Source organism: Streptomyces sp. NBC_00038 (assembly GCF_026343635.1).
GTDB lineage: Bacteria > Actinomycetota > Actinomycetes > Streptomycetales > Streptomycetaceae > Streptomyces.
This window is the reverse complement of sequence record NZ_JAPELQ010000001.1, coordinates 3435367-3666052: the sequence shown is the minus strand read 5'-3', so window position 1 is coordinate 3666052 and position 230686 is coordinate 3435367. Positions and strand designations below refer to the sequence as shown.

Sequence of the window (230686 nt, the reverse complement as noted above, 5' to 3'; positions counted from 1 at the left end):
GTTCGTGAACCGCGGGTTGTCCACGGTCGGCCGTGGATAGGTGGGACACCTGGCTCCCCGACCCGGTATGCCCCCGGTCCGGGTTCCGGGGCCATGGAACCCCGACCACGCCCTCTCGTCGCCGATGGACCCGTGGAGCTCGCCGCGTGACGTTCCCGTGCGGACGGCTCGGGGTTCGACCGCTCGGGGCGTGTTGTCAGTGGCGCGTGGGATGCTTGTCGGGATGGCCAGGAAGACTGCTAATGACGACCCTCTCGCCCCTGTCACGCTTGCCGTGGGCCAGGAGGATCTCCTGCTCGACCGTGCCGTGCAGGAGGTGGTGGCCGCCGCCAGGGCCGCCGACGCCGACACGGACGTACGCGATCTGACCCCGGACCAGTTGCATCCCGGCACGCTTGCCGAGTTGACGAGTCCGTCGCTCTTCTCCGAGCGGAAGGTCGTGGTCGTACGCAATGCGCAGGATCTGCCGGCCGACACGGTCAAGGACGTGAAGGCGTACCTGGGGGCGCCCGCCGAGGAGATCACCCTGGTGCTGCTGCACGCGGGTGGTGCCAAGGGCAAGGGGCTGCTCGATGCCGCGCGCAAGGCGGGGGCGCGGGAGGTGGCGTGCCCCAAGATGACGAAGCCGGCGGATCGGCTGGCGTTCGTGCGGAGTGAGTTCCGGGCGTTGGGGCGGGCTGCCACGCCTGAGGCCTGTCAGGCGCTCGTGGACTCCATCGGGAGTGATCTGCGGGAGCTGGCTTCCGCTGTTTCTCAGTTGACCGCGGACGTCGAGGGGACGATTGACGAGGCTGTCGTCGGGCGGTACTACACCGGGCGGGCCGAGGTGCAGAGTTTCACCGTGGCCGATCGGGCTGTGGAGGGGCGGGCCGCGGAGGCACTGGAAGCGTTGCGGTGGTCGCTGTCGACCGGGGTTGCGCCGGTGCTGATCACCAGCGCGTTGGCGCAGGGGGTGCGGGCGATCGGGAAGGTGTCCTCGGCGAGGAACGGGCGGTCGGCCGACCTTGCGCGTGAGCTGGGGATGCCGCCGTGGAAGATCGACCGGGTTCGGCAGCAGATGCGGGGGTGGACTCCGGATGGGGTTGCTGATGCCCTGCGGGCGGTTGCGGAGGCTGACGCGGGCGTCAAGGGGGGCGGGGATGATCCTGAGTACGCCCTGGAGAAGGCTGTTGTTGTGATTGCTCGGGCTGCGCGGTCTCGGCGGGGGTAGGTGTCCGGCGCTGGGGTCGGCCTCGGGGTTTTTCGCCCCCTCCGCCCCTACCCGTCCCTTGTTCCTGGGGGCTCCGCCCCCAGACCCCCGTGTCGCGCTGACGCGCTCGTCCTCAAAGGCCGGACGGGCTGAAAAGACCTTCCCCGGCCCGGGACTGAAGAGCGCAGCCCCCACGGGTGGGCGGGGGATCGGGACGGCACTGCCTCGTCCTCAAACGCCGGACGGGCTGGAACCCTGCCCGCCGAGCCCTCGAACGCCAAAAACCCCGCTCACCCTCCCGGGGAAGGAAGGGAAAACGGGGTCCCGGTTCAAGATGTTGGCACCACGCCCGCGTGGCGAACGCAGATCGTGCGTGGGTCCAGGGGTGCCGGGCAGGAGCGGAAGAGAGGGCCCGCTGGGTCCTTTCCGGCGGTCAAGTCGGGTTGGACTCAGCCCTTGAGGGAAGCGACCTTGGAAGCAAGCGCCGACTTCTTGTTGGCGGCCTGGTTCTTGTGGATGACGCCCTTCGAGACGGCCTTGTCGAGCGCGCGCGAAGCATCGCGCGTGTACTCGGTGGCCTTCTCGACGTCACCGGCGGCAGCGGCCTCGCGGGCCTTGCGGATCGCGGTCTTCAGGGAGGACTTGACGGCCTTGTTGCGCAGCCGAGCCTTCTCGTTGGTCTTGATCCGCTTGATCTGGGACTTGATGTTCGCCACTGAATGAGCCTTTACAGGTTCAGGCGCGCGAGACAGCACGTCTCACACGCCGTTTGATTTCCTTGGGTGTGCCTCCTGCAGAGAGGGCATGAGACACAGCCACCCAGGCTACCAGTGCTCGTGCGACGGGCCCAAACCGGTCGCAGCTCCCCACCCGTGGGACCATGGAGCCTACGTATCGATCCGACCCGAGGCGACAGGCGCCTCAAGAGACAGGACCCTGCGTGCCCGCGACCCCTAACAATGTGCCCGAGCCGAGCCGTACCGCCCCGGCGCTGCTCCGCAATTTCTGCATCATCGCGCACATCGACCACGGCAAGTCCACGCTCGCCGACCGCATGCTCCAGCTGACCGGGGTGGTCGATCAGCGGCAGATGCGCGCCCAGTACCTCGACCGTATGGACATCGAGCGCGAGCGTGGCATCACGATCAAGTCCCAGGCGGTCCGGCTGCCCTGGGCACCGTCCGAGGACCCGGGCAAGACCCACATCCTCAACATGATCGACACCCCCGGGCACGTGGACTTCACGTATGAGGTGTCCCGGTCGCTCGCCGCCTGCGAGGGGACCGTGCTCCTCGTCGACGCCGCCCAGGGAATCGAGGCGCAGACTCTCGCCAATCTCTACCTGGCGATGGAGAACGACCTCAAGATCATCCCCGTACTGAACAAGATCGACCTGCCGGCCGCGCAGCCGGAGAAGTTCTCCGAGGAGCTCGCCAACCTCATCGGGTGCGACCCCGACGACGTGCTCAAGGTCTCCGCCAAGACCGGGCTGGGTGTCGAGGCGCTGCTCGACAAGGTGGTCGCCGAGGTCCCCGCCCCGGTCGGCGTCCAGGACGCCCCCGCTCGCGCGATGATCTTCGACTCCGTCTATGACTCCTACCGCGGTGTCGTGACGTACGTACGTGTCATCGACGGGCAGCTCAACAAGCGTGAGCGGATCCGGATGATGTCCACCGGGGCGACCCACGAGCTGCTGGAGATCGGCGTCTCGTCCCCCGAGATGACCGCGGCCGACGGGCTGGGCGTCGGTGAGGTGGGCTACATCATCACCGGGGTGAAGGACGTCCGGCAGTCCAAGGTCGGTGACACCATCACCACCCTGCACAAGGGGGCGACCGAGGCGCTCGGCGGGTACAAGGACCCCAAGCCCATGGTCTTCTCCGGGCTGTATCCGCTCGACGGGTCCGACTACCCCGAGCTGCGCGAGGCCCTCGACAAGCTGCAGCTCAACGACGCCGCGCTCGTCTACGAGCCGGAGACCTCCGCCGCCCTCGGCTTCGGCTTCCGCGTCGGCTTCCTGGGGCTGCTGCACCTCGATGTGATCCGCGAGCGGCTCGAGCGCGAGTTCGGGCTCGACCTCATCGCCACCGCGCCGAACGTGGTCTACCGCGTCGACATGGAGGACGGCAGCGAGCACATCGTCACCAACCCGAGCGAGTTCCCCGAGGGGAAGATCGACAAGGTCTTCGAGCCGGTCGTGCGGGCGACGATCCTCGCGCCCTCCGAGTTCATCGGCTCGATCATGGAGCTGTGCCAGACCCGGCGCGGCACCCTCCTCGGCATGGACTACCTCTCCGAGGACCGCGTCGAGATCCGCTACACGCTGCCGCTCGCGGAGATCGTCTTCGACTTCTTCGACCAGTTGAAGTCCAAGACACGCGGGTACGCCTCGCTCGACTACGAGCCCACCGGCGAGCAGGCCTCCAGCCTGGTCAAGGTCGACATCCTGCTGCACGGCGACAAGGTCGACGCCTTCTCGGCGGTCACGCACAAGGACGCGGCGTACGCGTACGGGGTGCGGCTCGTCGCCAAGCTGCGCGAGCTGATCCCGCGGCAGGCCTTCGAGGTGCCGATCCAGGCGGCCATCGGGTCGCGGGTCATCTCCCGCGAGACCATCCGCGCGATCCGCAAGGACGTCCTCGCCAAGTGCTACGGCGGTGACATCTCCCGTAAGCGGAAGCTGCTGGAGAAGCAGAAGGAAGGCAAGAAGCGGATGAAGATGGTGGGCTCTGTGGAGGTTCCGCAAGAGGCCTTCATCGCCGTGCTGTCCAGTGACGAGGACAGCGGCTCGGGCAAGGGCAAGAAGTAGACGCGAGGGACGCCGTTGTTCCGGTTGTTTTCAAGGGCCCGCTGCGCTTCGGCGCGGCGGGCCCTTGTGCGCGCGTCCGGTCGCGCTCTGTAGGAAGTGACAGGCCGCCGACTCTTACGCAGTGGGCGGACGGGCTTTACTCTGATCACTGCTCGATAGTTACTCGCGAGTTAAACAACAGCCGCATCATTGAGCCAGCCGCGCGCTGTCGCGGGCCCCGGAGGATGTCGTGAGCGACACACAGACCCTGATCGAGAACCGTCCGCCGTCCGTGGCGGCCCTCTTCCTGGAGCGTGTGGCGGCCACGCCGGACGCGGAGGCGTACCGCTACCCGGTGCCCGCCACCTCGGGCGAGGGCCCGGACGAGTGGAAGTCGCTGAGCTGGGCCCAGGCCGCCGAGCGGGTCTTCGCCGTCGCGGCCGGTCTGATCGAACTGGGCGTACAGCCGGAGCAGCGCGTCGCGCTCGCCTCCTCCACCCGCGTCGAGTGGATCCTCGCCGACCTCGGCATCCTGTGCGCGGGCGCGGCCACGACGACCGTGTATCCGCAGACGAACGCCGAGGAGTCGGCGTTCATCCTCTCGGACTCCGCGAGCAAGGTCCTGATCGCGGAGGACGCGGCCCAGCTCGCCAAGGCGGTGGAGAAGCGCGCCGACCTTCCCGAGCTGACGCATGTCGTGGTCATCGACCCCGCGGGCGTCGAGAGCAGCGACTGGGTCCTCACCCTCGCCGAGCTGGAGACCCGCGGCGCCGCCTACCTGGAGAAGAACCCCGACCTGATCAAGGAGAAGGTCGGCGCGATCACCTCCGACCAGCTCGCCACCCTCATCTACACCTCGGGCACCACCGGGCGCCCCAAGGGCGTCCGCCTCCCGCACGACAACTGGTCGTACATGGCGAAGGCCATCGCCGCGACCGGTCTGATCAGCACCGAGGACGTGCAGTACCTCTGGCTGCCGCTCGCGCACGTCTTCGGCAAGGTGCTCACGTCCGGCCAGATCGAGGTCGGGCACGTCACCGCCGTCGACGGCCGGGTGGACAAGATCATCGAGAATCTGCCGGTGGTGCAGCCGACGTACATGGCGGCCGTGCCCCGCATCTTCGAGAAGGTCTACAACGGGGTCGCGGCCAAGGCGCGGGCCGGTGGCGGCGCCAAGTACAAGATCTTCCAGTGGGCGGCCGGGATCTCGCGCGAGTACGCGAAGGCCAGCCAAGACAACTTCCGCCGTACCGGGTCCGCCTCCGTCCCCTTCGGGCTCGGCGCCAAGCACAAGGTCGCCGACGCGCTCGTCTTCGCCAAGATCCGCGAGGCCTTCGGCGGCAACCTGCGCGCCTGTGTGTCGGGCAGCGCGGCGCTCGCGCCCGAGATCGGCTACTTCTTCGCCGGCGCCGGCATCCACATCCTCGAGGGCTACGGCCTCACCGAGTCCTCCGCCGCCTCCTTCGTGAACCCCGGTGAGGCCTACCGCACCGGCACCGTAGGCAAGCCGCTGCCCGGCACTGAGGTGCGCATCGCGGACGACGGCGAGATCCTGCTGCGCGGCCCCGGCATCATGGAGGGCTACCACGGGCTGCCCGAGAAGACCGCCGAGGTCCTTGAGGCCGACGGCTGGTTCCACACCGGTGACATCGGCGAGCTGTCCCCGGACGGCTACCTGCGCATCACCGACCGCAAGAAGGACCTCATCAAGACCTCGGGCGGCAAGTACATCTCGCCCGCCGAGGTCGAGGGCCAGTTCAAGGCCGTGTGCCCGTACGTCTCCAACATCCTCGTGCACGGCGCCGACCGGAACTTCTGCACCGCGCTGATCGCTCTTGACGAGCCGTCAATTCTGGGCTGGGCCAAGGAGAACGGCCTCGACGGCAAGTCGTACGCCGAGGTCGTCGCCGCGCCCGCCACGGTCGGCCTCATCGAGGGTTACGTCAAGGAGCTCAACGAGGGTCTCCAGCGCTGGCAGACCATCAAGAAGTTCCGGCTCCTGCCCCGTGACCTCGACGTCGAGCACGGCGAGATCACACCGAGCCTGAAGCTGAAGCGGCCGGTCGTCGAGCGCGAGTACAAGCACCTCATCGACGAGATGTACGCGGGGTCGCGCGAGGCGTAAGTCCCCGAGGCGTAAGTCCCCCGAGGGGGCGGGGAGTCACAGGCCCCGTCCCCTCCGCATCTCCTTCAGCACCTCCCCCATCTGCCGTACCTGGTGGCGCAGTTCGAACACGTCCTGCAGGCTGCTCGCGGCCATGTGTGTCTCGATCTTCTGTATGCGGGCGGTCAGTTCGTCGAACTGTTCCTGTTCACGGGCGAGCAAACGTTCCAGTTGCTGGTTCTTGCGGTGGAGGTCGAGGAAGACGGTGACCTTGGCACGCAGCACCCATGGGTCGAAGGGCTTCGTCAGGTAGTCGGCGGCTCCGGTCGCGTACCCGCGGAAGGCATAGCCCGCGTCGGCGTCCGTGCCGGTCAGGAAGATGATGGGGACGTCCTTGGTCTGGTCGAGCCGCTTGATGTTCGCGGCGGTCTCGAAGCCGTCCATGCCCGGCATCCGGATGTCGAGAAGGACGACGGCGAACCGCTGCCGCAGCAGCGCCTTCATCGCCTCCTCGCCCGAACGCGCGCGCACCAGCGGCTCGTTGAGGGACCCCAGGACGGCCTCAAGGGCGACCAGATTGTCCTCCATGTCGTCCACGAGGAGGATGCTGGCGCGCTCGTCGGTCGTTTCCTCAGCGCTCATGATGACTGTGCCTCACTCAGTCGGCGGCGGGATCGCGGGCTCCCCTGATGTGCTCGGTCCCGGTACAACGGGTACAGCGGTGTCGGTGTCGGTGTCGTTGTCCGGCCGCTCGCCGTCGTTCGCGCCCTCAGAGTTCTCCGGGTTCTCCGGGTTCTCCGGGTGTTCCGGGAGCTCGGAGTTCTCCGTGCCCTCCGGGTCGAGGAGTGCGCAGACGACGGTGAGCAGTTGGTCGACGTCCACCGGCTTGGGTACGTAGTCGTTGGCGCCCTGCGCGATGGACTTCTCGCGGTCCCCCGGCATCGCCTTCGCGGTGAGCGCGACGATGGGCAGCCCTGTCCAGCGGGGCGTGCGGCGGATGGCGGCGATCGTCTCGTAGCCGTCCATCTCCGGCATCATGATGTCCATCAGGACGAGTTCGACGTCCGGGTTGCGCTCCAGCGTCTCGATGCCCTCGCGGCCGTTCTCCGCGTACAGGACGGGCATGCCGACGCGGCCCAGTACGTGGGTGAGCGCGAAGACGTTGCGGATGTCGTCGTCCACGATCAACACCCGCCGCCCCGGCAGGACCTGTCCCGCCCGGCCGGCCTTCCACGCCTCCAGTTTGGTGGGCGTGGGCCAGGTGTCGTCCGTGTCGTGGGCGGTGTACGGCTCGGTGGAGAGCTCGGGTACGAGCTGGCCCTGGTCCTCGTGGGTGGGGCCGGTCGCCGCGTGCCCGGGGCTGATGACAGGGACGTACAGCGTGAAGGTGGAACCCTTGCCGGGCTTGCTCTCGGCGATGATCCGGCCGCCGAGCAGTCCGGCGATCTCGCGGCTGATGGACAGGCCGAGGCCGGTGCCGCCGTACTTGCGGTTGGTGGTGCCGTCGGCCTGCTGGAAGGCCTCGAAGATCACCGGGAGTTTCTCCGGCGCGATGCCGATGCCCGTGTCGGAGACGGCGAAGGCGATGACGTCGTCGCTGTTCTCGCGGGTGAAGACGTGGTCCGGGTCCTTGAGGCGGTTGACGCGCAGTTCGACCCGGCCGGTCGCGGTGAACTTGATCGCGTTGGAGAGCAGGTTGCGCAGGATCTGCTGGAGCCGCTGCTCGTCCGACCACATCTCGCGCGGTACGTCCTCGCCGACGGCCACCTCGAAGGCGAGCCCCCGGTCGAGGGTGAGCGGGCGGAAGGTCGCGTGGACGTAGTCGAGCAGCTTGATGAGGGGGAGCTTCTTGGGGCGTACGTCCATCCGGCCCGCCTCGATCTTCGAGAGGTCGAGGATGTCGTTGATGAGCTGGAGCAGGTCGGAGCCCGATCGGTGGATCGTGGTCGCGAACTGCACCTCCTGGTCGGAGAGGCGGCCGTCCGGGTTGTCGGAGAGGAGGCGGGCCAGGATCAGCAGTGAGTTCAGCGGGGTACGCAGTTCGTGCGACATGTTCGCCAGGAACTCCGACTTGTACTGGGAGCTGGTGGCCAGCAGGGCCGCTTTCTCCTCCAGTTCGGCGTTCGAGCGCTGCAACTCGGCCTGCTGCGACTGGAGTTCGTCCGAGCGGTCCTGGAGCTGGATCGCCAGGCGCTGGGACTCGCCGAGCAGGGACTCGGTGCGGGAGTTGGCGATGATGGTGTTGATCGCGACGCCGATGGTGTTCACGAACTGGTCGAAGAAGGCCAGGTGGACGTCGGAGAAGCGGGAGAACGAAGCGAGTTCGATCACGCCGAGGAGCTTGTCCTCGAAGAGGATCGGGATGATGACGACGCTCGCGGGGGAGGCCTCGCCCAGACCGCTGTTGATCTTGATGTAGTGCGGTGGGGCCTCCTCCACCAGGATCCGCTTCTTCTCGCGCGCCGCCTGCCGGACCAGCCCGTGCACCGGCATGCCGCCCGTGTCGACGGTCGCGCCCTGCGCCGAGCCGTACCCGGCGATGAAGGCGAGCCCCTTGGCGGGGATGGCGGTCCGCAGGCTCTCGTCCTCGGGGTCGGCCAGGAAGAAGGCGCCGTACTGCGCGTTCACCAGCGGGGTCAGCTCGCGCAGGATCAGGTCGGCGACCTCCATCAGGTCGCGGTGGCCCTGCATCAGCGCGGCGAGGCGGGCGAGGTTCGACTCCAGCCAGTCCTTCGCACGGGTGGTCTCGCGGAGGTTGGCCACCATCAGGTTGATGTTGTCCTTGAGCTCGGTGACCTCGCCCTGGGTCTCCACCGTGATGGAGCGGGACATGTCGCCCTGGGCAACCGCGGACGCCACCTCGGCGATCGCGCGGACCTGGGTGGTCAGGTTGAGCGCCAGCTCGTTCACGTTCGTCGTCAGGCGCTTCCAGGTGCCGTACACGCCCTCGACCCGTGCCTGGCCGCCGAGTTGGCCCTCGGAGCCGACCTCGCGGGCCACGCGTGTGACCTCGGACGAGAAGGAGGAGAGGGTGTCGACCATCGTGTTGATCGTGGTCTTCAGCTCCAGGATCTCGCCGCGCGCGTCCACGTCGATCTTCTTGGACAGGTCGCCCTGGGCCACGGCGGTGGCGACCTGGGCGATGTTCCGGACCTGTGAAGTCAGGTTGTCGGCCATGTAGTTGACGTTGTCGGTCAGGTCGGCCCAGACGCCGGAGACGCCGAGCACCTGGGCCCGGCCGCCGAGCCGCCCGTCCGTGCCGACCTCGCGGGCCACGCGGGTCACCTCGTCGGCGAAGGCGCGCAGCTGCTCCACCATCGTGTTGACGGTGTCCTTCAGCTCCAGGATCTCGCCGCGGGCGTCGACGGTGATCTTCTTGGAGAGGTCGCCGTTCGCGACGGCCGTCGTCACCTGCGCGATGTTCCGCACCTGTGAAGTCAGGTTCAGCGCCATGAAGTTGACGTTGTCGGTGAGGTCCTTCCAGACCCCCGACACGCCCCGCACCTGTGCCTGGCCGCCTAGGTTGCCTTCGGTGCCGACCTCGCGGGCGACGCGCGTCACTTCGTCGGCGAAGGCGGAGAGCTGGTCGACCATCGTGTTGATGGTGGACTTCAGCTCCAGGATCTCGCCCTTCGCCTCGACGGTGATCTTCTTGCCGAGGTCGCCCTGAGCCACCGCCGTGGACACCAGGGCGATGTTGCGGACCTGTGAAGTCAGGTTGTCCGCCATGAAGTTGACGTTGTCGGTGAGGTCCTTCCAGACCCCCGAGACGCCTCGCACCTGCGCGCGGCCGCCGAGATTGCCCTCGGTGCCGACCTCGCGGGCGACGCGCGTCACTTCGTCGGCGAAGGCGGAGAGCTGGTCGACCATGGTGTTGATGGTCGACTTGAGTTCGAGGATCTCGCCCTGCGCGTCGACCGTGATCTTCTGGCTCAGGTCGCCGTTCGCGACCGCCGTGGTGACCTGTGCGATATTTCGAACCTGTGACGTGAGGTTGGACGCCATGAAGTTGACGTTGTCGGTGAGGTCCTTCCAGACCCCCGACACACCGCGCACCTGCGCTCGGCCGCCCAACTGCCCCTCCGTGCCGACCTCTCGGGCGACCCTCGTCACCTCGTCGGCGAAGGCCGAGAGCTGGTCGACCATGGTGTTCACGGTGAGCTTCAGTTCGAGCAGCTCGCCCGTCGCCTCGACGGTCACCGTGCGGGTCAGGTCGCCGCGGGCCACCGCAGTGGTCACCAGGGCGATGTCCCGGACCTGGGCGGTCAGCCGGGACGCCATGGTGTTGACGGCTTCGGTCACGTCCCGCCAACTCCCGGACAGACCCGTCACCTTGGCGCGGCCGCCGAGCCTTCCCTCGGTGCCGACCTCGCGCGCGACCCGGGTCACCTCTCCGGTGAACAGGGAGAGCTGGTCCACCATCTTATTGACGGCACGCCCCAACCGGCGCAAATCGCCACGGAGTTGACGGTTGCCGTCGTGCAGGTCGACCCGCTGGGTCAGATCGCCGCCGGCCACCGCGTCGAGGACGCGGGTCGCGTTCGCGGCGGGCGCGACCAGGGCGTCAAGGAGCTGGTTCACGTCGTTGACCCGGGTCGTCCAGCTGCCCTGGCCCGGGCTCGCCGAGAGGCGCTCGTCGAGGCGGCCGTGCCGCACCAGCTCCCGGCGGACGCGCTGCACCTCGGAGTTGAAGTGCGAGCTGCGGTCCATGATCTGGTTGAACATCGTGCTGAGATCTGCCACCAGACCGTGTCCGGTTTCCGGCACTTTGCTGAAGTCGCCGTCCCGTGCGGCGTTCATCGCGGCGAACAGAGGGCGCAGATCCGATGCCCGAATCTGTCCGTCTTCGAGCACACGCATACCACTGTTCTCACTCATGGCGGCCCACTTCGGTAACTCGGCGCTTATGGGCGTGGCCAGTCTGTCACTGTGTCCGCATCGGCTGAGGCCTATTCGTCCGAACTGCTCAGGGAGCCGCACCGTGGGGGCCATTCCGACGCAACGGGAGTCCAAGGCGCACGCCCTTGATGCGCCCGCGCACCACCGCGCCGGACAGGACACCGTCACCCGCACCTCGTTACCGGGCACCCCGCTCGCTCCGGGGGCCGCCCGCGATTTCGTTCGCGCCGCACTCGCCGAATGGGCCGAACTCGCTCCGTACGGCACCGAGATGATCGACGACCGGCTCACCGATGACGCCCTCGTGGTCGTCAGCGAACTCGTCACCAACGCCGTTGTGCACGCGGGTACGGACGTCCAGCTGGTGTGCCGCATGGAGAGCGAGGAGGGCGAGCAGGGCGAGGAGAGCGTGCGGAGCAGGGAGGACGTCGAGAGCATCGGGAGCCCGGGGGGTTCCGGGAGCGCCGAAGGCACCGACGGCGGTTCGCCGGGCTCGGGTTCGCTGGTCATCGAGGTGTCCGACCATCATCCCTCGCGCGCGGTACGTGACGACAACTGCGAACAGCCGTACGGCACACCGGAGTACGGGCGTGGCCTGCGGCTCGTCTCCACGCTCTCCGACGCCTGGGGCATCACGTACCGCACCGGCGTCAAGACCGTCTGGGCGCGGCTGCCCCTCGGCGGAGGCGGCCTGGGCGTGGGCAGGGAGGGGGTCTCGGGCGTCGGCAGGATCGTGGAGGCCGGCGAGGGGATAGAGGCGTACGCCGGTGAGCAGGCCCTGGAACGCGGGCTTCGGGTCGCCGAGATACTCGCCCCCGAGCCGAGGCGCAGAGCCCAGCAGGACCACGACTGGCTCAACCGCGGTGCCCTCTCCTTCCTCGCGGAGGCCTCCGACCTGCTCGCCGGGCAGCTCGACGAGGACCTCGTCGCCGCGCTCGCCGGACAGCTGATCGTGCCGCGCCTCGCCGACTGGTGCGCGGTCTGGCTGGAGGACGAGGCCACCGACCGGGCCGGCGGCCTCGGCATCGGCCTGGGCCCGCGCCTCGCCCGCGTCTGGCACGGCAGCGAGAACCGCATCGAGGACCTGCGCCGCGCCCTGGAGAAGGACCCGCCCCGGCTCCCCGACTCCGTACGCTCCAGGGCCGTACCGGTGCCTTGGCCTGGGGAGGCGCTGGCTTTGGGTGGGGTGAGTGAGCCAGGGCCGGGCGGCCCCGGATTAAGCGGCCCCGGTGTGAGCGGTGCTGCGCTTGCGTATCGGCTGATCGCCGGTGGGCGGCCGTTGGGCACGCTTGTCATCGGGCGGGCCGGGGCGACCGGCTTTCCCGACGAGATCACGGGGCTCGTCGAGGACCTCAGTCGCCGTATCGCCCTCGCCATCGGCGCGGCCCGCCAGTACGCGCGGCAGGCCACCATCAGCCGGGTCCTCCAGCGCGGCCTGCTGCCCGGTGCGGTCGCCGAGATCCCCGGGGTGCGCAGTGCCCTCGTCTACGAACCGCTCGACAAGGGCGGGCCCAGCGGCGACTTCTACGACCTGTTCCCGGCCGGCGACGGGCGGTGGTGCTTCGTCGTCGGCGACGTCCAGGGCAAGGGGCCCGAGGCCGCCGTCGTGATCGGCCTGGCCAGGCCCTGGCTGCGGCTGCTGGCCCGCGAGGGGTACGAGGTCGCCGACGTCCTCGACCGCCTCAACAGGCTCCTGCTCGACGACGCGACCGAGTCGGCGGACGCGGCGGCCCGAGCGCTCGTGGCGGCGGGCGGACCCGGGCTCGGCACGGACCCCGGACCGCAGATGCGCTTCCTGTCCATGCTCTACGGCGAACTGGTGCCCTTCGACGGCGGAGTGCGCTGCACCCTGGCCTCGGCCGGGCATCCGCTGCCGCTGCTCCTCGGCCCCGACGGCGACGTGAGCGAGGTGGCCCGTCCGGGGACCCTCCTCGGTGTCTTCGAGGACGCGACCTACGCCTCCGAGACCTTCGAGCTGTACCCCGGCGACACCCTGCTGTGCGTCACCGACGGTGTCACCGAGCGCCGCAGCGGCTCCCGTCAGTTCGACGACGACGACGGTCTCGCCGGGGCCCTGGCCGACTGCACCGGCCTGAGCGCCGAACTGATCGCCGAACGGATCCGCAGGCTGGTCCACGAGTTCGGTGCCAAGCCGCCGGAGGACGACATGGCGCTGCTGGTGCTGCAGGCGGAATAGCCCGGCGGGCCGGGCCGGGAAGGGTGCGGACAGCCGGCCTGGAAGGGTGCCGGTATTCGGCCGTGAAGGGTGCCGGCAGTCGGCCGTAAGAGTTCCCGCGGGCGTACGGGACAATGGAGGACATGCCTTCCGCACTTCCCGACGGTGAGCCCGTCCCCGACGACGGGGCGCTGCCCGCGCACGCCCTGGCCGGGGCCGCCGACCGCCCCCTCGGGTTCTATCTCCACGTGCCGTACTGCGCGACCCGCTGCGGCTACTGCGATTTCAACACCTACACGGCGACCGAGCTGCGGGGCACCGGAGGCGTGCTCGCCTCCCGCGACAACTACGCGGAGACCTTGATCGACGAGGTCCGCCTCGCCCGCAAGGTGCTCGGCGACGACCCGCGTCCCGTCCGTACGGTGTTCGTCGGCGGCGGTACGCCCACCCTTCTGCCCGCCGATGATCTCGTACGGATGCTCGCCTCGATCCGTGACGAGTTCGGGCTCGCGGACGACGCGGAGATCACGACCGAGGCGAACCCGGAGTCCGTGGACCCCGCGTACCTCGCGACCCTGCGGGCCGGGGGCTTCAACCGGATCTCCTTCGGTATGCAGAGTGCCCGGCAGCACGTGCTGAAGGTGCTCGACCGTACGCACACGCCCGGGCGGCCCGAGGCCTGTGTCGCCGAGGCCCGCGCGGCGGGGTTCGAGCATGTGAATCTCGACCTCATCTACGGCACGCCGGGGGAGTCCGACGACGACTGGCGGGCCTCGCTGGACGCGGCGCTCGGGGCCGGGCCCGATCACGTCTCCGCGTATGCGCTCATCGTCGAGGAGGGCACGCAGCTCGCGCGGCGGATCCGGCGTGGGGAGGTGCCCATGACGGACGACGACGTCCACGCGGATCGGTATCTCATCGCCGACGAGGTGCTCTCCGGGGCGGGATTCGACTGGTACGAGGTGTCCAACTGGGCCACCTCCGATGCCGGGCGTTGCCTCCACAACGAGCTGTACTGGCGTGGTGCCGACTGGTGGGGTGCCGGTCCTGGGGCCCACAGTCATGTGGGCGGGGTGCGCTGGTGGAACGTGAAGCATCCGGGGGCGTATGCCGGGGCTCTGGCGGCGGGGAAGTCGCCCGGGGCGGGGCGGGAGCTGCTCTCCGGGGAGGATCGGCGGGTGGAGCGGATTCTTCTTGAGCTGCGGTTGCGGGAGGGGTGTCCGTTGTCGCTGCTGCGGCCGGAGGGGCTCTCGGCCTCGCGTCGGGCGCTGTCCGAGGGGTTGCTGGAGATCGGGCCGTATGACGCGGGGAGTGCTGTTCTCACGCTGCGGGGGCGGTTGCTGGCGGATGCGGTGGTGCGGGATCTGGTGGACTGAGGTGGGGTTTTTCGCCCCCTCCGCCCCTACCCGTCCCTTGTTCCTGGGGCTCCGCCCCAGACCCCGCTCCTCAAACGCCGGAGGGGCTGAATCTTGGTCTTTCAGCCCGTCCGGCGTTTGAGGACGAGGCCGTTCAGGCCGAAGCGGGGGTCTGGGGGCGGCAGCCCCCAGGTACGGGACGGGAAGGGGCGGAGGGGGCGAACAACCCCCCCGCGGCTCACTCCGGTGCCGTCACGAAGTCGATCAACTCCTCCACCCTGCCCAGGAGTTCCGGCTCCAAGTCCTTGTAGGAGTGCACGCGGGACAGGATGTGGTGCCAGGCCGCGCCGGTGTTCTCGGGCCAGCCGAGGGCGCGGCAGACGCCTGTCTTCCAGTCCTGGCCGTGGGGGACCCGGGGCCAGGCGGTGATGCCCACGGAGGACGGTTTCACGGCCTCCCAGATGTCGATGTACGGGTGGCCGACCACCAGGGCGTGGTCGCTGGTGACCGAGTCCGCGATGCGCGATTCCTTCGTGCCGGGGACCAGGTGGTCGACGAGGACGCCGAGGCGGGCGTCCGGGCCGGGGGCGAAGGCCGCGACGATCGCGGGCAGGTCGTCGATGCCCTCCAGGTACTCGACGACGACGCCCTCGATGCGCAGGTCGTCGCCCCAGACGCGTTCGACGAGCTCGGCGTCGTGCCGCCCCTCCACGTAGATCCGCCCGGCCCGTGCCACCCGCGCCCGCGCGCCGGGCACCGCGACCGAACCGGAGGCGGTGCGTGCGGGACGTACGGGAGCCGCGCCGGAGGGGCGGACCAGGGTCACCACCTTGCCCTCGAGGAGGAAGCCGCGCGGCTCCAGCGGGAACACCCGGTGCTTGCCGAAGCGGTCCTCCAGGGTCACCGTGCCCGCCTCGCAGCGGATCACCGCGCCGCAGAAGCCGGTGCCGGGCTCTTCGACCACCAGACCGGGGTCCGCCGGGACCTCGGGTACGGGCTTGGGCTTCTTCCACGGCGGAGTCAGGTCCGGCTGGTACTGGCGCATTCGGATGACGATAGGAGAAGCCGGGCCCCCGTGTCCCACGGCCTCCTACGACACGCCGAAACGGGCTGCCAGCGCGTCCCGTTGGGCCCGGACGAACCCCGCGTTCACCACCGCCCCGTGACCGGGCACGTACAACGCGTCCTCCCCGCCCAGGGCGAGCAGCCGGTCCAGCGCCGCCGGCCACTGGGACGGGACGGCGTCGGTGCCCGCCTGGGGTTCGCCCGACTCCTCCACCAGGTCGCCGCAGAACACGACCTCCGGCCATGGCGGGGATCCGGGGACCAGGACCACCAGGTCGTGGCCCGTGTGGCCGGGGCCCACGTTCGCGAGCAGGACCTGCGTGCCGCCGCCCAGGTCCAGGGTCCACTCGCCGGACACGTGGTGGCGGGGGCGGACGAGCAGATCGGCTGCCTCGTCGGCCTGCCGCGGGTCGAGACCGTGGCGTACGGCGTCCGCGCGAAGCGCCTCGTGGCCGTGAGCGAGAACCGTGTCCAGGCCCACCGCCCCGAACACCTCCACACCCGCGAAGGCGGCCGCGCCGAAGACATGGTCGAAGTGCGGGTGGGTGAGCACGAGGTGCGTCACCCGGCGGCCGTCGCCGTGCAGGCGCCGGGTGTCGGAGCGCGGTTGTCCGTCGTCGCGCGGGCGCCGCGTCTCGGAAGGCGGTTCTGTGCCCTCGTACGGGCTCGCCCCCGCGTCGATCGCCCCCAGCAGCCGTCGCGCCTCGGAACGCAACCGTGCGCCCTCCCGCAGGCTCGACCCCGCGTCGATCATCAGGGCGGCCTCCTCACCCATCACGAGACCGACCGTGCAGTCCCAGCCAGGAAGGCGCCGTCGGCCGACCCGTGGTGTCAGCTGTTCCCAGCCCGCCTCTTCCCAAGTCACGCTCATGGGCAGACGCTAACGGCGAGGACGTCGTCGGCACGACCGCGCGGGGGCCGCCCTTGCCGGGGGCGTACCTCCCCGCCGTACACTGGGCCGGGGAACGCTGGCACTCGCACGCGCTGAGTGCCAGGGCGAAAGGCCCACCAGGACCACGGGACGACAGCTGGAGGTGTGCGCGATGCTCAGTGAACGCAGGCTCGAAGTGCTGCGCGCCATCGTCCAGGACTATGTGGGGACGGAGGAGCCCGTCGGCTCCAAGGCCCTCACCGAGCGGCACCGGCTCGGGGTCTCCCCGGCGACGGTCCGCAACGACATGGCCGCCCTTGAGGACGAGGGGTACATCGCCCAGCCGCATACCAGCGCCGGGCGCATCCCCACCGACAAGGGCTACCGGCTCTTCGTCGACAAGCTCGCCGGCGTCAAGCCGATGACCGCACCCGAGCGGCGGGCCATTCAGAACTTCCTCGACGGCGCCGTCGATCTCGACGATGTCGTCGGGCGGACGGTGCGGCTGCTCGCGCAGCTCACCCGGCAGGTCGCCGTCGTGCAGTACCCGTCCCTCACACGTTCGACCGTGCGCCACGTCGAGCTGCTGTCGCTGGCTCCGGCCCGCGTCATGCTCGTCCTGATCACGGACACCGGCCGGGTGGAACAGCGCCTGATCGACTGCCCGGCGCCGTTCGGGGAGGCCTCTCTGGCGGATCTACGCGCGCGGCTCAACAGCCGGGTCGCGGGGCGCCGGTTTTCGGACGTTCCGCAACTGGTGCAGGACCTGCCCGACGCCTTCGAGGCGGAGGACCGCGGTACGGTCGCCACCGTGCTCTCCACCCTCCTGGAGACGCTCGTCGAGCAGACCGAGGAGCGGCTGATGATCGGCGGCACCGCCAATCTCACCCGCTTCGGACATGACTTCCCTCTCACCATCCGGCCCGTTCTCGAAGCGCTGGAGGAGCAGGTCGTGCTCCTCAAGTTGCTTGGTGAGGCCGGGGATTCGGGCATGACCGTACGGATCGGTCATGAGAACGCGTATGAGGGACTCAACTCCACGTCCGTCGTCTCAGTCGGCTACGGTTCGGGCGACGAAGCAGTAGCGAAACTCGGCGTGGTCGGCCCGACCCGCATGGATTACCCCGGCACGATGGGAGCGGTACGAGCGGTGGCACGGTACGTCGGACAGATCCTGGCGGAGTCTTAAGTGGCCACGGACTACTACGCCGTACTCGGCGTGCGCCGCGACGCGTCCCAGGACGAGATCAAGAAGGCGTTCAGGAGGCTCGCGCGCGAGCTGCACCCGGACGTCAATCCCGATCCGAAGACGCAGGAGCGGTTCAAGGAGATCAACGCCGCGTACGAGGTGTTGTCGGACCCGCAGAAGAAGCAGGTCTACGACCTCGGCGGCGACCCGCTGTCCCAGTCGGGCGGCGCGGGCGGCCCCGGTGGCTTCGGCGCCGGTGGCTTCGGCAACTTCTCGGACATCATGGACGCCTTCTTCGGCACGGCGTCGCAGCGTGGCCCCCGGTCGCGTACGCGCCGCGGCCAGGACGCCATGATCCGGCTCGAGATCGAGCTGGACGAGGCGGCCTTCGGCACCACGAAGGACATCCAGGTCGACACGGCCGTGGTGTGCGGCACCTGCAGCGGTGAGGGCGCGGCGCCGGGGACCTCGGCGCAGACCTGTGACATGTGCCGCGGTCGCGGTGAGGTGTCGCAGGTCACGCGGTCCTTCCTCGGCCAGGTCATGACCTCGCGGCCCTGCCCCCAGTGCCAGGGCTTCGGGACCGTCGTCCCGACGCCGTGCCCGGAGTGCGCGGGCGACGGCCGGGTGCGGTCGCGCAGGACGCTGACCGTCAAGATCCCCGCCGGTGTCGACAACGGCACCCGGATCCAGCTCGCGGGCGAGGGCGAGGTCGGCCCCGGTGGCGGCCCCGCCGGCGACCTCTACGTCGAGATCCACGAGCTCCCGCACGCCGTGTTCCAGCGGCGCGGCGACGACCTGCACTGCACGGTCACCATCCCGATGACCGCGGCGGCCCTCGGCACCAAGGTGCCGCTGGAGACGCTCGACGGCATGGAGGAGGTCGACATCCGTCCGGGGACCCAGTCCGGGCAGTCGATCCCGCTGCACGGGCGCGGCATCACGCATCTGCGGGGCGGCGGGCGCGGTGACCTCATCGTGCACGTCGAGGTGATGACACCGTCGAAGCTCGACGCCGAGCAGGAGCGCGTGCTGCGCGAGCTGGCCGTGCTGCGCGGCGAGGAGCGGCCCATCGGGCAGTTCCAGCCGGGGCAGCAGGGGCTGTTCTCGCGCCTGAAGGACGCCTTCAACGGTCGCTGAGGACGCCTCCAACGGTTGCTGAGGTGGGCTTTTCCGCGGCCTTTCCGCCCCGGGCCGCACACGCCGGGGCGGGAGGTGCGGGTGGCCTATGCCAGCCGGAAGGCTCGATTCGGACTTGTTCGGAGGACGTGACAACATGCCGTCATGTCCTCCGCACTGACCGATCTCTTCCCACACCCGATCGTGCAGGCCCCCATGGCGGGCGGCGTATCCGTCCCGCATCTCGCGGCCGCCGTGTCCGAGGCCGGCGGGCTAGGGTTCCTGGCCGCCGGGTACAAGACCGCCGACGGTATGTACCAGGAGATCAAGCAGCTGCGCGGGATTACCGGACGGCCCTTCGGCGTGAACCTCTTCATGCCGCAGCCCGAGTACGCGGACAAGGCCGCCGTCGAGGTGTACGCCCACCAGCTCGCGGGTGAGGCCGCCTGGTACGAGACCGAGCTCGGCGACCCGGACAGCGGCCGCGACGACGGCTACGACGCCAAGCTCGCGGTCCTCCACGACAACCCGGTGCCGGTGGTCTCCTTCCACTTCGGCATCCCCACCCGCGACGTCCTGGACTCCCTCGCCCGCGCCGGCACCCTCACCCTGGTCACCGCGACCACGGCCGAGGAAGCGCTCGCCGTGCAGCGGGCCGGAGCCGCCGCGGTCGTCGTGCAGGGCGTCGAGGCGGGCGGCCACCAGGGCACCCACCGCGACAACCCGGAGACGGACGGCACCGGCATCGGACTGCTCTCGCTGATCGCGCAGGTCCGAGAGACCGTGCAGATCCCGATAGTCGCGGCCGGCGGCATCATGCGCGGCAGCCAGATCGCCGCGGTACTCGCGGCCGGCGCGAACGCGGCCCAGCTCGGCACGGCGTTCCTCGCCACCCCCGAGTCCGGCGCGAACGCCGTGCACAAGCAGGCACTGACCAACCCCCTTTTCGTACGTACGGAGTTGACACGCGCCTTCTCCGGGCGCCCGGCGCGCGGACTCGTCAACCGCTTCCTGCGCGAGCACGGCCCCTACGCGCCCGCCGCGTACCCCCAGGTCCACCACCTCACCTCCCCGCTGCGCAAGGCGGCGGCCAAGGCGGGCGACGCGCAGGGCATGGCGCTGTGGGCGGGCCAGGGACACCGCATGGCACGCGAACTGCCCGCCGGGCAGCTGGTGGAGGTGCTGAGCGCCGAACTCGCCGCCGCGACGACAGCGTTGTCGGTGTTTCCCGAGTCCGGGACGGGCACGGGGGGTGCGGTCCGATGACGGCGCCGGTGTTCGTGGTGGAGCGGGTGCCCAGTGCGTCCCAGTTCGTGCTCGACGGGCCCGAGGGGCGGCACGCCGTCTCCGTGAAGCGGCTGCGGCCCGGCGAGAGCGTCGTTCTTACGGATGGGCGCGGGCGCTGGATCGAAGGTGTGGTGAAGGCGGCCGAGGGCAAGGACCGCTTGGTGGTGATGGATCTGGATTCGCTGAACGAGGAGCCCCCGGAGTCCCCCCGCATCACCGTCGTCCAGGCCCTCCCCAAGGGCGACCGCGGCGAGCTGGCCGTCGAGACCATGACGGAGACCGGCGTCGACGCGATCGTCCCCTGGGCGGCCTCCCGCTGCATCACGCAGTGGAAGGGCGAGAGGGGACTGAAGGGGCTCGCCAAGTGGCGGGCCACGGCCCGGGAGGCAGGCAAGCAGTCCCGCCGCGTCCGCTTCCCAGAGGTCGCGGACGCGATGACGACCAAGCAGGTTGCCGCACTTCTCGCCAAAGCCGATCTCGCGGCCGTCCTGCACGAGAGCGGTGACGAGCCCCTCGCCACGGCCGAACTCCCCGCGCAGGGCGAGATCGTGCTCGTGATCGGCCCCGAAGGAGGCGTCTCCCCGGAGGAGTTGGCGCTCTTCACCGAGGCGGGCGCGCGGGCGTACCGACTGGGGCGCAGCGTGCTGCGCACCTCGACCGCCGGGACCGCGGCGGCCGCGCTGCTCCTCGGCCGTACCGGTCGCTGGTCCTGAACCGATGGAGATCCCCTTGGAACTCGCCCAAGTACGCCTGCTCGTCTCCGACTTCCCGGCCTGCTACCGCTTCTACGCGGAAGTCCTCGGCCTCAAGCCCCAGTCGGGCGCGACCGAGGGACCGTACGAGAAGTTCAGCCCCGTCACCGGCTCTGCGGGCATCGCCCTCCAGGACCGGGCGATGATGGCCCAAGTCCTCGGCGAACTGGGTGACCTGGCTACGGGACACCGTTCGCTGGTGGTGCTGCGCGTGGACGACCTGGACACGTACTGCGAGCAGATCGCGGCCCGCGGCGCGACCGTCCTGCACGGCCCCGCACCCATGACCGACCGTATGCGCGTCGCCCACCTCAAGGACCCCGAGGGGAACCTGGTGGAGCTGCAGGAGTGGCAGCTGCTGGCCGTCTGAATCCGCGACCGCCGCCCATGCGTTCGAGTGTGACGCGCGAGAGTGCGGGAGTGGCCGCATGCGGTCTTCCGCGCCACACGGGACGGTGGCACCCTGCCAGCCATGGGGGCTTTGAGGCGGATAGGGCGACGGGCCGGGCGGCGGCGGACGATGGCGGCGGCCGGTCTCGTGGCGGCCGCCGTGGGTGGTGTCGTCGCGTGTGATCCCGCCGGGCTGAGTTCCGCGTCCGTGGCGTACACGACCGACCAGACCGTGACGAAGGAGCTCGAACGGCAGAAGGCGGACGTGCAGTGGCTCACCTGTACGGCGTCGTTCGGCGGCGGCAACAAGGCCTACACGCCGGGGAAGACGCCCTCACCGACCGAGAGTACCGTGGCGGACGTCGACTGCACGGGGGAGACCTCGGACGGCAAGGACATCACCGTCACGGGCCAGGTCACCCGGGCCATCGACGGCCGGTGCGTACGCGGTGACCTGACCGCCAAAATCGACGGCAAGGAGTGGTTCCACGTCAAGGGTCTCGGCAACTGCGATGCCCCCAGCACGCCTGGATACACCCCGCCCGTCAACAACCCGCAGCAGCCCGGCCCCACTGTGACCGTGACCGTCACCAAGACCATCTACTGCCAGGGGAACCCCACGTGCTGGCCCCAGGGCAAGTAGTGACGTGCGGGGAGGCAGGGGAGGCAAGTGATCGAAACCCCTGTCCGGGGGCGTGATCGCTGCCTAAGGTGATCGGGTGACAGAGTCCGCACCCTCCGCGTATCTCCGGTTTCCGCATCTGCACGGCGATCTGGTCGCCTTCACCGCCGAGGACGACGTCTGGGTCGCCCCGCTGGACGGGGCAGGCCGCGCCTGGCGGGTCAGCGCCGACAACGTACCGGTGAACCATCCGCGCATCTCCCCGGACGGTACGACCGTCGCCTGGACGTCCACCCGAGACGGCGCCCCCGAGGTGCATGCCGCCCCGCTGGACGGCGGGCCGTCCAAACGGCTGACGTACTGGGGGAGTTCGAAGACCCAGGTGCGCGGCTGGACCCCCGACGGGCAGGTGCTCGCGCTCAGTACGCAGGGGCAGGCGAGCCTGCGGCGCAGCTGGGCGCGGGCGGTCCCGCTCGACGGCGGTCCGGCGACCACCCTCCCGTACGGGCCTGTCGGCGACGTCGCCCACGGCGACGGGGGCGTGCTGCTGCTGTCCGCTCCGATGGGGCGCGAGGCCGCCTGGTGGAAGCGGTACCGGGGCGGTACGGCGGGCAAGCTGTGGATCGACCGGGAGGGGGAGGGGGAATTCGTACGGCTGCATGAAGAGCTTGACGGGAACCTCGAGTACCCCTTGTGGGTGGGGGAGCGCGTCGCTTTTCTCTCCGATCACGAAGGTGTCGGGGCGCTGTACTCGTCGCTCGCGGACGGTACGGATCTGCGGCGGCACACGGCAGTTGACGGCTTCTACGCCCGGCACGCGGCGACCGACGGCACCTGGGTCGTGTACGCGTCCGCCGGCGAACTGTGGCTCCTCGACGACCTGGACGGCGCCGAACCGCGCCGGCTCGACCTGCGGCTCGGCGGACAGCGCGTCGACCTGCAGCCGCATCCCGTGAGCGCGTCCCGCTGGTTCGGGGCCGCCGCGCCCGACCACACCGGACGCGGCAGCGCGATCGCCGTGCGCGGCTCCGTCCACTGGGTCACCCACCGCTCGGGCCCGGCCCGCGCGCTCGCCGCCGAACCCGGCGTACGCGCCCGGCTGCCCCGCACCTTCCGGGCGGAGGGCGAGGAACACGTGGTGTGGGTGACGGACGCCGAGGGCGACGACGCCCTGGAGTTCGCCCCCGCGACCGGGGTCGCGCCCGGAGCGACACCCCGGCGGCTCGCCGCCGGACAGCTCGGGCGGGTCCTCGCCCTCGCGATGTCACCCGACGGCAGCCGCGCCGCCGTCGCCTCGCACGACGGACGGGTCCTGCTCGTCGAGCGGGAGACGGGAGAGGTCCGCGAGGTCGACCGCAGCGAGAACGGCGACGTCAGCGGCCTCGCCTTCTCGCCCGACTCCGCGTGGCTCGCCTGGTCGCACCCCGGCCCGCGCCCGCTGCGCCAGCTCAAGCTCGCCAACACCACCGACCTGTCGGTGACCGAGGCGACCCCGCTGCGCTTCCGGGACTACGCACCCGCGTTCACCCTCGACGGCAAGCACCTCGGGTTCCTCTCGGCCCGGTCCTTCGACCCGGTCTACGACGAGCACGTCTTCGACCTCGCGTTCGTGGGCGGCTCGCGACCGCACCTCATCACGCTCGCCGCGACCACCCCCTCGCCCTTCGGACCGCAGCGCCACGGCCGCCCCTTCGAGGCACCCGACAAGGACGAGACGCCCGACAGCGAGGGCGCCCCCGCGACCCGGATCGACCTCGACGGACTCGCCGACCGGATCGTGCCGTTCCCCGTCGAGGCCGCCCGCTACTCCGGCCTCCGCGCCGCCAAGGACGGACTGCTGTGGCTGCGGCATCCCGTCCGCGGAGTGCTCGGCTCCTCCCGCGCCACCCCCGACGACCCGGACCCGAAGACCGAACTGGAGCGGTACGACCTCGTCCAGCAGCGCATCGAGCATCTCGCCGCCGACGCCGACCACTTCGCCGTCAGCGGCGACGGCAAGCGTGTCCTGCTGTGGACCGACGGCAAACTCAAGGTCGTACCGAGCGACCGGCGCGCCTCGAACGACGACGAGAGCGACACCAACATCACCGTCGACCTCTCGCGGGTGCGGCAGACCGTCGACCCCGCCGCCGAATGGCGGCAGATGTACGACGAGACCGGCCGCCTCATGCGCGACAACTACTGGCGGCCCGATCTCGGGGGCGTCGACTGGGACGGGGTGCTCGACCGGTACCGGCCGGTCCTTGAGCGCGTCGCCACCCACGACGACCTCGTGGACCTCCTGTGGGAGGTGCAGGGCGAACTCGGCACCTCGCACGCCTACGTCATGCCGCGCGGCGGCGGATGGGGTGGCGGCGACCGTGCGCAAGGGCTGCTCGGCGCCGACATCTCCCGTCACGACGACGGCAGTTGGCGTATCGACCGGATCCTCCCCTCGGAAACCTCCGACCCCGACGCACACGCGCCGCTCGCCGCGCCCGGGGTCGCCGTGCGCGCCGGGGACGCCATCGTCGCGGTCGCGGGGCGGCCGGTGGACCCGGTCGCCGGACCGGGACCGCTGCTCGTCGGCACGGCGGGCAAGCCGGTCGAGCTGACCGTCTCCCCGTCCGGCGGCGGCGATCCGCGGCACGCCGTCGTGGTGCCCCTCGCGGACGAGGAACCGCTGCGCTACCACGCCTGGGTCGCCGACCGGCGGGGTTACGTCCACGAGCAGTCCGGCGGACGGCTCGGCTATCTGCACGTGCCCGACATGGTCGGCTCCGGGTGGGCGCAGCTCCACCGCGACCTGCGCGTCGAGGTGGCCCGCGAGGGACTCGTCGTGGACGTCCGCGAGAACCGCGGCGGCCACACCTCCCAGCTGGTCATCGAGAAACTCGCCCGGCGGATCGTCGGCTGGGACCTGCCCCGCGGCATGCGGCCCTACAGCTACCCCGAGGACGCCCCGCGCGGACCCGTCGTCGCCGTCGCCAACGAGTTCTCCGGCTCCGACGGCGACATCGTGAACGCGGCCATCAAGGCGCTGGGCATCGGTCCCGTGGTCGGCACGCGGACCTGGGGCGGCGTGATCGGCATCGACAGCCGCTACCGGCTCGTCGACGGCACGCTCGTCACCCAGCCCAAGTACGCCTTCTGGCTGGAGGGTTACGGGTGGGACGTGGAGAACCACGGCGTCGACCCGGACGTCGAGGTCGTCCAGGCCCCGCAGGACCACGCCGCCGGGCGCGACGCGCAGTTGGACGAGGCGATCCGGATCGCGCTGGCGGCGCTGTCGGAGAACCCGGCGAAGGCTGCGCCCGCTTTGCCGCCGCTTTGATTTCGGCCTCGGGTTCGTTGTGGTGCGGCTGATCCACCGCTTCGCGGCGGATTTTCCCCGCCCGCCCGCCCCTTTCGGGCTGACGGGCGGGGCGCCGGTGATCGACGGGGCCGATACGATGCTGGCGTACTGACCGGGCCGCGCGAGGAGGCACACGCATGGTGGGAGAGCCGCAGGACGACTGCCTGTTCTGCAAGATCGTCGCGGGGCAGATCCCGGCCGACGTGGTCCAGGAGACCGAGACGACCGTGGCGTTCCGGGACATCAACCCCCAGGCGCCCACCCACATCCTGGTCATCCCCAAGGTGCACCACCCGGACGCGGTGTCACTTGCGGCCGCCGAACCCGGCATCGCCGCGGACATACTGCGCGAGGCCGGCCAGGTCGCGGCCGAGGAGAAGCTCGACAGCTACCGCATCGTGTTCAACACGGGCAGCGGCGCCGGGCAGACCGTCTTCCACGCGCACGCCCACCTCCTCGGCGGTCGTGGCATGCAGTGGCCGCCGGGGTAACCGGCCTTGTCCGTACGTGAATTGGTGGTCCTCGGCACCGCCAGCCAGGTCCCCACCCGCCATCGCAACCACAACGGCTACCTGCTGCGCTGGGACGGGGAGGGGCTGCTCTTCGATCCCGGCGAGGGCACGCAGCGGCAGATGCTGCGTGCCGGGGTCGCCGCGCACGACCTGCACCGGATCTGCGTCACCCACTTCCACGGCGACCATTCGCTCGGGCTCGCCGGGGTGATCCAGCGCATCAACCTCGACCGGGTGCCGCACGAGGTGACCGCGCACTATCCGCGCTCCGGGCAGCGGTTCTTCGACCGGCTGCGGTATGCGACGGCCTACCGCGAGACCGTCGCGCTCACCGAGGCGCCGGTCGACGCCGACGGGGTGCTTGCTGTGAGTGCTTCGTACACCCTGGAGGCCCGGCGGCTCTCCCACCCCGTCGAGTCGTACGGTTACCGGCTCGTCGAGCCCGACGGGCGGCGGATGCTGCCCGAGCGGCTCGCCGAGCGGGGAGTCCGCGGACCCGATGTCGGGCGGCTGCAACGGGAGGGCTCCCTTCCCGGAGTCTCCCTCGACGAGGTGAGCGAAGTCCGGCGCGGGCAGCGGTTCGCGTTCGTCATGGACACCCGGCTGTGCGACGGGGTGTACGCGCTCGCCGAGGGGTGCGACATGCTTGTCATCGAGTCGACGTTCCTGGACGAGGACCAGCAACTCGCCGAGGATCATGGGCATCTGACTGCCGGTCAGGCTGGGCGGGTGGCGTTGGACGCGGGCGTACGGCATCTCGTGCTCACGCACTTCAGTCAGCGGTACACCGAGCCCGACGAGTTCGAGCGGCAGGCGCGGGCCGCCGGGTTCGAGGGGGAGCTGACGGTGGCGCACGATCTGGTGAGGGTGCCGGTTCCCAAGCGCCACTGACAGTGGTGAGGGTGCCGGTTCCCAAGCGCCACTGACAGTGGTGAGGGTGCCGGTTCCGAAGCGGCGGTGAATCGCCTTTACGATGATTTGATGCCCCTCCCCAAAGCTGAACTGCACCTCCACATCGAAGGCACCCTCGAACCCGAGCTGGCCTTCGTGCTCGCCGCGCGCAACGGCGTCACACTGCCGTACGCGAACACCGAAGAGCTGCGCAAGGCGTATCTCTTCGACGATCTCCAGTCGTTCCTGAACCTGTACTACGAGCTCATGGCCGTGCTGCGGACGGAGCAGGACTTCACCGACCTCGCCGACGCGTATCTGGCGCGCGCCGCCGCGCAGGGCGTGCGGCACGCCGAGATCTTCTTCGACCCGCAGGCGCACATCGCGCGGGGGGTGGGAATGGGGACCGTCGTCGAGGGGCTCTCCCGCGCGCTCGCGCGCAGCGAGGAGACGCACGGCGTCTCCACCCAGCTGATCATGTGCTTCCTGCGCGACGAGTCCGCCGAGTCGGCCATGGACACCCTGGAGGCCGCGAAGCCGTACCTCGACCGCATCGTCGGCATCGGCCTCGACTCCGCCGAGGTCGGACACCCGCCGGTCAAGTTCCGCGAGGTGTACGAGGCCGCCGCCGCGCTCGGGCTGCGGCGCGTCGCGCACGCGGGTGAGGAGGGGCCGCCGTCCTACATCACCGAGGCGCTGGACGTGCTCGGCGTCGAGCGCATCGACCACGGGCTGCGCTGCATGGAGGACGACGCGCTGGTCGAGCGGCTCGTGCGCGAACGGGTGCCGTTGACGCTGTGCCCGCTGTCGAACGTACGCCTGCGGGCCGTGGACACGCTGGAGGACCATCCGCTCGTCGCGATGATGGACGCCGGGCTGCTGTGCACCGTCAACTCCGACGACCCCGCCTACTTCGGGGGGTACGTGGGGGACACCTTCCACGCGGTGCGGGAGGCGCTGGGGGTCGACCAGGAACGGTTGCGGGAGCTGGCCCGCAACTCGTTCGAGGCTTCGTTCCTCGATCACGACGAGGAGCGGCGGGCTCGGTACATCGCCGAGGTGGCGGCGTACGAGTTCGAGTAGGCGGGCGTTCTACGTGGGACCGGGCCCCGGTGCGGCTGCTGTTGCTGCCTGCCGGGGTCCCGCCGTGTCGTATGCCGTCCGCTGGGCCGGTACGGCGTCCAGCGAGATCTCCACGACCGTGTGTTCCGGGGTGCCGCCGTGCCTGGCGCGCAGGGCCACGGCCGTCATCGGGACCGTGAGCAGGAGCAGGCCGAGGGCCAGGATCGTGCCCATCGCCGGGTAGCCCGCCCGAGCGGAGAGCAGGCTTCCCGCGAGCGGGCCGCACGCCGTGCCGAGCGAGGACGCGGAGCCGACGAGGACCGCCCAGCGGCCGCGCGGGTCCAGGGACGCGGCGAGGCCGATCACGTACGTCGGCCGCCGCGCAATCTTGTGTGTCGCGGTGTGCGTGCTGGGGTGTTTTCGGGAGGGGAACGGAAGTTCCTGGGCCGAACGGGTGACCTTTGCCGGTGGTGTTCGTTGACCGCAGTGATGGGATCTTCGGTTGGGCGGGGGTGAACGGGTGGGCGGGGAGTGTCACCAAGGCGACGCATGACCAGTGGGCGCTGGCGCGGCGTGGCCAGGCCGCCCACATCGCCTGGCTGCGGGGGCAGATCGCGCAGATTGCGGCGCGGCTGGCCCGGCCACTGGGCGCCAAGGCCTGTAAACGTGAGGGCCTGGTGCGGGGGTATGCCTCGCGTGCCGAGTGGCATGCCAAGTCCCGGCGTCTGCACGTGCTGCAGGGACGGCTGGCGGTGGTGGAGGCGGACTGGGCGGCGGGCCGGGTGCGTGTGGTGCGCGGCGGCCGAAGTCTGATGAACACTCGTCACCACCTCGCTGAGGCCGGGCTGAGTGAGCGGGCGTGGCGTGAGCGGTGGGAGGCGGCGTGGATGTTCCTGGCCGCCGACGGGGAGTCCGGCAAACGCTTCGGCAACGAGACCATCCGCGTCACCGACAGCGGACAGCTCTCCCTCAAACTCCCGCTCCCGCTGGCGCACTTGGCCAACGCACCCCACGGCCGGTACGTGCTCGACACACGGGTGGCGTTCCAGCACCGGGGCCAGGAGTGGCTCGACCGGATCACCGCCAACCGGGCGGTGGCCTACCGCATCCACCACGACACGGTGCGAGGCCGCTGGTATGTGACCGCGTCCTGGCAGCGGGCCGCAACGCCGGTGCTGCCCCTGGAAGCGGCCCTGGCTCAGGGGGTGGTGGGGGTGGACATGAACGACGACCACCTCGCTGCCTGGCAGCTCGATACCCATGGCAATCCGGTCGGGGAGCCGCAGCGCTTCTTCTACGACCTGACCGGGAACGCGGATCACCGGGATGCGCAGATCCGGCACGCGCTAACGCGGCTGCTGCACTTCGCCCGGCGCAGCGGTGTCGCCGCGATCGCCGTCGAGGATCTCGACTTCACCGACGGCAGGAGCCGGGAGAAGCACGGCCGCAACAAACGCTTCCGCCGACTGATCTCCCGCTTCCCGACCGCGAGACTTAAGGCCCGGCTCGTCTCGATGGCCGCCGAGCAGGACATGGCCATCGTCGCGGTCGACCCCGCCTACACCAGCCGCTGGGGCGGCCAGCACTGGCAGAAACCCCTGACCACCCCCACCCGCAAGACCACCCGGCACGATGCGGCGAGCATCGGGATCGGAAGGCGCGCACTCGGACATCCGATCAGGCTGGGGGCACCTCCCAGGCCCTTAAGGCACTGGGGGAGGACGGCACCGCCCCCTGCACACCAGAGCTATGTGCAGGGGCATCGGACCGGCCAGGCCCGACCGGACACCCGAGGGCGTGAGGAAACCCGCCCCCACGTTCCCGGACCGCGCACGCGATGCGCGCTGCCCGGTGGTGGAGCGAAAGCGGGAGACCAGTGTGCCCAACACCGTTCGGGGCACATGGCTGAGCATGCGTCCTGGCTACAGGACTCACTCCCGCTCAGCTATTAGCAACGGTTGGGCGGCTGTCGACGGACATGAACACGCGGGCAATTCGCATTTGAGGGGACGGGGGGGCGAAAAAATGCCTCCGCGGCAACCCTGGGCTCAGGCCGAGCGGCCGAAGCCAATGGTGGGGACCGCCCGTCTCAGCGGCCAGGGGCGGGAGGTCTCCGGGAGAAGGGGCTCCAGGAAGGCGTAGCGGTGGAGGGCGGCGGGGTCCTGGTCGTCGACCGACTGGACGCGGCGCCACCAGGCGGCGATCTCGGACCAGCCGGGGGCGGAGAGGGAGCCGCCGAACTCCTGGACGGAGAGGGCGGCGGTGAGTCCGGCGAAGGCGAGGCGGTCGGCGAGGGGCCAGTCGGCGAGGGTGGCCATCACGAAGCCGGCGACGAAGACGTCACCGGCGCCGGTGGGGTCCAGGGCCTCGACGGCGATGGCGGGCACCTGGGCGCTCTGGCCGGTGCCGGCGTCCACGGCGTAGGCGCCCTCCGCGCCGAGGGTGACCACGGCGAGCGGCACGTGCTCGGTGAGCGCGTGTGCCGCGGCCCGTGGACAGTCGGCGCCGGTGTAGCGCATCGCCTCCTCCGCGTTGGGCAGGAACGCCTCGCAGTGCGCGAGGTCGGGCAGACCCGCCAGATCCCAGACGCCGGTGTCGTCCCAGCCGACGTCCGCGAAGATCCGGGCGCCCTTGCTCGCGGCCTGTGCGATCCACGGCGCGGGCTTGCCGGGCGTGAGCGCGGCGACGGCGGCACGCGCGCTCGGGGGGCAGTCGGGGGCCGGCTCCTCCGGGGGCGGCTCGTGGCCGTGCGAGACCATCGTGCGCTCGCCCTCGTACGCCATCGACACGGTGACCGGCGAGTGCCAGCCGGGCACGGTGCGCGACGGGGAGAGGTCGATGTGCTCGCCCTGCTCCAGGGCGTCCCAGCAGTACTCCCCGTAGTGGTCGTCCCCGAAGGCCGCCGCCAGCGAGGTCTTCAGGCCAAGGCGCGCCAGCGCCGTCGCCATGTTCGCCACGCCGCCGGGGCTCGACCCCATCCCGCGTGCCCAGGACTCGGTCCCGCGCACCGGGGCGGAGTCGAGCCCGGTGAAGATGATGTCGAGGAAGACGGTGCCCGTGAGGTAGACGTCCCAGGGCGGATCCTGGGGCGTGCGCAGCCCGGCGAGCGGGTCGACGGGCGCGTGGCTGTACGGTCGCTCTCCGTTGGCTGCGGTCACGGTGCGCTCCCTGGCGTGGTGCTGATTTCAAGTCAGTCTGCACCACGCTGCGAGCGGAGCGGCGGTGAGCACGCCCGTACCTGCCGTCGCGTCAGGCTCCCGCCGGAGCCGTTCCCGCAGGTCCGGGGTCCGGCGTCCGGGCCGCGCCCGGTGCGGTCTTCGGCGCGGTGGGCGTTGAGGCCCTCGCGGGGCGCGGCCGGATACGGTCGTTGCGGCCGCCGCCGCGGATCAGCAGGACGCTGATCGCGGCGAGGAAGCCGATCACCGTGAGGCCGACGAGCCCGCCCTTGGTCGAACCGGTGGAGTCCTCGATCAGGCCGAAGGCCGTGGGTGCCACGAAGCCTCCGAGGTTGCCGATGGAGTTGATCAGCGCGATGCCCGGCGCCGCCGCCCGTGCGTCGAGGTAGCTCTGCGGGATGGTCCAGAAGACCGGCGAGGCCGGCTTGAAGCCCATCGCGGCGATGCACAGAGCGCCCAGGCCAACCCACGGCGACACGAACACGGCGAGCAGTGTGCCGCAGCCGCCGAGGACGAGGAGGGCCATCAGGATCGGGCGGCGCTTGCCGATGCGGTCGGAGATCCGTCCGCTCACGTATACGGCGGCGATCGCGCAGAGCCAGGGCACCGAGGTGAGCAGGCCGACCTGGAAGTCGCTCAGCCCACCGATGTCGTCCACGATCGACGGCAGCCAGAACGTCACCGCGTACAGGGCGACGTTGATCGCGAAGTAGATCCACAGGAACAGCAGCATCTGCGGGTCCGCGAGCAGCTTCCAGCGCGACACGTGTGCGGTTCCGCGCTGCCCGGCGCGCTCTTCCTGCTCGGCGTCGATGACCGCGACGAGCCCGCTCTTCTCCTCGTCGGTCAGCCAAGTCGCCTTGTCGATACTGGAGTCGAGGAACCGGTAGACGACGAAGCCGAGTACGACGGAGAAGACGCCCTCGATGAAGAACATCCACTGCCAGCCCGAGTGGCCCCAGACGCCGTGCATTTCGAGCAGTGCGCCGGAGATGGGGCCGACGATGACCGTCGCCGTGCCCGAGCCCATCAGGAAGAAGGACGTCGCCCGGCCGCGGTGGGAGTCCGGCAGCCAGCGGCTGAAGTAGTAGATGACGGCCGGGAAGAAGCCGGCCTCCGCGACCCCCAGCAGGAACCGGAGCGCGTAGAACATCTCCGCGCTCGACACCCAGGCCATCGCGGTGGCGACGATGCCCCAGGTGATCATGATCCGGGTGAGCCAGACCTTGGCCCCGAAGCGCTCCATCAGCATGTTGGAGGGGACCTCGAAGATGGCGTACGCGATGAAGAAGATCCCGGCGCCGAGCCCGAACGCGGCGGCGGACAGCCCGACGTCCGCACGCAACTGCTCCTGTGCGAAGCCGAGGTTGACGCGGTCCATGTAGTTGGCGACGAACATGATGAAGAAGAGCGGGACGACTCGGCGGAAGATCTTGTGGATGGCCGACTGGACGGCCGGTGGGTGGGCGGGGGGCGCAACTGCAGACACGAGCGGCTCCGGTCGTGGCAGGGAGGGAGAAGGGTGGGAGGGGCCGGGTGCGGTGACTCCCGGCCCCGGGGCGGGACTTGGGAGTTACCAGCGAGGGACGGCCGGCGTGACCCAGTCGGGGTCCGCGATCCGCATCGCCGCCGCGTCGTCGCGGTCGTGCAGGCTGCCGTCGTCGTCGAGCCAGCGCTGGTGCAGGAACCGCAGCTTGTCGCGGTCGAGTTCGATGCCGAGGCCGGGGGCGTCGGAGACCTCGACCGAGCCGTTCTCGAAGGTGAGGCGCTCGGTGAGTACGTCCTCGGACTGCCAGGGGTAGTGGGAGTCGCAGGCGTGGTGGAGGTCGGGGACCGTCGAGGCGACGTGGGTCATCGCGGCGAGTGAGATGCCGAGGTGGGTGTTGGAGTGCATGGACACGCCCACGCCGAACGTGCGGCAGACGGCGGCCAGTTCACGTGTGTTGCGCAGTCCGCCCCAGTAGTGGTGGTCGGACAGGACGACCTGTACGGCCCCCTTGGTGAAGGCCTCCTGGATCTCCGCGAAGGTCGTCACGCACATGTTGGTGGCGAGCGGGACCGAGGTGCGGGAGGCGACCTCCGCCATGGCGGGCGTGCCGAGTGCCGGGTCCTCCAGGTATTCGAGTACGTCACCCAGTTCCTCGGCGACCTTCAGCGAAGTCTCCACGGACCAGGCGCCGTTGGGGTCGAGGCGCAGGGGGTGCCCGGGGAACGCCTCGGCGAGTGCACGTACGGCGGCGATCTCCTCCTCGGGCGGGAAGACACCGCCCTTGAGCTTGAACGAGGTGAACCCGTACCGCTCGGTGAACTTCCGCGCCTGCTCGACGACTCCGGCCGGATCGACGGCGGCGCCCCAGTCGTCCTTCTCGCTCTCGACGCCCGCGGGGTGCTCGGCCCACTTGTAGAAGAGGTACCCGCTGTACTCCACCGCGTCCCGCACCTTGCCGCCGAGCAGCGCGTGCACGGGCAAGCCGAGTGCCTTGCCGAGCGCGTCCAGACAGGCCACCTCGAAGCCGGAGACCACGGACAGGCGCAGCTTGTCGGCGGTCTGCACGCCGCGCAGTCCGCCGACGTCGACCTGGTTGTCGACCCGGCCCTGGTCGACGGACACCTCGTCGGCGACGGTGAACAGGCCGTTGAGGTCGGAGACTTGGCGGCCGAGGAGTTTGTCGGCGAAGGGGCGGGCGAGTTCCAGGTACTTGCTGTCGCCGTACGTCTCGCCGACGCCCGTCACACCGTCCGCCGTGACGACCTCCACGATCAGCCGGGGGGTGTACGGCTGGTGCACGCCCTGGGTGTTGAGCAGCGGCGGGTCGGCCACCAGGATCGGGGTCAGCCTGACTTCGGTGATGGTCAGATCGCGGGTCACAGAGCGGCTCCTACGGAGGCGGAGGCGGAGGTGGGGACGAGGGCGAGTCCGGCGGTGAGCAGGTTCTCCAGGTCGGCGAGGTCTGCCGGCGACGGGTCGGTGAGCGGGGCGCGGACGGGGCCCACGGGACGGCCGCGCAGCCGGGCGGCGGCCTTCACGAGCGACACGGCGTATCCGGGCCGCCGGTCGCGGAGTTCGACGAAGGGGATGTAGAAGTCGCGCAGCAGTCGGTCCATCGCGGCGTCGTCACCACGCCGGTGCGCCGCGAAGAAGGCGTCGGCGATCTCGGGCGCGAAGGCGTGCACGGCCGACGAGTACGCGGGGACGCCGACCGTGGCGTACGCGCGGGCCTGGATCTCCGCCGTGGCGGCCCCGTTGAAGAACAGGAACCCCTCGGGCGCGGCCAGGGTGAGCCGTTGCAGGCGGTCGAGGTCGCTGTGGCCGTCCTTGAGTCCGATGACGCCGGGGATGCGGGCGACGTGCCTCAACGACTCGGCGCTGAAGGCGACTTGGCCGCGCTGGTAGACGATGAGCGGCAGTCGCGTCCGTACGGCGATCTGCTCCACCTGCGCGACGAGCCCCTCCTGCGGCGCGGCGACGAGATAGTGCGGCAGCACCAGCAGGGCGTCGGCGCCGGCCTCCTCCGCGATCCGCGCGAACCGGGCGGCCTGGGCCCATCCGTACCCGATTCCCGCGACGACTGGTACGCGTCCCGCCGCCTCCTCGACCGTAGCGGCGACGACCTTGCGGTACTCGTCCTCGTCGAGTGAGAAGAACTCGCCGGTGCCGCAGGCCGGGAAGACCGCGCCGGGGCCGGCGGCGATCTGCGCGGCCACATGTGTACGGAAGCCGTCGAGGTCGAGGGAGCCGTCGCGGTGGAAGCTGGTGAGCGGGAACGACAGCACGCCGTGTGCCATCCCTTCGCGCAGCCGCTCCACGACGGCCTTCCTGTGCGTGTCCGCGGTCATCCCTGCCATCATCTCCGTATGTAGATGTCGTCTACGTATGAAGATGGAGATTAGATACGCGAACGAGAGACGTCAATGGTCCCGGCCGTCACGCTTACGATCTGCACATGCCGGAACCCACTGACGAGCGCGGAGTGCGCGAGGTGAAGTCCGCCGCGCGCACGGTCGAACTGCTGGAACTGCTCGCCGCGCGGGGCGACCGTCCGGCACGCCTCCAGGAACTCGCGGACGCGCTCGGGGTGCCCCGCAGCTCGATGTACGCACTGCTCCAGACCCTGATCAGCCGGGGCTGGGTGCGCACCGACGTCACGGGTTCGCTGTACGGCATCGGCATCCACGCACTCCTCACAGGCACCAGCTACCTGGACTCGGACCCCCGCGTGCGCGCCGTACGCCCCTACCTCGACGAGGCCTCGCAGGCGCTCGGCGAGACGATCCACATGGGGCGCCTGGACGGCACGGACGTGGCCTACCTCGCGACCCGCGAATCGCACGAGTACCTGCGCACCATCAGCCGGGTCGGCCGCCGGCTCCCCGCCCACGTGGGCGCCCTGGGCAAGGCCCTGCTGGCCGAACGCCCCGACGAGGACCTGCCCGAGGGCCCGTACGCCGCCGCCACCCCGCACACCCACACCCACCGCGACGCCCTCGCGGCGGACCTGGCACGCACCCGCGCCCGCGGCTACTCCGTCGACCGCGAAGAGGGCGTCCTCGGCATCGTCGGCTTCGGCTTCGCCCTGCGGTACGACGTCCCCGCCCAGGACGCCGTCAGCTGCTCGGTCCCGGTGGTCCGGCTGACCCCCGCCCACGAGGACCGGATCATCACGGTCATGCGCGAGATCCGGGCCAAGATCGAGGCGGCGGCCCCAGGAGCGGCGGGAGCCCCGCACTGGCGCTGAGGCCGCACGCCGACGGTCCAGGTCACAGTGACGCGTCGGACGCGCCGACGGTCCAGGTCACAGTGACGCGTCGGACGCGTCGACGGTCCAGGTCACGGTGAAAAGCCCTACGGACTTGTCAGTGCAGGGTCGTACTCTTGGAATCGCAAGGCTGCCCCCGTGGCAAGCGTGCCGATCGAGGAGGAAAAGCAGGCCTCAGAGCCGGCCCATGACTCAGACACCCACAGCACAGACCCCCGCACAGGGGCAGGCAAGAGCGCACTTCACGGTCCCCGCGAAGCACCCCATGGTCACCGTGCTGGGATCCGGCGACGCCCTCCTGCGCGTGATCGAGAAGGCCTTCCCGGCGGCCGACATCCATGTCCGGGGCAATGAGATCAGCGCCGTGGGCGACGCCGGTGAAGTCGCCCTCGTCCAGCGCCTGTTCGACGAGATGATGCTGGTGCTCCGCACCGGGCAGCCGATGACGGAGGACGCCGTGGAACGCTCGATCGCGATGCTCAGAGCGAGCGAGAACGGAGAGGGTGACGGCGAGGAGACCCCGGCCGAGGTCCTCACGCAGAACATCCTGTCCTCGCGAGGCCGCACCATCCGCCCCAAGACGCTCAACCAGAAGCGGTACGTCGACGCCATCGACAAGAACACCATCGTCTTCGGCATCGGACCCGCGGGCACCGGCAAGACGTACCTCGCCATGGCGAAGGCCGTCCAGGCGCTCCAGGCCAAGCAGGTCAGCCGGATCATCCTCACCCGCCCTGCGGTCGAGGCGGGCGAACGCCTCGGATTCCTCCCGGGCACCCTCTACGACAAGATCGACCCCTACCTGCGGCCGCTGTACGACGCGCTGCACGACATGCTCGACCCCGACTCGATTCCGCGGCTGATGGCGGCGGGCACGATCGAGGTCGCGCCGCTCGCCTACATGCGCGGAAGAGCGCAGCCGATCTTCACCAACGTGCTGACGCCTGACGGCTGGCGCCCGATCGGCGACCTCCAGGTCGGTGACCTGGTCATCGGCTCCAACGGCGAGCCGACCCCGGTACTCGGCGTCTACCCACAGGGCGAGAAGGACATCTACCGCGTCACGGCCCAGGACGGCTCCTGGACTTTGTGCTGCGGCGAGCACCTCTGGACCGTGCGGACGGCTGCGGACAAGCGTCGCGACAAGCCGTGGCGGGTCTTGGAGACCAAGGAGATGATCGGCAACCTTCGTGCGGCGCACGCGCGGCGCTACGAACTGCCGATGCTCACCGCCCCGGTCAGTTTCCCGGAGCGCGAGGTCCCCATGGATCCCTACGCGCTGGGGCTCCTCCTCGGCGATGGATGCCTCACAGGCTCCACCACGCCGGCCTTCGCGACGGAGGACCCGGAACTTGCCCAGGCGCTGGAAGCCGCGCTCCCGGGTGTCGCTGTGCGGCACCGAGCGGGGCCCGACTACGTCCTCAACCGGATCAAGAGCCCCGGTGACGTGGTCACTCTGGAGAATCCGGTCACCGGGATCCTGCGAGAGCTGGACCTGCTGCGTACTCGATCGCACTCCAAGTTCGTGCCGGACGACTACCTGCAGAACTCCGCCGAAGTACGGCTGGCCGTCCTTCAGGGTCTTCTCGACTCCGACGGCGGCCCGGTCACTCAGGCGGACCGCACATGCCGCATCCAGTACACGACGACGTCGGTCCTGCTCCGCGACGACGTGATTTCCCTCGTGCAGTCGCTGGGCGGAGTGGCGTACACCCGTCGGCGGGCAGCTGAGGGCCGCAAGCCGGGTCTCGCCAAGGGACGGGAGGTCCGGTACCGATACGACGCCCACGTCGTCGACATCCGCCTCCCCGAAGGCATCGAGCCCTTCCGCCTCGCCCGCAAGCGCGACAAGTACTTCGCGGCTGGAGGTGGCGGACGCCCGATGCGCTTCATCGACAGCATCGAGCCCGCGGGTCGCGAAGAAGCAGTCTGCATCCAGGTCGCCGCCGAGGATTCGCTGTACGTCACGCAGGACTACCTGTTGACGCACAACACCCTCAACGACGCCTTCATCATCCTGGACGAGGCCCAGAACACGAGCCCCGAGCAGATGAAGATGTTCCTGACCCGGCTCGGCTTCGAGTCGCAGATCGTGATCACGGGTGACGTGACGCAGGTCGACCTGCCGAGCGGGACGAAGTCGGGGCTGCGGCAGGTCCAGGACATCCTGGAGGGTGTCCCGGACGTGCACTTCTCGCGGCTCACGTCGAGCGATGTCGTACGGCACAAGCTGGTCGGCCGTATCGTCGACGCGTACGAGAAGTACGACAGCGAGCACGGCACCGAGAACGGCTCCCACAAGGGCCGCGGGCATAAAGGGCCGTAACCCTTAAAAGCAGGAGACCAGCACAGCCATGTCGATCGACGTCAACAACGAGTCCGGAACCGAGGTCGACGAGCAGGCGATCCTCGACATCGCCCGCTACGCGCTCGCGCGGATGCGTATCCACCCGCTCTCCGAGCTCTCGGTGATCGTCGTGGACGCCGACGCCATGGAGCAGCTGCACATCCAGTGGATGGACCTGCCGGGGCCGACGGACGTCATGTCGTTCCCCATGGACGAGCTGCGGCCGCCGTCGAAGGACGACGACGAGCCGCCGCAGGGGCTGCTCGGCGACATCGTGCTCTGCCCGGAGGTCGCCGACCGGCAGGGCAAGGAAGCCGAGACGCAGCACTCCATGGACGAGGAGCTCCAGCTCCTGACCGTCCACGGAGTGCTGCATCTGCTCGGTTACGACCACGAGGAGCCCGACGAGAAGGCCGAGATGTTCGGTCTTCAGGCGGCCATCGTGGACGGCTGGCGCGCGGACAAGGGCATGACGGGTCCCTCACCGGCCCCGACCGTGTCATGAGTCCGCAACTCGTCGCCGGCGCCGTCCTGTTGGTCGTCGTCGCGTGGCTCGCCGCCTGCGCGGAGGCGGGCCTCGCGCGCGTCTCCAGCTTCCGGGCGGAGGAGGCCGTACGGTCCGGCCGGCGCGGCAGCGCGAAGCTCGCCCGGGTCGCCGCCGACCCGACCCGCTATCTGAACGTCGCGCTGCTGGTGCGGGTGGCCTGCGAGATGGCCGCCTCCGCGCTCGTCACGTACGCATGCCTGCAGGAGTTCGACGCGACCTGGGAGGCCCTCGCGGTCGCCATCGGCGTCATGGTCCTCGTCTCGTACGTCGCGGTCGGCGTCTCGCCGCGCACCATCGGCCGCCAGCACCCGCTCAACACGGCGACGGCGGCGGCGTACGTGCTGCTTCCACTGGCCCGGATCATGGGCCCGATCCCGCCGCTCCTCATCCTCATCGGCAACGCGCTCACGCCCGGCAAGGGCTTCCGCCGCGGCCCCTTCGCCTCCGAGGCCGAGCTGCGCGCCCTGGTCGACCTCGCCGAGAAGGAGTCCCTCATCGAGGACGAGGAGCGCCGCATGGTGCACTCCGTCTTCGAGCTGGGCGACACCCTCGTACGGGAAGTGATGGTGCCGCGAACCGACCTCGTCGTCATCGAGCGGTACAAGACCATCCGGCAGGCGCTCACCCTGGCGCTCCGGTCCGGCTTCTCGCGCATTCCCGTCACCGGGGAGAGCGAGGACGACATCGTCGGGGTCGTCTACCTGAAGGACCTGGCCCGCAAGACGCACATCAGCCGCGACGCCGAGTCCGAGCTGGTGTCGACGGCGATGCGGCCCGCCACCTTCGTGCCCGACACCAAGAACGCGGGCGATCTGCTGCGCGAGATGCAGCAGGAGCGCAACCACGTCGCCGTCGTCATCGACGAGTACGGCGGCACGGCCGGCATCGTCACCATCGAGGACATCCTCGAGGAGATCGTCGGCGAGATCACCGACGAGTACGACCGTGAGCTGCCGCCGGTCCAGGAGCTCGGCGACGAACGCTACCGCGTCACCGCCCGCCTCGACATCGGCGACCTCGGCGAGCTGTACGGCTTCGAGGCGTACGACGACGAGGACGTCGAGACGGTCGGCGGGCTGCTCGCGAAGGCGCTCGGACGCGTTCCGATCGCCGGGGCGTCCTCGGTGGTCGAACTGCCCGACGGGCGGGAACTGCGCCTGACGGCGGAGGCCGCGGCCGGACGCCGGAACAAGATCGTCACGGTGCTCGTGGAGCCGGTTGCCACGGCCGGTCCCGCCGAGGAGGAGAAACCGGAGTGACCCCGACCGAGCTGCGCGCCTTCTGCCTGTCCTTCAACGCGACGGTCGAGGACTTCCCCTTCAACCCGGACACCTCGGTCTTCAAGGTCCTTGGCAAGCTCTTCGCGCTGACCCACCTCGGCGCGCGGCCACTGACGGTCAATCTGAAATGCGACCCGGACGACGCCGTACGGCTGCGCGGGGAGTACCCGGGCCTGATCATCCCCGGCTACCACATGAACAAGCGGCACTGGAACACCGTGACCGTCGACGGCGAACTCCCGGACCGCCTGGTCCGGGAGCTCGTCGAGGACTCGTACGACCTCGTGGTCGCCGGTCTACCGAAGGCCGACCGCCTCCGCCTCGACCGCCCCTGACGTCCCCGGGCGGCCGCTCCGGCGCAGCCCCGCCGCGACCAGCACCGCCGCCACCAGCAGGATCGCCGCGTCCAGGGACAGCACCGTGTGGACTCCGGACAGGAGGTCGGTGGACGTGGTGGCCAGGATGCCGAGCAGCGGGATGCCGATGGTCAGGCCGACCTGCTGGGTGGAGGTCACCAGGCCCGTGGCCAGGCCCTGTTCCTCATTGGGGACGCCCGAGGTGACGGTCAGACCGTACGAGATGATCGCGCCGAGATGGCACATGCTGGCCAGCGAGACCGCGGCGGTCGCCAGCCAGACCGACCAGCCGCCCTCGCCGAGGCCGAGCAGCGCGGCGGTCAGGACACCCTGGCCCGCCAGCGAGCCGACCAGAGTGCGGCGGGCTCCGAAACGGCCGATGACCTTCGGGGCGTTCACTCCGGCGACGGCCGACATGACGCCCTGCACGCCGAAGACCAGGCCCGTCTCGAACGCGGAGAGGTCCAGGGTCTCCTGGAGGTACAGGGTCAGCACGAAGACCACCGTCGACATCATCGAGAAGGTCACCAGACCGCCCAGGTTGCCCCACGCCACCGTGCGGCGACGCAGCATCGGCAGACTCACCAGGGGAGCTTCGGTGCGCGACTCGACGTACACGAAGGCGGCGAGCAGCGCGACACCCGCGACGAGGGTCGTGATCACGTCGGCGCCGCCGAAGCCGCGCTCGGCCGCCGTCGACAGCGAGTAGATCAGGGCCAGCAGACCGCCGGTGACCGTGACCGCACCCGGGATGTCCAGGCGCGGGCGGTCCGGCGTGCGGGACTCGGGGAGCAGGCCGGGCGCCAGCGGCAGCACGATCAGTGCGAAGACCGCGAGCAGGCCCATCGTGGAACGCCAGCTCAGTACGTCGGTCAGGACGCCGCCCGCCACCATGCCGACCGTGAAGCCGAGGGACAGGAGCGTGCCGGAGATGCCCAGCGCACGGTCGCGCGCCGGGCCCTCCGGGAACGTCGTCGTCAGCAGCGACATGCCCGTCGGCACGATCGCCGCCGCACCAAGACCCTGCAGTGCCCGCGCCGTCAGGAACGACGCCGGATCCCAGGCGAAGGTCGCCAGCAGCGAGGCCGCGCCGAACAGGGCCAGGCCGGTCAGGAACAGCCTGCGGCGCCCGTAGAGGTCGCCGATACGGCCGAACAGGAGCAGGAATCCGCCCGACGGCAGCGCGAAGGCGGTCACCGCCCACTGCAGGGCGGACTGGCTCATACCCAGGTCCCTGCCGAGCACGGGCAGCGCCACGTTCAGGACGGAGAAGTCGAGCGCGACCATGAACTGGGCCGCGCAGAGCACGAAGAGGACGAGCTTGTCGCGGGTGGACAGACGGGTGTCGAGGCGGCTCTGCTGCGGGTCTTTTACGGGACTTGACGTTGTGTCGGTCGGCATGTGCAAGAGCTTGCTGGGGCCGGAACAACCGTGGGGAGCGGGAACTTATGCTGGTGGTCGCACCACCAGTCGCCAGTAGGGGGGAGACGTACGTGGCTGAAGACGTGGCGCTCAAGACGCACCGGCTGCGGGAGTTGCGGGAGTTGCGGGAGTTCCTGATGAGCCGCCGTGCGCGGGTCACTCCTGCCGAGGCGGGGTTGCCGGACGGCGGGGCCCGGCGCCGCACGCCGGGGCTGCGGCGTGAGGAGGTCGCCGTGCTCGCGGGGGTGGGCGCGTCCTGGTACCAGTGGCTGGAGCAGGGGCGGGACATCTCCGTCTCGCCGCAAGTCCTCGACGCGGTGTCCCGGGTGCTGCGGCTGAGCAACGCCGAGCGACGGCATCTGTACGTACTCGCCGGGTTGAATCCGCCGGCGCCCGAAGTCGCGCCCGAGGTGCGGGACATGTGCGACGGGCTGCGGCGTCTTATCGACACGTGGATGCCGTATCCGGCGCACATCATGGACCAGTACTACAACTGCGTGATGTACAACGACGCCGCCACCATGGTCCTCGGGATGCGTCCCGAGAACTCGCAGAACTGCATCGTCGACTTCTTCAACGACCCGCTCTACCGGGGGCGTTCCCGGACCTGGGAGCGCAACGCGCAGACGGTGGTCGCCCAGTTCCGTGCCTCCTGTGCCGCCGCCCCCGACGACGAGGGCTTCCAGGAGCTGCTGGCCCGGTTGAAGGCGGGCAGTACGGAGTTCACCGAGCTGTGGGAGCGGCGGGACATCCAGGACGCGGGGCAGATCGTCAAGGAGCTCGACCATCCGCTGGTCGGGGTGCTGGCCGTCGAGTCCACCGCGATGAAGGTGCCCGCGCGGCCCGATCTCACCGTCGTGCTGCATACGCCGTTGCCGGAGGCGAACACCGCGGCGAAGCTGGAGTGGCTGGCTTCGCCTGAGGGGCGGCGGGGGTCCATGTACCCGGTGGCGGGTTAGGGGCCCGGGGGCCGGGGTCCGGTGGCCGGGTGTACGAAAGTCCTGGCCGGTGGGGTGGATAAGCTCGGGGCATGACCGAGAACTCCGCCCTCGATCCCGAGGACCGCAAGATCGTCACCCTGGCTCGTTCGGCTCGGGCCCGTAATGGTGTGCCCGAGGGGGCGGCCGTGCGGGACGAGACGGGCCGTACGTATGTCGCCGGGACCGTGGATCTGCCGTCGTTGCGGCTCAGTGCGCTGCAGACGGCTGTGGCCATGGCTGTGGCTTCGGGGGCGAAGTCGTTGGAGGCGGCGGCGGTGGTGACGGAGGCGGAGGTCGCTGCCGTGGAGGATCTTGCGGCTGTACGGGATCTCGGCGGGGCGGGGACGCCGGTGCTGGTCGCCGGGCCCGACGGGGCCGTGCGTGTGAGGGTTGCTGCGGGCTGAGTTTTTCGCCCCCTCCGCCCCTACCCGTCCCGTTTCTGGGGGCTCCGCCCCCAGACCCCCGTTCGCCCGAAGGGCTCGTCCTCAAACGCCGGACGGGCTGAAAGATGCCCGGCGTCGGGCTGGATCAGCCCCTCCGGCTAGGGGCGAAAAAGAGACTTACCCGGGGTAACCTTCGGCCACTTTTGTTGATCCATGGAGGAATCTATCGGCATCGCTTGCGTTGGCGAGCCGCTCGCGCATCAATGGGAACCGCAAGTTCCGACGGACCGTCAGATGCACCGCCGCGTGGCGTCCCGCACCACGTTCGTGGGCGGTCCGCGTACACATCACTCCGCACCCTCACCGGCGTACCGGTGACGCGTCCGTGTGCCCGGCACACGACGGCTCCGTCCCTCCATCCCCACATGGCAATTCCCGTACAAGGGAAGGGAATCCGATGAGAAGCAAGCGACTCGGGAGTGCCGCGGCGTTAGCCGCCGGCACCCTCGCCGCGACCGGGCTGGCCTTCGCGCCGACCGCCGCGGCCGTCACCCCACTGACGGCCACCATCACCGCGACCTGCAGCATCGTCGGCGACGGTGAGGCCACCCTCACGGCCACGCAGACCGGCACGGCCGCGACCATCACCGTCACCTCCACCGCGATCACGACCCCGATAGCCCTGGGCCAGGACTCGGTCACCTCCACCCTGACCCTGGTGAAGGCGAGCGGCGGCACCACCGTCTTCAGCGGCACGAAGAACCCCGCCATCCCGGCGGGCGGCGGGGTCTCGGTCGGCCCCCTGGACGGCACTGTCGCCCCCGGTGACAGCCTGGAGGCCTTCGGCGGCTCCCTGCAGTTGGTGGTCCTCGGGATCCCCATCACCTGCAACGCGAACGCGCCGCAGTCCCCGGGGCCGTTCGTGTTCGAGTAAGCCCCAGCGCGCGTAGTGCGCGCAGTACGCGAGGACCGGTGCCGCCCGCGCGCAGCGGCGCCGGTCCTCGTACTCGTACTGACGCGTGTCCAACTGGCCTTCTGTCGCGCACTGTTGGTGATACCTACGAAATCTGATGGTCCATCAGCTGGCGTGGCCGGATTCCATTGACTTTTCACACTACCCGCACATCAATGGCCCCCTGTCGGCGCAGAAGAGCCGCTGCGCCCGCATCCCTCAGGAGGGGGCAACCATGTCAATCATGGGTTCCACCGCTCGAAGACGCCGCTGGGCGGCGCTCCTCGGGGTGACCGCTCTCGCGGTCACCGCCACAGGCGCGCTGGCCGGTCCGGCCGGGGCGGCCACGAACGTGGACTTCCCCACGCACTGCATCCCGCCGGAGATCGCGGGCATCCCGCCGATCGACGGCACCACCACCGCGGTCATCACGGTGGACAACGCCAGTCCCACGGTCGGCGACACCGTCACCGTGAAGTACGAGGTGGTCAAGCCCGCCGCGAACAACCCCACGGCCATCAGCCTGCCGGCCGACATCATGACGCCCACCGGCAAGGTCACCCTGGGCGGCGCCCAGACCGGGAGCGTCACCGTCGCGGGACCGAAGAAGAACGACCCGGTGGCGGGCAACGCCGCCTTCCCGGGGTTCACCATGACCGGCACCTTCACGGTCACCAGTCCGGGTGCCATCACACTCTCGCCCGGTGACTACAACATCCACACCAGCTACATCCTGGAGCTGGACACCCCCTGTACGGTCACCAATGCGCCCGCGCCGGTCTCCGAGACGATCACCGCGGAGGACACTCCTCAGCCCAACACCCGTGCAATTCAGCTGGGTTCGGCCTCCGGCAACCCCGGTGACAGCGTGACCGTCACCGGCAGCAACTTCACCCCGGGTGCGACCGTCACGCTCGCCGGACGGTCGGGTGCCACTCAGACAGCGGACTCCGCAACCGTGACCGCGACCGCGGCGGGCGCCATCAGCGGTGCGCTCACCGTCAACGACAAGACGACGACCGGTGTCGTGGCGTACGAGGGAAGCAGCTGGAGCAGCGACCTGGGCGCGGGCCCGGCGACGTACACCGTCATCGACAACACGCCGGTCCCGCCGAACAGCCAGAAGCTCAACACCACGGTGACCGCAGGGTCGTTGTCGATGTCCCAGGACGGGGACACCGTCGACCTCTCGGCCGTCGAGTTCGGTGAGGGCGGTCCGTCGACGGGCGCCCTGAACACGGTGACCGTCCAGGACTTCCGCGGCGGACCCGCGGGCTGGTCCCTGACCGGCAAGGTCACCGACTTCACCGGCCCCGGCGCCAAGATCGACGCCGGTCAGCTGAGTTGGACCCCGGCATGCGCCACCAAGGCCGGGAGCCTGAGCACCTGCCAGGCCGGTTCGCCCGGCACGGTGGGCGGTTCGGGAGCGACACTGGCGTCCGCCCCCAACGGCACGGTCACCGGTGGCGAGTTCACCGCTGACGCCCAACTGTCGCTGAACGTACCGGCGTTCACCCCGCCGGGTTCGTACTCCGGCGTTCTCACGCTGACGCTCAGCTGATCGGTCCGTTCGCACCTCGTGGCCGGGCGCGCACCCGCCCGTCCACCTCGTCCGTGGGGGTCCGCACCCATGCGCAAGCTGTACGCCCTCCTCCTGTGCCTGTTCCTGGCCTCACAGGCCACACCCTCTTACGCCGCCGACAACGGCAGCTGGTCCGTCTTCCCCGTCTCGACGAAGCTCGCCGCGCGGCCGTACTTCTATCTCTCCGCCGACCCCGGCACGACCCTCGAGGACAAGGTCACGGTCGCCAACAAGACCGGCGCGCCGCTGACCTTCCGGCTGTACGCGGCCGACGCGTACAACACCGTGCGCGACGGCGGGTTCGCCGTGCGCACCGTCAAGGAGAAGCAGCGGGGGGTCGGGGCGTGGGCGCGTCCCGCGCGCTCCCGGGTGACGGTTCCCGCGCACGGCTCGGTCACCGTGCCGTTCACCATCCGGGTGCCGGAGAAGGCCGAACCCGGGGACCACCCAGGGGCGTTGGTCGCGCTCGACGAGCGGATCGATGCCGGCGGCGGAGCGGTCGCGATGGGAGTGCAGCGGGCGGTCGCCGCCCGGATCTACCTGCGGGTCGGCGGCCCGACGATGCCCGCCATCTCGGTCGAGAAGGTCCGCATCACCCACCACCAGCCCCTCGTGCCCGGCCTGGGCGACAGCACCGCCACCATCTCGTACACCCTGCGCAACACGGGCAACGTGACGTTGAACCCGAAGGTCCAGTTGAAGGCCGAGGGCCTCTTCGGCCGTACGCTGCTCTCGCGGGGGCTGACCAAGATTCCCTCGGAGCTGTTGCCCGGGCAGCGGGTCCGGCTGAGCGAGCCTTGGCGGGGTGCGCCCCAGCTGGACTGGGGCGAGGTCACGCTCACGGCTTCGGCTCAGGACACCCGCGAGTCGGCGAGCGCTTCGTTCTTCGCGCTGCCGTGGCTGGTGGCGGCGGTGCTGGGGGCGGGGCTCGTCGGGGCCCTGGTGGTGATCAGAGCGCGGCGGGGCGGCAACTGGCCGTGGACGCCCGGAGAACGTCAACGCCGCGCATGGCCATGGGAGTTCAGAGCGCGTCGGGGCCGCGCTCGCCCGTCCGTACCCGCACCACCGTCTCCACCGGAACCGCCCACACCTTCCCGTCGCCGATCTTCCCCGTCTGGGCGGCCCTGACGATCGCGTCGATGACCGCGTCCGAGTCGAGGTCGTCGACGACGACCTCGATACGGACCTTGGGGACGAGGTCGACCTGGTACTCGGCGCCGCGGTACACCTCGGTGTGGCCGCGCTGGCGGCCGTAGCCACTGGCCTCGGTCACGGTCAGACCGTGCACGCCGAGCTCCTGGAGCGCCGTCTTGACCTCGTCGAGGCGGTACGGCTTCACGATCGCGGTGATGAGCTTCATGCCTGGCTCTTGACCTTCTGGGCGGAGGGGACGACGGACGAGCTGACCGGGGCACCGTGGCCCAGGACGCCGTGATCGTATGCCGTCTCGGCGTGCACCGTAAGGTCCAGGCCGGTCTGCTCCTGCTCCTCGTCCGCGCGCAGGCCGATGACCCGGTCGATCAGCTTCCCGATGCCGTACGTGACGACGAAGGCGTACGCCCCCACGGCCACGACGGCGACCAGCTGCCTGCCGAGCTGCCCGAGCCCACCGCCGTACAGCAGACCCTCCGCGCCGCCCGTCATCGACTCCGTCGCGAAGACACCGATGAGGACCGTGCCGATGACACCGCCGACCAGGTGGACGCCGACTACGTCCAGCGAGTCGTCGTAGTTCAGCTTGAACTTCCAGCTCACGGCGTACGAGCAGACGAGCCCGGCGGCGAGACCGATCACCAGCGCGCCCAGCAGGGAGACCGAACCGCAGGACGGGGTGATGGCCACCAGGCCCGCGACCGCGCCGGACGCCGCGCCCAGCGTGGTGGGGTGGCCGTCGCGCCGCTGCTCCACGAAGAGCCAGCCGAGCAGGCCCGTGCAGCCGGCGGTGAGGGTGTTGAGGAAGGCGGCGGCGGCCAGGCCGTTGGCGCCGAGGGCCGAGCCCGCGTTGAAGCCGAACCAGCCGAACCAGAGCAGACCGGCGCCGAGCATCACCATCGGCAGGTTGTGCGGACGCATCGCGTCCTTCTTGAAGCCGAGGCGCGGGCCCAGGACCAGGCAGAGGGCCAGACCGGAGGCGCCCGAGGTGACCTCGACCGGCAGGCCGCCCGCGAAGTCGAGCGCGCCCAGGCTGTCGAGGATCCAGCCGCCGGGGCCCCACACCCAGTGGGCGACGGGAACGTATACGAGCAGCGCCCACAGCGGTACGAAGACCAGCCACGCGCCGAACTTGGCGCGGTCCGCGATCGCGCCGCTGATCAGCGCCGCCGTGATGATCGCGAAGGTCAGCTGGAAGGTGGCGAAGAGGATCGTGGGGACCGTGCCCTGCACGCTGTCCGGGCCGATGCCCGCCATGCCCGCGTGCTTCAGTCCGCCGATCAGCCCGCCGAAGGCGTCGTCGCCGAACGCGAGCGAGTAGCCGGCGGCCAGCCACACCACGGTGACCAGCGCGATCGACACGAAACTCATCATGAGCATGTTGAGGACGCTCTTCGTGCGGACCATGCCGCCGTAGAACAGGGCCAGGCCCGGGGTCATCAGCAGCACGAGCGCCGTGGCGGCGAGCAGCCAGGCGGTGTCGCCGGTGTCGATGTGGGGGGCGGCCAGGGGCGCGGCCAGGATCACGGTGTCTCCAACGGGGTGGGGGCGTCGTCCGAGGGTCACGGGCCCGCGTTTCCGGTTGTGCACACGCGCGTTTCGGTCGTGTTTCGTGTTGCGTGGGGGTTTCCGGAACCTCACCGTGATGACCGTCGCCGCGGCCCGATCGCCGCCGCTTCCGGTCGCCGTGCGGCAGGGCTCCGATGATCAGGGACAATGGGCGCCATGAGCGTTCGTACCCAGTCATCCGAGCCGTCCGAGGCCAACCACCGCGCCGGCTTCGCCTGCTTCGTGGGCCGCCCCAACGCGGGCAAGTCCACCCTCACGAATGCTCTGGTCGGCCAGAAGGTCGCGATCACCGCGGACCAGCCGCAGACCACGCGGCACACCGTGCGGGGGATCGTGCACCGGCCCGACGCCCAGCTGATCCTGGTGGACACCCCCGGGCTCCACAAGCCGCGCACGCTGCTCGGCCAGCGGCTGAACGACATCGTGCGGACCACCTGGGCCGAGGTCGACGTCATCGGCTTCTGCCTGCCCGCGAACGAGAAGCTCGGTCCCGGTGACCGGTTCATCGCGAAGGAACTGGCGTCCATCAAGAAGACGCCGAAGATCGCGATCGTCACGAAGACCGACCTGGTCGACAGCAAGACGCTCGCCGAGCAGCTCATCGCGATTCATCAGCTCGGTATGGAGCTCGGGTTCGAGTGGGCGGAGATCGTGCCGGTGTCGGCGGTCGGGGACGAGCAGGTGGACCTGCTTGCCGATCTGATCGTGCCGCTCCTTCCGGAGGGGCCCGCGCTGTACCCGGAGGGTGACCTCACCGACGAGCCCGAGCAGGTCATGGTCGCGGAGCTGATCCGTGAGGCCGCGCTCGAAGGTGTGCGGGACGAGCTGCCGCACTCCATCGCCGTCGTCGTCGAGGAGATGCTCCCCCGCGAGGACCGGCCCGCCGACAAGCCGCTCCTCGACATCCACGCGTTCGTCTACATCGAGCGGCCCAGCCAGAAGGGCATCATCATCGGCCCCAAGGGCAAGCGCCTGAAGGAAGTCGGCATCAAGTCCCGCAAGCAGATCGAAGCGCTGCTGGGCACGCCGGTCTTCCTCGACCTCCATGTGAAGGTCGCCAAGGACTGGCAGCGGGATCCTCGGCAGTTGCGGAAGCTGGGGTTCTGAGGGGAGTTTTTTCGCCCCCTCCGCCCCTACCCGTCCCGTTCCTGGGGGCTGCCGCCCCCAGAGCCCCGCTAAAGATTTTCAGCCCCTCCGGCGTTTGAGGAGCGGGGGTTTGGGGGCGGAGCCCCCAAGTGACGGGAATGGGTAGGGGCGGAGGGGGCGAAAAAACTCAGCCCTGGCCGACGCTCGGCGACAGGTCCTGCAGGCCCACCACCCGCAGCAGTTGGAGTCGTTCGTGGGACTCCGTGCCGGGGCGGGCCGTGTGGACGATCAGGAACTGGTCGTGGTCGGAGCTGAGCAGGATCTCGCAGTCGAGTTCGAGCAGGCCGACGGTCGGATGCCGGAAGCGCTTCGTGGAGGCGCGCCGCACGGCGACCTCGTGGGCGTCCCACAGTTCCGCGAACTCCCCACTGACCGCACGGAGTTCGGCCACCAGCCGAGCCGGCCGCGGATCCTCGGGCCGCGCCGCGGTGACGGCCCGCAGGTTGGCGACATGTGCGCGGGCCAGCTCCGCATGGTCCTCGGCCGGGAAGAGGGCACGGGCCCCCGGTTCGGTGAAGAAGCGACGCACCATGTTGCGGTCGCCGGCCGCATCGCCGACGAGGGCAGCCGCCATCGCGTTCTGGGCGAGCACGTCCCCGTAGTCCGTCGCGATCATCGCGGGCGCGTCGTACAGCCGGTCGAGGATCAGCAGCAGCCCCGGCCGTACATGCGCGGACGCGCTCTCGGACCGCGGCGGCTCCTCACCCACCAGGTGGAAGAGATGGTCCCGCTCGTCCCCGCTGAGCCGCAGCGCCCGCGCCAGCGCACCCAGCATCTGCCGTGACGGGCGAGGCCCCCGCGACTGCTCAAGGCGTGTGTAGTAGTCCACGGACATCCCCGCGAGCGCCGCCACCTCCTCCCGCCGCAGGCCCGGCGTGCGGCGCCGGGCGCCCGCCGTGAGCCCCACGTCGGAGGGGTCGAGACGGGCGCGGCCGCGGCGCAGGAAGTCGGCGAGTTCGGCTCGGTTCACCCCTCCAGCGTGGCCGAAGGCGCCCGTCTTATCCAGGGAGTGCTGATCCCCTGATCGAGAGGTCTCTCCCGCCGCGCACCGCCGCGTCCCAGGCTGGCGGCAGGAGAGAGGAGCACATGATGCTGACACTGGTGACGGGTACGACGGGTGAGGTCGGGCGCCGTTTCGTCCCGCGGCTGCTGGCGCAGACGCAGCCCGGCGAGCAGGTACGGGTCCTGGTCCGCGACGAGTCGAAGGCGTCCCGGTTCGCCGACCTGGGCGCGCAGGTCGCGGTCGGGGACCTGAGGGACTCCGACACGCTGGGGAAGGCGCTCGCCCCAGCCGACGCGGTGGTGAACATCGCGGCCTCCTTCCGCGGCGTACCGGACGACGAGGCGCGGGCGGTCAACCGCGACGCGGCGCTGGAACTGGGACGCGCGGCCGTCGCTTCAGGCGTACGCAGGTTCGTGCAGGTCAGCACGAACCTCGTGTACGGCGCGGGGCGGGGCCGCCCGCACACCGAGTCCGACCCCTACGTACCCGGCGGCCGCCTGTGGGGCGCGTACCCGGAGGCGAAGCTCGAGGCCGAGCGCGGGCTGCTGGCCATGGCGGATCTCGACGTACGCGTCGGGCGGCTCTCCTTCGTCTACGGCGAAGGGGACCCGCACATCGCCCAGTCGATGCGGTGGGCGGCGCACTGGGCCGCGACCCAGCGCCTACAGATGGTCCACCACGCGGATGTGGCCCAGGGGCTGCTGCGTCTGCTGTACGCCCCGGGCGCCGACGGCCGCGTGTACAACATCGCCGACGACGCGCCGGTGACGACGGTCGAGCTGCACCAGCTCAACGGCCTGGAGGTCCCCAAGGACCTGCACGACCGCCCGGACGACGACCCGTGGCACGGCATCGTCTCCACCCGCCGTATCCGCCGCGAGCTGGGCTTCCGCCCGCTGTACCCCTCGGTCTGGACGGCGGCGGACGTGGGCGCGCTCTAGCTAGTCCACGCCCCTGATCCGCCCCACCAGCAGGGCCCCGGCCAGTCCGATCACCGCCGCCACCAGGTACAGCACCCGGTACCCGCCCAGATAGGTGACGATCGGTGCCGCGAGGACCGGGGCGGCGACCTGGGGGAGTGCGTTGGCCACGTTGATCACTCCCAGGTCCTTGCCGCGGTCCATCGCCTTCGGCAGGACGTCCGTCATCAGCGCGAAGTCGACCGACGTGAAGACGCCGAAGCCGATGCCGAGGACGGCCGCCGCGACGATGGCGCCCGGCCAGGTCTGCCAGCCGGCGAGGGCGGCCGTGGCGACCGCCATCAGGACACCCGACCAGATCACGAAGGGCTTGCGGCGGCCCACCCGGTCCGACCAGACGCCGCCGACCACGACCGTGGCGAGGAGGGTGACGCCGTTGACCGCGGTCAGGATCAGGACGCCCTGTTCCGGGTCGTCGTAGTGCAGGCGGTCCCGCAGGTAATAGAGCAGATACAGCAGTACGAGCGCGTTGCTGAGGTTGATCAGGAAGCGGGTCAGCCACGCCCAGGCCAGGTCGGGGTGGCGGCGGGGGCTCAGCCAGAAGGAGTTGAGGAAGGGGCGCCAGGCGAACGCGGGGCGGTCCGACACGGGCAGGCGCAGGTCCTTGTGGCGCAGTACGTACGGCAGCACACCCACGAGCGTGAACACCGCGCACGCCGCGTATCCGCCGCCCACACCCCCGGCCAGCGTCGCAAGCCCCGTCCCGCCGACGACGCCAAGGATCTGGGCCGCCCCCAACCAGCCGCCCACAGAGCCCCGTTGGAGCCGCGGTACCCGGTCGGGCACGGCCGCGGTGACCGCGGCGAAGGCGGCGTTCAGTGTCAGCTGGACCAGGCACCAGCCGGCCGCCATCGTCCAGACGCCGCCCGCGCCCGCCAGGAGCAGCAGCGACAGCGCGCCGCCCGCCGCTCCGGCGACGATCCACGGCGTACGGCGGCCCCAGCGCGCGGTGGTCCGGTCGGACAGCGCGCCGAAGAGCGGGTTGGCGACCAGCGAGACGACCGCGCCCGCGCCCGTCACCCACGCCAGCATCGTCTCCTTGGACATGCCGGAGCCGGGCGCGAAGTCCTCCGCCTGGGAGGCGAGCAGGATCTGCAGAGGGCCGTACCAGCCCACCCAGATCGCCCCGTTGGCGAGCGAGAGCGACGCGGTCCAGCCCCGGCCGACCCGCTCGACGGGTTCGGCAAGCGCCGCCGCCGACGGCTCGCTCGCGTCGGTCGGGGGCGCCGTCATCTCTGAGCCCGAGAGTCCCGCAGGGCGTCCCGCAGCCACGCGTAGGACGCCTTCGGGGTCCGCTCCAGGGTTGTGTAGTCGACGTGGACGAGGCCGAAGCGGCGTGCGTACCCCTCCGCCCACTCGAAGTTGTCGAGGAGCGACCACACGAAGTAGCCGCGTACGTCGACGCCCGCCTCCAACGCCCGGTGCAGCGCCCGCACATGACCGTCGAGGAACGTGATCCGCTCTTGGTCGTCGATCCCCTCGTAACTGCAGCCGTTCTCGGTGATGACCACGGGCGGGAGTCGGTCGCCGTAGCGCTCGCGGAACCCGGTGAGCAGTTCCGTGAGCGCCTCGGGGACCACCGGCCAGCCGAAGTCAGTGACCGGGTAGCCCTCCAACTCGCGTACGGAGAAGGGGAGTTCGGCGGGCAGTGTCAGTCCGCTGAACTCGATCTCCGCGCCCTCGGGGGCGCCCACCTTGGTTGGCTGGTAGTAGTTGATCCCGTACCAGTCCAGCGGCTCCGAGATGATCTTCAGGTCCGACTCGATGTCGCCGGGGAGCAGGTCGGCGATGCCGTCCGGGTACTGGCCCAGGAGCAGCGGGTCCGCGAACAGGCGGTTGAGGAGCAGGTCGTAGAAGTCGGCGGCCTCCACGTCCTCCGTGCTCTCCGACGCCGCCCAGGTCGGCCCGTGCGAGTTGGCGATCCCGATGTCGGTGACGCCGGCCGCGCGCAGGGCCCGTACGGCCAGGCCGTGTGCAAGGAGCTGGTGGTGGGCCACCGGCAGGGCGTCGAACAACAGCTTCTTGCCGGGTGCGTGTGCGCCCAGCGCGTGGCCCAACAGGGTGTGTTCGGCGGGCTCGTTGAGGGTGATCCACTTGGTGACGCGGTCGCCGAGGCGGGCGGCGACGACGGCCGCGTACTCGGCGAAGCGTTCCGCCGTCGAGCGGTTCATCCAGTCGAGGTCGACCGGCAGGTCCCAGTGGAAGAGGGTCGGTACGGGGCGTACGCCCGCGGTGCACAGTTCGTCGACCAGGCGGTCGTAGAAGTCCAGGCCGCCGGGGGAGTTGACCCGGGGCCAGGAGATCGAGAAGCGGTAGGCGTCCACGCCGAGGTCGCGGAGGAGAGCCACGTCTTCGCGGTAGCGGTGGTAGTGGTCGCAGGCCACTTCGGCCGTGGAGCCGTCCTTCACGTTTCCCTGTTCGGCGGTGAAGGTGTCCCACACCGAGGGGGCGCGTTTGTCGGTGGCCCCCTCGATCTGGTGGGCCGATGTCGATACGCCCCAGAGGAAGTCGGGCGGGAACTGCGGGAGGGTCGTCGCCATGCGCGCGATCATCCGTACCGGGGGTAACGGAAGTCAACGGGGCGGTGTGAACTAGGAGTTACTTTCGGGGGCGCCTATGGGGAGGGGGGTGCGGTTGTTGGGCGACTGCGGGCCGTCGGGGGCTGGTCGCGCAGTTCCCCGCGCCCCTAAAAGACCTCCCCCGGGCCCTCGCCACCAAAGTGAGCGCCCCTCCGGAAAGCCCCCTCCCGAGCCCTCGCCGCCACGTGAGCGCCCAGAAAGTCCCCCCTTACGCCCCCTCCTTCAACACCCTCGAAATCAGGCTCCGTTGCTCCTCCGTCAGTCTCGGGTCCGCGGCGTACACCGTTTTGCCGTCGACCGTGATCTGGTAGCTGAAACCGTCGGGAACGCCTATGGGCGGCGTGCCCCGGCCGGCGGCGACCGCCTGCTCGGCCAGGGTGTGCCACTCGTGGGCATCGGGGCGTCCCGAGGTGTTCACCTCGGCGTGGCGCTCGATGCCCGCGAATCCGCCCGTGCGCCTTACCTGAATACGCATGGGTCCTGTCTAGTGCGAGTCGGGACGTGGGGCTAGGCGGTGGGTACCCCGACCTGTTCCCACGCCTTCAGCACGGCCTGCAGTTCCTCGCCGTCGTTGAAGCGGGTGCGTGCCGCGGTGATCGTGAGCTTGGCGAAGTCGGTGAACAGGGCCTGCTGGCCCAGTTCGCCGCCGGTGAGGACGTCGTACCAGATCTGTCCGGCCCGCTCCCAGGCGTTGCCGCCGAGGGCGGTGGCGGCGAGGTAGAAGGCGTGGTTGGGGATGCCGGAGTTGATGTGGACGCCGCCGTTGTCGCGACCGGTGTTCACGAAGTCGTCCATCGTCGCGGGCTGCGGGTCCTTGCCGAGCACGTCGTCGTCGTACGCCGTGCCCGGCTCCTTCATGGAGCGCAGCGCGGTGCCGGTGACGCGCGGGGCGAGCAGGCCCGCGCCGATCAGCCAGTCGGCCTCGGCGGCGGTCTGGCCGAGTGTGTACTGCTTGATCAGCGAGCCGAAGACGTCGGACATGGACTCGTTGAGGGCGCCGGACTGGCCGAAGTAGGTGAGGTTCGCGGTGTATTGGGTGACGCCGTGGGTCAGCTCGTGGCCGATGACGTCGACCGGGATGGTGAAGTCGAGGAAGATCTCGCCGTCACCGTCGCCGAACACCATCTGCTCGCCGTTCCAGAAGGCGTTGTTGTAGTTCGCGTCGAAGTGCACGGTGGCGTCGAGCGGCAGGCCCTCGCCGTTGATCGAGTTGCGCCGGTAGGCGTTCAGGTACAGCTCGAAGGTCGCGCCGAGGCCGGCGTACGCGCGGTTGACCGTGGCGTCCTTGCCGGGCTTGTCGGCCTCGCCGCGGACCTTCTTGCCGGGCAGGTCCTGGCGGTGCCGGGCGTCGTAGATCGTGCGGTGCGGCTTGTCCTCGGCGGCTTCCTTCGCCGGGGCCACGGTGGGCGCGCCGATGACCGTGGTCAAGCGGCGGTGGGTGCGTTCGAGGGCGTCGCGCTCCAGGGTGCGGCGGGCGGGCCCGGCGAGCGCGGGGTCCTCGGCCCTGGCCAGCTTGTCGAGGACATGGGGCGGCACGATGGTGCAGAAGACAGGCTCGAAGCCTGACGGATTGGCGGTCATGCCGGGCACATTTGCACTGAGTCATGACTCTGTCACTACCGGCAACCATGATTGGTGAAATGTGGCGATAAGGAACCCCCGGACCGGCCCTGAAGTGGTATGGCGCACTTTTCGTCCTATTTGTCGGGGCGGTCCCGCATACTGATACGAGCCCCCGCACCCGGCGCGGCTCGGCTAGCATGCGGAGCATCATGCGTTTCGGGCTGCTCCTCCTTAGCTGCCGCGGCGAGGGCCTGTAAGTCGAGGCCGACCCCCTCCCCGCGGAGTCTGGCGTTGCGCCGTCGGCCGTCCTTCCGGACACCTTCGAGGAGCCCCCGCATCATGGCGAACAGCCAGCGCAGCCAGAACCGCCAGCAGTCCACCTCCATGCCGGTCCACAAGTACCGCCCGTACGACCAGGTCGACATCCCCGACCGTACGTGGCCGGACAACCGGATCACCGTCGCCCCCCGCTGGCTCTCCACCGACCTGCGTGACGGCAACCAGGCCCTGATCGACCCCATGTCGCCCGCGCGCAAGCGCGAGATGTTCGACCTGCTGGTGAAGATGGGCTACAAGGAGATCGAGGTCGGCTTCCCGGCCTCCGGCCAGACCGACTTCGACTTCGTGCGCTCGATCATCGAGGAAGAGGGCGCGATCCCGGACGACGTCACGATCTCCGTACTGACCCAGGCCCGCGAGGACCTGATCGAGCGGACCGTGGAGTCCCTGGTCGGCGCCAACCGCGCCAACGTCCACCTCTACAACGCCACCGCCCCGGTCTTCCGCCGGGTCGTCTTCCGCGGCTCCAAGGACCAGATCAAGCAGATCGCCGTCGACGGCACGCGGCTGGTCATGGAGTACGCCGAGAAGCTGCTGGACGAGCGGACCACCTTCGGCTACCAGTACAGCCCCGAGATCTTCACCGACACCGAGCTGGACTTCGCCCTGGAGGTCTGCGAGGCCGTCATGGACGTCTGGCAGCCGGGCCCGGACCGCGAGATCATCCTCAACCTGCCCGCCACGGTGGAGCGTTCGACCCCCTCCACGCACGCGGACCGCTTCGAGTGGATGAGCCGAAACCTCTCCCGCCGCGAGTACGTGTGCGTCTCCGTCCACCCCCACAACGACCGCGGTACGGCCGTCGCGGCGGCCGAGCTGGCGCTGATGGCCGGCGCCGACCGCATCGAAGGCTGCCTGTTCGGACAGGGCGAGCGCACCGGCAACGTCGACCTGGTCACCCTGGGCATGAACCTGTTCTCCCAGGGCGTCGACCCGCAGATCGACTTCTCGAACATCGACGAGGTCCGCCGCACTGCCGAGTACTGCAACCAGATGGAGGTCCACGCACGCCACCCGTACGTCGGTGACCTCGTCTACACCTCCTTCTCCGGCTCCCACCAGGACGCCATCAAGAAGGGCTTCGACGCCATGGAGGCCGACGCGGCCGCCAAGGGCGTCACCGTCGACGACATCGAGTGGGCGGTCCCGTACCTGCCGATCGACCCGAAGGACGTCGGCCGCTCCTACGAGGCGGTCATCCGGGTCAACTCGCAGTCGGGCAAGGGCGGTATCGCGTACGTCCTGAAGAACGAGCACAAGCTGGACCTGCCGCGCCGGATGCAGATCGAGTTCTCGAAGATCATCCAGGCGAAGACGGACGCCGAGGGCGGCGAGGTCACCCCGAAGGACATCTGGTCGATCTTCCAGGACGAGTACCTGCCGATCTCCGGGAACCCGTGGGGCCGTATCCAGGTCCGCAACGGCCAGAGCACGACCGACCGCGACGGCATCGACACGCTCACCGTCGAGGCCGAGGTGGACGGCGTCGAGACCGTTCTGGTCGGCAGCGGCAACGGTCCGATCTCCGCCTTCTTCCAGGCGCTGCAGGGCATCGGCATCGACGCCCGGCTGCTCGACTACCAGGAGCACACGATGAGCGAGGGCGCCTCCGCGCAGGCCGCCTCGTACATCGAATGCGCCATCGGCGACAAGGTTCTGTGGGGAATCGGGATCGACGCGAATACGACACGTGCCTCGCTGAAGGCCGTGGTCTCCGCGGTCAACCGCGCGGCCCGCTGAACCCGTTCACCTGGTTCTTCTCGGCCCCGTCCGCCCTCCGAGGCGGGCGGGGCCCCCGTCGTTTACCGGCCATTCCGTGTGCAGGTCACGGGTGGGTCTCGTCCGGGGTACTGACTCCGCATCAACAATGTGGCTAACATCACGCCAGCGCGGCGATGTTGCCGCGGCGTTACGGAGGTGTGCGCGCGTGCTGCCAGGATGGGGACGAAACGGTCGTGCACTTCCGGTTTCCCGGATCCTGGGCACCCGTACGGCATGGACCACGGTCGGCGACGGCGAGTTCTTCTGCCCGGGCTGCGGAGGTGACCGCAACTTCCAGCGGCTCACCGGCCGACGCCGCTTCACCTGCCTCGGCGTTCCCGTTCTCCCGCGCGGCGAGACCGGGCCCGTCGTCGAGTGCGCCGCCTGCCGCCACCACTTCGGCGCCGACGTCCTCGACCATCCCACCACCACCCGCTTCTCCGCGATGCTCCGCGACGCCGTCCACACGGTCGCCCTCGCCGTGCTCGCCGCGGACGGCTCCTGCGCCCGTACGTCCCTGGAGACCGCCGCCTCCGCCGTCCGCTCGGCCGGCTTCGACGACTGCACCGAGGACCAGCTCGGCGCGCTCGTCGAGGCGCTCGCCGCGGACACCGGGCGCGTCCTCGGGGAGCCGTGCGGCGCGAGTCTGGCCATAGAGCTCCACGAGGCCCTGGACCCGCTCGCCCCGCACCTCGCCCCCACGGGCCGGGAGGCGATCCTCCTCCAGGGGGCGCGCATCGCGCTGGCCGACGGGCCGTACACGCCCGCCGAGCGGGAGGTCCTGTCGACGGTGGGCGCGGCCCTGACGATCTGCTCGGACGACGTGACACGGCTGCTGGCGGCCGCGCGTACACCGTCGTGATCCTCCCCGTACTCCCGGGGGAGTAGTCCGGCCGTCGGGCCACCCGCGGCGGTACCCCCGAACTCGCCCTCCCGCGCGACGAATCCGGTTCTCCGCGCCGGAAGTCTGGTGTGTGTGTCCAGACAACCGTCCAGGAGGGGGGACCCCGCCATGGGGCCCGGAAACACAACCACGCGTACGCGGCGAAGGGCGGTGCCCTGGGCGCTGCTCGGGCTCTGGGTGGCCCTGCTCGCCTTCGTCGCGCCGTTCGCTTCCAAGTTGGCAGACGTGCAGCACGACCGGGCCACGGACTATCTCCCGGCGAGTGCCGACTCCACCCAAGTAGCCAAGATCCAGGAGCAGTTGCCCGGCGGCGAGACCACCGAACTGGTCCTCGTCTACCACCGTGACGGCGGGCTGACCGCCGCCGACCGTACGACGGCGGCGCAGCAGGTCGACGAGATCGCGGCCGCGAACCGGCTGACCGGAACACCGAAGGACGTGCCGTCCCAGGACGGGACCACCCTGATGTACCCGGTGGCCAGCACGGAGCCGGGCATCGACGAGGAGAAGCGGGACGTCTTCGTCAACGACGTACGTGACGTCGCCCAGGGCGAGGACGGGATGACCGTCGACGTCGGCGGGCCGGGGGCGCTCGCCACCGATGCCGGCGAGGTCTACAACTCCCTCGGCGGGCCTCTGCTCTACACCACCGTCGGCGTGGTCGCGATCCTGCTGATCGTCATCTACCGCAGCCCGCTGCTGTGGCTCGTCCCGCTCGCCGTCGCGGGCATCGCGGACTATCTGTCCATGGGCGTCGCCTACGGACTCCACCAGGCGTTCGGCACCACCATCTCCGGACAGAGCTCGGGCGTGATGACCATCCTGGTGTTCGGCGCCGGGACCGATTACGCGCTGCTGCTCATCTCCCGCTACCGGGAGGAACTGCGGCGCGTCGAGCGGCCGTACGACGCCATGCGGGTCGCCTTGCGCAGCTGCGGCCCCGCCGTACTCGCCTCCTCCGGCACGGTCGCCGTCGGACTGGTGTGCCTGCTCGCCGCCGACCTCAACAGCAGCCGGGGGATGGGCCCGTTGGGCGCCCTCGGAGTGCTGTGCGCGCTCGTCGCCATGCTGACCCTGCTGCCCGCCGTCCTCGTACTGCTCGGGCGCCGGGTGTTCTGGCCGCTCGTACCCGCCTTCGGGAGCAAGCCCAAGGAGCGGCGCAGCCTCTTCACCGCGATGGGGAGTTCGGCCGGACGCCGGCCGTACGCCGTCCTCGCGGGCGGGGCGATCCTGCTCGGCGCGCTGGCCCTCGGCACCCTGAACCTGCCCGGCTCGATCAAGCAGCAGGACTCCTTCGTCGACAAGCCCGACGCCGTCGCCGCGATGGAGACACTCGCCGCCGCCTACCCCGAACAGGGCACCCAGCCGATCACCGTGATCACCCCCGCCGACCGGGCCGACGCCACCCTTGCCGCGGCCCGCGACCACCAGGGCGTCGCCGCCGCCGAACGGGGACGCACCGGAGACGGCTGGACGGAGATCTCCGTCACGGCGAAGGGCGCGCCCCAGTCGGCGGCCGAGACGGCCACCATCAAGTCCCTGCGGGACGACCTCAAGGGCTCCTACATCGGCGGCCCCAGCGCCGAACAGCTCGACCTGGAGGACACCAACGCCCGGGACCAGCTCGTCGTCGTACCGATCGTCGTCGTGTCCGTGCTGCTGATCCTGATCGTGCTGCTGCGCAGCCTGGTCGCCCCGCTGCTGCTCGTCGCCGCCGTGATCGCGGTGTGGGGCGCGTCGCTCGGGATCGGCGGCCTGCTCTTCGGACCGGTCCTCGGCTTCGAGGGGACCGATCCGGGGCTCGGCCTGCTGTCGTTCGTTTTCCTCGTCGCCCTCGGCGTCGACTACGGCATCTTCCTCATGCACCGGATGCGGGAGGAGTCGCTGTCCGGCGCCGAGCCGTCCGCCGCCGCACTCACCGCGCTGCGGACGACCGGAGGTGTCATCGCCTCCGCCGGGCTGGTCCTCGCCGCGACCTTCGCGGTGCTGACGAACATGGGGCTCGTCCAACTGGTCCAGCTCGGGTTCGTGATCGCGGTCGGGGTACTGCTCGACACCTTCCTCGTACGGACGTATCTGGTGACGAGTGCGAGCGTCGCGCTCGGGCGGAAGGTGTGGTGGCCGGGGACGTTGTCGAGGGAACCGGCGCAGGGGCAGCCGCCCGAGCCGCGCCAGAAGGAACCAGTCGTCGTCGGCTGAACACCACGAGTGCGCCCCTCCCTCCCGGAGGGGCGCACTCCTGACGGAGGATGAACCCCGTGCAGGCAAACTCGGCAGACCTGGCAAGCGCGACCGGCACCCGGCCGGGGCTCGCGCGGCGACTGAACGCCGCCGTCGGGCGGACACCCCGGAACACCCTGCGCCAGGACGCCTGCTTCGCCGCGATTCTCGCGGCCTTCGGGGCCGCGCTGGCGCTCACCGTCGACGACGGCCGCTCCCTGGACGCTTTCGGCTGGACGCTCCTCATGTGCGGCCATGTGCCTCTCGTCTGGCGCCGACGCCGTCCCATGCTCGTGCTGTTCGCCGTGCTGGTCCTCATCGGGCCCTACCACGCGCTCGACTACAACCACACCGCCGCGATTCAGCTCACCATGGTCGTGCTCTACACGATCGCCGTGACGGGCACGGCCCGCCGTACGCTGCTGACAGGGTTCGGCGTCGTCGGCGGCACGGTGCTCGGGAACGCCGTGGTGCCCCCGCACCAGGTCGGGGAGGTCGTGCGGATCTCCGGCTGGATCGTCGCCGTCCTGCTGTGCGGCGGATACGTCCGCGTGCACCGCCAGTACGTCGACACGATCCTCGAACGCGCCGAACGCGCCGAACGCACCCGCGAGGAGGAGGCCCGCCGCCGCGTAGCCGAGGAACGCCTGCGCATCGCCCGCGACCTGCACGACCTGCTCGCCCACAGCATCACCCTGATCGGCGTGCAGACCTCCGTCGCCGCACACGTCCTGGCCGCCGACCCCGAGCGCCTCGACCGGGAGGCCGTCGCCAAGGCCCTCGACGACATCTCCGGTACCTGCCGCAGCGCACGCGGCGAACTGCGCACCACACTGGAGGTGCTGCGCGAGTCCCAGTACGGGGGAGACCGGCGCGGTCCGCTGCCCGGCCTGGACGGAGTGCCGGACCTGGCGAAGGCGGCCAGGCTCTCCGGCGCCGAGGTCGAGGTGTCGATACGCGCCGACGGCGTCCCGTCCGCGGTCGGCGCCGCCGCGTACCGGATCGTCCAGGAGGCGCTCACCAACGCGGTACGGCACGCGGGCCCCGACGTACCGGTGCGCGTGGACCTGCGGGCCGAGGGAGGTGCGCTCCGGGTGACGGTCACCGACGAGGGGGCGGGGGACACGGACGGCACCACACCCGGGTTCGGGCTCGTGGGGATGCGGGAGCGGGCTCGCAGCGTGGGCGGGACCGTGGAGGCGGGGGTTCGGGGGGAGGGCGGATTCGAAGTGGTCGCGGTGCTGCCGCTGGGGGGTGCCGTTGCCCTGCCCGCGCAGAATTCTGTACGGGATGCCGATGTCGTACGCGAGGCAGAGGGCGTGCGTGAAGCAGAGGCTGTCCGTGCGGCTGATGTCGTACGTGACGCTGATGTCGTACGCGACGCAGAACCCGTACGTACGGCGGAACCCGTCCGGGTGGCAGAGGCCGTGCGTGAAGCCGCATTCGACCGAGGCGAGTCCCGATGACCATCCGTGTAGTCCTCGCCGACGACCAGACCCTCGTGCGGGCCGCGTTCGCGATGCTCGTCGAGTCGGCGCGGGACATGGCGGTCGTCGGGCAGGCGGCCACGGGCCGGGAAGCGGTGGAGCTGGCCCGCAGCGCAGGGGCGGATCTGATCGTCATGGACATCCGCATGCCCGACCTGGACGGCATCGAGGCCACCCGGCTCATCGCCGCCGACGCGGAACTGGCCGGCGTCAGGGTCCTGGTCCTGACCACGTACGACACCGACGAGTACGTCGTGGAGGCCCTGCGCGCGGGCGCCTCCGGCTTCCTGGTGAAGGACACCAGGCCCGCCGAACTCCTCGACGCGATCCGCACGGTGGCGGCCGGTGAGTCCCTGCTGTCGCCGGGCCCGACCGCCCGGCTGATCGCCCGCTTCCTGCGGGGCCCCTCGGCCCCCGTGACGGGCGGCCCCGAGGGCCTCTCCGAGCGTGAGCGCCAGGTGCTGACGCTGGTCGCACGGGGCCTCAACAACACCGAGATAGCCGAGGCGTTGGGGCTGAGCCCGCTCACCGCGAAGACCCACGTGAGCCGCATCATGGGCAAGCTGGGCGCCCGCGACCGGGCCCAGCTGGTGATCGTGGCGTACGAGTCGGGGTTGGTCGCTCCGGGCGGCTGCTGAGCTGACGGTACGTCAATACGCCGTAGGGGCATGCGTATCTCGGGGCCGCTCGGGGCAGATTGGTTTCAGCCGGACATCCCATGTCCCACGTCCCATGTCCGTTCTTCGATGATCGCTGTCCACTGCCCGATGACCGCTGTCCGCCGTCTGCTGTCCACTGCCCGCCGTCCGTCGCAGTCCAGGGAGCGCCATGACCGTCATGAGCCGTACGGCCGCGTTAGCGGCAGCCACCGCACTCCTCACGGCCGTCGCCGGCCTCGGTACCGGCACCGCGTCCGCCGTCCCGCTGTCCGCGCAGGACTGCACCTCCTCCGTGCCGTACACCGCGGGCCAGGGCGGCTACGACACGTACCGCATCCCGGCCACGGTCACGACCCCGGCCCGCACGCTGCTCGCCTTCGCCGAGGGGAGGCACAGCGGTGCGGGCGACAGCGGCAACATCGACGTCGTCGTCAGGCGTTCCTACGACAACGGCTGTACGTGGGGCGCGCTGCAGGTCGTGGCGTCCGGGAACGGGGACACCCGGGGCAACCCGGCGCCGGTCGTGGACCCGCGGACCGGCCGGATCGTGCTCGTCACGTCGTACAACAGCGGGGCCGTGACCGAGGGGCAGATCATGCGGGGCGAGGTCACGGCGGCACAGAGCCGCCGCGTCTTCGTACAGACGAGCCTCGACGACGGGCTCAGCTTCTCCGCTCCCCGTGACATCACGGCGGAGGTGAAGCTGCCCGACTGGCGGTGGTACGCCACAGGTCCCGGGCACGCGGTCGCCCTGCGGCACGGGCCGCATGCCGGGCGCCTCGTCGTCGCCGCCAATCACTCCGCCGCGCCGGCCGCCGGGTCCGCCGACACCGGGCAGGAGCCCAAGTACTACGGCGCCCACGCCATCTACAGCGACGACGGTGGGTTGACCTGGGCGCTCGGCTTCGTCGACGACTCCTACGACGGTGTCGACAACGCGAACGAGTCCATCGCGGCCGAACTTCCCGACGGGCGGCTGTACTTCAGCTCCCGTGACCAGAACGGCACGAGTGCCGGCAACCGGCTCGACTCCTACTCCGGCGACGGCGCCGAGACGCTGGACCGGCCGTACCGGGTCCAGCCCACGCTCAACGGTGTTCCCGTCGTGCAGGGCAGCGTCCTTCAACTGCGGGGCTCGGGCGCGGGGCTGCTCTTCTCCGGGCCGTCCGTTCCCACCGCCCGTCAGGCCATGGCGATCTGGCGCAGCACGAACGCGGGTCTGACGTTCACCAAGGTGGCCACGCTGTCGCAGCAGCGGGCCGCGTACTCCGACCTCGTGCAGCTCGGGACCAGCCGGGTGGGGGTCCTCTACGAGACGGGTTCGACGGGGACGTACGAGAGGATCGAGTTCCGGCGGGTGCGGGTCGCCGACCTGCGGGGGTAGTTTTTTTCGCCCCCTCCGCCCCTACCCGTCCCTTGTTCCTGGGGGCTCCGCCCCCAGACCCCCGTTCGCCCGAAGGGCTCGTCCTCAAACGCCGGACGGGCTGAAAGATCTCCGGCGCGGGCAAGATTTTCAGCCCCTCCGGCGTTTGAGGAGCGGGGTCTGGGGCGGAGCCCCAGGAGCAAGGGACGGGTAGGGGCGGAGGGGGCGAAAAACCCCTACAGCAACCCCGCCGCCGCCAGATACTTCCCCACCCGCTCAACCTCCCCCTCCGACAACGCAACCTGCGGCTCCGCCGTGACCGGGCAGTCGATGATCCCCCGCAGATACAGCCCCGCCTTGAAGGCTCCGAGCCCGGCGGAACTACCCCCCATCCGGGCAGGATCACCGACCTCCACCATCCCGAACAACGCACACAACCGTTCCTGCTCGGCCCGGGCGCGCCCCCAGTCGCCGTCCCGGCACAGCCGGTACAGCCGCACGTACCCCGCGGGGTCGACATTCGCCAGCCCGGGCACCGCCCCGTCCGCCCCCAGCGCGAGCGCGGAGTCGACGACGAGCTCGGACCCGGTCAGCACGCTGAATCCGGTGATGCCGGGATGCGAGCGGGCGCCCATGACGACGGAGCGGAAGCCTGCCAGGTCCCCGCTGGAGTCCTTCAGCCCGGCCAGGACACCGTCGGCGGCGAGTTCGAGCACCAGCTCGGGGCTCAGCTTGGTGTGGACGGACATCGGCAGGTCGTAGGCGAAGACGGGCAGCGGCGAGCGTGCGGCGAGGACGCGGAAGTGGCGGGCGATCTCGGCGGGGTGGGTGCGGGTGTAGAAGGGGGCGGTCGCCACGACCGCGTCGGCGCCGACCGAGGCCGCGTACTCCACGTGGTCCAGTACCCGAGGTGTCGTCATGTCGATGGCCCCGGCAAGCACGGGAAGCTGCCCACCGACGTGCGAGACGACGGTCGAGACGACGAGCCGCCGGTGCGCGTCCGTCAGATACGCGGCCTCGGACGAGGAGCCGAGCACGAACAGACCGTGCACCCCGCCCTCCACCAGGTGGTCCACGAGCCTGATGAGGGAGGGGACGTCCACCTCGCGGTCCGGTGTCAGGGGCGTGCAGACGGGCGGAACGACACCGGTCAGCGGGGTGGGGATCGACATCAAGGCTCCCTGGTGTGCTCGAACGGGACGTCGGCCGTGGCGGCGGCCGGCGAGGCGGACAGCGCCTGCGTGACCAGGTCGCGCGTCGACTGACCCTCCTGCACAGGATGGTGGCACCGGTAACGGTGATCGGGGCGCGACGCGGCCGTGAACTCCGGCATGGCACCCGCGCACACCTCGTCCGCCTTCCAGCAGCGGGTACGGAACGGGCAGCCGGACGGCGGACGGGTGGCCGAGGGGACGGGGCCCACCAGGGGGATGGGGTCGATGGGGTCGAGGAGTCCGGGAGTCGCCGAGAAGAGGGCCCGGGTGTACGGGTGCCGGGAGCTGTCGGTGACCTCGTGGGCGGGGGACTCCTCCACGATCCGGCCGAGGTACATCGTGATCACCCGGTCGCTCATCCTGCGTACCGTCTGGATGTCGTGCGAGACGAAGACGAGGGCCAGGCCCAGGCGTTCCTTCAGGTCCAGGAGGAGGTTCAGGATCTGGGCGCGGACCGACACGTCGAGCGCGCTCGTCGGCTCGTCGGCCACGACGAGGTCGGGGTCAAGGGCCAGGGCGCGGGCGATCGCCACCCGCTGACGCTGGCCGCCGGAGAGCTGGCCCGGCAGGCCCTCGGCCAGGACGCGGGGCAGGCCGACCAGTTCCATCAGCTCCTTGACCCGCTCCTCGCGCTGGGCCGGCGTACCGCGCTTGTGGACGTCCAGCGGGTCCCGCAGGATCTGCCGGACCGTCAGCCGCCGGTTCAGGGCCGTCGACGGGTCCTGGAAGATCATGCCGGTGCTGCCGCCGATGGCCGTACGCCGTTCGGTGGGCGGCAGCGACCACAGGTCCCGGCCGCCGAACGTCACCGTGCCGGACGTCGGCCGCTGCACCCCCACCAGCACCTTGGCGAGCGTCGACTTGCCGCAGCCGGACTCACCGACGACGCCGACCGTCTCGCCGGGCGCGATGGTGAGGTCGGCGCCGCTGAGGGCGTACACCCGGTCGCGGGAGAACAGGCCCCCGGTGCGGGCCTTGTGGACGACGTGGGCGTCGGCGAGTGCCACCAGCGCGTTCAGCTCGCCGTTCGATTCACCCTTCAATTCACGACCTCGCTTCCGGTCGGCTCCGGTGTCAGGTCGATCGCCGGATGGTGGCAGGCCGCCAGGTGGTAGCGGCTGCCCAGCAGGTCGGGCGCGGTGTCGCGGCACGGCTCGCTCGCCATCGGGCAGCGGTCGGCGAACCGGCAGCCCGCCGGGAAGTCCGCGGGGGAGGGCACGACGCCCTTGATCTGCGTCATCCGCTCGGCCGCCGTCTCCAGCGACAGCACGCTGCCGAGGAGTCCGCGCGTGTAGTGGTGGGCCGGCTCCTCCACGAGGTCGGCGGTCACCCCGGTCTCGACGATCTGGCCGCCGTACATGACGACGACCCGGTCGGTGACCGCCGAGATCAGCGCCAGGTCGTGCGAGACGAGGATCAGTGCGAAGTCCAGCTCCGTGCGCAGCCGCAGCAGCAGCTCCATGACCTGCGCCTGGACGGTCACGTCGAGGGCCGTCGTCGGTTCGTCGGCGACGATCAGCTTGGGGTCCCGGGACAGCGCCATCGCGATCAGTACGCGCTGGCGCTGGCCGCCGGAGAGCTCGTGCGGGTAGCTGCGCAGGGTGCGTTCGGGGTCGAGGCCGACCAGTTCGAGGAGTTCGGCGGGGGTGCGGCTGCCTCCCCTGCGTACGACCTGTTTCAGCTGTGCCCGGATCGTCATCGCCGGGTTCAGGGACGACAGCGCGTCCTGGTAGATCATCGCCATCTCGTGGCCGAGCAGCTTGCGCCGTACGCGCATCGGCTCGCCCACCAACTGCCGCTGGTTGAACCGGACATGGCCGCGGACCCGGGCGCCCTTCGGCTCCAGGCCCATCACCGTCAGCGCGGTCAGCGACTTGCCGCAGCCGGACTCGCCCACCAGCCCGAGCACCTCACCCGGCCGCACCTCGAAGCTGATGCCGTCGACGATGTCCACACCCCCGTGGCGGGCATCGAAGCCGATGGCCAGGTTCTCGACGGCCAGGACGGGCAGGGCGCCCTCGGGAAGGGGGCGGGCCCGGCTGCGCAGCCGGGCTGCGGCCTCGGTGAGCCCCGGCAGGTCCAGGACCTTGCCGCTGCCGGGCTCGGGGGCCTCCAGACGGTCCTTCGCCTCCCGTGCGGGCACGTCGCGCGCGGCGGGCGCGGCCCACGCGTCCGAGACGCCCTCGGAGAGGATGTTCAGCGACAGTACGGTGATCAGCATCAGCAGGCCCGGGAAGACGGTGGCCCACCAGCCGCCGGTCAGGACCATGTTCTTGCCGTCGGCGATGACGCTGCCCCAGGACGGGTCCGGGGGCCTGACTCCCGCGCCGATGAAGGACAGCGAGGCCTCGAAGACGATGGCCTCGGCGACCTGCACCGTGCAGAACACCAGGATGGGCGCCGCGCAGTTGATCGCCACGTGCTTGATGACGATGTGCGGGGTGCGGGCGCCGATGACGTGCTCGGCGGTGACGTAGTCCTCGCCGTACTGGTCGAGGACGTTCGCCCGTACGACCCTGGCGACCGGCGGTGTGAACAGGAACGCGATCGCGCAGATCAGCACGGTGATCCCGCCGCCGAACACGGCAACCAGGACGGCGGCCAGCGCGATGCCGGGGAACGCCATGACCACGTCCAGGCAGCGCATCAGCGTCTCGTCGACCGCCTTGCGCGAGGTCGCGGCGACCGCGCCGAGGAGCGCTCCCACGACGAGGGCGAGCGCGGTGGCGCCCAGGCCGATGGCGAGGGACCAGCGGGCGCCGTACATCAGCCGGCTCATGATGTCCCGGCCGAGGCTGTCCTGCCCCATCCAGTGCTCGGCGGACGGGGCTCCCGTGCCGCCGACGAGCGGCTGCTGGTCGAGCGGGTCGTCCGGTGCGAGCAGCGGCGCGAACACCGCCACCACGACGACGAGCGTCAGGAAGCAGACCGCGACCCGGGAGAGGAGCGGCAGCCGGCGCCAGCCGCGCAGCCGGATGCCGGGCCGGGACAGGGCCTCGGTGAGACGCGTGCGATTGAACGATGTGAACATCAGGTCGCCTCCCTCAGCCGCGGGTTGACCAGCAGATACAGGATGTCGATGACGAGGTTCACGACGACGAAGCCGGTGGCGGTGGTGAGGACGACGCCCTGGACGACCGCCGGGTCACCGTTCTTCACGGCGTCGATCATCAGCTTCCCCATCCCGGGGAGGGAGAAGATCGTCTCGATGACGACCGCCCCGCCGAGCAGATAGCCCACGCGCAGCCCGAGCACGGTGAGCGGGTTCATCAGGGCGTTGCGCAGGACGTTGCGGCCGACGACCACGTGGGGCGGCAGGCCGCTGCCGATCGCCGTCCGCACGTAGTCCTTGTCGAGCTCCTCGACGACCGAGGTCCGCACGATCCGGGTGAGCTGCGCCGCCACCGGCAGCGACAGCGCGAGCGCGGGCAGCGTCATCGTCTTGAGCCAGCCGGTCAGTGAGTCGGCCGGGTTGATGTAGCCGCCGGTCGGGAACCAGCCCAGGTCGACGGCCAGGTACTGGATCATCAGCAGCGCCAGCCAGAAGCCGGGCGCCGCGACACCGGTCAGCGAGACGACGCGGATGATCTGGTCCGGCGGCCGGTCGCGGTAGATGGCGGCGGTGACCCCGCCGAGCAGCGCGAGCACCACCGCGATGCCGAGGCCCAGGAAGGTGAGCTGGAGGGTGAGCGGCAGCGCGGTGGTGACCTGTTCGAGCACCGGCGCCCCGGTCAGCGCGCTGGTGCCCAGGTCGCCGTGGAGCAGGTCCCCCAGGAAGTGGAAGTAGCGCACCGGGAACGGGTCGAGGAGCCCGTTCTGCTCCCGGAAGTCGATCAGCTGCTGCGGCGTCGGATTGGCGCCCTGGAAGAACGCGGATGCCGGATCGACGTCCGAGAACCGCATCACGATGAACACGAACAGCACGATCCCGAGCATCAGCGGTACCAGCAGGGCGATACGGCGGAGCAGGATCCTGGCGACGGTGACCACGTGCTGACTACCTCCGGTCTACGCCCACTTGGCTTGCAGGAGGTTGATCCCGGGGTACGGCTGTGCCCTTATCCCCGTGAGCTTCTTCGGGTCCCAGGCGGTCATCAGCTCGTTGTGCACGACCGGGTAGAGCACGGCCTGTTCGGCGACGACGTCGATGTAGTCCTGGATCATCGTCTTCTTCCGGGTGGCGTCCGGCTCCTGGGTCGCCTGGTCCATGTCCTTGAAGAGCTTCTTGGCCACGGGGTCGCCGGCCCAGCGGGCGTAGCCCATCCACAGGTTCTGGGGGCCGTAGTTGTAGTGCATGATCAGGTCGGCGTCGAGGCCGAACTGGTTGGGGTTCGAGGCCGCCGCGACCACCTGGTAGTCCTGCTTCTGGTCCATCTTCGTGAAGACGGCCGTCGTCTCCTGCGGGTCGAGCGTCGTCTCGACGCCGATCGCGTCCCAGGAGGCCTTGATCGTCGGCAGGCAGTCCACGATCCAACTGACGTTGACCGCCATGATGTCGACCTTCAGCCCCTTGACGCCCGCGTCCGCCAGGAGCTGCTTCGCCTTCTCCGGGTCGTACGCGTAGACGGTCTTCGCCGGCCGGTAGCTCGGGTTGCCCTCGTTGAGGAACGAACTCGACGCCCTGCCGTGCCCCTTCAGGGCGACCTGGACCATCTTGTCGGTGTCGATGGCGTAGTGCAGCGCCTGGCGCACCCGTACGTCGTCGAAGGGCTTGTGCCGGGTGTTGAACATCAGGAAGAGGTTGTTCATCCCCGCGCCGCCCTCGACGGCCATGCCGCCCTTCTTGAGCTGCTCGATGTTGGCGTAGGGGATGTTGTCGGCGATCGGCGCTCCGGCGCTCGCCCCCGAGATCTTCGCGACGCGCGGGGCGGCGTCCACCATCGTCAGCCAGTTCATCTTCTTGAAGGCGGCCTTGCGCGGGCCGTTGTAGTCGGCGAAGGCCTCGAAGGTGGTGTTGGACTTCGGGTGGTGGGCGGTCTGCCGGTACGGCCCCGAGCCGATCGCCTTGCCCCTGATCGCCTCGTCCCAGGCACCCGGCTGGGAGAAGACGTGCTTCGGCATGACCTTCGCGAGGGTGAGCCGTGAAACCCCTTCGGGGAAGGGGAACTTGAGGACCAGCTCGACGTTCATCGCGTCGATCTTCTTGACCTCCTTCAGCCAGCTCGCGAAGAAGCCCTTGCCGAGCGTCTGCGTCTTCGGGTCGAGAATCCGGTCGAACACGAACACCACGTCGTCGGCGGTGACGGGCTTCCCGTCGTGGAACCTGGCGCCCGGGCGCAGCTCGAACTTCCAGGAGGTGCCGGTGAGGTCGGCGGGCACCTGCGTGGCGAGCGCGGCGTACGGCTCGCGGGAGATCGGGTCCGTGTCGAGCAAGCCCTCGTAGATGTGGTTGTTGGCGGCCATCGAGAAGGCGGACGCCGTCTGTGTCGGATCCCAGCTGCCGTCGTTCCCGTAGCCGATGACGGCGGTCAGTGTGCTGTTCTGGCCGGTGCCCCCGCCGCCGGTGTCGTTCGTGGACTCCGGCCCCGCCGAGCAGGCCGACAGCGACGAGGAGACGGCGGCGGCCGCGCCCAGCGCGCCGGTGTACTTCAGGAACGACCGGCGGTGCAGCGCCGGAGTGGGGGTCACGTCGCGCACGGTTCCTCCAGTGAGGAGTGGTCCAGTGAGTGGGAGATACGACGTCCTACGTCATAGGGGGCAGCGTGACCTTAAGAGGGGGCGTGAGGGGGGTCAAGGGAACACACACGAATGGCGTATGTTCCAAAGGTGCGACCAATGGCACACCAATAGCACTGAGAAATAGGCCTGATTGACGACTGGTCAATGACCGATTGACGTTTCTTCATCCCGGAGGTGGGACGTCGGATGTCCAGCGAGCGTACGATGCGGCGCATGCCCGAGGAGGCCGGTAACCGGCGCAGACCCGAACGCCGGCTGAGCGGCCAGATACAGCGCGAGGTGATGCAGCTGATCCTCGACCGCAAACTCCGGGCCGGTGCGCCGCTGCCGACCGAGGCGGAACTCATGGAGGACCTGGGCGTCAGCCGCAACTCCGTCCGTGAGGCCCTCAAGGCCCTCCAGGCCCTCGACATAGTCGACATAAGGCATGGATACGGCACGTACGTCGGCGAGGCCTCGCTGACACCCCTGGTCGACGGTCTGACCTTCCGGACGCTCGCACGGCCCAGCGACGACGCGAGCGCCCTGGCCGAGATACTCCAGGTCCGCGAGGTGCTGGAGGAGGGGCTGATCCGCCGGGTCGCCGGCACACTCTCCGAAGCCGAGCTCGACCGGCTCGAAGCCGTCGTCACCCGGATGGAGACCGCGGGTCAGGAGGACGGCCCCTTCGCCGAACTCGACCGCGAATTCCACGAGTTGCTGTACGCCTCCCTCGGCAATGCCCTCGTCCCCCAACTCCTCGGCGCCTTCTGGACCGTCTTCCACCGCGTCTCCGGCATCCGCGGCTGGACCGACGACCCGGCACCCGAGGTGACCGTCCGCCGCCACCGCGACATCGTCACCGCCCTGCGCGCCCACGACGTGGAGGGCGCACAGCGGGCGATGGCGTTCCACTTCCGGGGCATCGAGGCGCGGTCGGCGCAGGAATCACGGGGGGTGAGCTGAATCTCCGTGACCGAGACCTGGGACGCGAACGGCGCGGGCGTCCTGCGTCTGCCCTCCGGCCGGCTGGTGCGTGGCCGCGCCCTGCGCCGCCCGCTTCCGCCCGACGGCCCTTCACCGACGTACGCCGTGTATCTCCTCGGCAAGCAGCCACCCGAAGTCCCCTGGGAGGCCCACTGGCTGCGCTGGCCGGACTTCCGCCTGCCCGCCGACCGCGCCCGGGCCGCCGAACTCCTCACCGAGGCCTGGAACCGGACCCGTGCCGACCGCGTCGAGCTCGCCTGCGGCGGCGGCCGGGGCCGCACCGGCACGGCCCTGGCCTGCCTGGCGGTCCTCGACGGCGTGCCTCCGGAGGAGGCGGTGGACTTCGTACGCCGGCACTACGACCGGCACGCGGTGGAGACGCCTTGGCAGCGGGCGTACGTGCGGCGCTTCACCGCCTGAACTGCCCCGCAGCCGCGTAAGCAGCGCTCAGGAACAGTCCGGGCACAGCCCCCGGTAGGTGACCTCGACCTCGGACACCGTGAAACCGAACCGCTCATCCGCCGGGAGGTCGGCCAGCGGATTGCCCGCCGGGTGGACGTCACGGATGGTGCCGCACTTGGAGCACACCAGGTGCTGGTGCGGGTGGTGTGCGTTCGGGTCGTAGCGCTTGGCCCGGCCGTCGGTGGCGACCTCTATCACCTCACCGAGGGAGACGAGCTCGCCCAGGGCGTTGTAGACGGTCGCCCGGGAGATCTCGGGCAGCCGCTGCGCCGCACGGGCGTGTACCTCGTCGGCCGTGAGGTGTACGTGCTCGCCGTCGAGGACCTCCGCAACGACACGTCGCTGGGAGGTCATCCGCCAGCCACGCCCCCGCAGTCGCTCAAGCAGGTCACTCATATCGGTTCACCTATTCAGGTTCGGTGGGATGCCCGAAGTTTACCGGTCGACGTCCGGGTTCCGGTTGGATATGGGCTTGGCCCGCTTCTTGACTTGGACTCCGTCCATCGTAGGATCGGATCTGGCGATAGCCAAGGGACAGGAAGACTCCAGTACGGCATGAGACAGAGACGTGACGCGACGACCTCGGCGTCGAGGCGATCCATCCCCTCCGGGATGTGCGGTCGTGTGGGCCAAATCTCCCTTCAGGTCGTGTGTGAGGCCCTCCACAGGTCGGAGAGGCCTGTACCCCCGACTTCGCCGTCGCCCACCCCAGACTTCGTACCCCCCGCCCCACCGTTCCACCGCCCGCAGTTCCTGAGCACGTGATCCGCCAGGTCCGGAAGGATTCCCATGACTGAGAACCACGACGCAATCGTCACCGATGCGAAAACCGAGGGTGGCGGTGGCTGCCCGGTCGCGCACGGGCGCGCCCCGCACCCGACCCAGGGCGGCGGAAACCGCCAGTGGTGGCCGGAGCAGCTCAACCTGAAGATCCTCGCCAAGAACCCCGCCGTGTCCAACCCGCTCGGCGAGGAGTTCGACTACGCCGAGGCGTTCAAGACCCTCGACCTGCCGGCCGTGAAGCGGGACATCGCCGAGATCCTGACCACCTCGCAGGACTGGTGGCCGGCGGACTTCGGCAACTACGGGCCGCTCATGATCCGCATGGCCTGGCACAGCGCCGGCACGTACCGCATCAGCGACGGCCGCGGTGGCGCCGGTGCCGGTCAGCAGCGCTTTGCCCCGCTCAACAGCTGGCCGGACAACGGCAACCTCGACAAGGCCCGCCGTCTGCTGTGGCCGGTCAAGAAGAAGTACGGCCAGAACATCTCCTGGGCCGACCTCATGATCCTCACGGGCAACGTCGCGCTGGAGACGATGGGCTTCAAGACCTTCGGCTTCGCCGGCGGCCGCGCCGACGTGTGGGAGCCCGACGAGGACGTCTACTGGGGCCCCGAGACCACCTGGCTCGACGACGAGCGCTACACCGGCGACCGCGAGCTGGAGGACCCGCTCGGCGCGGTCCAGATGGGCCTCATCTACGTCAACCCGGAAGGCCCGAACGGCAACCCGGACCCGATCGCCGCTGCCCGCGACATCCGCGAGACGTTCCGCCGCATGGCGATGAACGACGAGGAGACGGTCGCCCTGATCGCGGGCGGTCACACCTTCGGCAAGACCCACGGCGCGGGCCCCGCGGAGAGCGTCGGCGACGACCCCGAGGCCGCCCCGATCGAGCAGATGGGCCTCGGCTGGAAGAGCACCTACGGCACCGGCAAGGGCGGCGACGCCATCACCAGTGGCCTCGAAGTGACCTGGACCGCCACGCCGACCCAGTGGGGCAACGGGTTCTTCACGAACCTCTTCGAGTACGAGTACGAGCTCACCCAGAGCCCGGCCGGTGCGAACCAGTGGGTGGCGAAGAACGCCGAGGCGATCATCCCCGACGCCCACGACGCGTCGAAGAAGAAGCTCCCGACGATGCTCACCACCGACCTCTCGCTGAAGTTCGACCCGATCTACGAGCAGATCTCGCGGCGCTTCTACGAGAACCCGGAGCAGCTCGCGGACGCGTTCGCCCGTGCCTGGTACAAGCTGACGCACCGCGACATGGGCCCGATCCAGCGCTACCTCGGCCCGGAGGTCCCCTCCGAGGTGCTGCTGTGGCAGGACCCGCTGCCGGCGCGCGAGGGCGCGGTCATCGACGCCGCCGACATCGCCTCCCTCAAGGAGCAGATCCTCGCCTCGGACCTGACGATCTCGCAGCTCGTCTCCGCGTCCTGGGCCGCGGCGTCCTCCTTCCGCGGCAGCGACAAGCGCGGCGGCGCCAACGGCGCCCGCATCCGCCTCGAGCCGCAGCGCGGCTGGGAGGTCAACAACCCGGACGACCTCGCGCAGGTGCTGCGCGTGCTGGAGGGCATCCAGGCGTCCTTCAACACGGGCGGCAAGCAGGTCTCCCTCGCCGACCTGATCGTCCTCGCGGGTTCCGCGGCCGTCGAGCAGGCGGCCAAGGCCGGTGGCGTCGAGGTCGAGGTCGCGTTCACGCCGGGCCGGGTGGACGCCACGCAGGAGCAGACGGACGTCGAGTCGTTCGCCGCCCTGGAGCCGAAGGCCGACGGCTTCCGCAACTACGCCGGCAAGGGCAACCGCCTGCCGGCCGAGTTCCTGCTGACGGACAAGGCGAACCTGCTGACGCTGAGCGCCCCCGAGATGACCGTCCTCGTCGGTGGTCTGCGCGTCCTCGGCGCCAACGCCGGCGGGTCGAAGCAGGGCGTTCTCACCGACCGCCCGGGCACGCTGACCAACGACTTCTTCGTCAACCTGCTCGACCTGGGTACGGAGTGGAAGTCGACGTCCGCCGCGCAGGACGAGTTCGAGGGCCGCGACGCCTCCGGCGCCGTCAAGTGGACCGGCACCCGTGCCGACCTCGTCTTCGGCTCGAACTCCGAGCTGCGCGCGCTCGCGGAGGTCTACGCGAGCGACGACGCGAAGGAGAAGTTCGTGAACGACTTCGTCGCCGCGTGGGTGAAGGTCTCGAACCTGGACCGGTTCGACCTCGTCTGATCGACCGACTGACCGACTGACGTCCGGGCCGGCCCGCAGGGGTCGGCCCGGACGTTTTTGTCGGCCCAGCGTGCCTAGGGGCGGGTGGCCCGGAAGCGCAGCCCGCCGCCTTCCGGGTGCAGGTCCACGGATACGTCGGTGAAGCCCGCCCCGGTCAGCCGTGCGGGGAGGGTGTCCGGGCGCAGCGTGTTCATCGTGTCGCGGAAGTGCAGCAGCCTGAAGCGCAGGCTGGGTTGGCTGTCGCTGCCGGCGAAGGTGCCGCCGGGGCGCAGCACACGGAAGGCCTCGGCGAAGATACGGTCCTGGTGTGCGGCCGTCGGGACGTGGTGCAGCATCGTGAAGCAGACGACGGAGTCGTACGAGGTGTCGGGCAGGGTCGTGGCCGCGCCGTCCGCGTGGAGGATGCGGGCGCGCTCGCCCCACCTGTCCTGGAGGAGACGGGCGGTGTCCCCGTCGATCTCCACGCCGGTCAGACGTGGCACCTGTTCCACGAGTACGCGCAGATTGGCTCCGTAACCGGGTCCGATCTCCAGTACGTCCTCGCCCAGATCCACGCCCTCCAGGGCCCAGGGCAGAATGCGGTCCTTCGTGGTCTGCGCCCACCCCTCGGAGCTGCACAGCTTGCGATGGGCTCGGTTCATCGGCATGCCTCCGACGCTAGGCGCCGCCCCGGTCTGTCCACCACGGGCTACGCTGCCGTTCCATGTCGCAGAACGGACAGCTGCCGCCGCCCGCGACGTCGCGGCACGGACCGCACCCGCCCACGTCCGCCACCGCGATCTTCGTCGGGCACTTCACCATGCCGCGAGGGACCTCCTTCACCACGCACTGGCACCCCTTCCACCAACTGGCCTGGTCCGCCAAGGGGTTGCTCCGCGTCAGCAGCGAAAAGGGCTCCTGGCTGCTGCCGCCCTCGCTCGCCCTGTGGATCCCGGCCGGGGTGCCGCACTCGACCGGGTCCGAGGGCGACGCGGTCATGCGCAGTCCGTACGTCGATCCCGTGAGCTGCCCGCAGATCACCTGGACGGAGCCGACGGTGGTGGCGGTCGGGCCGTTGCAGCGTGCGCTCGTCGACCACCTGGTGCGCACTGACCTCGCCCCGGAGGCCCGGTCCCGCGCGGAAGCCGTACTCCTGGACGTGCTGACCCCCGTCCCGGTGACAAGCGTCGCGGTCCCCGAGCCGCGGGACCCACGGGCCCGTGCGATCGCCCAGGCCCTCACCGCCGACCCGGCCGACGGACGCCCACTGTCCGCCTGGGGAGTCCAAGTCGGCGCCGGCGCACGCACATTGGCCCGACTCTTCGTCGCCGAAACGGGCCTGGCCTTCGGCCAGTGGCGCGAGCAACTCCGTATGCAGGCCGCCATGCCCCTGCTCGCAGACGGCCAGACCCTGGAAACCGTCGCCCGCCACGTCGGCTACGCCTCCGCCAGCTCCTTCGTCGCGGCCTTCCACCGCGTCGTGGGCGTGACACCGCGGCAGTACTTTCCGGCGCGCTCCTAGAGCTCCGCGGACTGGTCGATGCGACCTCGTGCGAGTGAACGTTCGGGGTTCGGGCTTGCGGCTCCACCTCTCGCAGGTTTAGTGAATGCTAAACTCGCGAAGGGATTGAAGGTGGAAGAGCAGTGGGACGTCTACCTGACCGACGAGGTGGATCAGTGGCTGCACGACTTGGAGAAGGCGTCCTAGGTCCGCGGGTCGTAGCGAGGTGCGTGTCCTGTTCATGTTCGACCCATGGCGTGGCTGATCGGAAGAAGGAGCCGGGGAAGTGAGCGGATACGTCAGTTGGTCGGCCAGTGGGCACCGGGAGCGGGCGGAGGAGCTGGCAGGCGGCCGGGACGCGTTTCTCGAAGGTGCTCAGCGCATGCTCACCGAGGCCCGGGCCTGGCGGCTGGTCGACATGCGCCAGGAACGCGGGTTCACCCAGACACAGGTGGCCGAGCGGATGGGTGTGAGCAAGGGGCGGGTCTCCCAGATCGAGAGTGGCCAGGTCTCCGGTACGGATGTCGTGGCGCGGTACGTCGAGGCGCTGGGCGGGAACCTGGTGCTGGTCGCGGTCTTTGGCGACGGGGAGTTGCGGAAGGTCGGTTGAGCAAGGGCGTGGGGGAGCGTACGAGGGTGCGAGGCGGCCCCCGACTGCACCGCTGGCCAACCAACATCACCATCCACGAGACGACCGACCCCGAGGTCAGCGTCGCCGAGTTCGAGTACCAGGGAACGGTCGCTGAGACCGGAGAACCCTTCGCACTGCCCGGCATCTTCGTCCTGCGAGTACGCGATCGCGAGATCATCAGCTCCCCCTCGGGCTAGAGCGTGGGTGCTTGTCGGCCGGGGGTGTGGTGTGAACGTTGGGGCCGCCCGCTTCTTGGTCAGTGTCGTGCTTCCGCGGCCCGAGTAAAGGGCGCTCCGCTGCGCTACGCGTCGGCTGCGCCGATTCCGCTCCGCTCCACCCTTGACTCGGCCCACTCCAGCACGGGTTAGAAGCGAGCGAGCGGCCCAGGGGTGAGGGGTCCCGGGAGGTGGGCTGGCGGGGCCGTGGGTGGGGAGTTGCCCGGAGGGGCGGAGCGCGGTCGCGTCTCGCCTGCACGCCGGGTGGGCTTAGCGGCGGCGGCCGGTGGGGTGGGGGGTTGTGAGTGGTCGGGTGGTGGGTGGTTGCGGGGGCGCGCTTGCGGAGTGGGGGCACGCCGGGTCGGCTTGGCGACCGGCGACCGGCGACCGGCGACCGGCGACCGGCGACCGGCGACCGGCGACCGGCGACCGGTGCCAGTCGCTCGGCGACCGGTGCCAGTCGCTCGGCGGTGGGTGGCTGGGCAGGGGAGCTGCCTTGCCCCGGCGGGGCAAGGCCTGTGGGCTCAGCCGTTGACGACTGTTGCTGGCGGCTGGCGGCTGGTGGTGGTCCGTGGGTCCGCTGCGCGCGGGGCGCGGGGCGCGGGGCACGGGGCCGTTTGCCGACCTCCTGCGTCACACGGTCCCCTCCCGTCGTGTGCAGGCAGGTGATTGGCAGATTTGTCCCACCGGAGGATGGGAAAGCCCCTGCTCACGCAGCGCATGCCTGGGACGAATCTGCCAATTACCCCTCATCCGCCCTCTGGCGCGGCGGATGGACGCTTCCCGGGCTTGGGAGAGTGGGCGCGCGCCCATCTACCCCCACCCGGCGTTCGTCGCTGAGCCGGCCCGGACTGTCACCGCGAGGCCGGTGCGGACCGCACTCACCGCAAGTCGCTAAGCGCACCCGGCGTGCTGGCGAGGCGCGTTCGCGTCGCACTCGCCGGGTTTCTTCTGTCCGACGGTGGTGTCGGCCTACCTGGGACCCCTTCCCTCCGGGCCGCCCGCTCGCTTCTAACCCGTGCTGGAGCGAGCCGAGTCAAGGGTCGGCCGGAGGCCGATCGGCGCAGCCGACGCGTAGCGCCCTTTACTCGGGTCGCGGAAGCACGACACTGACCAAGAAGCGGGCGGCCCCGACGGTCACTTGAGAACCGGGGGCAGGGTCACCCGGCCACCGCGCCGGTGAACTCCGTCCAGGCGGCGGAGCCGATCACGAGGACGGGACCGTCCGGGGTCTTGCTGTCGCGGACGGGGACGACGCCGGGGAAGCCGTCGGCTACTTCGACGCACTCGCCGCCGTTGTCGTCGCTGTAGCTGCTTTTGCGCCAGCGGGCGGCGCCCGTGAAGTCGTAGGCGACCTCGACGCAGCTGCCGCCGTTGCCGTCGCTGTACGTGCTCTTACGCCAGCGGGCGTTGCTCAGGTCGTACTCGTGCATCGTCTGTGGTCCTCAGCCGCCGATGCGATCAGAGCCAGGGACGCCGCCGGCGGCAGTGCGGCGACCCTGAGCAGATCGTAGGTCCCCTGCATCCGCTTCACCAGGGCTGGATCGTCGAGCAGACTCCCCGAATACACGGCTTCTGTATAGACAGTTGGCGGAGCGTCCTCGAACTCCATGAGCGTCATCATCCCGGCCATCGTGGCAAACGCTCCGACCGAGTACGGAAGGATCGTGACCAGCACTTTCCGTTCGTGGGCCATGGCGACGATGTGTTCCCACTGCTCGGCCATCACCTCGTGCCCGCCCACCGGGATGCGCAGCACGTTCTCGTGCAGGACCGCCCAATACTCGGGCCGTGTAGAGCCGTCGAGGATGTGCGCCCGCTCCAGGCGGGCTGTGACCTTCTCGCTCACGTATTCCTCGGTGGCGAAGGGATTGGCCGCCAGAGTGACTGCCCGAGCGTACGCAGCTGTCTGCAGGAGACCCGGCACCAGTACCGGCGCGAAGTCGCAGAGCTTCGTAGCCAGCCGCTCCAACTCCACAACCGCCGCGAAGTAATCCGCGTACCGCTTGTCGTCGATGAGCTTCCGCCACGTCCGCTCGAAAAAGCCTCCGGTTTGTAGGATCTCATCGATCCTCTGTGCCACATCCAACTGTGGCCGCCGAATGGCCTGTTCGAATTGCCCAATATAGCCGCCCGACACAAAAACGCGATGACCCAACTCCGCCTGGGTTAACCCGGCGTTCTCCCGCTGCCGTTTCAACTCCGTCCCGAAGAACTCCCAAGCCGCCTGTCGCGAACCGTTGGCCATGGCCAACCCCCTTGCGCTGCTCCGGATTTGTAGAGCACAGACTCCTGCCGAGTGTAGGCGCAGGGCGTCATGCTGGAGATGAGAAGAGTGAAAGTCGAAAAGGCAGGGGAGCACGGTGACGGCACAACACTCGGCGCGGTGCGTCGAAGAGGCGGAGGAAACGGTGAAGGAATTGCGGGCGGCGCTTGCGAACGCCGGAATTACGTTGCCGTCACTGGGGATCGACCCGGCGAGTTTGGCGCGAGAGGCGCCTTGCCCGCGCGTTGAATTGGGCGGCTGTTCCGTCGAGTTGGCGGCTCGGCTCGCGGCGGCCCTGCGGTGAAGCCGGTGATCGGGTCGTACGCGGTGGACACGCGGACCGGAAGGGTGGGGATGGTCATGGGACATGAGGGGCCCTACGTACAGCTGAGACCGTACGGCGGCGGCAGGGAGTGGGACTGCGAACCGGACGCCGTCCGGCGAGCCACCCCGGCGGAGCGGCTCAGCGCGGCGACGGCGTATGCCAACGCACGCAGCCGCGGCGAGGTCCCTTGAACGGCGTGACATAGGGTGCTGCGCCATGGCGATATGGAACCGCAAGCCGAAGGCGGCGAGAAAATACCCCGTTCCCCTCACCGCGCACCAGCTGTGGATGGTGTCGCTCAGCGCGCCGGTGAACCGGGACCGTGACGCGTCGCGGACGACCCTGTACCCGTTCACCCGCATCGACGACGAGAAGGCCCGGCGGTGGCTGGCCGACCAGTGGGAGATCACCTCGCGTGACGCCCTGGTCGGCCGGCTCGACGGCCTCGCGCGGACCGGGTACCGCACCCGGGCGCGGCTGCGGCTCGGCATCGAACCGCTGGCGTGGGACGCCGGGCTGTACGTGGACATCTCCCGCCGGGGCTTCGCGTGCGGAATGCTGAGCGAGGCCGAGGCGTGGACCGCGCTCAAGAACATCGTGCCGGCGGTGGTGCGGTCGTACGCCTCCTGGAACGAGTACGCCGATCACTATCTGCTGGGCCGGATGGTCTGGCGGGACAACCTCCAGGGCACGCCGGACGCGAACTTCCCCGCCCCGCAGGCCGTGTCCGACGCGCACCTGAAGTCCCTCCTCGACCCGGCGAACCGGGCGAGCCCCTGGAACATGGCGCCGTGGGAAGCGATCGGCCACCCCGACCACGCACGCTGACTCCGTACGCGAGAATGACCCCATGAGCCTGTTCCGCGACGACGGCATCGTGCTGCGCACCCAGAAGCTGGGTGAAGCGGACCGCATCATCACCCTGCTCACCCGGGGTCACGGACGCGTACGCGCCGTAGCCCGGGGAGTGCGGCGGACCAAGTCGAAGTTCGGGGCGCGGCTGGAGCCGTTCTCGCATGTGGACGTGCAGTTCTTCGCGCGGGGGAGCGAGCTGGTCGGGCGGGGGCTGCCGCTGTGTACGCAGAGCGAGACGATCGCTCCGTACGGTGGCGGGATCGTGACCGACTACGCGCGGTACACCGCCGGGACGGCCATGCTGGAGACCGCCGAGCGGTTCACCGATCATGAGGGGGAGCCGGCCGTGCAGCAGTATCTGCTGCTGGTCGGCGGGCTGCGCACCCTCGCCCGCGGTGAGCATGAGCCGCATCTCGTCCTCGACGCCTTCCTGCTGCGTTCCCTCGCCGTGAACGGCTACGCGCCCAGTTTCAGTGCCTGTGCGAAGTGCGGGATGGCGGGACCGAATCGGTTCTTCTCGGTCGCCGCGGGAGGTTCCGTCTGCGTCGACTGCCGGGTGCCCGGCAGCGTCGTACCCTCGCCGCAGGCCCTCGAACTGCTCGGCGCGCTGCTGACGGGAGACTGGGAGACCGCGGACGCCGCCGAGCCGCGGCACGTCAGGGAGGGCAGCGGACTGGTGTCCGCCTACCTGCACTGGCACTTGGAACGCGGCCTTCGCTCACTGCGTTACGTAGAGAAGTAACAAGAACCAAGGACCAAGGAGACGAGAAACACATGGCCGTACGCGGGATCCTGGGACGCCAGCGCCGCGAGTACAGGACGCCGGAACCGCACCCGTCCGGTGCCCGCGCGCCCAAGCTCCCCGGCGAGCTGGTGCCGAACCATGTGGCGATCGTCATGGACGGCAACGGACGCTGGGCCAAGGAACGCGGGCTGCCGCGCACCGAGGGGCACAAGGTCGGCGCCGAGCGTGTCCTCGACGTACTTCAGGGCGCGGTCGAGATGGGAGTCGGCGCCATCTCGCTGTACGCCTTCTCCACCGAGAACTGGAAGCGCTCACCCGACGAGGTGCGCTTCCTGATGAACTTCAACCGCGACTTCATCCGCAAGACCCGCGACCAGCTCGACGAGCTCGGCATCCGGGTCCGCTGGGTGGGCCGGATGCCCAAGCTGTGGAAATCGGTGGCCAAGGAGCTCCAGATCGCTCAGGAGCAGACCAAGGACAACGACCGGCTGACGCTGTACTTCTGCATGAACTACGGCGGTCGCGCCGAGATCGCCGACGCGGCGAAGGCCCTCGCCGAGGACGTGAAGGCGGGGCGGCTCGACCCGTCGAAGGTCACGGAGAAGACCGTCGCGAAGTACCTCTACTACCCCGACATGCCGGACGTCGACCTGTTCCTGCGGCCGAGCGGTGAGCAGCGCACCTCCAACTACCTTCTCTGGCAGAGCGCTTACGCCGAGATGGTCTTCCAGAACGTGCTGTGGCCCGACTTCGACCGGCGTGACCTGTGGCGGGCCTGCGTCGAGTTCGCCTCCCGCGACCGCCGCTTCGGCGGCGCCGTCCCGAACGAGCAACTGCTGGAGATGGAGCGGGACATGCAGGGCCGTACGGAGGCCTGAGACAGCTGCCGTGAGACGGCACGGCACCCGGCGCTCCCCACGCCGGGTGCCGCTGACTGTCGTACGGGCCTTGCATCCCGTACGTGCCTACGCGATCAGCCGGTCGTGACCGCCGTGTCGTCGATGACGAAGCTCGTCTGGAGCGAGGAGTCCTCGACACCGGTGAACTTCAGCGCGACGGTGGTGCCCGCGTAGGCCGACAGGCTGAGGGACTTCGCCACGTACCCGCTGGCCGCGTTCAGGTTGGAGTAGGTGGCCAGAGTCGTCGACCCGGCGGTGACCGTCAGCTTGTCGTACTGGGTGCTGGTGGTGGTCTCGGCCGTGTCGATGTGCAGGTAGAACGTGAACGTGGTGCCCGTGCAGCCGCTCGGGATCGTCACCGACTGGGACAGCGTGTCGGTGTGCGTCGATCCGTAGCCGTCCAGCCAGGCCTTGTAGGAGCCGGTGCGGGCCGCCTGGCTGCTGGAGCTGGTGATGACCCCGCTGGTGGCGGTCCAGGTGGTGCTGCCCGACTCGAAGCCGGCGTTGCCGAGCAGCTGCGCCGAGGTGCAGGAGCCGCCGCCGCTCGCGCTGACCGTCCACGTGAAGGACGCCGTACCCGTGGCGCCCGTGCTGTCGGTCACCGTGACCGTGGTGCTGTAGGTGCCCCCCGTGGTCGGGGTGCCGGAGATCGCGCCCGTGGAGCTACTGATCGACAGGCCGGTCGGCAGACCGGTCGCCGCGTACGTCAGCGTGCCGCTGTTGGTGCTGCTGGCCGTGATCGCCAGGCTCACCGCCGTGCCCACCGTCGACGACTGGCTGCCCGGGTTGGTGACCGTGACACCCGTGGTCGGCACGGTGATGTGGCTGCCGACGTTGATGCCGGCGAAGGCGTTGCCGACCCCGGCGTACTGGGTGGAGCTGGTGCCGTAGAGCGCCGCGGCGGCGTTCAGCGCGGCGGTGCGGGCCTGGGCGTACGTGGTGCTGGACGTCATGTACGTTGTCAGCGCCTTGTACCAGATCTGCAGGGCGGCGGCCCGGCCGATGCCCGCGACGGCGACACCGTCTGAGGTCGGGCTGTTGTAGGTCACGCCGTTGATGGTCTTGGAGCCGCTGCCCTCGGAGAGCAGGTAGAACATGTGGTTCGCCGGGCCCGAGGAGTAGTGGACGTCGAGGTTGCCGACGCCGGAGTACCAACTGTCGGCGGAGCCGCCGTCCTTGTCGGGCTCGTCCATGTAACGCAGCGGCGTGCCGTCGCCGTTGATGTCGATCTTCTCGCCGATGAGGTAGTCGCCGACGTCGGTGGAGTTGGCCGCGTAGAACTCCACGCCGGTGCCGAAGATGTCGGAGGTCGCCTCGTTCAACCCGCCCGATTCACCGGTGTAGTTGAGGCCCGCCGTGTTGGAGGTGACGCCGTGCGTCATCTCGTGGCCCGCCACGTCCAGCGAGGTGAGCGCGTGGGTGCTGCTCGTGCCGTCGCCGTACGTCATGCAGAAGCAGTCGTCGTCCCAGAACGCGTTGACGTACGCGGTGCTGTAGTGGACGCGTGAGTAGGCCGCGACCCCGTCGTTCTTGATGCCGCTGCGGCCGAAGGTGTTCTTGTAGAAGTCCCAGGTCGTCTGTGCGCCGAAGTGGGCGTCGACACCGGCGGTCTGGGTGTTGGAGCCGGAGCCGGTGCCCCAGGTGTCGTCGGCGTCGGTCATCAGGGTGCCGGTGCCCGAGGTGCCGTTGTTCAGGCTGTACGTCTTGTGGGTGCCGCGCGTGGTGTCGTTCAGCTGGTACGTCGAACCGGACAGCGTGGTCCCGATGGTGACCGTTCCGCTGTACTGGCTGTTGCCGGTACCGGTCTTGATGTCCTGGTACTGGTAGAGCTCCGCGCCGGTGGCGGCGTCGGTGACGACGTGCAGCCTGCTGGGCGTGCCGTCGTCCTGGAGACCGCCGATCACCGTCTCCCAGGCGAGCTTCGGGGTGCCGCTGCCGGCCCAGATCACCTTGCGGGCGCTGTCGGTGGTGGCCTTCTCGGCGTCCAGGGCCTTGGCTGCACCGAGCGCCTTGGTCTCGGCGGCCGACTTGGTGAAGGTCGGGGTGGTGGAGGCGACCTTGACGGTCTGCTTGGTGTTGAAGGTGCTGCTCACCGTGCCCGAGGCCTGCGAGGCGGGCGGGGTGTGCACCACGACGTCGCCGCCGAGGACCGGCAGCCCGGCCCAGGTGCGCTCGTACCGCGTGTGCAGCGTGCCGTCGTTGTCCTTGACGACATCCTTGACGACCAGTTTCTCCTTGGCGCCGAGGCCCAGGGTGGTGGCGGTCTGCGTGGTCTTCTGCGCCGCGCTCTTGATCAGCGCGGTGCGCTGGGTGGGGGTGAGCTCCGCCTCGAGTGCGCTGGTGCGCAGGGGGCTGGGGCTCGGGGGAGCGGGCTTCGCGACGGCCGGAACCGTCTGGACGCCGACTGCCAGGAGCGCGGCGGCGGCGACCAGCGCGCCGGCCGCGGTCGCCCTGGAGGAGCGCCGGTTCGCGGTGCGGGGGGATCTGTGGGGGCTGTTGCGTCTCACTCGTACTCCTACTGCGACGGCCGCGGGTGGGCGGCCGGAGACAGATCCGGGCAGACGGGGGTGTGCAGCCCGGGGCGAGCTGAGCAGCGCGCATCCCTCATGAGGGGGCAGGGTGCGCAAGACGTGGGGGATGGCTGGAGGAACAGTGACACCATTGATGAGGGCATGTCATCTCAAGCCGAGAGGTCGAGGGTTATCCCTCTGCCTCGCGGCTGAGCAGCCGTTCGATGGACGTTCGATGACTCTTCGTTGACGGACCGGCGGTCGGACAGGCTCGGTCGGGCCCGACGGTCTCACCGCGCGGGGCGCACGCGCGCGTATCTCCCGTGGATCCGGGGGCCTTGGCTGCGGGGTCCCGTCGTTGGGGCTGGGGTCGGGGTGGGTCGCGTGGCCCGGCGCTTGCGGGGTGCCGCTCACTTTGGGACGGGCGCCGCCCCTAGCGGCACGCATGCCCACAGCTGGTGACGACGGCTAAGCGGCCGCGCACTCCGCGCAGGTTCCGAAGATCTCCACCGTGTGGGCGACGTTCACGTACCCGTGCTCCGCCGCGATCGCCTCCGCCCACGTCTCCACGGCCGGGCCCTCGACCTCGACCGCCTTGCCGCAGACGCGGCAGACGAGGTGGTGGTGGTGCTCGCCGGTGGAGCAGCGGCGGTACACGGACTCGCCGTCGGACGTACGCAGGACGTCGACCTCGCCGGCGTCGGCGAGGGACTGCAGCGTGCGGTACACGGTGGTCAGCCCGACGGAGTCGCCCTTGTGCTTGAGCATGTCGTGGAGGTCCTGCGCACTGCGGAACTCGTCGACCTCGTCCAGCGCCGCGGCCACCGCGGCACGCTGCCGGGTGGAACGACCCCGTACGGGCGATCCAGCAGTTGTCACCGTTGCCTCCTCCACGTCTGCCCTTGCCCGGCCATTGTGCCAGCCCGGACTGTGCCCGTTCAGACGCCGACCTTCCGGTCCGACCCGCGGATGGCCGGAATCGCGCACTCCGCCGGGTCCCCGGCCGCCTGCGCGGCCGCCAGCGCCCGGGCCCTGCGCCGCGCGATCGGTGTCGCAAGGGCGGTCAGCACGATGAACGCGCCGATGGTCAGCAGCACGATCGTCGCGCCGGGCGGCACATCCTGGTAGTACGAGGTCACGGTGCCGCCGATGGTCACGCTCACGCCGATCGCCACCGCGATCGCGAAGGTGGCGGCGAAGCTCCGGCTGAGCTGCTGCGCCGCGGCCACCGGGACCACCATCAGGGCGGAGACCAGCAGCAGGCCCACGACCCGCATCGCGACGGTGACCGTCACCGCGGCCGTGACGGCCGTGAGCAGGTTCAGGGCGCGCACCGGCAGGCCCGTCACCCGCGCGAACTCCTCGTCCTGGCTGACCGCGAACAGCTGGCGGCGCAGGCCCAGGGTGACGAGTACGACGAAGGCCGCAAGGACGCAGATCGCCGTCACGTCGGACTCCGAGACGGTGGACAGCGAACCGAAGAGGTACGAGGTGAGATTGGCGTTCGAGCCCGTCGGCGCGAGGTTGATGAACATCACGCCGCCCGCCATACCGCCGTAGAAGAGCATGGCCAGGGCGATGTCGCCGCGCGTCTTGCCGTACCAGCGGATCAGCTCCATGAGGACCGCGCCGACCACGGAGACGGCCGTCGCCATCCACACCGGGGACCAGGAGAGCAGGAAGCCGAGGCCGACGCCGGTCATCGCGACGTGGCCGATTCCGTCGCCCATCAGGGCCTGGCGGCGCTGCACGAGGTAGATGCCGACGGCGGGCGCGGTGATGCCGACGAGGACGGCGGCGAGCAGCGCCCGCTGCATGAACGCGTAATCGAGGATGTCCATCAGCTCAGCAGTCCCGTCCGGATCGGTTCGGCGTCGTGAGCCGCGTGCGGGTGTACGTGGTCGTGGCCGGGCAGCGCGTGCTGGCCGAGCGCGGCCGGGGGCGGGCCGTCGTGCAGGACGCAGCCGTCGCGCAGTACGACCGCGCGGTCGATCAGGGGCTCCAGGGGGCCCAGTTCGTGCAGGACGAGGAGGACGGAGGTGCCCTGGGCGACCTGCTCGCGCAGGGTCGACGCCAGTACCTCCTGGCTCGCCAGGTCGACGCCCGCCATCGGCTCGTCCATGATCAGCAGTTCGGGTTCGGAGGCGAGGGCGCGGGCTATCAGGACCCGCTGGTGCTGGCCGCCGGACAGCGCGTTCACGGAGTCCTTGGCGCGGTCCGCCATGCCGACGAGGCCGATGGCCTTCCGTACGGCCTCGTGGTCCGCCTTGCGCAGCACGCCGAAGCGGGCGCGGGACAGCCGCCCGGAGGCCACGATCTCGGTCACCGTCGCGGGCACACCGCCCGCGGCCGTGGTGCGCTGCGGTACGTAGCCGATGCGCGCCCAGTCGCGGAAGCGGCGGCGCGGGGTGCCGAAGATCTCGATCTCCCCGCCGCTGATGGGGACTTGGCCGATGATGCTGCGCACGGCCGTGGACTTGCCGGATCCGTTGGCGCCGAGCAGCGCGACGACCTCGCCGTGGTTCACGGCGAGGTCGATACCGCGCAGGACGGGGCGTGAACCGAGTTCCGCGGTCACTCCGCGCAGGGATATGACGGGCCCGCTCTTCATGCCGCCGTCCTCCGTGTTCGTTGCGTCACTTCGTGCTGCGTTCTGTCACTTCGCGCCCAGGGCCGTTTCCAGCGCCTTCAGGTTCGACTCCATGACCTGCAGGTAGTCGTCGCCCTTGGACTTGTCGGTGATGCCCTCGATCGGGTCGAGGACGTCCGTCTTGAGGCCCGCGTCCTTGGCGATGGTCTTGGCGGTGTCGTCGCTGACGAGGGTCTCGTAGAACACCGTCGTGACGCCGTCCGCCTTGGCCATGGTCTCAAGGTCCTTCACGCGGTTCGCGCTGGGCTCGGATTCCGGGTCAAGGCCGTTGATGGCCTCCTCGGTGAGGCCGTAGCGCTCGGCGAGGTAGCCGAAGGCGGCGTGCGTGGTGATGAAGACCTTGCTGGTGGTGTTCTTGAGCCCGTTCTCGTACTGGGTGTTGAGGGCGTCGAGCTTCTTCACCAGCGCCGCGGTGTTGCTCTTGTATTCCCCGGCGTTGTCCGGGTCCTCCTTCTCGAAGGCCTTGCCGACACCCTCGGCGACCTCGGCGTACTTCACCGGGTCCAGCCAGATGTGCGGGTCGGTGGCCCCCGTCTCCTCACCCTCGGTGTCGTCGTGCTCGGCCGCGTGCCCGCCGACCTCGTTGCCGTGCTTCTCCAGGGTGGTCAGCGTCGCGGCGTCGATCTTGGTCTTGACCTCGGACTGGGCGACGGCGTCGTCGACGGCCGGCTGGAGGTTCTTGAGGTAGAGGACGGCGTCCGCCTCCTGGAGCTGCGCGGTCTGCTTGGCGCTGATCTCCAGGTCGTGCGGCTCCTGACCGGGCTCGGTCAGGTTGGTGACGTTCACGTGGTCCCCGCCTATCTCCTCGGCGAGGTACTGCAGGGGGTAGAACGACGCCACGACGTCGAGCTTCCCGCTGCTGTTGTTGTCGGCGGCGGACGAGTCCGAGCAGGCGGAGAGGGTCGCGAGACCGAGGACAGTGGCCGCGGTCACAGCGGTCCCCGATATGAGGCGTCGTCGTACGTTCATGACAGTCATTTTCAACAAAAATGGAAACGATTGTCAACAAAGGTTGGAGGCCTCAACCGATTTGATACATGGGTGGGCGGCGCCGGTAACCTGAAGCATTCGCTGCCGTCCGTTCGTAATGAAGAGAGCACCGTGGCCGCCGACAAGATCGACACCATCGTCAGCCTGAGCAAGCGCCGTGGCTTCGTTTTCCCCTGTAGTGAGATCTACGGCGGGCAGAAGGCCGCCTGGGACTACGGCCCGCTCGGCGTCGAGCTCAAGGAGAACATCAAGCGCCAGTGGTGGCGTTACATGGTCACCTCCCGTGAGGACGTCGTCGGTATCGACTCGTCGGTGATCCTGGCCACAGAGGTCTGGGTCGCGTCGGGTCACGTCGCCACCTTCTCCGACCCGCTCACCGAGTGCACCTCCTGCCACAAGCGCTACCGCGCCGACCACCTGGAGGAGGCCTACGAGGCGAAGCACCACCGCCTCCCGGAGAACGGCCTCGCCGACATCAACTGCCCCAACTGCGGCAACAAGGGCCAGTTCACCGAGCCCAAGCAGTTCTCGGGCCTGCTCTCCACGCACCTCGGCCCCACGCAGGACAGCGGCTCCGTCGCCTACCTGCGCCCCGAGACCGCACAGGGCATCTTCACCAACTTCGCCTCCGTGCAGCAGACTTCCCGCCGCAAGCCGCCCTTCGGCATCGGCCAGATGGGCAAGTCCTTCCGCAACGAGATCACGCCCGGCAACTTCATCTTCCGCACCCGCGAGTTCGAGCAGATGGAGATGGAGTTCTTCGTCAAGCCGGGCGAGGACGAGAAGTGGCAGGAGTACTGGATGCAGGAGCGCTGGAACTGGTACACCGGCCTCGGCATGCGCGAAGAGAACATGCGCTGGTACGAGCACCCTGCCGAGAAGCTCTCGCACTACTCCAAGCGCACCGCCGACATCGAGTACCGCTTCCAGTTCGGCGGCAACGAGTGGGGTGAACTGGAAGGCGTCGCCAACCGCACGGACTACGACCTGAACGCCCACTCCAAGGCCTCCGGCCAGGACCTCTCCTACTTCGACCAGGAGGCGGGCGAGCGCTGGACCCCGTACGTCATCGAGCCCGCCGCCGGTGTCGGCCGCGCGATGCTGGCGTTCCTCCTGGACGCCTACGTCGAGGACGAGGCCCCCAACGCCAAGGGCAAGATGGAGAAGCGCACCGTCCTGCGCCTCGACCCGCGCCTGGCCCCGGTCAAGGTCGCCGTCCTCCCGCTGTCCCGCAACCCGGAGCTCTCCCCGAAGGCCAAGGGCCTCGCCACGGCGCTCCGGCAGAACTGGAACATCGACTTCGACGACGCCGGCGCCATCGGCCGCCGCTACCGCCGCCAGGACGAGATCGGCACCCCGTTCTGCGTCACCGTCGACTTCGACACCCTCGACGACAACGCGGTGACCGTGCGCGAGCGCGACACCATGAAGCAGGAGCGGGTGTCGCTCGACCAGATCGAGGGCTACCTCGCCAGCCGCCTGATCGGCTGCTGAGCCCGCTTGTACGTCACTGGTGCCGGGTCCCTTTCCAAGGGGCCCGGCACCGGTGCGTTCACGGCGGCGATCGCTCAGAGGTCCAGGTCCGCGTACAGCGCCGCGTGGTCGGAGGCCTGCTCGGGCCTCGCGGTCACGGTGTCGAAGTGCTCGAAGGTGTTCGGCGCCCAGATCCCGCGCCGCTCCACACCCGTCCCCCGTACGAGCTCCCACAACTGGGGCGAGAACATGAGGTAGTCGAGCTTCTGGGCGGGCCTGGTGCCCGTCCCATGGGTGCCGGGGGCGCCCGTGTACGTGGGGTGGGACATCGCGTCCCGCAGGCCGACGTCGAGGAGTTCCTTGATCGGCAGGCTGGTCAACTGGTCGTTGAGGTCCCCGGCGACCACGACGTGCGCGGACCGCAGGAGCGCCTCCTCGTAGATCTCCTTGACCCGCCTGGCCTGCGCCAGCCGCCGGCCCGCGCCCTCTCCCCGTATCTGGCTCTTGAAGTGGTTGCCCAGGATCCACAACGGCGTCCCGTCGAGCTCTATCTCGAACTCGGGGCAGTCCCGGCTGAACACCGGCGGGTCGGACGGCTTCGGGTCGAAAATGTGCGACCTCATGGACGTGATGGGGTGACGGCTGAGGATGCCGATGTCGATGCCCCGGCTGTCGTTGCCGTCGATCAGCATGTTGTACGGGTACGGCTGCCTCCCCAGCGCGTCACCCAGGACCTGCCTGTTGAAGCGGGCAAGGGTGAGACGGTCCTCGACCTCGACGGTGAGCAGTATGTCGGCGTCGACCTCGGCGATCACCCGGCCCGTGTTGCGCACGGCAGGCCAGCTCACGTCGGCACGGACCAGCTCGGCCCAACCCGCCCATTTCGAACGGCCCTTGGCCTTGATGTTGATGACCGGATCGGCCTCGGTCCCGCCCAGGGTGAAGAGCTTGGCACCGGCTCCCCGGGTCTGGTTGACGAAGATCGCCCCGGCCCGGTCCGGATCGGCCTCGAAGGCCCGGTGCTTCTTCACCAGCTCGGCGATCCGCGCCTTGTCCGCGTCCGTGTAGGGGTCCTTCGCGATGAGGGCGGCCAACTCGTTGAAGTCGTCCAGGACTTCGTTGCGTTCACCGTCGTCCTCGATGCCGAAGACCTTCGGGCGGCGGAACAGGTTCTCCGCGTTGAAGGTGGCGATACGGATGGTCATGGCGCCTCCTCGAGCGGCGCAGGCGTATCCGCGTGCCGGCGCCAGGCGCCGCCGAGGTGACTGTTCGCCGACAGCTCGAATTGTCCGAGAGCGGGGCATCGGTGTCCAAGGGAACGGCAGGGGAACTTTCGGCGGCTCGGGGAAATTTCCCCGCAGGAGACACCAATCCGGGACGACCCGCGCTCCGAAGGAGATGTCATACGGCCCGCAGGGGGTGGGCCGTGCACCTTCCACGGGGGCGTACATGCGTAAGCAAGCACTCATCGGCATACTGACGATGGCGGTGGCGATCGGGACGGTGGGCGCCGTCGGAACCGGGGCACTGGGCGGCGGGTCCGGGACCTCGGGCTCCGCGGCCGTCGAGGCCAAGGGAGGCACCGGAACCCTGCCCAAGGCCCTCGCGCCGGGCGGGCTGCGGGCCGTCGGACTCACCACCGACCAGCGGCTCATCGCGTTCCGGGTCGACCGGCCCGCGGCCACGGCCCCGCTCGGCAAGGTCAGCGGACTCAAGGGCGACCAGGCACTCATCGGCATCGACTACCGCGTGCAGAACAACAAGCTGTACGCCGTCGGCGACCGCGGCGGCATCTACACCATCCGCGAGATCGGCGCCCGCGCCACCAAGGTCTCCCAGCTCACCGTCGCACTCCAGGGCAAGTTCTTCGGCGTCGACTTCAACCCCGCCGCCAACCGGCTCCGCGTCATCAGCGACACCGGCCAGAACCTCCGCCACAACCTCGACGACCCGGCGGGCGCCCCCGCCGCGGGCACCACGGCCGTCGACGGCACCCTCACCAACCCGCCGGTGCCCCCGAACCCGGGCGCCACCGCGCTCGGCGTGACCGGAGCCGCGTACACGAACAACGACCTCGACACCACGACGGCCACCACCCTCTTCGACCTCGACACCACCCTCGACCAGGTGTCGGTCCAGTCACCAGCCAACGCCGGCAACCTCGCCCCGACCGGCAAACTGGGTGTGGACGCGCCGCTGAACTCCGGGTTCGACATCTACAGTTCGGCGCGGAACGGCACGAACACCGGGTACGCGGTGACCGGCGGCAAGACCTTCCGGATCAACCTGCTGACGGGGAAGGCGACTTCGACCGGATCGTTCCCGCAGGGGCGGCAGGTGGTGGACCTGGCGATTCCGCTGCGGCAGGGCTGAGCCGGATCGTAGGGACGGTTGGCGGATGGCGAGAGGCCCCGGTGGCGGGGCCTCTCGCAGCGCTCAACGGCCCTGCAGGGCCTTGACGTTGTCGCCGAACGTCCAGTTCTTCGAGCCGTCCCAGTTGATGGACCAGGTCATCAGGCCTTTGAGGCTCGTGCCGTAGTGGTTCCAGGCCTGCGAGACCAGGCTCGGCGTCATGTAGCCGCCGCCCGCTCCCGACTGGGCCGGGAGACCGGGGACCTGCTTGTCGTACGGCACCTTGATGGTGGTGCCCTGGACGACAAGTCCCTTGTTCAGGCAGTCGGTTTGAGCGGTGAAGCCCTGGACGGTGCCCGCCGAGTACGAGTCCGCGGAACAGCCGTACATGCTGCCGTTGTAGTACTGCATGTTCAGCCACCACAGGCGCCCGTTGTCCGCGTACTTCTTCACGATCGGCAGGTACGAGCCCCAGATCGAGCCGTACGCGACGCTGCCGCCGGTGACATAGGCGGTCTCGGGGGCCATGGTGAGCCCGAAGTTCGACGGCATCTGGGCCAGCACCCCGTCGATGATGCGGATCAGGTTGGCCTGCGAGGCCGAGAGCGTGTTGATGTTGCCGCTGCCGACCAGGCCGGTCTCGATGTCGATGTCGATACCGTCGAAGTTGTACTGCTTGAGGATCGGGACGATCGTCGCCACGAACCGGTCGGCCACGGTGGACGAGCTCAGGTCGATCCCGGCCGCCGCCCCGCCGATGGACAGCAGGAGCGTCTGCCCCGCCGCCTTCGCCGCGCACATCTCGGCCGGCGTCGCGACCTTCACACCCGTGTCCATCCCGTCCGCCCACAGCGCGGTGCCGTCGGAACGGATCACCGGGAACGCCGCGTTGATCACGTTGTAGCCGTGCTGCGCGATACGGGAGTCGGTGATCGGGGTCCAGCCGAAGGGCGGGTGAACGCCGTTGGACGAGCCGTCCCAGTTCTCCCAGTAACCCTGGAGAACCTTGCCGGAGGGGCGGGACTTCACGGCGCAGACGTCGGCCGCGGCCGCGTCGGGGGCGGCGGCGATCGACAGTTGGGTGAGGCATGCCGTGGCGAGCGCGGCAGCCACCAGGCGCAACTTCCGGCGGATCATGCGGGGCCTCCTGGGGTGGGGGACGCGGGAGGTGTCGTAGGCATGACAGTCCTCTTGGTCCAGACCTGCAGTCAAGAGGTCTGGACCAAATGGAATGACCAGTCGCGGTCCCCGTGCCGTCAAGGGTCCGCCGGTCCGGGAGTGCTAACCCTCCGTCGGATCCACCGTCGCCTGATGCGCCTCCGCCAGGTGTTCTTCCGCCTTCAGCCACGGCAGGAACTGCGCCGCCTTGCGCCAGCCGCACGTGTCGCATCTGATCGTGCGTTGTACGCCGGTTCGCTGGACGTGTACGACGTGCTCGCGGCCGTGCTGGTCCCAGCGGCTTACCTTGCTCGTGTTGATCTGCAGCATGCCACCTCCTGGTGATACCGCGTGATGCCGCGTATTACCGCATTCCCTTACGCAGCAAGGAGTGTGCAGCATGGCGAAGATCAATGGGGATTCTTTGGCGGCGAGTTGGCGGCGCGGTCGTCCGTCGTCACGATCCGCCGCATCAGGGTGATCAGAGTCTCACGTTCGGTGGTCGACAGGTCGCTCAGGAAGTCGGTCTGTGAGCGGTCGGCCACCTTCTTCAGCTTCTCCAGCCGTTTTTCGCCCGCCGCCGTGAGGGCGACGCGCTGGCGGCGGCGGTCACGGGGGTCGCGTTCGCGGCGTACGAGGTTCTGTTGTTCGACCTCGTCGAGGTATCCCACGAGGTGGCTGCGGTTGAGGCCGAGGCGGTCGGCGAGTTCGTGCTGGGCGAGGGGGCCGAAGTCGCCCAGGCCAGCGAGGATCGCGAAGTGGGGGAGGCGGAGGCCGTGTTCCTTGAGGGCCTCGACCAGGGCGCGGTGGCCGATCCGGGCGACGTGGCCCGCCAGGTAGGAGGGCAGGGCCAGCAAGGTCGGGGGGCGCATGGCCGGCGAGTCTGGGGGGTGCGGGGTCTCGTCCGGCTTGTCGGCGGGGATGTCGTCGCGGATCAGGGCCATGCCGCAATCCTATCCTCGACGTAATAGTGTCGGCATGTAATGATTACGCAGCGATGTGATTCCGACGGTGGAACACCCCTGTCGAAGACCCCTGCCGAACACCCCTAAGGACCCGCCATGCCCGACTACGGCCACGACCTCCTCTTCGGCGCGGTGCTCACCCCCGACGCCGAACAACCGCACGCCGTCATCGAGTTGGCGCGGCTCGCCGACCGGGCCGGGCTCGACCTCGTCAGCGTCGCCGACCACCCGTACCGGCCGGACTTCCTGGACGCCTGGACCATGCTGTCCGTCATCGCGGCGCGGACCGAGCGGGTGCGGGTCTTCCCGAACGTGGCCAATCTGCCGTTGCGGCCGCCGGTGGGGCTGGCGCGGGCCGCGGCGAGCCTCGACGTACTCAGCGGTGGGCGTGTGGAGTTGGGGCTCGGGGCCGGAGGCTACTGGGATGCCATCGTCAGTGAGGGGCAGCCTCGGCGTACGCCCGGGGAGGCCGTCGAGGCGTTGGACGAGGCGATCACCGTGATCCGGGCGCTGTGGTCGACCGATGCAGGCAGCGGGAGCAGGGAAGTCGGCGGCAAGCACTACCGGCTCGACGGAGCCAGGCCCGGGCCCGCGGCCGTTCACCCGATCCGGATCTGGGTCGGCGCCCTGGGGCCGCGGATGCTGCGCCTGATCGGGCGCTCCGCCGACGGGTGGCTGCCCAGCGCGACCCGGGTCCCGCCCGCCGAACTCGCCCTGGGGCAGCGGATCGTGGACGAGGCGGCGACCGCCGCGGGCCGTGACCCGCGGTCGGTCCGCCGCCTCTACAACCTGCCCGGCCTCGCCCCGGCAGAGCAACTCGCCGAACTCACCCTCACCCAAGGAGTGAGCGCCTATCTCCTCGCCTCCGACGACCCGTCCACCCTCGAACGCTTCGCTCATGAAGTCGCCCCTGCCGTGCGGGGGTTGGTGGCCAAGGAGCGGGCTAGCTGATCGTGCGAGGCAGCCGAAGGCTCAGGCCCGTGGTCAGTACCACGATCGCCAGCTGGACCAGGAGTGTTGTCACCAGGGCGTACTGCATTCCGTGGCCTGGTACGAGAGAGAGGAAGAGGGAGCCCAGGGTGGCCACGCCGAGGGCGAGAGCCGACTGCTGGGTGGTGATCATGACGCCGCTGCCGACGCCGCCCCGGGCGGGCGGGACTTCGGAGAGGATGATCCGGAAGATGACGGGGAGTTGGAGGGCCTGGCCCGCGCCCGCCACCGCCGCGCCCGGCGCCAGCTGCCAGACGCTCAGGTCCGGCCAGGACCGCCACGCGGCCAGCGCCATGAGGGCCACGCCCACCCCCTGGATCAGCCCGCCTGCGGTGACGACCCGGGTGCCGTAGCGCGCGATCAGCCGCGGGCCGCACAGCGAGACGGCGAAGAAGACCACTGCCATCGGTGCGAGCGCCAGCCCCGCCTGGACCGGGCCGAGCCCGGCGCCGTCCTGCAACGCCACCGCGATCACGAACATGAAGCCGCTGAAGCCGATCGAGAACGGCACGATCATCACCAGGCCCCGGCGCAGCGACGTCAGCGCGAACAGGCTGGGCGGGACCAGCGGCGTACGGCCGCGGCGGTCCTCCCGGCGTTCGACGAAGTAGAACGCGGCCGCCGCGAGCGGGAACAGGGCGAGCGACAGCCATGTCCACAGCGGCCAGCCCGCCGCCCTGCCCTCGGTCAGCGGGGCCAGCAGCGCGAGCAGCGCTATGGCGAGCAGTACCGTGCCGGGGCCGTCGACCGGCTCCGGGTGCTGCGAGCGCGTCTCGGGGACGGCACGCGCGGCCAGGACCAGGCCGAGGATCACCACGGGCACGTTCACGAGGAACACCGAGCGCCAGCCGGTGCCCGCGATGTCCGCCGCGACGAGTACGCCGCCGAGGATCTGCCCGGCCACCATGGAGAGCCCGGCCGTCGCGCCGTACAGGCTCATCGCCTTGGCGCGGCGCGGTCCGGCGGTCGCCGACTGGATCGTGGCGAGCACCTGCGGCAGCATCGCCGCGGACGCCGCGCCCTGCGCGACACGTGCCGCCACCAGCATCCAGGCGCTGGGCGCGAGCCCGCATGCCAGCGAGGTCAGGCCGAAGGCCGCCATGCCGCCGAGGAAGAGCCGGCGGCGGCCGAAGAGGTCGCCGAGCCGGCCGCCGAGGACGAGGAGGACGGCGTACGAGACTCCGTACCCGGCGATGACGAGTTCGAGGACGGACTCGCTCGCGTGCAGGTCCTGGCCCATGGTCGGCAGGGCGACGTTGACGATGAAGAAGTCGATGAGCGGCAGGGCGGCGCCGAGCAGCACGGTGAAGAGTCCGAGGCCGCCGAGCAGGGGTGGGGCGGCGGGGGAGCGGACGGAGGTGGTGAGGGTTCCGGTTTCGGTCACGTCGTCCAGCCTTCTCCTGGTCTCAGGCTGGTACCAGAGTCTCCTTATCCTGGTAGAAGAAGTACCTGGAAACAGGGTGAGGTATACGGCAGGCTGGGGAGCATGACGACGATGGCACAGGAGCGTGGCGGGGCGGCGACGGGGCACGGTGGCCGCGAGTCCGAGATCCGGCGGCACGAACTGGCCGCCTTCCTGCGGCATCGCCGCGAGCACGTCACCCCCGAGCGGGTCGGCCTGCCACGTGGCCCCCGCCGGCGCACTCCCGGCCTGCGCCGCGAGGAGGTCGCGCAGCTCGCCGCCGTCGGTGTCACCTGGTACACGTGGCTGGAACAGGCCCGGGACATCCAGGTCTCCGTGCAGGTGCTCGACGCACTCGCCCGCGCTTTGATGCTCGACCCGAGCGAGCGAGTCCACCTCTTCCAGCTGGCCGGTGCCGTCGACCCCACCCCGGCCTCGCACTGCCCGACGATCACCCCGGCGCTGTTGCGGATGCTGGAGCAACTGGAGCCGCTCCCGGCCTGCATCCAGAACAGCCGGTACGACATCCTCGCGTACAACCGCACGTACGGCCGTCTGCTCTGTGACCTCGACGAGGTGCCGGCCGAGGACCGCAACTGCATGGTCCTCATCACGACGAACGAGCAGTGGCGTTCGTCGATCGTGCTGCTCGACGAGACGATGCGGCTGATGGCCGCCAAGTTCCGCTCCTCCATGGCCGGGCATCTCGCGGACCCCGCCTGGAAGATGCTGCTCAAGCGGCTGCGTGCCGAGTCGGAGGAGTTCCGCGAGGTCTGGGAGCGGCACGAGGTGCTCGGCGCGCGGACCAAGCGCAAGGAGTTCCGCAACGCGGACGTCGGCCGGATCACCGTGGACCACACCGATCTGTGGCTGAACCCGGAGTTGGGGTCGCGCATGGTGACGTACGCGCCCGCCGACGAGGAGTCCCGCGAACGGCTGGAGAAGCTGCACGCGATCGCGGTGGAGCGCGGCAGCGTGAGGGCGTAGCCCCAGCGCAACACCACGCCTGTAGGCCCGCCCGCAGTGCCTACGCCCGTACGCCCGCCGCGTCCCGTGTCTCCGACGCCTCCGGCTCCAGCCGCGCGGCCGTTTCCGCAGCCGTCCGGCGTGCCCAGCGGCCGGTGGTCAGGGCGCCCAGGAAGAGGACCGCGAGGCCGCAGCCGGCGATGATCCACCAGGCGGGGGAGGCGGCCGAGACGAAGGTGGCCTTGTACGCCGTCGTGGTCACGCCGGAGGCCAGCACCGCGCCGATCACGGCGACGCCGAGGGTGCCGCCGATCTGGCGGCTGGTCGAGGCGATGGCGGCGGCGACGCCCGCTTGGGAGCGGGGCATGCCGGAGACGGCGGTGTTGGTGATCGGCGCGTTCACGAAGCCGAAGCCGAGACCGAAGAGGAGGTAGCCGATGACGAGTGTGGTGTTGGACGTCTCGCCCTCGAACGCGGCGAACAGCACACCGCTCGCGGTCATCGCGACCCCGGCGATCAGGAGGGGGATGCGCGGGCCACGGCTGCCGACCATCCGGCCCGACAGTGGTGCGCAGACGAAGCACATGGCCGCCATCGGCAGCATCCACAGGCCCGCGTGCAGTGCGTCCAGGCCGCGCACGTTCTGCAGGTAGAGCGTGGAGAGGAACAGGAAGCCGCTGAGCGCCGCGAACCCGGCGACGGCGATGACGGTGGCCCCGCTGAACGGTGCCGAGTGGAAGAAGCGCAGGTCGACGAGGGGTTCGGTGCGTCGGCGTTCGTAGATGAGGAGGCCGAGCAGCGAGGCGACGGCGATCGCGCCGAAGGCGACGATCTCGATGGCGGCGGACGTGGGCGCCTCGATGATCGCGTACGTGAGGGAGGCGAGGAGCGCGATGACGAGGAGCTGGCCGACCGGATCCGGGCGGCGTGCCTTGGCGGCGCGGGACTCCGGGACGTAGCGCAGGGTGAGCAGGAGTGCGGCCAGGCCCACCGGGATGTTGATCCAGAAGATCGAACGCCAGCCGACCGAGTCCACGAGGAGGCCGCCGACCAGCGGCCCCGCGGCCAGCGATATGCCGACCACGGCGCCCCACGCACCGATCGCGCGGGCGCGCTCGCGCGGGTCCGTGAAGGTGTTGGTGATGATCGACATCGCGACCGGGTTCAGCATCGAACCGCCGACCGCCTGCACCATGCGGAAGGCGATGAGCGAATCGAGGTTCGGGGCGAGGGAGCACAGGGCCGAGCCGAGCGTGAAGAGGACCAGGCCTGCGACGAAGACCTTCCGCCGCCCGATGCGGTCGGCGGTCGAGCCCGCCAGCATCAGCAGTGACGCGAGGACCAGCGTGTACGCGTCGATCGTCCACTGGAGGCCCGCCACGCTCGCGTGCAGTTCCTTCTGCATCGAGGGCAGGGCGACATTCAGAACGGTGGTGTCGATGCTCACGATCAGCAGGCTCATGCAGCAGATCGCGAGCACCAGCATGCGGTGGCGGTGGCTGAGCTCGGGCATTCCACCATCGTACGACCATTTCTATAGTGCGTCTAACTAACGACTGTCGCCGCATTCGCCGGCGTACGTGACAATGGGGGAATGTCCACGCCCACCCTCGCCCCCGCGTCCCCGCTGTCGATCGGCCCCCACACCGTCCAGCCGCCCGTCGTCCTGGCCCCGATGGCCGGGATCACGAACGCGCCCTTCCGCACGCTGTGCAGGGAGTTCAGCGGCGGCAAGGGGCTCTTCGTCAGCGAGATGATCACCACGCGGGCGCTGGTCGAGCGCAACGAGAAGACCATGCAGCTGATCCACTTCGACGCGACCGAGAAGCCGCGTTCGATCCAGCTGTACGGGGTGGACCCGGCGACCGTCGGCAAGGCCGTCCGCATGATCGCGGAAGAGGGTCTCGCCGACCACATCGACCTGAACTTCGGCTGCCCGGTCCCGAAGGTGACACGCAAGGGCGGCGGTTCCGCCCTTCCGTACAAGAGGAACCTGCTGCGGGCGATCCTCCGGGAGGCCGTGAGCGGGGCCGGTGACCTCCCCGTCACGATGAAGATGCGCAAGGGCATCGACGACGACCACATCACCTACCTGGACGCCGGCCGGATCGCGGTCCAGGAGGGCGTCACGGCGATCGCCCTGCACGGCCGGACCGCCGCCCAGCACTACGGCGGCACGGCCGACTGGGACGCCATCGCGCGCCTCAAGGAGCACGTGCCGGAGATCCCCGTCCTCGGCAACGGCGACATCTGGTCCGCGGACGACGCGGTGCGGATGGTGCGGGAGACCGGGTGCGACGGGGTGGTCGTCGGGCGCGGGTGCCTGGGGCGGCCGTGGCTGTTCGGGGATCTGGTGGCGGCCTTCGAGGGGCGTGCGGAGTACGCCCGTCCCACTCTCCGTGAAGTCGCGTCCGTGATGGTCCGGCACGCGACCCTGCTGGGCGAGTGGATCGGCGACGAGGCGCGCGGCGTCATCGACTTCCGCAAGCACGTCGCCTGGTACTTGAAGGGCTTCGCCGTCGGCTCCGACATGCGCAAGCGCCTCGCCATCACCTCGTCCATCGCCGAACTCTCCGAGGGGCTCGCCGAGTTGGACCTCGACCAGCCCTGGCCGCTCGGCGCGGACGGGCCCCGCGGGCGTACGTCAGGCAACAACAGGGTTGTCCTGCCGGAGGGTTGGCTCAAGGACCCGTACGACTGCGCGGGGATCGGCGAGGACGCGGAGCTGGACACGTCCGGGGGCTGACCGGCTTCGGCCCGGCCTCGACCTGGCCTCGACAGGAGGAATCCGGCTCGCCGACACTGGGCGGGTGGCGGACAGCGTGGTGTGGGTCGGGGTGTTCACCGGTGCGACCGCGGTGCTCGCCAGCTGGGTGACCACCCTGGGGAACGCCCGGGCGGCGAAGGTCCAGGCGGAGGCGTCGGCACAGGTCCAGCGTCGCGACCGGGTCCGGGAGACCCGGCGGGCGGCTTACCTGGAACTGATGGAACAGGCGCACATCACGGGCGAGCTGTTCTGGAGAGTCGGTGACGCGTACGCCCAACTCGACGACCCTGACGATCGTTTGACGCGTATTCAGGGGCTCCGGGTCGAACTGCGCGACGCCTTCGACCCCCTCATGCGCTGTGTCAGGGTCATCGTCCTGGAGGGTCCCGCTCCCGCCGCCGAGGAGGCCAAGGGCGTTCAGCAGACTGCGGCGGAGGCCTGTCGCGCTCTGTGGCGGGTCACGGAAGGCGACCCGGGCGCCCATGGACGTTTCGACGAAAACCATAGGGCGTTCCGCCACAGGCTGGAGGAGTTCATCGAGGCGGCTCGCACCGCCATGATCGCCTCGTAGCGGCGCGACAGGGAATCGTCCGGTCGACGCGCCAGTTGACGAGTGATCAGCACTCGCGATCCCCAAGGAGCTGACATGCCCGACGCCCACGAAGTGTCGAAGCCCGACGAGCCCGCCGTCAGTGAACTCCGCCTGGTCGTCACCGCAGCCGACTACGACGCGGCGCTGCACTTCTACCGCGACGTCCTCGGTCTGACCGAGCGGGGAGCGTTCTCGTCCCCCGGCGGGCGGGTCACCATCCTCGACGCAGGCCGGGCCACCCTGGAACTGACCGACCCGAACCACGCCGCGTTCATCGACGACGTCGAGGTCGGGCGGCGGGTGGCCGGCCATATGCGGGTCGCCTTCCAGGTCGGCGACTCCGCCGCCACCACGGCGAAGCTCGCCGCGGCCGGGGCCCAGGTGATCGCGGAGCCGACGCGCACCCCCTGGAACTCCCTGAACTCCCGGCTGGAGGCACCGGGAGCCCTTCAGCTGACCCTCTTCACCGAGCTCGGTGAGCCGACCGAGCTCGACGACTAGGCGCCCCCCACCGCCGTCAGCAGCGCCAGCGGAGCCGCCGCCGACCTCGACTCCCGTACGCACGCGTGCGGGTAGGGCACCGGCTCCGAGTGGGTGTCGCGGCCGTAGCCCGCGAGGACCTCGGGGAGGCGGTGGCCCGCTGCGGTGGCCGCGTCGACGAGGGCGTGGGCGACGGTGCGGGCCTCGTCGTGCAGGCCGTACCTCGCCAGCCCCAGGGTGATCAGGGCGTTGTCGTGGGGCCAGACCGAGCCGCGGTGGTAGGAGAGCGGGTGGTACGCCGCCTGGCCGGAGGCGAGGGTGCGGACGCCCCAGCCGGAGAAGAAGTCGGGTTCGAGGAGACGTCGGCCGACCAGCTTGCCGTACTCCTTGTCGAGCAGACCCGACCACAGGAGGTGGCCCGCGTCGGAGGCGAGCGCGTCGACATGCTGGCCGTCGCCGTCCAACGCCAGTGCGGGGAAGGAGTGTTCGGGCATCCAGAAGTCCCGCTGGAAGCGGTCACGGAGGTCACCGGCGGCCTGTTCGAGGAGGGCCGCGTAGACCTCGTCGCCCCAGACCGTGCGCGACAGGTGGGCGGTGCGGCGCAGCGCGTCGTACGCGTATCCCTGCGCGCCCGCCGCCATCACCGGGCCGGAGGGGCGGCTGCCGTCGGCCGAGCAGATGGCGCCCGGGGAGTCCTTCCAGTTCTGGTTGGCGAGGCCGCCGCCGTCCGCGCGGTAGACGAGATAGCCGCGCGAGGTCAGCCCGCCGTGGTCCAGCATCCAGCCGATCGCCGCACGGGCGTTGGCCTCCAGGCGGCGGGCCAGACCCACATCACCGGTCTGCTCGGTGTACGCGCCGAGCAGCACCAGGAACAGCGGTGTCGCGTCCACCGAACCGTAGTAACGCCCGTACGGCACCTGCCCGAAGTGCGCCAGCTCGCCGTGCCGCACCTCGTGCACGATCTTGCCGGGCTGGCACACCGCCTCCGTACCCACCTCGGTCGCCTGCGTCGTGGCGAGCGCGGGCAGCGTGGCGGCGGCGAGCTGGGGGCGGTAGGGGAGCGCGAAGAGGGAGGTCAGGAGCGCGTCGCGGCCGAGGAGGGTAAGGAACCACGGGACTCCGGCCGCGGGGACGCGGAGTTCCTCGCCGTCCGGGCCCCGGGCCGGGACCTGGAGCGCCGCCAGGTCGGACAGGCCCCGCGAGCAGGCGGCGGCCAGCTCGGGCCAGCCGGTAGGGAAGGGCACGCCCTCGGTGAACTCCCCTTCAAGGGCGAGGAGTCGCTCGTTCGCGGCGGCGGGGGAGAGCGGTACGTCCGGCTCGTGCGCGGCGCCGTGCGGACGTGCCGCGACCCGCAGCGACAGCTCCGCGCTGCCGTGCGGTTCGAGATCGAGGGTCCATACGAGGCGACGGGCGCCCGTGCCCGTCTCCTCCACGCCGTCCGGGGCGGGCTCGGAGGTGACCGTCGTACAGGACCGCCATTCACCGCGCTGGTAGCCGAACTCCACACCGTCGTCGAGGACTTGGCGGGAGCGGACCACGCCCGTCTTGGCGTAGGTGCGGTAGTCGGAGCGCAGTTCGAACTGGTCCGTGAAGTCGGCGTCCGCGGTGACCGCGATGCGGACCGTCGTGGGCGCCGGGCGGTTGCTGGTGACGCGCATCGCTTCCACGAACGCGCCCTCGGCGACGGCCTGTTCACGGAAGACCGTGTAGGCGGGCGGCTCGTTGCGGCCGCCGCGCGGGACGAGTACACAGCGTGCCGTGTCGCCGTCCGCGACCGGCGTGAGTGCCTCGGGCACCGCGCCGTCGAGGGTCAGCTGCCAGCGGCTCAAGTGCCGTGCGTCGCGCACGAACAATCCGTCCGGGGAGCTGCCGCCCCGCACGCCGCTGATGTCCCCGCCGTCGCTCACGGCGGCGAACGTCCCACCGTGCACGAGCAGATGATGCCGGTCCGTCATCCCCGGTCCCCTCCCTTGGCGCCCGTCTCGAATGCGTAGGCGAGCGCGTTCCCGAACGTGCTCGCGCGGTGTGCCTTGTCGAACGTGTCGTGGCCCGGGTGGGACGCGAACTGGTCCGCCCCCTCGGGCGCGTGCAGCAGGTCGAGCGTCAGCGCGGCCGTCCAGCTGAAGCCGAGTGCGCCACAGGCCTCGCCGGTGTACGGATCCACGTACTCCGCGAAGGCGGACTCGCCGGCCGTGTCGAGCAGCGCGGCCCGCAGCCCGTCCGCGCGCACCTGCTCGCCGTGCAGCCGCAGCCCGCGCTCCAGCAGCCAGTTGGTGTTGAACCAGGCAGGGCCGCGCCAGTAGCGGTGCGGATCGAACGCGTCCCCGGTCAGGTCGTAGCTCGGCACGAGCCGCGTGGCGTCACCGAGCCCGAAGTGCGGACCGCTCGCGGTGCGTACGAGGGTGGCTGCGATGTCGCTCGGCAGCGTGGGCAGGAGGAGCGGGATCAGTCCGGCGACACTGCGCTCGGGGATGAGTTCCCCCGCACCCCTGCCCCGCTCGGCTCCCCGGCCATCGGGACGGGCGTACACGTCCCGGTCATCGGGACGCGCGTACACGTCCCGGCAGAAGAACATGCCCTCCGCCGGATCCCACAGCCGGTCCACCAGGGCCGCCGTCAGGCGCTCCGCGCGGGCGTGCCGGGCGGTCCCGGTCGCCCCCAGCTCCTGTGCGATGTGGGCGAGTGCGTGCTCGGAGGCGATCAGCAGCGCGTTGAACGCCGGGTCCTCGACCGCGAACTCGCCCGCCCCGTCCGCGTACCCGCCGTCCCGGTAGTCCGTCGCCAGCCGCACGTACCGCCCGTAGTCCAGATCCGTCGGCCGGTCCTCGGCGGCTCCGTGGTCGAGGTCGGCGCGGCGGAAGGAGCGGGCGGGGGCCGGGGTGATCCGGCTCAGCGGGGCGTCCCAGCAGGGGCTGTTGTCCATGCCCTGCTCCCAGGGGTGGACGACGGAGGCGAGGCCGCCGCCGCCCAGGTCCCGGCGGTGCAGGAGATAGCGGTGCCAGGCGGCCAGGCGGGGGTAGACGCGGGGGAGGAAGGCGCGGGCCCGCGAGAGGCCGGGGTCGGCCTGGTGCACCAGCCATGCGGCGAGCGCGTGCACCGGTGGCTGCACGATGCCCGACGTCTGTACGTTGCGCGGGGCGCCCGCGGCATGCCCCGCGGTCGAGGAGCGCCAGAAGTCGGGGCTCGGGAAGTACGCGTCGAGCGGCACGGAGGGGTTGAAGACGATGTGCGGGACACGGCCGTCGCCCCACTGCGCGCCGAGCAGCGTCTCCAGCTCCGTCTGCGCCCGTAGGGGGGACAGGTGGCGCAGCCCGATCGCGATGAATGCGGAGTCCCAGGACCACTGGTGCGGGTACAGGCCGCGCGAGGGCACGGTGGACGTTCCCGTCCAGTTGTCGTTCAGTACCCGGGCAGCCCTGAGGTGCAGCGACCCCGCCGACTGCGCGGGATCGTATACAAGTGGTCCGGTATGGGTGACCTCACCCGGACCGGGTGGCGAGGATGGGCCGGAGGCGCGCACGGGTGTGCCTGAGGTGCGCAGGGAGGTGGTGATTCCCGTGCGCAAGGCGGTGAGCTGGGTTGTGCTGTCCACTCAGGTCTCCCGGAAGACATCCTGCCGACCAGTTCGGCTGTAGCTACCGTAGGGTTACGTCTATTTAACACGCAAAACTCAATATGTAATGCAGAGTTGAGGAACGCAAGAGGGTGGGCATGACAGGAAGGGTGGACAGGACCGTGCGCGCAGGGAACCAGGCAAGCTCCGGAGAGCTGCTCGAACTGGTGCGCAGCGGCCGGGCCACGACACGCGGCGCGCTGCAGCAGGCCACCGGTCTGTCCCGGGCCACCGTCGGCCAGCGCCTCGACCGGCTGTTCCGCGCGGGCTGGCTGCGCGAGGGCGCCGGCGGCCCCGTGGACTCACCGCTGGGCGGGCGCCCCTCCATCACCCTCGAATTCGACGACGCCCACGCCGTCGTCCTCGCCGCCGACCTCGACACCCGGCACGGCCGGGCCGCCGTCCTCACCCTGACCGGCGAGATCCTGGCCGAGAAGTCGGGCCTCCTGGTCGTCGACGAGGGCCCGGACGCGGTCCTCGGCGAACTCGGCCGCTGGTTCGCCGACCTGCTGGTGAAGGCAGCGAAGCCCGCCGACGCCGTGTGCGGCATCGGGCTCGCGGTTCCCGGGCCGGTCGACAGCGACACCGGCCGGGTCGTACAGCCGCCGATCATGCCGGGCTGGGACGGCTATGACATAAGGGGGCGCTTGAGCCGCGCGTTCGCGGAGCATGCGGGTGCGGGTGCGGGTGCGGGTGCGGGTGCCGGTGCCGGTGCCGGTGCGGGCACCGTTAGTACCAGGTCAGGCGTCCCCGTCCCCGTACTGGTCGACAACGACGCCAACCTCATGGCGTACGGCGAGCAGCGCACCGGCTACCCGGACTGTTCGGCGTTCGCCCTGGTCAAGGTCTCCACCGGTATTGGCGCGGGCATGGTCGTCGGGGGCACCATCTACCGGGGGATCGACGGCGGCGCCGGCGACATCGGGCACATCCGGGTCGGCGCCGACGCGCTGTGCCGGTGCGGTTCGTACGGCTGTCTGGCGGCCGTCGCCAGTGGTGGCGCGGTGGCGCGGCGGCTCGCCGAGTCCGGGGTGGCGGCGGCCTCCGGCTCGGATGTGCGGGACCTGCTGACGTCCGGGCATCCGGAGGCGATGGCCCTCGCGCGGGAAGCGGGGCGCCAGGTCGGGGACGTACTGGCGACCGTGGTGACGCTGCTCAACCCGGGCGTTCTGATGATCGCCGGGGATTTGGCCGGAACTCCCTTCCTGACCGGCGTACGGGAGCTGCTGTACCAGCGGGCGCTGCCCCGCTCCACCGCTCATCTGGACGTGGTGACCTCGCGACTCGGCGAGCGGGCCGGGCTGATCGGGGCCGGGGCGCTGGTCGTGGAGTACTTGTACGCGCCGGAGCGGGTCGAGGAGCGGCTGGCGGCGCTGGGGGTGTGACCGGCGGGTGACCGCCCGGGTGACCCGTACCGGCTCGGGGAGTTGTGTGACATCCGTGTGACGTGTCCACATCGCGGTCCGGATGGTGAAATCCGGCCCTCCTTCGGGCGTGATTCTCGCCACGCCTGATAAGGGGTAGGCTCAGATGAGCGGATCTTGAGCGGCTGCACTTCTCCAAGGAGTGGCACTCAGTGCCACTCCTTGATCGTTCAGCGGCTGAACTCAGGCGAGTTGTGAGCCGCTCAGATGAGTGAATAACCCGGTCTACGGGCGTTGATTCGTTCAAGAAGTGAAAACATCGCCACCCCATCGCTTGCCAAGCTTTGACTTTCGATCTGGTGGCGGACGAGTGGTTACAGGCGCATGACGCGCAAGTGGACGTACCCAGACGCCTTCGATCTGGGTATGTTCCCCGTCGTCAGGGCAGCCACCGCGACGTCGAGGAGTCGAGACTCGTGTCGGAAAACAAAGATCCCCACGTAGCTGAGAGCGCGGTTGAGGGAGTGAAGTTCGTTTATGACTTCACCGAGGGCAACAAAGACCTCAAGGACCTCCTCGGCGGCAAGGGTGCGAACCTCGCCGAGATGACCAACCTGGGCCTTCCCGTCCCTCCGGGCTTCACGATCTCCACCGAGGCGTGCAAGACCTACCTCGACAGCGGCGAGGAGCCGGCGGCACTGCGTGACGAGGTGAGTGCACACCTCGACGCGCTGGAGCTGCGGATGGGCAAGAAGCTCGGGCAGGCCGATAACCCCCTGCTCGTATCCGTCCGTTCCGGGGCGAAGTTCTCCATGCCGGGCATGATGGACACCGTTCTGAACATCGGGCTCTCCGACAGGTCGGTGCAGGGCCTCGCCAAGCAGGCCGGTGACGACCGCTTCGCGTGGGACTCGTACCGCCGTCTCATCCAGATGTTCGGCAAGACGGTCCTCGGTGTCGACGGCGAGCTCTTCGAGGACGCGCTGGAGGCGGCGAAGGCGGCCAAGAAGGTCACCGTCGACACGGACCTCGAAGCGGCCGACCTGAAGAAGCTGGTCACGAAGTTCAAGAAGATCGTCAAGACCGAGGCCGGGCGGGACTTCCCGCAGGAGCCGCGCGAGCAGATGGACCTCGCCATCCACGCGGTCTTCGACTCCTGGAACACCGACCGCGCCAAGCTCTACCGCCGCCAGGAGCGCATCCCGGGCGACCTCGGCACGGCGGTCAACATCTGCTCGATGGTCTTCGGCAACCTCGGCCCCGACTCGGGTACGGGCGTCGCGTTCACCCGCGACCCGGCCTCCGGCCACCAGGGCGTGTACGGCGACTACCTCCAGAACGCGCAGGGCGAGGACGTCGTCGCGGGCATCCGCAACACGGTCCCGCTCGCCGAGCTGGAGCAGATCGACAAGAAGTCGTACGACCAGCTCATGCAGATCATGAAGACCCTGGAGAACCACTACAAGGATCTCTGCGACATCGAGTTCACCATCGAGCGCGGGCAGCTGTGGATGCTCCAGACCCGCGTCGGCAAGCGCACGGCGGGCGCGGCCTTCCGTATCGCCACGCAGCTCGTCGACCAGGGCCTGATCGACGAGGCCGAGGCGCTGCAGCGGGTGACGGGCGCCCAGTTGGCCCAGCTGATGTTCCCCCGCTTCGACGACGAGGCGAAGGTCGACCAGATCGGCCGGGGCATCGCGGCGTCGCCGGGTGCGGCGGTCGGCAAGGCGGTCTTCGACTCGTACACCGCGATCAAGTGGTCGCGTTCGGGCGAGAAGGTCATCCTGATCCGCCGCGAGACGAACCCGGACGACCTCGACGGCATGATCGCCGCCGAGGGCATCCTGACCAGCCGTGGCGGCAAGACCTCCCACGCGGCCGTGGTCGCGCGAGGCATGGGCAAGACGTGCGTGTGCGGCGCCGAGGAGCTCGAAGTCGACACCAAGCGGCGGCGGTTGACCGCGCCGGGCGGGATCGTCATCGAGGAGGGCGACGTCGTCTCCATCGACGGCTCCACCGGCAAGGTGTACGTCGGTGAGGTCCCGGTCGTACCCTCGCCCGTCGTCGAGTACTTCGAGGGCCGGATGCACGCGGGTGCCGACGACGCCGACGAACTGGTCGCCGCCGTGCACCGGATCATGGCGTACGCGGACCGCGTCCGTCGCCTGCGCGTCCGCGCCAACGCCGACAACGCCGAGGACGCCCTCCGCGCCCGGCGCTTCGGCGCCCAGGGCATCGGCCTGTGCCGCACCGAGCACATGTTCCTCGGCGACCGCCGCGAGCTCGTGGAACGGCTGATCCTGGCCGACACGGACGCCGAGCGCGAGGAGTCGCTCAAGGAGCTCCTGCCGCTCCAGAAGCAGGACTTCATCGAGCTGTTCGAGGCGATGGACGGGCTGCCCGTGACCATCCGCCTCCTCGATCCCCCGCTGCACGAGTTCCTGCCGGACATCACCGAGCTGTCGGTCCGGGTGGCCCTCGCGGAGTCCCGCAAGGACTCCAACGAGAACGACCTGCGCCTCCTCCAGGCCGTCCACCGCCTGCACGAGCAGAACCCGATGCTGGGCCTGCGCGGCGTACGTCTCGGCCTGGTCATCCCCGGCCTGTTCACCATGCAGGTACGGGCGATCGCCGAGGCCGCCGCCGAGCGCAAGAACGCCAAGGCCGACCCCCGCGCCGAGATCATGATCCCGCTCGTCGGCACCGTGCAGGAGCTGGAGATCGTCCGGGACGAGGCCGACGAGGTCATCGCCGAGGTCCAGGCCACGACGGGCACCGAACTCAAGCTCGCCATCGGCACGATGATCGAACTTCCGCGTGCGGCTCTGACGGCCGGACAGATCGCCGAGGCCGCGGAGTTCTTCTCCTTCGGCACGAACGACCTCACGCAAACCGTCTGGGGCTTCTCCCGCGACGACGTCGAGGCCTCCTTCTTCACCGCCTACCTGGAGAAGGGCATCTTCGGCGTCTCCCCCTTCGAGACCATCGACCGCGACGGCGTAGGCAAACTCGTACGCGACGCCGCCATCGCCGGCCGCGAAACCCGCCCCGACCTCAAACTCGGCGTCTGCGGCGAACACGGCGGCGACCCGGAGTCGGTCCACTTCTTCCACGAGGTGGGGCTGGATTACGTGTCCTGCTCGCCGTTCCGGATCCCGGTGGCACGACTTGAGGCGGGGCGCGCGGCGTCGTCTTCGGCGGGGAGTGACCACCGCTGACCGTCTGAACCTCCGGGACTGCTGTCGGTCACCTCGACCCTCACCGACGCGGCGGTGGTTCCGGTGCACCGAGAGGGGCGGCACCCTGTGCGGGGGTGCCGCCCTTCGTGCATGATCCGCGGCCGCAGGAAGGAAGCAGCGCTGATCTGTGAAAACAGTTGGCGCAGGTCAGCGGCGCCGCAGCTCAGTCGAAACCAGGGCTGCGACGAGTACTTCGAACGCGGCCACGTTTTGGGGCGACCGGATGCCGAGTCGGCGGGCCGCATCCTTGGCCGCCAACGGGCGCTCCGCGGGAATCCTCGGCGGCTTCCCGTCGAGGACCCCCGCGGCCACGAGCATGTCCACGTGGGGCACGTCGACTGCGACCGCCAGGGCCTTCAGCGAATCGGTCTGCGGTATGAGTTGCCCGGCCAGCATTCGGCCGACGTCGGCCTGCGATATCCCGGTAGCCTGCGCGAGCTCCTTCTTCCCCGCGGCTTGCGAGCCGGCGATGTCGTACTTGGCTGCTCGGGCTGCGGCGGCCACGTACTGCCCGAAGGTACGCGCCGTCGGTTTCTGGGTCTTCGCCACGCTGGGGTCCTCTCATTCGACGAGGTGCCGACCCGGTGTCAGCCGGGGTGCCACAAGGGTGTCAGCGGAGCTCCGTGGGAGTGTCAGGGGCGCAGGCGTAGATTCATCGAGTCATAGAGCGGCGCGTCCGCGAAGGGCTGTACCTCGCCGAACCATGCGTAGCCCCATGTCTCGTACAGGCCACGGACCTTCGGGTGATCACGTTCGACGAGGAGCGTCACCCGTTCCTCGGGTCGGCCGCGCAGCAGCTCGTCGTGAATCTTCCTCGCGGCCCCGGTGCCCCGGAATTTGTCGACGACCATGAGTTCGGACAGGGCGAACGTGCGGGCGCCGGTCTCGACGGTCGCACCGTCGGGAACTGGGGTGAGCAGTCCGTTCCACCAGCGGGTGTCGGCCGGCAGCAGCGTGCAGCCGTAGGCATAGCCGATCGGGGTGCCGTCGAGGTAGCCGACGACCGCTGCGAAGCCGGGCACCTCGGTGTTCCAGCCGAGCCGTTCGTCGAACCGTTCGATGCCGTGGAAGTCCTCGCTGAGCCGGTCCGCGTAGATCTCCGCGTACACATCGAGAAGTTCGTGCCGGACGTCATCAAGGCCTGTGGCGTCCCTGCGTTCCAGCTGCAGCCCGTCCATGCTTCACGCTCCTGGGGTCTGGCGTGTCTGCTCAAAGAAGTCGGCCGCCGCCGGCACATGGGCGAAGCGCCGTAACTCCCGCCGTAGGTCGCCGAGTTTCCCCTGAACCCGTTCGCTCTGCACCCGTCCTGCGATCGCGCACGCCTGCCTGGCCTCGGTGACTGCCTGCTCGATGTCGCCGCTGTCGAGAAGTGCCTGCGCTCGCTGCGCCGTGTAGTACACCCGGTTGCGTTCGAAGCGTGGCTCCAGCATGTCCAGGGCGGCGCCGGTGAGTTGCTGCGCCCGCTCGTCGCGGCCGAGGGAGGTGTTCGGCGGGAGTGCGGTCGCCGGTGCGCGCGTGTCCGACGGCCTGACGGCAGTGCAACAGTGCCACCAGTCCCGGTGCGAGACAGGCGCAGCGCTACGCAAGGCCGTGAGGGAGGCCCAGCGATGACCGAGAACGGGATGATCTGCTGGCGTTGCAGCCTGGCACGCCCAGCCCGTTACCCTCAGCCCGCATGGGAGAGCACAGCAGCAGCCCGGTCACTGACGCCTCCGTGGTCGTCGCCGTCGACAACGAGGGCCTGGTAGGCGTCCTCAGCGCCGACTTCCCCCGTCACGGTGGCGAGTACCTGTTCCTGCCCGGTGGACGGAGGGAACCCGGGGAAAGCCCCGAAGAGTGCGCGCGCCGTGAGCTCGCCGAAGAGGCGGGTGTCACCGCGCAGACGTGGCGTGCACTCGGCTCGTACGCCATCACCCTCGGCTCCACCAGTCGCGTCCATCTCTACGAGGCCCGCGACCTCACCCTGGGCCGCCAATCCCTGACCCCGTCCGAAGCCGACTTCAAGTTGTCCTGGTGGCCCCTCGCCGATGCCATCAGCGCTGCCGCCGACGGCCGGTTCCTGCTTCCTGCCGGGCCTCTGGCTCTCATGCTCGTGGAGCGCTTGCCCTGACTTTCTCCCGGAGGGGCGGCATCCTGCGTGGGGCGGCGCTGACGCTCGTCCGTACACTCTGCCGGACCCAGGGGAAGCGAACATGACCATGCGAACAAGGCTGCTGCTCGCCCTCCTTGCCTGTGCACTCCTGCTGAGCGGCTGCAGCCAACCGTCCGCACCCGGAGCCGCCGACGACGGAGTGAGTCTCACCGTCAGCGGCGGCTTCGCCGGGGTCCGGCACGGCATCGGGGTCGGCCCCGGCGAAGAGGTTTACCTCACCGACCGCAAGGGCGGCCGCGAGCAGACGGATGCCCTGACACCGGCCGAGAAGAAGAAGCTCAACTCCCTGCTCGACGCGGTGGACTTCGGCGAGCTGCCGTCGCGCAGTGTCGACGAGAACGCCCGGGACCGCTTCGAGTACCGCCTGCAGCACGACGGCCACACCCTGGTCACCGACGGCAGTACGGACCTGGGCCCGGTCAGCGACCTCATCGCCCATCTTGAGAGCTGCATGCAGGCGCGGCGCTGAGCTGAGCCTGTTCCTTTTTATCGCGGCGCGATGACCGCGAATACTCCCCGTGCAGCCGTTCCGTTCGGCCAAGTCCACCCCGCGACGAGGTGTTTGGACGACTGCTGTGAGGCCTCCTCCGGCCGCAGGACGCGGTTGACCTCGATGGCCAGTCCGTCGGCGGGGCCAGTTCCGTGCACGGTGACGGTCGGGTCCGGGGCGTCGCTCTCGCTCTGCTGCTGCGGAATCGTCTCACCGCGCAGGAGGGCGCCCAACTGGGCCGTCACCACCGGGTCTTGGACGCCGTCGTAGATCCACCGGGTGCCGAGCACACCGTGCTCGGAGGTGCCGATCAACGCCTCGGCGGGGACGTTCTCCGGCGCCGCGTCGCGGTAGCTCATCGGCACCAGGTACGCCACCGGCGCCTGCCCGGTCGCGTCCACCACGACCATGAACTCGATCCCGACCGCGCCCTCCGGATCGTCCAGACGGAACCCGCCGGCCTTGACCAGTTCCGGCGTTGCCGCGTCGCCCACGTACCAACTCTGCTTCGGCAGCCAGCCGGTGAGCAGCTCCAGCTTGGTGGGCGTCATGGTGGTGCGGTGGATCGTGGCCATGCGGGGTTTCCTCACGCGTAGGTTCTGGTCCCGTCCCTCGACGGTGTGATCGAACCTAACCGACAGTTCGGGATCGGGTTCGAGTGAGGTGGAGGCCCACCGCTCCCAGGGCGAGAAGGAACAGGCCGAGCGAAGCGGTGAGGAGGAGGGTGGGCGCTCCGGTGCTGGGGAGTTCGCCGACCGGGTCGGTGGGGGGCGGGCTGGGCGGGCCGAGGGTGCCGGCCGGCTCGGCGGTCGGCGGCCTCTCCGTCGGGTCTGCCGAAGGGGTGCCCTGCGTGGAGCCCCCGCTGTCCGACCCGCCCGGGCCTCCTCCACCGACGGTCCCTCCGTCACCGCCCACAGTCTGCGCCGTACTGGTGATCGGCCCGCCGCCGATGTCGCGGTCGGAGCCCGTCTGGAACGCCGCGAACGTGGAACCGCCCAGGACGACCGCGGCCGCGACCGCCGCCAGCGCCAGAGCGAGCGGGAGCCGACGCGTGGCGCGGACCCTCGGGCGGGGCGCCGGACGCGGCGCGCGGGGTACGCCGAGCAGGGAGACGAGGTAGCGGCGCCAGAGGGGGGATTCCTCGGTCGGCCGGTATCGCACGTACGGTCGGCCCGCGCGCCCCCGCCCCACCAGCGAGTCCCAGTACCGGCGCCGGAACGGGGTCCGGCTCACTCCGCGGGTACCTCGCCGGGTGTCGGCGCGACCCCCAGGACGCCCGGTGCCGGCGCGACCCCCAGCACGAGACCCTCACCGATCGTCGGTGGCCGCTGCGTGGCGGACTCGGCCGGCCGCGGCTCCTGGAGCGCTTCCTGCACCTGCCGGGTGGCGCCCAGCTGTTGGAGCAGCGCGGGCGCCGACGCACCGACCGCGATGGCGGCCATCATGCCGATGACCTGGGAGTGGAACAGCCCGCCCGCGATCCCGCCGAGGGCCAGCCGGGTCAGGGCGACCAACGAGTCGGCGGGCAGGTCGACATGCTCGCGCAGTGACGGCAGGCGTTTCCTTCGCCTCGACCTCGCCCTGGCCTCGTGGCGCGCCGTCCGCCACTCCGAGACCCGCCCGTAGAAGACGATCGCCTCGATGAGGCAGCCTCCGATAGCCCCGCACACAATCGCTGTCGGCCAGTCCACGATTCCCCCGTCGGCCCGAAACCCCGGCCCGAAATCCGAGGAATCAGCGTCCCAGAAGAGGCACCGGCGCGAGAGAGTACGGCGCCCGTGCGGGCGCACATCAGACCCCGTCTCCTCCTCGCTGCGTACGCCCCCGTACAGCATCCTGCGGAGGGCGCCCCTCGTGTACGTCAGAGAGCGACGGCGACGGCGTTGAACGGCGTCTCCGGCGTCGTGGGGAGCCCCAACTGGGCATTGGCGAGGTAGAGGAGGCCGCCGAAGTGGGCCGCAGTGGTGGGGATGTCGAAGCGGGGGTCGGTGATCGTGCGGGTCAGGGTGGCGGTGGTGATCGCGGGGTCGAGGTCGAGGACGCTGACCTGGTTGAGGCGGTTCTGTACGACGTACAGGGTGTGGCCGATTCGGACGAGGCCGTCGCCGTTGGTGACGGCGGTCGTGCCGCTCAGCGTGATCGCGGCGGCCTCGCCGGTCTGCACCGGCACGCGGTAGAGCTTGCCGCCGTTGATGACGATCAGGGCCTTGCCGTCGGGGGTGCCGACGAGGCCGTTGGCGCTGATTCCCGTGGCCGACTGCACCCAGTCGCCGCCGATCGGCAGCTCACGGACGTCTCCCGTTCCGCCGCGCGGCACCCCGTAGAGGACGGCGCCGTAGGAGTCGGTGAACCAGGCGCGGTCGCCGAGCAGAGCGACGTCGTTGATGAAGTGGCCCGTCGGGTCGGTGAGTTGGTAGGTGGCGACGAGGTTGCCGGTACGGGAGTCGACGATTCGGGCGGCGCCTCCGGTGGATCCGGAGGAGAGGTACAGCAGGCCGTCCTGGTCGTCCACCTTCAGCCCGTTGGTGATCGTGCCGGTCGCGCCCGCGTAGAGGATGGTGCCTTCGCCGGTGCGCAGGTCGGCGCGGTAGACGGCGCCGTTGGCGCGGGAGCCGAAGTAGGCGTACGGCTTGGCTCCGATGGCGATTCCCTCGGGGAGGAAGCCGTTCGGGAGCGGAATCTCGGTCGGCCAGGAGGACGTGGCGGACTTGGCGGACGCGGCACTCGCCGTTCCGGCGCCGGTCGCGAGCGCCAGCGTGGCGACGGCGGCACCGCCGAGAAAGGCACGCCGGGAGGCGGGGTGGTTGCGGGGCATGGCTCAAGGCCTCCGTGGGGAGTGGGGGTGGGACGACCTGGCGAGCACAGGAAACCAGTGGACTCTGAGAGCCGCATGAATCCCGGTGCGTGAGGTCGCCAGGTGGCCCACCCCTCTCCCCACAACTGTTACGCCCGGAACGGCCCCGTCACCTCGTAAGTGATCCCGCCCGACGAACTCCCGTTGGTACCCCGCTGGCTGGAGAAGTACAGCCGCCTGCCGTCGGGTGAGAAGGCCGGGCCCGTGATCTCCGAGGCCGACTGGCCGCCGATGCGCAGGAACGGGGCGATCACATCGGTGGGAGTGATCACGCAGATCTCCATGTTGCCGCCGTCCTCGGCGACGAAGAGGTCACCGGAGGCGGTGCCGGTGATGTTGTCGACGCCGGTCAGCGGGGCCGTGCCGGAGGTCACGAGGGAATCGTCGTACGCCAACTCGTATGTGCTGGAAGCAAGGTTGAGCTGCCAGACGCGGTTGTCGCCCTTGGTGGTGAACCAGACCGTGTTGTCGGCGTAGTGGCAGCCCTCCCCGCCGTTGAAGGACTTCGAACCGGAGACCTGGGTGCGGGTGGTCGTCGGCGAGCCGTCCGGGTCGGGGATGGTGGTCCAGGTGAAGGAGCCCGAGGTGGCCGTGGACGCGACCAGGACCTGGAGCGTGCCCGAGGACAGGTTGCCCCAGGTGGTCGGGACGAAGCGGTAGAAGCGGCCGTTGGTCTCGTCCTCGGTCAGGTAGATCACCTGGCGTACCGGGTCGGCGGCGGCCGCCTCGTGCTTGAAGCGGCCGAGCGCGGGCCGCTGCACCGCCGCGTTCACGCCCCACGGGTCGGTCTCGTAGACGTAGCCGAGGGACACCTCCTCGCAGGACAGCCAGGTGTTCCACGGAGTCTTGCCGCCCGCGCAGTTCTGCCGGGTGTTGGAGAGGACGCGGTACGCGGCGGTGACCGTGCCGGTCGAGGAGAACTTCACCGCGCTCGCTCCGCCGGAGGGGTTGATCTCCGAGTTGGAGACGTAGATCCAGCCCGTGCCGTCGGCGTAGCAGGCGCCGCCGTCGGGGGCGCTGTGCCAGGTGTACGAGGTGCCGGGCACTGTCTGCCCGGACCGGGCGATCACCCGGCTGGTGAACCCGGCAGGCAGCTGGATGCCGTTGGCGTCGGCGGTGCCCAGTGCCCCGTAGGGGCCGGTGCCGGGCTGGGCGGGTGCGGCGTAGGCGGCGCCGCGCCACAGGGTTCCGCCCAGGACGGCGGACGAACCACCGAGGACGGCTGCACGCAGAAGGGTACGACGTTCCACTCTCGCTCCAGAGGGCCGTGACCGCCCCGCCGCCGGGGTCGACGGCGGGGTCGCGCGCTGACGGATCCTAGACGCGCAGAGTTGACGGGTCATGGACAATTCGCGACGGATGGGCGGACGGCTGGGTGGGGGCCGGTCAGGCCGAAGGGGCCGCCTCGCGGCATACGCTGGTGTTCCCGGAACACCGGGCACACCCGGAGGGAGCTCAGCCATGACGGGCTGGAACGCGAGCGACATCCCCGACCAGAGCGGCCGCACCGCCGTCGTCACCGGTGCCAACAGCGGCATCGGCTACGTCACCGCACGCGAGCTGGCCCGCAAGGGCGCCCAGGTGGTCCTGGCCTGCCGCAGCGAGGCCCGCGGCAACGAGGCGGGCGACCGGCTCGTGTCCGAAGTGCCGGGCGCGCACGTCGAGTTCGTACGGCTGGATCTCGGGGACCTGGAATCCGTACGGGAGTTCGCGGCGACGTACGAGCGCGCGTACGACCGGCTCGACCTGCTCATCAACAACGCCGGTGTGATGGCGCTGCCCCACGGCCGTACGACGGACGGATTCGAGACGCAGTTCGGCGTCAACCACCTCGGGCACTTCGCGCTCACCGGGCTGCTCCTGCCCACCCTGCTCGGGACGCCCGGCGCCCGCGTCGTGACGCTCTCCAGCGGGGTCCACGCGCTCTCCAACATCGACATCACGGACCTCAACAGCGAGCGCCAGTACCGGCGTTGGGTCGCCTACGGCCGTTCCAAGACCGCCAACCTGCTCTTCACGCACGAGCTCGCCCGCCGCCTCGCCACCATCGGATCCGAGGTCGTCGCGGCCGCCGCGCACCCCGGGTACGCCACCACCAACCTCCAGACCGCCGGAGCCAGGATGGAGGGCCGCAAGGGCACCGAGCGGCTCATCGAGATCGGCAACCGGGTCTTCGGGCAGAGCGCCGAGGCCGGAGCGCTGCCCACGCTGTACGCCGCCACCGCGCCCGGCGTGCAGCCCGACTCCTTCACCGGGCCGTCCTTCGCGATGTGGCGCGGCTCGCCCGCGAAGTCCTGGCGGGCCGGCTGGACCCTCAACGACCTTGCGGGGGAGCGGCTTTGGGAGGCTTCGGAGGAGCTGACGGGGGTGACGTACGACGCGCTGAAGGTCTGACCCGGCCGCGGTGAGGCGACGGCCCGCTTCTGGTCATCGCTGCCAAGGGCCCGGGTGGTGACGCACGGGTGACGCGGTGTGCGGACTGTGGACGCATGCCTCAGCACGCCGATCGTGTTCCGCGCAGCAACATTCAGCAGCCCGAGACGGCGCTCCGGGGGCGAGAATCACTCTCGGCCCCGGGAACCGAGCCCCTGCCGGGCGAGGTGCGCCATCGGATGGAAGCCTGGTTCGGCGAGGACTTCAGCCGGATCCGGGTGAGCAGCGCACCGCAGTCCGCCGAAGGCGCGGGCGCCCGGGCGTTGACGCGGAATGACCGGTTGTGGTTCGCCGACGGTGAGTACCGGCCCGGCACGCGCGACGGCGATGCGCTCATCGCCCATGAACTCGCCCACCACGTGCAGCAGCGGGGATCCACGCACCAAGCGCATGGAGAACCGCCGGCCTACGAGCGGGAGGCGGACGCGGTGGCCGCCGGTCTGGCGGCTGGCACCGCAGTGCCTCGGTTGTCGCGCCGGGTAGGCAGGCGCGTACAGCGAAAACCACCGGATACCTTCGCTGTCGTACCGTCCATGGAAGAGAGCGACCGGACGCGCAACTGGCTGGACCCCGCGGACCGGGCGGTCAAGCCCGTGTGGACACCGGAACTCGGCTATGCCAAGAACCCCACGGCCAGGAAGCTGTCCACGCTGGTGGAGAACGGGCGAATCGCCGGCGGTTTCCAGAACGGCCAATTCACCTACGTCGTCGACACCGATGGCGAGGTCTGGGTAGCCAAGCGGCTCGGCGAACCGGGCGGACGGCCGGGGCGCGCAACGGGCATGCCGCACCCCACCCTCATCGGCGGGAAGAAACCGGAGGTGCTTGCCGCAGGCGAGTTGGAGGTCAGAGGCGGACGCGTCTACAAGATCGACAATCAGTCCGGCCACTTCCAGCCGGGACGCGCGACTCTGAGCCGGGCGTCCAAGGCGTTCTTCAAGCTTCCCACCTCGGTGTTCCATCCGGAATTCCGAATGGAATCAGTGCACTTCGATGCCGCCGGGGCTCGCACGACCCGCGCGTTCCGCTCGCTGAACATGCTCAGGCTGCGGCTGGGTGACTTCCGCCGGGCGCTGAGAATGCTCAACCCGCAGGCCGTCAGGGGCCGTATGCGAAGCGCCCGATTCCGCGCGGGGGCGCGCACTGCGGCCGGGATCGTGGCGATGCTGCTCATCGAGTACATCGCCTCACGGATCAAGGGGTCCCTTGAAGACCAGGTGATACAACAACAGATGGAAAAGCTGGCGCCGCAGATCGAAGCGAAACTCGCCGCGCAGGGCGATCAACTGGATGCGCTGCTGGCCGAGGACTCCGACGCGGAGGTCTGTCTCAATGTCCGGTTCGACATCATCACCGTGCAAACGCGGACGTACGACCAGGGCGGCGTGACCCCGGCAGACATGCTGCCTGTGATCCAGCTGACCGATACCGGATTCAGTCGCGTCCCCTGGGACCAGACGCCCGTCCATTCCACTCACCCGAGCTGCGGATCGACGTCCCATGTCACCAGCTTGGCATTCAGCGAACGGTTCATGCCGAAAGACCTCTTCACCGACATCGACGCCGCCCGTAGCCCGGCCGACGGCGGACAGCAGGGAGTCGCCCCGTGACCGGGGAGGCGGCTGTGCGGCGCGCGCTGCGAGACAGGCGTTCGGACGAGCCGACCCGACTGTGGCTGTCCAGGCTCCTGAACACGTTGTCCCGTGTTCCTTCGCCGTCCCTCGTCGACGATCTCGCCGACACGCTCCGTGGCGGGCTGGGTGACGAGCACCGGCATCTCGAGGACGACCCCGACGCGCATCTCGCGTTCTGGCGGGATGTGAGCGCCCGATACCCCGAGGTGCCGCGACTGCGGGCGCTCTATGCTGACACGCTGCTGCTCACCGGGCACAAGGAAGCCGCGCTGGATGAGTTCCTGGCAGCTTTCGCCGCCGACCCGCGACTGTTGTACGCATTCAGTGGCGAGCTGCGCGATTTTTTCGAGAGTCGCGGCGGCCGGGCCTGGGCGCTGTACCGAGTGGTCGTCATCAAGGCGGCCGAACTCGACGATCCGCAGACGCACAGCGGCTACATCAATGAGCAGCGCGAGGAGCTGATGGCCGTTGTGCGCGCGAACCCGGACTACGCGGCGGCGGTACTGGCCGTGTTGCGCTCGCCGTCCGGTAGTCCAGGAACGGAACGGGATGCGGAGTCATGACGCGAGGCGGAATGGTGGCACGGGCCAACACGCTGTTCGACGCGACCACGGGGGTAACTGTCCGCGTCGGCGGCAGCCGCTTCGGTTCCTGGACGACATGTGTAGTCCTCGGGGGCCTCACCGGTGAGACCGTGTGGACCGTTGCCGGTGTGACAACGGGGCTCCCGACCCTGCTGCTGCTCGGTCTGCCGGCAACATGGGCGGTGGCCTTTGCCCGCGTGTGGCGACGGCAGCGACGCGCAGCGGTGGCACGTTTTGGGCTGCGCACGCAGGCCGCCGTGGGTGCGGCCTGCGCGGTCGCCCTCGCTGCGCTGACCGGGGCCGGAGTGGCCGCGGTCCTCGATGTTTGGGCCTTGTCCTGTGCCGCCGGTCTCGCCGTGATCCGACTGGGGTGCCATCGCGGTGGCTGCTGCGTGGGGCGCCCATCGCGCGTCGGGCCGCGCTACGGGCCGACGGGCGAGGACGTCCGGCGCTTCCCCGTGCAACTGATGGAAGCTTCGTGCTGCCTGGTCATGGTGGCCGTCGGGGGCATCTGCATGTCCCTCGGTCCGCCCGGCACGATCTGCGCGGCCATGGTCGCCGGGTATTTGGCGGTTCGCCTCTGCCTGCCACGCGAAACGGATACTCCCAGGGACCCGCCGCTGTCGACCACCAGGTCCGTGCGGACGACGGAGGCCGCGTCGTCGGACGCCAAGTACAGGACAGCGGCGGCGACTTCGTCGGTGGCGGAGATCCGGTCCGCGCGGGAGCGTGGCCCTCGCGCGCCCGGAAATCTCAGGCCGCGCGCACCTCGTACACCGCCACCGACACCTCCGGATCGTCCAGGCACCGCCCCGACTCCAGGTCGAACCGCTGCTTCAGGAGGGGTGAGGCCACGAAGGTGTGGCCCTGGTGGGTGCCGAGGAGGCCGCGGGAGAGGACGGCCGCGCCGGTGAACGGGTCGCGGTTGTCGATGGCGTACGTGCGGCCCGCGCGGTCGCGGAACAGTGCCACCTGGCGGCCGTCGGGGAGGAGGGCGGCGACTCCGCGGCCGGGCATCAGCTGGGTCAGGTCGCAGACCGTGAACCAGCTGGCGTCCAGGAGGAGTTGGACCTTGAGAGTGGTCGTCTCGGGCGCGAGGGTCATCGCTGGGCGCTTCCTTCCAGGGGGCGGGTGCCGATGGTCAGCAGCGGCAGGTCGGGCTTGATCTGGTCGCGCTCGGGGACGAAGCCGACGACCGGGTCGGGGGTGTCCGGGGCGTTCACGAAGGACACGAACCTGGCCAGCTTCTCGGGGTCGTTGATGGTCTCGGCCCACTCGTCGCGGTAGCCCGCCACATGCGCGGACATCAGCGACTCCAGCTCCTCGCAGATGCCGAGCGAGTCCTCCACCACCACGTCGCGTACGTGGTCCAGGCCGCCCGGGATCCGCTCCAGCCAGGTGGAGGTGCGCTCCAGCCGGTCCGCCGTACGGATGTAGAACATCAGGAACCGGTCGATGAGACGGATGAGTTCGGCGTCGGAGAGGTCCTGGGCGAGGAGGTCGGCGTGGCGCGGGGTCGCGCCGCCGTTGCCGCCGACGTACAGGTTCCAGCCGCCGGCGGTGGCGATGATGCCGAAGTCCTTGGACTGGGCCTCGGCGCACTCACGGGCGCACCCGGAGACGGCCGACTTGAGCTTGTGCGGGGACCGGAGCCCCCGGTAGCGCAGCTCCAGGTCAATGGCCATACGGACGGAGTCCTGGACGCCGTAGCGGCACCAGGTCTGGCCCACGCAGGACTTCACCGTGCGCAGCGCCTTCCCGTACGCGTGCCCCGACTCGAAGCCCGCGTCCACCAACCTCGACCAGATCAGCGGGAGTTGCTCCACCCGCGCGCCGAACATGTCGATCCGCTGACCGCCGGTGATCTTGGTGTAGAGCCCGAAGTCCCGTGCCACTTCCCCGATCACGATCAGCTTCTCCGGGGTGATCTCGCCGCCGGGGATGCGCGGCACGATCGAATAGGAGCCGTTCTTCTGGAGGTTGGCGAGGAAGTGGTCGTTGGTGTCCTGCAGCGCGGCCTGCTCGCCTTCCAGGACATAGCCGTCGGCGCCGATCGTCGGGGCGAGGGAGGCGATGATGGAGCCGACGGCGGGCTTGCAGATCTCGCAGCCGTCGCCGCCCCGGGCGCCCTCGCGGCCGTAGCGGTCAAGGAGCACCTGGTGCGAGGTGATGCGGAGCGAGAGGACGATCTCGTACAGCTGCTCGCGGGTCTGCCCGAAGCAGCCGCACAGGCCGTGGTCGACCTCGACGCCGCTCGCTTCGAGTTCGTCGTTGACGAGCTGGCCGAGCACCTTCACGCAACTGCCGCAGCCCGTACCGGCCTTGGTGCACTTCTTGACCTCGGGCACGGTGGTGCAGGAGTGCTCGGTGACCGCGCCGCGGATCGTGCCCTTGGTGACGTTGTGGCAGGAGCAGATGACGGCGGAGTCGGGGAGCGCGGAGGGGCCGAGGGCGACCGGGGCGCCGGCGCCCGCCGGGAGGACCAGCTGCTCGGGGGCGATCGGCGGGACCGATCCGGTGAAGGCGCGCAGGGTGCCGTACGCGTCCGCGTCGCCGACCAGGATCCCGCCGAGCAGCTCGCCGCCGCGGCCGATGACCAGCTTCTTGTACGTGCCCGAGCGCGAGTCGGAGTAGACGACGTCGAGGCAGTCGGCGGTGGCACCGTGCGCGTCGCCGAAGGACGCCACGTCGACGCCGAGGAGCTTCAGCTTGGTGGAGAGGTCGGCGCCCGTGAAGCTCGCCTCGTCCGCGGCGATCGTGGCGGCGGCCGTCTCGGCCATCTCGTAACCCGGCGCGACCAGGCCGTACACCCGGCCGTCGGAGGCGAGCGCGCACTCGCCGATCGCGAACACCTGCGGGTCCGAGGTGCGGCACTGCTCGTCGACCGTGATGCCGCCGCGTTCGCCGACCGTGAGTCCGATGTCGCGGGCCAGCTGGTCGCGGGGGCGCACACCCGCCGAGAACACCACGAGATCCGTGGCGAGTTGGGAGCCGTCGGACAGCTTCATGCCGGACACGGCGCCGTCGTCACCGGTGACGATCTCCTGCGTACCGGTGCCCGTGTGCACGGACAGGCCCATGTCCTTGATGGTGCGCAGCAGCGCCGCGCCACCGCCGTCGTCGACCTGCACCGGCATCAGGCGCGGCGCGAACTCCACGATGTGCGTGGTCAGTCCGAGCCCCTTCAGCGCACCGGCCGCCTCAAGTCCGAGGAGCCCGCCGCCCACGACGGCACCCGTGGTGGCGCGTGCCTTCGCGTACTCCTCGATGGCGAGCAGGTCCTCGATCGTGCGGTAGACGAAGCAGCCCTCGGCGTCCTTGCCCGGGACGGGCGGGACGAACGGGTAGGAGCCGGTGGCCAGGACGAGCGTGTCGTACGCGACGACCAGGCCGGAGCGGGCCGTTACCGTCCGCGCCTGACGGTCGATCGTCTCGGCCGGGTCGCCGAGGTGCAGCTCGATGCCGTGCTCCGCGATGAACTCCGCGTCCGTGAGGGAGAGTTCGTCCGGCGTGCGGCCCGCGAAGTACGAGGTGAGCTGGACCCGGTCGTAGGCCGGGCGGGGCTCCTCGCACAGCACGACCACACGGTGCGTGGCGGTCAGGCCGCGCTCGGCGAGCGCCTCCAGGAAGCGCTGGCCGACCATGCCGTGGCCCACGAGCACGATCGTGTGCGCGGACCCAGTCCCGTCGGTGGCCTTCGCCGCCTTCGTCGTGTCCGTGTGCATCAGGAGCCTCCGTCGTTGGTGAGCAGGTGGAGCAGCGGTGCGCCGTCCGCGGGCAGCGGTTCGGCGTCCTCCCAGGCACGGGCGAGCGCGCCGACGGTGCCGAGTTCGCCGACGAGTACGCCGCCGACGACACGGTCGTCACGGACGACGACCTTGCGGTAGGTGCCGCGAGTGGCGTCGGCGAGCTGGACGACGTCGTCGCCCGGGCGGGGATCGGGTTCGCCGAACGCGGCGAGGTCGAGGAATTCGGGTCCGGCCAGCGTGAGCCGGGTGACCGCGCGCGTGCCGGTGTAGCGGACGCCCGCGTCACCGGCGATCAACTCCGCCAGTGCGTCGGCCTGTTCGAGCGCGGGTGTCGCAAGGCCGTACACCGTGCCCGAGTGCTGCGCGCAGTCCCCGATGGCCCGGATGTGCGGGTCGGACGTACGCAGTTCGTCGTCGACGAGGACGCCCTTGTGCACGGCGAGCCCCGCTTCCTGGGCCAGGCCCACGCGGGGGTGCACCCCGCAGGCGAGGACGACGAGGTCGGCGTCGAGGGCGTATCCGTCGGCCATCTCCACCGAGCGGACCGCGCCGCCGACGCAGCGCACATCGCGTACCCGGCACTCGGTGTGCACCTCGACGCCCAGGTCCGTGAGGTGCCGGCGGATCAGCCGGGACGCGGACGGGTCGAGCTGGCGCTCCATGAGCCGCTCGCCCTGCTGGGCCAGCACCACCTGGGCGCCGCGGGTGGCCAGCGCGCGGGCGGCCGAGACACCGAGGAGACCGCCGCCGATGACGACCGCGCGAGCGCCTCGCCGTACTGCCTTCGACAGGCTCAGGCAGTCGTCCAGAGTGCGGAACGCGTGCACGCCCTCGGGGAGTTCGCGCCGGCCGATCACGGCATCGGTCGAGAACAGGCCGCGCAGGGGCGGGAGTACGGGGTTCGAGCCGGTCGCGAGGACCAGCGTGTCGTATGCGATCGCCGAGCCGTCGGCGCACTCCAGGGTGCGCGCCGCCCGGTCGATGCCGGTGACCCGGGCGCGGGTCAGCCCGGCCGGCGCGGGGAGGGCGATCACCTCGGGGGCGTACCGCCCGGCGAGTACCTCGGCGAGCAGTACGCGGTTGTACGGGCGGTGCTCCTCCTCGCCGACGAGCGTGACGGAGACGGCGGGGTCGCCCGGGGCGCCGAGCTCACCGAGCCGCCGGGCGAGCCGTACGCCCGCGAGCCCGGCGCCGATCACCACCACACGCGTATTCGAGGTCATGACCGCAGCGTGCGGTGCCGGTGTTACCCGGCCGCATCACCGTTGTTTCCCGGGAGGAACGCTGCCCTCAGCGGGGGCGCGGTCCGGATGTGAGGATTCGGCGGACCCGCGGGCCGGACCTGGGATTACCAGGTCGTACGGGCGCCTCCCACCCGTCGAACCTCAGAAGACCCTCAAGGTTCACGAAATTCATGGACTGCGCATCTATCTCGTCCATAAGGTCGCGATCATGCCCGACATATCGCTGACCATGGTCGTCCTGCTCTGTACAGCCGCGCTCGCGGCGGGCTGGATCGACGCGGTGGTGGGAGGCGGCGGGCTGCTCCTGCTCCCGGCACTGCTGCTCGGCCTGCCGCCGGGTACCTCCGCCGCGTACGCGCTGGGTACGAACAAGGCGGTGGCGATCGTCGGGACGACGGGCGCGGCGGTGACGTACGCGCGCAAGGCGCCGGTGGACGTGGGCCTGGCCGTACGGATCGGGCTCGCGGCGCTCGCGGGTTCGACGGGGGGTGCGTTCGTCGCGGCGGGCTTGAGCACCGAGGTGCTCAAGCCGGTCGTCATGGTCGTCCTGCTGGGCGTCGGGGTCTTCGTGATCCTCAGGCCCGCCTTCGGCACGGCGCCCTCGACCGCTCCGGTCTCCCCGCGCCGGGTCCTCGCCGCGATCGGCCTCGCGGGCCTCGGCATCGGCTTCTACGACGGGCTCATCGGCCCCGGCACCGGTACGTTCCTGGTGCTCGCCCTCACCGCGCTCCTCCACCTCGACCTGGTGACCGCCTCCGCCACCGCCAAGATCGTCAACTGCTGCACCAACGCCGGCGCCCTGGCGACCTTCGCCTGGAAGGGCACGGTGCACTGGCAGCTGGCCGCGCTGATGGCCGTGTTCAACCTGGCGGGCGGGATGGTCGGGGCGCACACGGCGCTGAAGAAGGGGAGCGGGTTCGTGCGGGTGGTGCTGCTGACGGTGGTGTTCGCGTTGGTGGCGAATATGGGGTACCAGCAGTGGGTTGCGTAGAGCGGGTGGCGCTTCACTGCTTCAGCGTGATGTCGGTCTGCCAGTACTCGCCGAACTTGTACGGCGTGCCGTCGTCGAACTTCCCGCTCTCCGTGTAGACGCCGCCGAGGCTGACCTTCTCGCCCGGTGTGGAGGACTGAAGGATTTCGCACACCTGCGGAACGGTGTTGATCGCGGTGTCCTTGAGATCGGTGATGACATCACCGGCATAGAGGTTTGCCTCGCTGGCCGGAGAGTTGCTGTCCACACTTCTCACGAAGAGACCGTCAATTTTCGCGTTGAGGAGGCGCTCCTGGAATGCCTGGGCATCGGACTGGTCGTTCTCGGGGAAGTAGTAGGCGAAATCGGGGTCGGAGACCGAGAGTAGTCCCTGCCATCCGGGATTGTTCTGGCCCTTTCCCTCGGCGAGCCCCTGGAGATGGGGCTGGGCGTGGTTGCTGCTGATGGAGTAGTACTGGCCCTCGGTGCCCGAGAGGCTGAACGAGTTGATTCCGACGAGCTCCGCGTTGTCGTTGAGCAGTGGGCCTCCGGAATTGCCCGCGTTGAGCGTTGCCGAATGCTGGACGGTGGAGGGCAGATCGGGCGAGGAGACAAAGCCCGTCGCGGCGACGTCGGGCGACTGGACCACGCCGGTGGTGAGCACGGCCTTCTGCTGACTGGCGTCCCCTGCTGCCTCCGGATAGCCGATCGCCGTCACTTCGTCACCCTGCTTGAGTTCCCCGCTGTCGCCGAACTCGACCTGTTTCAGATCCTCTTGGGGTGTCGAGAGTTTGACGACCGCCAGGTCCTCGCAGGGATCGCTGGCCATCAGCCGGACCGGCACGGGCCCGCCGTCCGCGATGCGGACCTGAAGGGCGGTCTGGCCGGCCACCACGTGGGCATTGGTGAGGATGAGACCTTTTTCGGCGTCGTAGACGATCCCCGTACCACTCGAATCGTTGCCGAGAACCTGAACGGTCGCGGGCGCCACCCGCTCGAAGATCTCGTCCGGAGACATGTCGTCGGCTCTTGCCTCCGTGGCGGTTGTCGCCGTGATACCGCCACTCAAAGCGATGGCCGACGCGGCAGTGACGACCATTCTGGCAATCGGCCACATCAGGGCCTCCTAGCTCCCCGCCGAGGCGCCAACACTCAAGCCAGGGAAAAGAATCTGCCCTTCTCAGCGTAATGCCGCCGCCGACCTCTGTCGCGGCGGGAGTGCCCCGCCGGTCAGCCGGCGCGGCTGCCCGTCAGATGGGCGAAGACGACCACGTTCCCCTGGTATCCCGTCGACTTCGAGTACCCGCCTCCGCAGGTGATGACGCGCAGCTCGGGGCGGTGCGCGGCGCCGTACACCTTCTCGTCGGGGAAGTCGTGGGCGTCGTACACCTCGACGGCGTCCACGGTGAAGACGGCCGTACTGCCGTCACGGCGCTCCACCTCGACGGTGCTGCCCTTCTTGAGGGCGCCGAGGCCGTAGAAGACGGCGGGGCCCTCGGCGTTGTCGACGTGTCCGGCGACGATGGCCGTGCCCTGCTCACCGGGGGTGGTGCCCGCCTCGTACCAGCCGGCGAGGTTCTTCTTCGCGGCGGGCGGGACGTCCAAGCTGCCCTGCGGGGTGAGGCCGAGGCCCATCAGGGGGGCGTTCACGTGGATCGAGGGGATGCGGATGCGGTCGGGCGGGGAGTGCGGCAGCGCGGGGGCCGCGGGTGACTCCTCCATGGGCCGGTCGGCGCTGGCCTGGGCGGCCGACGGCTGGGGCGGCGCGTGCGTCTCGGCGCCGCTGCGCAGCAGCCAGGCGCCGGAGCAGAGGGCGACCGTCGTGACGGAGGCTATGGCGATGTTGCCGGCTTTGCCGACTCTGCCTACGTTGCTGAACCGGCGCACGCGGGCCTCCTCTCTGGAGCCGATCTGGTTCTGGTTCGGGTCCCCTTCCCCCTCCGGGCCGCGAGGGGCGTCGGGCCACGGAGGGGGAGGGGACTGCGGTACCGGCGGACGGACAGCGGAGGGTGTCCGTCAGATCCCGTCGCCTCTCGCCCGGCGATGCAGGAGCCAGGTACCGCCCGCGGCCGCGACGGCCAGGGCCGCCACTCCTGCCGCGGTCTGCACGGGGTCGGGGCCGAGTGCGCCGCCGACCCCCGTCTTCACATGTCCGCGCGGATGGATCTGTTCGCGCGTGGACGTCAGGGTCACCATCAGGTCGCCGGTGACCTGCCGGCCGCCGGGGCACTTCGCGACGATCTCGTACGTCCCCGGCTGCGCGCTCGGCGGCACCCGGAACTGCCCGATCACGTCCTCCTCGTGCGCGCTGGGGGCCAGCGTGAACGAGCCCGCCCCCACCGCGCTGGCGTCGCCCGCCGCCGTACCGTCCGCACCGCACGCCGACGTGTTCACCGTGACGTCGCCGCCGGGCACGACGGTGGACGGGTACACCTCGAGGCTGCCGGTGGCCCCGCCGTACGCCGGCGCCGCGGCGAGGCCCGCGGCGGCGACGGCGAGCGCGGTACCGGTCACCAGACGGGCTGTGCGTCGCATGATTGCTTGCTCCTCCGAGGGGGCGCGGCCGGCGACACCCCCAAGCGCCGCTGGATCGGTCGTGCCCCTGCCTTTCAGAGGTAAGTGGCACATGGCCGGACCCGCTTCCTGATGGCGCGTCAGAAATGATGTGAACGGGTGTCAGACGGGGGAACCGGAAGGGTCGGATCGTCGGCATTCCGGCAGGTCACCGGGGTGCGGGTGGTGCGTCGCGGAAAAGAACCCGAAGGGTGTGGGGTGGGGGTGTGAACGGGTGATCGGGGGTGGGGGCGTCGGCCGTAGTTCGGTGGTGTTGTCGTACGGGGGTACGGGGGTACGGCCCGAGTGGGCGAGTGGGCGCGGGTGGCCCACGCCCACCCGTGATGTCGACTTGACCTCAATAAAGGTTCAGGTATGAGGCTGTCCGTCATGAAGACAGCCACAGCTGATTCCACCGCCCCTATCGACGTCCGCGTCCCCCTGTCGGAGGCTGAGCCCCCGGTACGGCTCACCCTCGTCGTAGGCAGCAACCGCGAGGGCCGGTTCGGTCCCGTCGTGGCCGACTGGCTGCTCAGCCGGATCCGTGACCGGGACGACTTCGTCCCCGAGGTCGTCGACGTCGCCTCGGTCCATCTCCCCACGACGTTCTCCCCGAGCTCCGAGTCGGCCGCCGAACTGGCCAAGGTGACCCCGGCCCTCTCCGCCGCCGACGCGTTCGTCGTCCTCACGCCCGAGTACAACCACTCCTTCCCCGCAGGTCTGAAGAACCTCATCGACTGGCACTACACGGAGTGGCGAGCCAAGCCCGTCGCGCTCGTCTCCTACGGCGGCCTCGCCGGAGGCCTCCGTGCCGCCGAACACCTCCGCCAGGTCTTCGCCGAACTCCACGCCGTCACGGTGCGCGACACGGTGTCGTTCCACGGCGCGGGTGCCTCGTTCGACGCGGACGGTAAGCCTCGGGACTCCGCGGGCCCGGCGGCGGCAGCTGATGTGATGCTGGATCAGCTGGCCTGGTGGGCAAGGGCGTTGAGGGAGGCGAAGGAGAAGCGTCCCTACGTCGGGTGAGGCGCCCTCGGTGCTAGGCCGAGTGCGGCACTGTCACCGTGTCGCCCACCCGGACCGTGCCCGGCTCCAGGACGTCCAGATAGACACCGAGGCAGGACAGCCGGCCCAGGGTGAGCACCGGCACCCGGTGCTCACGGGCCACCGTGCGCATGATGCCCGGGTCGGCGGGCAGCTCCTCGTGCGCCAGGGTGGGAACCACGCACCGGGGCGTGGGCACGGTGACCCGGAAGAGCACCTCGCCGATCCGCAGCGCACCGCCCGGCCACGCGTCCTCCGGGAACCCGGGTCCGCCGCCGGGGACGTCGACCACCAGGTTCGGCCGGAACCGGCGGGCGTCGAAGTCCCCGGCGGGGTGGACGGCGAGCAGCCGTTCCAGTGAGGCGGTGGTGACCAGATGGACCTTCCCGTAGTCGAAGAAGGTGCCCGCTGCGACCCGGCCGCTGGTGATGGTCTCCCCGGTCCCGTCGGTGAACGCCCGCTGCCGCACGATGTCCGGTACTCCGCCCTCGTACTCGGGCACCGCCCGTTCCAGGACGCCGCCGCCCGTCTCCGGCGGACTGTCCGACACCGAGACCCGGCGGCCCAGCAACTCGGAGAGCCGCTTGTCCAGTTCGGCCTCCCCGGAGTGCAGAGCCGTACCGTCCGGAAGCTCCACCCGGGCGGCGCCGGAGCCGGTCAGCCGACTCCGGCAGCGCAGCAACGCCCCCCACTTGCGAGGATGTTTGGCGCTGCCGACCGTCCCCGCCTCCTCGTCGAGAACCGCGAACACCCGGTCCCCGGACAGCCCTTGCTCCGTGACCCGCACAGACTCCAGCACCTCGCCCAGCATGGACTTCACCGGATAGCGGCGCAGCGCCGCCACTGTTCCCGTACTCATCCGAGTTCCCTTCGGGGCTCATGACCTGCCCGGTGTTCCCTGCTCGGATCATCCGAACTGGTGAGGGATCACCTGCACGCCCAAGTTCCGTTTCAGGAAACGCACTTGGTACCGCAGCAGTTCCTCGGTGATCGGCGCGCTCATCGCCTGATGCCCGACACCGGGCAGGAGCAGCAGCTCGTGCGTGCGCCCGGTGGCCAGCAGGGCGCTGGACAGGCGCAGGGTGTTGGCCGGGTGGACGTTGGTGTCGGCGAGACCGTGCATCAGGAGCAGTGGCCGGGTGAGCCGGGGTGCGGCGCGCAGCAGCGAGTCGGTCTCGTACCGTGCCGGGAACTCGTCGGGATGGCCGAGGAACCGCTCGCGCCAGTGGGCGTGGTAGAGCCGCTGGTCGGTGACGCCCGCGCCGGCCACCGCGGCGTGGAAGACGTCCGGGCGGCGCAGCACGGCGAGCGCGGCGAGGGAGCCGCCGAAGGACCAGCCGCGGATCCCGACGCGGCCCAGGTCGAGGTCGCCGTGCAGCCGGGCGGCCTCGTGCAGCGCGGACACCTGGTCGTCGAGCACCGGCCCGAACAGGTCGCCGTGGACCTCGCGTTCCCAGTCGGGCCCGCGCCCCGGAGTGCCGCGCCCGTCGGTCACCAGGACGGCGAAGCCCTGCTCGGCGAACCACTGCGCCACGAGTGAACGCCACTCCAGTTCGGCGGTGACCCGCTGTCTGCTCGCCCCGCCGTACGGGTCGAGGAGGACCGGCAGCCGCCCGCTGCCCGGCCGGTGCCAGGACGGGAGATGGAGTACGGCGCGCAGTTCGCGGGGTCCGAGCACGAGCCGGGTCGCGTATACGTCGAGCACCGGCCGTTCGGCCAACGAGTCGATGGGGACGGCCGGTTGGCCCTCCCGCAGTACGGCGGTCCGCCCGCCCGGCCGGTCCGCGCACCGGGCGACCCGGACCAGGGTCCCGCCGTGGCGCACACCGGAGTGCACCCCCGGCTCGACGCTCAGCCGCCGCAGGCCGCCGGCCGCCGGGTACGTCCACAGGTGGGTCTCGGCCGGGTCTTCGGACGCCGTGAACAGCAGGTCGTCGCCCTCGATGGAGAGCACGGCCCGCAGTTGGAGCCGGGGTGGTGTCACGGCCGTTCCGTCCACGGTCAGATACCGGGTGCCGCGCAGATCGGCGTGTGCGACGACGGCGCCGGAGCCGGTGCGCGCGGGCAGGCCGGGGATCAGCTGCACCCAGCGCTCGTCGCGCTGTTCGTGCAGCACTCTCGTCCGGCCGCCGGCCGGATCGATCCCGAGAAGGCGGACCGTACGCTGGTCACGGGACTGCACGACGGCGTACGGGCCGTGGGTGTCCCACCCGGCGCCCACCACGTACTCGAACGCCCTCCGGTCCCAGCGCACTTCGGTCCGTGCCCCGCCCTCGGCCCCCGCGATCCACAGGGTGACCTCGGCGTTGGGCATCCCGGCCGCCGCGTAGCGCACGGCGCGCGGAGGCCTGGCGGGCTCGGCCGGGTCGGTGATGTGCCAGAGCTCGACCGCCGCGGAATCCGTGCGTGCGACGAGCAGCCGTTCGCCGTCCGGCGCCCACCAGTACCCGCGCGGACCGTCCGTCGACGTGGCGCCCGTGTGCTCACCGACCCCGTACGTGACATCCGGCCCGTCGGGCGCCAGGACCGCCCGGTCCCCGGTCCCGTCGGCCTCGGTCATCCGCAGGGCGCCGCCGCGTACGTATGCGATCCGCCGTCCGGTGGGATCGGGCCGGGGGTCGGTCACCGGTCCCTCGACGGGCGCCCGCCGAGCCCGGCCGCCACCCGTGTCCGCTGTCCACAACCCGCCGGCCAGCGAGAAGGCGACCAGCCCGGTGGCCGCCCGGTCGGTGGCATAGGCCTCGATCCCGATGGCCTGCCCGGGCGCGTCGACCAGCTTCGCGGGATCGGCGAGCAGCCGCTCCGTCCCGGAGGCGAGGTCCAGCGCCCACAGGCAGGTGACGGGATCGTCGCCCGCTCGACTGCGCAGGAACAGCACGGCCGATCCGTCCGGCGTCACCGTGAACTGTTCGGGGACGCCGAGCTCGAAGCGTCGCGTGCGGACGAGTTGGCCGGGCAGGGAGATCGTCGCCATGCCTGGCTACCTGCCCCGGCGGAATCGACTCAAACAAATGTTCGAACGCGGGTGCTGCCGGAGGTGTTGCCAAGTGCACCGTCGGCCGGGTGTGCAGAGCCATGTCGAGGCGGCGGGAGCGTTCATAGTGTCGTCGGCATGACTACTGATGACGGAAGCAAGGGCCGCACGGACACCACGGGCGGCATGGACGCGACCGGCGCGGACACCACTGGCACGGCCCTGGATTCCGCGGGGCTCTCGCGCAGGCGCGCGCTGTGGGGGCTGGCGGCGGCGGGCGGCTCCGCGCTCGCCGTCGGCGCCGGTGCGGGGACGGCGAGGGCGGCTGAGGGACGCGGCAACGGGAGAGTCAGTACGTACGTCCTGGTGCACGGCACGCACAGTGCCGGTGCCTTCTGGAGCGCGATCGGCAGGGAGCTGGCGCTGCGCGGGCACCGCGTCGTCGCGGTGGACCAACCACTGCACGGTGCCGAGGAGTTCGTGCCGCAGGCGTACCAGACGCAGGACCCGGCCGCCCTCGCGACGGAACCCTCACCGCTCGCCGCGATCACGCTTGACGACTTCGAGCGGCGCGTCACCGACGCCGTACGCCGTGCCGCGCGGCACGGCGGACCGGTGGTGCTGGTCGGACACAGTATGGGCGGCCTCTCGGTCAGCAGGGTCGCCGACGCGGTCCCCGAACTCCTCGCGCACATCTGCTACATGGCCGCCTTCTGCCCGAGCCGCACCATGCCGTCCCTGAACGACTGCGCGGCCTCGCCCGAAGGGCAGCACTCCATCAGCCCGGTGGACCAGATCATCGGGGACCCCGGGAAACTGGGTGTGCTGCGGCTCAACTGGCGTACCACCAGCCGCCGAGACCTCGCGGTGTTCAAGGAGATGATCTGCGCGGACCGCACGGACGCCGAGTTTCTGCGGGTCCTTGGGGGCATGCAGACGGACGAGTCGATGACGGCGTACGCGGGCCGGGCCGTCGGGCGGGCCGGCACATGGGGGCGGATCCCCCGCACCTATCTGCGGTTCGGCAAGGACAGGACCGTCGCCCCGGAACTCCAGGACCGCATGATCGCGGAAGCCGACCAACTCACCCCGACCAACCGCTTCACGGTCCACAACTTCCCCGACGCCGGCCACCTCGGCCCCTCGGACCCGGGGCGCGTGACGGACCTGCTCCATGGTCTGGCGCGGTAGACGGAGGGGCTCAACTCCCGCTCGGGGCACGGCCACCACTCCTGACGTCGTCCTATAGGCTCCCGTGCTCATGGAGACGGGGGACCCGGATCGCGGCCGGCGGCCTTGGCACGAGCGGCTGGGCGGGCATCGTACGGCTGTATCACTGATCGCCGGGGCGGCCGGACTGGCTGTCCTGGGCGTCGTGTTCGTACTGCTGCCGGGTGTGGTGGTCGACCACGATCTCGCCGGGGCGAGCGTCGACCCGAAGGACCGGCTGAGCGCGGTGAACTCCGTCCGTACGACGCTTCTGCAGGTCGTCGGAGGCCTGATCCTGCTCTTCGGGGCGTACGCCACATGGCGGCAACTGCGGATGAGTCAGGACGGGTTGCGCGCCACGCAAGAGGGCTACGTCACCGACCGGTTCACCCGGGCGGTCGACCAACTCGGCAGCGACAAGCTGGATGTGCGCATCGGCGGGCTGCACGCCCTGTGGCGGATCGCGGAGCAGTCCGCCCGGGACCGCGAGGCCATCATCTCGATCCAGGCCGCGTATCTGCGTACGCATCTGCCGTGGCCACCCACCGGACCGGAGTCACCCGCGGCGGACGTACCGATCAACGACGTGGCACCCCTGGAGACCCGCGCCGCCGACGCCCAGGTGGCACTGACCGCGCTCGGCGTGCTGTGCCAACACCGGGAGCAGTCCTGGGTCAACGTCAGCGCCACCGACCTGCGACGGGCCGACTGCGACGGGCTGTGGCTGCCCGAGGTCAACCTCGACCGCGCCTGCATGGAGGCGGCGGGTCTCTACCACGCCAATCTGACCCAGGCGTCGCTGGTCGCGGTGAACCTGCGGCATGCCGACATGAAGACGGCGATTGTCCGCCGGGCCCGCTGCGTTCTGGCCGACCTGCGCGGTGCGCGGCTGGTCGAAACCGACCTGCGTGACGCCGACTTCACCGAGGCCGACCTGCGGGAGGCGAATCTGCGCAAGGCCGACGCCCGGAACACGGTCTTTCGCCGTGCCGACCTGCGCCTGGCCGACCTGCGGGGCACCGACCTGAGCACGGCCGACCTTGCAGAAGCACGCCTGACGGGCGCCCTGGCCAGCGAACACACCCGCTGGCCCACCGGCTTCGACCACTCTGCCGCCGGCGTCATAGGAACCGAGGATCCCGGCCCCGAGCCCTCCCCGCTGCTCCAGCCGCCGGCGATGTCGGGGCAGAAACCGCCGCTGCGGTCCCTGGCGTGACCAGGGCGTGCTGTCGCCCCTGAGTGGGGCAGTCAGTCAGCTGCCGTACGGGGTCGGTGTCCGCCTCCCAGCCGCACAGCATCCGCCTCCTGAGCCGCACGCTCCAGCCGAAGCCGACGCTCCTCCCACAACGCCGCGTCGCCGGACATCATGTTGTCGTTCCCGGTCCGCTGTCCCACAGCCCCGTCGATGAGTTCCCGGATGATGTCGGCGTGCCCGGCGTGACGGTCGGTCTCGGCGATCAGGTGGACGAGCGTTCGGTGGAGCGTGATCTTCAGCCGCATCTCCTTCCGCATCTTCCCGGGCAGCAGGCCGAGCGAGTCGAGGTCCAGCGCCTCGATCGTCGCGTCCGAATGGGCCCACACCCGCCTGTACCGCTCGACTATCTCCTCACGGGACTCGTCGGCGGTCGCCCACAGGTCCGAGTCCGGCTCGGCGTCGCTGCCGGGAACCCAGGGCGGCGGCGGCCCGCCGAACGGCCTGCCGTACGTGTCACCGAGATACACGGCCTCGGCACCGGTCATGTGCTTGACCAGCCCCAGCAGGTTGGTGCCGGTCGGAGTCATCGGCCGGCGGATGTCGTACTCCTACAGCCCTTCGAGCTTCCAGAGCAGAGCGTCGCGAGCGTCCTGAAGATAGACGCGGAGGTCGTCCTTGGGGTCTGATCCGATCATGCGGCCAGTCTGCCGCTCGGCCGATCCGGGCTCACCCTCTTTTCCAGGGCGTCGAACTCGGTCTGCTCGGCGTGCTGTTGACGCTGAGCCCAGCGGACGGCGAGTGGAGCCGCCAGGCCCGTGAGGGCGAACAGGGCTCCTACGACGTACCACCCGGGGCGGCCCCAGGTGATGCAGAGCGAGATCAGCAGGGCGGGACCGAGGGCTTCGGCGAGCCCGGCGCCCAGGCCGAACACGCCCAGGTACTGGCCGGTGGCCCGCTCCGGGGCGAGGGCGAAGGACACCTCGAAGCCGGCGGCGGAGTGCCACAGTTCGCCGACCGCATGGATCACCACCGCGGCCATCAGCAGGGTCGCGGCGGCCCAGGCCGGTACCCCCGCGGCGAGTGAGAACAGCGAGCAGGAGACGAGGAAGGCCACGCCCGACCGGCGGTAGGCGCCTCCGCCGGCCGTGGGGGAGTCGATGCCGCGGCTGGCTCGTACCTGGAACACGATGACGATCACGGTGTTGACGAGCATGGTGCCCGAGATGAGCCAGTGCGGGGCGGTGGTGGCCACGACCAGCCAGAGCGGAAGGGCCACGGTGAGCACCTTGAACTGGATGGCCATGACGCCGTCGAGGGCGGTGAGCAGGAGGTAGGGGCGGTCCCGCAGCGCGATCCAGCGCGGCCCGCCACCGGTGACCGGGGCGGGCGCGACCGGGGGCAGGAAGACCAGGACGACCGCTGAGGCCGCGGTGGAGACCGCGATGCCGATGACGAGAAGGTGGTAGGCGGTGTGGCTGCCGACTTGGACGGCCCAGCCTGCCAGCAGGGCGCCGAGGGAGATGCCGACGTTGGTCACCGAACGGAGGTAGGCCCGGAACTCCTGCGGCCGGTCCCCTCCGTAGTGCCTGATGAGCGGGCTGCGCGCGGCCACTCCGGCGGCCTGTGCCCCGGTGGCCGCGCATACCGCCAGCACGAACGGCCAGAAGCTGTCCGCCAGTACGAAGCAGGCCGTCGCCGCCGCCCGGACGACGAGCGTGGCCGCGTAGACACCGCGCGCTCCGTGTCTGTCCGCGAGGTGACCCGCGCCGATGCCGAGTGCGAGCGAGACGAAGCCGGCGATGCCGAGTCCCAGTCCCACCTGGGCTGCCGGGAGGTGGACCGCCTGGGTGAAGTACAGGACTCCGGCGGTCAGGTAGAGGCCGCTGCCGATGGTGTAGACGAAGTTCGAGGCGGCGAGGATGCGTTGGGGTCCTGCGTTCGGCAGCAGGTGGGGCATGGGCGGCTCCGGGTCCCGTGCGTGCGGTAAGGACCGATATAGCTTGTTGCTTATTACTTGCAATGGCAAGAGGCTTGCGGAAAATGGTTCGGGGTATGGGGATTTTTCGGGCATGGTTCACCGGTCGGGTTTGGACTGGCGCGCTGCTCCAGCGATTCGCGGCGGACGAGGCCGAACCGCACAGGCACACGGCGCTTCCGGCAGAGAGCCCCCGCCCGCGGCAGCTGAACCGTGCGGCGGTAAACAAAGCGGTAACGAGAGGCAACCGTAGGGGGATCGACAGGGTCTACCGGTCATGAAGATCTCATTCCTGATCCACAACGCCTACGGAATCGGAGGCACGATCACCACCACCTTCAATCTGGCCCAGGCGCTGGCCGAACGGCACGACGTGGAGATCGTCTCCGTGCTGCGGCACCGGGAGCGCCCGAACTTCACCGCGGACCCGAGAGTGGCGCTTCGGGCGCTGGTGGACCTGCGGCAGGAGAAGGAGCATCCGCTGCATGAGAGACCGGCCAAGGTGTTCCCCTCCGCCGAGTACCGCTACCAGCAGTACAGCGAACTGACCGACCAGCGGATCGGCGAGTACCTGGAGACGATCGACGCCGACGTGGTCATCGGCACCCGGCCGGGGATCAACGTCCATCTCGCGCTCCAGGCTCCGCGCCGCGTCGTACGCATCGGACAGGAGCACCTCACCCTGGAGAACCATCCGCCGCGGCTGCGCACCGCACTGCGCCGGGCCTACCCACAGCTCGATGCCATCACCACGGTCACGAAGGCGGACGCCGCCGACTACCGGCGCAGGATGCTGCTGCCCGGGGTCCGTGTGGAAGCGCTCCCCAACAGCGTTCCCGACCCCGCGCTGGCGGCCGCGGACGGCACCGCGAAGGTGGTGGTCGCGGCCGGCCGACTGGTGCCGGTGAAACGCTACGACCTCCTCATCGAGGCGTTCGCCCCGGTCGCGGCCGCATACCCGGACTGGCGGCTGCGCATCTACGGCAAGGGTGAGGAGCACGACCGGCTCCGGCGGCTCATCGAGGACCTCGGCCTGTGGAACAACGTGTTCCTGATGGGCGCGGCGACCCCCATGGAGGCGGAGTGGGTCAAGGGCTCCATCGGCGCGGCCGCGTCCAACTTCGAGCCGTTCGGCATGACGATCGTCGAGGCGATGCGCTGCGGGCTGCCCGTGGTGAGCACCGACTGCCCCTACGGGCCGGGCGAGATCATCGAGGACGGGGTCGACGGCAGGCTGGTGCCCGTGCACGACCGCGACGCCCTGAGCGCCGCACTGCTGGAACTCGTCCGCGACGACGCGCTGCGCCGCCGCATGGGCCGCGCGGCCCTGGAGAACGGGCGCCGGTTCGCCCCAGGACCTGTGGTGGCGCAGGCCGAGCGCCTGTTCGACGAGGTGATCTCGGCCAGAGGGTCGGGGCAGCCGGTCGTGCCGGAACGCAGCGGACTGCGCCGGGTCCTGGCAGGCAAGAGCTTCGCCGCACGCGACGCGGCCTATGCCGCCGCCAGCAGTGCGCTGCAAACGGTACGAAAGGGACGTCGATGAGCATGGCAGGCGCCACAGAACTCCGCGCGGACTGCACGGTCGACGCGCACGGGCGGATCACCTTCGGTCTGCGGCTGGACTCGGCCCTCCGCCCCCAACTGCTGCTACGGCTCCGCCCCAAGAAGGGGCAGCCGGAACAGGTTGTCCACCTGATCGATCTGGAGCCCGCCGAGGACGGCAGCCGACGCGCCGTCCTCGATCCGGAACCCGGTCTCGCGGAGGGCCGGTGGGACGCGTATCTCCTGCGGGAGCCGGGAGAGGAGCGGCTGCGGCTGCGCCCGGGGCTGCGGGACCAGCGGACCCTCGTCGACGGGCACACCCGTGACCGGCAGTCGCCGGTGGCCGTCCGGATCCCGTATGCCACCAAGGACGGCTATCTCGCCGTACGGGCCTGGCTGCGCACCGCCCACTCGGAGGCCGGCGCCATCGATGTCACGGACCGGTCGATGACGGTCGCGGCCCGGCTGCATGGTGCCTCCCTCGGTGAGGGAGCCGCCGTATTGCTGCGTCAGCGGGGCGCGGCCGGCGTCGTGCAGACCCTCGAACCCCGCGCCGGGGGCGACGACCGGGACTTCTCCTTCACCGTGGACCACCAGGAGTTGGTCGCCGCGGGCGGTACCGGCAACAGCGTCTGGGACATCTTCCTCCTACCGGCCGCGGGAGCGCCACGGATCCGGGTCGGCCGTCTGCTCGATGATCTGGCCGACCGCAAGGAGATCTTCGTCTATCCGGCCGTCACTGTCGGCGGCGTCTCCCTGCGTCCCTACTACACGATCGACAACGACCTCTCCGTGGAGGTGAAGCGGACACCGTCGTAGCACGGGCAGGCCCTTGTCCATCCACCGCCTCAGACGCCTGGAGGCCGCCCCGCCGGTCGTGCGGCAGGGGCGACCTCAGGTCCGTTGGGCTGTTGGGCCGGCCGGAACTCAGCCCACGGAAACGGCGCTCCAAGCCGCCCCCACCGCGACGTACTCCGCACTACCCGCCCCGTACAGATCCTTCGCCGCGTTGAGCGTCGCCGTGCGTGCCCCCGCGTAGTTGGTCGAGGACGTCATGTAGACGGTCAGCGCCCGGTACCAGATCGCGCCCAGCTTGGCCCGGCCGATGCCGGTCACCGTCGAGCTGTTGCACGTCGTGCCGTTGTGGGCGACGCCGCCGATGGTCTTCGGGCCGCTGCCCTCGGCGAGGAGGTACGCGAAGTGGTTGGCGACGCCCGAGGAGTAGTGGACGTCCAGGTTGGCGACCGAACTGCTCCAGCAGTCGGCGGAGTTGCCGTCCTTGGAGGGCTGGTCCATGTAGCGGAGGGCGGACCGGCCGAAGCCGGACTTCACGATCTTCTCGCCGATCAGCCAGTCACCGGGGTCCGAGGAGTTGTTCGCGTAGAACTCCACCAGCGTGCCGAAGATGTCGGACGTCGCCTCGTTCAGGCCGCCGGGTTCACCCGAGTACGTCAGTGCCGCTGTCTTCGACGTGACACCGTGCGACATCTCGTGGCCCGCCACGTCCAGCGACACCAGCGGACCGAACGTCGTCCCGTCACCGTCCCCGTACGTCATGCAGAAGCAACTGTCGTCCCAGAACGCGTTGTTGTAGTTGGTCCCGTAGTGCACGCGGTTGTACGAGCCCTTGCCGTCGCCCGCGATGCCGCTGCGCCCATGGACGTTCTTGTAGTAGTCCCAGGTCACGTCCGTGCCGTACTGGGCGTCGACCGCGGCCGTCGCGCGGTCCGAAGTCGCCCCGGTTCCCCAGTGGTTGTCGGCGTCCGTGAAGACCGTCGCGGGGGCGCGGCTCAGACAGATCCCCAGGATGCACAGGTCCGTCTTGTTCGCGGCGTCGCCCGTGTACGTGTTGCCGCGCGTCGCATCCGTGAGCTGGTACGTCGATCCGGACAGGGTCGTGTTCACCGGGACCTTGCCGCCGTAGAGGGACTGGCCGTCACCGGTCGCCGTCTCGATGTTGTCCCACGCGTCGATCTGCCGACCGGTGCCGGCGTCGGTCAGCACCGTGCGGCCGACCGGGTTGCCCAGCGAGTCCTGCCCCACCACCTCGGTGCGCCAGGCCAGTTGGGGCGCGCCGTGCAGCACGTCGACGACCAGTTGGGGCTTGGCCGTCAGCTTGCGCAGGGTCTCGCCGAGGTTCACGGCGCGCAGCGCTGCGGTGGCCAGGTCGGCGGCCTTGGGGGCGGACAGGCTGGGCGTGACGCTGGAGAGGGAGATGGCGCGGGTGGTGGCCCGGTCGGCGCTGCGGTAGGAGCCGTTCGGGGCCAGGTGGACCACGAAGTCGCCGCCCAGCACCGGGAGTTGACGATATGTCCGGTCGTACCGCACATGCTGGGTGCCGTCCGCGTCGATCACGACATCGCGGACGCTGGTGCCCTGGGCGGAGGTCAGGCCGAGTCGTGCGGCCTCGTCGACGAGCACCGCGGCGGCGTTGCTCAGCACCGTGTCCCGGCTCGGCCGGTCCGCCCCCTCCGCGGTCGGGGTCAGCGCGGCGGCCAGCAGTGTGGCGGTGGCCGTGGCTATGCCGGCGGTGGCGAGGCGTGAACCACGGATCGAACCACGGATCGGCCGTATCTGACTCATCGGTCTCCTAGGGACGGCGCCTTGGGGCGCGTGGGGGGTGATGGGGGCGCGTACGTGGGGGACGGGGGCGCTGAAGTTGATCTCAGATTTAAAGGTCCATGACACGGTGTGTCCAGAGCGCCTACTGGCGGATGTGTGTGGGTGTGTGAGGGTCTTCGGGGGGCAAGAATCGTTTCTGCAAAGACTCCGGAACGGGCATCGGAAAGGGCCCCGGAACGGGCATCAGGAAAGGCCCGCGAAAGGGCCTCGGAAGGGAGACCGCGCCATGGCCACGACCCCCTTCTTCGTCTACGGCACCCTCCGCCCCGGCGAGCACAATCACGACCTCTTCCTGCGAGGACGTACGGAGTCCGAGGAGCCGGGACGCATGCGCGGAGTCGTGCTCTACGAGGGCCCCGGATATCCGTACGCCGTCGAGGAACCCGGGGGAGTGGTGAGCGGGGAGCTGGTGACCGCGGGGCAAGGGGCGTACGGCGAACTGCTCGCCGCGCTCGACCAGTTGGAGGAGTACGTGCCCGGCGACCCACGCAACCTCTACGAGCGCGTCACGCGCGAGGTGACGCGTGCCGACGGGACGACCGTGCACGCCTGGGTCTACGTGGCCGCACCCGCGGTCGCCGCCCGGCTCCGCGCCCACGGCAAGCTCATCGAGGGCGGCGACTGGCACACCGGCGGCTGAGACGCGGGAGCGCCTAGGAGCCCGGCAGCACTTCCAGCCGTACCGCACACGCCTTGAACTCCGGCATCCGCGAAGTCGGGTCGAGTGCCGGGTTGGTCAGGGTGTTGGCGCGCCCCTCACCCGGCCAGTGGAACGGCATGAAGACCGTGTCGGGCCGGATGGTGCCGGTGATCCGCGCCGGTGCGACGGCGCGTCCGCGCCGGGAGACCACGGCGACGCGATCGCCTTCCCCGGCCCCCAGCCGCGCCGCCAGCCGTGGGTGTATCTCCACGAACGGTCCTGGCGCGGCGGCGTTCAGCTCGTCGACGCGCCGCGTCTGGGCGCCCGACTGGTACTGGGCGACGACCCGCCCGGTGGTCAGCAGCACGGGGTACTCGTCGTCGGGCTCCTCGGCGAGCGGACGGTGCACCACGGCGACGAACCGGGCCCGCCCGTCCTCGGTGCCGAACCGGTCGAGGAAGAGACGGGGGGTGCCGGGATGGACCCCGGCGCCGGTCTCCCCAGTGGCGGAGGGGCACGGCCAGAAGACCCCCGACTCCTCCGCCAGCCGGCGGTAGGTGATCCCCGAGTAGTCCGCCGCCCCGCCCGCGCTCGCCCGGCGCAGCTCCTCGAAGACCTCCTCCGGGTCCCTCGGGAAGCCCTTCTCCACGCCCAGCCGGTCGGCCAGTTCGTGCAGGACGTCGAGGTCGCTGCGTACGCCGTCGGGAGGGGTGATCGCCCGGCGGCGCAGCAGGACGCGGCCCTCCAGGCTGGTCGTCGTGCCCGTCTCCTCGGCCCACTGGGTGACCGGGAGTACGACATCAGCGAGAGCGGCAGTCTCGGAGAGGACGACATCCGCGACGGCGAGGAAGTCCAGTGACTTCAGGCGCTGTTCGATGTGGGCGGCCCGGGGCGCGGACACCACCGGGTTCGAGCCCATCAGCAGCAGCGAGTGGATGTCCGTACCCATCGCGTCGAGGAGTTCGTACGCGCTGCGCCCGGGCCCCGGCAGCGAGTCCGGGTCGACTCCCCACACCTCGGCCACATGGCGGCGTGCCGCCGGGTCGGTCAGCTTGCGGTAGCCGGGCAACTGGTCGGCCTTCTGGCCGTGTTCGCGCCCGCCCTGCCCGTTGCCCTGCCCGGTGAGGCAGCCGTAGCCGGACAGCGGACGCCCCGAACGCCCGGTCGCCAGACAGAGGTTGATCCACGCGCCCACGGTGTCGGTGCCCTTGGACTGCTGCTCGGGCCCGCGCGCGGTGAGCACCATGGCGTTCTCCGGCTCGCAGAACAGCCGTACAGCTTCCCGGAGTTCGGGAACGGATACCCCCGTGATCCGCTCCACGTACTCCGGCCAGTGCGCCATCGCCGCAGCCCGCGCCTCCTCCCAGCCGCTGGTGCGTTCCTCGATGTACCCCTCGTCCGTACGCCTCTCCGCCACGATCAGGTGGAGCATTCCCAGCGCGAGCGCCAGGTCCGTACCCGGGCGCGGCGCCAGATGCAGGTCCGCCTGCTCGGCGGTGCGGGTGCGGCGCGGGTCGATGACGATCAGCGTGCCGCCGTTCTCCTTCAGCTCGGTGAGGTAGCGCAGCGCGGGCGGCATCGTCTCGGCGAGGTTGGAGCCGACGAGGATCACACAGCCGGTCCTCGGGATGTCCTCCAGCGGGAAGGGCAGCCCCCGGTCCAGGCCGAACGCCTTGATCCCGGCGGCCGCCGCGGACGACATGCAGAACCGGCCGTTGTAGTCGATCTGCGAGGTGCGAAGGACGACACGCGCGAACTTTCCGAGCGCGTACGCCTTCTCGTTGGTGAGCCCGCCGCCGCCGAAGACCCCGCACGCGTCCGGGCCATGCTCCGTCCGCGTGCGGGACAGCCCCTCGGCGATCCGGTCGAGCGCCTCTTCCCAGCTCGCGGGTTCGAGAGTGCCCGCCCGCCGGATCAACGGCGAGGTCAGCCGCACCCGGGACGACAGCAGCGCGGGCGCCGTACGGCCCTTGCCGCACAGCGCGCCCCGGTTCACCGGGAAGTCCGCGCGCTCCGTCACCTCGACGCCGCCGTCGGGCGTGGGTACCAGGTTCATCCCGCACTGCAGGGCGCAGTACGGGCAGTGGGTGGGCGTCGCGGTGGCCTGCATACCGGTCAGCGTGCGTCGGGAGTGTTACGGGGAGAGGCGGCGGGCGTTACGCGGCCGGGACGGGGACCTCCCGGCCGGGCGGAGGGCGCCGTGAGGACGGCCGCCGAGCGTCACTGACGGTTCAGTGAGCGCGTGACGCCCGCCGCGATCGTGGTCGCCAGGATCCAGCCCATGGCGATCAGCAGATAGGCGAGCCACTGGTACCAGCCGTGCGGCGAGAACGCCTCCTCCTGCCCGAAGCTGATGATCGGCAGCAGCAGATCGAGGGTGTAGAACACGGGAATGAAGTCGGGGGCCTCGTCGGGCTTCAGCGCCTGTGGATGGTTCAGCGTGAAGGCGAGGGCGCCGGTGAACAGCAGGAGCACCAGCCAGCCGGCCGCGCGCATCGGGCGGAAGCCGTAACCGACGGTCGCGTCCTGCAGATGGCCCCAGAACCGGGCGTAGCGCGGCAGGGTGTTGCGGTGCCGGCGGAGTTTGGCCAGCTGGACGGTGCGTGCGGCGGCGTCGTCGCCCGCGGTGCGGTACGCGGTGGCCAACTGCTCGTAGGCGTACGGAAGATAGCCGCCCTCCTCCCGTTCGAGGAGCGGCAGTCGCTCCTTCGCGGGGAGATGCGGGGCGAGGCTGCGGTAGCTGAGGCCGTCGATCCGGACGCGAGCGGGCCACACCGCCGGGGGAACGTGCAGAAGGTCCAGCGTCGAGCGGCGCAGGTTCACGGCGCCCACGATCGGGGCGGCGTCGCGCAGCCACAGTTCGCCGATGACGCAGCTGCTGGCGCGCAGGGCCTGCCCTTCGGGGTGGGACAGCCGGGCGTGGGCGAGGTTGAGCTGGTGCGGGATCCGGGAGCCGCTCAGGTTGACCCGGCCATGGGCGCGCAGCCGCATGGCACGCAGGTCGGTGCCGACGGAGAGGGTCTCGGCGTGCAGGGCGGTGCCGCCGGGCGTGTGCAGCTCGGCGTTGTCGAGGTTCACCTGCCCGCCGACCGTGGCCCCGTTCAGCCGGACCTGGCCGTGGGCGACGAGGCCGACGGCCCACAGGTCGGTGCCGATGTCCGCGTGGTTGAGCTGGAGGGCCGGTTCCTCGGGGGCGTCCGAGTCCGGAGTGTCCGGTGCCGCCGGGCGGCCCAGGTGCGCACCGTTGATGAACACGGCGCCGGAGACCTTCGCCCCCTGGAGCCGCACCGGGCCGGTGATACGGGAGCAGCTGAGCCGCAGCGCCCCGTCGACGCGCAGGTTTCCCGCGGTGAGCCCGGGCAGCACCGAGTCGCTCAGGACCAGGGCGCGGATCTCCGCCCCGTAGAGCGTCGGGGTCTGCTCGAAGTGACAGGACCGCAGCCGTACGGCGTGCTGGACCGTCCCGTACGTGAGATCCAGCTGCCCGGTGATGCGCGCGCCCGTCAACTTCAGGCCTGCGATCTCACCGTCGTGGGCCGGTCCGTCGATCAGCAGGGCCCGCAGCACCTCGCCGCGTACGGTCCGCTCGGGACCCCACGACGATCCGGCCGCGGAGTCCTCGTCGTCGCTCTCGCGGAAGTCGATTCCCTCGCCGAGCGGGAAGGCCTCCCAGACGCGGCGTTCCGCGGGCGTGAGCTCGGTGACCGCCATCATTCGCCCGCCGCCGCCAAGGCCTGCCCGACCCCGGACTCCTTCGGCCCAAGGAACCGCGGATCGGGCTTGAACAGCGCGTCCAGCGCTGCCTTCCCCGCCGCGAAGACCTCCCGCGCGCCCCCGTAGTACCAGGTCGCGTCGTGCTTGGCGTCGACCCCGACCCCGTACGACTCGACGCCAGCCGCCTGGCACAGCGCGACCGCGCGACGGATGTGGAACCCCTGGCTGATCAGTACGGCCCGGTCGACCCCGAAGATCTTCTTCGCGCGGACGCAGGAGTCCCAGGTGTCGAAGCCCGCGTAGTCACTGACGATCCGCCCGTCGGGCACACCGTGCTCGGTCAGGTACGTGCGCATCGCGTCCGGTTCGTCGTAGTCCTCGCGGCTGTTGTCGCCGGTGACGAGGACGACCTCGACCTGCCCCGCCCGGTACAGCTTCGCCGCCGTGTCCAGGCGGTTGGCGAGGTACGGGGACGGCTCGCCGTTCCACAGACCCGCGCCGAAGACCACCGCGACCTCGGTGCGCGGAGCGTCCGCCGTCGTGCGCAGCCGGTCGCCCGTCACCGCGTACATCCAGGTCGACGGAAGCAGCGCGAGCACGCAGAGCAGCATCAGCGCCTGCACGCCCCGCCGTTGCCCGGCACGGGTGCGCGGCAGGCGCGGCAGGCGCGGTCTGCGCAGCTTCGGCAGCTTCGGACGGCGCATCGGACGGTCCCCTCCCCAGGTGGCCTCGACCAAGAAGGACGCGTCGAACAGTGATCCGGTTCGCGTCCGTGGCGTGACCAGCTTCACTCGGAATCCTGTCACCGCAGGTCAAGAAGGCTCACACTCCCGCACACCCCGTCGTGAACCCCCGGAAAACACCCGTCATGCCCGCGCAACGGCGCCGCAACCTCGTACCGTCAGGCTCTCTCCATGACGGCGTCGAACCCAGTACGCGACGAGTCCTCGCTCAGCCCCGGTGGCCCCCGGCCGCTCGGCGGCGTCCACCTCGACAGTACGGCGCAACTCATGAACGCGATCACCAGCCAGCTCGGCAGCCAGCTCAGCCTCGTCTCGATCGACGGCGCTCGCCGGCCCGCGCCGCCCGCGCTCGTCCTCGTGGCGCACGGCAGCCGCGACCCGCGCACGCTGAGCACCGTACGCAGCCTGATCGAGCGGATCCGCGAACTGCGCCCGCACCTGGCCGTGCACCTCGGGCACATCGAGCTGAACGAGCCCCTGCTGCCCGACACGCTCGCGTCCCTCCAGAGCGACCGGAGCGCCCAGAGCACCCGGAGCGCCCGGACCGTTGAAGCCGTCCTGGTGCCGCTGCTGCTCAGCCGCGGCTACCACGTCAAGCGCGACATCCCCGAAGCCGCGGCCGCCGCCGCGCCGCTGCGCACCCGCGTCGCCGCCCCGCTCGGCCCGCACCCGCTGCTCGTGGAGACGCTGTACGCGCGGCTCGTCGAGGCCGGCTGGCGGACGCGGATGAGCGACTCGACGCGCCGCGCGAGCGGCATCGTGCTCGCCGCCGCGGGCTCCCGCGACCCCGACGCCGCCGTCGACACCCGCCGCACCGCTCACCTCCTCGCCGAGCGCCTGGGCGTTCCCGTCGTCCCCGCGTACGCGTCCGCCGCCGCGCCCACCGTCGCCGCCGCCGTGCGCGCCATGGCCGCCCGCGGCCGCCACCGCATCGCCGTCGCCTCGTACTTCACCGCCCCCGGCCGCTTCGCCACCGAGTGCGCCGCGGCCGCCCCCTGGATCGCCGCCGAGCCCCTGGGCGACCACCCGGCGATGGCCCGCCTCGTCCTGCACCGCTACGACCAGGCCGTCGCGACCCCCGAACCAGCCCCCGAACGCGCGCTGGCCACCGCCTGAAGCACGGTCCTGAACGGACAGCTGTGCCCCGTTTGTCACCGCCTGCGTTTACTGTCGGGGCATGGAAGGCACCGCACCGAAGACCGAAAACACTCAGCACACCGAGCACACCGAGACCGCGTACGAGGACAACGCGACGTGGAGTGAGTACGACGCCACCTCCACCGAGCGCTGGGCCGTCGAGCCCGACAAGCGTCCCGGCCGCACCGCCTTCCAGCGCGACCGCGCCCGCGTACTGCACTCCGCCGCCCTGCGCCGCCTCGCGGGAAAGACCCAGGTCGTCACGCCCGGCACCAGCAGCCAGATCTGGGACGCCAGCCCCCGCACCCGCCTGACCCACTCCCTTGAGTGCGCCCAGGTCGGCCGCGAGCTGGGCGCGGCCCTCGGCTGCGATCCCGACCTCGTCGAGGCGGCCTGCCTCTCGCACGACATGGGCCACCCGCCCTTCGGACACAACGGCGAACAGGCGCTGAACGAATTCGCCGAGGACTGCGGCGGTTTCGAGGGCAACGCGCAGTCGCTGCGCCTGCTCACCCGTATCGAGCCGAAGCGCTTCGTCCGCTCCGATGCCACCGGCGAGCTCGTCAGCGTCGGCCTCAACCTCACCCGCGCCGCCCTCGACGCCGCCACCAAGTACCCCTGGCCGCGCGGCGGCCACCCCACCGACCCCAAGTCGCGGAAGTTCGGGGTCTACGAGGACGACCGGCCCGTCTTCGACTGGATCCGCAAGGGCGCCCCCGGCACCCGTACGTGCTTCGAGGCCCAGGTCATGGACTGGTCGGACGACGTGGCGTACTCCGTGCACGACGTCGAGGACGGTCTGCACGCGGGCCACATCGACCCCAACTGCCTGCACGCCGAGCCGGAACGGCAGGCGGTCTTCGCGGTGGCCATCGGGCGGTACGTGCCCGCCGACACCGACCCCGAGGAGCTCGCCGAAGCCCTCGACCGGCTCCTCGACCAGGACTGGTGGCCGCACGGATACGACGGATCGGCCGTCGCGCAGGCCCGGTTGAAGGACGCGACCAGCCAGCTCATCGGGCGTTTCTGCCTCGCGGCGGAGGGCGCCACACGCGCGGCGTACGGCACCGGACGGCTCACCCGGTACGCGGCGGAGCTGGTCGTCCCGCGCGCCGCGCGCCTGGAGTGCGCCGTCCTCAAGGCCGTCGCCGACCGGTACGTCATGCAGCGCGCCGAGCAGGAAGCGCTCCGCGCCGATCAGCGGATCGTCGTCGCCGAACTGGCCCAGGCGCTCACCGTCCGCGCCCCGGACGGCCTCGACCCGCAGTTCCGCGCCCTCTTCGACGAGGCCCCGGACGACAGGGCACGCAAGCGTGTGATCGTCGACCACATCGCCTCACTCACCGACGCCTCGGCGCGTTCCCTGCACCTCAGACTCACCACGCGGTCTCATGGGGCCCGCGGAGTGTGACCCTGCGTGGCCTGATCGGGTCTCTCCCTCTTCCCCCATCACGCTGCGTGCGGGACGCTCGCATATGGCGACATCCTTACGAGGAGGCATCAAGTGGTCGACGCGGATCAGACATTCGTCATCGTCGGAGGCGGACTGGCCGGAGCGAAGGCGGCCGAGACGCTCCGAGCGGAGGGCTTCAGCGGGCGGGTGATACTGATCTGTGACGAGCGCGACCACCCCTACGAACGCCCGCCGCTCTCCAAGGGCTACCTCCTCGGCAAGGAGGAACGAGACAGCGTCTTCGTCCACGAACCCGCCTGGTACGCGGCCAACGACATCGAGCTGCACCTCGGCCAGACCGTCGACGCCATCGACCGGAGCGCCAAGACCGTCCGCTACGGCGACGACGGCACCCTCGTGCACTACGACAAGCTCCTCATCGCGACCGGCGCCGAGCCCCGCCGCCTGGACGTCCCGGGCACGGACCTCACCGGAGTCCACCACCTGCGCCGCCTCGCCCACGCCGAACGCCTCAAGGGCGTCCTCACCGCCCTTGGCCGCGACAACGGGCACATCGTGATCGCGGGCGCCGGCTGGATCGGCCTGGAGGTCGCGGCGGCGGCACGCGAGTACGGCGCCGAGGTCACCGTCGTCGAACCCGAGGGGAGCCCGCTGCACGCGGTCCTCGGCCCCGAGCTCGGCCAGCTCTTCGCCGACCTGCACCGCGAGCACGGCGTCCGCTTCCACTTCGGCGCCCGGCTCACCGAGATCGTCGGCCAGGACGGCCTGGTGCTCGCCGCCCGCACCGACGACGGCGAGGAACACCCCGCGCACGACGTGCTCGCCGCGATCGGCGCCGCCCCACGCACCGGACTCGCCGAGGCCGCGGGCCTGGAGATCGCCGACCGCGCACACGGCGGCGGCATCGCCGTCGACGAACGGCTGCGCACCTCCGACCCCGACATCCACGCGGCCGGCGACGTCGCCTCCTTCCACCACACGCTCTTCGACACCCGGCTGCGCGTCGAGCACTGGGCCAACGCCCTCAACGGCGGCCCCGCGGCGGCCCGCGCGATGCTGGGCCGCGAGCTGACGTACGACCGTGTGCCCTATTTCTTCTCCGACCAGTACGACATCGGGCTCGAGTACTCGGGCTGGGCGCCCCCGGGGACGTACGACCAAGTGGCGATCCGGGGAGACGCCGGCAAGCGGGAGTTCATCGCCTTCTGGCTGAAGGACGGAAGGGTGCTGGCCGGGATGAACGTGAATGTGTGGGACGTCACGGAGCCCATCCAGCAACTGATCCGATCCCGGGCCCAGGTGGACACCGAGGCGCTCGCCGACCCGCACGTTCCGCTGGACAGCCTGATCCCATGACCTACAGCGGCGCTCGACTGTCACACCCTCACCGTAGAATCCATGCGTGGCCGGAAGGATCAACGACGAGGACGTGAAGGCGGTTCGGGACGCGGTCCCGATCGACGCCGTCGTGTCCGAGTACCTCCAGCTGCGCAACGCGGGCGGCGGAAACCTGAAAGGTCTCTGCCCCTTCCACGACGAGAAGTCCCCGTCCTTCCAGGTCAGCCCCAGCAAGGGGCTCTTCCACTGCTTCGGCTGCCAGGAAGGCGGCGACACCATCACATTCGTGATGAAGGTCGACCACCTCACCTTCTCCGAGTCGGTCGAGCGACTCGCCGCCCAGGCGGGCATCACGCTGCGCTACGAGGAGGGTGGGTACAACCCCGCCCACCAGCGCGGCGAGCGCATCCGCCTGGTCGAGGCCCACAAGGCGGCCGCGCAGTTCTACATCGAACAGCTCGACACCAGCTCCGAGGCCGACACCGGCCGCAAGTTCCTCGCCGAGCGCGGCTTCGACCAGTCGGCAGCCGCCCACTTCGGCGTCGGCTACAGCCCCCAGGGCTGGGACCACCTCACCCGCTACCTCCGCGGCAAGGGCTTCACCGACAAGGAACTGCTCCTCTCCGGCCTCTCCCAGGAGGGCCGCCGTGGCCCCATCGACCGCTTCCGCGGCCGCCTGATGTGGCCGATCCGCGACATCGGCGGCGAGGTCGTCGGCTTCGGCGCGAGGAAGCTGTACGAGTCGGACAACGGCCCGAAGTACCTGAACACGCCCGACACGGCGATCTACCGCAAGTCCCAGGTCCTGTACGGCATCGACCTCGCCAAGAAGGACATCGCCAAGGCCAGCCGGGCGGTCGTCGTCGAGGGCTACACCGACGTCATGGCCTGCCACCTGGCGGGTGTCACCACGGCGATCGCGACCTGCGGCACGGCCTTCGGCACCGACCACATCAAGATCCTCCGCCGCCTCCTGATGGACAACGGCTCGGCGCGCGTGATCTTCACCTTCGACGGCGACGCGGCCGGCCAGAAGGCCGCCCTGCGTGCCTTCGAGGACGACCAGAAGTTCGCCGCCGAAACCTACATCGCGATCGCCCCGGACGGCATGGACCCCTGCGAGCTGCGCCTCGCGAAGGGCGACGCGGCGGTCGCCGACCTGGCCGAACCCCGCACCCCGCTCTTCGAGTTCGCGCTGCGCCAGATCATCCTGCGGTACGACCTGGAGACCCCGGCCGGGCGTGCGGCCGCCCTCGACGAGGCAGCCCCCATCGTCGCCCGCATCAAGAACAGCGGCGCCCAGCACGAGGTCGCCGTACAGCTCGCGGGCATGCTCGGCATCCTCGACACCCAGTTCGTGGTCAAGCGGGTGGCCCAGCTGGCCCGTTGGTCCCGCGACCGCGGCGGCAAGGGCCCCGCGCCTTCGCAGCAGCGCTCCCAGCAGGCGTACGGCGCCGCCGTCCAGGCACCCGCCGGCGGCCCCGCCCTGACCCTCCGCAACCCGGTCTTCGCCACCGAACGCGAGCTGCTCAAACTCGCCCTCCAGCGCCCCGAGCTGGTCTCCCCGGCGTTCGACGCCTACGGGATCGACGAGTTCACCGCCCCGCCGTACGCCGCCGTACGCCAGGTGATCATGGAGGCGGGCGGCTCGGAGTACGGCGTCCAGGACCCCCAGGAGTACCTGGTCAGGGTCCGCGAGGCCGCCCCCGACGACGCGGCCCGCGCCATGGTCACCGAGCTGGCCGTCGAGGCGATCATGCGCAAGACGGTCGACGAGACCTACGCGGGCGACCAGCTCGTCATGGTCCGCCGCCGTGCCGTCGACCGCCGCATCCGCGACGTCCAGGGCAGCCTGTCCCGCCTCAGCGCCCACGGCGACCCGGCCCAGCTGGCCGCCGTACAGAACGAACTGTGGGTACTCCAGCAGTACGAGCAGGCACTGCGGGAGAGGGGCGCGGAGGCGCTCTGACGGTTACGGGGCCCCGTGAAGCGCCCCTCAGTCTGTGAAGACTTCGGAGTGCCCGGCCCTCACGTGCACCTTTCAACCTGTTTCGCGCCCCCTAAAACGCGCACTCGTGCATGAAAGTAACCGCGCGGTCACGGACCGGACGCAAAAAGTCACCGCACGCCCCTCGTGGCGGCGATGTGTCGTACTCCACACTGGGTTGCGGTGCCTGAGTCCTCGGAGCGCGGCCGACCCGCACGCGACGGGTCCCCGATCCCCGCGGTTCCGCTAAACGACTACGGGATGGACAGCGGCGAGGCCGTCGACCCCATCCCCGACGTAACGCTGCCGCACGCCTCAGCAGCGACATTCCTGGAGGTCGCCCCCGTGCAGACCCAGACCCTCGCACAGACCGACAACATCACGGATACGGACGCGGACGCCGAGACCGACGTCGTCGCGGCGGTACCCCCGCAGAGCCGTGCCGCGCACCACCCCGAAGCGGAGCCGGAGAGCCCGCCCGAGCTGGACGAGCCGCCCGCGAGCGCTGTCGAGAACGCCGAGGTGGAAGCCGAGTCCGAGGCTCCCGAGCCCGTCGAACCGCCCCGGAGCCGCGCCGCCGACACCGGCGGCCCCTCCTCCGACCTGTTCCGCCAGTACCTGCGCGAGATCGGCCGGATCCCCCTGCTCACCGCGGCCGAGGAAGTCGAACTCGCCCGCCGTGTCGAGGCCGGCCTCTTCGCCGAGGAGAAGCTCCGGCTCGCCGTCGATCTGGACAGCCAGCTCGCCCTCGACCTGGACAAACTGGTCGTCATGGGCCGTATGGCCAAGCGCCGCCTCATCGAGGCGAACCTGCGGCTCGTCGTCTCCGTCGCCAAGCGGTACGTGGGCCGGGGACTGACCATGCTCGACCTGGTCCAGGAGGGAAACCTCGGCCTGATCAGGGCGGTTGAGAAGTTCGACTACGCCCGCGGCTACAAGTTCTCGACGTACGCCACCTGGTGGATCCGCCAGGCCATGTCCCGGGCCCTTGCCGACCAGGCCCGGACCATCCGAGTCCCCGTCCACGTGGTCGAGTTGATCAACCGGGTCGTGCGGGTGCAGCGGCGCATGCTTCAGGAGCGCGGTTACGAGCCGACTCCCGAGGAGGTCGCCGCGCATCTCGATCTGCCGAGCGAGCGGGTCAGTGAAGTGCTGCGGCTGGCTCAGGAACCGGTGTCCCTGCACGCTCCCGTGGGCGAGGAGGACGACGTCGCGCTCGGCGACCTCATCGAGGACGGTGACGCGACGTCTCCTGTGGAGTCCGCCGCGTTCCTGCTGCTCCGTGAGCATCTGGAGGCGGTTCTCTCCACGCTCGGGGAGCGGGAGCGGAAGGTCGTCCAGCTCCGGTACGGGCTGGCCGACGGGCGGCCGCGCACCCTGGAGGAAATCGGCCGCATCTTCGGCGTCACCCGCGAGCGCATCCGCCAGATCGAGTCCAAGACCCTCAACAAACTGAGGGACCACGCGTTCGCGGACCAGCTGCGGGGCTACTTGGACTGAGGGCTTCTTTCGCCCCCTCCGCCCCTACCCATTCCCGTCACTTGGGGGCTCCGCCCCCAAACCCCCGCTCCTCAAACGCCGGAGGGGCTGAAAACCTTCAGCCCTCCGGCATCCGAGGACAAGGCAACGCCGTCCCGAGCCCCCACCCACCCGTGGGGGCTCCGCCCTTCAGCCCCGGCCGGGGAGAGATCCTTCAGCCCGTCCGGCGTTTGAGGACGAGGCCGTCCAGGCCGAAGCGGGGGTCTGGGGGCGGCAGCCCCCAGAAACGGGACGGGAAGGGGCGGAGGGGGCGAAAAACCTCAGTCCACCTCAGCCACCGCCTGGGCGAACTGGGCCTTATACAGCCGCGCATACGCCCCGTCGGACGCGAGCAGTTCCGCATGCGCGCCCTGCTCCACGATCGCCCCGTTCTCCATCACCAGAATGGTGTCCGCATCCCGGATCGTAGACAGCCGGTGCGCGATCACGAACGACGTACGCCCGTGCGCGAGCTTCGCCATCGCCTTCTGGATCAGGACCTCCGTCCGGGTGTCGACGGACGACGTCGCCTCGTCCAGCACCAGGATCACCGGATCCGACAGGAACGCCCGAGCGATGGTGATGAGCTGCTTCTCACCCGCGCTCACCCCCGACCCCTCGTCGTCGATCACGGTGTCGTACCCGTCGGGCAGCGTCCGGATGAACCGGTCGGCGTGCGCGGCCCGCGCCGCCTCCTCGATCTCGCCCCGGGTGACGTCCCGCGAGGCCCCGTACGCGATGTTCTCCGCGATCGTCCCCCCGAACAGCCAGGTGTCCTGGAGCACCATCCCGATGCCGTAACGGAGTTCGTCCCGGGACATGGCGGCGATGTCGACCCCGTCGAGGGTGATCCGCCCCCCGGTGACCTCGTAGAACCGCATGAGGAGGTTGACCAGCGTGGTCTTGCCGGCGCCCGTCGGGCCGACGATCGCGACCGTGTGCCCGGGCTCCACCTTCAGCGACAGATCCTCGATGAGCGGCTTCTCGGGGTCGTACCGGAAGGACACGTTCTCCAGCGCCACCCGTCCCCGGAGTTCGTCGGGACGGAGCGCCGGTACCGGATCGGCCTCCTGCTCGTCCGCGTCGAGCAGCTCGAAGATCCGCTCGGCGGAGGCCACGCCCGACTGCACGAGGTTCGCCATGGAGGCGACCTGCGTCAGGGGCATGGAGAACTGCCGGGAGTACTGGATGAAGGCCTGCACGTCACCGATCGACAGCGACCCGGACGCGACCCGCAGTCCGCCCACCACGGCCACCAGCACATAGTTCAGGTTCGACACGAACATCATCAGCGGCTGCATGATCCCGCTGTTGAACTGCGCCTTGAACCCGGCCTCGTACAACTGCTCGTTCTGCTCGGCGAACTGCGCCGCCGACTCCTCCTGCCGCCCGAACACCTTCACCAGGTTGTGCCCGGTGTACATCTCCTCGACGTGCGCGTTGAGCTTGCCGGTGGTCCGCCACTGCTGGACGAAGTGCGGCTGCGACCGCTTGCCGACCCGTGTGGCGATGAAGAAGGACAGCGGCACGGTGACCAGCGCCACCAGTGCGAGGAGCGGCGAGACCCAGAACATCATCGCCAGCACACCCACGATGGTGAGCAGGGAGTTGATGAGCTGCCCCATCGACTGCTGGAGCGTCTGCCCGATGTTGTCGATGTCGTTGGTGGCGCGGCTGAGTACCTCACCGCGCTGCCGCTTGTCGAAGTACGACAGGGGAAGCCGCGACAGTTTCGCCTGGAGGTCCTCGCGCATCCGGTACACGGTCCGGTTGACCGACCGGTTGACCAGCCGCGTCGCCACCGCCATCAGCAGGCCTGCCAGCAGGAACACCACGAGCGCGAGCCCCAGCACCTCGCCGACCGCGTTGAAGTCGATGCCCTTGCCGGGGGTGAAGTCGGTCCCGGAGAGCATGTCGGCCATGCCGCCGTCGCCGCGCGCCCGCATGGCCGCGAGGGCCTCGGCCTTCGTCTCGCCGGCGGGCATCTCCCGCCCGATGATGCCGGAGAAGACCAGGTCGGTGGCGCGGCCCAGGATCTTCGGACCCACCACCGAGAAGCCCACGCTCAGCACCACGGCGACGAGCATCCCGTACATGGTGGCGCGCTCGGGCTTGAACTGTGCCAGGAGCCGTTTGCCCGACCCCTTGAAATCCATCGAGCGCTGATCGGGGCCGCCCCCGGCCATCATCCGCCCCATAGGCCCGGCCATCAGGCAGCCTCCGCTTCCGTGAGCTGGGAGAGAACGATCTCCCGATAGGTCTCGTTGCCCGCCATCAGCTCGTGGTGCCGCCCGGTGCCGACGACCCGGCCCTCGTCGAGGACCACGATCCGGTCGGCGTCCCGGATGGTCGACACCCGCTGGGCGACGATCACCACGGTCGCCTCGGCGGTCTCCTCGGAGAGCGCCGCGCGCAGCATGGCGTCGGTCTTGTAGTCGAGCGCCGAGAACGAGTCGTCGAAGAGGTAGATCTCCGGCCGCTGCACGAGGGTGCGGGCGATCGCGAGACGCTGCCGCTGGCCGCCCGACACATTGGTGCCGCCCTGTGCGATGGGGGAGTCGAGCCCGTTCTCCAGGCCCTCCACGAACCCCTTGGCCTGCGCCACCTCCAGCGCGTGCCACAGCTCCTCGTCGGTGGCGTCCGGATTGCCGTACCGCAGGTTCGTCGCCACCGTGCCCGCGAAGAGATACGGCTTCTGCGGCACGAGCCCGACCGTCTTCGCCAGCAGCTTCGGCTCGATCGTCGCCACGTCCACGCCGTCGACGAGGACCGCGCCGTCGGTGGCGTCGAACAGCCGGGGGACGAGCCCGAGAAGCGTCGACTTGCCACTGCCCGTGGACCCGATCACGGCGGTCGTCTCACCCGGCCGCGCCACCAGGTCGACGGCCGTCAGCACCGGTTCCTCGGCACCCGGGTAACGGAACCCGCCGCCACGGATCTCCAGGTGGCCGTGGCGCCGCAGCTCCAAGACGGGCGCGGTCGGCGGCACCACACTGCTGTCGGTGTCCAGGACCTCCTGGATGCGCTCGGCACAGACCTCCGCGCGCGGCACCATCATGAACATGAAGGTGGCCATCATCACGGACATCACGATCTGCATGAGGTAGGCGAGGAACGCGGTCAGATCACCGATCTGCATGCCCCCGCTGTCGATCCGGTGCGCGCCGAACCACACCACGGCGATCGACGACAGGTTCACGACGGTCATGACCATCGGGAACATCAGCGCCATCAGCCGCCCGGTGCCCAGCGACACCTCCGTCAGATCGGCGTTCGCCTTCCGGAAGCGCTCCTTCTCGTAGTCGTCCCGCACGAAGGCGCGGATCACGCGGTTGCCGGTGATCTGCTCGCGCAGCACCCGGTTCACGGTGTCCAGGCGGACCTGCATGGAGCGGAACAGCGGCCGCAGCCGCCGGATGATCAGGGTCACACCGAGGCCGAGGACCGGCACCACGGCGACCAGCACCCCGGACAGCGGCACGTCGAGGCCGAGGGCCAGGATGATGCCGCCCACACACATGATCGGCGCCGACACCAGCAGGGTGAACGTCATCAGGGCGAGCATCTGCACCTGCTGGACGTCATTGGTGGTGCGGGTGATCAGCGAGGGCGCCCCGAAGTGGCCGACCTCGCGCGCGGAGAAGGACTGGACGCGGTCGAAGACGGCGCCCCGGATGTCCCGGCCGACCGCCGCCGCCGTACGGGCGCCGTAGTAGACGGCACCGATGTTGCAGACGACCTGCGCCAGCGAGATCGCGATCATCACGCCGCCGAAGGACAGGATGTAGCCCGTGTCGCCCTTCACGACACCGTTGTCAATGATGTGCGCGTTGAGCGTGGGCAGGTAGAGCGTGGCGCAGGTCTGCAGGAGCTGCAGCAGCACCAGCAGCGCGATGGGTTTCTTGTACGGACGGAGGTACGTACGAAGCAGTCGTATGAGCACGCGGGGTCTCTCGGGGTCGACGGCGGGCGGGCAGTGGGTGCACCACCCCCTATCGTCGGACACTCCCCCCGTGTTACCTCAACCGATTAACCCAAGTGCAGGCCAAGAACCGACCCGGTATCGGACCTTCGACGTACGCCGGCGGTCCGCTAGGCCCGGAACGCCCCCGGATGCGCCTGCTCCCGTACGGACACGTACTGCTGCCGTATGGCCTGTCCCACGGCCAGTTCCTCACCGGGCTCAAGGACCTGCGCGACCGGCCCCTGCCAGGCGGGCGGCGTCCGCGGGTCGAGGGTGCCCTGCGAGACGCCGAGCGCCCAGGCCGCCTGCCGGGCCGCGCCGAACGCCGCGTAGTCCGCGGGCTGCGGCACCACGACCTGCACGCCGAACAGCGCGGGCGCCACGGCCTGTACGGCGGGCAGCTCGGCGGCCTGTCCCAGCAGGAAGATCCGCCGTACGTCGACGCCCCGCCCGCGCAGCACGTCGAGCGCGTCCGCCAGCCCGCACAGCATGCCCTCGAAGGCGGCCCGCGCCAGATGCTCGGGCCGCATCGACTCGCGCCGCAGCCCGGCCAGCATCCCCGCCGTGTGCGGCAGGTTCGGCGTCCGCTCGCCCTCCAGATACGGCAGCATCACCAGGCCGTGGGAGCCCGGCGTCGACTTCATCGCGAGGTCGGACAGGCTCTCCAGGTCGGACAGGCCGAGGAGTTCGGCAGCGCCGCGCAGGGCTCGTACGGCATTGAGCGTGGTGACGACCGGCAGATGCATCCCGGTCGCGTCCGCCAGCGAGGTGATCATGCCGGAGGAGTCGAAGAGCGCCTCGGGGTGTACGGCCATCACGGAACCGGAGGCTCCGAGCGAGACGACCGCGTCCCCGAGCCCGATGCCGAGCCCGAACGCCGCCGCCATGGTCTCGCCGGTCCCGGCGGAAATGAGGAGCCCCTCCGGAGTGGTCCCCGCCGCGTCGGAGGGGCCGAGCACCTCGGGCAGCCCGACCTGGTGCCCCAGCGCCATCTCGACGATGTCCGGCCGGTAACCGCCGGTCGCCGCCGACCAGTACCCGGTCCCGGAGGCCCCGCCCCGGTCGGTGGTCCTGCGCACCGGCCGCCCGAGCAGCTGCCACACCAGCCAGTCGTGCGCCTGCATGAGGAACGCGGTCCGCCGCGCGGAGTCCGGCTCGGTCTTGTTCAGCCAGCGCAGCTTGGTCACCGGCTGGGCGGCCTGCGGTACGCAGCCCACGGCCTGGGCCCACGCCTCGCGCCCGCCGAGCGCGTCGACGAGATCGGCGGCCGCGACCTGCGTCCGCTTGTCACTGCCGACGAGAGCTGGACGCACCGTGTTCCCCTGCGCGTCCAGCGGGACCAGCCCGTTCTGCTGCGCGGAGACGCCGATGGCCTGCACACCTTCGAGCAGTCCGCCACCGGCCGCCTCTCCGAGGGACAGCAGCCAGGCCTGAGGGTCGACGTCGGAAGGACGCCCGCCGCCCTCGGTGGACTCGACCGGATGCGGCGCGTACCCCTGCTTGAGTACGGCGCCCGTGTCCGAGTCGCAGACGATGATGCGAGTGAAATCGGGCGAACTGTCCAACCCGGCGACTATCCCCATGGCGCAAATTCTGCCGTACCGCGAGAGGCAAGCGCGCCGGACCGGATCGTCCGTGCCCGTTCGCTAGGTGTTGGAGGTGCCCCAGTCGTCCTCGCCGCGGCCGTTGGCGTTCCGCTCGCGCAGGGAGCGGACCCGGTCGGTCACCGAGGTGGGGACCCGGTCGCCCACCTTCTCGCTCACCGCGTGGTACGCCTTGCCCGCGAACTCGCGGCCCTGCTGGGCGGCGCTCTCGGCGGTGTTGCGCACCGCCGGGTTCTGCGAGATCCGCTGGGCGGACTTCTTCAGCTGCTCGTAACGCTCGCGCCCGGCGCGTGAGCCCAGCACGTAACCCAGAGCCAGTCCGGCGACGAATGTGAGCCGGTAGCGCATGACGGCCACCCTTCCCTTGCCTCGGCATCGGTGCGGGGGCGGAACCGATTGGCGGAGCACCCCCCTGCTTGCGCTAATGTATGTGTCGCAGCGAGCACACGCCCCCTGGCGAATACCCAGGTAGGTGCGTTCGATGCAACGAAGCGATCCCCTGTAGCTCAATTGGCAGAGCAGCCGGCTGTTAACCGGCAGGTTACTGGTTCGAGTCCAGTCGGGGGAGCTCGATCTCCTGTAGCTCAATTGGCAGAGCAGCCGGCTGTTAACCGGCAGGTTACTGGTTCGAGTCCAGTCGGGAGAGCAACGAAAAAGGACCCCTCAGGGGTCCTTTTTCATGTCCGCCGGAACCGCGCACGGCACACCGAAGTCCTCATGGTCACGCGAAGCCGACCATCCGAAGCAGGAGATCGTATGAGCGGCTATGCTGCGGCAGACGGCGCGCACAAATGTGCGCGACGCGCCGTAGATGGGGCGGTAGCTCAGCCGGTTAGAGCAGCGGACTCATAATCCGTCGGCCGTGGGTTCGAGTCCCACCCGCCCCACTCCAGCGTCACCCCGCAGGAACGTTTCGACCTGCGAAATCCCGTCAGCCTCTCGCCGAGCGAGGGGCGTTCGTCGTCTCTGGAGGTCGTTGGCTGGCCCCGTGCCGGCCCGAAGGCCAAATGATCACGCCGGACATGGAGCGGGCCCCGGCCGGGCACAGTTCCCGCCGGGGCCTGGTCCCGCCCGCTCCCAGGTCTCACGGGGTGAGGGGCGGGCGGATCTACTTCTGCGCAGCGCGGTACGCGCGCCGCAGCTCGTCCATGACTTGCGCTTCGGGTGGGGGTGGTTGCGGATCTCGATACTGCAGTCCGTCGCCTTGGACGGGTTCCCGGCGGCCGTGTACTCGGCGCGCTGCCGGGCCAGGGCCCCGCAGACACGACAGCCCGGCGCGGGCGCCGGTTCGCTGAGGGGGAGTTCGAGCGTGTTGGGCGGATCCATGATCGTCTTCATCCGGGTGCCTTCGCCGGCGTGGATCTGCCCCGGCGCCGGCGTGCGTGGGCAGGGTGGTGGGCCTGCCGCTGCTTAGGACCGTAGGAATCGGAGCGCTGCCCTTGCTGCGAAGTTGCACCGAATTACAGGGGAGTTGCCGCCGCAGGCCGTGGCCGGTACGCGCTCTTGACCGCGTCACCCAGGAGCCCGTGACAGTGGTGTCGATCGCTGCAACCGACTAGCGCGGGAGGCAGCCATCATGAACATTCACTTTGTCGGGATCGACCCCGACACGGACGAGGACGGATGCCGGCGAGCAGGTGCGATGGCTGCCGCGGCACCGCGTGTGGGACCTGCTCCTGCCGGGCAGCGACTCCTGGAACTTCGACGGGCAACTGATGCGCGTCCACCACTTCACCGGTGACGGGCACTGGGCCTACAAGGAACTGTGCGACGACGTCGCCCTGGTGGAAGCGCGCGCAGCTGCCGTCACCGCCCCGTCGGACACGGCGATCCGGGCGTGGGAGTACCCGCCTGTTCCGCGTGTACGCCTCCCGCGTGATCCCCGGCTACCTGCAGACGCCCGGCTACGCCACCGCGCTCATGGGCACCATCGCGGGATTCCGCGGCACCCCCGACGACGTGACTGAGGCCGTCGAGGCCAGCATGCGCCGCTCTCGGGTCACCAGCCGGGCAGCCTCCTCGCCGCCAAGGTGATCGTCACGGCCCCCGGCGAACTCGACATCTACCTCCGGGCGTTCGCGCGGCTCACGGAGCTCGCCGTGTACGGGGGCGATGGGATGCCGAGTTCATGAAAACGGTCCGTACGACCGCGCTCGTACGGACCGTTTCGCTTGCCCGGTGCTGGTCAAGCGGCTGCGGTGGAGTTCCGCCTGGCCTGTACGGCGTTCCGGCCGGCACCGGCCCGCCGGGCCGGTGCCGTGCACCGGGTGCCGCACCAGAGCAGGAACGCGGTGGGCAGGAAGACCGCGTCGCACGCGATCATGACCATGGAGAAGAACGGGATACCGAGTACCACTGCGATCCCGGCGTGCTCGACGATCATGACGGCCAGCAGTACGTTCTTGACCTTGCGGTTGGCCAGAGTGAAGGGGAAAGCGACCTGCAGGATGACCGTTCCGTAGCTCATCAGCAGGACCATCACGGTGTTGGCCGCGAGGATTGCCGAGAGCCAGGGCCAGGGCGCGAAGTACTCCAGGTTCAGCGCGTAGTGCAGGGCGCTGCCCTCCTGCCACCGTGAGCCCTGCACCTTGTACCAGCCGGATGTGGCGTAGATCAGGCAGACCTGTACGGCGATCGTCAGCATCGCGGTGTTGTGCAGCAGGGACGCGCCCGCGTCCAATAGCGCTCGGCCTTCGGCTTCGGCGAACCAGCGGTTGGCGACGTACCACAGTGCCTGGACACCCCACAGGATCCAGAGAACGAGCGGCCATCCCGTGTCGAAGCCGAACGCCACCAGCAGGAACAGCCCGGTGGCCGACCAGAGGGCGACTCCTGTGCGGTCGCCGTACGGGGAGTCCTTGCGCTGCAGGGCACGGGCACGCCGCGCATCCAGGGACCAGACTTGGGCGCACCGGGTGAAGACCAGGTAGATCACCATGATGCGGATGGCGTTGTCACCGCCGTCACCCACCAGGGGGTTGCGGTTCTCCAGCGAGAGCGTCCCCACCATGAGCAGCACGGACGTGGTCCTGGTGCGCCAGCCCACCAGGACAGCGAGAGCCGAGGCGATGGTCAGGGCGTAGACGATCTCGAACCAGGCTTGCCCGCCGGACCAGTACAGAACGCTGAACGTTCCGTCCAGACGGGCCAGTTCCAGTGCCATCTCATGCGAAAGCGGGCTGCGATCGCCGTACAGCACCCGGCGGTGCGGCCATTCCCGGAGCAGGAAGGCCGCGATGGCGAGGGCCAGGCCGATACGGAAGACGGCGGCCTGGTAGGGGGCGCGGGTGGTGCAGATGAAGCGTCCGTATCGGGCGAGGGCCGCGCGGACGCGTTCCACCCGGGACGGGCGCGACGCCTCTGGGCGGGTCGGCATGGGCGTCATCGTGCTCAACTCACAGCCCCTTGTAGTCCTGGTCGGTCACTGGCCACCACGGGAGGACGCGGTAGTTGGTGGTGTCGGGTACTTCCTCGGAACTCCACGACGGGGGCCGCACCATCGCGTAACGGCCCGCGAGCTGCACCGCCGTGATCCGCTCGCCCTGCCACTGCCGCCCGAACCGCTGGAGCGCGATGCGCTTCAGGTAATCGGCGGCCACCTGCCCACGGATGCCCTTGGGGCGGTTTGTCGGGCCGTGCAAGGAGTCGGAACTGTCCCACGCGATGCGGAGCATGTTCTGGTCCACGTGGCTCGGTGTCGGGTTGCCCTGGATCTTGGCCACGTCCTGGGCCGTGAGGTTGATCCACTGCGAAATGTGGGGGGAGCCGGGGTTGCCCATGGTCCGCAGACGGATGCCGATGGCGTCGTTGCGCTGCTTCGGGTTGGGAGCGAACAGTTTCCAGTCCTGACCGAACTCCGGCTGGACGTAGGAGTTGATGGCCTCCTGGTTGCCGACCTTGAGGGCGTTGGGCGGGGCCAGAGTCAGGAAGATCATGCCCAGATGCACGAGCATGGCGCCGGCGAGGAGGAGGGCCGTCACGCTGAGCGTCGCCACAGACCACGGCGACCAGTGGTGCGGGGTGCTCGGAACGGACGGCGGGGGGAGGGTGGGTTCGCGTACCCCCGTGTCCGCCGCGCTCCGAGGGGGAGGGAACGCGGCCGGTGCGTACGTTCCGGCCTCCGTGTGCGGGGGGTGGACGGTCGGTCCGCTCGATCCCCTGGATGCTTCCATCACGCTCCTTGACTGAAGCATGGCTCGTACGGTGGGAGAGCACCCACCGGACGAGCCACGAGCCCGAGGCAGCTCTCCCTTGTCGCGGGAGAGCTGCCGTCAGGTGATGAAAACGGCCATTCAGTTCTATGACCGCTTTTCTGCTTGCCGCTCTGTCGTTTCGGTCAGTTCAGCGGGCAGCTGTTCTCCGGGCGGAAGGGAGGCGGGTCGTACTGGACCAGAGGGTGAGCTGCGCTCAGCAGGTCGGCGACGATGTTGGTGTCGTCACCGCCGTACCACTGGGGGTTGTCGACAACCTCGTACAGCGTTGGGTTTGTCGGGGCGCCATCGTCGATACCTTGCTGGGACAGTGTGGGCGTCACACCGGTCTTCAGCGTGAAGTTGTCGTTCGGGCTGTAGCCGGTCGCTGCCCAGGAATCGATGTGCTGCGGCTGCCTCCAGTAGCCGGGCGAGCACCAGAGGCCATCCGGGGGCGGGGTCGTGGTGCTGGTCGTGGCGGTGGTGGCCGTGGTGGCCGTGGTGGCCGTTGTCGCCGTGGTCTGAGTGGTCTGGGTCGTCTGCGTTGTGCCCGTGGCCGACGTCGCACTCGTCCCGTTGGTCCCGCTGGTCAGGCCGATGAGCCCCGTCGTGAGCCCGATGTCCCCGAGGATGTTCGGGGCGAAGACCGCGTTCTGCGTGCAGTAGCCGAAGGTGCCGCCCTTGCAGCTGTGGACGAGGTTGTACTTGTCGCCCTTCCCCTTCTTGCCCTTGTCGTGCTCCTTCTCGTGTTCGTCGTGCGCCGGGGTCAGCGTGCTGCTGTGGGTGTGCGCCGCCCAGGGGCGCTCCCAACCCAGCGCCTGGGAGGCGGTGGTGGTGCCCAGTGAGACGGTGAGCACCGAGGCACCCACGAGCAAGGCTCGAATGGCCCGCATGACGCTCCTTCCCTGTTTTTTGCTCGGGATTACGGATCCCGTGCGTTCAGGCGAAAAGTAGAGCAATGTCGGGGTGGAGAAATCAATCATTGCGGCTGCGGCGCGCCCATAATGAATTTCCAATGCATCGGAGGGGTGATTTCTCATCATATTTACTGGCCGAATTTTTGCTTGCCGCGAAGTAATTCGGAAATCAATTGTGTAAATGTTCGCCGAACGTGCGGCCGGAAAAGGGGGCGTGGCGCGTGTTGTCGCGGCTGCGTCGGAGGTGTGATGTGCGGGGTGCGGCAGTAAGGGCTGCGATCGTTGATCACGGTCGGCGCGGTGGGGGGACCGGGCACGTGCAGTGATCGCGAGAAGCCGGCGGATCATGGGTTGACGTCCGGACGGATCGCCGAACTCGTCGCTGGGATCGGCCTGTTGTGGGACAAGCGGCACCAAGCTGGTCTGGCGTCGCGTACCCGTCACGGGACTGTCGAGTTCCTGGTGGAACTGGCTTGTTGATGTTGGCTGGTCAATGTTGGCGTGTCGGGTCAGGCGGCCTACGAAGGTGAGCTCGAAGGCGTTGAGGGCGGGTTTCCAGCGGCGAGCCCAGCGGGCTCTGCCGTCTCCTTTCGGGGCGAGTGCAGTGATGGCCAGGAAGAGGTATTTGAGGGCGGCGGTTTCGCTGGGGAAGTGTCCGCGGACCGCACGGCCCTGCGCAGGCGGGCGTTGAGGGATTCGATCGTTCTCTCCCAGAGCTTGGTGATCGCGGGGTACTTCTGTTCCCGGATGTCGGCGAAGGGGGCAAATTCCTCCAGGGCGGCGGCCTCGGAGACCGCCGCGTAGATCGGTTTGAGGTCGTGCGCCAGCACTGCCCAGTCCTGGCGGCCGGCATAGCGGATCAGATGGATCAGGCAGGTCTGCACGATCGCTTCGGGCCAGGTCAGGTCGATCGCATCGGGCAGGACCTTGAGGCCGTCGCAGACCACGATGCAGGTGTCGCGCACTCCGCGGGTCTTGATCTCGGTGAGCACTCGCTGCCAGTACTTGGCGCCCTGGGCACCGTCGGAGGCCCATAGCTTCGCGACCTGCCCGTCCCTGATTCTCACGTGCAGGGCATCGATGAACAGGACCGGATGGACCTCATCCAGCGGGTGTTTCTGCCATTCCGCGAGGCGTTCGGCAATCTTGTCGGTGATCGTGGGTTTGGATGCCTCGGCGCCATAGACCTCGGTCACCCACGCGGAGATCTCCCCGTGGGTGAGGCCCTTCGCGGGCAGCGACAGGATCAGATCCCCCCCCGGGCAGGCGGCGGGAATGCTTGGGCATGATCGTCGGTGTGTGATGGAGCCGTCCCGGTCCCGCGGCACCTCCAGTGCGACCGGCCCGGACTCGGTGGTCACCGTCTTCGGGCACCCCCAGGGCGGATTCCAGCACCAGCTTCGTCAGCTGCTGCAACAACCCGCCGGCCGCGGTCACGGCCAGCCCCTCGGGTCGGTCCCGGTCGGTCAGCCGGCGGATCTGCTGGGCATCCAGCTCGTCATGCAGCACGACCTCAGTCGGCTCAAGCCTGGAGCGTCAGCTTCCGTCCAACGGACGGAAGCTGCTGCCCGTGAGTTCGGTTCTGGGCCGGACGGTGGCGGTTGGCGCGCCGTTGAGGTGCGGTTGGGTCTGCGGCGACGTCCTCGACCGGTCGTTCACGCCGCCGGGAGACCGCGACTTTCCGGCCGCCGGATGTGCAGGCTGGTCACCCTTGACGATGGTGCACGGGAGTGAGTTCGGCGTCCGTGTCGTCTCCGGTCTGCCGCACCGTCGGCACGGGCTTGGGCGTGGTGGGTTCGGGCAGGGTGCGGAACAGCAGCCAGCTCAGCACGGGCATCAGGATCAGGGGTGCCAGAGCCGTGCGCAGGGAGGTCGCGTCGGCGATGCTGCCGATGAGGGGGCTGGCCAGGCCGCCGATGCTGACGGTCAGTCCGAGGGTGACGCCGCCGGCCGTGCCGACGCGCGTGGGCAAGTAGTCCTGGCCCAGGGTGACGTGGAGGGAGAAGGGGACGTACAGGCCGATGGAGGTCAGCGCCACGAACGCGTAGAACGCCGGGCCGGGGATGAACACGGTTCCCGCGACGGCGGCGATCGTGAGGAGGTAGGACCAGCGGGCGACGGTGACCCGGTCCCAGCGGTTGGCCAGGCTGCCGCCCGCCACCGAGCCCATCGCACCGCCGATGTAGAGCACGAACAGCGCCACGGTGCCCGCTGCCGTACCGCCTCCCACCCGCTGCTGGGCGTAGAGCGAGACGAACGTGCTCAGGCCGACGAAGACGATGGACCGGAAGACCACGGCCAGCGACAGCTTCACGAAGGACGCCTTGTCGTCGGCGCCGACCGCGGCTGGGCCGCCTGAACTGCCGGGGGCCGTCTTCTTCTGGAGTGCGCGCAGGACGGGCAGGCACAGCACGCTGCCGGCGAGGGCCGGCAGCACGAGCAGTGGCGACAGGCGCAGACCGCCGGAGGCGACGACGGCGGTGACCACGAGCGGCGCGGCGGCGAAGCCGAGATTGCCGCCGACGGAGAACCAGCCCATCGCGCTGTGGCTGCCCTCGCTGAGGAGCCGGGCGACGCGTGCGGACTCGGGGTGGTAGGCGGCGACTCCGACGCCTGACATCGCCACGAAGAGCAGTGTCAGTGCGTAGGAGCCGCTCAGGCCGCTCAGGGCGATACCGAGTCCGCCGAGTACGGTGCTCACCGGCAGGATCCAGGGCATCGCCCAGCGGTCGGTGAGCAGGCCGAACACCGGTTGGGCCACCGAGGACAGCACGGACGCGGCGAGCACGATGCCCGAGACCGCGGCGTAGCCGTAGGCGCGCTCGGCGACGAAGAACGGGACGAGAGAGGCGACCGTGCCCTGGTAGATGTCCACACAGGCATGGCCGACCGACAGCAGAGTGATTGATTTGGTCCTTGACACCTCACCATGCTCATCGCCGGGCAGCGTGTCGCGCTTCCGATAAACTGCCAACCAATGTCAGAAATCCGCCACGAGCCCGTAGCGCCGACCCGCACCCAGTGGCTGGCGCCCGGAGCAGCCATCGACGCCCACCGCCACGACGACCACCAGATCGTCTACGCGGGCCGGGGAGTGCTGGCCGTGACCACCAGCAGCGGCTCGTGGGTCGCGCCGGGCAATCGCGCCATCTGGGTGCCGGCCGGCACCGTGCACGCCCACCAGGCCCACGGTGAACTCGAACTGCACCTGGTCGGTCTGCCCGCGAGTGACAACCCGCTCGGTCTGGACGAGCCGACCGTGCTGACCGTCGGTGCGCTGCTGCGGGAACTGGTCCTCGCCTACACCCGCACCCCGCACGACGACAGCGCCGAACGCGGGCGGCTGCGGGCCGTGCTGCTCGACCAGTTGAGGGCATCACCCCAGCAGCCGCTGCACCTGCCCACGCCAACCGTCCCTCTGCTGAAGGCTGTCTGCGAGATCCTGCACACGAACCCGGCCGACGACCGCACCCTGGTGGCACTCGGCAGGGAAGTCGGCGCCAGCGACCGCACCCTCTCCCGCCTCTTCAAAGCCGACCTCGGCATGACGTTCCCGCAGTGGCGCACCCAACTGCGCCTCTACCACGCCCTGGTCCTGCTGGCCGAGAACACCCCGGTCACCGCCGTGGCCCACCTGTGCGGCTGGTCGTCCGCCAGCGCGTTCATCGACGTCTTCCGCCGGACCTTCGGGCACACCCCGGGCACACATCAGCCGCGCGAGAAGACAGGCTGACCGGCCCGTCGTCCCCGCCACCTGCTTCACGCGTGGGCGTCCTCGACAGCGACTCGTCGCACTGTGCGCAGCGACGACCGGAGACTGTCCGGATCGGTCGAGCCCAGAGCGAGGCGGATCGCCTGCGGTGTGTGCGTCGTGGTGGAGAACGGTTCGGCCGTGGCCACCGAGATGTTCTGACGCGCGAGGGTGGCCGTCAGGCGGTCGGCGCGTGCGTCGTCGGGCAGCGGCAGCCAGGTGAAGTAGGACGAGGGGTGGCTGGTGAGGGGCAGGCCCGCCAGCTCCTGTCCGGCGATCGCCTGGCGGGCCTTGGCGTCGTCTCGTTTCCGCGCTTCCAGGTGGTCCACCGTGCCGTCGTCGAGCCAGCGGCAGGCGATGGCGGTGGTGAGGGCGGGGGTGTTCCAGGTGGTCGCCCGGATCGCGCGTTCGAGCGACGGCGCCGCGGAGGGCGGGGCGACGACGAAGCCGACCCGGAGGCCGGTGGCGACGCTCTTGGACAGTCCCGAGACGTAGACGGTGATGTCCGGCGCGGTCGCGGCCAGCGGCGGTGGAGGGTCCTCGACGAGGTAGGCGTAGGAGGCGTCCTCGATGATGAGCGGACCGTGCTGCCGGGCGATCTTGATCAGGCGGGTCCGGTCGGTTGCCGGCATCACCCAGCCCAGCGGGTTGTGCAGGGTGGGCATGGTGTAGATCGCCCGGACGGGGCGGGTGGCGCACAGCTTCTCGAGGGCGTCGAGATCCGGCCCGTCGGCGGTTGCGGGGATGGGCGCCAGGTCGAGATGGAAGGCGTGTGCGAGCACCTTGAAGCCCGGGTAGGTGAGTGCGTCGACCGCGACGACGTCACCGGCGTTGAGCGTGGCCATGACGGTGATGGCGAGGCCGTGCTGCGCTCCGTTGGTGATGAGGATCCGGTCCGCGTCCGTGGTGATTCCCCGGCGCCTCAGGTGCCGTGCGATCGAGGCTCTGTCCTGGGGGCGCCCTCGGTGCGGCTGGTAGCGCAGCAGTGTGTCGAGGTCACCGGCGCCGGCCACCTCTCGCAGGGCCTGCCGGAGGAGGTCGGCCTGTCCGGGCAGTGACGGATGGTTGAAGTTGAGGTCGACCGCGTCCGTGGCGACGACCTGCTGGTCGATGCCGTGACCGGCGGGAACCGCGATGTCGCGCACGAACGTGCCACGGCCCTGTTCCCGGCTCACCAGACCCATGATCTCCAGCTCGGCGTACACCCGGGTCGCGGTCACCACGGCGATGCCCTCACGGGCGGCGAGCCCACGGTGGGTCGGCAGCCGTGCGCCCGCGGCGAGCCGCCCGCTCCGGATGTCGGACGCGAGCGCGTCGACCAGCGTTTTGTACCGCGAGGGTGCCATGCGCCGGATTGTATCCATGACAATTCTTTGACTGTCCTGGTCGGTGGTTCCTACCGTCAAGAACCACCGACCACCGACCCGGAAGGACAGCCGCCGTGCCGCACATCGCCATCCTCACCTTCGAGGGCTACAACGAGCTCGACTCCCTGATCGCGCTCGGTGTCCTCAATCGCATCAAGACCGACGACTGGCGCGTCACCATCGCCACCCCCAGTCCCAAGGTGACGTCGATGAACGGGGTGGTCATCGAGCAGATGTCCACCCTTGAGGAGGCGTGCGCCGCCGACGCCGTCATCGTCGGGAGCGGCATCGCCACCCGCGAGGTCGTAGAAGACCCGGCGATCATGAACGTCCTGCGCCGCCTGGACCCCACGCGCCAGCTCATCGCGGCTCAGTGCTCGGGCGCGCTCGTGCTGGCCAGGCTCGGTCTGCTCAACGACATCCCCGCCTGCACCGACCTGATCACCAAGCCCTGGGTCGTCGCCGCCGGCGTCGAGGTGCTCAACCAGCCCTTCTACGCCAAGGACAACATCGCCACCGCCGGCGGCTGCCTGGCCTCGCACTACCTCGCCGCCTGGATCATCGCCCGCCTTGAGGGCCACGACGCCGCCGAAAGCGCGCTGCACTATGTCGCCCCGGTCGGCGAGAAGGAGGAGTACATCGAGCGCGCCTGGCGCAACATCACGCCCTACCTGGAACCCTCCTGCGTCGCGCAGCCCGTCGGCGTCACCCGATAAGCGACCGTGCTGAAGACGTTCAACGAGTGAAGATTCCCGCGACGAGGTTGATGGCGGTGGCCAGAATGCTGGTGCCGAAGACGTACGACAGCAGGGTGTGGCGCAGGACCACCGAGCGGATCGTCGTGCTGGAGACGTCGGTGTCGGAGACCTGGTAGGTCATGCCCAGGTTGTAGCTGAAGTAGAAGAAGTCCCGGTACGCCGGCGGACGCTCGGAGTTGAAGTCGATTCCGCCCGCGGATGCCAGGTAGTAGAGGTACGCGTACCGGGTGGCGTACATCAGGTGCAGTGCGGCCCAGGCCATGAACACACCGATGAGAGCCGTCGCCGCATGGGTGTTGTCGGAGTTGCCGAGCATGAACACCACGATGCCGACAAGGCCGCACAGGGCGGCCACGACCACGGCGATCTCTTCGGTGACGGGCCGCAGGTCCTCGCGTCGAGCGTTTCGGCGGGTCGTTTCGGCGTCCATCGGCCACAGCACGATCCAGCCGACCACCACGAAGCATGTCTCGGTGGCGGCGACACCGGCGAGAATGCCCAGCGGTACATCGGTCGACGAACCGACGGCCACACCGACGGCTGCTCCGACGACGACCGCGTTGGCGAGCCGTGGGACTGCGGACAGGGACATCAGGGATCTCACGCGCACAAGCCATGACCGTAGCCGCTCGTCGCTGGTCGGGTGGGGGCAGAGGCCGGCGAGGGTCCCCGGCGACCGCTCGGGCCACGGCGGCGACGGCGGATCGGGGTTCCTGCCGGCGGGGTGGAGGCGTACCTTCTCCCCGAGTTGATCGAGGAAGGGCTCGCGTGCGTGAGATCGCCGACGGGGTGACGGTGCCCGTGAGCGCGGACCTGGAAGACGGGTACGGCGAGGCGCCCGACACGGTGGTCACCACCGTCTCGCTGACGCTCGCGGCGGGCGCCGCCGGCGGCAACATCGAGGACTTCACCGGCGACCGCACCCGGCCGCTGTACGACGAGGCGCTCGCGGTGGACCGCATCCGGGCCGCCCGGGCCGCCGTGGACGCCGGCGGCGAGCCGTTCGTCCTGGTCGGCCGGACCGACGTGCTCCTGGTCGGCGGTGGGCTCGACGAGTGCGCACGGGAGTTGGCGGAGCGTGGCACCTTCTCCTACGCCGACGACCAGCTCTCCCAGACGGAGCTCAACCACCTCTTCCGGCGCGCCTGAGGCCCCCGGGTCCCCCGGGGCAGACACCGTTCACCGCTTTCAGGGCACCGGGAAGGTACCGGCGGGTAAGGTGCGGCGACCGGGCAGGACCGCACCCGGTGCAGCATGCCGAAAGCCTGATGGGCCGGACGACTGGAGTCTGTATGTCCCTGTGGACCCACCCCGCGCTGTGGTGGCGCGCGGCCGTCGTACTCGCGGCCGGGACCGGGCTCGCGCTGGAGACCAGCTCGCTCGTCTACTTCACCGTCGACAGCAATGTGATCGTGTTCGGCTACTTCATCGGTGCCGTGTACTGGATGGTGCGGCGCGGCACGACCGAGGCCCCCGCGCCCCGGCTGCGCGGCGCCGCCGTCCTGTACATCACGATCACCGGACTGGTCGCCCACTTCACCCTCAACCACGGGGCGAACCCGCTGCCCGGCCTGGTCTCCGGCCCCGACCGGCTGCAGCACTGGGCGCAGTTCCTCGTGCACTACGTCACGCCGGTCATGGTCCTGCTGGACTGGGTACTGCTGAAACCCCGCAACGCCGTGCGCTGGCGGGACGTCCCCCTGTGGCTGTCCTTCCCGCTCGGCTACGCCACCCTCGTACTGGTACGGGCGGCCCTGTTCCCGGACTTCGCGACCCCGTACCCGTACTTCTTCCTCGATCCGACGACGAAGGGGTACGACTGGGTCGCCGGCCAGATCGCCCTGATGACGGTCGAGTTCGCGCTGATCGCGGCCGCCGTGGTCGGCCTGGACCGCCTCGGCAACGTCGTGGTGGGCAGGCTGCGTCCCGCGCGGGCCTGAGGGCGGACGCGCGGTGTGCTTCAGGACGGGCCGGCTGGTCCGAGCAATGAGGAGTTGTTGATGGACCACCCGGACCACCCGGACCAGCGGTATGCGGCACGCATCGCCACGTACGGAGCCGTTTCCACGCACCTGTCGCTGCTGAGCGATCGCCGGCTCGGCGAGGTCGTGGCCGCGGCCACCCCTCTCGGGTCCGGCATCGGGGGCAGGTCGGCCGAGCTAGAGGTGGGCGGGACCCGGGTCTTCGTCAAGCGGGTCCCTCTGACGGACGTCGAGACGCGGCCGGAGAACGTACGGTCGACGGCGAACCTCTTCGGGCTGCCGATGTTCTACCAGTACGGGGTGGGCTCGGCCGGATTCGGGGCCTGGCGCGAGCTGGCCGCGCACACGATGACCACCAACTGGGTTCTCGGGAACGAGTACGAGGGCTTTCCGCTGATGTACCACTGGCGAGTCCTGCCGGACTCTCCTCCCCAGGGCTTCGCCGACGGTCTCGGCGGCATCGACGGAGCGGTCGCGCACTGGGAGGGCGCCCCGGCCGTGCGTGAGCGGCTGGAGGCCATCGGCAGGTCCTCCTCGAGCCTTGTGATCTTCCTGGAACACGTCCCAGGGACTCTTGCCGAGTGGCTGGGCGACCGACGGAAGTCCACTCCGGCGGGCGAGGACGTCCCGGGGTACGCGTGGGCGGCGGAAGCCCTCACACGCGGGGCCGCCTTCATGAGCTCCCGCGGGCTCGTCCACTTCGATGCCCACTTCAACAACGTCCTGACCGACGGCCGGCTGATCTACTTCGCGGACTTCGGCCTCGCCCTGAGCTCCGGGTTCGAACTCGCGCCGGACGAGGCCGAGTTCCTCACCGACCATCTCGCGTACGACGGCTGCTACGTCGTGAACCACCTGCTTCGCCACCATCTGCCCGACGGCCTGCGCGGCAAGGCGGAGCACGCGGCGTTTCTGCACAACTGGATCGCGGGTGAAAGGCCCGACAAGGTCCCGCCCGCGATCGCCGCGATCATCGACCGGCACGCCCGGGCCGCCGTCGTGGTGGACGGGTTCCACCACGGCCTGATCACGGTGAGCAAGCGGACACCGTATCCGGCCGCCGACATCGAACGGGCCAGACGGGATGGTCGTTCAGCGGGGTAGGGAGACCGACGTCAGTCCCGGCTGTCGTCGCCCAGGATCCCGCCGGCCATCGTGGAAGCCTGGATACGGCTGGTCACGCCGAGTTTTCGCAGGATCGCCGAGACGTGCACGCTCGCGGTCTTGGCGGAGATGAACAGTTCGCGGGCGATCTCACCGTTGGTCAGGCCGCGCGCCAGCAGGCGGAGGACTTCGCTTTCGCGGTCGGTCAGGCCGAATCCGGCGCCGGGCGTTGCACGGGCGGGGTCCGTCGGGACCGGCCGGTCGAGGGAGATGCCCGCGCGCCCGGCGAAGTCGCCGATGTCACGGGCCAGCAGCTCGGCGCCGATCTCGCGGGCGCTGCGGTGGGCCGCGTACAGCAGGGGTGCGGCGGTGGCACGTGGGGCGCGGGACATGAGGAGCGCCTCGGCGTGGCGGAGGCGTGCGTATGCGGCGAGGTAGGGGTCCAGCTCCCGGTCCCGGTCCGCGGAAAACCGTTCCCACAGGCCGGGATCCGGCCCGGCCGGGTCCAGCCGGGAGCACTCGGCGCGGGCCAGCAGCGCGTAGCCGAGGTGGTCGGGCGAGGGCCGGCCACCGCGTGCCCGGACCTGCGCGACCAGTGAATCCGCGAGATCGGCGAACCGGCGGGCCTCCGCCTCCGCCGACGCCGCGGTCGGGTCGGGGCGACGGCGGCCGCGGTCCTCCTCCACCATCTCGGCGACAGCGCGTACGGCGATGGCGCACAACTGCGGACCGAGCGACTCGTATCCGCTCGTATGACGCGAACCGAGTCCCCGTTCGGCCAGTGCCAGCGCGTCCGCCCAGTCACCGCGGGCGACGGCGAGTTCGGCCCGCCACCGCAGCGTGCCGGCGCTGAACAGCACGTCCTCGGCCGTGAAGATGGGGTCGAGTCCGCCGAGCAGCTCCCCGGCCGTGACCAGCCGCCCGCGCCTGATCTCCAGCCCGGCCAGCTGGAGTTCGATCTGCTGGCAGTAGAAGCGCTCCACGACCTCACTCAGCGCCAGCTCCGCGAGGTCCGAGGCCTCGCTCAGCCGCCCGAGCCGGACCAGCGTACGTACCGCGCTGGACTCGAGGGCAGGCGCAATCGTTCCGGTCAGCCCGAGTTCCCTGGTCAGGCGGGCGCCCTCGTGGGCCCACTCCAGCGCTGTTCGCAACTGGCCGGCGGACACCAGCGACTCGCACAGCGACAGGTAGGCCTGCCCGGCCGCCGGTGGGTCATTGACCTCCAGCGCGAGCGCGAGCGATTCGCCCAGCACGGCCAGGCCCTCATCCAGTTGCCCGAGCTTGATCCGGCACGATCCCAGGATGGACAGCGCGATCGACAGGACCGGGCCCGCACTGGTCTCCCGGGCGTCGGCGATGGCCTGCTCGGCGTAACCGATCGCCTCCTCGTCGTAGGAGCGCAGCATCAGGCCCTGCGCCATCGCCTCCAGTACCCGGGCGCGTTCGGGCGAGGCGGGCGCACCCGCCACCAGACGGGCCGCTTCCTCGTACGCGGTACGGGAGGTCTTCTGGTCGGCTGAGGTCAGCGCGTAGCAGCCCTGGCGTTCGAGGAGTACGGCCGCACGCGCCGGCTCGGCGGTCCTGTCGACGTCCAGCAGGGCCTCGGAGACCAGGGCCACGGCTCGCGAGTTGTTCCCGGCGGCGGCGGCCGACTCGGCGGTGTCGAGCAGGAGTTGATGACGCGTCATATCGGCCGGCACCCGCGCGCCCGGGGTCCCCGGCCACACCCGCAGCATCCGTTCGTACTGGACGTGGGCCGCCGCGGGGGAACTGGTCCCTTCCGCGAGGTCGGCCGCCAGGCGGGCGGCCGCCAGTGCCTGCGCGGGTTCGCCCGCGGCCTCCCAGTGCCTGGCCAGCTCCGCCGCGTTCGCCGGCGTATCGTCCGCCGACGGGCACCCGCGGTCCTGGAGCGCCCGGGCGGCGCGGCCGTGCAGCCGGGCACGCTCGCCGGGCAGCACCGCGCGGAGCACCGCCTCCTGCGCCAGCTGGTGGCGGAAACGGTAGCCGTCGGACGTCGGGACCAGCAGGAAGTGGTCCACCGCCTCGCGCAGCGCCTCTTCCAGTACGTCGTCCGGGAGGCGGGCGACGGCGGCGAGCAGCAGGTGGTCGCTGGAGCGGCCGATCACGGAGGCCGCACGCAGCACCTGTCCCGCGGCGGGTCCCAGCCGGGCGAAGCGGGCGTGCAGCGCATCGCTCACGGTCGCCGGAAGGCGGCCGGTCCCGCCGTCGGCGGCGAGCAGTTCCTCGGTGAAGAAGGGGTTCCCCTCCGCTCTGCCGAAGAGGTCGTCCACGAGGGACGCGGAGGCGCGCTCCCTGAGAAGTTCGCACACCTGCCGCTCCACCTCGGCACGGGTCAGCGGCAGCAGCCGCAGCCTGTCCACCTGCCGGTCGCGGGTCAGTTCGGCGAGCAGTGCGCCGACCGGATGGCCGGGTACCAGCTCGTCGCCCCGCACGGTGACGACCAGCAGGACGGCGTCCTTGCGCAGTACGCGGGAGAGGAACGCGAGCAGGTCACGGGTGGACCCGTCGGCCCAGTGCAGGTCCTCGACGACCGCCACGGTGGTCTCGCCCTGTCCGGCGAGCAGATCCGCGACCCTGCGGAAGAAGCGTCCGCGGTCCCGGATCCGGGCGGACGCCGGTGAGGCGTCGAGGCCGCGCAGGATGTCCAGGATCGGCGCGTACGGCACGTCGTCCACCAGCGGTGGGCAGTACCCCACCGGGACCCGTACCCCGCGCTCGGCGGCGGCCCGCGCGAAGCTGTCCACCAGCCGGGTCTTGCCGATGCCTGCGTCGCCCTCGACGACCACCAGCCGTCCCTCGCCGCCGGCGGCGCGGTGCAGCGCGGCGTCCAGAACGGCCAGTTCCACGGACCGTCCCACCATCACCGGTGAGGAGTACAAGGGGTTCGGCATCGGGGCCGAAGCTAGGACCCGGGGCCCCGCCCGTCAATGGACATATGAGGTAGGGAGGCGGGCGGAGGTAAGGATTCTCCCGATGTGTTGCCACAGGGAGGACGTGAGGCTGTGGGGGTCCGACGGCGGCGTCCACGGGGGGTGCCGCGGCGGACACACCCACAGGGGGAATCGGAAATGCGCAACACATACAAGATGGTGCTGGCCACCGCGATCGCGGCGGGGGCCGTCGCCGCCTCCCAGGTGATGCCGGCCGCGGCCTTGCCCGCCGCGCCCGCCGCACCCGGCGGCGCCTCGGTCTCCAACGGGACACTCACGTACGACGCGCGCGTCAACCAGGTCAACCAGGTCAGCGTCAGCCGTACCGGGGTGGCTACCTATGTGCTCGACGACCGCGTCCGGATCACTCCGGGGGCCGGTTGTCAGCGCGTCGGCGCGGATGTGACGAGGGTGCGGTGCGTGGGGGTCCAGCGGATCGTGGTCAACACCCTCAACCTGAACGACTCCGTCGGTGTCAGCACGAACGTCTTCATCCCGACAACCCTCAACGGGGGTACCGGAATCGACACCCTGATCGGCGGCTCGGGCCGCGACCTGCTTCGCGGCGGCGCGGGGAACGACCGGCTCTCGGGGCGCGACGGCATCGACGTGCTCAACGGCGGCTCCGGTAACGACGTGCTGTCCGGCGGCGCGGGCAGGGACACGCTGAGCGACGGCGCCGGCAACGACACCTTGAACGGCGACGCGGGCAACGACCAGCTCAATGGCGGCGTCGGCAACGACAGGCTCAACGGGGGTGCGGGCGACGACATACTGAGCGGCGTCGCCGGTAACGACACGCTCAACGGGGGTGCGGGCAACGACACGCTGCGGGGTGGCCTCGGCAACGACGTGCTGGGCGGCGGCCTCGGCAATGACCGGTTGTTCGGGGACGCAGGGCGGGACTCGCTGATCGGCGGTCCGGGCTTCGACCGGCTGAACGGCGGCACGGGCGTCGACTCCTGCAGTGGCGAGGTCCGTGTCAGCTGCAATCCCTAGTCAGTACGGGGTGGAAGGACGCCAGGACTGTGACGAGCGCCATACGTTGATCTTCGAACTTCGATGGCCGCTCTGCATCTAGTCGGCGTCCGTCACTGGGCGGCTGCGGAAAGCACCTCTCCGCAGCCGTCCGTTTCATTTCACCGAGGAACATTCAATGGGTTATCTGCGCGGATTCGTCCCCTGGATCGTCGCCGGCGTCGTCTCGTCCTTCGACTGGCGCTGGGGCGCCATAGGCGGCCTCGCCTCGGGCCTGCTGCTCGTGATCCAGGACCGCCGGAGCGGCGTCGACCCGGATGTTCTGATCCTGGAGATCAGCACCATGGCGTACTTCGTCGTGGTCGGCGCCGTGTCCGTCACCGACCCGGACTCGGTCCTTGCGGACCACACCGACGTCATCTCCTTCGCCTGGCTGGCCGCCACCGCCTGGGGAAGCCTGGTGATCCGCCGCCCCTTCACGCTGGGCATCGCCGAGCGCCGGACACCCCGCGAGTACTGGGACATGCCGGAGTTCAGCCAGGTCCAGGTCAACAACCGCATCACCGGTGCCTGGGGCGCAGGCTTCACCTTCATCGGCGTCAGCCTGGCCGTCTGCGACGCGGTGGACGCCCCGGCCTGGGCGGGCATCGCCGCCCATGTCGCCGGTCTCCTCGGCCCCGCCGTCTTCACGAAGGTCCATCCCGCCCGGGCCGAGGAGCGACTGCCGGACCGGGCGCCGGTCATGACCGTGACCGGGTAGACCGTCCTCGTCGTACGACCGCTCCCGTCGTACGACCTCCGCCGCGTACGAGCCCGAGGGAAGGCGATCCTCGCGATGGCGGACGCCGAGGGCCCGTCCCGGCGTATGTTCCAGACTGCACACGGTTCGTGACTCGTCCGCACGGAGGCGTTCAGTTCATGGTGTCCCTCAACCCGCCCACGGATGAGGAACTCACACGCAGGGCCCAGGCGGGCGAGACCGCGGCCCTGGGTCTCCTGCTGGCCCGCCATCAGGCGCCGATGCGCGCGGTGGCGCTGAGCCTGCTCGGCTACGGCCCCGACGCGGAGGACGCGGTGCAGGACGCCGCGCTGACCGCGCTGCGGCGCATCGGGGACGTACGGGATCCGACGGCGGTGGGAGCGTGGCTGCGGGCGATCGTCCGCAACGCCTCCCGCACGCGCCTGCGCGAAACCCGGGAGACGCCGGGCCTCGACGGCCTCGATCACCTGCGGCTTCGCGACGAGGCGCCCCCGCAACCGGAGCGGCTCATCGAGGAACACGCGATGCGCGACTGGATCTGGGACGCGGTGGACGAACTGCCGCCGCAGCTCCAACTGGTGCTGATGCTGCGGCACTTCAGCGGTGTCACCTCCTACCGGGAGATCGCCGCCGTCTGCGAGGTACCGGTAGGCACGGTGCGGAGCCGGCTCAACCAGGCCAGGGGGAAAATGGCCCAGGTGCTGCTGTCGACCGCCACGCGGACACACGACGACGCCGCCGCGCTCGCCAAGGAGAGCAGACACGAGGCCGTGGAGACCCTTCAGGCGTCCGAACGCGGCGCCCTGCCCCGGGAGATCTCCGAGTTGTGGCCGGCGGAAACCGAACTGGTCGGCCCACTCAGCCGGCCGGGGGAACGCACCCATCCCGTCCCGGTCATGCGGCACATGCTGGAATCCGGGGTACACCAGTACGTGCGACATGTGGTGGCCAGCCGCGACATCACCATCTGGGAAATGGACGTCACCAACCCCATCGGCGCCACCAATCCCTGCCCGCCGACCATCGCCTGGCTCATGTTCCGTGAGAAGGGCCGAGTCCAACGACTCCGGCTGATCTTTCCCGAGCCGTCGCGGTGAGCCCTGAACGGTTCCACGGGCGGAAGTTCCCGACCGTTGCGCCGGGCGAGCCGTGGCGCCCGTCGACAACCCATGGTGGCGCGCTTGCGAAGGCCTAGCCAGGTGGTATTCCAACTAGCATGAATCCTCGCCTCCCTGCGCCTCGCGCGAGCTGACAGCGTCATGAGCGGCCGGGCTTTCACTTCTGCCCCGGCGGGTCACCACCCAATCGCTCATGACCAATCGCTCGTGACCAGGAGACGACCTTGTCCACTTCCTCCGCTTCTTCCGTATCCGTATCCGCCGCCTCGCTCTCCGACGCCCGCGTCGTGGTGATCGGCGGCTCGTCCGGCATCGGCAAGGCGGTGGCCCGCCAGGCAGCCGCCGCCGGCGCGCAGGTCGTCGTCGGCTCCCGCTCCCAGGACAAGCTGGAGCAGACCGCCAAGGAGATCGACGGCATCACCACCGGTGTCGTGGACGTCACCGACGAGGAGAGCGTGCGCGCCTTCTTCGCGGACATCGACTCCCTCGACCACCTCGTCGTCTGCCCCGGCGACATGGCTGTCGGCTCCGTCTACGACGTGTCGCTCGACGCCGTACGCGCAGCCCTCGACACCAAGATCGTCGGGCAGCTCCTGAGCGTCCGGCACGCCGGGAAGAAGATCTCCGGCCAGGGCTCGATCGTCCTGATCGCCGGTGGGGCCGGCTTCAAGCCGTACGCCGACATGAGCGCGACCGCCGCGGCCAACGCGGGCATCGGAGGCATGGGCCGCTCCCTCGCCGTCGAGCTCGCCCCGGTGCGCGTCAACGTCGTCGTCGGCGGCCTGATCGACACCCCGCTGTGGTCCTTCCTGCCCGACGACGCCCGTGCCGGTTTCTTCGAGCAGACCGCGCAGAGCACTCCGGTGGGCCGCATCGGGCAGCCCGACGACGTCGCGGCCACGGTGCTGCACGTCCTGCAGAACACCTTCGTGACCGGTGCGGTGCTGCACGTCGATGGCGGCGGCACGCTGTGAGGGCGCCTATCTGCGCCGGCCCTGTTCGGCCGCGGAGACCGAGCTGTACTGGACCGATCCCGCTATCCGGACGTGGATCTGGCCGACCCGCGCTGGAACACCTCAGGACTGAGCCTCGGCCGAATGCAGCCGCACCCTGATCCGTTCCTCGACCAGATCGCGGAAACGTGCGAGCAGGCGGCTGTCCAGGACGGGCTGGTAGACGACCATGGTCGCGTCCGCGCCCGAGAGACGCAGCTTCACATAGCCGAGTTCGATCCGCCCGAGTGTCGGATGGTCGAAGCAGCGTACGGAGGGGACGGGCGGGGCGAGATCGAGCCGCTCCCACAGTTCCCGGAATTCCGGATGCTCGCCCTGCAGGTCGTCGATCAACTTCGCGTAATCGGGCTGGGCCAGTTGACCGGCGGCCTGGGCGCGGAACAGCGCGGCGGTCTCCAGCGCGTCCTGCTCCCAGTTCGGATGCATTTCCCGGGCCCGCTCGTCGAACATCATCACGAGGGTGTTGCGGCGGCTCTGTTCCAGGGATTCGAAATAGGGGAAAAGCGTACAGAATCCATGGTTCCACGCCAGCACGTCGAAACGGTTGTTGACGATGAAGGCGGGCAATGGATCCTGGAATTCGAGGAACGTCAGATATTGCGCGGGAATGCTTTCCCTGGACCGGGGATCCTGTGTGGCGGGTGGTAACTCACCGGCCAGCCGGAACAAGTGCCCGGTCTCTGTCGTGTCGAGCCGCAGGGCGCGTGCGAGTCCGCTCAGAACCTGGCTCGACACCCGGATTCTGCGGGCTTGTTCGAGCCAGGTGTACCACGTCACACTCACCCCGGCGAGCTGGGCGAGCTCCTCCCGGCGCAGGCCCGGGGTGCGGCGGCGGCCATATGAATTCCTGATACCGACGGCCTCTGGTGTGAGCCGTTCGCGCCGGTTCCGAAGGAAGGAGGCGAGTTCTTTTCGTTGCCGATCGGTGACTGGCATTCTGCACTCCCCCTGGCATCATGATGCCCGCCGGGGTACGGCGGATTGCTCCAAACATACATGCCGCACCCACCCTTGTGCGGGGGGAAGCGGCGACGGTGGACTCCGTCGATATTCCATCTTTGGCGGAACTTTTTCGAGTTTTTAACCGACGCGTCCGTGGTACTCAGGTTGAACTCGCGGAGTCCGGTGGCCAGTGACGGATCTTGATCGCTGCGGTACGACGTCGTCATGCGGTACGCGCATGGGGGTTCGCTCGCGGTGAGAAGACCGAGGCCGATGCGAGGGAGCTTCGGGTGACGTCGCGGTCGGTGCGACGTTGGCGGCGGGAGTGGGAGTTGAAGCGGGGCCCGCTCGCGCACGGCTGGGACGGCGAGTTCCAGGGGTGGTCGCTGAAGCGGGTCAAGCTGCTGATCGGGCGGATGTTCCACGTCGGGTACACGATCCAGGGCGTGTGGAAGCTGTTGCGGCGGCAAGGCTGGTCCGCGCAGGTGCCCCTGGCGCGGGCCATCGAACTCGACGACGAGGCGATCGAGATGTGGAAGGCCGAGGTGTGGCCGCAGGTAAAAGGACCGCGGCGGACCTGGGCGCCCACATCTGCTTCGAGGACGAGGCAGGCCACGGGCTGAGGCCGCCGAAGGGACACACCTGGGCACCGCGCGGAGCCCGGCCGGTGGTGCGGGTGCGCGGCCGCAACCGGGGACGGGTCAACATCGCCGGCGTGGTCTGCTACCGCGCCGGACACCGCTCCCGGTTCTTCTTCAAGCTGCACATCTGGCACGGGCGCGGGGCGAGCCGAAGGCGTTCTCCTGGCGCCAGTACCGCGACCTGATCGTCATGACCCACCTGCAGCTCGGCACCCCGGTGGTGTGGTGCTGGGACAACCTGAACGTGCATCTGGTCCAGGAGCTGGCCGACTTCGCCGCCGCCGACCTCACGCACCTCACCCGCGTGATCAAGCGGAAGCCGAAGAAGATCCAGTACCGGCCCCACTTGGTCGACGGCTGTCTGCCACCCACCGGTCTGACCATGGACCACGACGCGATCAGACCGCCGGACTCCGCGAGTTCAACCTGACTACTCAGGTTGAACGTACGTCCAGCAGTCCGAGGCATCGGGCGGGAACGGAGGCACGATGTAACTCGGACGCCAAGCTCAGGGCAGCCAGCCGGTGCAAGTCCGGTCCGGGGAGACGCCAGGGTCCCCGTAGCCGACTCCCGGTGCCGTTCGAGAGGGCGGCATCGAAGTGGAGTGACAAGCGCCTTTCGGGGGCGTGCGACCGGCCGGTCTTCAGCAGGGGCCGCCCGGGCCGTTTGCGGTGCGGCTCAGGTCAGCTTCGAATCACTGCGCTGGTGACCCGCCTGGGCGGGTGGCCGTACGGGCGAACTCGGCGGGGGTGCGGCCGTACCGGCTCTTGAAGGCGCGGATGAAATGGCTGCTGTCGGCGAACTGCCAGTGGGCGGCCAGCTCCGCGACGCTCGGCCTACCCACCGGGGTGAGAAGTTCGAGCCGGGCCTGTTCGAGCCTGCGGCGGCGGATGTACCCTGCGACGCTCTCCTCGACCGCCGCGAACGCCCGGTGCAGCGTGCGTACGGAGACGCTGAGTTCGCGAGCCAGCATCGAGGGGGAGAGGTCCGGATCGGCGAGCCGGCTGTCCGCGAGGTCTTTCGCCGCCTGAGCAAGTGCGGGGCCGAGGTGGGGTTCGGTGCCGTCCGCCTGCTGCCTCAGCACCCCCTCGACCAGCGCGAGAAGGGCGTTGCGGGCGGCCAGTGCGCCGGCCCCGGTGAGGTCCCGGGCGGTCTGGTCGACCAGGTTCAGGTGGCCCAGGAGCAGCCGCACCTCGGCCGAGGAAGTCGGTCCGGCGATCAGCCGGTCCCGGATCAGGTGGGACAAGGGCGACGCGGGCAGGAGCAGTACCGTCGCCGCGGTGCGCCGCGCCTCCTCGAACGTCGGCGGGCCGTTGCGCTGGAGCATGAAGTGCCCTGCGGGGACGGTGTGGTCGCCCTCGCGCGGCCGGGCGAATCGCCACGCGTTGTGCCGTACCACGTGCATCACCACCTGCTCGTCGCCTTGGTGGAGTGAGCTGGTGTGGGTACCGATGAGTGACTCGCTGCGGACATCGGCGATCACCGCGTCATGCGCCGTGACGGCACGGGCACTGATCCTGAAGTCACCGGACCCTGGCGTGAAGTCGGGCGCCGGATGTTCCTTGCCGAGCTGTTCTTCCCACCCGCGCCAGAAGCGGCCGAAGCGCGCTGGCACGGTGCCGGGTGCGGTGGCATCCGCGGCGAACGTCCCGCTGGAGCCGGGCTCGTCCGGCACCGTCATACTCGCCTCGCCTTCTCCGCGACACTGATGTCCCATCGGTATGGCACTGGCGTTCAAGCGTAGACGGCGCCGCACTTCCTAGTGTGATCACTACGACAACATCGGGAAGGAAAACCATGTGTTCCACGAATGCGGTCGACGAACTCTCCCGTCGTCTCGGGGAGCGGTTGAGGGCTGACCGCGTGCACCGCCCGGGTGACCCGGCGTATGCCGGCACGGCGACGCTCTGGAACGGTGCGGTGACCACACGGCCGGCTCTTGTCGTGCGGCCGCGTACGGGTGCGGAGGTCGCCGCAGCCGTTACCGCGGCGCAGGAATTCGGCGTCGGTCTGTCGGTGCGCGGAGGTGGTCACGACTGGGCCGGCCGGGCACTGCGCCAGGGCGGACTGGTGATCGACCTCGGCGAGATGCGTGATGTGCGGGTCGAGCGGAACACCGCCGTGATGGGAGGCGGAAGCCTGGCCGGTGACGTCGTCGCGGCTGCCGCATCGCACGGCGCGAACGTCGCCACCGGGACCGCCGGGGTCGTCGGCATGGCCGGGCTCAGCCTCGGAGGAGGCTATGGCCTGTTGCTGGGCACGGCCGGCCTGGCCGCCGACAACCTGCTCGGCGCCGAGGTCGTGCTCGCCGACGGGCGGCTCGTCTCGACCGAGGACGACCCCGAACTGCTGTGGGCGCTGCGCGGCGGCGGCGGGAACTTCGGTGTGGTGACGACGATGCACGTCCGCCTCCACCCCGATCGCGGCCTCGTCGGCGGCATGGTCCTGTTCCCCTGGGAAGAAGCGGCGACGGTGCTGGCCCGGTACGCGGAGCTGACCGCGAGTGCTCCCGACGGGCTGACCGTCCTGCTGGAGATGACCTTCGTCCCCGATGTCGGGCCGTGCCTGCTCGCCGTGCCCGTCTGGTCCGGTGAGCAAGGGCACGCCGATGCCGCCATCGCCGACGTCCTGCGGCTCGGCACCCCGATCACCAGCACCGTCGGCCCGATCACGCAGAAAGACCTGCTGGAGCAGTTCGACCAGCACGTACCCCACGGGATGCACTGGGACCTGCGCACCCGCACCATCACCGCACCCACGCCCGGCATCATCGACCTCCTCATCAGCTCCGCGGAGGCACGCCCTGGGCCGGGAGCGGGAATCGGACTACGGCAGTTCCACGGCGCCGCCACCCGCGTCGGCGCCGACGACACCGCCTTCGGCCTGCGCACCAGCCATGTCGTCGTCGAGATTTCAGCCGGTCGCGGACCGGACGACGACGCCAGTGCGTACCGGAAATGGGCCGAAGACGTCAGGACGTCACTGGAACCACACGCCCTGCCGGGCGGCTACCCCAACTTCCTCCTGCCGGATCAGGACGACCAGGTCGCACACGCCTACGGCTCCCACCCGGCACGCCTGATCGCGGCCAAGCAGTCCTACGATCCCCAGCACGTCTTCACCGCCACCCCGCTCCCGGACCGTGGACGGTGAGAAGCAGGAAGACGTGTTCCGGCCGGATTCAACTCCGGTGCGCAGGAGGGCATCTGGAAGATCTGTAACCAGTCCCTGTGTTCCTCGGCGAAGTCGGCGAGTTCCGGCACCAGGTGCACGTTCAGGAAGCGACAGCCTCGGTCTTCTCGCCACCTGCTTGGGGGTTGTGCCCCGTCATGAGCGGGTGCAGCGGCCCGTGGGTGCGGTGGCCGGTGGGTGGCACTGGAGGTCGTAGTCGGCCGAACTCGTGCTCAGGTAGCGGCCGATGCAGGTGTTCGCCGTGGTCAGGCCGTGCTCCTCGCAGTACGACAGGGCGGCGCGGCCGTCGGTGAAGGGGCCCGGCGCGTAGATCACCCAGTAGCCCGGGCGCAGCGAGGCGTAGTCGTCGCTGCGGACGAAGACCGCATCGGGTACGGACTTCCTGACCTCGGCAAGACGCGTGTCCCGTGCGGAGGTTCCGGAGCTGACGGGTTCGGAGAAGAGCTGGGCGATCCAGCGGCCGGATGCGGGTTGGCTCGGCGTAGCCGACTCGGTGGGGCCGGTCGGCGAGGCGGCCGTGTCGCTCGGCGTCGGCTCCGGTGCGGAACTCGTGGGCGGCGTGGGTGTCCCGCTCGCCGGTGCGCCCGTGCTTCCGCCCGAACCCGCCTCCTTGTCACCCGTATCGTCGCGCAGGCTCAGGAACAGCGCGCTCGCCGCGGCGACCGCAAGCACCGCGGCCACGGCGACGGCGATCCTCGTACGGCTCGGCGGCCGGCCCCCGGTGTCCGGCGGCCGCGGGGTGTCCGGCCGGGTGGGCACGGGGGCGACGGGCGGCGGGGGAAGGACCGCCGTCGGCGTCGGCCGCGCCCAGTTCGGCGTCGTGCCCGACTCGACCTGCGCGAGCATCCCGTCCAGCCGGGCCGCGTCGGGTCGGGCGGCCGGATCCCGTACGAGCAGTGCCTCCAGGACCGGGGCGAGCGGTCCCGAACGGAGCGGCGGCGGCACCGGATCGTCGAGGACCGCGGCCAGGGTGGCGAGTGTCGTGGCGCGGCGCAGTGGACTGACGCCCTCCGCGCAGACGTACAGGACGAGTCCCAGGGACCAGAGGTCGGAGGCCGGGTCGTCGTCGTGGCCGCGGATCCGCTCCGGGGCCATGTACTCGGGCGAGCCGACCAGTTCGCCGGTGGCGGTCAGCGCGGTCGAGCCGTGCAGGGCCGCGATGCCGAAGTCCGTGAGGACCGCGGTGCCGTCGGGACGCAGCAGGATGTTGGCGGGTTTGACGTCGCGGTGCTGGATGCCGGCGGTGTGCGCGGCGTGCAGGGCGGAGAGCACCTGGCGGCCGAGGCGGGCCGCTTCCACGGGTGTCAGGGGTCCCTCGTCGAGTCTGTCCTGGAGCGAGACGCCGGGCACCAGCTCCATCACGATCCACGGGTGGGGAGCCACGTCCACGATGTGGTGAACCGTCACCACGTGCGGGTGACTGAGCCGGGCGAGCGCCCTGGCCTCGCGCAGTACCCGCTCCCGCACCGCCTCGGAGGCCTCCGCGTCCGGCCGCACGGCCTTGAGGGCGACATCGCGGCGCAGCACGGTGTCGCGGGCCCGCCACACCGTCCCCATCCCTCCGCTGCCGAGCCGCTCGATCAGCTCGAAGCGTCCGTCGACGACATCCCCCGGTACGTTCATGCGCGACAGGCTAGAGCAGCACCGCGCGCCACTCCCGCGCGGGAGGGCGGAGCGGGCCTCGGGGCGGCCGGGTCCCGCCCGCGAAGCCGACCGCACTCCGGGCACGCGGAACTTCGGCGGCGCGGTTCGGTGCTGTCCCGGTCGCCAACTGGGCTGATGTGCAAGCCTGGTTGACCTGCGATTTCGTTTCATGGCATGGGCGTTTGGGCAGGGATCGTGCAGCATTTGTCCGGTCCGCACCGGACCGAGGGAGGGGGAGCGCTGTGCGTGACCATGTGCGGACGGCGGACGGGCGGCTCCTGCGGGTCGAGACCTCGGGCGATCCGTGCGGCCGGCCGGTGTTCCTGCTGCACGGCACGCCCGGCAGCCGGGTCGGACCCCGGCCGCGTTCCATGTTCCTGTATCAGCGCGGCACGCGGCTCATCAGCTACGACCGCCCCGGGTACGGAGGTTCCGACCGCCAGGCCGGACGCCGGGTCGTCGACGTCGTACAGGACGTGGCCGTCGTCGCCGACGCGCTCGAACTGGACACGTTCGCAGTGGTCGGCCGCTCCGGAGGCGCCCCGCACGCGCTGGCCTGCGCCGCGCTGCTGCCGGACCGGGTGACCCGGGCCGCCGCGCTCGTCGGGCTCGCGCCGCGGGACGCGGAGGGGCTCGACTGGTTCGCAGGGATGGCGCCGTCCAACGTGAACGAGTTCCGGACCGCGTCCACCGACCCCGAGCGGTTCGTGGCCCGGCTGATACCGCGCTCCGCCGCGATCCGGAGCGATCCCGCACGGCTCCTCGAAGAGCTGCGGAGCGAGCTGACCGAAGACGACCGGCTGATCGTCTCGGACACCGGCATGAGGTCGATGATGCTGCGCAACTTCCGTGAGGCGCTGCGCACTTCGCCGTACGGATGGATCGACGACGCCCTCGCTCTGACCGGTCCCTGGGGATTCGACCCCGCCGACATCCGGGTGCCGGTCATGCTGTGGCACGGCGGGAAGGACGTGTTCTCCCCGGCCTCCCACGCCTCCTGGCTCGCCGACCGCATCCCGCGGGTCAGGACGGTCGTCGAGCCCACCGCGGCCCACTTCTCGGCGCTGCGCGCGCTGCCCCAGGCCCTCAACTGGCTGACCAGGGACACCCCGGCTGACGGCTGACGGCGAGGTGTCCCACCCAAAGACTCTCAGACCGCCAGCGGCTCCAGATCCCGGTAGATCCGGCGCTTGATCTCGGCGAACTGGGTCATGCCGTTCTCGTCCCCGAGCAGCCTGCGCAGCTCCGGGAGAGCCTCGTCGCGCAGCCGGTGGGCCTCGTCCTCGCGGCCGAGCGCGCTCAGTGTGAGCGCGGAGTTGCTGACGACGGCCAGGGTCTCGGGATGGTGCGGGCCGAGCACGTCACCGAGGGTGTCCACCGCCTTCTTCTCCAGCTCCCGGGCCTCGTCGAAGCGCCCCTGGTCGGCCAGTACGTTGGCGTAGTTGATGCCGGAGAACAGGGTGTGCGGATGCTGCTCCCCGAGCACCTCCGCCATCCGCGGCACCACCTGGCCGAACACCGCCTCCGCCGCCTCGGCGTCTCCGCAGCCCCAGTGGAAGATCCCCAGGTTGTTGAGCGCGGCCTGCGTGTACGGGTGGTCCTTGCCCGGCACCTTCACATACTCGGCCAGCGCCTCCCGGGCCACCTCGCGCGCCGTGTCGCGCTCGTCGGCCGCGAACAGGTCGGCCGCCATGTTGAGGTCGCAGGCGAGGGAGTCCGGAGTCGGCGCCGGGTACTGAGCCCGGTACTCGGCCCTGGTCGAGGTCGTCAGCCGCCGGGCGTCCTCCAGTTGCCCCGCCCTGCGCAGCGAGACGGCCAGGGACTTCGCGCACCTGAGGGTGCCCGGGAAACTCTTGCCCAGGATGCGCTTGTGCGCGTCGTAGGCACGCGACAGCAGTGCCACGGACTCGGAGTAGCGGCCGACCTCCCGCAGGTCGCGGCCGAGACATTCGGCGGAGGACAGGGTGTAGGGGTGGTCGGGCCCCAGCACCTCCGTGCGCCGGTCGAGTGTCTCCTGGTCGAGGGCGCGGGCATCGCTGTAGCGGCCCACCATGCGCAGTGCCAGCGCGAGGTTGTTGGCCGCGCTGAGGGTGCGCCGGTGCGACTCGTGGAAGATCTGGCTGAAGCCCTGGTGCGCCTCGCGGGCGAGTTCGACCGCGGACCGGTAGGCGCCGAGCGCCGCGAGGTCACTGGCCAGGTTGGACGTGGTGACGTACGTGTGCGGATGCGAGGGACCGAGCACACTGCGCTGGCGCTCCAGGAGTTCCGTGTCTATCTCGCGGGCCTCCACATAGAGCCCCTGGGAACGCAGCACGCTGGCGAGCTGGCAGCGCAGATACAGGTACTGCACGTCGTCCTCGCCGAGCAGCGGCTTCCAGTGCTCGAGCAGATCCTCGGCACGCTGCTGGGCGTTGGGGAAGTCGCCGCGCTTCCAGAGGTAGCGGACGCGGTCGATGAGCAGGCGGCGGGCCTCGGCCTCCTTGCAGCTGCGGGCGTCCGACGCGGTGAGGTGCGGCCAGATGACGGCGAAGCGCGGCCATGTCTCGGGGTCGTCTATGGGTTCGTCGCCGTCGGGGCGGGCACCCGCAAGCACGGTGTGCACCACGTGCCGGGCCTGCCGCTGCTCCTCCTCGGTCAGCTGGGCGCGGATCACGGCCTGCACCAGCCGGTGCACCTGGATGCTGTTGCTGACCTGGTCGACCTTGGCGAGCGCGAACCGGCCGATCTCACGGATGACGCGGCCGAGCAGCAGACTCTCCTGGAGGGCGGGGTCGTACCGCTTGAGGTCGTCGATCATCTCCTTGCTGTAGAGCAGCTGCGAGGAGATCTGTTCGGGGGCGAGAAAAGCGCACAGCTGGAGCAGGCGGACCGACGCAGGTGAACGTTCCTTCAGCCGGGCGATGGAGATGTTCCAGGTCGCGGCCACCGAGTGGGAGTAGTCGGCGGGCTGGTTGAGCGCCAGCACGTCGGTGGTCTGTTCGGCCAGCTGGCGCAGATAGTCGTCGATCGGGGTGGCCGTCTCGGCCAGCCACGCCGCCGTCTGCTCGACCGCCAGGGGCAGGTCGCCCACCGCGTTCGCCACCTTGTCGGCCTCGTCCTCGCTGAGCCCGGAGGCCCGCCGGGTGAGGTGCTCGATGCTCTCGTCGCGCAGGAAGACGTCGATGGGCATGGACGTTCCCTGTTGCGCCCAGGCCTGGTTGCGCGAGGTGATGAGGATGTGTCCGCCGCCGCCCGCCGGGAAGTAGCGGGCGAGCCTCGCCGGGTCGTCGGCGTTGTCGAAGACGAGTATCCAGCGCTTGGTCGGCAGTCCCCGGGCGAGCATCTGCAGCGCCTCCTGGCCGGCCAGGGTCATGTCCTCGCCGCCCGGTGCGCCGATGCGGGCGGCCAGTTCGGCGAGTGAGGCGACGATGTCGTCCTCGTGCTCGGCCGGGATCCACCACACCAGGTCGTAGTCGGCCATGAAGCGGTGTACGTACTCGATCGCGACCTGCGACTTGCCGACCCCGCCGAGCCCGAACAGCGCCTGGGGCTGCGGCAGAACGGCGGACACGCCGCCGCCGAGCTGGTCGCGGACCCGGTCCAGGATGAGATTGCGGCCGGTGAAGGTGGTGTTGCGCTGGGGGGCGTTCCAGATCGCCGGAGTGTTCCCGGGGAACCGGGGCCCCGACGGTCCGATGTCGACGGGCTGCGCCGGCACGTCCACGGCGGCCAGGAGCTCGGTGACGCACTGGGCGTCGTCGAGCCGGTGCAGGTCGACCGGGTTGTGGTCCCGGTACGAGGTGGGCGTGGGGACGTCGTCGACGCGCAGCGAGACCATGGTGCCGTGGAGGCCCTCCGGGTCGGTGTCGCTGAGGGCGCGCCAGATGGCGTCCGCGTACCGGGACTTCTGGAAGGCCTTGGACAGCAGCACGAGGGTGCGCACCGTCGGCTCCGGGCGTTCGACGGGACCGGTGGATATCTCGTGCAGCGTGACGTTGCAGCCGCAGCGCCGCAGGATCGCGTCGGCCCAGTCGGCCCATGTGCGGTTCTCCGCCGCGTACGCGAGGACGACGTCGGCCGTCGCCGCCAGCGGCCGCCGCCGGAGAAAGGCGTCACGGCAGCGCAGCCGCACCGGCTCGGGTACCGGCGGCAGCGAGGTGATCTCGCCGTCGGAGATGACGGAGGTGAGCCGTTCGAAGGCGGACAGCAGCGAGTTGGCGATACCGCTCTCGTCGCCGACGGTGGCGAGCGTCTCCTCGTACGCGTAATAAGGGCGGTAGGGGATCTCGACGTTTCCCCAGTACGCGGTCAGGTCCTCGGAACCGAGCTCCTCGCCGCCGAGCCCCTTGGGCAGCCCGTCGAACTTCAGCCGGGCAAGGGCTCGTCCGGCGTCGACCTTCTCCTTCTCGCCCTCGTCGATGCGCATCGGGACGGGCAGCACCCGGATCGTGCGCTTGCGGTAGCCGTCCTCGACGCTGCGGGCCACGGCGGCCGCGCCGTCCAGGGACTGGTCGCTGAGCGTGAAGCAGTCCACGAGTACGTCGGGCATCTGGATGGTGCAGATGTCGGCGTTGTCGGACAGCCCGGTGCGGCTGTCGATCAGGACGTAGTCGTACGAAGCCTTCATGTCGTCGCGCAGCGCGTCGAGGAACAGCCCGCCGCCGAGCCGCTCGTAGAAGTTGTCCCACTCGAAGGAGGACACGGTCGCCGAGTACGAGCGGTCCTGGCGTCCCGCGGAGAGGAAGTCGAGCGAACCGCCGTCCGCGAAACGCAGCCCGAGGCGCTCTGGCGTCAGCGAGATGGCGTGCTGCTCGACGTGCGCGTAGTCGAGGTGCCAGGCGCCGGAGCGCTGGGGTCCGGTGGTCGCGGCCCAGGCGTAGTCGTGGATGAGGTTGATGACACCGGTGGTGGCCGCGAGCGCGTTGGGATCGAGGAAGGGGTGGAAGAAGCGGTGCAGCCCCGGAGCCTCCAGGTCCCAGTCGACGGCCAGGACACGCTTGCCGTTGGCGGCGAGGATCCATGCCGTGTTGGCCAGGGCCATCGTGCGCCCTGTGCCGCCTTTGTACGAGTAGAAGGTGATGATGCGTCCGTCCTGCGCCGCCGTCATGCTTCTTCTCCTCCGTATTCGGATCCGCCTTCGGGGAGCGGCGGGTGGATGGGGCCCGTCAGACGGGGCCTGGGGATCGACGGGCCCGGTGGCGGATAAGCCTTGGCGTGCTTGAGGTACTGCCGGGTCGCGTGGGCGACGACGGTGGGGAGTACGTCGGTGAAGGCCTTCAGGGTCGGCACGCCGTTGACCGCGAGCCGGCTGTCGGCGCGTCGCCCCCGGTCCAGGAGCAGCGGCAGGGTCCGCTCCAGTTCCTCGGTGAGCTTTTGGCCCTCGGCGCCGTGACACTGGATGTCGGCCCGGTTCCAGGGGACGACCGCACTGACCCAGGGGCGGGCGTTCGCGTCGAACGCCTTGAGCCTGCGCCGCCGTTCCTCGTCGGTCAGCGCCCACCGGTCGATGAGCAGGATGCCGGGGTGACTCGTCGGCGACTTGTCGCCGGCATCGGCGTCGTCCGCGTCGTCCGGCGGCGGGTCCGCACCGGGGTCCTCGTCGTCGAAGGAGGACACCGTGATCCGGTAGTCGAGCGACCGGACCAGCTCCTCGGCGAGCGCGGGCAGCGGCCGGGCCGAATGGTAGGGGTTCCAGTCCTGGGCGTCCTCGCCGTACGGGCGGACGTCGCGGTGTTCGGGAACGCTGTGCCGGGTGGGCGCTGCCACCGTCAGATGGATACGTCGGGGGCCCTCGCCGCGTGGCTTGAAAGCGCTGGGCGTCCGCTCATGGGCGCGAGGGCGGCTGGAAGGCAGCGGCGACTCGTGCGCGACCCGCACGATCCGCTGGGCCAGCCCGAGTACGGTCTCCTCGTACTCGTCGTGCAGCCGGTTGAGTTTGATCAGCCCGTAGATCCCGTTCGCCGCGTACCGGTCCCCGAAGGCACCGTGGTCGACGTGGATATGCCTTACGGAGTCCGGGAGTTGGGCGAAATCGATGTGCGTCCACAGGGCGGGGACAATGGCCGTACCGGCACTGGCACCGGTCGCACGCGCCCGCAGAATGCGCTCGTTGAACGCGAACCATTCCCGGCCACAGCTCTCGCTCGTGAAGTAACGCGGCGAAAACAGTGGCACGAACACCCGGCAGGTCGCGAGATTCTCACTGAGTTTCTCCGGCCACCCGTCCCCCGACCGCATCTCCCGGTCCATGAAACCCGCGGGAGCGCCGGCCGGAAGATCCGTGAGCGCCATGATGTGGTCGCACAGATCCGTGAAGAGCACATGCACCCAGTGATCGGGATCGCCGCCGTGCGGCCCCCACGGCGGCGTATGGGCGTAACTCAGAAAGAAATACGGCCTGTTGTCCGAAGCCCGTTCCCGTTCAGGTGTGTCCACGCGCCCCCCTGCCTGACCGATGAACCCCCTGAGGGGTGCCACCGAGCCGGAACAAACAATGTGCCCGACGCCCCGCCCACGCGTGCCGTTTGTTTCACGTCATTCACTGGCGATATCCGGACATCCGAGCGCCGGTGAGGTCGGCGACCACCTACATGTCCCGAAGAGTGACGTCCTTCCCGGCCGAACCGCCGGACCGTCAGTTCCCTTGACAGGGAAGGGAGTTCACGAGGATTGGTCACGACGGCGACCCGGAGGCCGCCGCCTCAGGCGAGCTCGTGTGCCTTCGCCCGTTCCTCCCACTCCATCCACAGCTGCTCGACCAGCGCGGATCCGCTCTCGGTGAGGTCCCGCTCAGGCAGCGCGGACAGTTCGGTGAGCGTGCTGTGGGCCCGCTCCAGGGCGTCCGCCCGTGATCCAGCCTCCGGGCGTTCTCCGGGCGGCGGGCTGCAGGCCGCCGTGCCGATCGCCTCGCAGGCCGCTTCGAGCAGCCGCCCCGCCGGGCTGCCCGCCAGGGTCAGGTCCGTCGTCTCCCGGAGGCCGGTGAACCTGGCCCGGTACCCGAGCCGCGGCAGGTGCAGCAGGAACTCCTCCGGCTCCAGGTCGACGGCCACGCCCAGCGCGCCGGGACCGTGCTCGCCGAGCTGGAGACCCGAACCGGCCTCCAACGGGGTCACGGTCGTGAGGGCGAGCGCGTTGACGTCACTCCGCCAGCCGGGCATCCGCTCGTCCATCAGCTCGTGCGCCCGCACGAGACGCTTGCGGAACACGCGGCGCTCGCCGGGGTCCAGGGTAGGAGCGACCGGGACGGGGTAGCAGTCGCGGTAGGGGTCGGTGTCGTCGATCACCAGCGTGGGGCCCAGGGACGTCAGAGGCCGCCAACTCGGGGGATTGTCCTCCCCGTCCGGCCGCACGGACAGGGTGTCCCGCCCGCCGGTGCCGTGGTGTACACGGAAACCGTCCGTCGTCACCTCCACCTCGATCCTGCCGGGCTCGGGCAGCCTCAGGGTGCCCAGCGTCGGAAGGTGCAGCTCCGTGTCCCGCTGCTGCCACGACAGAGTCACGGCGGAACGTGCCCGTACGGCCGTGGCGACGACCAGGGATGCGAGGTGGGCCGTGTCGGTGGGGCCGCCCCAGGAGCGGCGCAGCGCGGTGCGTACGTACGGGTGCGTCAGGACCGTGTTGAGATGCGGGGCGCAGTGCGAGTCCCCGTCCAGCAGCAGGAGGGCCGCCCACACCGTGTCCCAGTCGTCGTCCTGGTCCGTGCCGCGGTCGTTCAGCCTGACCAGTAGTCCGCGTGTCAACTCCTGCTGTGCGTAGCGGAGTTCATCGCTGTCGTGCACGGCGGGGGACAGCGCGCGATCGGTGATCCGCTCGGCGACACCCTCGATGAAGCCGCGCAGGTCCGCGCAGAACACGGACGGGTTGTCGAAGCCGCTGCCGGTGCGGTACCGGTGTGCGTAGAGCCCGCCGCCGCAGGAGTCCAGGACCGGGCACTTCCGGCAGGTCTCGCTGACGCCCTGGATGCCCAACTGCCGGTCGCGCACACCGGGATGCTGGGCGAACTCCTCGAAAGTGTGGTGGAAGACGTCGTACCCGGTGGCGGGGGCTCCCGCGTAGGCGGTCTTGAGCGAGTCGGCCTGCTCGAAGGCGCCGTCGGTCTCCACCACCGCGAGATCGGAGGGGGCCAGGCCCATCGCCTCCGTCAGACTCGGGCCGCCGCGCAGCGTGCTCAGCACGGAGTCGAAGGTTCTTACCGGCACCTGGCGCCCCTGCTCCTCCCAGCGATCGAAGATCTTGAGGAGCCAGTCGGCGTACGGGGTCTTCGATTCCGTGGATCCGAGCAGGTCGGACGGCCAGGCAGGCGGAGGGTTGTCCCAAGTGGAATGCGGAAGGAGATAATCAATACGGGGCGGATCCAGCGCGGTGAGCGCATCGTGCACCGTGACGGGATCATTCGTCACGTCCACGGTGCAGAGCAGTCCGACATAGTGGTGCCGGAATTCGGGAGTCCGCAGAAGGTCGATCCCGCGCAGCACCCGGTCGTAACTGCTGCGGCCCCGGCGGTCCAGCCGGTGACGGTCATTGGCGACCTGGTCTCCGTCGAGGGAGACGCTGACCTTCAGATCGAATTCGTTGAAGATCTCCAAATGCTGTCTTCGTAGCAGCATGCCATTGGTGTGCATGCGGAGATCCAGAGTGGTGACCGGGGCGAGAGCGCGGGTGAGTTCCTCACAGATATGGCGTAAGCGGGCCGGACCTACGAGGAGGGGCTCACCGCCGTGCAGAATTACCGAGAAGGAATCGATTCCCTGGGCTTCCGCATAGCCCGAAAGGCGCTTCGCGACCTGCGCGACCGTTTCTTCGGAGATCACGGCCGGCCGCGTTTTCCAGCTCTGGTCCGCATGCTCGTACATGTAGCAGTGATCGCACGCCAGATTGCACCGGCTGTGGATCTTCAGGACCAGTTCCTGGATGTTGGTCGCGTCACTATAGGGCACTTGGCACAGCGAAGGGGGCCCTGGGGGGCGCTGTCAAGTCAACGTTGTGCCAAAGGAGTTGGCGCCGGGCGTACGCCCCTGGGGTTCCCGGCGCGCCGGGGCGCGGGAACCCCAGGTCATGATGCCTGGTGCTGCCTTTTCACAGCCCCGCGTTGAAATGCGGGTTCTTGGAGTGTGCTCCGGCGATGTCGGTGAGCCGTCCGGTCGAACGGGCGACGGCGGTGGTGCGGGTGTTGACGGCCGACAGTGGTGTGGGCCGCTTGTGCGTCGCCCGGGAGTCGGCCGAGTCGCGCTGGATCGTCATGCCCCTGGTGTTCATGGCTGTCTCTTGCTCCGATTTCTGACTAAAGGCTCAGCCGGGTCGGGCTCGCCGCAAGTGGGGACTTCCAACGGTTGAGACCTGAGACAGTCTGAGACCTGAGAAGGGCTGGTGAGCGGGACCTTACCGCAAGGAACACGCCATGGCTCGGCAGTCTGGCGAGCTCTCAACGCATGCTCAAGTATGCGGGTGACCAGCGAGAGCAGCCATTCCTGGTCCGACGTCCGCATACGGGGCGGAATCTCTACCTCCGGTTTCTCTTGGAGCTGATAACGAGAGGCGCGTCCGTCGGAGTGAGTGACTCGTTGCGGTCATATTCACTCGGTATGTGCGGCCTGGCGTTACGGCTGGTGAGCGGGAATAGGAGAGAGACGTCAGTTCGGCAGGTGCAGGGGGAGCATTGCGGTGACGACCGCTCGACCGGGCGGGCGATCGGGCCGGGCGGTGTGCCGTCGCCGGATTCACAGCGGCGACTGCCACGTGACCGTCGTACCGGGGCCCTCCCCGTCCTCCCCGGCACCGTCGTCGTACACGGTCAGGCGGAGGCCGGAGCGGCCGTCCGGGAGGGTCGCCGTCGCGTCGACCGTGACCTCGATGCGGGACACCCCGGGGCGGCGCGACGCGGCGGCCAGCTTGCGGCGCAGGGCGGCGAGGAGGTGACCGGCGACGGGCTCGGAGACGCGGTTCTCGACGGCGCCGGTGAAGCGTACGGACGGCTGGAAGCCGAGGACGGCCGCCGCGCCCGCCGTCTCGCGCAGGATCTTGCCGCGGAAGGTGGTGGGGGCGTCGGCGGGCGGCTGCTGGAGGGCGAAGATCGTTGTGCGGACCTCTTGGATGGTGGACTGCAGCTCGTCGACCGCACGGCCGAGGGTGGCGTGCACGTCGGTGTCGCCGCCCGCACCGTCGGCACCGGTGGCACGGCGTTGGGTGGACTCCAGCATCATTCCGGTGGCGAACAGGCGTTGGACGACCAGGTCGTGCAGGTCGCGGGCGATCCGGTCGCGGTCCTCGTAGACCGCGAGCCGCTCCCGGCCGTGCTGGGCGTCGGCGAGGACCAGCGCCAGCGCGGCCTGCGAGGCGAACTGCGTGGCGAGCAGCCGCTCCACCGAGGTGTACGGCAGGTCGCCGCGCCGGCGGGGCAGGGCGAGCGTGCCGATGAGGCGGCCGTCCGCCTGGAGGGGGAGCATCATGCTCGGCCCGAACCGGCCCCGTACCCGCGTTGTCATCCGCGGATCGGTCGCCGAGTCCTCGATGAACACCGGTTCACCGCCGAGGAGTTGCTCGAGAACGGGACTGCCCGGCTCGATGACCGTGCCGACGATGTCCCCGGGGTCGTCCAGGGTGGAGGCGGTCACGATCTCCATGCCGCCCTCCGGCGTGGCCTGGAGGATGACACCCGCCGCGGCGTCGGCGAGCACCCGGGCCCGCTCGGCGACGGTCATCAGCGCGTCCGCGGCGGCCTCACCGGTGAGCAGCGCCGTCGTCACGGCCGCCGCGCCCTCGATCCAGCGCTCGCGCTGCCGGGCCCTCTCGTACAGCCGGGCGTTGCCGATCGCGATGCCGGCCTGGGTGGCCAGCAGCTGCAGCAGCTGCTCGTCCTCGTCGGTGAACGGGCCGCCCTCCTTGTCGGCGAGATGGAGGTTGCCGAACACCTCGTCGTCCACGCGGATCGGAACGCCGAGGGAGTTGTCCGCCCCTGCGGTCCCGCCGTCGGACGGACCCGCCGTACGGATCTCCACGAGTCCGTCGAGCCCCGGGTCGGCCACGCCCAGCGCCGCGTACCGGGCCCCCGTCAGCTCGGCGGCACCGTCCACGATGTTCTGGAGCGTGACCCCCAGTTCGAGGTCGGTGCCGACACTGAGGACGGCTTCCAGGAGGGGCGGGAGACGGGGGGCGGGATCGGTCATACGGGGTGCCTCTGGCGCCGGGGGCGGGCGTACGGAGGGGGGTGGGGGCGGTCGTACGGGGTCCCTCCGGCGCCGGGGACGGGACGGTCGTACGGGATGCCTCCGGTACCGCGGACGGGAGTGGCCGTACCGGATCCCACCGACTCCGCGGACCGCCGGGGCGTGTCAGTCCGCCAGCGGGTCGAGTACGAGCGGCTCGATCCTGCCCTCCAGCATGTAGCCGAGCCCCTGGATGGCGCACACGTCGGGCCGTTCCGCGATGTGCACGGGCATGCCCGTCGCCTGACGCAGCATCTGGTCGAGGCCGGGGAGCAGGGCGCTGCCGCCGACCATCATGATCCCGCGGTCGGCGAGGTCGGCCACCAGATCGGGCGGGCAGGAGCGCAGCACCTTGCCGATTCCGTCGAGTACGGCGGTCAGCGGGGTCTGGATGGCATCGCGTACGGCGGCGGTGTCGACCTGCACGGAGCGCGCGAGGCCGGTCGCCACGTCCCGCCCGTGGATCTCCGTCGACGCCGGACCGTGCGGGGTGAGGCCGTTGCCGGAGAGGGCGAGCTGCAGGGGCCGTACGGCCTGACTCGGCAGCATCAGCTCGTGCTGGTGGCGCAGGTGCTGCACGATCGCGTGGTCGACCGCCTCGCCGCCCACCGGGATGCGCTCGGCGGTGACGATCGAGCCGAGCGACAGCACGGCGAGCTGGGTCGCGGCCGCCCCGCACACCATGACCATGGTGGCCTCGGGCCGCTCCACGGGCAGCCCGCACCCGACGGCGGCGGCGATCAGCGTGTCGACCAGCTCGACCCGCCGCGCACCCAGTCCGACCAGCGTCTCGATCGCCGCGCGCTGCGCCAGCGGGTCCGCGTCGTGCGGCGTGCAGGCGGCCGCCCGCAGCCGCGGCTTGCGGCGCAGGGTGCGGCGGACCTTGTCACCGAGCAGCTGCCGCAGCATCCGCTGCGCCATCTCGATGTCGACGACCGTGCCGCCGGACACCGGCCGGACCACCCGGATGTAGTCGGGCGTACGCCCCGTCATCTTCTCCGCGAACTCGCCGACCGCGATCAGCGCGCCCGTCTTCGTGTTGATCGCCGCGACACTCGGCTGGTCGACGACCAGTCCCGCGCCCTTCACATACACACGGGTCCTCGCCGCGCCCAGATCGACGGCGAAGTGGCAGCGGCGCAACTGCTCCAGACTGTCGGTCATGGCAGATCCTCCCGAGAGCGCAGACGGTGGGGCTCCGCCGGGCGGCGGTCCTCTCTCGCATCGTGCGGTCGCTGACGGGGTGTCGCCTTCTGTGGGGGGCCGGGTGGGGTGCCGCTGGACGGGTGGTCTTCGGCGGGCGCCCTATCCGATGCGGATCACTTCGAGGATCGGTGCCAGGGAAGTGACGGTGTGTTCGCAACCCGCCCGGGTCAGATTCCTCTCGATCCCCTCGCTGTGGGCGTAGCCGATGAAGGGGAGGCCGATCGAGTGCGCGGCGGTCAGTTCGGCGACGGAGGAACCGATGAATACGGCGTCCGAGGGGGAGGCGCTGAACTGGTTCAGGGCGCGGTGGAGGCAATCGGGGTTCGGCATGAGCAGGGTGAGGTCGTTGGATCGTGCGTGGACTGGCACGGAGAGTTCGCGTTTCCTCAGATAGGCCATGACGGCGCCCAGTGAGTTGTCTGTGACCAGGCTTGCCCCCCGGATGGGGGTGGCGCTGAGCACGCCGACCAAGACGTCGGCGTGAGCGGTGGGCCGCGCTGAGTGGACGGCTCCCAACTCGATCCGGTCGAGTTCCTTGCGCAGGTCGGCTGCCAGCCGGTGGTCCGCGAGCGCGCGCAACAGGTCCAGTGGGTTGACGTTTCCCTCCAGGAGTGACTGGGCGGTGCCCAGTGGCGAGCCGCTCAGCGCCTCGTCCGGATGACGCAGCTCCACCAGGAGGGCGGCGAGACGCCGGGCGGCCTGCTGCTCCTCCGCGTGTCCGGGGTACAGCCGGGCCAAGGGGCCGTCGAAGCCCAGGAGTACGCACTCGGCGCCGTCCAGTGCGGCGGCCAGCGACCGCTGCCGTGCCTCCGCCCTGAGCCTGACCGGGTTGCGCGCCGGGTCCGGGGGCGGAACCTGCGGCGGCGGGGCGCCCTCGCGCAGCCGTACCGCGCATACCACCGACAGCCCCGGTACCGGCCACCTGCGCAGCGCCTCGCGCACGGCCCGCTGGGCGGCGCCCCCGCGCCCCAGCGGGTAGCGGCGCGTGATCCGGCCCGCCTGCTTGACCAGGTGGTCGAGGAGCTGCCCGGACACGTCGGCGGTTTCGCTGCGGACGAAGGCCACGGCGTCGTCGACGTGCCAGGACAGTTCCACCGACGCGGTGAAGGAGCTGCCGCCGGAGCTGCGCAGCAGCAGCTCATGACTGGCGTGATGCGTGCCGAGGTCGACCTCGTAGTAGGTGATGAGAGGCCATGAAGTGCGCTTGCCGTGGGGCTGGTTGGGGTTCAGGAGGGTCAGCGGGAGGTTGTTGGGCTGGGTGTGCACGATGGCCGCGCGACCGGGCTCGGGGACGCGGATCGTCCGGAGGTTGCGCGTCGTGAAGGGGCCCCGCACCAGATCGCGGTCGCCCGGATCGGGGTCCGGGGCGACTTCGGGCAGTTCCAGGGAGCAGTGCCAGGCCAGCGGCTGGCCGGAGGTCGACGACTCCTCGTACACGGCGCCGAAGAGGGCGGGGTCGATGACGGTGGTGTCGCCGCTCATGAGGTCTTCGTGGAGAACGGGGGAGACGACGATCTCGATGGCCGGGAGGTCCGGGTCGGCCGGGAGGTCCGTGGGCGCGGGCTGAGCTGAGTGCCAGAACGTCAGCCGGACTCTGGGCAGGTCCGTCAACTCCAGGAGGATGCTGGGCAGTTCACGCAGCGCGGTCTTGAGCACGGTCAGCACGGTCGGTACGGACGTCTCCGGCGGGGTGAGCACGAGGTAGCCGCCGTCGACGGTGTTCATGTCGTACTGGCCCGAGGTCAGGCCGCTCAGCGAGAGCAGCCAGGCCAGGGGTTGGGCGAGCGTGCGGTGGGCCCCCGGCCGGTCGCCCGCGTCGACGCACTCCATGACGATGACGGGCCGGCCGTCCTCGGGCAGGGCGTGCAGTTCGTGGTAGAGCTCGCGCCAGATGGGCCCCAGCTCACCGGACTGGCGCCGCTCGTGCTCGTCGTACGCCTCGATGGCCTCGGCGATACGGCCCTGGCCCTTGAGCGCGAGGATGTGCAGCCGTTGGAAGTCCTCGCGCTGGGGGTGGGAGCGGAGGAGTTCGCCGAGGTCGATGGCCGCCTGGTCGAAGTCGCCCATTTCCAGGTCGAGTTCGGCCCGGGTGGCGCAGAGGGAGAGGCGGTGGGCCCGGAGCCGGCTGCGGGCCGTTTCGGCGGCGGGGCCGGGGACGCCGTCGACGGGGTCCCCGATCCACAGGTCGAGGGCCTTCTGGGTGAACTCGCGGGCTCTCGCCAGGCTCCCGTTGTCCCGCATCGACTTCGAGGCGGTGATGAGGTGTTCGACGTGGATGACGTCGACGGTGGTGGGGTTGGCGTGCAGGGCATAGCCCTCGGCGGTCGTGGCCAGGACTCCGGGGCCCAGGGTCTTGCGCAGACCGGCGGCGTACGTGGCCAGCAGACGTTCGGCGCGCTGCGGGGGCCGGGACCCCCACAGCCCCTGGATCAGTACGTCCTGCGTCACCGGCCTGCCGCGCTGGAGGAGCAGCATGCAGAGCAGGGCCTGTTCCCTGGGGGCGAAGGCGGGGAACGTACGGCGGCCGTCCTGCCGGATCTCCACGCGGCCGAGCAGTTGGTAGAGGTACCGGGTCGCCTCGGCGGCCTCGATGACCTGGGAGAAGGAGGGGGTGAGGAAGAGGTCCCTGCCCCGGCGCTGAGCTTCCACTTGAGAGGAGGTGAGCGGGGTGAGGCCGTCGTCGAAGAACGCGCGGAAACGGCCGGGGATTCCGCCGAGTTCGGGGGCGACCACCCCACGTGCCAGCTCCCGGAGCAGGTGACCGAAGTCGGCGAGGTCGGTCGTTTCACCGCGCCAGGCCGTCCTCCCCAGCGCGAAGTTGATGATCTTCACGGTGTCGTCCGGGCGGATGAGCAGGCCGTTCGGCGTGAGGCGGCCGTGCGCGACGCCCTGTTGGTGCAGCGCCTTGAGGGCTCCGGCGACCTGCTGAGCGAGGGGCGCGAGCAGGGCGATGGGCAGCCCGAAGCCCCCCTCGGCCGTCAGCTCCGCCAGGGTCAGCCCCTCCACGAACTCCGTGACGAGATAGGGGATGTCGCCCTCGACGCCGAAGTCGTACACCGCAATGACGTTGGGGTGGTCGACGGCGGCGAGGGCGCTCGCGTCCTGCAGGAACTTCCCGTGCTCCAGCGGTTCTCGTGCCGAGTACGCGGTCACCACCACGGTCCTGTCGGCCCGCGTGTCCTCGGCCAGCATCACCCGCTTGGCCCGCCCCAGCCGCCGTACGATCCGGTACCGGCCGAGCACCAGCCCTCCGGGCGGTGGCGGCGACACTCCGCCCAGCCGCCGCACACTCTCCTCCCGCACCGCCGCGAACGGCTCACCCCCGGCGGAGGCATCCCCCTGCCCCGGGACCAGCACCGGGAACTCCCCGGCGGCCATCCCGGCCCGTGCGTCGATCAACGCCCCTATCCGGGAAAGGAGTTCGGACGTACGGCTGTGGGCGGTGCGCGGCAGGGTGTGCAGCAGGAGTTCGCGTACGCCGGGACGGAAGACGTACGAGCCGGGTGCGCCCGGGGTGCTGCTGAGGACCCCGCTGAGGATCACCTCGGCGAGATGGCGCGGCTGCGGGCTCTTCTCGATGGCGGCCTGCACCAGACGCATCACCGGCAACTCCGGGCGCCCGACGGCCAGATGACCGGCGAGCCGGAAGGCCTCGGGGGAGGCGATGGAGCGGAAGCGGAGGACGAGTTCCTCGGGAGAGAGCTGTTCGACGTCGCTCCGGCCCTGCTCGTCCACCGGGGCCGGCGGCGGGGCGAGGTCCAACAGGGCGATGGAGCCGGGGAGATGGGGGGAGCCCGCGACCAGGGACGACCAGTTCGCCAGCCAGGGAGCCGACGGTTCCAGGACCGGGAGGGGGAGCGCGCCGGCGTCGGTGGCGTAGGAGCCCACGGCGTACGTGGAGTTGGGCGCCGCCGGCCAGGGCGAGGTGATCCGCGCGGTCGTGGCAGGCAGGGCCGTGGTGCGCCACAGGCGTTCCGGCAGCGGCTGGAGCACGGCCACCGGCATATGGGTCGCCCAGCGGCGCAGCGTGCGGTACCAGCCGGCGCCCGCGGGGCCGCTCCGCCACTGCGGGCCCATGCAGTCGCTGACCAGGAGGGTGACGGTGCGCCCGGCGGCGTACGACTCCTGCGAGCCGGGGCGCACCACCGTGCCGTCGGCGGTCAGCCGGTGCAGCTCCACCGTGCGGAAGACGCCCGACTGGGCCAGGGCGGTGTGCAGTTCACGGACCAGCGGGCGCCAGACCGGCATGGTCGGCCCCGAGTCGTACACCAGGTGCAGGGTCAGCCAGCGTTCGGTGCTGGGGCGCAGCACGGGCACCCACCAGCGGGGCGCGGCGCCGAGCCGGGCGATGCGGTGCGCGGTCGCCTCCTCGTCGATCTCCTGCCCGACGGGCGCGTCCACCCGGCGCTTGAGCGGACGCAGGGTGCGCTGGATGGCGAGGGGGTGCGGCAGCATCGGGGGAGCGGGGGCGAGGAGGGTGGTGTGGGGGCCGGGGCGGGGGTCGTCCGCCGCGTCGTCGTTCTCGCCGTTCTCGTCGGCGGTGCCGGGCCTGGGCAGCAGCAGGGGGACGCGGTCGTCGGGGCGGTGGGATCCGGCGGGCGGGTCAGGGTTCGCGGGGGGTACGTCGTCCGATGTGCCCGGGTGCGCGGGCACCCCGGCCGGCGTCCGAGGTGGAGCTGCGGCGCGCTCGCCGGGCCGGGGCGCGGCGGGAGTCGCCTCGCGCGGGGCCGCGATGTGGCCCGCGAGCCACAGCAGCTCCGCCAGCTCGACGGAGGTCGGAGGCGCCCCGCCCGCCGCCCGCCCCAGCAACTCGGCGAGTTCGGCGGGGCCTTGGCGGCCTGGGTCCGGATGCTCTGCGGGCCGCGGCGGCTCTGTCGGCTTGATGGGGGGCGGTTGCTTCCCGTCCGTTGCCCGGCCTGGCGATTCGGCGGGTTCTTTGTGGGCCGGGTTCGGATGCTCTGCGGGTCGCGGCGGCTCTGTCGGCTCGACGGAGGGCGGCTGCTTCCCGTTCGTCGCTCGGCCTGGCGACGCGGTGGGTTCTTGGCGGCTCGGGTTCGGATGCTCCGGGGGCTGCAGCGGCTCTGTCGGCTTGATGGAGGGCGGTTGCTCCGCGTTCGTCGCCCGCTCCGGCGACTCGGCGGGTTCTTCGCGGCCCGGGTCCGGATGCTCTGCGGGCCGCAGCGGCTCTGTCGGTTCGACGGAGGGCGGTTGCTTCGCGCCCGCCGCCCGGCCCGGCGGCGCGGCGGGCCCTTCGCGGCCCCGGTCCGGAGGCCTCTCAGAACTCATCGTCGTCCCGGGTCCGGCTCAGGTACGGCATCAGCTGCTCCGCCAGGTCGTCCCGCGACGCCGCGTCGAGGCCCGCCGCTCCCGTCAGGTAGATGGCGTTGAGGAGCTGGTCGGTGGCGAGTTCGCCGCCGGTGCCCCGGGAGAGGAAGCGGGTGATCAGTTCGCGGGCGTAGCCGTCCGGCTCGCCGAGGTGGGCGCGGACGATGCTTTCGAGGTGGGCGTCGCGCGGCTGGTGGAGTTCGAGGCGGACGCAGCGGCGCAGGAAGGCGGGCGGGAACTCTCGCTCGCCGTTGCTGGTCAGCACGACGAAAGGGAAGGCGCGGCAGCGGACCCTGCCACGGGAGACGGTGGCACGGTCGTCCGTACCGGCGATCATCACCTCGGCCGCCGGGGTGTGGCGGGCGGACCGGACCAGCTCGGGGATCTCGTACTCGCCCTCCTCCAGGATGTTCAGCAGGTCGTTGGGCAGGTCGAGGTCGCTCTTGTCGATCTCGTCGATGAGCAGGGCGCGGGGGCGGCGGTAGGGGAGGAGCGAGGTGCCCAGCGGGCCGAGGCGCAGATGGTCCTGCAGCTCGCTGTCCGCCGGGAGTTCGCGCGCGGCGGCGCGACCGGCGTCGTACAGCCGGGAGAGCGGGTCGTACTGGTAGAGCCCGTCGTGCAGGGTGGTGCGGCTGGTGATGTTCCAGCGGAGCACCGGGCCGAGCTTCAACTCCCTTGCCACCGCGTACGCGAGGGAGGACTTCCCGCTGCCCGGCGGGCCCGTCACCAGCAGCGGGCGGCGCAAGTACAGGGCGGCGTTGACGAGTTGGACCGCGCGGTCCGTGGCGCGGTAGGTGTGGGCGCGGTGCCTGCGGTCTGGGGAGGTGGCCGAGGTGTCGCCGTCCGTGGCGGGCGTGTCCAGCCCGGGGCCGCCGTCGAAGTCACGCCAGGGCGGCGGCGCGGGAAGCTCGGCGATGCCGTCGTGCGGCTCGCTCCCACCCGTGTAGACGGGCCACAGGGTCATGCTCTCTCCTCGCTGCGTTGCCGGTCCTCTCGCCGCCCTGCGGTGCTCAGCCGACCGGCGAGTGGAGGTAGCCGACGGGGTCGGGCAGACATCTGGGGTCTTCCCAGAGCAGGGCCAGGTCGTACGCCCAGTGCGGTTCAGGTGAGTCGGAGGCGTACGCCGTCTCGCGCAACTCGTGGATGTGGGAAGGGAGTTCGGACGGAGGCAGGTCCGCCAGGTGTTCGGCCAGGCGGTCCAGGAACGCGGCGCCCGAGCAGTCCTCGTGGACCCCGCCGCGCTGCTCGCCGCGGCAGCCGGTGCGCGGCCACAGCATCACCGGCACCGCCGCGTTCAGGCTCGCCTGGAACAGCCGCCGGGTGCCGTCCGCGCGCGGCGGGGAGGCGAAACCCACCATGTCGGCGCCGCGCCGCAGCCCGATCGTCAGCCGGACCGGGTCCTGTCCGACGGCCCCGCAGCCGATGCGGTGCAGCCGTGGAGCGGGCTGCGCGTCGAGGCGCTGCCACTTCTTCAGCAGCTTGTACTGCAGGCCGCCGCTGCGCCGCCGCTCCAGGTCCATCACGACGAGCGGTGCGAAGGAGCCGAGCGGGCTGTCGTCGTCGGCGCTGCGCTTCCAGTGCGCCACATCCGTGTTGAGCCAGCGGCGCGGCAGTACGAAGGCGATCAACTCCCGGGCGTCCGGCTCCAGTTCGTGGTACGCCTCGTCGATGCGCTCCAGGACGTAGGCGCGGACGCGCTCGGCGGGCAGGGGGCGTGAGCCGACCACCCGGCGGTGCCGGCCGTTGTACGCGGACACCTCGACCAGGAACCGGTGGTCGCCGGAGCCGCTGGGCGCGATCTCCACGAGGATGGGGGACCAGGGCCTCACGGCGGGGGCGGAGCGGTCGAGGGGAGCGTGCACCGGCGGAGCGCCGCGGCGGTCGTGCGGGCCCCGCGGCCAGGTCCGCAGCGCACCCCTCGTCGGGGCGTCCTCGGTGAAGTCGGCGAGCCGCGCGGCGAACCGGGCGACGGCCCCGGTGTCGGGCACCTCGGAGAGCAGATACCAGGCCGCGTCCCACAACGACGCGAACCCGCGCGACGGAACCGGCGGCCCGAACGGGCCCACGGCATCCCGGTAGAGCCGCTCGGGACCGCACTCGGGCCCCTCCGACGCCCCGTACCCCGTCACCAGTTCCCGCAGCCGTTCCTTCTCCGGCCGCCCGTACTCCGGGGTCGGGATCAGCTCGCCGAGCCGGGGCCAGTAGCGGGCCATGATGTGCGCGGGCAGCATCCGGCCGTTGCGGATCCCGGGGTCGCGGGCGGCGGCGGAGACCATGCCGACGACCCGGCCGGTGTCGGCGAGGGTGAGCGCAGCGCCGCTGAAGCCGGGTACGAGGGGCTGCCCGTGCGCGGCCCACGCCTCCAGCTGGACCCACTCGCCGGCGATCAACTGGTCGGCGGTGGCCCGGTATTCGGCGAGTGTCCCCTCGTCGTACCGCTTGGGGAACCCGTACGCGAGGAGCCTGCGCGGTGGATCGCCGTACGCGTCGGAGGGTGCCGCGAACTCCGCGGGCTTCATCGGCACATCGCGGTCCAGTTCGAGTACGGCGACATCGCCGGGGTCGGTCTCCCGGCCGTCCCAGCCGCCGTGCGCGACCACGCGCGCGGGGAGCGCGGCCTCGCCCGGCGCGAAGGAGACGCCCACCGGGTCCGTACCGCTGCGGCCGACCACGTGCGCGCAGGTCAGGACGTGCCGCTCGGTGACCAGGAAGCCGGCGCCGGTCTCACGGCCGCAGGTGATCCGCGCGTGCCAGGAGGCGCTGGTCATGGGGACGGGGTCGTCACCCGGGAGCCGTCGGACGGCCCGGGAGACCAGGAGAGTTTGACCAGCAGATGGCCCTCGACCGCGCTCTTGGCGATCAGCGCGCCCGCCTCCGCGGTGAGCTTGACCCCGAACTCGATCTCGACGGAGTCGGGACGCAGGCTGCCGTCACGGAACACCCGCAGCGCGGACTCGGCAGCGGCCCGCACGCCCTCCAGGGAGCCCTCGAAGGTGCGCGCGGCCTGGACGGTCCCGTCGCTCCTGGACACCAGCCGGGAACCGGACTCGTCCTCGACGCCCTCGACGAGGACGAGTGCCCCGTTGTCGGTCTTGAACTCCACGCGTCCGTCCATGGCGTCACGTCCCCCGTGCGTCGCGCATCCGTGTGTGACTCTGCCGCACTCCCATTGTTACGGACGGTACTTGGGGCTGTCCCGGTTTCCGCGGCTCATACCCGTCTGTTCGCACCCGTCTGTTCTGGCGGGAAGCCGCCAGGGCGCCTTCCCGCCAGGTCCCGTCAACTCATCGGCAACACAAGCCCCCCGACACTCTTCGCAGCACAAGGGCATGCCGCCGACGAGAAAGGGCGAAGATGACCAGAGGACCAGCGAGACGCGGGGCGGCGCTGTTGTCGGCCGGGCTCGTGATCGCCTTGCTGCCCACCGGGCAGGCGGCGGCCGCGGCTGACACCGGGAAGTCGACCGGCATCGGGGCGGCGAGCGTCACCGGGGCAGCGAGCGCCGCCCGCACCGTCACCCTCGTCACCGGGGACCAGGTGACCGTCACCGACCTGGGCGGCGGGAAGAAGACGGTCACCGTCGAGCGCCCCAAGGGGGCCACCGGCGCCGTGCGCACCCAGGTGGCGAACGGCACCGTCACCGTCGTACCGGACGAGGCGCTGCCGTATCTGCGGGCGGGCACCCTCGACCGGCGGCTGTTCGACGTGAGCGAGCTGATACGGCAGGGGCTCACCGACCAGAAGACGGACGAGCTGCCGCTGATCGTCACGTACGAGAAGAAGGCGCGTGCGGTGACTCCGCGCGGGGCCGAGCGGACGCGTGCCCTGCCGAGTATCGGCGGCGCCGCCGTCGACGCGGACAAGGGGCGCACCTTCTGGCAGGCCCTGACCGCCCAGGACGGCATCGACAAGGTCTGGCTCGACGGGCGCGTCACGGCCGACATGGCCGAGAGCAACGCGCAGATCGGTACGGCGGCGGCGTGGGAGGCCGGGCTCACCGGCAAGGGCGTCACGGTCGCCGTCCTGGACACGGGGGTCGACGCCGGACATCCCGACCTCGACGGACGGGTCTCGGCGACGAAGAGCTTCATCGAGGGTCAGGAAGTCGCCGACCGCAACGGGCATGGCACGCACGTCACTTCGACCGTGGGCGGCAGCGGCGCCGCCTCGGAGGGGCTGGAGAAGGGCGTCGCGCCCGGGGCCACGCTCGCCGTCGGCAAGGTGCTCAGCGACCAGGGGTCGGGGAGCGAGTCGCAGATCATCGCCGGTATGGAGTGGGCCGCGCGTGACGTACACGCCAAGGTGATCTCCATGAGCCTCGGCTCGACCGAGGCAAGCGACGGCACCGACCCCATGGCCGAGGCGGTCAACACCCTCTCCCGGGAGACCGGCGCACTCTTCGTCATCGCCGCCGGGAACACCGGCGCCCCCGCCTCCATAGGCTCACCCGGCGCCGCCGACTCCGCGCTGACCATCGGCGCGGTGGACTCCGCCGACGAGGCCGCCTACTTCACCAGCGCGGGCCCGCGCTACGGCGACAACGCCCTCAAGCCCGACCTCTCCGCGCCGGGCGTCGACATCCTCGCCGCCCGCTCCCAACTCGTGGACGGCGAAGGCTATTACGAGAGCATGAGCGGTACGTCGATGGCGACACCGCATGTCGCGGGGGTGGCCGCCCTGCTCGCCGAGAAGCACCCGGACTGGACCGGCGCGCAACTCAAGGACGCGCTGATGTCCACGTCGAAGCAACTCGACGCCTCCGCCTACGTGTTGGGCGCGGGGCGCGTGAGTGTGCCGGACGCGATCGGCACCTCGGTCACCGCAACCGGCAGCGCGGACCTCGGCTTCTACGGCTGGCCGTACGACGCGAACGAACCCGTCACCAAGACGGTGACGTACACCAACTCCTCCGACACGGCAGTGGACTTGGCCCTCGCCGTGCAGGGCGCGCCCGACGGTGTCGCGACCCTCGCCGACTCCACGCTCACCGTGCCCGCGCACGGGACCGCGGCCACCACGGTGACCGGCGACGGCGCGAAGGCGGCCGTCGGCAACACGTCCGGGCAGATCGTCGCCTCCGTGGCCGGCACCCCCGTCGCGCACACCGCGTTCGGGCTGGTCAAGGAGGAGGAGCGGTACACGCTCACTGTGCACGTCAAGGACCGTGACGGAGCCGCGACGGCTGCCGGCCTCGTGGTCCAGCAGCTCACACAGGGCGTCGACCCGTTCTGGATGCCGGTCGGCGACTCCGGCACCCTGGAACTCCGGCTGAAGCCGGGGACGTACAGCCTGGACACCTTCCTCGACGTGCGCGGCGGCAACGGCGCGGACTCACTCGGGCTCGGCTTCCTCGCGGCGCCCGAGGTCACGCTCGACCAGGACCGTGAAGTCACCCTCGACGGAAGGCAGTTGAGGGAGATCGAGGCGAAGGTCGACCGGCGGACCGAGACCCGGCAGCTCCTTATGGAGTACAGCCGGAAGGCGGGCGGGGCCGACCTGTTCGGTGCCGTCCAGGTGCCGGTGAAGTACGACAGCATCTTCGCCGCGCCCACCGCGAAGGTCACCGAGGGCACCTTCGAGTACCGGACCGTGTGGCGGCTCGGGAAGCCGCTCCTCGAGGTCAAGGGTGTCGGTGGGGCGGTCGTCCAGCCGGGCACCACGCTGACGGAGGGGCGCAGCAAGCTGCCGCTCGTGGATGTCGGGGAGGGCCCCTTCACCGGGGTCCAGGGCAAGGCCGTTCTCGCCCGGCTCGGCGAGGGCGTCGAACCAGCCGCCCTCGCCCAGGCAGCCCAGGATGCGGGCGCCAAGGCGCTGTTCGTGACCGACGACGCGGCCGGACGGCTCAATGCCTGGTTCGGTACCGACGACTACGCGGTCCGGCCGCTGCAGGTCGCCACCGTGAACGCGGCGGACGCGGCCAAGCTGCGGGCGTCCGGGAGTGTCGACATGACGGGGACGCGTAACACGCCCTACACGTACGACCTTTCGGAGGGGCACGCGGGCGCCATCCCCCGCGGGGATCTGACGTACGAGCCCGTTGACCGCGAACTCGCCGTCCTCGACACCGAGTTCCACGCCGCGAAGCCCGTGTCGGGCGGCGAGTTCCGCTACTCGATCACCGACACCTTCCCCATCGGGATCGGCTTCAAGGAGCGGATCGACTACCCGGCCGAGCGGACCGACTATGTCTCCACCGGCGCCGGACAGTTGTGGCACGAGTCCGTGGACCTCGGGGACAGCGCGCTGGAGGAGCGCAGCGGACTTGTCCGCTACCGCGGGGGCACGCACCCGGACCTCGACTGGTTCAAGCCCGTCTGGCACCCCTGGCTCGGCACCGGCCTCGGCTGGGGCCAGCAACGCGTCGGCAACCAGATGCAGTTCAACACACCCGGCTGGGGCGACTCCGGGCCCGACCACACCGGCTTCGGCGACGTGTGGAGCGCGGACAACGGCATGACCCAGTTCACTGAGGTGTACCAGGACGGAACCCTCGTCGACCGGCGCATGAGCTCGGGCGCGTATGTCTGGGACGCGCCCGCCGACGAGCACACGTACAAGGTCGTCACGGACACGACGCTCGACGCCGACCGCTGGAAGCTGTCCACCAAGGGTCACTCCGAGTGGACCTTCAAGTCGGCGGCCACGCCCGAGGACCGCTGGACCTTCCTGCCACTCCTCAACCTCGGCTACGACGTCGACACCGACCTCACGGGCGATGTGCGCGGCGGCAGCCGGGTGCCGGTGGGGATCTACGCCGAGTACGTGAAGGGTGCGACGGACACCGGAACCATCGGAGGCGGGAAACTGGAGGTGTCGTACGACGACGGGAAGACGTGGCAGACCGTGAAACTCGGCGCCGGCAAGGCGTCCTGGCGCGGGACGCTGACGGTGCCCCGTGACGCCGAGTACATCTCGCTGCGGGCCTCCGCGAGCGACGACAGGGGCGGCTCGGTGAGCCAGGAGATCATCCGGGCGGTGGGAGTGCGGTAAGCCCCCCGGGGCGGTCGGGGTGCGTAGGCCCCCCTCAGCCCCCTTTGATCAGGCGCCGCCTCCCTTGGGAGGGGGAGGCGGCGCCACCGACCCGGTCATTCCTTGCGGTTCTCCGCGATGCCCCGGATCACTCCCAGTTCCACCAAGTCCTGCGGTCGGATACGGAGTTGGTCCGCGGTGGAGCGCACTTCGCCGGTGGGGCGCTTCAGGATCGCGGCCGCGAGCTCCGGTGCGATGACCGAGAAGTAGCTGTCCGGTGTGGCCCAGGTGTTGCCGGGTGCGGCCAGTGCGAGGGCGCCGCCGGAGCCGCCCTCGCCGATCACCAGCGTGGTGACCGGCGTACGGGCGGTGGCCACGGCGGCGAACAGGTCCGCGATCGCGGAACCCGCGCCCTGCCGCTCCGCCTCCGCGTCGTTCGCGGCACCCGGGGTGTCCACCAACGTCAGGACCGGGAAGCCGAGTTGTCCCGCGAGACGGATCAGACGGGCGGCGGTGCGGTATCCGGCGGGGCGGGTCGCCGTCCCGCACTGGGCGGCGTACGCGATGGTCCGCCCGTCGTGCGCGAGGCCGAAGCCGCACAGCATGCCGGCGTCGGTGCCGCCGCAGCGGTCGCCGCTGATGGCGGCACGCTGGGTGAAGTACGCGTCCAAGTAAGCGGCGGCGCGCGGGCGTTGGGGGGAACGGGCGTGCTGGACGGCGTCCCAGCCGGTGGTGGGGAGGTCGGGGGCGCCGAGGGCGGGTGGGGGAGGGGCGGCCTTGGCTTTGGCTTCTCCGGGTGGGGGAGGTGTGGTCTTGGCTTCGGCCTCCCCGGCTGGGGGAGACGCGGTCCTTGCTTCGGCCTCCCCGGACGGGGAAGGCGCGGTCTTCGCTTCGGTCTCAGCCGAGCGATCGGAGCTGTGGCTGGACCTGGGATCGGGGTTGGGGCCGGGGTTGGGATCGGGATCGAGGTTGGGGCCTGGGTTGGTGAGCAGCTTCAGCCACAGCGCCAGCGTCTCCCGCAGCTCCTCCGGCCGTACGGCGGCGTCCACCGCGCCCGCCGCCACCTGGGCCTCCGCCGTGTACGCCGCCGGGTCCGCGTAGGGCGGGCGGACCCGGGAGCCCGCGAACCCCACCTGGGCGCCGGGCAGCGCCAAGGTCACATCGGCGCCCGCGCCGAGCGTGGCCCAGCCGCCGCCCGTCGTCGGGTCCCGCAGGACGGCGATCTGCGCCAGCCCCGCTTCCCGCGTGAGCGCCGACTGCCGGGCCACGCGCTGGAGTTGGGTGAGTGCGAGCATGCCCTCCTGCATCCGGCTGCCGCCGGTCGCGACGAGCGAGACGACGGGGAGATGGTGTTCGCGCGCGTACGTGTGCGCCGCCTCCAGCCGGTCACCGGTGCGTTCGCCGAGCGAACCGCCCAGGAAGCCGAACTCGAAGGCGATCAGTACGGAGGGCGTGCCGCCGATGACGACGCGACCGCAGACGACGGACTCCTCCTCGCCGGTGCGGGCGGCGGCGCGGGCGCGCGAGTCGTCGTAACCCTGCCAGGACAGTGGGCCGTCGGGCTTGAAGTTCCGTGCAGGGGGCGGCAGTTCGCTGAACGTGGCGTCGTCGTCCGTGACGAGGGCGATGGCCTCGCGGGCCGTGAGGCGCTCAGTCATTCCGCATCCTTCGGCAGCAGAGCCCGCTTGAGGATCTTGCCCATGTCGTTGCGGGGCAGGGACTCCAGGAAGTGGACCACGCGCGGACGCTTGTGCGGGGCGAGGCGCCGGGCCACGTGGTCGGAGAGCTCGGAGCCGAGAGCGGGGTCGGGGGTGCCGTCCGGTACCACCCAGGCCACGATCCGCTCGCCCAAGTCCTCGTCGGGCTCACCGGTGACGGCGGCCTCGCGCACGGCGGGGTGTTCGAGCAGCGCGTTCTCGATCTCGCCCGCGCCGATCTTGTAGCCGCCGCTCTTGATCAGGTCGGTGGCCTTGCGGCCGACGATGCGTACATAGCCGTCGGCGTCCAGGACCGCCATGTCGCCGGTGCGGAACCAGCCGTCCTCGGTGAACGCGGCGGCGGTCGCGTCGGGCCGGTTCAGGTACTCGGTGAAGAGGTTCGGCCCGCGGACCTGGATCTCACCGACGCTCTCCCCGTCGCAGAAGCCGGTGGGAGCGCCGCCGTCCGTGTCGTACGCGGCGATCGTCGACCCGTCCTCCTCCACGAGCCGCAGGCCGACCCCGGGCAGCGGCACCCCGACGGTGCCGGGCCGCGGCTCCCCGTCCACCCGGACGCTCGTGTTCATCAGCGTCTCCGTCATCCCGTACCGCTCGATGACCCTGCGCCCGGTCGCGGCCGTGATCCGCTCGTGGTCGTGCACGGGCAGCGCGGCGGAACCGGACACCAGGAGCCGCGCCCGGCCGAGCGCCTTGGCCAACTCCACGTCACCGTCCAGGACTTCGGCGAGCCGGTGGTACATCGTCGGCACCCCGAACAGCATCGTCGCGCCGTCGTTCAGCTCCCGAGCCACGCCCTCCGCACTGAACCGCCCCAGATGCCGCACGGCCCCACCGCGCCGCAGCGGCCCCAGGATGCCCAGGATCAGCCCGTGTACATGGAACAGCGGCAGCCCGTGCACGAGCACGTCCTCGCCGGTCCACTGCCAGGCGTCGGCCAGCGCGTCGAGCGTCGAGGCGATCGCGCGCCGCGGGATGACGGCGCCCTTGGGCGGGCCGGTGGTGCCGGAGGTGTAGACGACGAGGGCGGCGGCGTCCTCCGGAGCTTCCGGGAGGGCCGTACCGCCGCCTCCTGCGCGCATGTCGACGTCGATCCGTGCCAACTCCCGCAGGGAGTCAGGGAGTTCAGCCCCGACCTCCGCCAGCACCACCGACGGACGACTGTCCGACAGGATGTGCCCCAGCTCGCGCTCCCCCGACTTCGGGTTGAGCGGCACGGCGGGTACCCCGGCGAGCAGTGCGGCCACGACCCCGACAGCGGTCTCCAGGCTCGGCGTCGCCCACACGGCGACACGGCCCGCGTCTCTGATCCGTTCGGCCAGCGGTGCGCTCGCGGCCGCGAGTTCGCCGTAGGTCAGTGAGCGCTCGCCGAATCGCAGGGCGGGCCGAGCGGCGCAGTCGACCGACATCAGAGCCGGGAAGAGAGGGGACACGCGTCGTACTCCTTGTCGTCGTTGCCATACCGCGGTGGCCATGCCACGGCTGCTGCACCGCGGTTGCCGAGTCGCGGCTGCCGTACGGCTTTCGCCGCACCGCCTCGCATCTGCGTCACCCCCAGCCGGGCACCACCAGCGCGAGCCAGACCACGGCGGGGACCACAGCCACCACGATCCCCCCGTACATCATCAACTGCCGGAAGAAACGCTCCCGGTCGACCCCGGGTGCCGCGGCCAGCACGAGTGCGCCGTTCGTGGAGAACGGGCTCACGTCCACCACCGTCGCCGACACCGCGAGGGCCGCCACCATTCCGACCGCTCCGATCTCGCCCTGCGCCAGGAACGGCACCGCGAGCGGGATCAGCGCCCCCATGATGCCGACGGACGAGGCGAACGCGGAGATCACCGCGCCGATGTAGCACAGGAGCACGGAGGCAAGCAGCGGGATGCCGATGTCGCTGACGCCGTCGCCGGCCCACTTGATCGTGCCCATCTCGTCCAGTACGGCGACATACGTGAGCACGCCGCAGATGAGGAGCACCGTGGGCCAGGCGATCTGGCCCACGGCGTTGCGGCTGTCTTCCGGCCAGCAGGCGCTGAGTGCGACGGCGAGGGTGATCGAGGTGAGCCCGGCGTCCAGGTCGAAGGCGAGGACGGCGACGACGAGGGCGACGAGGGCGGTGAGCGTGGCGATACGGGCGGGGGTGAGGCGGGTGCCTTCGTCCTCCTCCTGTCCCTTCTCCTCCTCTCCCTTCCCCTCTTGTCCCTTCTTCGCCTCGTCGTGGCCTTCGTCTGCGCCCTTGGCTGCGTCGGCTTCGGTGCCGTCGCCGACGCCCCTCAGTTTCAGCCCGCCGAGGACGACGAAGAGGATGCCCGCGATGACGAGGTTGACGATGAGCGAGGAGAGGAAGAGGGCGATCTCGTTGCCCGGGAGGTTCTCGCGCTCGACGATGCCGTTGACGATCGTTCCGTAGATGCTGATCGGGGAGAAGCCACCACCCTGGGCGCCGTGCACCACCATCGCGCCCATCAGCAGCGGGCTGATCCCGTAGCGGGTGGCGAAACTCAGCGCGATCGGCGCGACGATGGCCACGGCGGCCGGACTGACCGCACCGATCGCGGTGAGTGCCCCGGTGAGGACGAACATCACCCAGGGAATCAGCGCGACCCGTCCGCGTACGACCCGGATCGAGGCGTGCACCAGCCAGTCGGTGGTGCCGTTGGCGCGAGCGATCGCGAAGAGATACGTCACCCCGACGAGCACGACGAAGAGATCGCCGGGGAAACCGGCGAAGATCGTGTCGGTGTCGAAGTCCGCGACCAGTTCACCGACGCCGAACGCGGCGGCGAAGGCGAGCGCGCCCATGTTGATGGACCGGGTCGTGGCGATCACGAACACGGCGACGAGCACGATGATCGAAATCAGTTCGGCGGACATGCGGGCTCCCGTCCCTGGGTCCCTCGTTGATTGGCTCGTCCAGTGATTGGCCAAGTGTCTGCACCACTCGGGGGCCGAATGTCTGCACCGTGATTGGTCAAGTGGCTGGTCCACATTGGGTGTTGACCGGTGGGAGCGTCAAGGAGTCTGACGTGAATTGGCTCAGCCACTTGTCCACAGACCACTTGTCCACAGGGCCACCGGACCGGTCACCGCCCGGTGTTACGCTGCGGCCGCAGGGGACACACGACAGGTAACGACGGTTAGTCGGGCAAGCCGGGCGGCGCAACGGACAGGCCGACCAGGCGAAGCGAGCCGGGCGAGCTGCACAGGACAGGCGATGGGGGACGGGCATGACCGACGCACTGCGCCCGATGGCGGCCAGGCCACGCATGTACGAGCAGGTCCTCGACCGGCTCCGCAGCTACGTCGCCGAGGGGGGCCTGAGCGCGGGCGACCGCCTCCCGCCCGAACGCGACCTGGCCGCGCGCCTGGGCGTCAGCCGTGCCTCGGTGAAGCAGGCCATCGTGGTCCTTGAGGTCCAGGGCCTGGTGGAGGTCCGGCACGGCGGCGGCACGTACCTGGTGCGCGACAGCCTCGACATCGAACCCGTCGAGCGGCTCGTCGAACGACGTCGCCGCCTTCCCGACGTACTGGAGGCCCGCGAGGCCCTGGAGACCAAGCTCGCCGAACTGGCCGCCGAGCGCCGCACGGACGAGGACCTGGCCGCCCTGCGCTTCTCACTCGCCAAGATGGCGGGCGAGATCGAGGAGGGCAAGCACGGAGTGGAGGGCGACCGGCTGTTCCACGCGGCGGTCACCGCGGCGGCGCACAGCAGCATCCTCGCCGAGTTCATGCGCTCCATCGCCGACCAGATCACCGAGAGCCGCAACGAGTCCCTCCGCCAGCCCGGCCGCCCGAGCCGTTCCCTCGCCCAGCACCGGGCCATCCTCGACGCGATCGCGGCCCAGCGCCCGGGACAGGCGGCCGCGGCGATGCGCCGGCATGTGAGGACGGTGGCGAAGGTGCGGTTGCTGGACTGGGATCCGGAGGAGGAGGGGGACGAGTCGGGGTGAGGCTCGGGTGAGCCGCGTGGCCGCGCGCTTCGACCCTTTACGCCCGCCCGGCATCACGCCCGCCCGGCATCACGGCCGCCCGGCATCATGGACGCCATGGACACGCCCATCACCGACTGGATCACCATCGCGGCCTACGAGAATCTGCCGGGCCGCCTCCGCCCGATGGCGGCCACCCGCGCTTGACTGCGCGACCGCGGCATCGACTGGATGCCCTTCGAACCGGACGAGATCCAATGGGGTTTGGCCTGTGGCATCGGCCCTGACGGCCACTGGCACGGTTGGTTCGACATCCGCATCGATGCCGGCGCGCTGCGACGGCTCGGACTCCATCCCGACCAGCCCACCGCCGAGGTCACGGGCACATCTCCACCTGGCTGGTGGCATGCCGCCGCAGAAAGAAACCCTCGGTAGGGGGTGAGAGCCTCAATTACCGGACAGGTCCGGGCAGTCGGACCTCCGTGCTCTCTCAGCCGGCGTGGAGGATCCGAAAGCGATCGGGTTCCGCCGGGTCCCGGTCGACGACTTGGACCGGTGGCCAAGCCCACTGCCGTACGCCGATGCCCGGCGTGCGGGAGAACCGGATCGGTCCGCGGGTGCCCTCGACCGCCACGTGCGGCCAGGACCCGGCGATGGCCGCCGGGTCCGTGCCGTGCGAACGCAGCACCTCGGCGAGGACGGTGACGGTGTCCCAGCCCTCGAAGGCGACGAAGGAGGGCGCTTCGCCCAGCCGCTCGCGGAGCTCCTTCCCGACGCGTTCGCCGAGCGGACCGAGACGCTCGGGCAGGTAGCGCAGGAACGGGATCCCGGCGCCGTCCTCGCCCAGCAACGTCGCCCATTCGGGGAACTCCGGTTGCCCGGCCGGAGCGCCGATCAGGATCTCCCCGAGCCGCCGGTCGCCCCTGACGGCCCTCACGATCGGCACCGCCGGTTCCGGATGGCCGACCAGCAGGAGGAGCGCCGTCGCGCCGTGGTCGACGAGCGCGTCGCACAGGGCCTCGGGGGTGAGCGCGTTCGTGTCGAGTTCGACGACGGTGCCGCCGCGGTGAGCGAGGTGGTCCCGCAGGATGCGGGTCCCGGACGCCCAGTAGACGCTCGGCTGGGTGGCCACGGCGATTCGATGCCGGCCCGCGCCGAGGAGGAAGTCCGCGTAGATCCGCCAACTGTGGGACTGGGCCGGGGCCAGGCGCGCGACCCACTCCGTCGGCTCCTCGGTGAGCGCGTCGAGCACCGCCGACGAGCAGATGAACGGCACGCCGAGGGCGTCGGCCCGGGTGGCGGCGGCGCGGGCGACGACGCTGTGGTACTCGCCCGCCACGGCGGCCACGCCCAGGCCGGCGAGTTCGTCCACGGCCGCCGCGGCCCGCTCCGGATCGGCCGCGGTGTCCCGGACCACCAGCTCCAGTGGTCTGCCGTCGATCCCACCGGCGTCGTTGACCTCGCGAACGGCCAGGTCGAGTCCTGCGAGCAGGTGTCGGCCCGCCTCGACCCAGCCGGGCCGCGTCAGCGGGACTAGAGCGCCCAGGCGGACGGACGACCCGTCTGCGTACTCCGGTCCGGACGGCGATGGTGACGTGTTCATCGGGTGGCGTCTCTCCTGAGAGGGTGCGGTCGCGGTCCGCCCGGATCGCGCGTCGGCCGGGGCGGGCGGTTCGTGTTCATCGTGTCTCGCCGCGGCGTGTGCGTCCGGGTGATCATGCCGGTCATTGGATCCACCACCATCGCCGGTGGACAACCGATTATCTGTTCCCTGAACTGCCACGTCTCATCGTCAGCTGCCTGCGGACGCGGAGGAGGAGGCGGCCTGGAGGAGAACGACGCGACCCTGCGACCGGTACAGACGCGACCCTGCGCCCGGTACAACGGATGCTGTCGCACCGGCCGTGGGACGCGGTACGCGGAGCGCTTGGCGACCGCCACACCGGTCAGCTCAGCTCAGCACCAGCAACACCGCCAGCGCGATCAGCAGCGAGTCGATCCGGTCCAGCAGGCCGCCCGAGCCGGGTAGCCAGCCGGCGGCGTCCTTGGTCCCCGCGCCGCGCTTGATCATCGATTCGAGCAGGTCGCCGACCGGGCCGCCGACCGCCACCGCGACCGCCAACGGCCAGGTCAGTACCGAGAGCACCGCGAGTGTGCCGAGCCCGGTCGCGGCGCCGGCGACGGTTCCGGTCCACCGCTTGGCCGGGGAGAGCGGGGACAGCCGCGGGCCGCCCAGCTGTCGGCCGGCGAAGTACGCCGTGATGTCGGCGACCGAGACGGCCACGAAGAGGGCGAGTCCGGTCGCCCCCAGCGGGATCAGCGCGGCGGGCAGACTGAGCCAGGCGAGCCCCAGCAGGCCGGTGCCGAGTCGGCGCAGACCGTGTTCGGCGTCGCCGGACAGCAGTGGTACGGCGGCCACGGCGAGGGCCCCGACCGCGATCACCCGGGGCACCTGTCCGGGCGCCAGCCAGGCGGCCCCCACCACGGCGACGACCGCCGTGGCCAGCATCGCCCGGTCCGGCCACCGCAGCCCCAGCATCCCGCCGTACTCCAGCACCCCGATGACCCCGACCGCGGCAGCGATGGCGGCGGTGCCCGGGCGGCCCAGCCAGAACGCCCCGGCGACCAGTGGTATCCCGAGCGCCCAGGCACACCACCGCACCATCAGCTCACGCCGGCGGGAGGCCGCCGCGGCGACTCCGCCCAGTACCAGCGCCCCACCGAGGTAGGGCGCCAGTGCGGCAACGCTGGTCACCGGGCGGTCATGCCGGTGGGCACGCGTGGCGCCACCGGCCCGAGCGCGGCCCCGCCGGACCGCAGCGCGTCGAGGGCGGTGCGGTAGGCGGCCACGATGCGCGCGTTCTCCGCGCTGTCCTTGACGGCGATGCGCAGGGTGCGTCCTTCGTACGCCGTCGACATCGGTGACAGGTCGCGCAGGTAGACGTCGCCGCGGCGGCATTCCTGTACGAGCCGGGCGGCGCTCGGTCCGTCGGGCGGCAGCGTCACGGTGAGGAAGTTGGACACCGCTTCCTCGATGGAGGCGGAGCCGTCCACCGCGGCGAGGTCGACGGCCAGTAGACGGCGCAGCGTGTGGGTCTGGGCCCAGCGGTCGGCGTAGTACGACGGATCGCGCAGCGCCGCCACGGCCGCCAGCTGTGCGGGGAGGCTGACCGCCCAGGGCGGGGTCCACCGGCGCAGCTGTTCGGTGACGGTCGGCTCGGCCACCAGGTAGGCGGCTCGTACGCCGGACAGCGCGTACATCTTGGACAGTGAGCTGCAGACCACCACCCGGGGATCAACGGCGGCGAGGTCGGCCAGCGACTCGGACAGGCCTACGTAGCCCATGTAGGCCTCGTCGATCCACCACCGCGTCGTTTCCGGTGAGTCGGCGATCGCCGCGCGCAGTTCCGCGGCCGACAGGTGGCGGCCGGTCGGGTTGTTGGGGTTGACGACGACCGCGAGGTCGTAGCGGCCGGACCGGGTGGCAGCGGCCAGCCGCGCCGGGTCGATCCGCCAGCCGTCCGCACGGCGCAGCGGCAGCCGGTCCACGTGGCAGCCGATCACCTCCTGGGTGACATGGGCGTACTCGCCGTAGCTCGGGTCGAGCAGAAGTACGCGGCTCTCCGGGGTCAGCCACCGTCCGAAGGCCCGGAAGATCAGGTCGGAGGAGCCGGCACCGACGGACAGTGCCTCCACGGGAAGCGCCCGCGCCGTGGCGATCTCGGCCAACAGGCCCTCCGCGCCGGTCGGTGGCGAGGTCCGGGCCGTCCAGGCCGGGTCCTGTGCGAGTGCCGCCGTCACCTCGGGGGCCGGCGGGAACCAGGCGTCCAGCACATCGGCCGCGACCACCTCACGGCGCCGGTGCAGGCTGCGGAAGTCCGTACCGATGGCGGCGAACGAAGCCCCGCCGTGCTCGCAGCCGTCCGCCCGCGGAAGGAACGGCATGTCCAACTGCCAGTCAAGACCGGCCCGCAGCCGCTCCACCGCACCGGCGTACTTGCCCATCGCCGTCCTCAGCAGCTCGATGACGGCGCCGGTGAGCACGTCGAACGACAGCGCGCCGCAGTACACGGAACGACCGGTCGGCTGCAGTCCCACGGCCCGGTACATGTCGAGCAGTTGGGTACGGCCCATCACCACCACCCGGCGTCCTCCCCGGGAGGCGATCCAGCGCAGCGCGGCGAACATCAGCAGCGGAGCCGCCATGGTCGACCGCCAGCGCGGCTCGACCGTGAGGATGCGCACCTCGAACAGGGCGTCCTCGGTCAGCAACGGCAGTTCCTCGCGCGTCAGATAGCGCTCGATGCCGTACCGGCCCACCCAGGGCGGCGTGATGCTGACGAAGCCCATCCTGTCCGCACCGCGCGCCACGACCAGGTAGACGTTGTCGCCGTCCAGCGCGTCACGCAGCCGTCCCGTGGGATTGGGCGCGTGCTGCCCCAACTCCTCCGCGTACACCCGGTGCCGCAGCTCGTGGATCCAGTCGAGATCGTCAGGGACCGCACGGCGCAACTGCAGGGCCTGAGCCACAGAACACCACCTATTTGGCTTGGAGTTGAGCTCTCAGTGTGGGATCGGCGGACAGGGCGCGCCTGAGCGATCGGACCCGGGGCGGCTTGAGTACGGATACTCAGTTGCGGCACGGGTCCACCGCCGCGCCGAGCTGATCGTTACTGTGCCCATGTGCTGCCTGACTTCGAGTTGACGCCGCCGGAGCGCCGGATATGGGACGCCTTTCCCGAGGGACGGCGGGTGGATCTGCGTACGGGCGAGCCCGACGGCGATGATCCGGCGACGGGCGGACAGTGGGGGCCGGAACGCACCGTGCGGGCGGCTGTGCTGGTGGCGTTGCTGCTGGGCGGTGACGCCGGGCCGTCCGGCGCCGTTGCCTCCCTGCGTCTCGCCGGGGCGCGGATCACCGGTCGGCTCGACCTGGACGGGGCCGAGGTCGGCCATGCGCTCTCGCTCGAGCAGTGCCGGCTGGAGGAGGCGGTGAGCCTTTTCGGGGCGTCGACGCGGACGATCCGGATCAGGGACAGCTGGGTTCCTGACGTGGAGGCGGGGCTGGCTCGTATCCAGGGGAATCTCGACCTGAAGCGATCGGTGCTGGAAGGCGGACGCCTGTCGCTCATCAACGCCCATCTGGCCGGGGAGTTGAGGCTGACCGCGGCGCGGATATCCACCTCCGGGGAATGGGCCGTGTTCGCGGGCGGTCTGGTCATGGAAGGCGGTGCCTTCTGCAAGAACCTCAGCACGCGGGGCGGCGTACGGCTGTTGGGCGCGCAGTTGCCCGGTGGTCTGTTCATGCAGGGGGCACGGCTCAGCAGCCCTCACGGTGTGGCGCTGGCCGCGGACAGCGTGACCGCGACGACGCTGGATCTGTCGGAGGGGTTCACCGCGGAGGGGGCCGTGCGGCTGCGGGGCGCCCGGATCTCGGACAATCTCAGCTTCGAAGGAGCGATCCTGAAGGGGGCACGCGACGGTGACGGCCCGTCCGTCGTTTGTCTTCAGACGCAGGCCACCGACTTCGACTTCACCGTCGCCGAAACACCCTCCGGAGCCGTCGACCTGCGGGGCGCCCAGGTCTCGTTCCTCCACGAGAACGAGCACAGCTGGCCGGGTGCGGTGGAACTGGACGGCTTTGTCTACGGCTCCATCAAGACGGTCGTGGCGGGGCAGCAGCGGGACGCCGTCGGTCGGCGGGAGACCGTGGCCCGGCATGTGGAATGGGTGCGCCGAAGTCCCGTCTACAGCCCCCAGCCGTACGAGCAACTCGCCAGTTGCTACCGGAAGGTCGGCCACGACGACGACGCCCGCCGGGTGCTCCTGGAGAAGCAGCGCCATCGACGCCGTTTGCTGCGCCCGGCCGCACGGGCGTGGGGGTATGTGCTGGACGCCACCGTCGGATACGGATACCGGCCGTGGCTGGCCGGCGTCTGGCTCCTCGCGCTGATCCTGCTCGGCACGCTGGTCTTCGACGTGAATGATCCGACCGCGGTCAAGCAGGGCGAGGGAGCCCCTTTCCAGCCCTTCGTCTACACGCTCGACCTGCTGATCCCCATCGGCGGTCTCGGTCAGCGGGCCAACTGGTACTGGACGGACGGTGGCCCGCAGTGGCTGGCGTACGGGCTGATCGCCGCCGGCTGGATGCTCACCACGGCTGTGCTCGCGGGCGTGACCCGGACACTGAACAGGAGTTAGCGCCACGCGATTCGGCAACGATCGTTCCCAACCCAGGAACGATCGTTCGAAAATCATGGCGCGGACCGACCCGGGCACGTAGTCTCGGCTCCACCATGACAACTTGATGGGTCAACTTCCGGGAGCCCCTTGGTGAGTGAGTCCCCGCCTCTTGCCGAGACACTCGCGCGCCTGGACGCGCGGATCGCCGAGAAGGGCCTGGACCGTGGTGAAGTGCTCGACGTACGCGCGCTGTCGGGCCGTACGGCGATCCCCGAGGGGGAGATTCAGGCCCTGCTCGACGGTGAGGTGCCGCGGGACGGCCGGGTGGACGAGCGGATCCGGGGGCGGGTGCGGGCCCTGTACGAGGCGTATCTCGGGGAGAGCGGGAAGCGGCCCGCCGATGTGTGCCGGGAGGTCGCGGGCCGGCTCGGGATCAGTGAGAAGTGGGCGCGCTCGCTCCTCAACGGCGACAAGATGCCGAACGTTCCGGACCTCACCCTGCTCGCGGAGTTCTTCCGTATCGACCAGGGCACGAAGTTCTTCACCGACACCACCTCCGTCGCCCTGAACGGGGCGCTTCAGCGCATCCTCCGGGAGCTCGAAGGCGCCACGGAGGACGGGCCGTTGCTCAAGTTCACGACCAAGCACGGGGTCGTCACGTTCGCGCTGCGCGGCAAGCGGCTGACCCCCCGCAAGCAGGAGGCCCTCGCGGTCATGCTGGACGGTCTGCTGAGCGGCGAGGAGGGGGAGCAGCGATGAGGCTCGCCCGTACCGTGCGCAGGCTCGTGACCGCTCTGCGGCCGGCCGGGGCCGAATCGGAGATGCGCGGTCTCGCCGTGGAGCTCAGCCGCGCGCTGCGCAAGAGGATCGACACCCCGGTCGACGTACGGGAGTTGGCCCGCGCCCTGTGCGAGGAGATCAGCGGGCGCCGCGACGGCCGCCCCGTACAGCTGCGCTTCGAGCGCTTCCCCGACGAATTCGAAGTCACAGGCCTGTGGATGGAGTTCCACGACTTCGACCTCGTCGTCATCGAGGAGCGCGCCGAAACGGTGCAGCAACTCGTCATCCTCGGCCACGAGTTGTGGCACATGCGGCAGGGACACCGCAGCCATCGCCCCGACACCGACAACCACGTCGACGGGGCGGCCGCCGCAGCACGCGCCCTCGCCGACGGCACCGGCTGGCAGGAGATAGCCCTCACGCTGGCCGCCCGCAACGGATCCCACGCCACCGCCGAGGCCGAGGCCGAGGATTTCGGACTGCACCTGGCGAGCGTCTTCCGCTCGTGGGTCACCGGACCCCGTACGGACCGGCGGGAGCCCGCCGATCCGGTCGGCCGGGCCATCCAGGCGTCGCTGGGCTACCGCGACCCCCGGGACTGACGGGCGATGGACACCTCCCGCTTCCCCCTCGGACCCCACATCGCCTTCTGGCTGCCGACCACCGTCCTCACCGCCGCCCTGGCCATCAAGCTGCCCGGCATCCTCAAACTCTGGAAGGACCCGCTCCTCAGAGCCGTCGGCGGCCTCCTCGCCCTCGCCTGCGCCATCTTCGTCTTCGCGGCGCCGCCGACCATCGCCTGGACCAACCGCGTCACCGGCGTACGGAACATCTCGGCGCCCCTGGTCTACAGCCTCATCACCGCGTTCTCCGGGGCCTGCCTGCTGCTGCTCATCGCCTGGCGCAACGGCGTCTCCGACCGCTCGGACTCGACGCGCCGTGCCATGCGCTGGGTGGTCACCGCCTACTCGGGCGTCATCGTCGCGCTGTGGGTGCTCTTCGCGCTCGCCGACGTCCACGTCGAGAGGCTGCGGGACCTCGACACGTACTACGCCAACACGCCCTTCATGCGCGAAGAGATCGTGCTCTATCTGCTCGCGCACACCGTGGCCTGCGTGATCACGTCCAACCTGATCTGGAACTGGATCCGCACCGGCGACCTCGACGTATGGCTGCGCGGCGGACTCAAGCTGCTGGGCGCCGGCTACGCGACGAACCTGCTCTTCGCCGCCGCGAAACTCTCGGCGGTCGTCGCCCGCTGGACCGGCCACGACCTGGACTGGCTGAGCACCCAACTCGCACCCCCCGTCGTCTGCGTGTCCGCCATCCTGATCGCGGCGGGCTTCGTCTTCCCGTACGCCGGGCAGTACCTGCACCGCCGCTGGCACACCCGGATCGCCCACTGGCGACTGCGGCCCCTGTACGTGCTGATGCGGACCGGCACGGGCGGCCACGTCCCCTTCAAGCTCAGGGCCACCCCCGAACTGCGCCTGACGCGCCGCGAGACGTTCATCCGGGACGCGCTGCTCCACCTCGCCCGGCACATCGACGAGGACCTGGGCCGACGGGCCTACGACGCGGCGCTCGGCCTCGGATGGGACGCCGACCGGGCGCAACCGCTCGCCGGTGTCGTGACGATCCAGGCGGCCATCGAGTCCAGGCGACGATTCCAGGAGCGCGACGCCGGCTCTCCTCCCCACAGCCCCGACATGGAAGACCTGCTGGAGGAGATCGAGGCCGTGTCCCGGGCTCTCCGCCACACCGACGACATCAGGGCGGTCCGCGAGCGCGCGGCCGCCGCAGCAGAGAGCGTGCCAGCCACATGAGTGCCACTCCCCTGAGCGAACGACCGCCCACAGCAAGGCCCTTGAGATCCGCCGTCGTCCTCGGCGGCAGCCTCGCCGGCATGCTCGCGGCCCGCGCCCTGGCCGAGTTCGCGGACGTCGTCACGATCGTCGAGCGGGACGCCCTGCCCGAGGGCCCCGAGCGCCGCAAGAACCTGCCCCAGGCCCAGCACCCGCACGCGCTGTGGTCCGGCGGCGCCCGGGCGATGGAGGAACTCCTGCCGGGCGTCACCGGGCGGCTCGCGGAAGCCGGTGCGCGCCACCTCGCGGTCACGACGGACATGGTCGTGCTGTCGCCGCAGGGCTGGTTCCGTCGCTGGAACGAGTCCCACCACATGGTCCTGATCAGCCGTGGCCTGCTCGACGCGATCGTCCGTGCGCAGGTCCTCGACGACGACCGGATCAAGCTCGTCGAGCGCGCCGAGGCGCTCGGCCTCGAAGGCACCGCCGCCGCCGTCACCGGAGTCCGCGTCCGCGGTGACGAAGGCGCCGAGTCCGTCCTGTCGGCCGACCTGGTCGTCGACGCCACCGGTCGCGGCTCCCGCGCACCACAGTGGCTGGGGGCCCTCGGCCTGGCCGCACCGAAGCAGCGTGAGGTCAACTCCGGTCTGGCGTACGCCAGTCGGATGTACCGCGCCCCCGAGAGCGCGCGGGAGGGCTTCCCCGTCATCAATGTGCAGGCCGACCCGCGCGAGGGGAGCCCCGGCCGGGCGGGCTTTCTGCTGCCCATCGAGAACGGGAACTGGATGGTCATGCTGACGGGCACCCGAGGCGGCGAACCCACCGCAGACGAGGGCGACTTCGAGCGGTTCGCCACCGAGGAGCTGAGCCATCCCGTCATCGGGGAGTTCCTCGCGGGCGCCGAGCCACTGTCCAAGGTCGCCTTCACCCGGTCCACCGTGAACCGCCGCTACTACTACGAGCGTTCGCGGCGCTGGCCCGACGGCTTCGCGGTCGTCGGCGACGCGCTCGCCGCGTACAACCCGGTCTACGGGCACGGTATGTCGGTCGCGGCGCAGAGCGCCCTCGCCCTGCGCGAGGTGATCCGCCGCCGGGGCTGGGGCACCCCGGGGCTGGCACGCGTCGCGCAGAAGGCCGTGGCCCGGCCGGTCAACGCGGCCTGGGATCTGGCGACCGGCCTGGACGTCTTCTACCCGGGAGCGACGCAGAACGGCCCCACGCTCAGGGACAGGATCATCGCCGCGTACGCGAACCGGCTCCTGTACACCGCCACCGGCAACGGCCGCATCGCCCGCCGCTTCACCGACGTGTCGTCCCTGGAGCGCGGCGCGCACGTCCTGTTCGCCCCCAGCGTCCTCCTCGCCGCCGTGGCCGGCCCGCTCAAACCGCAGCTCACCGCACCGCCCCTCACGGACGAGGAGTGGAAGGCCGCAGGTCAGGCCCGTATCGGCTAGCCTGCGGCGGGATCACCCCGAGATGTCGCATGAGGAAGCCGTACGCGGAAGTCGTACGAGGAATCCGTACGAGGATGGAGTCAGCCGTGGCCCGCAGTGCCGCACGTGCCCGTATCGCGCTCGCCACCTACAACCCGGGTGAGGAGCCCAGCGCGGACCGGGATCTGCCTGTGCTGGCGGCGGCGTTGGAGGAGGCGGGGGCCGAGGTCGGTGTCCGGTACTGGGACGACTCCGACGTCGACTGGGCCGGGTTCGACCTCGTCGTGATCCGGTCGACCTGGGACTACAGCTGGCGGGCCGCGCAGTTCGTGGCGTGGGCTGGGCGGTGCGGGCGGGTGACTCGGCTGGCCAACCCGGCGGGGGTGGTGCGGTGGAACGCCGACAAGCGGTATGTCGGGGAGCTGGCGGAGGCGGGGGTTCCGGTGGTGCCGACGCGGTATGTCGCGCCGGGGGACCCCGTCGAGCTTCCCGAGGACCGCGAGTTCGTCGTGAAGCCCACCTCCGGCGCGGGCGCGCGTTATGCCGCCCGGTACACCCCCGAGGAGCGGGAGACCGCCGTACGGCAGCTCGCGCGGATGCACGCGGAAGGGCTGACCGCGATGGTGCAGCCGTATCTGAAGAACATCGACGCCGGGGGCGAGCGGGCACTCCAGTTCTTCGGCGGGCGCCTGCTGCACGCCAGCAGGAAGGGCGCCGTCCTTGAGCCCGGGACGTCGTACGACGAGAAGAAGGTCGCGCATCCGAGGCTTGAGACCTGGGAGCCGACCCCGGCCGAACTCTCGGTCGCCGAGCGGGCGTTGGCGGCCGTACCGGACGCGGGAGAGGTGCTCTACGCCCGGGTGGACCTGGTCGACGGCGACGACGGGGAGCCGTGTGTCATGGAGCTGGAGCTGATCGAGCCCAATCTCTTCCTCTGGCTGCACCCGGAGTCGGTGCCCGTGGTCGCGGAGGCGATCGTCACGGCCGCCCTTTGACGCCCACCCGCTGCAACAGCCCCCAGGTGAACTCCGCCGCGCAGTCGTGCCGTACGCCCGACTTGTCCGGGGCGGTGAACGCCAGTCCCCAGCGCGTGGGCGCCGTGCCCTCCAGGGGCCGGGCGGGTGCGAAGGCGCGGGCCGCCTCGTCGACCGTGCAGGACCAGGGGGTCAGGTCGTCGAGGGTTTCAAGGACCGGACCGGGGGTGCCGGGTGCGCGGACCAGCCACTCGTTCCAGGCGATGCCGTTCGGGGCGACCAGGACCTCGAAGCGGAGGTCGGGCCAGAGGGGGACGGGCCAGAGAAGGGCCTCGCAGGCGAGGTCGCCGATCTGGCGGGGGGTGACGGACTCCGGGGTGCCGAGGATCTGGCGGTAGCGGGAGGTCGCGGCCCGGGAGCGTGGGGCGTGCAGCATTGCCTGCCAGCGGCGGTTGGCCTCGCGCATGGCGGCGATGGAGGCGCCCAGTTGGTGGCGGGCGTCCTCGACGAGGTCAGGATTGTGGTCCGCCATGCGGCGCAGCAGGACCAGCTGGAAGTCGAGAGGTGTGAAGGGGGTGGCGGGGCGTTTTGCGGGCGGCATGCGGTCCATCGTCGCCTATGCGGTACGCGCCCGGGCGATGGCCGTCCGGGAGGAAGAGCACCGAGTTGACGTAGCGGGGGCCGCGAGGGGGAAGCACCCTGCGCAGCAGGCCCTGCGAGACGACGTGGGACGTCCGGGCCTGGTGGGCCTCCAGGGGGAAGGATGCGAGGGGCAGCCAGGCGTCGTCGGGCAGGACCCAGCCCTCGTAACCCTGCTGGGCGAGGTGTGCGATCACGGGGGCGACGGGCTGGATCCGGGCCTCCAGCTCGATGAAGAGGGCCGGGCGGTCGCGGGTGATGAGGGCGCTTGCGCCGCGCAGGACGGCCAGTTCGTTGCCGTCCACGTCGATCTTGACGAAGTCGACGTCGCGAAGGTTCAGGCTGTCGAGGGTCAGGCAGGGGACCTCAAGGGCGCGGGCGTGGATGTCCCTGCAGACCAGGGACGACACACCCCGGTCGCCCGCGTCGTCCGGCGGCAACCACAGACGGGCGGTGCCCCGGTGGTCGGAGGCGGCGGCATGGATCACGCGCACGTTCGCGGGGCTCGCGGAGGAGAGCAGCCGGGCGAGGTGCGGGACCGGTTCGACGGTCACCACGCGGCCGGCCCGGTCGGCCAGCCGGCGCGTCCAGGGGCCGTACCAGCCGCCCACGTCCACCGCCGTACGGCAGCCGGGCGGGCAGAGCTCGGCCAGCCGCGCCAGCTCGGGTTCGAAGCGCGGGTAGACGAGCCGGGCGGTCGCGGCGACCAGACGGGTGGGAAGGAAGCGGGCGAGGCGGGCGGCCAGTGTTCGTGGCGAGGGACTGGTCATGGGGCCATCCGTTTGAGGAGTTCCTCGTGTTCGTCCTCCGTCACCTGCTCGCCGGAGGACGGCAGCAGCTGCGGGATGCCGTCCACGATCGGGTAACGGCGTTGCAGGCGGGGGTTGTACAGCGCGGCCTCGGACCCCAGGGACTCATCGGGTACGAGCAGGTGGAGCGGGCCTTTGTCCAGCGGGCAGGCCAGGATCTTCAGCAGTGGGTCGTCGGGGTTCACGGTGGAGTCAACTCCTTGGTGGCAATGGGGGGTTGGGGTGCGGTGTCGTGTTTGGGCATGGCGAGCAGGACGGACACCGCGAGGGCGGTGCCCGCGAGCCGCAGCGCGAGCCGCACCGGTTCGTGCGGCAGCGCCTCGCCGAACGCGAGCGTGCCGAGGACCGCCGTGAACAGACACGTCACCGTCGTGCAGACCGGCACGATCAGCGAGGCCCGGCAGCGCTGCAGCGCCGCCTGCGACATGACCAGGCCGAACGCGCCGGTGAAGAGCAGGAGATAGGGGTACGGGGAGCGCAGCAGGTCGACCACCGCCCCGCCGAGTCCACTTGTCGTCAAATAGCTGGACACGCCCTTGATGGCGAGCGAGCTCACCCCGTACAACAGGCCGACCGCCACGCCGTATTCGACGCCGGTGGTCGGCATCCGGTGCCGGTGCCGGGAGCGGCGCTCGGCGGATCCGTACAGCCAGATGCCCATCGCGAGGGACGGCAGGCAGACGGTGAGGATCAGCGGCGCCGGAGCGCTGCGGCTGACGGTGTCTGAGCCCTCGCTCAGGGACAGCACCACCATCAGCAGGGCGGCGAGGATCGCGCCGAGTGCG

The 230686-nt window shown here is 70.4% G+C and carries 189 protein-coding genes, 3 tRNA genes and 5 pseudogenes (1 of these 197 cut by a window edge); 99 read left to right on the top strand and 98 right to left on the bottom strand.

What is annotated here, in order from left to right:
* Positions 1 to 223 precede the first annotated feature (223 nt).
* Positions 224 to 1210 (top strand): DNA polymerase III subunit delta, encoded by a 987-nt coding sequence (gene holA, locus OG219_RS16645; protein ID WP_266827330.1) that lies wholly within the window; start codon positions 224 to 226, stop codon positions 1208 to 1210.
* A 428-nt stretch (positions 1211 to 1638) separates the two neighbouring features.
* Here the strand turns inward: holA and rpsT are convergent, their stop codons facing one another.
* A complete protein-coding gene (gene rpsT / locus OG219_RS16640) occupies positions 1639 to 1905 on the bottom strand; it encodes a 30S ribosomal protein S20 (RefSeq protein WP_121403109.1) in 267 nt (88 codons plus the stop codon).
* 224 nt (positions 1906 to 2129) lie between these two features.
* On the opposite strand from rpsT, the gene lepA reads away from it, so the two are divergent.
* Together lepA and OG219_RS16630 are read left to right on the top strand one after the other, a co-directional pair.
* Positions 2130 to 3998: a translation elongation factor 4 gene (gene lepA / locus OG219_RS16635; protein ID WP_266827327.1), complete on the top strand. Its 1869-nt coding sequence runs from the start codon at positions 2130 to 2132 to the stop codon at positions 3996 to 3998.
* A gap of 229 nt (positions 3999 to 4227) precedes the next feature.
* Positions 4228 to 6102 (top strand): long-chain fatty acid--CoA ligase, encoded by a 1875-nt coding sequence (locus OG219_RS16630; protein WP_266827325.1) that lies wholly within the window; start codon positions 4228 to 4230, stop codon positions 6100 to 6102.
* A gap of 36 nt (positions 6103 to 6138) precedes the next feature.
* Here OG219_RS16630 and OG219_RS16625 read toward each other — a convergent pair whose 3' ends face one another.
* The gene (locus tag OG219_RS16625) at positions 6139 to 6723 is read right to left on the bottom strand and encodes a two-component system response regulator (RefSeq protein ID WP_266827323.1); all 585 of its coding nucleotides are present in this window, start codon (positions 6721 to 6723) and stop codon (positions 6139 to 6141) included.
* A 12-nt stretch (positions 6724 to 6735) separates the two neighbouring features.
* Positions 6736 to 10959: a HAMP domain-containing protein gene (locus OG219_RS16620; RefSeq protein ID WP_266827321.1), complete on the bottom strand. Its 4224-nt coding sequence runs from the start codon at positions 10957 to 10959 to the stop codon at positions 6736 to 6738.
* Between the two features lie 103 nt (positions 10960 to 11062).
* Here OG219_RS16620 and OG219_RS16615 point away from each other — a divergent pair, with 103 nt between their 5' ends.
* Together OG219_RS16615 and hemW are read left to right on the top strand one after the other, a co-directional pair.
* Positions 11063 to 13177, top strand: a complete 2115-nt coding sequence (locus OG219_RS16615) for an ATP-binding SpoIIE family protein phosphatase (RefSeq protein ID WP_266827319.1) — start codon at positions 11063 to 11065, stop codon at positions 13175 to 13177.
* A 122-nt stretch (positions 13178 to 13299) separates the two neighbouring features.
* Positions 13300 to 14532 carry a radical SAM family heme chaperone HemW gene (gene hemW, locus OG219_RS16610; protein ID WP_266827317.1) on the top strand — a complete coding sequence of 411 codons (1233 nt, stop codon included), beginning with the start codon at positions 13300 to 13302 and terminating at the stop codon, positions 14530 to 14532.
* 217 nt (positions 14533 to 14749) lie between these two features.
* Here the strand turns inward: hemW and OG219_RS16605 are convergent, their stop codons facing one another.
* Both OG219_RS16605 and OG219_RS16600 read right to left on the bottom strand, forming a co-directional pair.
* Positions 14750 to 15556: a DUF3097 domain-containing protein gene (locus OG219_RS16605; RefSeq protein ID WP_266827315.1), complete on the bottom strand. Its 807-nt coding sequence runs from the start codon at positions 15554 to 15556 to the stop codon at positions 14750 to 14752.
* A 45-nt stretch (positions 15557 to 15601) separates the two neighbouring features.
* Positions 15602 to 16447: an MBL fold metallo-hydrolase gene (locus OG219_RS16600; protein ID WP_266827313.1), complete on the bottom strand. Its 846-nt coding sequence runs from the start codon at positions 16445 to 16447 to the stop codon at positions 15602 to 15604.
* 172 nt (positions 16448 to 16619) lie between these two features.
* On the opposite strand from OG219_RS16600, the gene hrcA reads away from it, so the two are divergent.
* The 10 genes from hrcA to OG219_RS16550 all read left to right on the top strand — a co-directional run bounded on the left by hrcA (position 16620) and on the right by OG219_RS16550 (position 27626).
* Positions 16620 to 17636 carry a heat-inducible transcriptional repressor HrcA gene (gene hrcA, locus OG219_RS16595; RefSeq protein WP_266827311.1) on the top strand — a complete coding sequence of 339 codons (1017 nt, stop codon included), beginning with the start codon at positions 16620 to 16622 and terminating at the stop codon, positions 17634 to 17636.
* Positions 17637 to 18776, top strand: a complete 1140-nt coding sequence (gene dnaJ, locus OG219_RS16590; protein ID WP_266827309.1) for a molecular chaperone DnaJ — start codon at positions 17637 to 17639, stop codon at positions 18774 to 18776.
* 144 nt (positions 18777 to 18920) lie between these two features.
* Positions 18921 to 20021: a nitronate monooxygenase gene (locus OG219_RS16585; RefSeq protein WP_266827307.1), complete on the top strand. Its 1101-nt coding sequence runs from the start codon at positions 18921 to 18923 to the stop codon at positions 20019 to 20021.
* Positions 20018 to 20755 carry a 16S rRNA (uracil(1498)-N(3))-methyltransferase gene (locus tag OG219_RS16580; protein WP_266827282.1) on the top strand — a complete coding sequence of 246 codons (738 nt, stop codon included), beginning with the start codon at positions 20018 to 20020 and terminating at the stop codon, positions 20753 to 20755. The genes OG219_RS16585 and OG219_RS16580 overlap by 4 nt, the downstream gene beginning before the upstream one ends.
* A gap of 16 nt (positions 20756 to 20771) precedes the next feature.
* Positions 20772 to 21164: a VOC family protein gene (locus OG219_RS16575; RefSeq protein ID WP_266827280.1), complete on the top strand. Its 393-nt coding sequence runs from the start codon at positions 20772 to 20774 to the stop codon at positions 21162 to 21164.
* A gap of 102 nt (positions 21165 to 21266) precedes the next feature.
* Entirely contained in the window at positions 21267 to 21827 is a 561-nt protein-coding gene (locus OG219_RS16570; protein ID WP_266827278.1) for a hypothetical protein, read from the top strand.
* 76 nt (positions 21828 to 21903) lie between these two features.
* Positions 21904 to 25119 carry a S41 family peptidase gene (locus tag OG219_RS16565; protein ID WP_266827276.1) on the top strand — a complete coding sequence of 1072 codons (3216 nt, stop codon included), beginning with the start codon at positions 21904 to 21906 and terminating at the stop codon, positions 25117 to 25119.
* Between the two features lie 158 nt (positions 25120 to 25277).
* Positions 25278 to 25631, top strand: coding sequence for a histidine triad nucleotide-binding protein (locus OG219_RS16560; protein WP_266827274.1), 354 nt, complete (start codon positions 25278 to 25280; stop codon positions 25629 to 25631).
* A 6-nt stretch (positions 25632 to 25637) separates the two neighbouring features.
* Complete coding sequence (locus tag OG219_RS16555; RefSeq protein WP_266827272.1) at positions 25638 to 26543, top strand: ribonuclease Z; 906 nt, start codon at positions 25638 to 25640, stop codon at positions 26541 to 26543.
* Positions 26544 to 26633: 90 nt separating this feature from the next.
* On the top strand, positions 26634 to 27626 hold the full coding sequence (locus tag OG219_RS16550) for an adenosine deaminase (protein WP_266827270.1): 993 nt from the start codon (positions 26634 to 26636) through the stop codon (positions 27624 to 27626).
* Between the two features lie 9 nt (positions 27627 to 27635).
* On the opposite strand, the pseudogene OG219_RS16545 reads toward OG219_RS16550, so the two are convergent.
* A pseudogene (locus OG219_RS16545) lies at positions 27636 to 27977 on the bottom strand (MFS transporter); the annotation flags it as partial.
* Positions 27978 to 28072: 95 nt separating this feature from the next.
* On the opposite strand from OG219_RS16545, the gene OG219_RS16540 reads away from it, so the two are divergent.
* On the top strand, positions 28073 to 29557 hold the full coding sequence (locus OG219_RS16540; protein ID WP_266827268.1) for a transposase: 1485 nt from the start codon (positions 28073 to 28075) through the stop codon (positions 29555 to 29557).
* 96 nt (positions 29558 to 29653) lie between these two features.
* On the opposite strand, the gene OG219_RS16535 is transcribed toward OG219_RS16540, so the two are convergent.
* The 4 genes from OG219_RS16535 to OG219_RS16520 form a co-directional block, all read right to left on the bottom strand.
* Positions 29654 to 30763 carry a carbohydrate kinase family protein gene (locus OG219_RS16535; protein WP_266827266.1) on the bottom strand — a complete coding sequence of 370 codons (1110 nt, stop codon included), beginning with the start codon at positions 30761 to 30763 and terminating at the stop codon, positions 29654 to 29656.
* A 91-nt stretch (positions 30764 to 30854) separates the two neighbouring features.
* On the bottom strand, positions 30855 to 32270 hold the full coding sequence (locus OG219_RS16530; RefSeq protein WP_266827264.1) for an MFS transporter: 1416 nt from the start codon (positions 32268 to 32270) through the stop codon (positions 30855 to 30857).
* 84 nt (positions 32271 to 32354) lie between these two features.
* On the bottom strand, positions 32355 to 33650 hold the full coding sequence (locus OG219_RS16525; RefSeq protein ID WP_266827262.1) for a glucarate dehydratase family protein: 1296 nt from the start codon (positions 33648 to 33650) through the stop codon (positions 32355 to 32357).
* A complete protein-coding gene (locus OG219_RS16520; RefSeq protein WP_266827260.1) occupies positions 33647 to 34618 on the bottom strand; it encodes a 5-dehydro-4-deoxyglucarate dehydratase in 972 nt (323 codons plus the stop codon). The genes OG219_RS16525 and OG219_RS16520 overlap by 4 nt, the downstream gene beginning before the upstream one ends.
* Before the next feature lie 107 nt (positions 34619 to 34725).
* Here OG219_RS16520 and OG219_RS16515 point away from each other — a divergent pair, with 107 nt between their 5' ends.
* From OG219_RS16515 to OG219_RS16495, 5 genes are all read left to right on the top strand, one after another.
* Entirely contained in the window at positions 34726 to 35517 is a 792-nt protein-coding gene (locus tag OG219_RS16515; protein WP_266827258.1) for an IclR family transcriptional regulator, read from the top strand.
* 208 nt (positions 35518 to 35725) lie between these two features.
* Complete coding sequence (locus tag OG219_RS16510; RefSeq protein WP_266827256.1) at positions 35726 to 37864, top strand: PhoH family protein; 2139 nt, start codon at positions 35726 to 35728, stop codon at positions 37862 to 37864.
* A 28-nt stretch (positions 37865 to 37892) separates the two neighbouring features.
* Complete coding sequence (ybeY, locus tag OG219_RS16505; protein ID WP_266827254.1) at positions 37893 to 38390, top strand: rRNA maturation RNase YbeY; 498 nt, start codon at positions 37893 to 37895, stop codon at positions 38388 to 38390.
* A complete protein-coding gene (locus OG219_RS16500; protein ID WP_266827252.1) occupies positions 38387 to 39691 on the top strand; it encodes a hemolysin family protein in 1305 nt (434 codons plus the stop codon). Before ybeY ends, OG219_RS16500 begins: the two co-directional genes overlap by 4 nt.
* On the top strand, positions 39688 to 40047 hold the full coding sequence (locus OG219_RS16495; RefSeq protein ID WP_266827250.1) for an MmcQ/YjbR family DNA-binding protein: 360 nt from the start codon (positions 39688 to 39690) through the stop codon (positions 40045 to 40047). The genes OG219_RS16500 and OG219_RS16495 overlap by 4 nt, the downstream gene beginning before the upstream one ends.
* Here the strand turns inward: OG219_RS16495 and OG219_RS16490 are convergent.
* Positions 40009 to 41469, bottom strand: a complete 1461-nt coding sequence (locus OG219_RS16490) for an MFS transporter (protein ID WP_266827249.1) — start codon at positions 41467 to 41469, stop codon at positions 40009 to 40011. The two genes, OG219_RS16495 and OG219_RS16490, sit on opposite strands and share 39 nt — an antisense overlap.
* 92 nt (positions 41470 to 41561) lie before the next feature.
* On the opposite strand from OG219_RS16490, the gene OG219_RS16485 reads away from it, so the two are divergent.
* The 5 genes from OG219_RS16485 to OG219_RS16465 all read left to right on the top strand — a co-directional run bounded on the left by OG219_RS16485 (position 41562) and on the right by OG219_RS16465 (position 46515).
* Positions 41562 to 42449, top strand: coding sequence for a helix-turn-helix transcriptional regulator (locus OG219_RS16485; RefSeq protein ID WP_266827247.1), 888 nt, complete (start codon positions 41562 to 41564; stop codon positions 42447 to 42449).
* 71 nt (positions 42450 to 42520) lie between these two features.
* Complete coding sequence (locus OG219_RS16480) at positions 42521 to 42874, top strand: cytidine deaminase (protein ID WP_266827245.1); 354 nt, start codon at positions 42521 to 42523, stop codon at positions 42872 to 42874.
* Positions 42875 to 43310: 436 nt separating this feature from the next.
* Entirely contained in the window at positions 43311 to 43787 is a 477-nt protein-coding gene (locus tag OG219_RS16475; RefSeq protein ID WP_266827243.1) for a hypothetical protein, read from the top strand.
* Positions 43788 to 44049: 262 nt separating this feature from the next.
* The gene (locus OG219_RS16470; RefSeq protein ID WP_266827241.1) at positions 44050 to 45366 is read left to right on the top strand and encodes a beta-xylosidase; all 1317 of its coding nucleotides are present in this window, start codon (positions 44050 to 44052) and stop codon (positions 45364 to 45366) included.
* Between the two features lie 69 nt (positions 45367 to 45435).
* The gene (locus OG219_RS16465) at positions 45436 to 46515 is read left to right on the top strand and encodes a DUF916 domain-containing protein (RefSeq protein WP_266827239.1); all 1080 of its coding nucleotides are present in this window, start codon (positions 45436 to 45438) and stop codon (positions 46513 to 46515) included.
* Here OG219_RS16465 and OG219_RS16460 read toward each other — a convergent pair.
* Entirely contained in the window at positions 46409 to 46747 is a 339-nt protein-coding gene (locus OG219_RS16460; RefSeq protein WP_266827237.1) for a P-II family nitrogen regulator, read from the bottom strand. The two genes, OG219_RS16465 and OG219_RS16460, sit on opposite strands and share 107 nt — an antisense overlap.
* The gene (locus OG219_RS16455; RefSeq protein WP_323183348.1) at positions 46744 to 48066 is read right to left on the bottom strand and encodes an ammonium transporter; all 1323 of its coding nucleotides are present in this window, start codon (positions 48064 to 48066) and stop codon (positions 46744 to 46746) included. Before OG219_RS16455 ends, OG219_RS16460 begins: the two co-directional genes overlap by 4 nt.
* 189 nt (positions 48067 to 48255) lie before the next feature.
* On the opposite strand from OG219_RS16455, the gene era reads away from it, so the two are divergent.
* Positions 48256 to 49215, top strand: a complete 960-nt coding sequence (gene era / locus OG219_RS16450) for a GTPase Era (RefSeq protein WP_266827235.1) — start codon at positions 48256 to 48258, stop codon at positions 49213 to 49215.
* Between the two features lie 166 nt (positions 49216 to 49381).
* Here the strand turns inward: era and OG219_RS16445 are convergent, their stop codons facing one another.
* The gene (locus OG219_RS16445) at positions 49382 to 50224 is read right to left on the bottom strand and encodes a helix-turn-helix transcriptional regulator (RefSeq protein ID WP_266827233.1); all 843 of its coding nucleotides are present in this window, start codon (positions 50222 to 50224) and stop codon (positions 49382 to 49384) included.
* A 119-nt stretch (positions 50225 to 50343) separates the two neighbouring features.
* Here OG219_RS16445 and OG219_RS16440 point away from each other — a divergent pair, with 119 nt between their 5' ends.
* A complete protein-coding gene (locus OG219_RS16440) occupies positions 50344 to 51198 on the top strand; it encodes an NAD(P)-dependent oxidoreductase (protein ID WP_266836114.1) in 855 nt (284 codons plus the stop codon).
* On the opposite strand, the gene OG219_RS16435 is transcribed toward OG219_RS16440, so the two are convergent.
* The 4 genes from OG219_RS16435 to OG219_RS16420 all read right to left on the bottom strand — a co-directional run bounded on the left by OG219_RS16435 (position 51199) and on the right by OG219_RS16420 (position 55397).
* On the bottom strand, positions 51199 to 52470 hold the full coding sequence (locus OG219_RS16435) for an MFS transporter (protein ID WP_266827231.1): 1272 nt from the start codon (positions 52468 to 52470) through the stop codon (positions 51199 to 51201).
* Positions 52467 to 53789 carry a GH1 family beta-glucosidase gene (locus tag OG219_RS16430; RefSeq protein WP_266827229.1) on the bottom strand — a complete coding sequence of 441 codons (1323 nt, stop codon included), beginning with the start codon at positions 53787 to 53789 and terminating at the stop codon, positions 52467 to 52469. Before OG219_RS16430 ends, OG219_RS16435 begins: the two co-directional genes overlap by 4 nt.
* Positions 53790 to 54024: 235 nt before the next feature.
* Positions 54025 to 54291, bottom strand: coding sequence for a protealysin inhibitor emfourin (locus OG219_RS16425; RefSeq protein WP_266827227.1), 267 nt, complete (start codon positions 54289 to 54291; stop codon positions 54025 to 54027).
* Between the two features lie 32 nt (positions 54292 to 54323).
* Positions 54324 to 55397: a M4 family metallopeptidase gene (locus OG219_RS16420; protein ID WP_266827225.1), complete on the bottom strand. Its 1074-nt coding sequence runs from the start codon at positions 55395 to 55397 to the stop codon at positions 54324 to 54326.
* 321 nt (positions 55398 to 55718) lie between these two features.
* On the opposite strand from OG219_RS16420, the gene leuA reads away from it, so the two are divergent.
* The 6 genes from leuA to OG219_RS16390 all read left to right on the top strand — a co-directional run bounded on the left by leuA (position 55719) and on the right by OG219_RS16390 (position 64133).
* Entirely contained in the window at positions 55719 to 57458 is a 1740-nt protein-coding gene (leuA, locus tag OG219_RS16415; RefSeq protein ID WP_266827223.1) for a 2-isopropylmalate synthase, read from the top strand.
* 187 nt (positions 57459 to 57645) lie between these two features.
* Positions 57646 to 58341 (top strand): TerB family tellurite resistance protein, encoded by a 696-nt coding sequence (locus OG219_RS16410; RefSeq protein ID WP_266827221.1) that lies wholly within the window; start codon positions 57646 to 57648, stop codon positions 58339 to 58341.
* 150 nt (positions 58342 to 58491) lie between these two features.
* Complete coding sequence (locus OG219_RS16405) at positions 58492 to 60582, top strand: MMPL family transporter (protein WP_266827219.1); 2091 nt, start codon at positions 58492 to 58494, stop codon at positions 60580 to 60582.
* A gap of 59 nt (positions 60583 to 60641) precedes the next feature.
* Positions 60642 to 62069, top strand: coding sequence for a histidine kinase (locus OG219_RS16400; RefSeq protein ID WP_323183281.1), 1428 nt, complete (start codon positions 60642 to 60644; stop codon positions 62067 to 62069).
* Entirely contained in the window at positions 62066 to 62728 is a 663-nt protein-coding gene (locus OG219_RS16395; RefSeq protein WP_266827217.1) for a response regulator transcription factor, read from the top strand. Before OG219_RS16400 ends, OG219_RS16395 begins: the two co-directional genes overlap by 4 nt.
* Before the next feature lie 190 nt (positions 62729 to 62918).
* On the top strand, positions 62919 to 64133 hold the full coding sequence (locus tag OG219_RS16390; protein WP_266827216.1) for an exo-alpha-sialidase: 1215 nt from the start codon (positions 62919 to 62921) through the stop codon (positions 64131 to 64133).
* Positions 64134 to 64348: 215 nt separating this feature from the next.
* On the opposite strand, the gene OG219_RS16385 is transcribed toward OG219_RS16390, so the two are convergent.
* From OG219_RS16385 to OG219_RS16365, 5 genes are read right to left on the bottom strand one after another with little or no spacing between them, the layout of a single operon-like run.
* Entirely contained in the window at positions 64349 to 65284 is a 936-nt protein-coding gene (locus OG219_RS16385; RefSeq protein WP_266827214.1) for a dihydrodipicolinate synthase family protein, read from the bottom strand.
* A complete protein-coding gene (locus tag OG219_RS16380; protein ID WP_266836113.1) occupies positions 65284 to 66345 on the bottom strand; it encodes an ABC transporter ATP-binding protein in 1062 nt (353 codons plus the stop codon). The genes OG219_RS16385 and OG219_RS16380 overlap by 1 nt, the downstream gene beginning before the upstream one ends.
* Before the next feature lie 20 nt (positions 66346 to 66365).
* Entirely contained in the window at positions 66366 to 68357 is a 1992-nt protein-coding gene (locus OG219_RS16375; protein WP_266827212.1) for a dipeptide/oligopeptide/nickel ABC transporter permease/ATP-binding protein, read from the bottom strand.
* A complete protein-coding gene (locus OG219_RS16370; RefSeq protein WP_266827210.1) occupies positions 68357 to 69316 on the bottom strand; it encodes an ABC transporter permease in 960 nt (319 codons plus the stop codon). The genes OG219_RS16375 and OG219_RS16370 overlap by 1 nt, the downstream gene beginning before the upstream one ends.
* 18 nt (positions 69317 to 69334) lie before the next feature.
* Complete coding sequence (locus tag OG219_RS16365; protein WP_266827208.1) at positions 69335 to 70963, bottom strand: ABC transporter substrate-binding protein; 1629 nt, start codon at positions 70961 to 70963, stop codon at positions 69335 to 69337.
* 255 nt (positions 70964 to 71218) lie between these two features.
* On the opposite strand from OG219_RS16365, the gene OG219_RS16360 reads away from it, so the two are divergent.
* Both OG219_RS16360 and OG219_RS16355 read left to right on the top strand, forming a co-directional pair.
* Positions 71219 to 71950: a FadR/GntR family transcriptional regulator gene (locus tag OG219_RS16360; RefSeq protein WP_266836112.1), complete on the top strand. Its 732-nt coding sequence runs from the start codon at positions 71219 to 71221 to the stop codon at positions 71948 to 71950.
* Positions 71951 to 71956: 6 nt separating this feature from the next.
* Positions 71957 to 72391 carry a protein-tyrosine phosphatase family protein gene (locus tag OG219_RS16355; protein ID WP_266827206.1) on the top strand — a complete coding sequence of 145 codons (435 nt, stop codon included), beginning with the start codon at positions 71957 to 71959 and terminating at the stop codon, positions 72389 to 72391.
* A gap of 27 nt (positions 72392 to 72418) precedes the next feature.
* On the opposite strand, the gene OG219_RS16350 is transcribed toward OG219_RS16355, so the two are convergent.
* Entirely contained in the window at positions 72419 to 72829 is a 411-nt protein-coding gene (locus OG219_RS16350) for a Fur family transcriptional regulator (protein WP_266827204.1), read from the bottom strand.
* A 393-nt stretch (positions 72830 to 73222) separates the two neighbouring features.
* Here OG219_RS16350 and katG point away from each other — a divergent pair, with 393 nt between their 5' ends.
* Positions 73223 to 75436, top strand: a complete 2214-nt coding sequence (katG, locus tag OG219_RS16345) for a catalase/peroxidase HPI (protein ID WP_266827202.1) — start codon at positions 73223 to 73225, stop codon at positions 75434 to 75436.
* 74 nt (positions 75437 to 75510) lie between these two features.
* On the opposite strand, the gene OG219_RS16340 is transcribed toward katG, so the two are convergent.
* On the bottom strand, positions 75511 to 76083 hold the full coding sequence (locus OG219_RS16340; RefSeq protein WP_266827200.1) for a class I SAM-dependent methyltransferase: 573 nt from the start codon (positions 76081 to 76083) through the stop codon (positions 75511 to 75513).
* 56 nt (positions 76084 to 76139) lie between these two features.
* Between OG219_RS16340 and OG219_RS16335 the strand changes: the two genes are divergently transcribed.
* The 3 genes from OG219_RS16335 (at position 76140) to OG219_RS16325 (ending at position 77744) form a co-directional block, all read left to right on the top strand.
* Positions 76140 to 76937 (top strand): helix-turn-helix domain-containing protein, encoded by a 798-nt coding sequence (locus tag OG219_RS16335; protein ID WP_266827198.1) that lies wholly within the window; start codon positions 76140 to 76142, stop codon positions 76935 to 76937.
* Between the two features lie 265 nt (positions 76938 to 77202).
* Complete coding sequence (locus tag OG219_RS16330) at positions 77203 to 77526, top strand: helix-turn-helix domain-containing protein (protein ID WP_266827196.1); 324 nt, start codon at positions 77203 to 77205, stop codon at positions 77524 to 77526.
* 26 nt (positions 77527 to 77552) lie between these two features.
* A complete protein-coding gene (locus OG219_RS16325; protein ID WP_266827194.1) occupies positions 77553 to 77744 on the top strand; it encodes a nuclear transport factor 2 family protein in 192 nt (63 codons plus the stop codon).
* 1178 nt (positions 77745 to 78922) lie between these two features.
* Here the strand turns inward: OG219_RS16325 and OG219_RS16320 are convergent.
* Positions 78923 to 79195 carry a DUF397 domain-containing protein gene (locus OG219_RS16320; protein WP_266827192.1) on the bottom strand — a complete coding sequence of 91 codons (273 nt, stop codon included), beginning with the start codon at positions 79193 to 79195 and terminating at the stop codon, positions 78923 to 78925.
* Positions 79177 to 80010: a helix-turn-helix transcriptional regulator gene (locus OG219_RS16315; protein WP_266827190.1), complete on the bottom strand. Its 834-nt coding sequence runs from the start codon at positions 80008 to 80010 to the stop codon at positions 79177 to 79179. The genes OG219_RS16320 and OG219_RS16315 overlap by 19 nt, the downstream gene beginning before the upstream one ends.
* Positions 80011 to 80125: 115 nt before the next feature.
* Between OG219_RS16315 and OG219_RS16310 the strand changes: the two genes are divergently transcribed.
* From OG219_RS16310 to OG219_RS16290, 5 genes are read left to right on the top strand one after another with little or no spacing between them, the layout of a single operon-like run.
* On the top strand, positions 80126 to 80332 hold the full coding sequence (locus OG219_RS16310; RefSeq protein WP_266827188.1) for a hypothetical protein: 207 nt from the start codon (positions 80126 to 80128) through the stop codon (positions 80330 to 80332).
* Positions 80329 to 80544, top strand: a complete 216-nt coding sequence (locus OG219_RS16305; RefSeq protein ID WP_266827186.1) for a hypothetical protein — start codon at positions 80329 to 80331, stop codon at positions 80542 to 80544. The genes OG219_RS16310 and OG219_RS16305 overlap by 4 nt, the downstream gene beginning before the upstream one ends.
* 25 nt (positions 80545 to 80569) lie before the next feature.
* The gene (locus tag OG219_RS16300) at positions 80570 to 81181 is read left to right on the top strand and encodes a DUF1266 domain-containing protein (protein WP_266827184.1); all 612 of its coding nucleotides are present in this window, start codon (positions 80570 to 80572) and stop codon (positions 81179 to 81181) included.
* A 22-nt stretch (positions 81182 to 81203) separates the two neighbouring features.
* A complete protein-coding gene (recO, locus tag OG219_RS16295) occupies positions 81204 to 81950 on the top strand; it encodes a DNA repair protein RecO (RefSeq protein ID WP_266827182.1) in 747 nt (248 codons plus the stop codon).
* A 32-nt stretch (positions 81951 to 81982) separates the two neighbouring features.
* Positions 81983 to 82831, top strand: coding sequence for an isoprenyl transferase (locus tag OG219_RS16290; protein ID WP_266827180.1), 849 nt, complete (start codon positions 81983 to 81985; stop codon positions 82829 to 82831).
* 95 nt (positions 82832 to 82926) lie between these two features.
* Here OG219_RS16290 and OG219_RS16285 read toward each other — a convergent pair whose 3' ends face one another.
* The 5 genes from OG219_RS16285 to OG219_RS16265 all read right to left on the bottom strand — a co-directional run bounded on the left by OG219_RS16285 (position 82927) and on the right by OG219_RS16265 (position 88981).
* Positions 82927 to 85284, bottom strand: coding sequence for a M4 family metallopeptidase (locus OG219_RS16285; RefSeq protein WP_266836111.1), 2358 nt, complete (start codon positions 85282 to 85284; stop codon positions 82927 to 82929).
* A gap of 546 nt (positions 85285 to 85830) precedes the next feature.
* Positions 85831 to 86241, bottom strand: a complete 411-nt coding sequence (locus tag OG219_RS16280) for a Fur family transcriptional regulator (protein WP_266827178.1) — start codon at positions 86239 to 86241, stop codon at positions 85831 to 85833.
* 59 nt (positions 86242 to 86300) lie between these two features.
* On the bottom strand, positions 86301 to 87203 hold the full coding sequence (locus tag OG219_RS16275) for a metal ABC transporter permease (RefSeq protein ID WP_266827176.1): 903 nt from the start codon (positions 87201 to 87203) through the stop codon (positions 86301 to 86303).
* Positions 87203 to 87973, bottom strand: coding sequence for a metal ABC transporter ATP-binding protein (locus tag OG219_RS16270; protein ID WP_266827174.1), 771 nt, complete (start codon positions 87971 to 87973; stop codon positions 87203 to 87205). The genes OG219_RS16275 and OG219_RS16270 overlap by 1 nt, the downstream gene beginning before the upstream one ends.
* Positions 87974 to 88018: 45 nt before the next feature.
* Positions 88019 to 88981 carry a metal ABC transporter solute-binding protein, Zn/Mn family gene (locus tag OG219_RS16265; RefSeq protein WP_266827172.1) on the bottom strand — a complete coding sequence of 321 codons (963 nt, stop codon included), beginning with the start codon at positions 88979 to 88981 and terminating at the stop codon, positions 88019 to 88021.
* A gap of 132 nt (positions 88982 to 89113) precedes the next feature.
* Between OG219_RS16265 and OG219_RS16260 the strand changes: the two genes are divergently transcribed.
* Positions 89114 to 90496 carry a glycine--tRNA ligase gene (locus tag OG219_RS16260; protein WP_266827170.1) on the top strand — a complete coding sequence of 461 codons (1383 nt, stop codon included), beginning with the start codon at positions 89114 to 89116 and terminating at the stop codon, positions 90494 to 90496.
* Between the two features lie 74 nt (positions 90497 to 90570).
* On the opposite strand, the gene OG219_RS16255 is transcribed toward OG219_RS16260, so the two are convergent.
* Positions 90571 to 91680 carry an endonuclease/exonuclease/phosphatase family protein gene (locus tag OG219_RS16255; protein ID WP_266827168.1) on the bottom strand — a complete coding sequence of 370 codons (1110 nt, stop codon included), beginning with the start codon at positions 91678 to 91680 and terminating at the stop codon, positions 90571 to 90573.
* Positions 91681 to 91924: 244 nt separating this feature from the next.
* Here OG219_RS16255 and OG219_RS16250 point away from each other — a divergent pair, with 244 nt between their 5' ends.
* Entirely contained in the window at positions 91925 to 92848 is a 924-nt protein-coding gene (locus OG219_RS16250) for a DUF4394 domain-containing protein (RefSeq protein WP_266827166.1), read from the top strand.
* 63 nt (positions 92849 to 92911) lie between these two features.
* On the opposite strand, the gene OG219_RS16245 is transcribed toward OG219_RS16250, so the two are convergent.
* The 3 genes from OG219_RS16245 to OG219_RS16235 all read right to left on the bottom strand — a co-directional run bounded on the left by OG219_RS16245 (position 92912) and on the right by OG219_RS16235 (position 94929).
* Positions 92912 to 93964 (bottom strand): chitinase, encoded by a 1053-nt coding sequence (locus OG219_RS16245; protein WP_266827164.1) that lies wholly within the window; start codon positions 93962 to 93964, stop codon positions 92912 to 92914.
* 144 nt (positions 93965 to 94108) lie between these two features.
* The gene (locus OG219_RS16240) at positions 94109 to 94315 is read right to left on the bottom strand and encodes a hypothetical protein (protein WP_266827162.1); all 207 of its coding nucleotides are present in this window, start codon (positions 94313 to 94315) and stop codon (positions 94109 to 94111) included.
* Between the two features lie 80 nt (positions 94316 to 94395).
* Entirely contained in the window at positions 94396 to 94929 is a 534-nt protein-coding gene (locus tag OG219_RS16235) for a MarR family winged helix-turn-helix transcriptional regulator (RefSeq protein WP_266827160.1), read from the bottom strand.
* A 117-nt stretch (positions 94930 to 95046) separates the two neighbouring features.
* On the opposite strand from OG219_RS16235, the gene OG219_RS16230 reads away from it, so the two are divergent.
* Complete coding sequence (locus OG219_RS16230) at positions 95047 to 95901, top strand: LLM class flavin-dependent oxidoreductase (RefSeq protein WP_266827158.1); 855 nt, start codon at positions 95047 to 95049, stop codon at positions 95899 to 95901.
* Here the strand turns inward: OG219_RS16230 and OG219_RS16225 are convergent.
* Positions 95894 to 97324 carry an MFS transporter gene (locus OG219_RS16225; protein WP_266827156.1) on the bottom strand — a complete coding sequence of 477 codons (1431 nt, stop codon included), beginning with the start codon at positions 97322 to 97324 and terminating at the stop codon, positions 95894 to 95896. The two genes, OG219_RS16230 and OG219_RS16225, sit on opposite strands and share 8 nt — an antisense overlap.
* Before the next feature lie 111 nt (positions 97325 to 97435).
* On the opposite strand from OG219_RS16225, the gene OG219_RS16220 reads away from it, so the two are divergent.
* Complete coding sequence (locus tag OG219_RS16220) at positions 97436 to 98329, top strand: helix-turn-helix transcriptional regulator (protein ID WP_266836110.1); 894 nt, start codon at positions 97436 to 97438, stop codon at positions 98327 to 98329.
* Positions 98330 to 98369: 40 nt separating this feature from the next.
* Here OG219_RS16220 and OG219_RS16215 read toward each other — a convergent pair whose 3' ends face one another.
* On the bottom strand, positions 98370 to 99821 hold the full coding sequence (locus OG219_RS16215) for an MFS transporter (RefSeq protein WP_266827154.1): 1452 nt from the start codon (positions 99819 to 99821) through the stop codon (positions 98370 to 98372).
* Positions 99822 to 99902: 81 nt separating this feature from the next.
* Between OG219_RS16215 and dusB the strand changes: the two genes are divergently transcribed.
* The 3 genes from dusB (at position 99903) to OG219_RS16200 (ending at position 102168) form a co-directional block, all read left to right on the top strand.
* Positions 99903 to 101054, top strand: a complete 1152-nt coding sequence (gene dusB / locus OG219_RS16210) for a tRNA dihydrouridine synthase DusB (protein WP_266827152.1) — start codon at positions 99903 to 99905, stop codon at positions 101052 to 101054.
* Between the two features lie 64 nt (positions 101055 to 101118).
* Positions 101119 to 101646 carry a hypothetical protein gene (locus OG219_RS16205; protein ID WP_266827150.1) on the top strand — a complete coding sequence of 176 codons (528 nt, stop codon included), beginning with the start codon at positions 101119 to 101121 and terminating at the stop codon, positions 101644 to 101646.
* Positions 101647 to 101721: 75 nt separating this feature from the next.
* Positions 101722 to 102168: a VOC family protein gene (locus OG219_RS16200; protein ID WP_266827148.1), complete on the top strand. Its 447-nt coding sequence runs from the start codon at positions 101722 to 101724 to the stop codon at positions 102166 to 102168.
* Here the strand turns inward: OG219_RS16200 and OG219_RS16195 are convergent.
* Together OG219_RS16195 and OG219_RS16190 are read right to left on the bottom strand one after the other, a co-directional pair.
* A complete protein-coding gene (locus tag OG219_RS16195) occupies positions 102165 to 104102 on the bottom strand; it encodes a glycogen debranching N-terminal domain-containing protein (protein ID WP_266827146.1) in 1938 nt (645 codons plus the stop codon). The two genes, OG219_RS16200 and OG219_RS16195, sit on opposite strands and share 4 nt — an antisense overlap.
* Positions 104099 to 105574, bottom strand: coding sequence for a hypothetical protein (locus OG219_RS16190; RefSeq protein WP_266836109.1), 1476 nt, complete (start codon positions 105572 to 105574; stop codon positions 104099 to 104101). Before OG219_RS16190 ends, OG219_RS16195 begins: the two co-directional genes overlap by 4 nt.
* A 284-nt stretch (positions 105575 to 105858) precedes the next feature.
* On the opposite strand from OG219_RS16190, the gene OG219_RS16185 reads away from it, so the two are divergent.
* Positions 105859 to 107145, top strand: coding sequence for an ROK family transcriptional regulator (locus tag OG219_RS16185; RefSeq protein ID WP_266827144.1), 1287 nt, complete (start codon positions 105859 to 105861; stop codon positions 107143 to 107145).
* A 455-nt stretch (positions 107146 to 107600) separates the two neighbouring features.
* Entirely contained in the window at positions 107601 to 110342 is a 2742-nt protein-coding gene (gene ppdK, locus OG219_RS16180) for a pyruvate, phosphate dikinase (RefSeq protein WP_266827142.1), read from the top strand.
* A gap of 168 nt (positions 110343 to 110510) precedes the next feature.
* On the opposite strand, the gene OG219_RS16175 is transcribed toward ppdK, so the two are convergent.
* From OG219_RS16175 to OG219_RS16165, 3 genes are all read right to left on the bottom strand, one after another.
* Entirely contained in the window at positions 110511 to 110912 is a 402-nt protein-coding gene (locus tag OG219_RS16175; RefSeq protein ID WP_266827140.1) for a hypothetical protein, read from the bottom strand.
* 83 nt (positions 110913 to 110995) lie between these two features.
* Positions 110996 to 111541, bottom strand: a complete 546-nt coding sequence (locus OG219_RS16170; RefSeq protein ID WP_266827138.1) for a GNAT family N-acetyltransferase — start codon at positions 111539 to 111541, stop codon at positions 110996 to 110998.
* A 3-nt stretch (positions 111542 to 111544) separates the two neighbouring features.
* Positions 111545 to 111949 carry a hypothetical protein gene (locus OG219_RS16165; protein ID WP_266827136.1) on the bottom strand — a complete coding sequence of 135 codons (405 nt, stop codon included), beginning with the start codon at positions 111947 to 111949 and terminating at the stop codon, positions 111545 to 111547.
* 89 nt (positions 111950 to 112038) lie between these two features.
* Here OG219_RS16165 and OG219_RS16160 point away from each other — a divergent pair, with 89 nt between their 5' ends.
* Together OG219_RS16160 and OG219_RS16155 are read left to right on the top strand one after the other, a co-directional pair.
* Complete coding sequence (locus OG219_RS16160) at positions 112039 to 112473, top strand: NUDIX domain-containing protein (protein WP_266827135.1); 435 nt, start codon at positions 112039 to 112041, stop codon at positions 112471 to 112473.
* 82 nt (positions 112474 to 112555) lie between these two features.
* Positions 112556 to 112984: a hypothetical protein gene (locus OG219_RS16155; RefSeq protein ID WP_266827133.1), complete on the top strand. Its 429-nt coding sequence runs from the start codon at positions 112556 to 112558 to the stop codon at positions 112982 to 112984.
* 17 nt (positions 112985 to 113001) lie between these two features.
* Here the strand turns inward: OG219_RS16155 and OG219_RS16150 are convergent, their stop codons facing one another.
* The 5 genes from OG219_RS16150 to OG219_RS16130 form a co-directional block, all read right to left on the bottom strand.
* The gene (locus OG219_RS16150; protein ID WP_266827131.1) at positions 113002 to 113580 is read right to left on the bottom strand and encodes a 1,4-alpha-glucan branching protein; all 579 of its coding nucleotides are present in this window, start codon (positions 113578 to 113580) and stop codon (positions 113002 to 113004) included.
* A 55-nt stretch (positions 113581 to 113635) separates the two neighbouring features.
* Entirely contained in the window at positions 113636 to 114238 is a 603-nt protein-coding gene (locus tag OG219_RS16145) for a hypothetical protein (protein ID WP_266827129.1), read from the bottom strand.
* On the bottom strand, positions 114235 to 114696 hold the full coding sequence (locus tag OG219_RS16140) for a hypothetical protein (RefSeq protein ID WP_266827127.1): 462 nt from the start codon (positions 114694 to 114696) through the stop codon (positions 114235 to 114237). Before OG219_RS16140 ends, OG219_RS16145 begins: the two co-directional genes overlap by 4 nt.
* A 170-nt stretch (positions 114697 to 114866) precedes the next feature.
* Complete coding sequence (locus tag OG219_RS16135; RefSeq protein WP_266827125.1) at positions 114867 to 115820, bottom strand: SMP-30/gluconolactonase/LRE family protein; 954 nt, start codon at positions 115818 to 115820, stop codon at positions 114867 to 114869.
* Positions 115821 to 115948: 128 nt separating this feature from the next.
* The gene (locus OG219_RS16130) at positions 115949 to 117109 is read right to left on the bottom strand and encodes an alkaline phosphatase PhoX (RefSeq protein ID WP_266827123.1); all 1161 of its coding nucleotides are present in this window, start codon (positions 117107 to 117109) and stop codon (positions 115949 to 115951) included.
* Positions 117110 to 117320: 211 nt separating this feature from the next.
* Between OG219_RS16130 and OG219_RS16125 the strand changes: the two genes are divergently transcribed.
* From OG219_RS16125 to OG219_RS48260, 4 genes and pseudogenes are all read left to right on the top strand, one after another.
* Positions 117321 to 118253, top strand: a complete 933-nt coding sequence (locus OG219_RS16125; RefSeq protein WP_266827121.1) for an oxidoreductase — start codon at positions 117321 to 117323, stop codon at positions 118251 to 118253.
* A 95-nt stretch (positions 118254 to 118348) separates the two neighbouring features.
* Positions 118349 to 119902: a DUF4157 domain-containing protein gene (locus OG219_RS16120; protein WP_266827119.1), complete on the top strand. Its 1554-nt coding sequence runs from the start codon at positions 118349 to 118351 to the stop codon at positions 119900 to 119902.
* Complete coding sequence (locus OG219_RS16115; protein ID WP_266827117.1) at positions 119899 to 120489, top strand: hypothetical protein; 591 nt, start codon at positions 119899 to 119901, stop codon at positions 120487 to 120489. Before OG219_RS16120 ends, OG219_RS16115 begins: the two co-directional genes overlap by 4 nt.
* A pseudogene (locus tag OG219_RS48260) lies at positions 120486 to 121082 on the top strand (prolipoprotein diacylglyceryl transferase family protein); the annotation flags it as partial. The gene OG219_RS16115 and the pseudogene OG219_RS48260, both read left to right, overlap by 4 nt.
* A 38-nt stretch (positions 121083 to 121120) precedes the next feature.
* Here OG219_RS48260 and OG219_RS16110 read toward each other — a convergent pair.
* The 4 genes and pseudogenes from OG219_RS16110 to OG219_RS16095 all read right to left on the bottom strand — a co-directional run.
* Positions 121121 to 121225: pseudogene (locus OG219_RS16110) on the bottom strand (short-chain dehydrogenase); the annotation flags it as partial.
* Between the two features lie 38 nt (positions 121226 to 121263).
* A complete protein-coding gene (gene nirD / locus OG219_RS16105; RefSeq protein WP_266827115.1) occupies positions 121264 to 121614 on the bottom strand; it encodes a nitrite reductase small subunit NirD in 351 nt (116 codons plus the stop codon).
* On the bottom strand, positions 121611 to 124235 hold the full coding sequence (gene nirB, locus OG219_RS16100; RefSeq protein WP_266827113.1) for a nitrite reductase large subunit NirB: 2625 nt from the start codon (positions 124233 to 124235) through the stop codon (positions 121611 to 121613). The genes nirD and nirB overlap by 4 nt, the downstream gene beginning before the upstream one ends.
* A complete protein-coding gene (locus OG219_RS16095; protein WP_266827111.1) occupies positions 124235 to 125482 on the bottom strand; it encodes an NAD(P)/FAD-dependent oxidoreductase in 1248 nt (415 codons plus the stop codon). The genes nirB and OG219_RS16095 overlap by 1 nt, the downstream gene beginning before the upstream one ends.
* Positions 125483 to 125711: 229 nt before the next feature.
* On the opposite strand from OG219_RS16095, the gene OG219_RS16090 reads away from it, so the two are divergent.
* Entirely contained in the window at positions 125712 to 126494 is a 783-nt protein-coding gene (locus tag OG219_RS16090; protein ID WP_266827109.1) for a sulfite exporter TauE/SafE family protein, read from the top strand.
* Positions 126495 to 126507: 13 nt separating this feature from the next.
* Here OG219_RS16090 and OG219_RS16085 read toward each other — a convergent pair whose 3' ends face one another.
* From OG219_RS16085 to OG219_RS16075, 3 genes are all read right to left on the bottom strand, one after another.
* Positions 126508 to 127590, bottom strand: a complete 1083-nt coding sequence (locus OG219_RS16085; protein WP_266827108.1) for a S1C family serine protease — start codon at positions 127588 to 127590, stop codon at positions 126508 to 126510.
* 113 nt (positions 127591 to 127703) lie between these two features.
* Positions 127704 to 128360 (bottom strand): class F sortase, encoded by a 657-nt coding sequence (locus OG219_RS16080; protein WP_266827106.1) that lies wholly within the window; start codon positions 128358 to 128360, stop codon positions 127704 to 127706.
* A 129-nt stretch (positions 128361 to 128489) separates the two neighbouring features.
* Positions 128490 to 129008, bottom strand: coding sequence for a hypothetical protein (locus tag OG219_RS16075; RefSeq protein WP_266827104.1), 519 nt, complete (start codon positions 129006 to 129008; stop codon positions 128490 to 128492).
* Between the two features lie 408 nt (positions 129009 to 129416).
* Here OG219_RS16075 and OG219_RS16070 point away from each other — a divergent pair, with 408 nt between their 5' ends.
* Positions 129417 to 130052 carry an NADPH-dependent FMN reductase gene (locus OG219_RS16070; protein WP_266827102.1) on the top strand — a complete coding sequence of 212 codons (636 nt, stop codon included), beginning with the start codon at positions 129417 to 129419 and terminating at the stop codon, positions 130050 to 130052.
* A 13-nt stretch (positions 130053 to 130065) separates the two neighbouring features.
* On the opposite strand, the gene OG219_RS16065 is transcribed toward OG219_RS16070, so the two are convergent.
* On the bottom strand, positions 130066 to 130929 hold the full coding sequence (locus OG219_RS16065; protein WP_266827100.1) for an MOSC domain-containing protein: 864 nt from the start codon (positions 130927 to 130929) through the stop codon (positions 130066 to 130068).
* Between the two features lie 48 nt (positions 130930 to 130977).
* Entirely contained in the window at positions 130978 to 133044 is a 2067-nt protein-coding gene (locus OG219_RS16060) for a prolyl oligopeptidase family serine peptidase (protein ID WP_266827098.1), read from the bottom strand.
* 186 nt (positions 133045 to 133230) lie between these two features.
* On the opposite strand from OG219_RS16060, the gene OG219_RS16055 reads away from it, so the two are divergent.
* Positions 133231 to 134235 carry an alpha/beta fold hydrolase gene (locus tag OG219_RS16055; RefSeq protein WP_266836108.1) on the top strand — a complete coding sequence of 335 codons (1005 nt, stop codon included), beginning with the start codon at positions 133231 to 133233 and terminating at the stop codon, positions 134233 to 134235.
* Between the two features lie 70 nt (positions 134236 to 134305).
* Complete coding sequence (locus tag OG219_RS16050; protein WP_266827096.1) at positions 134306 to 135469, top strand: pentapeptide repeat-containing protein; 1164 nt, start codon at positions 134306 to 134308, stop codon at positions 135467 to 135469.
* A gap of 32 nt (positions 135470 to 135501) precedes the next feature.
* Here OG219_RS16050 and OG219_RS16045 read toward each other — a convergent pair.
* Both OG219_RS16045 and OG219_RS16040 read right to left on the bottom strand, forming a co-directional pair.
* Positions 135502 to 136143: pseudogene (locus tag OG219_RS16045) on the bottom strand (DinB family protein).
* Entirely contained in the window at positions 136140 to 137405 is a 1266-nt protein-coding gene (locus tag OG219_RS16040) for an MFS transporter (protein WP_266827094.1), read from the bottom strand. Before OG219_RS16040 ends, OG219_RS16045 begins: the two are co-directional and overlap by 4 nt.
* A gap of 295 nt (positions 137406 to 137700) precedes the next feature.
* Here OG219_RS16040 and OG219_RS16035 point away from each other — a divergent pair, with 295 nt between their 5' ends.
* Both OG219_RS16035 and OG219_RS16030 read left to right on the top strand, forming a co-directional pair.
* The gene (locus OG219_RS16035) at positions 137701 to 138966 is read left to right on the top strand and encodes a glycosyltransferase family 4 protein (RefSeq protein ID WP_266827093.1); all 1266 of its coding nucleotides are present in this window, start codon (positions 137701 to 137703) and stop codon (positions 138964 to 138966) included.
* Entirely contained in the window at positions 138963 to 139784 is an 822-nt protein-coding gene (locus OG219_RS16030) for a transferase (RefSeq protein ID WP_266827091.1), read from the top strand. Before OG219_RS16035 ends, OG219_RS16030 begins: the two co-directional genes overlap by 4 nt.
* A 108-nt stretch (positions 139785 to 139892) precedes the next feature.
* On the opposite strand, the gene OG219_RS16025 is transcribed toward OG219_RS16030, so the two are convergent.
* Positions 139893 to 141548, bottom strand: a complete 1656-nt coding sequence (locus OG219_RS16025) for a M4 family metallopeptidase (RefSeq protein WP_266827089.1) — start codon at positions 141546 to 141548, stop codon at positions 139893 to 139895.
* A 265-nt stretch (positions 141549 to 141813) separates the two neighbouring features.
* Between OG219_RS16025 and OG219_RS16020 the strand changes: the two genes are divergently transcribed.
* The gene (locus OG219_RS16020) at positions 141814 to 142227 is read left to right on the top strand and encodes a gamma-glutamylcyclotransferase family protein (protein ID WP_266827087.1); all 414 of its coding nucleotides are present in this window, start codon (positions 141814 to 141816) and stop codon (positions 142225 to 142227) included.
* 13 nt (positions 142228 to 142240) lie between these two features.
* On the opposite strand, the gene OG219_RS16015 is transcribed toward OG219_RS16020, so the two are convergent.
* The 3 genes from OG219_RS16015 to OG219_RS16005 form a co-directional block, all read right to left on the bottom strand.
* Positions 142241 to 144337, bottom strand: a complete 2097-nt coding sequence (locus OG219_RS16015) for a molybdopterin oxidoreductase family protein (RefSeq protein WP_266827085.1) — start codon at positions 144335 to 144337, stop codon at positions 142241 to 142243.
* 110 nt (positions 144338 to 144447) lie between these two features.
* On the bottom strand, positions 144448 to 145938 hold the full coding sequence (locus OG219_RS16010) for a membrane-associated oxidoreductase (protein WP_266836107.1): 1491 nt from the start codon (positions 145936 to 145938) through the stop codon (positions 144448 to 144450).
* Positions 145938 to 146645 carry a vancomycin high temperature exclusion protein gene (locus tag OG219_RS16005; protein WP_266827083.1) on the bottom strand — a complete coding sequence of 236 codons (708 nt, stop codon included), beginning with the start codon at positions 146643 to 146645 and terminating at the stop codon, positions 145938 to 145940. The genes OG219_RS16010 and OG219_RS16005 overlap by 1 nt, the downstream gene beginning before the upstream one ends.
* Positions 146646 to 146855: 210 nt before the next feature.
* Here OG219_RS16005 and OG219_RS16000 point away from each other — a divergent pair, with 210 nt between their 5' ends.
* The 5 genes from OG219_RS16000 to OG219_RS15980 all read left to right on the top strand — a co-directional run bounded on the left by OG219_RS16000 (position 146856) and on the right by OG219_RS15980 (position 154060).
* A complete protein-coding gene (locus tag OG219_RS16000) occupies positions 146856 to 147800 on the top strand; it encodes a sirohydrochlorin chelatase (protein WP_266827081.1) in 945 nt (314 codons plus the stop codon).
* Between the two features lie 61 nt (positions 147801 to 147861).
* Positions 147862 to 149232, top strand: coding sequence for a deoxyguanosinetriphosphate triphosphohydrolase (locus tag OG219_RS15995; RefSeq protein WP_266827079.1), 1371 nt, complete (start codon positions 147862 to 147864; stop codon positions 149230 to 149232).
* A gap of 93 nt (positions 149233 to 149325) precedes the next feature.
* The gene (locus tag OG219_RS15990) at positions 149326 to 150591 is read left to right on the top strand and encodes an NAD(P)/FAD-dependent oxidoreductase (RefSeq protein WP_266827077.1); all 1266 of its coding nucleotides are present in this window, start codon (positions 149326 to 149328) and stop codon (positions 150589 to 150591) included.
* A 46-nt stretch (positions 150592 to 150637) separates the two neighbouring features.
* Positions 150638 to 152542, top strand: a complete 1905-nt coding sequence (gene dnaG, locus OG219_RS15985) for a DNA primase (RefSeq protein WP_266827075.1) — start codon at positions 150638 to 150640, stop codon at positions 152540 to 152542.
* A 201-nt stretch (positions 152543 to 152743) separates the two neighbouring features.
* On the top strand, positions 152744 to 154060 hold the full coding sequence (locus OG219_RS15980) for an RNA polymerase sigma factor (protein WP_266827073.1): 1317 nt from the start codon (positions 152744 to 152746) through the stop codon (positions 154058 to 154060).
* 299 nt (positions 154061 to 154359) lie between these two features.
* Here OG219_RS15980 and OG219_RS15975 read toward each other — a convergent pair whose 3' ends face one another.
* The 4 genes from OG219_RS15975 to OG219_RS15960 form a co-directional block, all read right to left on the bottom strand.
* Complete coding sequence (locus OG219_RS15975; RefSeq protein WP_266827072.1) at positions 154360 to 156288, bottom strand: ABC transporter ATP-binding protein; 1929 nt, start codon at positions 156286 to 156288, stop codon at positions 154360 to 154362.
* Positions 156288 to 158021, bottom strand: a complete 1734-nt coding sequence (locus OG219_RS15970) for an ABC transporter ATP-binding protein (protein ID WP_266827070.1) — start codon at positions 158019 to 158021, stop codon at positions 156288 to 156290. The genes OG219_RS15975 and OG219_RS15970 overlap by 1 nt, the downstream gene beginning before the upstream one ends.
* 149 nt (positions 158022 to 158170) lie before the next feature.
* Positions 158171 to 159625: an FGGY family carbohydrate kinase gene (locus OG219_RS15965; RefSeq protein WP_266827068.1), complete on the bottom strand. Its 1455-nt coding sequence runs from the start codon at positions 159623 to 159625 to the stop codon at positions 158171 to 158173.
* A 63-nt stretch (positions 159626 to 159688) separates the two neighbouring features.
* A complete protein-coding gene (locus OG219_RS15960) occupies positions 159689 to 159994 on the bottom strand; it encodes a YtxH domain-containing protein (RefSeq protein WP_266827066.1) in 306 nt (101 codons plus the stop codon).
* Between the two features lie 147 nt (positions 159995 to 160141).
* Here OG219_RS15960 and OG219_RS15955 point away from each other — a divergent pair.
* The 5 genes and pseudogenes from OG219_RS15955 (at position 160142) to OG219_RS15940 (ending at position 161680) form a co-directional block, all read left to right on the top strand.
* A tRNA-Asn gene (locus OG219_RS15955) sits at positions 160142 to 160214 on the top strand.
* A gap of 5 nt (positions 160215 to 160219) precedes the next feature.
* Positions 160220 to 160292 (top strand) — tRNA-Asn (locus OG219_RS15950).
* Positions 160293 to 160459: 167 nt separating this feature from the next.
* Positions 160460 to 160533 (top strand) — tRNA-Ile (locus OG219_RS15945).
* Between the two features lie 738 nt (positions 160534 to 161271).
* Positions 161272 to 161451, top strand: a pseudogene (locus OG219_RS48140) (DUF6879 family protein); the annotation flags it as partial.
* Positions 161452 to 161506: 55 nt separating this feature from the next.
* Complete coding sequence (locus tag OG219_RS15940) at positions 161507 to 161680, top strand: Scr1 family TA system antitoxin-like transcriptional regulator (protein ID WP_323183280.1); 174 nt, start codon at positions 161507 to 161509, stop codon at positions 161678 to 161680.
* Between the two features lie 151 nt (positions 161681 to 161831).
* Here OG219_RS15940 and OG219_RS15935 read toward each other — a convergent pair whose 3' ends face one another.
* The 5 genes from OG219_RS15935 to OG219_RS15915 all read right to left on the bottom strand — a co-directional run bounded on the left by OG219_RS15935 (position 161832) and on the right by OG219_RS15915 (position 167676).
* On the bottom strand, positions 161832 to 163022 hold the full coding sequence (locus OG219_RS15935; RefSeq protein WP_266827064.1) for an HTTM domain-containing protein: 1191 nt from the start codon (positions 163020 to 163022) through the stop codon (positions 161832 to 161834).
* A gap of 19 nt (positions 163023 to 163041) precedes the next feature.
* A complete protein-coding gene (locus OG219_RS15930) occupies positions 163042 to 163626 on the bottom strand; it encodes a DUF5819 family protein (protein WP_266827062.1) in 585 nt (194 codons plus the stop codon).
* A gap of 356 nt (positions 163627 to 163982) precedes the next feature.
* Positions 163983 to 164729 carry a hypothetical protein gene (locus OG219_RS15925; protein ID WP_266827060.1) on the bottom strand — a complete coding sequence of 249 codons (747 nt, stop codon included), beginning with the start codon at positions 164727 to 164729 and terminating at the stop codon, positions 163983 to 163985.
* Positions 164730 to 165271: 542 nt separating this feature from the next.
* On the bottom strand, positions 165272 to 166114 hold the full coding sequence (locus tag OG219_RS15920) for a transposase (protein ID WP_266827058.1): 843 nt from the start codon (positions 166112 to 166114) through the stop codon (positions 165272 to 165274).
* Between the two features lie 344 nt (positions 166115 to 166458).
* Positions 166459 to 167676, bottom strand: a complete 1218-nt coding sequence (locus tag OG219_RS15915; RefSeq protein WP_266827056.1) for an MFS transporter — start codon at positions 167674 to 167676, stop codon at positions 166459 to 166461.
* A 54-nt stretch (positions 167677 to 167730) separates the two neighbouring features.
* Here OG219_RS15915 and OG219_RS15910 point away from each other — a divergent pair, with 54 nt between their 5' ends.
* Positions 167731 to 168486: a helix-turn-helix transcriptional regulator gene (locus OG219_RS15910; RefSeq protein ID WP_266827054.1), complete on the top strand. Its 756-nt coding sequence runs from the start codon at positions 167731 to 167733 to the stop codon at positions 168484 to 168486.
* A gap of 26 nt (positions 168487 to 168512) precedes the next feature.
* Here OG219_RS15910 and OG219_RS15905 read toward each other — a convergent pair whose 3' ends face one another.
* The gene (locus tag OG219_RS15905) at positions 168513 to 169850 is read right to left on the bottom strand and encodes a PLP-dependent aminotransferase family protein (protein ID WP_266827052.1); all 1338 of its coding nucleotides are present in this window, start codon (positions 169848 to 169850) and stop codon (positions 168513 to 168515) included.
* A 95-nt stretch (positions 169851 to 169945) separates the two neighbouring features.
* On the opposite strand from OG219_RS15905, the gene OG219_RS15900 reads away from it, so the two are divergent.
* Complete coding sequence (locus OG219_RS15900) at positions 169946 to 170587, top strand: DJ-1/PfpI family protein (protein ID WP_266827050.1); 642 nt, start codon at positions 169946 to 169948, stop codon at positions 170585 to 170587.
* A 19-nt stretch (positions 170588 to 170606) separates the two neighbouring features.
* On the opposite strand, the gene OG219_RS15895 is transcribed toward OG219_RS15900, so the two are convergent.
* Complete coding sequence (locus OG219_RS15895; RefSeq protein WP_266827048.1) at positions 170607 to 171221, bottom strand: DUF1345 domain-containing protein; 615 nt, start codon at positions 171219 to 171221, stop codon at positions 170607 to 170609.
* 176 nt (positions 171222 to 171397) lie between these two features.
* Here OG219_RS15895 and OG219_RS15890 point away from each other — a divergent pair, with 176 nt between their 5' ends.
* From OG219_RS15890 to OG219_RS15880, 3 genes are all read left to right on the top strand, one after another.
* On the top strand, positions 171398 to 171778 hold the full coding sequence (locus tag OG219_RS15890; RefSeq protein WP_266827046.1) for an isocitrate lyase/phosphoenolpyruvate mutase family protein: 381 nt from the start codon (positions 171398 to 171400) through the stop codon (positions 171776 to 171778).
* A gap of 143 nt (positions 171779 to 171921) precedes the next feature.
* Positions 171922 to 172569 (top strand): Pr6Pr family membrane protein, encoded by a 648-nt coding sequence (locus OG219_RS15885; protein ID WP_266827044.1) that lies wholly within the window; start codon positions 171922 to 171924, stop codon positions 172567 to 172569.
* Between the two features lie 60 nt (positions 172570 to 172629).
* Complete coding sequence (locus OG219_RS15880; protein WP_266827042.1) at positions 172630 to 173715, top strand: protein kinase family protein; 1086 nt, start codon at positions 172630 to 172632, stop codon at positions 173713 to 173715.
* 11 nt (positions 173716 to 173726) lie between these two features.
* Here OG219_RS15880 and OG219_RS48135 read toward each other — a convergent pair whose 3' ends face one another.
* Positions 173727 to 176627 carry an AAA family ATPase gene (locus OG219_RS48135; protein ID WP_323183279.1) on the bottom strand — a complete coding sequence of 967 codons (2901 nt, stop codon included), beginning with the start codon at positions 176625 to 176627 and terminating at the stop codon, positions 173727 to 173729.
* A 177-nt stretch (positions 176628 to 176804) separates the two neighbouring features.
* Between OG219_RS48135 and OG219_RS15865 the strand changes: the two genes are divergently transcribed.
* The 4 genes from OG219_RS15865 (at position 176805) to OG219_RS15850 (ending at position 180496) form a co-directional block, all read left to right on the top strand.
* On the top strand, positions 176805 to 177665 hold the full coding sequence (locus OG219_RS15865; RefSeq protein WP_266827040.1) for a calcium-binding protein: 861 nt from the start codon (positions 176805 to 176807) through the stop codon (positions 177663 to 177665).
* Between the two features lie 157 nt (positions 177666 to 177822).
* Positions 177823 to 178404 carry a hypothetical protein gene (locus OG219_RS15860; protein WP_266827038.1) on the top strand — a complete coding sequence of 194 codons (582 nt, stop codon included), beginning with the start codon at positions 177823 to 177825 and terminating at the stop codon, positions 178402 to 178404.
* 158 nt (positions 178405 to 178562) lie between these two features.
* Complete coding sequence (locus OG219_RS15855; RefSeq protein ID WP_266827037.1) at positions 178563 to 179501, top strand: RNA polymerase sigma factor; 939 nt, start codon at positions 178563 to 178565, stop codon at positions 179499 to 179501.
* Between the two features lie 245 nt (positions 179502 to 179746).
* Positions 179747 to 180496, top strand: a complete 750-nt coding sequence (locus tag OG219_RS15850; RefSeq protein WP_266827036.1) for an SDR family oxidoreductase — start codon at positions 179747 to 179749, stop codon at positions 180494 to 180496.
* Positions 180497 to 180598: 102 nt separating this feature from the next.
* Here the strand turns inward: OG219_RS15850 and OG219_RS15845 are convergent, their stop codons facing one another.
* Complete coding sequence (locus OG219_RS15845; RefSeq protein WP_266827034.1) at positions 180599 to 181471, bottom strand: helix-turn-helix transcriptional regulator; 873 nt, start codon at positions 181469 to 181471, stop codon at positions 180599 to 180601.
* A 296-nt stretch (positions 181472 to 181767) separates the two neighbouring features.
* Here OG219_RS15845 and OG219_RS15840 point away from each other — a divergent pair, with 296 nt between their 5' ends.
* Together OG219_RS15840 and OG219_RS15835 are read left to right on the top strand one after the other, a co-directional pair.
* Positions 181768 to 182100 (top strand): winged helix-turn-helix domain-containing protein, encoded by a 333-nt coding sequence (locus OG219_RS15840; protein ID WP_266827032.1) that lies wholly within the window; start codon positions 181768 to 181770, stop codon positions 182098 to 182100.
* A gap of 208 nt (positions 182101 to 182308) precedes the next feature.
* Positions 182309 to 182548 (top strand): hypothetical protein, encoded by a 240-nt coding sequence (locus tag OG219_RS15835; protein ID WP_266827030.1) that lies wholly within the window; start codon positions 182309 to 182311, stop codon positions 182546 to 182548.
* A 264-nt stretch (positions 182549 to 182812) separates the two neighbouring features.
* Here OG219_RS15835 and OG219_RS15830 read toward each other — a convergent pair whose 3' ends face one another.
* Positions 182813 to 183799, bottom strand: a complete 987-nt coding sequence (locus OG219_RS15830; RefSeq protein ID WP_266827028.1) for a helix-turn-helix domain-containing protein — start codon at positions 183797 to 183799, stop codon at positions 182813 to 182815.
* Positions 183800 to 183915: 116 nt separating this feature from the next.
* On the opposite strand from OG219_RS15830, the gene OG219_RS15825 reads away from it, so the two are divergent.
* On the top strand, positions 183916 to 185271 hold the full coding sequence (locus OG219_RS15825) for an FAD-binding oxidoreductase (RefSeq protein WP_266827026.1): 1356 nt from the start codon (positions 183916 to 183918) through the stop codon (positions 185269 to 185271).
* A gap of 174 nt (positions 185272 to 185445) precedes the next feature.
* Here OG219_RS15825 and OG219_RS15820 read toward each other — a convergent pair whose 3' ends face one another.
* Positions 185446 to 186933 carry a serine/threonine-protein kinase gene (locus tag OG219_RS15820; RefSeq protein WP_266827024.1) on the bottom strand — a complete coding sequence of 496 codons (1488 nt, stop codon included), beginning with the start codon at positions 186931 to 186933 and terminating at the stop codon, positions 185446 to 185448.
* Positions 186934 to 187196: 263 nt separating this feature from the next.
* Between OG219_RS15820 and OG219_RS15815 the strand changes: the two genes are divergently transcribed.
* Positions 187197 to 188078 (top strand): alpha/beta fold hydrolase, encoded by an 882-nt coding sequence (locus tag OG219_RS15815; protein WP_266827022.1) that lies wholly within the window; start codon positions 187197 to 187199, stop codon positions 188076 to 188078.
* Between the two features lie 26 nt (positions 188079 to 188104).
* Here the strand turns inward: OG219_RS15815 and fxsT are convergent, their stop codons facing one another.
* The 10 genes from fxsT to OG219_RS15765 all read right to left on the bottom strand — a co-directional run bounded on the left by fxsT (position 188105) and on the right by OG219_RS15765 (position 207780).
* On the bottom strand, positions 188105 to 192040 hold the full coding sequence (gene fxsT / locus OG219_RS15810; protein ID WP_266827020.1) for an FxSxx-COOH system tetratricopeptide repeat protein: 3936 nt from the start codon (positions 192038 to 192040) through the stop codon (positions 188105 to 188107).
* Positions 192037 to 193368 (bottom strand): TIR-like protein FxsC, encoded by a 1332-nt coding sequence (locus tag OG219_RS15805; protein WP_266827018.1) that lies wholly within the window; start codon positions 193366 to 193368, stop codon positions 192037 to 192039. Before OG219_RS15805 ends, fxsT begins: the two co-directional genes overlap by 4 nt.
* A gap of 266 nt (positions 193369 to 193634) precedes the next feature.
* A complete protein-coding gene (fxsB, locus tag OG219_RS15800; RefSeq protein WP_266827016.1) occupies positions 193635 to 195869 on the bottom strand; it encodes a radical SAM/SPASM protein FxsB, inactivated metallohydrolase extension form in 2235 nt (744 codons plus the stop codon).
* Positions 195870 to 196008: 139 nt separating this feature from the next.
* Positions 196009 to 196188 carry a hypothetical protein gene (locus OG219_RS15795; protein ID WP_266827014.1) on the bottom strand — a complete coding sequence of 60 codons (180 nt, stop codon included), beginning with the start codon at positions 196186 to 196188 and terminating at the stop codon, positions 196009 to 196011.
* 461 nt (positions 196189 to 196649) lie between these two features.
* Entirely contained in the window at positions 196650 to 198095 is a 1446-nt protein-coding gene (locus OG219_RS15790) for a GAF domain-containing protein (RefSeq protein ID WP_266827012.1), read from the bottom strand.
* 165 nt (positions 198096 to 198260) lie between these two features.
* Positions 198261 to 199298 (bottom strand): rod shape-determining protein, encoded by a 1038-nt coding sequence (locus tag OG219_RS15785; RefSeq protein WP_266827010.1) that lies wholly within the window; start codon positions 199296 to 199298, stop codon positions 198261 to 198263.
* 141 nt (positions 199299 to 199439) lie between these two features.
* Positions 199440 to 204149, bottom strand: coding sequence for an SAV_2336 N-terminal domain-related protein (locus OG219_RS15780; RefSeq protein WP_266827008.1), 4710 nt, complete (start codon positions 204147 to 204149; stop codon positions 199440 to 199442).
* 466 nt (positions 204150 to 204615) lie between these two features.
* Positions 204616 to 205629, bottom strand: a complete 1014-nt coding sequence (locus OG219_RS15775) for a MoxR family ATPase (RefSeq protein WP_266827006.1) — start codon at positions 205627 to 205629, stop codon at positions 204616 to 204618.
* Between the two features lie 46 nt (positions 205630 to 205675).
* On the bottom strand, positions 205676 to 207433 hold the full coding sequence (locus OG219_RS15770; protein WP_266827004.1) for a trypsin-like peptidase domain-containing protein: 1758 nt from the start codon (positions 207431 to 207433) through the stop codon (positions 205676 to 205678).
* Positions 207430 to 207780, bottom strand: a complete 351-nt coding sequence (locus OG219_RS15765; RefSeq protein ID WP_266827002.1) for a CU044_2847 family protein — start codon at positions 207778 to 207780, stop codon at positions 207430 to 207432. Before OG219_RS15765 ends, OG219_RS15770 begins: the two co-directional genes overlap by 4 nt.
* Positions 207781 to 208019: 239 nt before the next feature.
* On the opposite strand from OG219_RS15765, the gene OG219_RS15760 reads away from it, so the two are divergent.
* Complete coding sequence (locus tag OG219_RS15760) at positions 208020 to 211655, top strand: S8 family serine peptidase (RefSeq protein WP_266827000.1); 3636 nt, start codon at positions 208020 to 208022, stop codon at positions 211653 to 211655.
* A 95-nt stretch (positions 211656 to 211750) separates the two neighbouring features.
* Here the strand turns inward: OG219_RS15760 and OG219_RS15755 are convergent, their stop codons facing one another.
* The 3 genes from OG219_RS15755 to OG219_RS15745 all read right to left on the bottom strand — a co-directional run bounded on the left by OG219_RS15755 (position 211751) and on the right by OG219_RS15745 (position 216223).
* Positions 211751 to 213292, bottom strand: coding sequence for a carboxyl transferase domain-containing protein (locus tag OG219_RS15755; RefSeq protein ID WP_266826998.1), 1542 nt, complete (start codon positions 213290 to 213292; stop codon positions 211751 to 211753).
* Positions 213289 to 214782 (bottom strand): acyl-CoA synthetase, encoded by a 1494-nt coding sequence (locus OG219_RS15750; RefSeq protein ID WP_266826996.1) that lies wholly within the window; start codon positions 214780 to 214782, stop codon positions 213289 to 213291. The genes OG219_RS15755 and OG219_RS15750 overlap by 4 nt, the downstream gene beginning before the upstream one ends.
* Before the next feature lie 115 nt (positions 214783 to 214897).
* Positions 214898 to 216223, bottom strand: coding sequence for an SLC13 family permease (locus tag OG219_RS15745; protein WP_266826994.1), 1326 nt, complete (start codon positions 216221 to 216223; stop codon positions 214898 to 214900).
* 353 nt (positions 216224 to 216576) lie between these two features.
* Between OG219_RS15745 and OG219_RS15740 the strand changes: the two genes are divergently transcribed.
* Both OG219_RS15740 and OG219_RS15735 read left to right on the top strand, forming a co-directional pair.
* Positions 216577 to 217299 carry a FadR/GntR family transcriptional regulator gene (locus OG219_RS15740; protein WP_266826992.1) on the top strand — a complete coding sequence of 241 codons (723 nt, stop codon included), beginning with the start codon at positions 216577 to 216579 and terminating at the stop codon, positions 217297 to 217299.
* 210 nt (positions 217300 to 217509) lie between these two features.
* Complete coding sequence (locus OG219_RS15735) at positions 217510 to 217713, top strand: hypothetical protein (protein ID WP_266826990.1); 204 nt, start codon at positions 217510 to 217512, stop codon at positions 217711 to 217713.
* Between the two features lie 55 nt (positions 217714 to 217768).
* On the opposite strand, the gene OG219_RS15730 is transcribed toward OG219_RS15735, so the two are convergent.
* The 3 genes from OG219_RS15730 to OG219_RS15720 all read right to left on the bottom strand — a co-directional run bounded on the left by OG219_RS15730 (position 217769) and on the right by OG219_RS15720 (position 221808).
* A complete protein-coding gene (locus tag OG219_RS15730; protein WP_266826988.1) occupies positions 217769 to 218881 on the bottom strand; it encodes an ABC transporter substrate-binding protein in 1113 nt (370 codons plus the stop codon).
* Between the two features lie 348 nt (positions 218882 to 219229).
* Positions 219230 to 220033 (bottom strand): phosphatidate cytidylyltransferase, encoded by an 804-nt coding sequence (locus OG219_RS15725; protein ID WP_266826986.1) that lies wholly within the window; start codon positions 220031 to 220033, stop codon positions 219230 to 219232.
* Positions 220030 to 221808: a histidinol-phosphate aminotransferase family protein gene (locus tag OG219_RS15720; protein WP_266826984.1), complete on the bottom strand. Its 1779-nt coding sequence runs from the start codon at positions 221806 to 221808 to the stop codon at positions 220030 to 220032. Before OG219_RS15720 ends, OG219_RS15725 begins: the two co-directional genes overlap by 4 nt.
* A gap of 153 nt (positions 221809 to 221961) precedes the next feature.
* Here OG219_RS15720 and OG219_RS15715 point away from each other — a divergent pair, with 153 nt between their 5' ends.
* The 6 genes from OG219_RS15715 (at position 221962) to OG219_RS15690 (ending at position 228474) form a co-directional block, all read left to right on the top strand.
* On the top strand, positions 221962 to 223479 hold the full coding sequence (locus OG219_RS15715) for an oxidoreductase (protein ID WP_266826982.1): 1518 nt from the start codon (positions 221962 to 221964) through the stop codon (positions 223477 to 223479).
* 132 nt (positions 223480 to 223611) lie between these two features.
* Positions 223612 to 224220: a transcriptional regulator gene (locus tag OG219_RS15710; RefSeq protein WP_266826980.1), complete on the top strand. Its 609-nt coding sequence runs from the start codon at positions 223612 to 223614 to the stop codon at positions 224218 to 224220.
* Positions 224217 to 224843, top strand: a complete 627-nt coding sequence (locus OG219_RS15705) for a toxin-antitoxin system, toxin component (protein ID WP_266826978.1) — start codon at positions 224217 to 224219, stop codon at positions 224841 to 224843. The genes OG219_RS15710 and OG219_RS15705 overlap by 4 nt, the downstream gene beginning before the upstream one ends.
* A gap of 6 nt (positions 224844 to 224849) precedes the next feature.
* The gene (locus tag OG219_RS15700) at positions 224850 to 226067 is read left to right on the top strand and encodes an MAB_1171c family putative transporter (protein ID WP_266826976.1); all 1218 of its coding nucleotides are present in this window, start codon (positions 224850 to 224852) and stop codon (positions 226065 to 226067) included.
* An 80-nt stretch (positions 226068 to 226147) separates the two neighbouring features.
* On the top strand, positions 226148 to 227500 hold the full coding sequence (locus OG219_RS15695) for an NAD(P)/FAD-dependent oxidoreductase (RefSeq protein WP_266836106.1): 1353 nt from the start codon (positions 226148 to 226150) through the stop codon (positions 227498 to 227500).
* 74 nt (positions 227501 to 227574) lie between these two features.
* Positions 227575 to 228474, top strand: a complete 900-nt coding sequence (locus OG219_RS15690; protein ID WP_266826974.1) for a RimK family alpha-L-glutamate ligase — start codon at positions 227575 to 227577, stop codon at positions 228472 to 228474.
* Here the strand turns inward: OG219_RS15690 and OG219_RS15685 are convergent.
* The 4 genes in view from OG219_RS15685 to OG219_RS15670 are tightly spaced (each overlapping or abutting the next) and all read right to left on the bottom strand, a layout consistent with a single transcriptional unit that may run on beyond the window.
* Complete coding sequence (locus OG219_RS15685; RefSeq protein ID WP_266826972.1) at positions 228458 to 229063, bottom strand: hypothetical protein; 606 nt, start codon at positions 229061 to 229063, stop codon at positions 228458 to 228460. The genes OG219_RS15690 and OG219_RS15685 overlap by 17 nt on opposite strands.
* Positions 228966 to 229862 (bottom strand): FkbM family methyltransferase, encoded by an 897-nt coding sequence (locus OG219_RS15680; protein ID WP_266826970.1) that lies wholly within the window; start codon positions 229860 to 229862, stop codon positions 228966 to 228968. Before OG219_RS15680 ends, OG219_RS15685 begins: the two co-directional genes overlap by 98 nt.
* A complete protein-coding gene (locus OG219_RS15675) occupies positions 229859 to 230086 on the bottom strand; it encodes a Trm112 family protein (protein ID WP_266463056.1) in 228 nt (75 codons plus the stop codon). Before OG219_RS15675 ends, OG219_RS15680 begins: the two co-directional genes overlap by 4 nt.
* On the bottom strand, positions 230083 to 230686 hold the 3' portion of the coding sequence (locus OG219_RS15670) for a hypothetical protein (RefSeq protein ID WP_266836105.1). 302 nt of this gene lie beyond the right edge of the window; only the last 604 of its 906 coding nucleotides appear in the window; its start codon lies off the right edge, out of view; the stop codon is at positions 230083 to 230085. The genes OG219_RS15675 and OG219_RS15670 overlap by 4 nt, the downstream gene beginning before the upstream one ends.

Bases quoted from the DNA above. Each gene is read 5' to 3' on its own strand.
- holA (WP_266827330.1), top strand. From the start codon at position 224: ATGGCCAGGAAGACTGCTAATGACGACCCTCTCGCCCCTGTCACGCTT.
- OG219_RS16625 (WP_266827323.1), bottom strand. From the start codon at position 6,723: ATGAGCGCTGAGGAAACGACCGACGAGCGCGCCAGCATCCTCCTCGTG.
- OG219_RS16620 (WP_266827321.1), bottom strand. From the start codon at position 10,959: ATGAGTGAGAACAGTGGTATGCGTGTGCTCGAAGACGGACAGATTCGG.
- hemW (WP_266827317.1), top strand. From the start codon at position 13,300: ATGCCTTCCGCACTTCCCGACGGTGAGCCCGTCCCCGACGACGGGGCG.
- OG219_RS16605 (WP_266827315.1), bottom strand. From the start codon at position 15,556: ATGCGCCAGTACCAGCCGGACCTGACTCCGCCGTGGAAGAAGCCCAAG.
- OG219_RS16600 (WP_266827313.1), bottom strand. From the start codon at position 16,447: ATGAGCGTGACTTGGGAAGAGGCGGGCTGGGAACAGCTGACACCACGG.
- hrcA (WP_266827311.1), top strand. From the start codon at position 16,620: ATGCTCAGTGAACGCAGGCTCGAAGTGCTGCGCGCCATCGTCCAGGAC.
- OG219_RS16585 (WP_266827307.1), top strand. From the start codon at position 18,921: ATGTCCTCCGCACTGACCGATCTCTTCCCACACCCGATCGTGCAGGCC.
- OG219_RS16580 (WP_266827282.1), top strand. From the start codon at position 20,018: ATGACGGCGCCGGTGTTCGTGGTGGAGCGGGTGCCCAGTGCGTCCCAG.
- OG219_RS16570 (WP_266827278.1), top strand. From the start codon at position 21,267: ATGGGGGCTTTGAGGCGGATAGGGCGACGGGCCGGGCGGCGGCGGACG.
- OG219_RS16560 (WP_266827274.1), top strand. From the start codon at position 25,278: ATGGTGGGAGAGCCGCAGGACGACTGCCTGTTCTGCAAGATCGTCGCG.
- OG219_RS16550 (WP_266827270.1), top strand. From the start codon at position 26,634: ATGCCCCTCCCCAAAGCTGAACTGCACCTCCACATCGAAGGCACCCTC.
- OG219_RS16520 (WP_266827260.1), bottom strand. From the start codon at position 34,618: ATGACCGCGGACACGCACAGGAAGGCCGTCGTGGAGCGGCTGCGCGAA.
- OG219_RS16515 (WP_266827258.1), top strand. From the start codon at position 34,726: ATGCCGGAACCCACTGACGAGCGCGGAGTGCGCGAGGTGAAGTCCGCC.
- OG219_RS16510 (WP_266827256.1), top strand. From the start codon at position 35,726: ATGACTCAGACACCCACAGCACAGACCCCCGCACAGGGGCAGGCAAGA.
- ybeY (WP_266827254.1), top strand. From the start codon at position 37,893: ATGTCGATCGACGTCAACAACGAGTCCGGAACCGAGGTCGACGAGCAG.
- OG219_RS16500 (WP_266827252.1), top strand. From the start codon at position 38,387: ATGAGTCCGCAACTCGTCGCCGGCGCCGTCCTGTTGGTCGTCGTCGCG.
- OG219_RS16490 (WP_266827249.1), bottom strand. From the start codon at position 41,469: ATGCCGACCGACACAACGTCAAGTCCCGTAAAAGACCCGCAGCAGAGC.
- OG219_RS16480 (WP_266827245.1), top strand. From the start codon at position 42,521: ATGACCGAGAACTCCGCCCTCGATCCCGAGGACCGCAAGATCGTCACC.
- OG219_RS16475 (WP_266827243.1), top strand. From the start codon at position 43,311: ATGAGAAGCAAGCGACTCGGGAGTGCCGCGGCGTTAGCCGCCGGCACC.
- OG219_RS16470 (WP_266827241.1), top strand. From the start codon at position 44,050: ATGGGTTCCACCGCTCGAAGACGCCGCTGGGCGGCGCTCCTCGGGGTG.
- OG219_RS16465 (WP_266827239.1), top strand. From the start codon at position 45,436: ATGCGCAAGCTGTACGCCCTCCTCCTGTGCCTGTTCCTGGCCTCACAG.
- OG219_RS16460 (WP_266827237.1), bottom strand. From the start codon at position 46,747: ATGAAGCTCATCACCGCGATCGTGAAGCCGTACCGCCTCGACGAGGTC.
- era (WP_266827235.1), top strand. From the start codon at position 48,256: ATGGGCGCCATGAGCGTTCGTACCCAGTCATCCGAGCCGTCCGAGGCC.
- OG219_RS16440 (WP_266836114.1), top strand. From the start codon at position 50,344: ATGCTGACACTGGTGACGGGTACGACGGGTGAGGTCGGGCGCCGTTTC.
- OG219_RS16435 (WP_266827231.1), bottom strand. From the start codon at position 52,470: ATGACGGCGCCCCCGACCGACGCGAGCGAGCCGTCGGCGGCGGCGCTT.
- OG219_RS16430 (WP_266827229.1), bottom strand. From the start codon at position 53,789: ATGATCGCGCGCATGGCGACGACCCTCCCGCAGTTCCCGCCCGACTTC.
- OG219_RS16425 (WP_266827227.1), bottom strand. From the start codon at position 54,291: ATGCGTATTCAGGTAAGGCGCACGGGCGGATTCGCGGGCATCGAGCGC.
- OG219_RS16420 (WP_266827225.1), bottom strand. From the start codon at position 55,397: ATGACCGCCAATCCGTCAGGCTTCGAGCCTGTCTTCTGCACCATCGTG.
- leuA (WP_266827223.1), top strand. From the start codon at position 55,719: ATGGCGAACAGCCAGCGCAGCCAGAACCGCCAGCAGTCCACCTCCATG.
- OG219_RS16405 (WP_266827219.1), top strand. From the start codon at position 58,492: ATGGGGCCCGGAAACACAACCACGCGTACGCGGCGAAGGGCGGTGCCC.
- OG219_RS16395 (WP_266827217.1), top strand. From the start codon at position 62,066: ATGACCATCCGTGTAGTCCTCGCCGACGACCAGACCCTCGTGCGGGCC.
- OG219_RS16390 (WP_266827216.1), top strand. From the start codon at position 62,919: ATGACCGTCATGAGCCGTACGGCCGCGTTAGCGGCAGCCACCGCACTC.
- OG219_RS16385 (WP_266827214.1), bottom strand. From the start codon at position 65,284: ATGTCGATCCCCACCCCGCTGACCGGTGTCGTTCCGCCCGTCTGCACG.
- OG219_RS16375 (WP_266827212.1), bottom strand. From the start codon at position 68,357: ATGTTCACATCGTTCAATCGCACGCGTCTCACCGAGGCCCTGTCCCGG.
- OG219_RS16360 (WP_266836112.1), top strand. From the start codon at position 71,219: ATGCCCGAGGAGGCCGGTAACCGGCGCAGACCCGAACGCCGGCTGAGC.
- OG219_RS16350 (WP_266827204.1), bottom strand. From the start codon at position 72,829: ATGAGTGACCTGCTTGAGCGACTGCGGGGGCGTGGCTGGCGGATGACC.
- katG (WP_266827202.1), top strand. From the start codon at position 73,223: ATGACTGAGAACCACGACGCAATCGTCACCGATGCGAAAACCGAGGGT.
- OG219_RS16340 (WP_266827200.1), bottom strand. From the start codon at position 76,083: ATGCCGATGAACCGAGCCCATCGCAAGCTGTGCAGCTCCGAGGGGTGG.
- OG219_RS16335 (WP_266827198.1), top strand. From the start codon at position 76,140: ATGTCGCAGAACGGACAGCTGCCGCCGCCCGCGACGTCGCGGCACGGA.
- OG219_RS16320 (WP_266827192.1), bottom strand. From the start codon at position 79,195: ATGCACGAGTACGACCTGAGCAACGCCCGCTGGCGTAAGAGCACGTAC.
- OG219_RS16315 (WP_266827190.1), bottom strand. From the start codon at position 80,010: ATGGCCAACGGTTCGCGACAGGCGGCTTGGGAGTTCTTCGGGACGGAG.
- OG219_RS16300 (WP_266827184.1), top strand. From the start codon at position 80,570: ATGGCGATATGGAACCGCAAGCCGAAGGCGGCGAGAAAATACCCCGTT.
- recO (WP_266827182.1), top strand. From the start codon at position 81,204: ATGAGCCTGTTCCGCGACGACGGCATCGTGCTGCGCACCCAGAAGCTG.
- OG219_RS16290 (WP_266827180.1), top strand. From the start codon at position 81,983: ATGGCCGTACGCGGGATCCTGGGACGCCAGCGCCGCGAGTACAGGACG.
- OG219_RS16275 (WP_266827176.1), bottom strand. From the start codon at position 87,203: ATGGACATCCTCGATTACGCGTTCATGCAGCGGGCGCTGCTCGCCGCC.
- OG219_RS16270 (WP_266827174.1), bottom strand. From the start codon at position 87,973: ATGAAGAGCGGGCCCGTCATATCCCTGCGCGGAGTGACCGCGGAACTC.
- OG219_RS16265 (WP_266827172.1), bottom strand. From the start codon at position 88,981: ATGAACGTACGACGACGCCTCATATCGGGGACCGCTGTGACCGCGGCC.
- OG219_RS16255 (WP_266827168.1), bottom strand. From the start codon at position 91,680: ATGACCATCCGTATCGCCACCTTCAACGCGGAGAACCTGTTCCGCCGC.
- OG219_RS16250 (WP_266827166.1), top strand. From the start codon at position 91,925: ATGCGTAAGCAAGCACTCATCGGCATACTGACGATGGCGGTGGCGATC.
- OG219_RS16245 (WP_266827164.1), bottom strand. From the start codon at position 93,964: ATGATCCGCCGGAAGTTGCGCCTGGTGGCTGCCGCGCTCGCCACGGCA.
- OG219_RS16240 (WP_266827162.1), bottom strand. From the start codon at position 94,315: ATGCTGCAGATCAACACGAGCAAGGTAAGCCGCTGGGACCAGCACGGC.
- OG219_RS16235 (WP_266827160.1), bottom strand. From the start codon at position 94,929: ATGGCCCTGATCCGCGACGACATCCCCGCCGACAAGCCGGACGAGACC.
- OG219_RS16230 (WP_266827158.1), top strand. From the start codon at position 95,047: ATGCCCGACTACGGCCACGACCTCCTCTTCGGCGCGGTGCTCACCCCC.
- OG219_RS16220 (WP_266836110.1), top strand. From the start codon at position 97,436: ATGGCACAGGAGCGTGGCGGGGCGGCGACGGGGCACGGTGGCCGCGAG.
- OG219_RS16215 (WP_266827154.1), bottom strand. From the start codon at position 99,821: ATGCCCGAGCTCAGCCACCGCCACCGCATGCTGGTGCTCGCGATCTGC.
- dusB (WP_266827152.1), top strand. From the start codon at position 99,903: ATGTCCACGCCCACCCTCGCCCCCGCGTCCCCGCTGTCGATCGGCCCC.
- OG219_RS16200 (WP_266827148.1), top strand. From the start codon at position 101,722: ATGCCCGACGCCCACGAAGTGTCGAAGCCCGACGAGCCCGCCGTCAGT.
- OG219_RS16195 (WP_266827146.1), bottom strand. From the start codon at position 104,102: ATGACGGACCGGCATCATCTGCTCGTGCACGGTGGGACGTTCGCCGCC.
- OG219_RS16185 (WP_266827144.1), top strand. From the start codon at position 105,859: ATGACAGGAAGGGTGGACAGGACCGTGCGCGCAGGGAACCAGGCAAGC.
- OG219_RS16170 (WP_266827138.1), bottom strand. From the start codon at position 111,541: ATGGACGGGCTGCAGCTGGAACGCAGGGACGCCACAGGCCTTGATGAC.
- OG219_RS16160 (WP_266827135.1), top strand. From the start codon at position 112,039: ATGGGAGAGCACAGCAGCAGCCCGGTCACTGACGCCTCCGTGGTCGTC.
- OG219_RS16155 (WP_266827133.1), top strand. From the start codon at position 112,556: ATGACCATGCGAACAAGGCTGCTGCTCGCCCTCCTTGCCTGTGCACTC.
- OG219_RS16150 (WP_266827131.1), bottom strand. From the start codon at position 113,580: ATGGCCACGATCCACCGCACCACCATGACGCCCACCAAGCTGGAGCTG.
- OG219_RS16135 (WP_266827125.1), bottom strand. From the start codon at position 115,820: ATGCCCCGCAACCACCCCGCCTCCCGGCGTGCCTTTCTCGGCGGTGCC.
- OG219_RS16125 (WP_266827121.1), top strand. From the start codon at position 117,321: ATGACGGGCTGGAACGCGAGCGACATCCCCGACCAGAGCGGCCGCACC.
- OG219_RS16120 (WP_266827119.1), top strand. From the start codon at position 118,349: ATGCCTCAGCACGCCGATCGTGTTCCGCGCAGCAACATTCAGCAGCCC.
- nirD (WP_266827115.1), bottom strand. From the start codon at position 121,614: ATGACCCTCGCGCCCGAGACGACCACTCTCAAGGTCCAACTCCTCCTG.
- nirB (WP_266827113.1), bottom strand. From the start codon at position 124,235: ATGCACACGGACACGACGAAGGCGGCGAAGGCCACCGACGGGACTGGG.
- OG219_RS16095 (WP_266827111.1), bottom strand. From the start codon at position 125,482: ATGACCTCGAATACGCGTGTGGTGGTGATCGGCGCCGGGCTCGCGGGC.
- OG219_RS16090 (WP_266827109.1), top strand. From the start codon at position 125,712: ATGCCCGACATATCGCTGACCATGGTCGTCCTGCTCTGTACAGCCGCG.
- OG219_RS16085 (WP_266827108.1), bottom strand. From the start codon at position 127,590: ATGTGGCCGATTGCCAGAATGGTCGTCACTGCCGCGTCGGCCATCGCT.
- OG219_RS16075 (WP_266827104.1), bottom strand. From the start codon at position 129,008: ATGCGACGCACAGCCCGTCTGGTGACCGGTACCGCGCTCGCCGTCGCC.
- OG219_RS16070 (WP_266827102.1), top strand. From the start codon at position 129,417: ATGAAGACAGCCACAGCTGATTCCACCGCCCCTATCGACGTCCGCGTC.
- OG219_RS16065 (WP_266827100.1), bottom strand. From the start codon at position 130,929: ATGAGTACGGGAACAGTGGCGGCGCTGCGCCGCTATCCGGTGAAGTCC.
- OG219_RS16060 (WP_266827098.1), bottom strand. From the start codon at position 133,044: ATGGCGACGATCTCCCTGCCCGGCCAACTCGTCCGCACGCGACGCTTC.
- OG219_RS16055 (WP_266836108.1), top strand. From the start codon at position 133,231: ATGGACGCGACCGGCGCGGACACCACTGGCACGGCCCTGGATTCCGCG.
- OG219_RS16050 (WP_266827096.1), top strand. From the start codon at position 134,306: ATGGAGACGGGGGACCCGGATCGCGGCCGGCGGCCTTGGCACGAGCGG.
- OG219_RS16040 (WP_266827094.1), bottom strand. From the start codon at position 137,405: ATGCCCCACCTGCTGCCGAACGCAGGACCCCAACGCATCCTCGCCGCC.
- OG219_RS16035 (WP_266827093.1), top strand. From the start codon at position 137,701: ATGAAGATCTCATTCCTGATCCACAACGCCTACGGAATCGGAGGCACG.
- OG219_RS16030 (WP_266827091.1), top strand. From the start codon at position 138,963: ATGAGCATGGCAGGCGCCACAGAACTCCGCGCGGACTGCACGGTCGAC.
- OG219_RS16025 (WP_266827089.1), bottom strand. From the start codon at position 141,548: ATGAGTCAGATACGGCCGATCCGTGGTTCGATCCGTGGTTCACGCCTC.
- OG219_RS16020 (WP_266827087.1), top strand. From the start codon at position 141,814: ATGGCCACGACCCCCTTCTTCGTCTACGGCACCCTCCGCCCCGGCGAG.
- OG219_RS16015 (WP_266827085.1), bottom strand. From the start codon at position 144,337: ATGCAGGCCACCGCGACGCCCACCCACTGCCCGTACTGCGCCCTGCAG.
- OG219_RS16010 (WP_266836107.1), bottom strand. From the start codon at position 145,938: ATGGCGGTCACCGAGCTCACGCCCGCGGAACGCCGCGTCTGGGAGGCC.
- OG219_RS16005 (WP_266827083.1), bottom strand. From the start codon at position 146,645: ATGCGCCGTCCGAAGCTGCCGAAGCTGCGCAGACCGCGCCTGCCGCGC.
- OG219_RS16000 (WP_266827081.1), top strand. From the start codon at position 146,856: ATGACGGCGTCGAACCCAGTACGCGACGAGTCCTCGCTCAGCCCCGGT.
- OG219_RS15995 (WP_266827079.1), top strand. From the start codon at position 147,862: ATGGAAGGCACCGCACCGAAGACCGAAAACACTCAGCACACCGAGCAC.
- OG219_RS15975 (WP_266827072.1), bottom strand. From the start codon at position 156,288: ATGGCCGGGCCTATGGGGCGGATGATGGCCGGGGGCGGCCCCGATCAG.
- OG219_RS15965 (WP_266827068.1), bottom strand. From the start codon at position 159,625: ATGGGGATAGTCGCCGGGTTGGACAGTTCGCCCGATTTCACTCGCATC.
- OG219_RS15960 (WP_266827066.1), bottom strand. From the start codon at position 159,994: ATGCGCTACCGGCTCACATTCGTCGCCGGACTGGCTCTGGGTTACGTG.
- OG219_RS15935 (WP_266827064.1), bottom strand. From the start codon at position 163,022: ATGCCGACCCGCCCAGAGGCGTCGCGCCCGTCCCGGGTGGAACGCGTC.
- OG219_RS15925 (WP_266827060.1), bottom strand. From the start codon at position 164,729: ATGCGGGCCATTCGAGCCTTGCTCGTGGGTGCCTCGGTGCTCACCGTC.
- OG219_RS15910 (WP_266827054.1), top strand. From the start codon at position 167,731: ATGTCAGAAATCCGCCACGAGCCCGTAGCGCCGACCCGCACCCAGTGG.
- OG219_RS15905 (WP_266827052.1), bottom strand. From the start codon at position 169,850: ATGGCACCCTCGCGGTACAAAACGCTGGTCGACGCGCTCGCGTCCGAC.
- OG219_RS15895 (WP_266827048.1), bottom strand. From the start codon at position 171,221: ATGTCCCTGTCCGCAGTCCCACGGCTCGCCAACGCGGTCGTCGTCGGA.
- OG219_RS15885 (WP_266827044.1), top strand. From the start codon at position 171,922: ATGTCCCTGTGGACCCACCCCGCGCTGTGGTGGCGCGCGGCCGTCGTA.
- OG219_RS15880 (WP_266827042.1), top strand. From the start codon at position 172,630: ATGGACCACCCGGACCACCCGGACCAGCGGTATGCGGCACGCATCGCC.
- OG219_RS48135 (WP_323183279.1), bottom strand. From the start codon at position 176,627: ATGCCGAACCCCTTGTACTCCTCACCGGTGATGGTGGGACGGTCCGTG.
- OG219_RS15865 (WP_266827040.1), top strand. From the start codon at position 176,805: ATGCGCAACACATACAAGATGGTGCTGGCCACCGCGATCGCGGCGGGG.
- OG219_RS15860 (WP_266827038.1), top strand. From the start codon at position 177,823: ATGGGTTATCTGCGCGGATTCGTCCCCTGGATCGTCGCCGGCGTCGTC.
- OG219_RS15855 (WP_266827037.1), top strand. From the start codon at position 178,563: ATGGTGTCCCTCAACCCGCCCACGGATGAGGAACTCACACGCAGGGCC.
- OG219_RS15845 (WP_266827034.1), bottom strand. From the start codon at position 181,471: ATGCCAGTCACCGATCGGCAACGAAAAGAACTCGCCTCCTTCCTTCGG.
- OG219_RS15835 (WP_266827030.1), top strand. From the start codon at position 182,309: ATGACCCACCTGCAGCTCGGCACCCCGGTGGTGTGGTGCTGGGACAAC.
- OG219_RS15830 (WP_266827028.1), bottom strand. From the start codon at position 183,799: ATGACGGTGCCGGACGAGCCCGGCTCCAGCGGGACGTTCGCCGCGGAT.
- OG219_RS15825 (WP_266827026.1), top strand. From the start codon at position 183,916: ATGTGTTCCACGAATGCGGTCGACGAACTCTCCCGTCGTCTCGGGGAG.
- OG219_RS15820 (WP_266827024.1), bottom strand. From the start codon at position 186,933: ATGAACGTACCGGGGGATGTCGTCGACGGACGCTTCGAGCTGATCGAG.
- fxsT (WP_266827020.1), bottom strand. From the start codon at position 192,040: ATGACGGCGGCGCAGGACGGACGCATCATCACCTTCTACTCGTACAAA.
- OG219_RS15795 (WP_266827014.1), bottom strand. From the start codon at position 196,188: ATGAACACCAGGGGCATGACGATCCAGCGCGACTCGGCCGACTCCCGG.
- OG219_RS15790 (WP_266827012.1), bottom strand. From the start codon at position 198,095: ATGACCGATCCCGCCCCCCGTCTCCCGCCCCTCCTGGAAGCCGTCCTC.
- OG219_RS15785 (WP_266827010.1), bottom strand. From the start codon at position 199,298: ATGACCGACAGTCTGGAGCAGTTGCGCCGCTGCCACTTCGCCGTCGAT.
- OG219_RS15775 (WP_266827006.1), bottom strand. From the start codon at position 205,629: ATGACCCTGTGGCCCGTCTACACGGGTGGGAGCGAGCCGCACGACGGC.
- OG219_RS15770 (WP_266827004.1), bottom strand. From the start codon at position 207,433: ATGACCAGCGCCTCCTGGCACGCGCGGATCACCTGCGGCCGTGAGACC.
- OG219_RS15765 (WP_266827002.1), bottom strand. From the start codon at position 207,780: ATGGACGGACGCGTGGAGTTCAAGACCGACAACGGGGCACTCGTCCTC.
- OG219_RS15760 (WP_266827000.1), top strand. From the start codon at position 208,020: ATGACCAGAGGACCAGCGAGACGCGGGGCGGCGCTGTTGTCGGCCGGG.
- OG219_RS15755 (WP_266826998.1), bottom strand. From the start codon at position 213,292: ATGACTGAGCGCCTCACGGCCCGCGAGGCCATCGCCCTCGTCACGGAC.
- OG219_RS15745 (WP_266826994.1), bottom strand. From the start codon at position 216,223: ATGTCCGCCGAACTGATTTCGATCATCGTGCTCGTCGCCGTGTTCGTG.
- OG219_RS15740 (WP_266826992.1), top strand. From the start codon at position 216,577: ATGACCGACGCACTGCGCCCGATGGCGGCCAGGCCACGCATGTACGAG.
- OG219_RS15735 (WP_266826990.1), top strand. From the start codon at position 217,510: ATGCCCTTCGAACCGGACGAGATCCAATGGGGTTTGGCCTGTGGCATC.
- OG219_RS15730 (WP_266826988.1), bottom strand. From the start codon at position 218,881: ATGAACACGTCACCATCGCCGTCCGGACCGGAGTACGCAGACGGGTCG.
- OG219_RS15705 (WP_266826978.1), top strand. From the start codon at position 224,217: ATGAGGCTCGCCCGTACCGTGCGCAGGCTCGTGACCGCTCTGCGGCCG.
- OG219_RS15700 (WP_266826976.1), top strand. From the start codon at position 224,850: ATGGACACCTCCCGCTTCCCCCTCGGACCCCACATCGCCTTCTGGCTG.
- OG219_RS15695 (WP_266836106.1), top strand. From the start codon at position 226,148: ATGCTCGCGGCCCGCGCCCTGGCCGAGTTCGCGGACGTCGTCACGATC.
- OG219_RS15690 (WP_266826974.1), top strand. From the start codon at position 227,575: ATGGAGTCAGCCGTGGCCCGCAGTGCCGCACGTGCCCGTATCGCGCTC.
- OG219_RS15685 (WP_266826972.1), bottom strand. From the start codon at position 229,063: ATGGACCGCATGCCGCCCGCAAAACGCCCCGCCACCCCCTTCACACCT.
- OG219_RS15680 (WP_266826970.1), bottom strand. From the start codon at position 229,862: ATGACCAGTCCCTCGCCACGAACACTGGCCGCCCGCCTCGCCCGCTTC.